The organism is Streptomyces sp. NPDC038707 (assembly GCF_040636485.1).
Classification (GTDB): domain Bacteria; phylum Actinomycetota; class Actinomycetes; order Streptomycetales; family Streptomycetaceae; genus Streptomyces.
In genome coordinates this window covers 57,672-286,681 of record NZ_JBEZUP010000005.1, presented here as the reverse complement: position 1 = coordinate 286,681, position 229,010 = coordinate 57,672, and the positions used below count along the sequence as shown (strand labels likewise).

Below are 229,010 nucleotides of genomic sequence, written 5' to 3'. Positions count from 1 at the left end.
CGCCCCGTCCGGGACCGCCTGGCCGCGGTGCAGCGCGGAGGAGTGGCCCAGCTGGGCACCGTCGCCCAGCGAGGTGTCGATCTCCAGGACGGTCTTCTCGCCGACGAACGCGTCCCGGCCGATGGTCACCCGGCCGGTCTGGATCCGGCCCGCGTACGCCCGGTAGCACTGGAAGAAGGACTCCTTGCGGATCACCGTGCCGGCGCCGATCGTCAGCAGATCGGTGCAGACCGGGACGGAGCGGGAGAGGATCGTGACGCCTTTTCCGATCCGCGCGCCGAGGGCCCGCAGATACAGCACGTACAGCGGAGTGCCGACGAGCAGCACCATCGGATTCGCGTGCAGCAGCACCTTGACGAACCAGAACCGCGCGTAAGCCAGTCCCCAGAGCGGAAACTCGCCCGGTTTCCACCGGCCGACGAGAATCCATTTCGCGAGCACCGGAAAGGCGCACAGCGCGAAGAACGCGATGCTTCCGAACACCAGCGAGCGCAGATAGACCCCGCCCGGACCGGTGGCCTCGGAGATCCACTCGTAGCCGCCGGCGGTGATGTATCCGTACACGAGGGAATAGACCAGGAAGACCAGCAGCTGGAACGCCCCGCACAACCGGTGGTGCAGCGGATTCACCCGGGTCGCCGGGACCGGTTCCGGTACCCGCGCGGGCACGGGCGCGGTGTCCGCCGGGGCGTCGCCGTCGGGCGGGGCCGGGGCGAGGGCCTCGGCCAGCTCGCGGATCGTGGGGTGCCGGTAGATGTCCCGTATGGAAGGCGAGGGCAGGTCCGGTATTTTCCGCAAGCGGGCGCAGAACTGGGCCATGACCAGGGAATTGGCGCCCAGATCGGTGAAGAAGTGGCTGTCGGCCGGAACGTGCTCGGCCTCCACGAGTTCGGCCAGAGCCGCCGCGAGTTTCCTCTCGGTCTCCTTTCTGGCCGGACCGGTGTCGCTCATGGTGACGGCGGTTTCGTCCGGCCCGGATATATGGACCTCGGAGGACTGCTCCACCATTCGATCTCCTGAGGGACGTGTGGATCGCCTGTGCCGTCCGGATCTCTGTCGATCACGAACCGCCGTTTTCAGTCTGGCGAGCCGGACGGCACCCTGCCACTCAACGGAGACCGCCGCGCCCGCCCGGAAAGCGGCCCCGGCCCCGCCACCCTCCGGGTTCCCGCACCGGTGCCACCCCGCGGTTCACCTGATCGGCGGGCCCCGGACGCAGTAACGACGGCCGGGGCCGGTCCCGACGGGACCGGCCCCGGATCGCGCACCGGGCGGTGCGGCGGTCAGCCGTCCTTGCCCATGGTCCTGCGCACCAGGTCCTTGGTGCGGTCCATCAGCGCGGCCACCGGCCCGAGCGCCATGTTCTTCGCCCCGGACTCCACCCCCGGATGGGGGTGCGTGGGAGCCATGGCCTCGGCGGCCTTCACGGCCTTGGCCATGGCGGCGAGGTTGGTGACATCCGTGCTGCGCCGGATGTGCGTGAACTCGTAGCGCTCCTCGGCCCGCGCGTGCTCCTGGACGTCCGTGCGCAGCCGCATCAGCCGCGGCAGGAACTCCGGGTCGTCGGTGTCCGTCCCGTCCAGCGCGGCCAGCGCCTCCTTGGCGGCCCGCTCCTCCGCCAGCCGGTCCCGGACGACCTCCTCGCCGCCGGGCACCCCGTGCCGCACGAAGGGGTGGACGACCTCCTCCTCGGCGGTCTCGTGCACGGCCAGCAGCCGCACCAGCCGCCGGAACGCGGCGCGCCGCTCGTCCCCGGCCGCCGCCTCGACCTCGTCGAAGAGGTTCCGGATGTCGCCGTGCTGGCGCATCAGCAGCGCCACCACGTCCGTGTCCCGCGCCCCGTCGTCACCGGCCCGCGGAGTGTGCAGCTCGCTCATGTCCGCCCCCTCACTTCTCGCGCAGACGGGGGTCGGGGTGCTCACCCTCGGACTCGACGCGGTACTCGCGGCCGAACATCGCGTCGTGCTCCGCCATGACCCGCTCGCTCGGCGGCTCCTCGCCGCCGTGGATCCGCTCCTGCATCTTCTGGAACCGCTCGTGCGCCTCGCGCACATAGCCCGCGCCGAGCGTGGTCAGATCCATCTGGGTGTCCAGCAGGTCCCGCAGGAACTGCTTGTTCGGCTCGAAGGTGAGCACGTTCGGCAGCTCGGGCGCGAGGACCTCCTGCGGCTCCCGGCCGTCGTAGCGGCGCATCAGGTCGCAGGCCGTGTGCAGGTGCTCCAGCTCCATGTTCAGGTGCAGTTCCCAGACCGCCTTGACCTTGGGGTCGCTCTCCTGCTCCATGAAGGACCAGTAGAGGTAGCACTCGTTGTACTCGTGGTTGACCAGCTGCTCCCACCAGGTCTCGCCCGGGTCCACCAGGGACTCGTAATGGGTGACGTGCTCCTCCTCGATCAGCCCGATCTCCTGGTACAGCCGGCGCGCGATCGGCTCCATGTAGGTGGGGCCGGTGTTCATGTAGAAGTTCATGGTCTGCTGCTCGGCCGACATGATCGTCAGCGCGTGCAGCTTCGACAGCGGGCTCGTGGCCGTCGTGTCGTAGGGGTCGCGGACGTTGTCGTACGGGTCGCGGTGGTGGAACTTCGTGGGGCGGCCCGGCATGACCTCGGTGAGGTTGTCGACGATCGACTCCGCCTTGCGGTGCTCGATCATCTCGTACAGGTTCGCGTACCGGTACAGGTGGTCGAAGTCCTCCAGGACCCCGAACTCGTACGCCTGCTTCAGGTACGGGTCCGGCTCCATCCGCGCCACCCACGCCGTCAGGTCCACCGCGACCTGCTCGTACGCGATGGTGGTCTCCAGCACCGAGGACACCCCGGGCAGCAGCCAGTTGACGACCTTCTGCTGCTGGGCCTCGATGTAGCGGGTGCGGGCCAGCTGCCGCTTGACCTCCGGGTCGGCGGTGTTGCGGGCGAGCTGGTGGCTGAAGAGGATCGCCTCCACCTCGATGCCGTTCATGGTGATGACACGACAGCGGGTGTACGGGTCACAGCGGTCGGGGTCGATCGGCTGCACGTCGAGCTCACGCCAGTTGCGCACCTGACGGTCCAGCGGGATGCCCCGCTGCTCCAGGGGGTTGAAGGTCATGGAGGCCACTCCTGTGACGATTCGGGGGCGGGGAGGTACCGCCGCCGCACGTCATGCGAGCGCCAGGGCACCCCGCTCATGTTTCGGCCACGCCGTCCTCGCGGCCACCGTCCGCGCCCGGACGGGTCGCGGGCTTCCTTCCTTCGTGCAAGTCCCTGGGCTGTTCGCCCGGTCCCGGGCCGTCCGCGCCTCGTTTCCGCCGCGTGCGCGGGGGCACCCGGGCCCCGTGGTGGCGTACGGGGCGGAACAGCGGGTGCGGCTGCCGGCGCTGCGGGCGGGCTGGATGACGCAGACGTTCGTCCACTGGGCGTACCCGGTGGAGGCGGTGCGGGCGCTGGTGCCCGAACCCCTGGTGGTGGAGGAGTACGAGGGCAGCGCCTGGGTCGGGTTCACCCCGTTCGTGATGGCCGGCGTCCGCCCGGCCGGCGTACCGGCCCGGGCACCCGGGCTCCCGGCCTTCGCGGAGACCAACCTGCGGACCTACGTCCGGCACCCGAACGGCCGGGACGGGCTGTGGTTCCTCTCCCTGGAGGTCGCCTGCCCGCTCATGCTGGGGGCGCGGGCGTACGGCGCGCCGTACCGCCCGGGCGCCCTCCGGGTCACCCGCAACGGGCGGACCGTCCGCTACGCGGGCCGCAGCCGGCCGGGCCGCGCCTCCTACCGGCTGGCCGTCCGCCCCGGCGACCCGATCGAGCGGCCCACCGAGCGGGACGTCTGGCTGACCTCGCGCTGGCGGGCGTACACCCGCCGGGCCGGCCTGCTCTGGGAGACGCCGGTGGAGCACGAACCCTGGCCGCTGGCCACCGCCACCGTCGAGGAACTGGAGGAGAACGTGACCACCGAGGCGGGTCTGCCGGCCCCCGCCGGCGAGCCCGTCGTGCACTTCTCGGACGGAGTCAGGCATGTGCGGATGGGTGTCCCGGTGCCCTGCTCGCGGGCGTCCTGAGCCCGGACGCGCCGGGGGAGTCCCCGGATGAGCCGGGCCGTGCGCCGCCGGACGCTGCGCTCCGAGGGCTGGATCGCGGGCCTGGGCACGGCCTCCGGCACGCGGATCGTGCTCGGCCACTGGCAGCGGTCGCCGTTCGGCCCGTTCAGCGACGTGATGCTGGAGCACCCCGACGGCGAACGGCTGCTGCTCGCACCCACCCGGCAGGCCGCGGACTTCATCGCCGGAACCTACGTCTTCGACACCGTACGGGTCGTACCGGTGCGGGTCGGCGTGGCGGACGGCACCTGGACCGTCACCGCGGGTCCGCTCCGGCTGCGCTTCGTCACCGGACGGCGCCGGCCGCTGGGCCTGCTGCTGCGGGCCGTGCCCGGCGCGCTCGCCCGCCGCCCGGCGTGGAGCGCGCTCACCGACCGGCCGGCCCGGCTGCTGATGCCCGGCGTCCGCACCCGCGGCAGCGCCGGGGCGGGCCGCCGCGAGTGGTACGGCGCCCGGGACCTGCGCGCGGTCCGCGCCGTGACCGCCTCCCTGGACGGCGTCGACCTCGGCGCCCCGGCCCCGGTCGAGCCGCCCGTCCGCTTCGGTTTCGGTTCGGTGCCCCGGCGGCCGTCGCTCACCCGGATCACCACGACGGTGCGGCTCGCGACCGGATGAGGAACGCCCGCCGGGATCCCGGCAGGCCCCGCGGAGGCAGGCAGCGCGGACGGGACACGGGACCAGGAGGCCGGGCGCGGCCTGGCGGTGGCGCACGGCGCCTTCAACGTGGTGGGCGGGCTGTGGCCGCTGGTGCGCCTGGGCAGCTTCGAGCGGGTCTTCGGGCCGGAGACCGACGTGTGGCTCCTGACGACCACGGGCGGGCTGCCGGCCTGCTCCGGCCTCGCCCGGCCGGCGGCGGCCCCGGATGCCGGCGGACCCGCCCACGCCCGCCGCATCGGCCTGGGCACGGCACCGACCGTGCCGGCCGTCGACCTCGTCCACGTCCCCCGGGGACGCATCCGTACGACGTACCTCCTGGACGTTTGCGGGTCACTTCGTCGCGCCCTGGGCGAAGCCGTTGTAGATGTAGCGCTGGAGGAAGAGGAAGACGGCGAGGGTGGGCACGATGACGAGGATCGTGCCGGCCGAGATGTTCTCCCAGTGCGCCCCGAACGGGCCCTTGAAGCGGAACAGGGCGGTGGAGATGGTGCCGAGGTCCTCGGACGGCATGTAGAGGAAGGGGATGTAGAAGTCGTTGTACACGGTGATCCCCTTGATGATGACGACCGTGGCGACGGCCGGTTTCAGCAGGGGCAGGATGATCTTCCAGTAGATGGTGAGGGAGTTGGCCCCGTCCAGGCGGGCGGCCTCGTCCAGCGACACCGGGATGCCGCGGATGAACTGCAGGAAGATGTAGACCGACACGATGTCCGTGCCCATGTAGAGCAGGATGGGCGCCCAGATGGTGTTGAACAGCCCGAAGCTGTTGACCACTTGGAAGGTCGCGACCTGGGTGGTGACCCCGGGCACCAGGGTGGCGATCAGGAACAGCGCCATCACGGGCTTCTTCAGCCGGAAGTGGAAGCGGTCGATGGCGTACGCGGTCATCGACCCGATGAGCACCGTGCCGGTGATGGAGAACAGCAGGATGACGCCGGTGTTGACGAAGGCGGTCAGCATCTTGCCGTCGCGGAACGCCGTCACGTAGTTGCCGAAGTTCAGCCAGTCGCCCGGCAGCGACAGCGCACCGCCGTCCGCGACCTCCTCGGAGGTCTTCAGGGAGGTCAGGAAGACGACGGCCAGCGGGACGAGCACCACCAGTGAGGCGACGATCAGCGACAGATAGGTCAGCGCGGGGCCGATCCGGCGGCGGGCGGGCAGGGGCGTGGTCATACGAGGTCCACCTTCTCGTCGGGCACGAGGCGGCGCTGGATCCAGGTGATCAGCAGGATGATCAGGAGCAGGACGACGGCGGCGGCCGAGGCCAGGCCCGTCTTGTTGAACTGGAAGGCGAGCTTGACCGTCTGGATGACGAACGTCGTCGTGCCGGTCGCGCCGCCGGTCATGATGTAGGGGATCTCGAACACCGACAGCGAGCCGGAGACGGCCAGGATGACGCTCAGGCTCACCACCGGCCGGATGCTCGGGGCGATGATGTGCCGGAACTGCTGCCAGCGCGAGGCCCCGTCGAGCTGGGCGGCCTCGTACAGCTCCGCCGGGATCGACTGGATCGCGCCGAGGAACAGCACGAAGTTCAGGCCGGTGAACCGCCAGACGGACACCCCGGCCAGGGAGGTGTTGGCCGACTCGGGATCGCCGAGCCAGGCGTGGTCGGAGCCGGCGCCGAACCAGGACAGCACCGAGTCGAGCGTGCCGCCGTCCTGGAAGAAGTACAGGAAGACGAAGCCGATGGCCACGCCGTTGATCAGGTAGGGGAAGAACAGGATCCCCTTGAACAGGTTGCGGAACCTCAGGTCGAAGCTGAGCACGGTCGCGAAGTACAGGGCGATCACGATCTGCACGGCCGAGGCGGCGAGGTAGTAGAAGCTGACGAAGAACACCCGGAACAGCTCGGGCCGGGTGAAGATCTGCTCATAGTTGTCGACGCCGGTGAAGTGGCGGTCGGGACTGACGCCGTCCCAGTCGGTGAAGCTGTAGTAGATCATGTTGCCCACGGGCACGTAGGTGAACGTGACCAGCAGGGCCAGGGGGACGGCCAGGAACAGCCAGGGGGTCAGGCGGCGCAGCAGGCGGCCGCCGCGGCCGGCGCCGTGCGGGGCGGGCGCGCGGCCGGGTGCTGCGGCGGGGCGGGGCACCTTGGCGGGTGCCGTACGGGTCGTCTCGGTCATCTCGGCCTTCCGTCTTCGCGGGTGATACGGCGGCGGGCCCCGCCCGGCGCGGACGCGACCGGCACCGGCGTCAGGTCCGGTTCGGCACCGGCACCGGTTACGGCCGGCGCGGGTCCTGTGCGTCCGGCCGGGTCCGGCGCGGTGCCGGTACGTCCGGCCGGGTCCGGCGCGCTCACGGGCGGCGGGCCCCGGCGCGGGGCGCGTACGGGCGGCGGGGCCCGGTGCCGGTCAGGAACCGGCGGTGCGCGCCGCCTCGTTCCACCGCTTGTCCAGCTCCGCGAAGTAGCCGTCGAGGCTGCCGTGCTGGGCGCCGCGCGCGAGGTCGATCAGCTTCTGGCGGTAGTCGGGCTTGTTCAGACCGATCTCGGCCGCGTTGTCGATCGCGTTGACCTCGCCGGTCTTCGCCTCGGAACGCTCCACGAAGCTGACATCGTTGTCAACGAAGTCCTTCAACGTGGCGGGCATGGCGGCGGACTTCAGGGTGGGGACGGCGCCCTCCTTGGCCGAGTAGCCCGACTTCTGGGTGAACCAGTCGATCCAGGCCCGCGCCGCCGCCTTGTGCGAGGAGTGGGCGTTGACGGCCTGCTGGTAGTCCGAGGCGACGACGGCGCAGTACTTGCCGTCCTTGCGCACGGGGAACGGCATGAAGCCGATGTCGTCCGGGTCGGTGCCCGCCTTCTCGGCCGCGTCGCGCATCTGCGTGATGGCCCAGGAGCCGAGCTGCATGGTGGCGACCTTGCCCCGCGCGATCAGGCCCTTGGACGCCTCCCAGTTGGTGGTGCTGGGGTCCTTCTCCGACAGCCCGCCCTTGACGATGTCGTGGAGCAGGGAGTCGATCGTGCGCAGTTCGCCGCCCTTCCGCCAGGGGGAGACGGCGCCGGCGAGCTTGTCGCCGGCCTTGGCGTCGCAGGTGACGGAGCCGATGTCGTTGCTCCAGGCGGTCAGCGGCCAGCCGTCCTTGAAGTTGGTGTAGTACGGCAGGGCGTCCGTCTTCGCCTTGACGGCCTTCAGGTCGGCCAGGAACTGCTCCGGGGTGGTGGGCCAGGCGGTGATGCCGGCCTTCTTCCAGACGGGCTTGTTGTAGACGAAGCCGTTGGCCGTGCCGAACTGGGCGATGCCGTAGACCTTCCCGCCCACCTCGGTCTTGTCGCTGAACCGGTAGGTGCCGCCCAGTTCGGCGGCGGTGCCCAGCGGGGCGAAGAACTTCGGGTAGTCGTTCTTGGCCACGGCGGCCGGGATCATCAGGACGTCACCGTAGTCGTCGGTGTTCATCCGGATCTTGACCTCCCCCTCGTAGTCGGTGAGGGCCTCGAACTTCACCTTCACCTTGGGGTAGACCTTGTTGAACTCCTCGGCGTACCGGGCCATCGTCCCGTTCTGGACGAGGTCGGTGCGGTGGGTGAGGACCTTGATCGTGCCCGAGGCGTCGGCCGGGTCGGCAGGTGCCTTCGCCGTCTCACCGGAGACCGTGCCCCCGCCGCTGCATCCCGCGACGGTCAGCACCGCGGCGGCCAGCAGCCCCCCGCGCCACCGACGCCCCGCGAACGTCGTGTTCTTCCCCATGTGCCCAGCTCCTCCAGGATTGCGGCTCAGCTCTGCGAGTGGGATGTCGGCACTATGTCAGCCGGGTGTGAACCGGTAAAGCTGTAATTTCCAGCGCGATGCGCAATCGTTACCGTCGGGAGCGCCGCGCGTTGCTGACGTGCGGGTTCACTTCGCACTCATTACGGTGGCGTAACTAGACCGGTTTATGGACAGCTTGCGATCAGCACGTTAGGTTGTGCGCCGTTGTCCGTCGACCGGCCTGAGTCAGGCGATTGGAGCCGCACCATGAAGGACGTCACCCAGCTCACCGGGGGCTGGAGCCTGCGCCACGGGGAGGAGTTGCTGGCGGCCCGGGTGCCCGGGTGCGTGCACACCGACCTGCTGGCCGCCGGGGTCATCCCGGACCCCTTCGTCGCGCGCAACGAGACGGACGTCGCCTGGGTGGGGCGCCGCGCCTGGACCTATGTCCGCCGGCTCGACCACGACAGCGCCCACGAGCGCACCGACCTCGTCTTCGACGGCCTCGACACGGCCGCGTACCTCACCCTCGCGGGCCGCCCCCTCGGCACTACCCGCAACATGCACCGCACCTACCGCTTCGACGTCACCGGACGCACCGGCGACCTGGAGGTCCGCTTCGCCTCCGCCTACGACGAGGCGGCGGCCGTCCGCGCGGTGACGGGCGAGCGGCCCAACGTCTATCCCGAACCCTTCCAGTACATCCGGAAGATGGCGTGCAGCTTCGGCTGGGACTGGGGGCCCACCCTGGTGACCGCGGGCATCTGGCGGCCGGTCCGGCTGGAGCACTGGTCCACCGCCCGCCTCGCCGAGGTGCGCCCCCAGGTCACCGTGGCCGAGGGCACCGGCCGCGTCGAGGTGCGGCTGCGCGTGGAGCGGACCGAGCGGGGGCGGGACCGGCGGCTGCGGGTCACGGCAGAGACGGCGGGCGTGCGGACCGAGGCCGAACTGACCGGCGACGAGGCGGTCCTCGTGCTGGAGGTCCCCGGCCCGCGCCTGTGGTGGCCGCGCGGATACGGCGAACAGCCCCTGTACGACCTCGACATCACCCTCGGCGACGACAGCGGCCCGCTCGACACCTGGCACCGCCGGATCGGCTTCCGCACCGTAGAGCTGGACCGCTCCGCCGACGCGCACGGCACCGGCTTCACCCTCGTCGTCAACGGCGTACGGATCTTCGCACGAGGCGTCAACTGGATCCCCGACGACGCCTTCCCCTCCCGGATCACCCCCGAGCGCTACCGCACCCGCCTCGCCCAGGCCGCGGACGCCGGGGTCGACCTGGTCCGGATCTGGGGCGGCGGCATCTACGAGGACCACGCGTTCTACGACACCTGCGACGAACTGGGCCTGATGGTCTGGCAGGACTTCCTGTTCGCCTGCGCCGCCTACCCGGAGGAGCAGCCGCTGCGCGGGGAGATCGAGGCCGAGGCGCGCGACAACGTTGTCCGGCTGATGCCGCACCCCTCCCTGGTGCTGTGGAACGGCAACAACGAGAACCTGTGGGGCTTCCGCGACTGGGACTGGGAGGGCCCGCTCGCCGGGGACTCCTGGGGCGAGGGCTACTACCTGGGCCTGCTGCCCCGGGTCGTCGCCGAACTCGACCCCACCCGCCCCTACACCGCGGGCAGTCCCTGGTCCGGCTCCTGGGACCATCACCCGAACGACCCCGCCCACGGCACCCACCACTCCTGGGAGGTGTGGAACCGCCAGGACTACGCCGAGTACCGGGCGAGCGTGCCGCGCTTCGTCGCCGAGTTCGGCTGGCAGGCACCGCCGGCCCTGGCCACCCTGCGCCACGCGCTGCCCGGCGAACCCCTCGCGCCCGACTCCCCGGGGATGCTGCACCACCAGAAGGCCGAGGACGGCAACGGCAAGCTGAACCGCGGCGTCGCCCGCCACTTCCCGCTGCCCGAGGGCGACTTCGACCGCTGGCACTACCTGACCCAGCTCGTGCAGGCCCGCGCCGTCGCGGCCGGCATCGAGCACTGGCGCTCGCACTGGCCGGTGTGCGCGGGCACGGTCGTCTGGCAGCTCAACGACTGCTGGCCCGTCACCTCCTGGGCCGCCATCGACGGCGACGGCCGCCCCAAGCCGCTCTACCACGAGCTGCGCCGCGTCTACGCCGACCGGCTGCTCACCCTGCAACCGGACCCCGCCGGTCTGGTCCTCGCCGCGGTCAACCAGGCCGCCACCCCCTGGCATCCGGCGGTGACCCTGCGGCGACTGGACGCCGACGGCAGCACGCTCGCCGAGGCCGTGGTGGAGCCGGTCGCGGGGCCCCGTTCCGTCGCCCGGATCCCGGTCCCCGAGCACCTCGTACCGGACCCGCGGACGGGGAAGGAGTTCCTGGTCGCGGACGTGGAGGACGCCCTCGGCCCGGACGGGGCCGACAGCGCGGACGGGCTGCGCGCGCTGTGGTTCCCCGTCCCCGACAAGGAGTTCGCCTACCCCGGCCCCCGGTACGACGTCAGCCTGGAGCCCGTACCCGGACCGGGGGATAGAGTCGATGTCGTGGTGAGCGCCCAGACCCTCGTCAGAGACCTTCTGCTCCAGCCCGACCGGCTGGGTCCGGCCGCCGTCTGCGACCGCGGCCGGCAGACCCTCCTGCCCGGTGAGCGCACCCGTATCCGGGTCGAGGGCTGCGGGCCGGTCACCGTGGACGCCGTCAAGGCCGCCCTGTTCTGTGTGGACCTCGGGTGAGCGGTACCGGGGATCGCGTCACCATCAAGGACGTCGCGGCGCGGGCCGGGGTGTCCAAGGGAGCGGTCTCGCTCGCCTTCAACCACAAGCCCGGCGTCTCCGAGGCCACCCGGGAACGGATCTTCGCGGTGGCCCGGGAACTGGGCTGGGCCCCCAGCGCCACCGCGCGCAGCCTGTCCAGCCAGCGGGTCGACATCGTCGGGCTGGCCCTGTGCCGGCCCGCCCGGCTGCTCGGCCTGGAGCCGTTCTACATGGACTTCATCTCGGGCATCGAGAGCGTCCTGGCGGAGCGTTCCTGCTCCCTGCTGCTGCGGCTGGTGCGGGACCTGGACGAGGAGATCGCGCTCTACAAGGAGTGGTGGCGCGGCCGGATGATCGCGGGCGCGATCCTGGTGGACTTCCGCGAGGACGATCCCCGGGTGCCCGCCCTCCAGGGGCTGGGCATGCCCGCGGTCGCCGTCGGCCACCCCTGCCTGACCGGCACGTTCCCGGCGGTGTGGACGGACGACGCGTCGGCGGTCGCCGAGGCCGTCCGCTATCTGGCGGCCCTGGGCCACCGGCGCATCGCCCGGGTCGGCGGCCCGGCCGACCTGGGACACAGCGTCATCCGGGCCCGCGCCTTCGCCGACACGACCCGGGAGCTGGGCCTGGAGGAGGCGCGGCAGATCGCCACCGGCTTCGACGAAAAGGAGGGCGCCCGGGCCACCCGCACCCTGCTGCTCGCCGCGGACCGGCCGACCGCGATCGTCTACGACAACGACATCATGGCGGTCGCCGGGGCGGGCGTCGCGGCCGAGATGGGCTTCACCGTCCCCGACGACCTCTCGCTGCTCGCCTGGGACGACTCCCAGCTGTGCCGGATCACCCACCCGACCCTGTCGGCGATGAGCCACGACGTGCACCACTTCGGCGCCGAGGTGGCGCACGTCCTGTTCGAGGTGGTCAACGGCACGCACACCGGCGGTCGTCAGGCGCCGACGCCGTCGCTGACCCCGCGCGGTTCGACCGCGCCCGCGCCGGCGGTCTAGGCCGGCGCCCGCAGCACGCACGTAAGGGCCGCGTCCGCCGGGGACGCGGCCCTTACGTGCACCGACCGGTGACTAGCCCTTCGCGCAGGTGCCGCCGTTGAGGCTGAACGCGGCCGGGACGCCGTTGGCGGTGCCGGACGAGCCGTTGAAGCCGAAGCTCACGGAGCCGCCGGCCGGGATGGTCTCCGTCCAGGACTCGTTGGTGGCCCGCACTTCCTTGCCCTGCTGCACGGCCTTGGCGTTCCAGACCGAGCCGAGCCTCTGGTCCCCGGGGAAGGCGAAGGCGAGCTGCCAGCCCTTGACGGCCGTCGTACCGGTGTTGCGGATGGTGACGTCCGCGTTGAACGAGGTGCCCCAGTCGCTGAGGCGGTAGTCGACCGAGCAGCTCGTGGGCGCGGGGGTGCCGCCGCCGTCACCGAAGACCCCGGACTCCTTGGCCGTCTGCTGGATGCCGTCGGCGCCGGAGAACAGGCGCCGCCCCCAGGCGGTCAGGCGCGTCGCGTCGAACCCGGTGGCCATGTCCAGGTACTCGACACCGCCCCCGTTGCCGCTCCAGGACCAGCCGAGGTACCCCACACCCAGCCGGCGCGCGGTGGACATGATGGCGTCCTCGTCCGGATCGCCGTCCGAGTGCATGTCGCCGAATTCCCCGACGACAATGGGGAGACGCTGGGCGATGAACCGGTCAAGGTAGCTGCTGACCTTGTCGGCGGTGTTGAACACGCCGTACATGTGGATCGAGAACACGGTGTTGCGCTGGGGGTCCGCGGCGAATACCTCCGCGGCGTGATCGCGCATGGTGTAGGACCAGTCCTGGCCCCAGTTCGGGGCGTCCACCATGAGGGTGTGCCGGAATCCGGCCGCCCGCATCCGGGCCACGGCGTTCGCGGTGTCGGACGTCCACGCCGCATAGCCGGAATTGCCGTAGGGCTCGTTCCCGATGTTCAGGATGACGTATTTCTCCTGGCCCTGTACCGCGTCCTTGACGCCGGTCCAGTAGTCGACGGCGCGGGCGAGGGTGGCGGCCCCGGCCTGTTCGCCGTAGCCGGTGGTGTCGTGGGCCTCCAGGACGCACACGAGCCGGTTCTGCTTGCACTGGGCGACGACGGCGGCGACGTCCGCGGTGTCGTTCCGGGTCCAGCGGTCGCCGGTGGCGAGCACCACGCGCACCGAGTTGGCGCCGAGGGCCTTGATGTCCTTCAGTGCCTGCGCGGTCCTGGTGGGGTACCAGGTGTGCGCGTGGTTGACGCCCCGCAGGACGAAGTCGGCGCCGCCCGCGTCCAGCAGCCGCCCGTCGGCGACATGGAACCCCGGGGCCGCCTGTTCCTGTGCCTGTGCGTGCGCCGAGGACGGTGCGGCCAGTAGCGAGGCGGCGAAGGCCAGCAGCGCTCCCGCCGCGGTGGCCAGTCTCATTCTCATCTCTGCTCCCCAAGTGGTGGCGCGTGCGGCCGGTGCGCGAGGACGTGCGCGATCCGGTCCGGAATTCCGCTGCGAGGAAGGGCATTCATGGCTGACCCGCCGGAAAAGGAGTGGCGTGAAATGCCTTCGTCGGCGGCTGGAAGAGAGGCTAGAACGAGACATTGAGAGTGACAACCATCTGAGCGAAACCGGTTAAGTTTAGCTGGAGTTCAGTTGTCGCGGCGTGCCGCGGCGTCCTGGCGGGGGCGGGCGCGGGGGGCGGACGACGTCCGAGACAAGGGGCGGCGCATTGGTATGGACATGTTCAAGCGGCCGCCCTAGCCTGGGGTTGGTCTAGACCAAGGCTCGGTTCGGTTCATCCCACTCCCCACACGTTCCGAGGAGCGGCTACATGCGCACCAAGGCCAAGCTGTACGCGGCCGTATTAGGCCTCACCACCGCCGGAGCGCTCACCCTGTCCACCGGGGGCGCGAGCGGTCACGGCTACACCGACCTCCCCATCAGCAGGCAACTGCTCTGCGCCGACGGCACGGTGCGGGGCTGCGGCGAGATCCAGTGGGAGCCGCAGAGCGTCGAGGGCCCCAAGGGCTTCCCGGCCGCCGGCCCGGCGGACGGACAGCTCTGCTCCGGCGGCGAGACCCGGTTCGGCCAGCTCGACGGCGCCCGCACCCCCCGGGGCACCGAGTGGCCCACCACCAAGGTCACCGGTGGCCAGAGCTACACCTTCCGCTGGCAGTTCGAGGCCCGGCACGCGACGACCGACTTCCGGTACTACGTCACCAAGCAGGGCTGGAACCAGGGCCACGCCCTGACGCGGGCCGACCTGAACACGACCCCGTTCCTGACGGTCCCCTACGGCGGCAAGCAGCCGCCGGCCACCCTCAGCCACAGCGGCACCCTGCCGACCGGGCTGAGCGGCCACCACGTCATCCTCGGCGTATGGACGATCGCCGACACGGGCAACGCGTTCTACGCCTGCTCGGACGTCACGTTCTGACCCTGACCCCCGCCCACCCCTGAGCCACCGGCCCGTCCGCCGGGCCCAGGCACCGCACGACTCCGCCGCACCCGCCCCCGGTCCGCCGCATCACGGGCCGGGCGGGGTGCGGCGGAGACGGTGGGTCAGATGCCGCGTGTCGCGGAAGAGACCAGCCGGCGCGGTGAGCCGCTGCGACTTCGGATGCCGGACGGACTGCCGGTCGTGGTCATCGCGTGGGCCGATAGTAGGCCGCCACGGGGACGCACGCCTCGTCGTGGAGGGCCGGACCGTCCTGCGGCACCGTAGGCCAGGCGCCCGACGACGGATTGAGCGCGACGAGTTGCTCGGTCGACAGCGCGTGGACGACCCGGCCGATGCCGGAGCGGACGATACCGCCGTGGCACATGCCGCACGGCTGGCAGCTGGTGTACATCGTGGTACGGGCAGCCGTGTCCGGGTCGAGTTCGCGGGCCGCCCAGCGGGCGAGCTTCAGTTCCGGATGGGCCGTGATGTCGTTGTCCCGCCGGACCGTGTTGTGGGCTTCCGCGAGCACGGTGCCGTCCGGTCCGGCCAGCAGGGAACCGTACGGCGCGTCGCCCAGGGTGACCGCGTGGGCGGCGATGCCGATGGCGCGCCGCAGCAGGGCCTCGTCGGCCGAAGTGATCATGATCGAGTGCTCCAGTGGGTGGCCACGAGGGTGAGTGCCCGCCATGCCGCGTCGGGCCGACGGGTCTCTTCCGGGTCTCCGTGATAGGGGTCGAGTACGACGGTGTCCGCGCCCAGCAGGCGCAACTGGTCGAGATCGTCGAGGATCTGTTCGACGGTGCCGACGCCGGCGAGCCGGTCGGCGGCGTCGACCGGTGCGTCGGTGACACGCAGGGCGATGCGGGGCGCGAACCCCGGCAGCGCGTGCCGTCGCAGGACCGCGCGCATGTGGGGGAGGGAGAGCCGCAGCGGGTGCCAGGCGTCACCGAACCGCACGGCGCGCCGCAGGGCCGCCTCGCTGTGGCCGCCGACCCAGACCGGGACGTCGCTCTCCTCGCCCCCCGCCTTCCTGGCCTGCCGGAGGACGGCGAGACAGTCGTCCGTCAGCCGGCCGCGCGCGGTGAACGGCACGCCCAGCGCCTCGAATTCCTGCCGGGCCCAGCCGACGCCCACCCCGAGGACGAAGCGGCCGCCGCTCAGCCGGTGGAGGCTGGCAGCCATGCGGGCCACCAACAGGGGATGCCGGTACGGCAGGACGAGCACGGTCGTGCCCAGCCGCACCGTGGTGGTGAGACCGGCCAGCCACGACAGGGTGGTGAACGGCTCGTGGAACGGCTCCGGGTAGCGCTCGGCCACGTCCGGGGTGACCGCCACATGGTCCGACACCATGAGGACGCCGAGGCCGAGACCCTCCGCGAGCCGCGCCCATTCACGCAGGATGCCGGGATCGGTCCCCGGGCCGAAGTTCGGTACGTTGACGCCGAGTTGCATGCCCCGAGACTATGCCGGTGATCATGGCGCGCGGAACGGGAACCTCCCTGCGTAACCGCCGTCTCTCCGTGATTCTGCTGGTACTTTCGCCGCATGGCCGGGAATCTTGACCACGTCGACTGGGCGATCATCGAACAGCTGCAACGGGAGGCCCGCGTCTCCCTCAGCGAGCTGGGCCGCCGCGTGAACCTCAGCCCGTCGGCCACCACCGAACGCGTCCGCAACCTGGAGGCCGCGGGCGTCATCACGGGCTACCGCGCCGAGATCGACCTGGCCAGGGTCGGCTACCCCGTCCTCGCGGTCGTCCGCCTCAAATATCCGGGCAACCGCCACGAACCGCTGCGCCGCCTCCTCGCCGAACGCCGCGAGATCCTGGAGTGCCTGCGCACCACCGGAGACGACTGCTACACCCTGAAGGTGGCCGCGACCTCCATGGAACACCTGGAGACCCTCATGGACGAACTCGCCGGCTTCGGCAGCACCACCACGAGCGTCGTCTACAGCCAGACCCTTCGCTACCGCGGCCCCATCGCCCCGGACTGAACAAGTCCGAGGCGAAAGCGCCGGGTTGTTCGCGAGGAACCGGCCGGAGTCGGCGCGCCTGGCGCGAGCGGCCCCGGCACCCTGCCGGATCTGCGACAGATCGACATCGGTGGCGCGCCGATCACCTCACCTTTCCGCCGCCGGCCCAGCCCTCGCCCAGCGACAGGACAGGGAACCTTCAGGTGATCATTCGACGCGGCCACCGGAGCCGCCGTCACCCGGGTGTGTGTCGCGCACTCGGCGTGTGCACAGCCGGGTGGGGTGTGAGCACTGGCCTACCCGGGCCATGGTGAGCGACGGGTGTAGGGCGGAGGCTGTCAGCCATCAACGCGAGGCCATCCACGCACCCACCAGAGAGAAGGCACCTCTCATGAGATACAGCCGTCGCATAGCGATAACGGCTGCGGCCTCCGTGGCCGCCATGTCGTTCCTCACCGGACAGGCACTCGCCACCACGGGCCACGCCACCGGCACCTTCTACTACACCGACCTGCTCGGCGGTAACCAGCAGGTCGTGAACCCCGAACTCGGCACCTGCAAACTCGTGTCCGTGCTCGGCACCAGCGTGAGCAACCAGACGAACGCCACCGCGGTGCTCTACACCGACACCAGTTGTGCGCTCCTCGCCAACCCGGTCTCTCCCGGCAGCACCGTCACCTTCGTCTTCAAGTCCTACCGCTTCGTCTGAACGGACCGACCCGAGCCCCGGAGAGGCCGCCGCCCCCTTGCCTGACCCGCCAAGCAGCAGGAGGGCAGGGGCGCGGCGGCATCGGTCATCAGATGTCGCGGAAGATCTCGATCTGCGCCCCGATCGAGTTCAGGCGTTCCGCCAGGTCCTCGTAGCCGCGGTTGATGACGTAGACGTTGCGGAGTACGGACGTGCCCTCCGCCGCCATCATCGCCAGCAGGACGACCACCGCGGGGCGCAGGGCCGGCGGGCACATCATCTCGGCCGCGCGCCAGCGGGTCGGGCCCTCGACCAGCACCCGGTGCGGGTCCAGCAGCTGGAGCCGGCCGCCGAGGCGGTTGAGGTCGGTCAGGTAGATGGCGCGGTTGTCGTAGACCCAGTCGTGGATGAGGGTCTTGCCCTGCGCGGTGGCCGCGATGGCCGCGAAGAACGGGACGTTGTCGATGTTCAGGCCGGGGAACGGCATGGGGTGGATCTTGTCGATCGGCGCCTCCAGCTTGGAGGGGCGGACCGTGAGGTCGACCAGGCGCGTACGGCCGTTGTCCGCGCAGTACTCGGGGCTGCGGTCGTGGTCGAGGCCCATCTCCTCCAGGACCGCCAGCTCGATCTCCAGGAACTCGATCGGGACCCGGCGCACCGTCAGCTCCGACTCGGTGACCACGGCGGCGGCCAGCAGGCTCATCGCCTCGACCGGGTCCTCGGAGGGGGAGTAGTCGACGTCGACGTCGATGTTCGGCACGCCGTGCACGGTGAGCGTGGTGGTGCCGATGCCCTCCACCTTGACGCCCAGGGCCTCCAGGAAGAAACACAGGTCCTGGACCATGTAGTTGGAGGAGGCGTTGCGGATGACCGTGACGCCGTCGTGGCGGGCCGCGGCCAGCAGCGCGTTCTCGGTCACGGTGTCGCCGCGCTCGGTCAGCACGATCGGCCGGTCCGGGCGGACCGAGCGGTCCACCTGGGCGTGGTACTGGCCCTCGGTGGCCGCGATGTCCAGACCGAACCGGCGCAGGGCGATCATGTGCGGCTCGATGGTCCGGGTGCCCAGGTCGCAGCCGCCGGCGTACGGCAGCTTGAAGCGGTCCATGCGGTGCAGCAGCGGGCCGAAGAACATGATGATCGAGCGGGTGCGCACGGCGGCCTCCGCGTCGATGGCCGCCATCTCCAGCTCGGCGGGCGGGACGATCTCCAGGTCGACGCCGTCGTTGATCCAGCGGGTGCGCACGCCGATGGAGTTCAGTACCTCCAGCAGGCGGTACACCTCCTCGATGCGCGCCACCCGGCGCAGCACCGTGCGCCCCTTGTTCAGCAGCGTGGCGCACAGCAGGGCCACGCACGCGTTCTTGCTGGTCTTGACGTCGATGGCACCGGACAGACGGCGGCCGCCGACCACGCGCAGATGCATCGGACCCGCATAGCCCAGGGACACGATCTCGCTGTCCAGGGCTTCACCGATTCGGGCGATCATCTCAAGGCTGATGTTCTGGTTGCCGCGCTCGATGCGGTTGACCGCGCTCTGGCTGGTGCCGAGCGCCTCCGCGAGCTGCGTCTGAGTCCAGCCCCGGTGCTGCCGGGCGTCACGGATGAGCTTGCCGATGCGTACGAGGTAGTCGTCTGACATGACCTTGAGGCTATCTCAGATATGAGATGGCGCTCGCCAGGGGGGTCCGTTCGGGTGATGACATGACCATCTGTCAGCCGGTTGGCGCAACGTGCCGGGGCGACCGGCTCCGGCACCCGACCGGGCCGGGCACAGGATGTCGGGTCCGGCAGGGTGGTGCCTTCCTAACGTGAGAGAGCAAAGGGAAGGAGGCCGGGGTGCTGGAGAGGCTCAACCAGGCCATGGAGCACATCGAGTCGCATCTCGACCAGCCGATCGAGGTGGCCGAGCTGGCGCGTATCGCGGTGACGTCGGAGTACCACTTCCGCCGGCTGTTCTCCGCGCTGGCGGGGGTGCCGCTGTCGGAGTACATCCGCCGCAGACGGCTGACCGTGGCGGGTGCCGAGGTGCTCGCCGGCGAGCGGACGCTGATGGACGTCGCGACCCGCTACGGCTACGGCTCGGGGGAGGCCTTCGCCCGCGCGTTCCGCGCCGTCCACGGCGTGGGGCCGGGCGAGGCGCGGCGGACCGGTGCGGCTCTGCGCTCCCAGCCCCGGATGTCCTTCCGTCTCATCGTCGAAGGGAGCAGCAGCATGCGATACAGGATCGTGGAGAAGGACGCCTTCCGCGTGGTCGGCAGGAAGGCCCGCGTCCCGCTCGTCCACGAGGGGGTCAACCAGGCGATCGCCGGGTTCGTCCGGGGGATCGGCCCGGAGACGCTCGGGCGGATCGCGGCACTGTCCGACCAGGAGCCGGAGGGGATCGTCGGGGTGAGCGACCAGCTCGACCCGAGCCGGGCCGAGGGCACCGAACTCGACTACTACCACGCGGTGGTGACGAGTGCCGAAGCCCCCGAGGACATGGACGTCCTCGCGGTTCCGGCGGGCACGTGGGCCGTCTTCGAGAGCTCCGGCCCCTTCCCCGAGACCCTCCAGCACCTGTGGCGGGACGTGTTCACGCAGTGGTTCCCGTCCAATCCGTACCGGAGCAGGCCGGGCCCCGAGATACTCCGGGTCGGCCCCGTACGGGACCAGGCACAGGCGGACGCCACGCTCTGGATCCCGGTGGAGCGCGCCTCCGCCTGACCGGACGCGTCGCGGCCGGCCGGGAGCGGTCCGGGCGGCCGCGACGCACCGCGAGCCGTGCCGGGGGCACCTGGCACGGCTCGCCCGGGCGAGGGCGTCGATCCGGTGCCTTCGGCCGCCGGGCGCCTGACCGTGCCCTCCTGACGGCGGCGCGCCTCAGCGCGCGAGGAGCACACTCGGCCCGCGTGAGCGGCCCCGCTCCCGGGCGCCCGGTCCGCGAGGGGAAACGCCGGATCGCGGAGCACGCGGGCGCGCACATGGAAGCCGAGCGCGCCCAGGTGGAGCAGGTCGAGACCGCCCGCCGGCCGCCGTGGCGCCGAGCGGGCGCAGCGCGGCGTTCTGGAGGCCGAGGAGGAGGCCCGCCGCACCGGCCAGCTTGAACGCACCCTCGTTCACCACCCGCGTCGGCTGCCGGACCCCTCCACCGCCGCTCCCGCATCCGTGGCCGCCGGCCTGCGCGCCGTGCTCCGGACCGGACCGGACGGCGAACCCCCTGCCTGGACGCGACGCGCCGTGCGGGGGCGCCCCTGGCATTCCCGCAGCGGCGGCACACGCGGCCGCACCGCCTTCCCCCCGCCGGGACGTCACCGTCACCGTCCTCATCACGCTCATCAGCTCCAGCGCCCCCGCCACCGGAGAGTTCATCCAGGCCGCCTGCGTACTCCTCCGCCGGCACACCGACAGCAGTGCCCCACCGAGCCGGTGACACGCCCCGGCCGGACCGCCCTCGTCACCGCCCGGCCCTCCGGCACCGGTCCGCCGGCCGCTCCCGGGTCCGCAGCCCGCACGGTGTGCGGAGGCGCTGCCGGCTGTCCGGAAGAGCCGGGGCCGAGCGGCCGCTCGGCGTTCGACGCGGGGGATCGGAGGCGTGCGGACATGACCAGGCCGCGCCCATGTACTAGTGTTATCTCGACATCGAGATATCTGCCGAGGCGCACCGCGGTCGCCGCGCTGGTAAGGCTTGCCTAACTTAGCCTGACCTCACTGGCTTGGCCAAGCCGGCCTGGCGGCACGATTGACGGTGGTACGCGCACATCAATGAAGGAGACTGTCGTGTCGGCGAACAGCTTCGACGCCCGCAGCACGCTGCAGGTGGGCGGCGAGTCGTACGAGATCTTCCGGCTGGACAAGGTGGAGGGCGCGGCCCGGCTGCCGTACAGCCTCAAGGTCCTGCTGGAGAACCTGCTCCGCACGGAGGACGGCGCGAACATCACCGCCGACCACATCCGCGCCCTCGGCAACTGGGACTCGCAGGCCCAGCCCAGCCAGGAGATCCAGTTCACGCCGGCCCGCGTGATCATGCAGGACTTCACCGGTGTCCCCTGCGTCGTGGACCTCGCCACGATGCGCGAGGCCGTGAAGGAGCTGGGCGGCGACCCGGCGAAGATCAACCCGCTGGCGCCGGCCGAGCTGGTCATCGACCACTCCGTCATCGCCGACAAGTTCGGCACCACCGACGCCTTCAAGCAGAACGTCGAGCTGGAGTACGGCCGCAACAAGGAGCGCTACCAGTTCCTGCGCTGGGGCCAGACCGCCTTCGACGAGTTCAAGGTCGTCCCGCCCGGCACCGGCATCGTCCACCAGGTGAACATCGAGCACCTGGCCCGTGTCGTCATGGTCCGCGACGGCAAGGCCTACCCCGACACCCTGGTCGGCACCGACTCGCACACCACCATGGTCAACGGCCTCGGCGTCCTCGGCTGGGGCGTCGGCGGCATCGAGGCCGAGGCCGCCATGCTCGGCCAGCCGGTCTCCATGCTCATCCCGCGCGTCGTCGGCTTCAAGCTGACCGGTGAGCTGAGCCCCGGCACCACCGCCACCGACCTCGTGCTCACCATCACCGAGATGCTCCGCAAGCACGGTGTGGTCGGCAAGTTCGTGGAGTTCTACGGCGAGGGTGTGGCCGCCACCTCCCTGGCCAACCGCGCCACCATCGGCAACATGTCGCCGGAGTTCGGCTCCACCGCCGCCATCTTCCCGATCGACGACGAGACCCTCAGCTACCTGCGCCTGACCGGCCGTTCCGAGCAGCAGGTCGCCCTGGTCGAGGCGTACGCCAAGGAGCAGGGCCTCTGGCTGGACCCGGCCGCCGAGCCGGACTTCTCCGAGAAGCTGGAGCTGGACCTCTCCACGGTCGTCCCCTCCATCGCCGGCCCGAAGCGCCCGCAGGACCGCATCGTCCTCGCCGAGGCCGCCCAGCAGTTCGCCAAGGACGTCCTCAACTACGTCGAGGCGCCGGTCGCGCAGACCGCGGACGCCGCCGCCTCCCCGGTGGACGAGGCCAGCGCCGAGTCCTTCCCGGCCTCCGACGCCCCGGCCTACGGCCACCAGGACAACGGCGCGGGCGCCCCGCAGCACGGCCAGGGCACCGGTGCCGTCCCGTCCAACCCGGTGCGGGTGACGGCCCCCGACGGCACCGACTACGAGCTGGACCACGGCGCGGTGACGGTCGCGGCCATCACCTCCTGCACCAACACCTCGAACCCGTACGTCATGGTCGCCGCCGCCCTGGTGGCCAAGAAGGCGGTCGAGAAGGGCCTGACCCGCAAGCCGTGGGTGAAGTCCACCCTGGCCCCCGGCTCCAAGGTCGTCACCGACTACTTCGACAAGGCCGGCCTCACGCCGTACCTCGACAAGCTCGGCTTCAACCTGGTCGGCTACGGCTGCACCACCTGCATCGGCAACTCCGGCCCGCTGCCGGAGGAGGTCTCCAAGGCCGTCAACGACCACGACCTGGCCGTCACCTCGGTCCTGTCCGGCAACCGCAACTTCGAGGGCCGGATCAACCCCGACGTCAAGATGAACTACCTGGCGTCCCCGCCGCTGGTCGTCGCCTACTCCATCGCCGGCTCCATGAAGCTGGACATCACCCGCGAGGCCCTCGGCACCGACCAGGACGGCAACCCGGTCTACCTGAAGGACATCTGGCCCTCCGAGGCCGAGGTGAACGACGTCGTCGCGGGCGCCATCGGCGAGGACATGTTCTCCAAGTCCTACAGCGACGTCTTCGCCGGCGACGCCCAGTGGCAGTCGCTGCCGATCCCGACCGGCGACACCTTCGAGTGGGACGCGGAGTCCACCTACGTCCGCAAGCCCCCGTACTTCGAGGGCATGACCATGGACCCCGCCCCGGTCGAGGACATCGCCGGCGCCCGCGTCCTGGCCAAGCTGGGCGACTCGGTCACCACCGACCACATCTCCCCGGCCGGTGCCATCAAGGCCGACACCCCCGCCGGCAAGTACCTCACCGAGCACGGCGTCGAGCGGCGTGACTTCAACTCCTACGGCTCCCGCCGAGGCAACCACGAGGTCATGATCCGAGGTACGTTCGCCAACATCCGCCTGCGCAACCAGATCGCGCCGGGCACCGAGGGCGGCTACACCCGCGACTTCACGCAGGACGGCGGCCCGGTCTCCTTCATCTACGACGCCTCGCAGAACTACCAGGCCGCCGGCATCCCGCTGGTCGTCCTGGCCGGCAAGGAGTACGGTTCCGGTTCGTCCCGCGACTGGGCGGCCAAGGGCACCGCGCTGCTCGGCGTGAAGGCCGTCATCGCCGAGTCCTACGAGCGCATCCACCGCTCGAACCTCATCGGCATGGGCGTCCTGCCGCTGCAGTTCCCGGAGGGTGCCACCGCCGAGTCCCTCGGCCTGACCGGCGAGGAGACCTTCTCCGTCTCCGGCGTGACCGAGCTGAACGAGGGCCGCACCCCGCGCACGGTGAAGGTCACCACCGACACCGGTGTCGAGTTCGACGCGGTCGTCCGCATCGACACCCCCGGTGAGGCCGACTACTACCGCAACGGCGGCATCATGCAGTACGTGCTGCGCAACCTGATCCGCAAGTAAGCGGCGGCGCGGTACGGCGACACAGCGGCTAAGGGCCGCGTCCCCGGCATCCGGGGGCGCGGCCCTTCGCCGTACCGCTCACGCGTCGGCCGCCGGGGCCGCGTTCCTGCTCTGGGCGGACCCGGTGGCCGAGTGCACCGGGTCCGCGAGCCGGGCAGGCGAGGGGGGTAGGGGTACCTGCCCGGAGAGGGGGAGTCGGGGCGCGTGGCCGGCCCGGTCGCCGAGCCGCGCGACATCGTTGTCATCGGGCTGTGACCTCGACTCTACCGCCGCCCCCGCCGACCGAGTCAACCCGCTTCGCTAGCCCGATCGGGTGATCCCGGCGCGCGCCTGCCGGAGCGTGCGCGGCGCTGTGTGGTACGTGGGGCGGGCCTTGTGGCGCCTGGGGTCCGTGGGGCCGCGGAACCGCCGGATCCGGGCGGTGCCGGGCAGCACCGGCGGTTTTCGGCGAGGCCGCGGAATGCGATCCGCCCGGGCCTCGCTGGAGCCGCTTTTCGGACATCCGGGCAGTGGCCGCCTGTCCGTCGGGCGCATCCGCTTCTCCACGGCGATCCGCCCGGCGGAAGCCATGAGTGGCGCGATCGATGTTTAACAAACAAGCTGGTTTGGTTAACTCGGCAAGTCTCCTGGGCTATTACGAGGTGTTTTGTTCCTTGTCTCGAAGAGTGGCGGAAATCCGTGCATGCCATTCGCGTGTGATGCCTCCTATAAAACAGGCAAGCTTGTATGCTTTGGGCCCCGGGACCGGGAGAACAGGAACAGGCGGAGAAGGCAGGTGCAGCCTGATGCAGTCACGAGCCGAGCGGACCCGTCAGGCGCTGGTCGAGGCCACGGCCGAGCTGATCGCGGACGGCCGGCCGGCCGACGCCGGCCTGGTCAACATCTGCCACCGGGCGGGGGTGAGCCGGGGCGCCCTCTATCACCACTTCCCGTCCATCGGCGCGCTCACCGACGCGGTGCGCGAGGAGGCACGGGCGCGGCTGCTCGCGCTGCTCGCGGAGGCCTTCGCGGTGGCGGACGGGAACGGGCTGGAGCGCTTCCTCGTGCTTTTCGGCCGGGCGCTGCGCGAGGAGAAGATCGTCCGGGCCGGTATGCGGCTGGCGGCCGACGGTCCGGCCGGCCCGCCGCGGCTGCGCGACGAACTGCTGGCGCTGGTGCGTGAGCGGGTGGCGGGCCCGCCGGGCTCCGGTCCGCGGGGGCGGGACCTCGCGGATCTGGCGCTGGTGCTGACCGTCGGCGTCGAGGCCCTGGGCCACGCCGACCCCCGCTGGTGGGAGGCCGGGACGGTGCGGCGCCTGTGGCAGCTGCTGCGCCCGGTGTTCCCGCCGCCGTCCGTCCAGGCACCGGAACCGGTTCAGGCGCCGGCACCCGTCCAGGCGCCGGTGCCCGGCTGTAGGGAGAAGGAGTGCGTGCCGGCGTCCGGATCCGGGCTCCCGCCCGCGCCGGGAGCCGGCGGCGGGACCCGGTGAGCGGGTCAGCCCGCCACGGGCACTGGCGGCGGAGTGACGCGGAGCCGGCCGATCAGACCAGGGGTGACCAGTCCGGGCAGCAGGAAGCGCCAGAACCCGGTGATCCGCTGCGGCAGGTCCTCCCGCCCGCTGTAGGCCTGGGACATGATCTGCAGACCGGTGAACGAGCCGACGATGGTCGCGGTGGCCTCCCGCAGATCGGTGCCCGGCAGGATCTCGCCCTGGGCCTCCGCCTGGCCCAGCAGGTCCAGGATGGTCCGGCTGGACTGCTCGTACGCCGTGCGCGGCGGGCAGTCCAGGGACGTCTGCTCGATGGTCAGCCGCAGGCTGGCCCGCAGCACCGGGTCGTGCTGGAGGCGGGCGGCGAAGGCCAGGGTCAGGTCGATGACGGACTGGACCTTCACCGGGTGCTCCCTGACCTCCAGCGCCTCGGCGTGCGCCTCCAGCAGGGCCAGCGCGATGGCCTCCTTGGAGCGGAAGTGGTGGTACATCGAGCCGCGGGTCAGTCCCGTGCGCGCGAGGATCTCGTTGGTGCTCGCGGCGTCGTACCCCCGTTCGTCGAAGACACGGGCAGCCGCTTCGAGGATCGAGCGCCTGGACTTCTTACCGCGTTCCTGCTGGGCCATTCCCTGATCCTCGCACCTGACCAACAGACTTGTCTGTACAGTATCGAGCCCAGACGTGGTCGGTGGCCAGGACATGTGCCCGGACCGGCGGGAGGCGCACGGGAGCGTCACGGGGTCACGGGCGCCCCGAGCCGGAAGCCGACCCCCCGGACGGTCGTGATCCACTGGCTGGAGCCCAGCTTGCCGCGCAGCGTGCTGACATGGGTGTCGATGGTGCGGCCGTGCGGGGACCAGGCGTCGTCCCACACCTGGGCCATGATCTGGCGCCGGGGGATGACGGTGCCGGCCTGTGAGGCCAGCAGGTACAGCAGGTCGAACTCCTTGCGGGTCAGGTCCAGCGGCTTGCCGTCCAGGGTCGCCACCCGAGCCTCGGCGTCGATGCGCAGCGGCCCGTGGGTGATCACCCGGGACCGGTTCGCCGAGCGCAGCCGCACCCGGCGCATCACCGCCTCGATCCGGGCCAGCAGTTCCCGGAAGCCGTAGGGCTTGACCAGGTAGTCGTCGGAGCCCGCCTGGAGGCCGAGCACCCGGTCGAGTTCGGAGTCGCGGCCGGTGACGACGATGATCGGGGTGTCGCTGACGGCCCGGATGCCGCGGCACACCTCCAGTCCGTCCAGGTCCGGCAGGTCCAGGTCGAGCAGGATCAGGTCCGCCTCGTGGTGGGCCCGCAGCGCCTGGGCCCCGGTGGACGAGGCGTGGGTCGTGTAGCCCTGCCGGGCCAGGCCTTTCATCAGGGTGTCGGCGGCCCGCGTGTCGCTCTCCACCACGAGGACGTTCAGGGACCCCTCCCACTCGCCGCCCGGCGCGGTGGTCAGCCGCTGGGGCGGGAGCGTGGGGGAGGAGTGCCGGTGGTAGCGCTGCGCTGTCGGTTTGCGGGCATCCACGGTGTGCCGATTCATCCGCCCCTCCTGAGACGCATCCCCCGTCAGCATCCTGTGCTGAACGCTCACGACTGCGAAGGTACCAAACAGACTTGTCTGATTGTCAACGACAGCCTTTTGACTGGAGCTTGCCGTTCCATGACTCAAAGCGCCCGGGAAGGATCGCCGATTCCCCTATCGCGCGCGGGGGTTCAGGTGACTGGGTATCAGTTGCGAGGCCGAAGAAAAAGGTCGGAATGAATCATTCCAGGACGTCAACGCGGCGTTAATCGTGCACAGTTGCATGATTGCGTCCGGAACAAAGCGGCGAGACGGGCAAAAGCCGATTTATGTATCCGGGTGGGCGTTCCGTGTCGCCGGCGAGGGCCGGGCGCAAAGGAAAAGTAAACGGCCACTTGAAATTCCGAACTGACATGTCTGTATCTTATGAGTCGCAACGCGTCGGCCGCGGGGGAAGCAAGCCGGCGTACGGCCGGCTCCCCCTGCCCAGGAACTGACAGGAGTGCTGTTCATGCCGTACGTCGTCGGTCGCCCCCGTCCAGACCTCCGCCCCCCTCAGCTGACCACCACGGTTCCCCGCGAGTACGTGCACCGGGCCGCGGTGTCGGAGGTGTTCCTGACCGGTTGGAGAGCCGACGGCGGGGCCGGCTCCGGGGAACCCGCCTTCACCGTCACCGCCCAGTGGCCCCGCAGCCACGCGCTCTTCGCCCGCGAGGACGGCTACCAGGACCCGATGCTGCTCCTTGAATCGGTCCGCCAGATCGGCTCCCTGCTCGCCCACGCCGAGTTCGGCGTGCCCTTCGGCCACCAGTTCGTCATGTCCCGCCTATCGGCCGCCGCCGAACCCGCCCTGTTCGCCGCCGGGCCCACGCCCACCGAGACCGAACTGCGCACCGTCTGCCGCGACACCGTGTACCGCGACGGCAGGCTCGCGGCGATGCGGTACGACGTGACCGTGCTGCGCGACGGCCGCCCGCTGGGCACCGCCACGGCGGCGTTCCAGTGCGTCAGCCCCGCCGTCTACCGGCGGTTGCGCGGTGAGCGGACCCCGCTCGCGCGGCGCGCGACACCGCCGGCCGTCGCCCCGCGCGAAGTGGGCCGCACCAGCGCGCGGCACGTCGTCCTCGCCGAGCCCGAGCCGGGCGTCCGGCACCGCTGGGAACTGCGGGTCGACACCGCGCACCCGACCTACTTCGACCATCCCGTCGACCACGTGCCCGGCATGGTCCTGCTGGAGGCCGCCCGGCAGGCCGCGCACGCCGCCACCGGCCTGCCCGACGCGCTGGTCCTCGGGGTGCGCGGCACGTTCGAGCGCTACGCCGAACTGGACCTCCCCTGCTGGATCGAGGCCCGGCCCGAGCCGGCCGGCGCGGACGGTGACATGCCGGTACGGGTGACCGGCACCCAGCAGCGGCGGACCGTCTTCACCGCCGATGTCACGCTGCGGCCCGGCGCCCGCTGAGCCGGCCGCCGCCAGGAGACCCACATGCCCCCCACCATCCTGATCACCGGAGCGGCCGGCTTCGTGGGCGGCCACGTCACCCGCGAGGCCCGCCGGCACCGGGCCCGGCTCCGGCTCGTGCGGCACCGGCGCGACCCCCACGGGCCCGCCGGCGAGGTCGTGCACGCCGACCTGGCGGACCCCGGCAGCCTGCGCGGGATCTGCGACGGCGCCGACGTCCTCATCCACTGCGCCGCGCAGATCGGCGGCGACCCCGGGACCAACGAGGCGGTCAACGCCCGCGGTACGGCGGCACTGGTCGCCGAGGCCCGGCGGGCCGGCGTCCGGCGCGTCGTCCAGCTCAGCACCGCGTCCGTCTACGGCCGGGGGACCTTCCGCGGCAGCCGCCCGGAGGACCTCGTGCGCCGCCCGGCCTCGCCCACCTCCCGGACCCGGGCCGCGGCCGAGGACGCCGTCCTGGAGGCCGGCGGCATCGTCCTGCGCCCCCATCTCGTCTACGGGGCCGGTGACAAGTGGGTGGGGCCGGGCCTGGCCCGGATCCTGCGCGCGCTGCCGGGCACCGTGGACGGCTGGCCGGCCCGCACCTCGGTGATCGCCGTCACCGACCTGGCCCGGCTGCTGGTCGGCGCCGCCCTCGCCCCGGCCCGCGCGCTGGGCGCCTCCGTCTACCACGCCGCGCACCCAGAGCCGGTCGCGGTGTCCACGCTGCTGCGCACCGTCGCCGAGTGCGCCTCCCTCGCCTGGCCGCACGGCCGGCTCGGCGCGGAACGGGCCCGCGCCATCCTGGCGGAGCGCGGTCAGCCGCCGTCCGCGCTGGACATGCTGACGACCGACCACGTCTTCGACGGCACCCCGCTCTGGACCGACCTGCGCCAGTCACCCGCGACTCCCTTCCCGGCCGGCTTCCACCAGGCACGGGCCTGGTACCACGAGGTGCTGCGGGCCGGGTGAGGGGCGCGGGCCGGGGTGGGGCGGCCGCTGTCCGGCCGGGGGCTTTCCGTCTCGCGGCACCGGGCGCAGTCCGTACGGGGTGCCTCCCGCCCCGGCGGCGCCGGGCGGGGACCGTCCGGCTCGGCGGCCCGGGCCCGGTGGTTCCGCTTGGCGTTCAGTGATGGGGCGAACTCCGGTGGGCGGCCGGGGCGGGGCGGGTGGAGGCGGGTGGGGTGGCTGCCCGGCCGAAGTCCTTGTCGCCGGGCACGTCCCGGGGTCCCGGTGTGCCCGCGCTGCGGCCCCGAACGGAGTCCGTCCGGCAGCGGGGCCGTCCCGGCGTCCAGCGACCGGACGGACGGACTCCGGCATGCGCGCGGGGCGGTCAGCGGGGGCTGAGGGTGCGGGCCACGTCGTCGCCGTGGTAGTACGTCCGGCCGCCGCGCCGGAGGCGGCGCCACTCCGACTGGCTCGCGTGGCGGTAGGCGCTGCCGGTGGAGATGCCCCACAGCCGGGCGATGTCGGCCGCGGTCAGCCACCGTACGGTCCGGGCCGCCGGCGCCTCGGCGGCCCCCGGACCCGGGCCGTCCGGCCGGCGGCCGAGGCGGAGCCACTCGTGGCCCTGCCAGTGGTGGGCGGGGTCCCGGTCGCAGCGGATCACGGCCGCCGCCCCGGCCGCCCCGGGCGGGAGCACCGCGGTCAGCGACCCCCCGCAGCCCCGCTCCACGCAGGCGCCGAGGCGCACCCGCCGCCGTACGTCCGGATCGACCACCCGGCGGGCCCGGCGCACCAGCCGGGCCACCTCGGCGGAGAACTCGGCCGCCGCGTCGTGCGCCAGCAGCCACGGCAGGTGCCCGGTGAGGAACACGCACAGCGGCAGCACCGCCCGGCGGGGCGCGGGCACGCCGCGTTCCCCGACCACCGCACCGGCCCAGGAGCCGAGCACCGCAAGGATCTCGCCGCGCACCTCGGCCGCGTGGGCGTTGAAGGGCAGGCCGCGCAGCGGACCGCCGGTCGTCCGCGGCCGGGTCCGGTCCTGGCTGCCGCCGTCGAGCAGCCGGCCGCACGCCTCGTACAGACCGGGCAGCCGGCGCAGGTCGCCCGCCAGCCGGGCCGCGCAGTCCGGGCACAGACGCAGACCCGGCGCGGGCGGCCGCCCGGGTTGCCCGGGCGGTCCGGGCCGTGGCGTCGGCTGGTCTTCCCGCGTCGGCCGCGCCGGCTGCCCTGTGGTGCAGCCGGCGCCACCGCACACGTCCACGGCCGCCGTGCGGGCCGCGTCGGTCGCCGGTGCGCTCGTCACGTGATCTCCCCCTGGCTGATGGTCACGGAAAACGGTCAGGCCGCGGAGTGCGGGCGGACCACGCGGAAGGTGTTGTACTCCCAGGTCGTGGTCAGCTTCCGGGCCCGGTCGCGGGAGGCCCGTACGTCCGCGGGCCACCGCTGCTCCGGCACGCGGTGGAAGGCCCAGTACGCCTCCTCGCTCTCCCACTGCGCGTAGTTGACGACGAAAGTGCCGTCCAGGCCGCGCAGCACGCTGTGCGAGCGGTAGCCCGGCAGCAGGTGCACCCACTCCTCGCGCGGCCGGGTCAGCTCCGCGACCAGCGCGTCCTGGTCCCCGGGCGCCACCCACTGGACGGCGATCGAGGTCCAGTCGTCGCGCTCGGGGACGATGTCCACCGCGCCGGTGACGGACGGGGCCCGCTGCACCGACACCAGTTCGGCGGCCAGCAGCCGGTGCCCGGCGGCCAGGCCGCCCAGCTGGAGCAGCTCCCGCTGGTACGCCTCGCCGGTGTGGTGGGCGCGCAGGTCGGCGGCGGTGCGCCACTGGGTGAGCGACACGACACCGGGCCGGGTGTGCGCCGCGTGCAGCGCGGCCGACAGTCTGCCGGGCGGGGCGGGGGCGTCGGACCGGCCGAGAATGCCGAGCAGCTTCTCCTGGCCGGTCCAGTCGTCCTCGGTGAGCGTCAGCCAGGTGAGGGCGACGGCCTGGCAGCGGTCCGGATCGAGCACGACCATGGGTGACTCCTGTCTGCGGGGCGGCCACAACGGGCGCAACGGGCGCAACGGGCGCAACGGGCGGTACGGGTGGGGCGGGGACGGCGGGGGTCAGGCCGCGCAGGCGGGCAGCCCGCCGTGGTAGGCGACCATCTCGGCGAACAGTTCCTCGATGTCCAGCCAGTGACCCGGCTCGGCACCCCTGGCCTCGGCGTAGGCGCGGTGCAGATTGGGCACCAGCCGTTCGCTGTCGAGGAGATGGGCGTACGGTCCGGGGCCGGCCTCGCGTGCCGTCTGCAACGGGGTCAGCCCGGCGGCGATGCCGTCGGCGGCCAGCCGCTGCACGTGGCGCAGATAGCCGGCGGTCTCATCCAGGATCTCGGGCCCGCCGACCGGGCCGTGACCGGAGACCACGGTTTCCGGCCCCAGGGCCCGCAGCCGCTCGATCACCGCGAGGGACCCGGCGACCGACCCGGTCAGACAGAACGGGGTGGCCCCGGACATCACCACGTCACCGGCGAACAGCACGCGCTGGCGCGGCAGCCACACCACGGTGTCGTTACGGGTGTGCGCGGTGCCGAGGTGCATCAGCTCGGCCGGGGTGTCGCCGAGGTGCAGGGTGAGCCGGTCGCGGTAGGTCAGTGTCGGCAGTTCCACGCTGACGTCGCCCCAGCGGACCTCGGGCCACAGGCCGGTCAGGTGCAGGCCGGCCAGGTCCATCTCGGCGCGGGTCTCCTCGTGCGCGACGATCACCGCCTCGTCGGCGAAGAACCGGTTGCCGAAGGTGTGGTCGCCGTGCGGATGGGTGTTGACGACGAAGCGCGGGGCGCGCGGGGCGACCGCCGCCACGGCCCGCCGCAGCGCCCGTGCGCGGGACTCGGTGGCAGCGGTGTCGATCAGGGCGGGGCGGTCGCCGGAAGTGATCAGGCCCGCGTTGTTCAGGCACCAGCCGCCGTCGGGCTGGACGTAGGCGTACACGTCTTCGGCGATCTCGCGCAGATGCGGTTCGGCCGTGGTGGAGGCGTGCGTCCGCGGGTGGGTCTGGGTCACTGGGTTCTCCTGGAGCAGGCCGGCGCGGTCATGCGGGAGCCGCCAGGGCCGGGCTGCCGGCGGGCCGGGTGAAGAGGCGGTTGTGGTAGACGAGGGGGTCCGCGCCGCCCACGGAGACCTGCTGGACGCGGCCGACGAGGATGCTGTGGTCACCGCCGTCGAGCACGTCGTGCAGCGCGCAGGCCAGCCGGGCGGTCGCGTCGGGCAGTCCGGGCAGTCCCAGTTCGCAGGGCTCCATGGGGCTGCCGGCGAACTTGTCGGCGCCGGAGCGGGCGAAGCCGGCGGCCACGTCGGCCTGGTGGGCCGCGAGTACGTTCACCAGGAACCGGTCGGCGGTGACGAACGCGTCGTGGCAGGAGGCCGACTTGGCGGGGCAGACCAGTACGAGCGTCGGGTCGAGGGACAGCGAGGAGAAGGAGCTGGCGGTGAATCCCCAGCGGCGTCCGCTCGGGTCCACGGTGGTCACGACGGTGACCGGGGTGGGCACATGGGCCATGGCGCGGGCGAACTCCGCGGGGTCGACGGTGGGCAACGGTCCTCCCGGCTGACGGAATCTGACGGTGATCAGCCCGGCCGCCCCTCGGCGGCGGACGCGGTGGGCGGTCGGGGACGGGCGGGACGGGCGGGGCGGGAGCCGGAAACGGCCGGGCGGACACCGGATGGACGGACGCAGACGGCTGGGACGGGGGCGGCGGACCGACCGGCCGGCCGGTGCGGATACGGCACCGTGACCGACCGACGGAGCCCGCCGACCCGACCGGGCTACTGGCCGGCCGACCGAGTTGACCGGTCGGCCGAGTCGACCAGCCCGCCGGGCCGGCCGGCCCGGCGGACGGGCCGCTGATCCGTGGGCCGGCCGGCCTGCCGGGCGACAGCGGCCGGTCCGGCAGGCGCCGGCACAGCACCCCCCCGCCCGCAACGGCGCGCCGGGCAGGCCCCCGGCCGCGCACGCCGATGCGAGGCGGCGCGGCGGCCGGGCGGCGTCACCGCGGCCGGGCCGTGCACGGCGTCGCCCGGCCGCTGTCACGCACGCCGGACGGCCTCGCGGCAGCCGGGCGGCCTCGCGGCAGCCGGGCGGCCCTCAGGCCGGCGCGCGGACCACCGCCGCCGAGTTGAAGCCGCCCCGGCCGCGGGCCAGGACCAGGGCCGTGCGCAGGGGGGTGTCCGGGCGGCGGGGCGCGGTGACCAGGTCGACCGGGCAGTCCGGGGCCACGTCGGTGACGTGCGCGGTCGGCGGGATCACCTGGTCCCGCAGGGACAGCAGCGCGGCGGCCAGGTCCAGGGCCGCGCCGCCCGCAGCGAGCCGTCCCGTCATGGTCTTCGGCGCCGTCACCGGCACCCCGCCCGCCCCGAACAGCCCCGCGACGGCCTCGGCCTCCGCACGGTCCGCGGCCCGGCGCCCGGCCGCGTCGGCGAACACGACGTCCACCTCGGCCGGGGACACCCCCGCGTCCCGCAGCGCGAGTTCCGCGGCGTCCCGGAGCCGGGGCGCGCCCCCCGAACCCGGCGGCGGATCGAAGGTGGCCGCACAGCCCGCGACCGTGCCGTACACCCGGGCCCCGCGTGCGGCGGCCGCGTCGGCGTCCTCGAGCACCAGCAGCGCACCGCCCTCACCGGCCACGTGCCCGGAGGCGTCCGCCGAGAACGGCAGATAGGCCCGCGCCGGGTCGGTCACCGAGGTCAGCTCGCCGCCCGCCAGATGCGCCGCCCAGCCCCACGGGCACAGCGCGGAGTCCACCCCGCCGGTGACCAGCAGCCGTACCCCGCGCCGGATCCGGCGCCGGGCCTGGGCCACCGCGTCCAGGCCGCCGGCCTGCTCGGTGACCAGCACCCCGCTGGGGCCGCGCAGCCCGTGCCGGATGGAGATCTGGCCGGTGTTGACGGCGTAGAACCAGGCGAAGGACTGGTAGGCGCTGACGTACTGGCCGCCCTTGCTCCACAGCGCCTGGAGTTCGCGCTGGCCGAACTCGAAGCCGCCCGCGGAGGCGGCGGTGACCACACCGGCCGCGTACTCGGGCAGCCGGGCCGGGTCCACGCCCGCGTCGGCGAGTGCCTCGTCGGCGGCGGCCAGCGCCAGCCGGGTCATGTGGTCGGTCTGCGGCAGCAGCCGGCTGGGCACATGCTTCTCGGGCTCGAAGTCCCTTATCTCACCGGCGAGTTTCGCCGGATAGCGGGTGGCGTCGAACCGGGTGACCGGGCCGATGCCGCTCTCCCCCCGGAGCACCGCCGCCCACCAGGTCTCGGTGCCGAGCCCGTTGGGCGCGGTGACCCCGATTCCGGTGACGACGGGCGCGGCGTGCGCGGCGGGGCGGTCGCCGTCCGGGCGGACGGCCGGTTCGGTGGCGTACGCGGTCATGCGGCGGCTCCCGGTCGCGGGCGGGTCAGGATCATCGCGCTCTGGAACCCGCCGAAGCCGCTGCCGACGCTGAGCACGGTGTCGGTGCGCTGCCGGCGGGCCACCAGCGGGGTGTAGTCCAGATCGCAGGCGGGATCGCTCTCGTGCAGGTTCGCGGTGGGCGGCACTGTGTCGTGCTCGATGGCCAGGGCACTGGCGGCCACCTCGAGGGAACCGATCGCGCCGAGCGAGTGGCCGATCATCGACTTGATGGAGCTGACGGGAACCCGGTAGGCGTGCTCGCCCAGGCTGCGCTTGAACGCGGCCGTCTCGTGCCGGTCGTTCTGCTTGGTGCCGGAGCCGTGCGCGTTGACGTAGTCGACGGCGGTGGGGTCCAGCCGGGCCTCGTCCAGGGCGATCCGGATCGCCTCGGCCATCTCCTTGCCGTCCGGGCGCAGACCGGTCATGTGGTAGGCGTTGCAGCGGCTGGCGAACCCGGCGATCTCCGCGTACACATGGGCGCCGCGCCGACGGGCGCTCTCCAGTTCCTCCAGCACCATGACGGCCGAGCCCTCGCCGAGCACGAACCCGTTGCGGGAGGCGTCGAAGGGGCGGGAGGCGGTATCGGGTTCGTCGTTGCGCGGGGAGGTGGCCTTGATGGCGTCGAAGCAGGCCACGGTGATCGGCGAGATGGGCGCCTCGGTGGCGCCGGCGATCATCACGTCGGCGCTGCCCTCGCGGATCAGCTCCACGGCGTGCCCGACCGAGTCCAGGCCCGAGGTGCAGCCGGTCGACACCATCGCCACCGGGCCCTGGGCGTGGCTGCGCCAGGCCACCTCGGCCGCCATGGAACTGGGCACGAAGTAGTCGAACAGGTGCGGTACGGCGAGGGTGTGGTCCACCTCCCAGGCGCTGCCGCCCCGGCTGACCACGTTGTACTCGGTGTCCAGGCCCATGGTGCAGCCGACCGCGCTGCCCAGGGTGACGCCGGTGCGGGTGGGGTCGAGCCGGTCCAGTTCCAGACCGCTGTCGCGGACCGCCTCGTCGGCGCTGACGATGGCGAACTGGGCCGCACGGTCGAGGCGTTCGGCCTCCTCGGCGGTGAAGCCGTGGGCCAGCGGGTCGAAGTCGGCCTCCGCGGCGATCCGGGAGCGGAACGGGGAGGCGTCGAAGAGGGTGATGGACCGGGTGGCGGTCCGGCCCGAGGTGAGCAGGGACCAGAACTCCTTGGTCCCCACGCCTCCCGGCGCGACCACGCCGATCCCGGTGATGACGACGCGACGGCTCATGGGGTGTCCTTCACGGGTGAGTCCTCCTTGCGGGGCAGGGCCTGCGGGCCGGACACGCGGTGGTGGGCCGGGGCCGATGCCCGAGCTTCGGCACCGGCGCTTGACCCGAGGTCGAGAGCCGGTGGGGTCCGGGCGGAGCCGGGCGGCGCGCCACGCCGGACCCGGGGCGGCGCGGGGGGCGGGGGCGCGGGGATCGAGGACGGTTCGAGCCGGTGACGAACGCGCCGTCCGAGCATGCCGCCATGAAGATTCTCTTTGTGGCGGGTGGCACCTCGGGTGTCATCTTCTCGCTGGTGCCCCTGGCGCAGGCGGCCCGGAACGCCGGTCACGAGGTGGTGATGGCCGCGCCGGAGGACTGCATGGGCGTCGTCAACGGCGCGGGCGTGCCCGGTTTCCCGGTCACCGGCAAGACGATGAAGGACTTCCTGTACGACCGGCGGGGCGTGCTCCAGACGATCCCGGACGACCTGCACGAGCGCTACCTCTTCAACGGGCGCTGCTTCGGCCGGTACGCGGCGGCCTGTGTGGACGGGCTGGTCTCGCTGATCGACCGCTGGCACCCGGACCTGGTGGTGGGCGGGGTGCTGGCGTTCGCCGGCCCGCTGGCCGCCGCGTACGCGGGGGTGCCGTACGTCAAGCACGCGGTGGACATGGGGGAGCCGCGGACCATCGACCTGGCGGCGGCGGCCGAGCTGGGGCCGGAGCTGGAGGCGCTGGGGCTGTACGAGATGCCGGGCGCGGACCTGTTCGTCGACACCTGCCCGCCGTCGCTGCGGCCGGCCGACGCGCCGCCCGCGCAGCCGATGCGCTATGTGCCGTACACCGCGCAACTGCCCCTGGAGCCGTGGATGTTCACCCGCGGGGAGCGGCCCCGGGTGCTGGTGAGCGCGGGCAGCCGGGTGACGAAGGAATCCGACTTCGAGATTCTCGCCGGGCTGGTCTCGAAGGTGGCCGCGCTGGACGTGGAGCTGCTGGTCGCGGCACCGGAGGCGGTGGCGGCCGAGCTGGGTCCGCTGCCGGACAACGTGCGGGCCGGCTGGATCCCGCTGGACGTGGTCGCGCGCACCTGTGATCTGACGGTCAGTCACGCGGGCGGCAACACGGTCCTCGGCAGCATGGCGGCCGGTGTCCCGCAGGTGCTCATCCCGTACCTGCCGTACGTGGTGGGCTACACCGAGCGGTTGAGCGCCTACGGGGCCGCGCGGATGGTCGACCCCGCCGAGGACTCCCCGGAGAACATCGCCGAGGCCTGCCGGGAGGTCCTGGAGGACCCGTCGTACCGCGAGCGGGCCCGGGCGGTGTCGGCGGAGATGGCGCGGCTGCCGCTGCCCGCGCAGGTGGTGGGGGCGCTGGAGGACCTGGTGGCCGGGCGCGGCTGAACCTCCGGCCCCGGCCGGTCCCGCGGGGGGCCGGCCGGGGCAGTCGGTCAGGGGGTCAGGGGGTCAGGCCGAGCCGGACGGCGGCCTCGGCGAAGGTGTCGGCCGTGGCGGGCAGCGCGGCGAGGGCGTCCCGGTAGGCGGCCCGGGCGGCGGCGAGACGGTCGCGTGCGGTGTCGTCGTACAGGACCCGGGTCAGCCCGTCCACCAGGGAGTCGTCGTCGAGGATCTCGGCGCGCAGCACGGTGTCCGTGAAGGGATTGTGCGCGAGCAGCGGGCGCAGCACCTCGTTCCAGCGCAGCGGCCACATGTGGAAGTCGGGCAGCGGCTCGGGGTACTCCGTGAGCCACGCGCGCACCGGGGCGGTGAGGCCGCCGGGCAGCGCGGCGGCGAGGCGGTCGACGTCCTCGGGGCCGTCGACCCGGTGGTTGTTGACGGCGAGCAGGCCCGGCACATCGGCGAACAGCGCGCGGTCCAGCGCGTAGCTGGGCAGGTGGAAGGAGAACACCGCGTCACAGGAGCCGAGCAGCCGGTGGTACTCGGCGGCGGTGTACTCCGGGCGGTGGTGCAGCCGGCCGGCGGGCAGCGCCTCGGCGAAGCCCTCGAAGAGGGGTCCGGTCAGCAGGACGTGCGTGTCGCGGGGCAGCCGGGCCAGCCGGCCGCCGAGCAGCCGGGGCAGCCGGTCGGCGAGCAGCCGGGTCGGCGGGGCGGCGTGCTCCCGCATCAGCCGCTGCCAGGGCAGGGTGGGCACCATGAGCAGCCGGGCCCCCTCCGGCACGCCGAGCGCGCGCCGGGTCTCCGCGCGGGCCCGGGCGGTCAGCGGTGCCATGGTGCGGGTGAGCCGGTACGGCAGGCCCCGGCCGGAGGCGGTGACCCGGGGCCGGTTCATCGGCACCGGCAGCAGCTGCACCGGCATCCGCAGCAGATTGTCGTCGACCTCCATCGTGGTGCCGAGGATCTCCACCCGCCGGCTGGTGCTCTCCAGGTCGTACAGGTCCAGCGGGATCACCGGCAGCCCGAGGTCCTCCACGAACCAGGGGTCGGTGCGGTAGCCGACCTTGAACGTCATCCAGTGCGCGAGGTAGTCGACCAGGACGACGGCGTCGGCCCGGAACTCCTTGACCACCCGCCGCACCACGTCCGCCACGCCCGCACCGAGGTCCGGCTCCACCAGCGTGTGGGGGAGCCCCGCGGTGCGCAGCTGGTCCTCGTTGTAGGGGTTGACCACGAAGTGGCTCTCGACGCCGGCGTCGGTGAGCTGTTCGGCGAGGTCCAGGCCGATGGTGACCTCGTGCAGGGTCTTGGCGAGCGCGGCGAGGAAGACGAGACGCATCACGGCTCCCGGCGGTGGGCCGTGACGGCCTTGCGCACGGTCGCGGCGACCGTGCGGACGTCGTCGTCGGACAGGCCCGGGTGCAGCGGCAGGCACAGGGTGCGGGCGGCGGCGTCGTCGGAGCCGGGCAGCGGGGCCTGGTCCCCGGTGCGGTAGGCGGGGACCTTGTGCAGCGGGGCGTAGCGGAAGGTGGTGTAGATGCCGGCGGCGAGCAGTTCGCTCGCGATGTCGTCGCGGATCCCGCCGTCGAACTGCACCCAGTAGAAGTAGTACGTCGAGGTGTGGCCGGCCGGCAGCGGCGGCGGGGTCAGGATGCCCTCGGCTCCCGCCAGTTCGCGGTCGTACAGCTCGACGATCTCGCGGCGGCGGGCGATGAACTCCGGCAGCCGGCCCAGCTGCACCCGGCCGATCGCCGCCGTCAGGTCGTTGCCGATGACCCGGCGGCCGACCTCCGGCACCTGGAGTTCCCACCAGCGGTGCGAGACCCGGGCGTGGCCGAAACCGCTGGACTGCACCAGGCCGTGGTAGGCGAGCCGGCGGGCCCGGTCGGCCCGCTCGCGGTCGCGCACCCAGAGCATGCCGCCGTCGCCGGTGACCAGCACCTTCATGGCGTCGAAGCTCCACATGGCGAGGTCGCCGAAGGTGCCCACGGCCCGGCCGCCGGCCGTGGAGCCGACCGAGCAGGCGGCGTCCTCCACCAGCGGGACGCCCCGGTCCCGGCAGAGCGCGGCGATGGCCTCGATGTCACCCGGGTAGCCGCCGTAGTGCAGCACGACCACGGCCTTGGTGCGCTCGGTGAGCGCGGCCTCGATGTGTGCGGCCGTGGGGTTGAGGGTGCGCGGGTCGACGTCGCAGAAGACCGGGCGGGCACCGGCCGCCAGGATGGCGTTCGCGGCGGCCAGGAAGCTCAGCGAGGGCAGCACGACCTCGTCGCCCTCCGTCAGATCGAGGCACTCCAGGGCCAGGAAGAGTCCGGCGGTCCCGGAGTTGAGGAAGATCATGTGCTCGGGGTCCACCCCGGCGTGCGCGGCGAACTCGGCCTCGAACGCCTTGGTGCGCGGGCCGTGTCCGAGCCACTTGTCGGCGAACACCTCCGCTACGGCGGCGAGTTCGGCCTCGCCGGTCTGCGGCTGGAAGAGATGAATCACGGTGGTCCCCTCTGCTGCGGACGGATGCCCGCATGGTCGGCAGCCCGCCTCGATGCGGGTTAGAGGGCCGATGGAGGGGCGCGGGCGCGGTCTGGAGGAAGTCCCGAGCGGCCTTCGAGAGGCGCTGTCCAGCGTGGTGGCGACGGATTGTCGTTGGAATGAGGTGCCGGCAGATGACCACGTACGAATCCAAGACGGCCGACGAGGTGGGCGAGTACTTCGACGACCGCAGCTGGCTGTTCGGGCTGAACGGCTTCAATCTGCACATCGGGTACTTCGACGACGCGCACCCGGGCACCGACCCCAAGGAGCGGCACACCGAGGTGATGATCGAGGCGGCCGGGCTGCGGGCGGGCTCCCGGCTGCTCGACGTCGGCTGCGGGTTCGGCCGGCCGGCCATCGCCGCCGCCAAGGCCACCGGGGCGCGCGTCGTCGGCATCAACGTCAGCGCCGAGCAGGTCCGGCAGGGCCGGGCGCTGGCCGCCGAGGCCGGCGTCGCGGACCTGGTCTCCTTCGAGCAGGCGGACGGCATGGCCCTGCCGTACCCGGACGCCTCGTTCGACGCGGTCTGGGCCTCCGAGGCCATCATGTACATGTCCGACCGGCCGAAGGCGCTGCGCGAGATCGAGCGCGTCCTCGTCCCCGGCGGCCGGTTCGTGCTCTCCGACTACGCCGAGCGCACCGAGCTGACGCCGGAACAGCGCGTCTCCCTCAAGGAGGGGTTCACGGTCGAGGCGCTGCCGACCATCGAGGGCTACCGCGAACTGCTCACGGACGCCGGGCTGGAGATCGTCCGGTTCGAGGACGCCACCGCCCATCTGCACCGCTCCGCCGCCCGCATCCCCGAGGTGCTGGACGAGAAGTACGCCTACATCGCCGAGCGCGGCGGCAAGGAGTTCGCCGACGAGTTCAAGGCGATGCTCTCCAAGGTCGGCATGCTGGAGGGCCAGGTCCTCGGCTATGTCATCGCGGTCGGCCGCAAGACCGGGGAGCTCGCGGGGTGAGCGCGGGTCACACCGGAAGACGGCCGGACGGGGCCGGGGCGCTGTCCCGGCTGCCGACCCTGACCGGCATGCGGTTCGTGGCCGCGCTGATGGTGTTCGTCTGCCACGCGTTCACGTACGGCATCTTCGAGGACAAGGAGCTGGAGGGGGACCTCGTCACCTACGCCGCCAAACTCGGCTTCGTAGGCGTCGGTTTCTTCTTCCTGCTCAGCGGCTTCGTGCTGACCTGGTCGGCACGCGAGGGCGACCGCACCGGGGCCTTCTACCGGCGCCGGCTGGTGAAGATCTTCCCCAACCACCTGGTGACCTGGGCGCTGGGCCTGCTGTTCATGGTGTGGCTCGGCGGTGTCTCCGCCACCGTGCGCAACACCGTGCCCGCGCTCCTCCTGGTGCAGGCCTGGTTCCCGGTGGAGGATGTCTTCTTCGGCACCAACGGGCCCTCCTGGTCGCTCGCCGCGGAGTTGCTGTTCTACCTGTCCTTCCCGCTGCTGCTGCGCTGGGTCCGGGCGGTGCCGGGCCGGCTGCTGTGGCCGCTGGCCGGGCTGCTCACCGCGGGCACGGTCCTGGTGGCGCTGGCCTCCCAGCTGCTGCCCACCGACCCGGACATGCCGTACTACCCGATCTCCTGGTACCAGTACTGGTTCGTCTACTGCCTGCCGGCCACCCGGCTGCTGGAGTTCGCCCTCGGCATCGTGATGGCCCGGATCGTGCTGTCCGGCCGCTGGATCCGGCTCGGCCTCGGCCCCGCCCTGCTCACCCTGGCTCCGGGCTACGCGCTCACGGTGTGGCTGCCGGACGCGTACGGCATCGTCGCGCCGACCGTCGTACCGCTGGCGCTGATCGTGGCCGCGGGCGCGGCGGCCGACGTCGAGGGGCACCGCTCGCCGCTGCGCAACCGGGTCTGGGTCCGGCTGGGCGAACTGTCCTTCGCCTTCTACATGGTCCACATGCTGGTCATGTGGTACGGGCCGATGGGCCGGGTGCCCGGCCGCACCTGGGACACGCTGCCCGCGCTCGGGGTGATCGCCGGGGACTTCGCGCTCACGGTGGTCGCGGCGTGGGTGCTGTACCGCGTGGTCGAGATGCCGGCCGTGCGCCGGTGGTCGGCCGTCCGCCGCCGGGGCGGGCCCGCACCGTCCTCCGCACCGGGGTCCGGCGCCCCGGCCGGCGCGGCCGAGGCGAGGTGACCCGATGGAACTGGGACTGAACGGACGCACCGTGCTGGTCACCGGTGCCTCGGGCGGCATGGGGCGGGAGATCGCCACCGCGTTCGGCGCGGAGGGCGCCGCCGTGGTGATCGGCTACCGCTCCCGGCCCGAGGACGCGGCGCACACCGCCGGCCTGATCGAGGCGGCCGGGGGCCGCGCCCTGACCGCCCCTTACGGGCTGGGCGAACCGGACACCGCCCGCTCGCTCGTGGACGCCGCGCTGCACTGGACCGGCCGGGTCGACGTGCTGGTCAACAACGCCTTCCGGCCCTTCGGGTTCCGGCCGCCCGGCGACCGGTTCGAGGAGGTCGGCGACGACTGGCAGGGCAAGCTGCGCGACAACATCGAGGGCGCGGTCGAACTGACCCGGCTGGTCGCCCCGCTGATGCGCGAGCGCGGCTGGGGCCGGATCGTGCACCTGTCGTCCAGCCTGGTCACCGAGGGCGTGCTGGAGACCGACGCCGGGCGGATCGGGGCCGAGTACTACGCGGCGGCCAAGGCGGCGCTGCACGGCTTCTCCCGCAGTACGGCCTTCAGCCTGGGCCGGGACGGGGACATCCTGTCCAACGTGGTCGTCCCCGGCCTGACCCGGACGTTCCGCAACGAGGAGCGCATGGCGAACAGCTTCGGCGTCGCCGAGCGCTACGCCGCCCGCGCCCCCCTCGGCCGGCTGCTCGACGCCGCCGAAGTGGCCCGCGTGGTGCTCTTCCTGGCCTCGGCGGCGAACACCGCGATCACCGGCCAGAGCATCACGGCCAGCGGCGGGGCCTAGCGCGAAGATCCCGCCCGGAACGCCCCGGCCCGCGAAGGCGCCTGACAGAGGCCCCGGGAGGTGCCACGGGCCGCGGTGGCGCGAAGGCCCGGGGGAGAGCGCCGGGGCCTGACATGTTGCCGGGGCGGTGGGCGTCGGGGCCGCGGTGGTGCCCGGCGCGCGGGTTCCGGGCGGAGCGTCGCGGTCCGGGGCGGGGGGCGGACGTTCCTGGCCGCGCGGTGGTGCGCAGTGCGCCGGGGCCCTGCCCGGCGGAGGCCGGTGCCGGCCTGGACGAGGGCGGCCCTCCCCCAGGGGAGGGCCGCCCTCGTTGTGGTGCCGGGTCGGTGGCGTGTCACCAGGACAGGCCGCCGTTGATCTCCAGGACGTGTCCGTTGACGTACGACCCGCTGCCCGCGGCGAGGTACACCGCGGCCTCCGCCACCTCCTCGCCCAGGCCCATCCGGCCCAGCGCGATCTTCGGCCCGTACTGGGACCACACCGCCTCGTTCGCCTTCAGCAGCTTGCCCATGCCCTCGTCGATGAAGCCGGGCGACAGGCAGTTGACGGTGATGCCCCGGGGTGCCAGCTCCAGCGCGGCGACCCGGGTGAACATCTCCACCGCCGCCTTGGTCGAGCAGTAGGAGGCCGCGCCCCGGGTGGGCCGGCTGCCGAGCGCGCTGGAGAGCGTGATGATCCGGCCGGCCTCGCTCTTCTCCAGGTACGGCACCGCCGCGCGCACACAGTGGAAGAGTCCGTTGAGGTTGGTGTCCAGCACCTCGGACCAGTCCTCGAAGGACAGCCCGGTCAGCGGACCCGGCCGGCTCACGCCCGCGTTGGCCACCACGACGTCCACGCCGCCGAACCGGTCCGCCGCCGCCTCCAGCAGCGCCCGCACGGACTCGGCGTCCCGCACGTCGGCCCGTACGAACGCGGCCCGGTCCCCGAGGCGGCCGATCCGTTCCGCGCCCTCATCGCCGCGCGCCGCCGCCACCACCTGGGCCCCCTCGGCGACGAACGCCTCGGCGATCTTCAGGCCCAGCCCCTTGGTGCCGCCGGTGACCACGGCGACCTTGTCCCTGAGTCTCACGTCAACCCGCTCCCTGTTCGGACGGTCAAGTGCGGCCACGCTGCCGCCGGGCCGTCAAAGACCCCTCGAAGGCGGTTGGAGAGAACACCTTTCGAGCCGGTCTCCAGGCACCGTCCCTAGCGTCCGTCGGGCTGCCGGTGTGGCAGCCCGACCCGAGGAGAGAACTCGATGAGCAGGACCATCACGCGGCGCGTCGTCGCCGTCGCCGCCCTGGGACTCGCCGGTGTCATGGCCGCGACCAGCGGTGCGGTCGCCGCGCCCGCCACCGTAGCGATGCTGTGCCGGGTGCCGGAGAACGGGCAGTGGAGCGAGTACGGCAGCAACCGGGTGTTCGACGTGACGGCGCCCGCCACCGTCTCGCCCTACCAGCAGTTCACCGTGAAGTACGCCCAGGGCCCCTACACCCTGAACGCGACCTACCAGAAGGAGGTCCGGGACATCGCCGTCAAGATCAACCAGCCCGCCGGGGCCCGGCTGGTCGGCCTGAAGCTCACCGGCGGCAGCAACCTCGGCACCTCCAGCCGGTCCGTCGTCGCCTCCGGCGGCCAGCTGACGCTGCGGGTCGGCGGCCCCTTCTACGGCGGCACCACCTTCGAACTGCCGGTCGTCGAAGCCACCTACGTCGCCCCCGCCTCCGGCACGCTGGTCACCACGGCCGGCGGCACCGGCTTCGACGACCCGGGGCTGTCCATGAAGCGCCTGGACACCACGATCAACGACTTCACCCCCGTCCAGTGCTACCCGGACCCGGCCAAGCCCGTGGTGCTGTCCAGCACCACGGTGGGCTGACCAGCGTTGCACCGCCCGCGACGCCGGGCGGGGAGGCCGGTGCCGTCTCCCCGCCCGGCGTCGAGCCGTTTTCGACGGTTTCTCGGCCTCTTCTCGGCCGGATCCGGCCACGGTGAAGGGGTTTCTCCCGATCACGTTGACCTCAACCGAAGTTGAGGTTTTACCGTCGTTTTGCTGTCCCGGCCAGGGCGGCCGGTGACGTCAATTCCGTTGTAGAGAAGGGCATTTGAGATGAAGGCTGCCGCGTTCCGCGCGTTCGGAGGGCCCGAGGTCCTGGAGCTGATGGAGCTGCCGACGCCCGAGCCGGGTCCGGGCGAGGTGCGGGTGAAGGTAAAGGCGGCCGGCGCCCAGCCCACCGACTGCGCGGTGCGCTCCGGCTGGAACCCGCCCGGCTTCACCATCACCTTCCCGCACATCACCGGAGGCGACTTCGCCGGCGTGGTGGACGCGCTCGGCGAGGGCGTCACCGGATTCGCGGTCGGCGACGAGGTCCTGGGCTACCGCACCCAGCTCACCTACGCCGAGTACGTCGTCGCCCCCGCGGACCAGATCGTCCCCAAGCCCGCCGCGCTGTCCTGGGAGGTGGCCGGCTGCCTGTCCGCCTCCGGCCAGACCGCCCACACCGCGATCGAGATCCTCGGCGTCCGCGAGGGCGAGACCGTGCTGATCAACGGCGCCGCCGGCGGCGTCGGCACCATCGCCGTGCAGCTCGCGGTGGCCCGGGGCGCCAAGGTGATCGCCACCGGCCGCGAGGAGAACCACGCCTACCTGCGCGAGCTGGGCGCCGTCCCGGTCGCCTACGGCGAGGGCCTGATCGACCGGGTCCGCGCGGCGGCGCCCGAGGGCGTGGACGCCGCCCTGGACACGGCGAGCGCCGAGGGCCTGCGGGTCGCGGCCGAACTCGTCAAGGACAAGGACCGCGTCGGCACCATCTTCGCCTACGAGGTCTACGAGGAGCTGGGCGTGCGCTGGATCGGCAGCCGGCGATCGGCGCAGCGGCTCGCCGAGCTGGCCGCACTGGTGGCCGACGGCAAGCTCACCGTGCACGTCCGCAAGACCCTGCCGCTGGCCCAGGCCGCCGAGGCACACCGCGAGCTGGAGACCGGCCACGGCCGCGGAAAGATCGTCCTGCTGGCCGGCTGAGCCGCCGCCGGCCGGGCCCCGGGGACACCGGCGCCGCCGCCCCGGGGCCCGCTGCCCCGCAACCCCCCTTGTACCGCCCCTTACTTCATCCCTGTTCACCTCTTCGAGGAGTCCCCTCATGTCCACGACCCCGCTGAAGATCGGCGTCATCATCGGCAGCGTGCGCACCGGCCGGTTCGCCGACAAGGTCGCCCAGTGGTTCCTCTCCGAGATCGGCCGGCGCGAGGACATGGAGGTCCATGTCATCGACCTCTCCGAGCCGGCGCTCGTGGAGGAGCTGAAGCTCACCCTGGACGCCACCGAGCCGCAGGAGGGTGCCCTCACCCTGGCCCAGCGCATCGGCGGACTCGACGGGTACGTCGTCCTCACGCCCGAGTACAACCACGGCTACCCGGCCTCGCTGAAGCTCGCCATCGACTACGTCTACAGCGAGTGGCGGGCCAAGCCCGTCGGCTTCGTCTCCTACGGCGGCATGGCCGGCGGCCAGCGGGCCGTGGAGCAGCTGCGCCAGGTCTTCGCCGAGCTGCACGCCGTCACCCTGCGCGACACCGTCAGCTTCCACATGGCCTGGGAGAAGTTCGACGAGCAGGGCCGCCCGCAGGACGCCGACGGCGCCGCCAAGGCCGCCTCCGTGCTGCTCGACCAGCTCGCCTGGTGGGGCCTGACGCTGCGTGAGGGCCGCGCGGCCCGCCCCTACGAGGGCTGAGCCATGAGCACCGCGCGACCGGCCGCGGAGATCCCGGGCACCCCGGAGTACCGGGCCGTACGGGTCATCGTGATCGGGCTGATGCTGGGCCTGATGCTCTCCTCGCTCGACTTCGTCATCGTCGCGGCGTCGATGCGGACGATCGCCGACCAGCTGCACGGCCAGACCGTCCAGGCGTGGGCGACCACCGCCTACATGGTCACCTCCACGATCGCGACCCCGCTGTTCGGGAAGCTGTCCGACCTCTACGGCCGCAAGAAGCTGTACATGCTGGCGATCGGCGTCTTCCTGGCCGGTTCGCTGCTGTGCGGGCTGGCCGGGTCGATGTACCAGCTCGCCGCGTTCCGCGCGGTGCAGGGCGTCGGCGGCGGCGGGCTCATGGCACTCGCCTTCGCCATCATGGGCGATGTGCTCACGCCCGAGCTGCGGGCCCGCTACCAGATCTGGTTCTCGGCCGTCTCCGCCGTCTCCGGTGTGCTCGGGCCGCCGGTCGGCGGGCTGTTCGCCGGCGCCGACAGCCTGCTGGGGCTCGACGGCTGGCGCTGGGCGTTCCTGATCAACCTGCCGATCGGCCTCATCGCCCTGCTCGTCGTCCAGCTCAAGTTCACCATGCCCGGCAAGCGGCGCGAGCACCGCATCGACTACGCCGGGGCGCTGTGGCTGATCGTCTGCCTCGGCCCCTGGCTGGTGGTCTCCGAGCAGGGCCGGCACTGGGGCTGGGACTCGGCCCCGACGCTGTCGCTGCTCGCGGTCGGACTGGCCGGGCTGGTGCTCTTCCTGGCCACCGAGCGGCGCATGGCGGACGCCGCGGTGATCCCGCTGCGGCTGTTCCGCAACCGGATGTTCGCGGTGATCAACGGCGCCAACGTCATCGTCGGCATCGGCGTGTTCGGCTCGCTGATCTTCCTGCCGCTGTACCTCCAGCTGGTCAAGGGGCAGGGGCCGGGCGAGGCCGGGCTGATGCTGATCCTGCAGACGGCCGGGGTGCTCACCACCAGCCGGGGCCTGAGCAAGGTCATCAACCGCTCCGGACGGTACCGGGCGTTCCTGCTGCTGGGCATGGGCGTGGTGGCCGGCACGCTGTTCGTGTTCGCCACGCTCGACGAGCACTCCTCGCTGTGGCTCGCCGGCGCGCTGGTGTACCTGCTCGGCACGGGCGTCGGGATCTGCTTCCCGGTGACCCTGCTGGCCCTGCAGAACACCTCCGCCAAGCAGGACATGGGCGTCTCCAGCGCCGCGTTCTCCTTCTTCCGGGGCATCGGGGGCGCGGCCGGTACGGCGCTGTTCCTGTCGATGATGTTCTCGCTGGCCGGCAGCCGCATCGACACGGCGGTGGACGAGGCCGGCCGGGACGCCGGGTTCCGGGCGGCGCTCGCGGACCCCGCGGTGCTGTCCGACCCGGCCAACCGGCCCATCCTCGACATGGTGCGGGGAGACGCCGGAATCAGCCTCGACGACACCTCGTTCCTGCTCGGCGCCGACCCGCGGCTGGCCGCTCCGGTGGTGCGGGGCATCGGCGACGCGATGAGCACGGTGTTCCTGGTGGGCGGCTGCGTGATGCTGATCGGCTTCGGCCTCGCCCTCCTGCTCCCCGGCCGCGCCCGGCAGCCGCGCACCACCGAGGCCGGCGTACCGGACACCGAACCGGCCACGTCCTGAGAACGGCCGGGGACCACCGGGGCGGTGGGGACCCGCCACCGGGGGAGGCCGGCCGCGGGGAACCGTCACCGGGAAAGTGCCGGGAGAGTTCGGGGAGAGTTCCGGGAGGTCAGGAACCGTGGCCCGGGCCGGGCCGTGGCGGCAGGAAACCGCGGCCGGGACGGCCGGGACGTCGCAGCACCGCGGCCGGCATGACCCGGGGCCGCGAGCGGCCGTGGCCGGAAACGACCGGAGCCGCCGGCCGTGGCGGCCGGCGAGCACGGCTCCGCCCCGTCTCCGGCTCCGGTCCCGGTGCGGCTCCGTCCCCTCGGCGACCGGGCTCCCGTGACTCCGCTCAGGGAACCGCGGCCGGAAAGGGAGCCGGCTGCCGGGACCGCGGTCGGCGGGAAGGGAGGGAGCCGTACGGCTCCCTCCCTTCCCGCCGTTCCGGTGGGTTCAGCCGGCCGGGTCCGGGACCGGGCGCGGAGTGACCCGGCGCAGCTCCAGGAACGCGTCCTCCCCGGCCAGGACCGCGAACGCGTCCCACAGGGCACCGGCGCGTTCCCCGGACGGCACCGAGGAGAGCACCGGGCCGAAGACGCCGACCCGGCCGTCCACCGAGATCACCGGCACCCCGACGACCTCCAGCTCACGCCCGTCGCGCGGAATGGACTCGTGCGCCGCGCGCAGCTGTTCGTCCCACTCGGGCGAGGCCATCGCCCCGGCCAGCCCGGCGGGCAGCCCCACCTCGGCCAGCGCCTCGCCGACCACCTCGCGGGCCCGCTCCAGCAACTCGGTCTGCACCGCCCGCTTGGCCGCGTGGTCCAGGCCCCGCACCTTCTCGTGCAGCCCCTCGTACAGTCCCCCGGCCGCGTGGAAGCGGCGCGCGACCGCCTCGTACAGCGGGCCCACCACCTCGGCGCCGTGCCCGGCCGCTGCGGCGGCCAGCACCCGCACCGGGCCCGGGGCCAGCTCCCGGAACCGGTCGAGTCCGGCGTCGGGTCCCGCGTCCATCCGCAGATAGCCCAGCCCGGTCGGACGGACCGTCAGCGAGAGCGGCCGTACCCCGGCCGCCTCCCGCAGCCACCGGTAGGTGATCCAGGTCCAGGCGCACACCGGGTCGACCCACAAGGTCACCTCCCGTGCGCCGGCACGGTCCTGTGCGCGGTCCGTCATGCTCGCCCTCCCCTGTCTTCCGCGGCCGTCCGTTCCGGCCGTCGTACCAGGTCAGCACCGTACGCCCGAGCCGTGCTCGAACCGGATTCGAGCGGGGCCGGACCGTCGACAACGCGCCACCCGCACCGCCGCCCGCACCGGGGCGCGGTCACGGCTCACACGACGGTCGGCATCCGCGCCGCACCCCCGTAGCGCGGCCCCGCCAGGGAGCCCGCGCGCTCGCTGGGCCCCGCGTCCCGCAGGGAGTCGGCGATCTCCATGACGTACTGGCCGTACCCCGAGCTGCCGAGCCGCGCGCCGAGCCGGTGGCACTGCTCCGCGTCGATGAAGCCCATCCGCAGCGCCACCTCCTCGATGCAGGCGATCCGCAGGCCCTGCCGGTGCTCCAGGGTCTGGATGTACTGCCCGGCGTCCAGCAGCGAGTCGTGCGTGCCGGTGTCCAGCCAGGTGAAGCCCCGCCCCAGGTCCACCAGGCGGGCCTTGCCGCGGGCCAGGTACTCCTTGTTGACGTCGGTGATCTCCAGCTCGCCGCGCGGCGAGGGACGCAGCCCGCGGGCGATGGACACCACGTCGTTGTCGTAGAAGTACAGGCCCGTGATGGCCCGGTTGGAGCGGGGCTCGGCGGGCTTCTCCTCGATGGACACCAGCCGGCCCTCCGCGTCGGCCTCGCCGACCCCGAACCGGTGCGGGTCCCGGACCGGATAGCCGAACAGCAACGCGCCGTCGGTGTGCGGGGTGTGCTCCTGGAGCACCAGGGAGAACCCCGGCCCGTGGAAGATGTTGTCGCCCAGCACCAGGGCCACGGAGTCGTCGCCGATGTGGTCCGCGCCGATCAGGAACGCCTCCGCCAGACCGTTCGGCCGCGGCTGCTCGGCGTACGACAGCGTCAGGCCCAGCGCGCTGCCGTCGCCGAGGACCCGGCGGAACTGCGGCAGGTCACGGGGCGAGGAGATGACGAGGATGTCCCGGATCCCGGCCAGCATCAGCACGGACAACGGGTAGTAGATCATCGGCTTGTCGTAGACGGGCAGCAGCTGCTTGGACACCCCGAGCGTCACGGGGTGCAGCCGGGTGCCGTTCCCCCCGGCCAGGATGATTCCCTTCACGTGCTCCTCACCTCATGTCGTCGTCGGTGCCCCGAGCGTGCGCCGCGCCGGTCGAACCCGGATCGAGGACCCCGGCCCGCCCGGCGCCGTCGAGCCGCCCTCCATCGGGTCTGGATCGCCCCCGGCGACGGTGACGGCGTTGTCCGCCGCAGGCCGCGCGCCTTGAGGAACGAGGAAGTGGTCCACGATGCCGAGCCGGCCGATCCATGCCCCGCTGCTGCGGGAGGCCGCCCGGGAGGCCGCCGGGGTGGCCGCCCGCCACGCCGAACGCGCCGACGCCGGACGGGCACTGCCCGCCGAGGCCGCCGAGGCCATCGTACGGGCGGGCTTCGCCCGGCACTTCGTGCCCGGGCGGTGGGGCGGCGCCGAGGGCGGCGCCACCGAGCTGCTGCGCTCCGTCGCCGCGGTCGCCGAGGGCTGCACCTCGGCCGGCTGGTGCGCCTCGGTGATCGCGGGCGCCGCCCGGATGGGCGCCTACCTGCCCGAGGAGGGGCAGCGGGAACTGTGGGCGAAGGGCGCCGACACCGTCGTGGTGGGCGCGCTCGTACCGCGCGGCACCGCCACCCCGGTGCCCGGCGGCTGGCGGATCACCGGCAGCTGGCCCTACACCAGCGCGGTCGGCTTCTCCGACTGGGCGCTGGCCTGCGCGCTGGTGCCCCGGGGCGAGGAGCGCGTGCCGTGGTTCTTCGCCCTGCCGCGCGAGGACTATCAGGTCACGGACACCTGGCACCCGGTCGGCATGCGCGGCACCGGCAGCAACACCCTCGTCGCCGAGGAGGTGTTCGTCCCCGCCCACCGCGGCTTCGCCCGGGACGACATGCTGGCCGGGCGCAGCACCGGCTCCGCCGCCCGCTGCCACACCGCCCCGCTGCGCCTGCTCAGCGGCCTGCTGTTCGGCGCGCCCGCCCTCGGCGCCGCCCGCGCCGCGCTCCGCGCCTGGCGCGAGCACACCGGCGGCGACGACCCGGCCCGGGCCGCCGTACTGGCCCGCGCCACCATCGCCACCGACGCCGCCGCGCTGCTGATGGAACGCGCCGCGCGGGTGGCCGACGCCCCCGCCGCCACCCCGCTCGAACTGGTCCGCAACCCGGCGGACTGCGCCTACGCCGTCGAGCAACTCGTGGACGTGGTCGAGCGGCTGCTGCGCACCGCCGGCAGCGCCGCCCAGCAGTACGGGCACCCCCTGCAACGGCTGTGGCGCGACATCCACGGACTGGCCGGCCATGTCGCGCTCCGCTTCGACCCGGCCGGCACCGGCTACGGAACCCGGCTGCTCGCCGAGACCGCGCCGCCGGACCACGCGTGACCTCCCGGCCGGGACCGCCCCGGCCGGCCCACCCCGCCGGGTGACCGGCACCCCACACGAAAGGCAGTCTCCATGAGCGACCCCTCGCTGTCCCCGGCGACCGCGGAGCCCTTCGTCTCCGCCGAGCTGTACGCCCAGGTCCAGCAGTTCTACGCCCGCCAGATGGCCCTCATCGACGACGCCCGGCCCGCCGAGTGGGCCGCCACCTTCACCGAGGACGCCGTCTTCCAGGAGGCGAGCCGGCTGGACGCCCCGCTGCGCGGCCGGGCCGCGATCGCCGAGTCCGCCACCACCCGCCAGGCCCGGCTGAACGCCGACAAGATCGACTTCCGGCACTGGCTGGCGATGCTCGACGTCCGCCCGCAGCCGGACGGCACCCTGCGCACCCGCACCTACGCCCTGGCCATGCGCACTCCCCGGGGCGGCGCGCTGGACATCTTCGCCAGCGTCGTCTGCCGCGACCACCTGGTGCCCGCCGAGGGCGGCGGCTGGCGGGTACGGGAGCGCCTGCTGAGCCACGACGGATCCGACCGCGACTGAGGAGCCCCCATGAAGTTCGGCATCGTCTTCTTCCCGACCGTCGGTCCCGCCGACAAGCCCGCGACCCAGTACTTCGACGAGGCGCTGCGCCTGGTCGACCTGGCGGAGGAACTGGGCTTCGCCCACGTCAAGATGGTCGAGCACTACTTCTTCCCCTACGGCGGCTACAGCCCCGACCCGGTGACGTTCCTGGCCGCCGCGGCCGGCCGCACCCGGCGGGTCCGGCTGGGCACCAGCGCGACCATCCCCGCCTTCCAGCACCCGGTCAAGCTCGCCGGAAAGCTGGCCATGCTCGACAACATCTCCGGCGGCCGGGTCGACGCGGCCTTCGGACGGGCCTTCCTGCCCGACGAGTTCGCGGCCTTCGGGGTCCCCCTGGACGAGTCCAAGGACCGGTTCGTCGAGTCCGTCACCGCGATCAAGCGGCTGTGGTCGGAGGAGGACGTGGTCTTCGAGGGCCGCTTCCACCGGTTCGGCCCGGTCACCCTGCTGCCCCGCCCGGCGCAGCGCCCGCACCCGCCGGTGTTCGTCACCACCGCGCGCAGCGCCGAGTCGTGCGCGGAGGCCGGGCGGGCCGGGCACAACCTGCAGACCGTGCCGAACGTGATGGCCACCGAGGAACTCCAGGACCGCCTGCGCACCTACCGCGCCGAGTGGGCCGCCGCCGGGCACACCCCGGGCGCCGAGCAGATCCACCTCACCTACCCGTGCGTGGTCGCCGAGGACGGCGAGGAGGCCCGCCGCAAGGGCCGCCACGACGACGACCGCAACACCACCGCGATCCGGGCGGCCGTGGCCTCCTGGGCCACCACCCGCTCCTCGGCCTACCCCGGCTACGAGAACCTGGTGAAGGCCACCCAGACCTCGCACTTCGACTCCAAGCTCGACGGGAACAAGCTGCTCATCGGTTCCCCCGAGCAGGTCCGTGCCCAACTGGAGCGGATCGCCGGCTGGTTCGGCGACGACCTCACCCTCAGCCTGGGCGTGCACTCCGGCCACCTCTCCTTCGAGGACGCGGCCACCACGATGCGGCTGATGGCCGAGCAGGTCATCCCCAAGCTGAAGGGAGGCCTCGCGTGACCGCCGCGCACCACGACGCCCCGCGGACCGTCACCGTCACCGTCATCGGCGCCGGCACCATCGGCCTGGGCTGGATCACCCTGTTCCTCGGACACGGCCTGCGGGTGCGGGTCAACAGCCGGCGGGCCGAGGCGCCGCGGATCGTCGCGGAGGCGCTCGACCTGTTCGCGCCCTACCTGCCCGAGGGACTCGCCGACCGGGCGACCTTCGACGAGCGCCTGGAGTTCGAACCCGACCTGGAGCGCGCGGTCGCCGGCGCGGACATCGTCGTCGAGAACGCGCCGGAGAACCTGGAGCTCAAGCAGGAGCTGTTCGAGCGGATCGGCAAGGCGGCGCCCGCCACGGCACTGCTGCTGTCCTCCACCTCCACCCTGAACCCCGACGACATGGGCGCGCGGATGGCCGACTCCTCCCGCCTGGTGGTCGGCCACCCCTTCAACCCGCCGCACGTGGTGCCGCTGGTGGAGGTGGTCGCAGGCGAACGCACCGCGCCCGGGGCCGTGCGCGAGGCCGTGGAGTTCTTCGAGTCGGTCGGCCGGGTGCCCGTGGTGCTGCGCAAGCCGGTCCTGGCCTTCGCCGCCAACCGGCTGCAGTCCGCGCTGCTGCGCGAGTCGGTGCACCTGGTCCGCGAGGGCGTGGTCACCGTGGAGGAACTGGACCGGGTGGTCGTCCACTCCATCGGGCTGCGGTGGGCCACCGTCGGCCCGTTCCTCGCCTTCCACCTCGGCGGCGGCCAAGGCGGCCTGCGCAAGTGGCTCGGCACGCTGGGCTCCGGCCTGGAGCGCGGCTGGGAGGCGCTGGGCCGCCCGCCGATGGACGAGCCGACCGTGAACACCCTCATCGAGCAGGCCGAACGGGCCTACGGCTCGCGCAGCTACGAGGAGTGGGTGCGCGAGCGGGACGCCAAGCAGACGGCGATCCTGCGCACGCTGGCCACGACTCAGTCGGGCGACGGCGCCTGAGGGCACCGGACGCGCACGCACGGAAGGGCCCGGCGGGAGACCAGTCCCCGCCGGGCCCTTCCGCCGGACCGGCCGGCCCCGGTCCCCGGACCGGGGCCGGCCGTCGGGCCGTCAGGCCGTCTTCGCGCCCACGACGTCCCGGTGGTGCCCCCGGACCGCCGGCCGTCCCGAGCCGTCGCCCGGCTCCGGGTTCAGCAGCCGCAGTTGCAGCCGCTTCAGCTCCAGCGAGGGCTCCAGGCCCAGCTCGTCGGCGAGGATCCGGCGGATGTTCTGGTACGCCTGAAGGGCCTCGGCCCGGCGGCCGGTGGCGCCCAGCGCGGCCATCAGACGGTGGTGGAACCACTCGTTGAGCGGATAGTCGTTGATCAGCCGGCGCAGCTCGGGAATGGCCTCCCGGTGCCGGCCGAGCCGGTCCTGGGCGTCGATGCGGATCTCGTAGGCACGGATCCGCAACTCCTCCAGATGGGTGATGTGCCCCATGAGCACGTCCCCCGCGGGGAAATTCGCGAGCGCCGGCCCCCGCCACAGCGCCAGTGCCTGGTCGACGGTGCCGAGGGCCCGGGCCGGGTCCCCCTGGGCCAGCTCCCGCTGGGCCTGGTCGACGAGGCGCTCGAAGACCCGCACGTCGACCTCGTCGGCGGTCACCCGCATCGCGTAACCGGGCGGCGAGGTCACGAGCAGCGCGCGGTCCGGGTCGGTCAGCCGCTCGTTCACGAACATCCGGCGGGCGTGGTAGACGTACGTCTGGAGCGTGGTGACCGCGCTGCGCGGCGGGCGCTCCCCCCACAGCTCGCGGATCAGGGTCTCAGCCGTGACGATCTCGTTCGGCCGGGTCAGCAGCAGTGCCAGGGTCTGGCACACCTTCGGGGTTCCGGGGCGGTAGATCCTGCCGTCGTCGGTCACTATCTCGAAGGGGCCGATGAGATTGAAACGCACGGAGTTACTCCTCGTCAGAAAAGACAGAATCGTGCTTCGGCGTGCATTTGAGTCTCCGCCGAGCGGAATGGACGTGCAAGGATTCCCGGGTCAGAGGAGCGTCAAGTTGCGTCAGGAAACCACGGCGGACCTGTGGTTACTTTCAACCGACGCAAAAACCGGGAATTCCGGTGGCGGACGCGGTGACCGGACGCACGCACAAAAAATGCCGCCCCGCCCGGAGAACTCCGGGCGGGGCGGTCGTCAGGTCTCCCGCGGGCGTCCGGGCGGCGCCGCCTCGCGGGCCAGCAGGCACTCCTCCAGGAAGGCCAGGGCCCGCAGGTGGTAGGTGCGCGCGGCCCAGCCGAGGCTGATGTTGTGCCCGGCGTCGGGCAGCCGGTCCACCACCGCGCGGGGCGCGGCGAGCGGCGCCAGCAGGGCGCGCACCGCCTCCTCGTCGGTGTGCCACCACTGCTCCTGCTCGGCGAACGTGAACCGGACCGGCACCCGCACCCGGGCCGCCAGCTCCGGGTACGTCCGGGGCCACGCCAGGGTCTCGCCGGCCTCCACGGCGGGCACCGGGGCCACCAGCCGCTGCCCCAGCCGGAAGGCCGCCGGCGGGTACAGCCGCAGCGCCCCCCAGTGCCGCCGCCAGGCCCCGGGCACGCCGGCGCCGGGCAACTCCTCCGGCCCCACCGCGAAGGCGCTGCCCAGGCCGGACAGGTCCAGCCCGAGCAGCGGGGCGGGCAGCGGGCCGCCCGCCGCGGCGGACAGGGCGAGCCGGCCGCCGCCGGAGTGGGCGAGCAGGAAGAACCCGGCACCGGCCGGCCACCGCCCGGCGAAGTCGGCCAGGGCCGCGCCGAGCGTGGCGGTCTGCCCGGCCAGGTCCTGCCCCCGCGGCAGCACGGCGGCCGAGGCACCGTAGCCGGGGCGGTCCAGCGCCAGCACCGTGCAGCCGAGCCGGCTGCCCAGCTCCAGCAGCGACAGCCCCGGCCGCGCCCGGTTGTCGAAGTAACCGGCCCGCATCCCGCTGCCGTGCAGGGCGACCACCACGGCCCTGGGCGCCTGCCCGTCCCCGGGCTCGGCCAGCAGGCCCGACAGCCGGATCCCGGAGCCGCCGTCGAGCGTCACGTCCCGGGGGCCGGGCGGGTCCGGCGCGAGGGGCGCGGGGGAGTCCGCGAGGGTCGGCTCGGGCGGGGATACGGCCTGCACCGGGGGTACCTCCTGTCGGTGAGCGGCGCTGCGGGGCGCCGGTGTGGTCGTGCGGTGCGGCCGGCGGTCCCGCACCGGTCCGGCGGGGCCGTCCGGGAGGCCGCCGCCCGGCCCTCCCGGCCGTCCTATCACGTCGGCCGTTCGGTCGCCGCCGCTGCCGTGGGGGCCGGTCGGGTGTTCCCGGGGGCATGGGGGCAGAGCGAGATCTTCGGCCGGGTCGCGGTGCTGCGGGGCGCCGGTGTGGTCGTGCGGTGCGGCTGGCGGCCCCGCACCGGTCCGGCGGGGCCGTCCGGGAGGCCGCCGGACCGGTGCGCCCGGCCGTCCTGTCACGTCGGCCGTTCGGTCGCCGCCGCTGCCGTGGGGGCCGGTCGGGTGTTCCCGGCGGCGCGGTGGATCCGGTCCAGGAGGCGGGCCTGAGCGAGGACGGCCGGGTCGAGGGGGGCGCCGGTGCGGCAGGCGGCGGCGAAGTCGGCCACCGTGTGCAGCACCTGGTCCGCGGGCGGCAGAGCGAGGTCCTCGGCCGAGTCCCGGCGCTCCAGCCGCACCCGCGGCGGCAGACCGGCGGGCGGGGTGAACGCCCGGTCCACCGTGATCAGGCCCGCGCTGCCCCAGATCTCGTACGACGACCGGTAGGCGTGGTCCAGACCGAACGTCAGCTGGGCCGCCACCCCGGTGACGTCGCGCAGCAGCACCGCGCCGGAGGTGTCCACGGCCCGGCCGGGACCGCCGCGGGTCAGGACGGCGCCGGCGACCTCCAGCCCGGGGCCGAGGAAGTGCAGCGCCGCCCGTACCGGGTACACCCCGGTGTCCCACAGGGCGCCACCGCCCAGCGCGGGGTCGTAACGGATGTCGTCGTCCGCCAGCCGGGGCACCGTGAACGCCGCCCGGAACCCGCGGACCTCGCCGATCGCCCCGTCCGCCACCAGCCGGCGGACCACGGCGTGCTGCGGATGGTGCACGAACATCACGTTCTCCCGCAGCGTCAGCCCCGACCCGGCGGCCAGCGCGGCCAGTTCGGCGGTGGCCGCCGGATCCGTGGTGAGCGGCTTCTCGCCCAGCACGTGCTTGCCCGCGCGCAGCGCCGCCCGGACCCAGGTCGCGTGCAGGGCGGCCGGCAGCGGCACGTAGACCGCGTCGATGTCGGGCCGGGCCAGCAGCGCGTCGTAACCGGTCACCGCCTCGCACCCGGCCGCCGCGGCCGTCTCCTCGGCCCGGCCGGGATCCCGGGAGGCGACCGCCACCAGTTCGGTGTCCGGGCAGGCGCGGAAGGCGGGCAGCATCCGGCGGCGGGCGATGTCCGCGCAGCCGAGGACACCGATGCGCAACGCGTCCATCAGAGCCGTACCGCCCCCGAGGTCAGGCAGGACAGCAGGGTGCGGGCCTGCACATTGAGGTAGTGGTTGTGCCGTACCAGCCGGCTGAGCTGGTACGGGGTGACCCACACATAGCCCGGCGGCGCCTGCAGCGGTGCCTCCGCCTCCCCGGCCGCCACGAACAGGTAGCGGCTCTCCGCGTTGAGGAACCGGCCGCCCTCCTCCGAGTGCACCGCCTCGTACCGGATCCGTTCCCGGCCGGCCCTCAGGACCGTCTCCAGGAACGGCGGGGGCGAGGGCAGACCGGCGTAGTTCTCCGGGGTGTACTGCACGGTCGGGCCCAGCTCCACGGTGTCGGCGAAGCCGCCCTCCACCCGGGCGTGCGCCAGCAGATGGGGGGTGCCGCCGATGCGCCGGGTCAGGAACGCGGTCACCCCGAGCCCGCGCGGCTCGAACAGCGGCTGGGACCAGCCGCTCACCTCCCGGCTGCCGGCCTCGACCGACACGGCGACCACCCGGAAGTAGCGGCCCTCCTCGTGGTCGATCGACCAGGGGCCGCGCCGCCACCCGGGCAGCCCGTCCAGCGGGACGCGCTCCGCCGTCAGGTCGTGCCGTGCCCGCTCGGCGGTGAACCAGGACAGCAGCTCCGTCTCGGAGTGCAGGGCCACGTCCTCCGGGTCCGGGAAGGGAGCACAGGCCAGTACGGTCCGGGCGTCCATGTTGACGACGTTGTCCCGGCGCAGCAGCTCCCCGATCTGACCCAGCGTCAGCCAGCAGAAGTCCGGGTGCCCGGGCACCTCGCCGTACGCCTCGACGATCATGTTGCGGTTGCTCTTGCGGTAGAACCACGAGCCGTGCTCGGACTGGAGCACGTCCGCGAGGACCCGGCCCCGGGACCGGTCCGTGAAGTACTCCACGTAGCGCACCGCGCCGCCCCGGTGCGCCCGGGTGTAGTTGCTGCGGGTGGCCTGCACGGTGGGGGAGAGCTGGAGCAGATTGCGGTTGCCGGGCTCCATCTTGGCCTGCATCAGCAGGTGCAGGACGCCGTCGAACTCCTTGACGACGATGCCGAGGATGCCGTTCTCGGGCTGGTTGATGATCGGCTGGTGCCACTGCCGGACGGGACCGGCGCTGCTGGTCACCCGCAGCCCCTCCACGGTGAAGAACCGGCCGCTGCGGTGCGCGAGATGGCCGGTGCCCGGCTGGAACGACCAGCCGTCCAGCCGCTCGAAGGGGATCCGGTCGACCCGGAAGCGATGGGCCGCGCGGCGCTCGGCCAGCCAGTCGGCCACCTCCTCGGTGCGCGGCCCGACGCCCTCGCGGGCGGCGGCGGACCGGGCGAAGCGGGCCGGGAGTTCCGGGTCGGCGAGCGGGCGCAGCCGGACGGGGCCGGCCGGGGCGGGTGCGGAGACGGCGGTCCGGATCATGAGTTGCCCGCCACGAACTCCTTGACCGAGGCGACCACGTAGTCGAGCATCTCCTCGGTCAGCGCCGGGTACACCCCGACCCAGAACGTCTGGTCGGTGATGATGTCGCTGTTGGCCAGGTCCCCGGAGATCCGGTGCGGACGGCCGATGTACGCGGGGTGCCGGGTCAGGTTCCCGGCGAACAGCCGCCGGGTCCCGATCCGGCGCCGCTCCAGGAAGTCCACGAGGGCCGCCCGGCTGAACGGGGCGTCCGGATCGACGGTGAGCGCGAAACCGAACCAGCTCGGGTCGCTGCGCCGGGTCGGTTCGGGCAGCAGCAGATGCGGCACACCGTCCAGCCCCTCGCGCAGCCGCGCCCAGTTGCGCCGCCGCGCCGCGCAGAACCGGTCCAGCTTGTCGAGCTGGGACAGGCCGAGCGCGGCCTGGAGGTCGGTGGCCTTCAGGTTGTAACCGACGTGGCTGAAGATGTACTTGTGGTCGTAGCCCTCGGGCAGCGTGCCCATCTGGTACTTGAACCGCTTGAGGCACTTGTTGGTCTCGCCCGGCTCGCACCAGCAGTCCCGGCCCCAGTCGCGCAGCGACTCCACGATCCGGGCCAGCGCCAGGTTCGAGGTGAGCACACAGCCGCCCTCGCCCATCGCGAGGTGGTGGGCGGGATAGAAGCTGACCGTGGTGATGTCACCGAAGGAGCCGGTCAGCCGGCCGTCGTAGCGGGAGCCGACCGCGTCGCAGTTGTCCTCGATCAGGAACAGGTCGTGGTCCTCGGCGAGCTGGGCGATCTCGGTCGCCTCGAAGGGGTTGCCGAGCGCGTGCGCGATCATGATGGCGCGGGTGCGGGGCCCGATGGCCGCCGCGACCCGGTCCGCAGTGGTGTTGTACGTGCCCAGCTCCACGTCCACGAAGACCGGGACCAGACCGTTCTGGATGATCGGGTTCACGGTGGTCGGGAAGCCGGCCGCGACCGTGATCACCTCGTCGCCCGGTTGCAGCCGGCGGTCCTCCAGCAGGTGCGAGGTGAACGCCGACAGCGCCAGCAGGTTCGCCGACGAACCCGAGTTGGTCAGATGCGCCTTGCGGAGCCCGAGCGTGCGGGCGAAGCGCGCCTCGAACCTGCGCGAGCTGGTGCCCGCGGCGATCCGCAGCTCCAGCGCGGCCTCGACGAGCGCCGCGCGGTCCGCCTCGTCCAGCACGGCGCCGGCCGGCCAGATCTCGGTCGTGCCGGGCACGAACGGGGCGTCGTCCTTCAGCTCCTGGTGGTACTTGGCGGTCTCGTCGAGTATCAGGCCCTTGTGGGCGTTCATCGGGCGTTGCCTTCCGTGAGGAGTCGGGCGGACGTGGCGGCCTTCCACCAGCCGGGGTTGTCGCGGTACCAGGCGACGACGTCGGCGAGCCCCCGCTCGAACGGAATCCGCGGGGCGTAGCCCAGCTCCGTGCGGATCTTGCCGTCGTCCAGGGCGTAGCGCAGGTCGTGCCCCTTGCGGTCGGGCACGTGCCGCACCCGCGACCAGTCGGCGCCGCACAGCGCGAGCAGCCGCTCGGTGACCTCCCGGTTGGTGCGCTCGTCACCGCCGCCGACGTTGTAGACCTCGCCCGGCCCGCCCCGGTCGAGCACCAGCGCGATGGCCCGGCAGTGGTCGTCGACGTGCAGCCACTCGCGCACGTTGCGCCCGTCGCCGTAGAGCGGCACCGGCCGGCCCTCCAGCAGGTTGGTCACGAACAGCGGGATCAGCTTCTCCGGGTGCTGGTACGGGCCGTAGTTGTTCGAGCAGCGGGTGATCGACACGTTCAGGCCGTGCGTGCGGTGGTAGGCGCGGACGATCAGGTCCGAGGACGCCTTGGAGGCGGCGTAGGGGGAGTTGGGCAGCAGCGGGTGGTCCTCCGTCCAGGAGCCCTCGGCGATGGAGCCGTAGACCTCGTCGGTGGAGATGTGCACGAACCGCCCGGTGCCGGCCGCGAGACAGGCGTCCAGCAGCGTCTGGGTGCCGAGCACATTGGTGCGGACGAACTCCGCGGCCGACCGGACCGACCGGTCCACGTGCGACTCCGCGGCGAAGTGCACCACCGCGTCGTGCCCCGGCAGGATCCGCTCCAGCAGTTCCGGATCGCAGATGTCGCCGCGCACGAACTCCAGCCGGGGATGCGCCGCGGGCAGGTTGTCCCGGTTCCCGGCGTAGGTGAGCTTGTCGAGGACGGTCACCCGGGTCGTCCCGTGGCCCGGGTAGCCGCCGTCGAGCAGCGTGCGCACGAAGTGCGAGCCGATGAACCCGGCTCCGCCGGTGACCAGCAGTCTCATGCCGTCGCCTCCGGACCGGTGCGGGCGGGGGTGCGTGATGTCATGGGTGCTCCTGTGGCGAAGAGGGGGGCGCCCCCGCGGGCGGGGGTGTGCCCTGCGGCAAGGGGGCTCGTACGGCGAGAGGGGCGCGCCCGCGCCGGGCCGGCCTGCGGCGGGCGCGGGCGGGGCCGTCAGCGGGCGGGACCGGGCCGCGGGCCGGTGCGCCAGGTGCGGGGGCCGGGAAAGCCCCGGGTGCGCTCCGGGCGGCGCCGGCCGGCCGGGACCGGGGCCGTCGGGGCGGGGCCGGCCGGAGCGCCCGCGCCCGCCGCACGGGCCAGGACGACGGCGGTCGGCGCGGCCGGCCCCGCCGCGCCGGGGCGGCCCCGCGGCACGCGGATCAGCCGCCCGTCGGGCACGGCGCCGGCCGGGTGGGACGGACGGTCCGGGGACGGCGGTCCGGTCGTGCTCATCACTGCTCCTCGGGTCGTGCCGGCGGTGCCGGGCGGCGGTCACTGGGGCGGGTTGCCGTGCTTGCGCGCGGGCAGACCGGCGTGCTTGGCCCGCAGCATGCGCAGGGAACGGATCAGCACCGAGCGGGTCTCACGCGGATCGATCACATCGTCGACCAGCCCCCGTTCGGCCGCGTAATAGGGGTGCATCAGCCGCTCCCGGTACTCGGCGATCCGCCGGGCCCGCACCGCCTCCGGGTCGTCGGCCGCGTTGATCTCCCGGCGGAAGACGACGTTGGCCGCGCCCTCCGCGCCCATCACCGCGATCTCGTTGGTGGGCCAGGCCAGCGCCAGGTCGGCGCCGATGGAGCGGGAGTCCATCACGATGTAGGCACCGCCGTACGCCTTGCGCAGCACCAGGGAGATCCGCGGCACGGTGGCGTTGCAGTACGCGTACAGCAGCTTCGCACCGCGCCGGATGATCCCGTGGTGCTCCTGGTCCACGCCCGGCAGGAAGCCCGGCACGTCCACCAGTGTCACCAGCGGGATGTTGAACGCGTCGCAGAACTGCACGAACCGGGCACCCTTCTCGGACGCCTCGATGTCCAGCACGCCCGCGGAGACCGACGGGTTGTTCGCGACGAACCCGACGACGTGCCCGTCCAGCCGGGCCAGCGTGCACACCAGGTTGGGGGCCCAGCCCGGGTGCACCTCGAAGTGCGTGCCGTCGTCGGCGATCTCCTCGATCACGGCGTGCATGTCGTAGGCCCGCCCCGGTTCCAGCGGTACGAGGTCCAGCAGCCGGTCGTTCGGCCGCTCGGCCGGGTCCCCGGACGGCTCCACCGGGGCGAGTTCCCGGTTGTTCGACGGCAGCAGCGACAGCAGGTGGCGCACGTCCTCCAGGCACTCCTCCTCCGAGTCGTACACGAAGTGCGCCACGCCCGACGCGGTCGCGTGGACGTCGGCGCCGCCGAGGCCGTCCTGGGTGATCTCCTCGCCGGTCACCGCCCTCACCACGTCCGGCCCGGTGATGAACATCTGCGAGGTGTCGCGCACCATGAACACGAAGTCGGTGAGCGCGGGGCTGTACGCGGCGCCGCCCGCGCACGGCCCGAGCATCACGCTGATCTGCGGGATGACCCCGGACGCCCGGGTGTTGCGGCGGAAGATGCCGCCGTAGCCCGCGAGCGCGGTCACCCCCTCCTGGATACGGGCGCCGGCCCCGTCGTTGAGCGACACCAGCGGCGCGCCGGCCGCCTCCGCCAGGTCCATCAGCTTGTGGATCTTCGCGGCGTGCGCCTCGCCGAGCGCGCCGCCGAAGACCCGGAAGTCGTGCGCGTAGACGAAGACGGTACGGCCCTCCACCGTGCCCCAGCCGGTGACGACGCCGTCGCCGGCCGGGCGGCGGGCCTCCATGCCGAAACCGGTCGCGCGGTGCCGGCGCAACCCCTCCACCTCGGTGAAGGAGCCCTTGTCCAGCAGCAGGGCGATGCGTTCGTGGGCGGTCAGCTTGCCCTTGCCGTGCTGGCGCCGGGTGGCCTCCGGGTCACCCTCGCGGGCCGTCCGCCGCATCTCGTGCAGCGCGTCGACGCGACGGTGGAAGGTGTCCTCGGTCCCGGTCGTGTCCGGTGCTGCGGACATGCGTGCCGCCTTTCTGCTGGGATGTGGTCGGGGGGTGTACCGGGGCGCCGGCCCGGAGCCAGGACTCGGGCCACTGGCGTACCTCCGCGACGGCCGGCGGGGTGCCGTGCACGGCGGCGGAGGCGGCGTGGCCGGGGCCGCAGGGGATGCCGAGCACCGTCCAGCCGGCCGGGTGCCGGGCGGGATCGGCGCCCAGGTAGTCCGCGCCGGCCGGGCGGTGCAGACCGGTGCCCAGGCCCTTGAGATAGGCCTCCTTGCGGGTCCAGATCCGGCCGAACAGCGCCTGGCGCGCCGCCCCGGCCGGAACCGCCAGCAGCTCGGCCCGCTCGTCCGGGTGCAGGGCCGGCAGGCACAGCGCCACGGCCTCGGCGCCCGGCAGCCGCTGCACGTCCACGCCGAGGGGCCGGGCGGCCACGCCGACCAGCGCGAGGTCCCCGCTGTGCGACAGCGAGAAGTGCAGCGGCGGGGCGGGCGGGGCGAGCACCGGCCGGCCGTGCGGCCGTCCGCACCCCGGGCACGGCTCCCGCCGCAGCCGTACCTTCTCGGGCCGGGTCGCGGTGTACCCGCCGAGCAGCCGGCGCAGCGCCACGTGCGCGGCGGTGTACAGCAGCCGGTCGCCGGGCCGCACGAACGCGCCGGCCCGGGCCCGCTCCCCGGCGTCCAGCTCCCCCCAGGCCAGCTCATCGGCCCGCAGCGAGACGGGCCGCGGCACCAGCCAGAGGTCGACCCGGCCGGGGGGCGGGGCCGCGGGCACGCCGGCCTCCCGGCGAACGACAACGGTCACACCCCCACCCCCCGCCCACGACCGACACCCCCCGTCCCCGACCCCCGGCCCGGCCATGCCGGCACCGGCGGCCGTGCCGGCACCGGCGGCCGGGGAAGCACCGGGAGCCCGGGCGGCACGGGGAGCCGGGGAAGCGCCCGGCACCGGGGAGGTGTCCGGCATCCGGGTGGTGTCCCGGGCCCGGCAGGTGTCCGGAGCCAGGGGGTTGCCCGCCGCCCGTGATGTGCCGTGAGCCGGGGAGGTGCCCGGGGCCCGGGTGATGTCCGGAGTCCGGGTGGTGCCCGGAGCCAGGCGGGTGCCCGCTGCCTGAGACGTGCCGTGAGCCGGAGAGGTGCCGGCTGCCGGGGAGGTGCCCGCGGCCCGGGTGGTGCCCGGCGTCCGGGTGGCGTCCGGAGTCCGGGAGGTACCCGCCGCCCGTGACGTGCCGTGGGCCGGGGAGGTGCCCGGGGCCCGGGTGGTGTCCGGAGTCCGGGTGGTGCCCGGAGCCAGGCGGGTGCCCGCTGCCTGAGACGTGCCGTGAGCCGGAGAGGTGTCGGCCGCTGGGGAGGTGCCGGCTGCCGGGGAGGTGCCCGGGGCCCGGGTGGTGGCCGGAGTCCGGGTGGTGTCCGGCGCCCGGGAGGTGGCCGGAGTCCGGGAGGTGTCCGGAGCCAGGCGGGTGCCCGCCGCCGGGAAGGAGCCCGGAGCCAGGGGGGCACCCTCTCCCCGTGACGTGCCCTGGGCCGACGTGACGCCTGCCTCCCGTGACGCGCCGTGAGCCAGGGAGGCGCCCGACGCCTTTGACGCACCCGGAGTCCGGGAGGCGCCCGACACCAGAAATGCATCCGGAGTCCGGGAGGCGCCCGACACCAGGGATGCATCCGGAGTCCGGGAGGTGCCCGCCGCCGAGAAAGAACCCGGAGCCCGGGAGGGAGCGGGAAACCGGGAGGTACCCGCCGCCAGGGATGCGTCCGGCGTCCCGGAGGTGCCCGGAGTCAGGGATGCACCCGGCGGCGGCCGGAAGGTGTCCGGAGGCCCGGCCGGGCCGGGGTGGTTGTCGGGTGGCACGGTCAGGCCTGCCCCGGGGCCCGTTCCTCGGCGTACCGCTTGGCGTGGTGCAGGGTGGCCGTGCTGTTGGTGGACAGCGCCGTGTGCACGTACTCACGGGCGTCCGTGACCGTCGCCCGCTCGCCCAGCACCCGCGCGATGTTCGCGGCGTTCAGGGTGACCGTGTGCTGCGAGGAGGCCAGCACCCCCTCGGCGTCCTCGGTGAAGGTCCAGTAGCCGGTGTGCAGGGTCATCAGCGCCGGCAGCGTCGTCTGCTTGTACGCGATCCGGCGGTGCGGGAAGGTCACCCGGTACGACTTGGTGGTGTGCGTCGACCCGTCCTTGGCCCGGGTGTCCATCTCCAGCTCCTGGAGGCCCGGGGTGTCCTCGCGCAGCCGTACCGAGGCGACGTGCGGCAGCCGCTCGGACCAGAGGTGGGCGTCGTTGACGAAGTCGTACACGTCCTTCGCCGAGCCGTGGATCCGTACCGTGTCCTCGAAGGAGAACGTCAGCTCCTGCTCCGCGTGGGCCTTCTCGACGTTCGTCTTCAGGGCTGCCAGCTCGGAGCGGGAGTTGCGGTCCACGGCCTGGTCGATCCACTCCAGGTGGGCGGGGTCGTCGTCCACGGCGCGGTAGTCGTGCAGCAGCCGGACCCGGGACGCGGACTCGCCGAGCGGCTCGATGATCCAGGTGCCGCCCATCGCGGCGACGGGCGGGGCGGAGACCTCCTGGCGGAAGGTGATCCGCAGGCCCTCGGGGTCCAGGGTGCGGCGCGAGGTCCAGTTCTTGGCCTCGCCGTTCGCGGTGGCCCAGATCCGGATCCGCTCCTCGGACTCCCCGCGCTCCAGGTGGTCGACGTAGATGGTGGGCGGGAAGATGCGCGGCCAGTTGGCCACGTCGGCGATCAGGCGGTACACGGCGGCGGCGGGCGCGTCGACGCCGATCTCGTGCTCCACTTCGCGCAGTCCGGGCTGCGACATGCTCGGGCTCCTCGGGTCAAGTTGGGGTGGGAGAACGGGGGGTGGGTCAGAAGTTGCCGAGGCCGCCGCAGACGTTGAGGGCCTGGGAGGTGATGGAGGCGGCGGTGTCGGAGGCGAGGTAGCCGACCAGTCCGGCGACCTCCTCGGGGGTGGAGTAGCGGCCGAGCGGGATCTTGGACTGGAACTTCTCCAGGATCGCGTCCTCGGTGGTGTCGTAGGCGGCGGCGTAGCCCTGCCGCACCCGCTGCGCCATCGGCGTCTCGACATAGCCGGGGCAGACCGCGTTGACGGTGATGCCGGTCGGGGCCAGCTCGTTGCCGAGGGCCTTGGTGAAGCCGACCACGCCGTGCTTGGACGCGGAGTACGGGGCGCCCAGGACGACGCCCTGCTTGCCGGCGGTGGAGGCGATGTTGATGATGCGGCCGCGCTTCTTGTGCCGCAGCCCACCGGTGTTGAGGGCCTCCGTGGTGACCCGGAAGACACTGTTGAGGTTGGTGTCGATGACGTCGTGCCACAGCTCGGGGTCGATGTCGGCGGTCACGCCACCGCCCGAGCGGCCCGCGTTGTTGACGACGACGTCGATCGTGCCGAAGCGGTCCACGGCCTTCTGGATCCAGGCGTGCACGCTCGCCCCGTCCCGCACGTCCAGGACGTCGCCGTCGACCTCCAGCCCCTCGTCGGTGAGTTCCTTGACGGTGGCGGCGACGTTGTCCGCGTTGCGGGCGCCGATGAAGACCCGGTGGTTCTGTGCCGCCAGCAGCCGGGCGACCGCCAGACCGATACCGCTGGTGGCGCCGGTGACGACGGCGACCCGCTTGTCCTGCTCCGACATGTGTTTCCTCCAGAACGCGAGATGTGGCCGGTGACGGCCACGGAAGACGAAGGGTGAGGGTGTGGGACGACAGGGCGGGGCCACCGCGTGCGCCGCGGCGGCCCCGCCGGGGGGAAGGGGCCCGGTGGCGTACCTCAGGCGTCGACGAGGCCCTTCAGCGCGTCGTTGACGACGGCGAGCAGGGCGCGGGGCGTACGGGCGTCGGTGAACACGTCGTCGTCCAGGGTGATCCCGAACTCCCGCTCGATCCGGCCGCCGGTCTCCAGCAACGCCAGCGACTCGTAACCGAGTTCCTCGAAGTCGGTGTCGAGGATGTCGCCGTCGAGGTCGACCGCCTCGTCCGCGCCGGCGCCCTCCCGCAGGATGCGCTTGAGGTCGTCGATGGTGAACTCCTGGTGGGACACGTCTGGTTCCCTTTCTGGATCGGCAAAGACATGACTGCGGACCCGGGAGCCGGTACGGCACCCGGGAGCTTCGTGGATCCGGGCCGCGCGGGCACCGGAAGGGGGGAAGGACATGCGGCGCCCGCGGCCGTTCCCGGGGGAGTCGGACGGCCGCGGGCGCGGTCGAGGACGGGCCGGCCCCCGGAGGACGAGGGCGCGCGGCACCGCAGCGGGTCAGGAACGATCGGCCGGCCCCCTGGGCAGAGTCACCCGGCCGGCACCGCCGCAGCCCGGACGCGGGCGGTCCGCATCGTGCCGCTGCCCGGACGCGGGCGGTCCGCACCGCGCCGCGCCACAGGCCGGGACGGACGGCCGGCACCGCCCCGAGTCAGAAGGACGCGGCCGGGCCGACCCCCTCCCGGAGCACAATCAGGCCCGGCCGGCCACCCACAGCACCACCGTGTTCAGTCGACCGCCCGCAGCGCCACCGTGTTCAGTCGACCACCCACAGCACCACCGTGCTCAGTCGACCGCCCGCAGCGCCACCGTGCTCAGTCGACCGCCCGCAGCGCCACCGTGTTCAGTCGACCGCCCGCAGCACCACCGTGTTCAGTCGACCGCCCGCAGCACCACCGCCGAGTTGAAGCCGCCGTGCCCCCGGGCGAGGACGAGCGCGGTCCGTACCGACGCGGTCCGGGGCCGGCCGGCGACCAGGTCCAGGCCGCCGGCCGGGCCCGTACCGACGTTGATGGTGGGCGGGATCAGGCCCTCCCGGATGGCGAGGACGGCGGTCACCACGTCCACCGGGGCGCCGCCCGCCAGCAGCCGTCCGATCGTGGTCTTCGGCGCGGTCACCGGCACCCCGCCCGGCCCGAACACCGCGTTGATGGCCCGGGCCTCCGCCGCGTCCGCCTCCGGACTGCCCGCCGCGTCGGCGAAGACGACGTCCACCGCCTCCGACGGGACCGCCGCGTCCGCCAGGGCCAGCTCGATCGCCCGGCGCAGTCCCGGCTCCCGTCCGCTGCCCGGCGGCGGGTCCAGCGTCGCGCTGTACCCGGCCAGTTCGGCGTGCAGGGTGCGCGCCCCGCGGGCGCGGGCGCTCGCCTCCTCCTCCAGGATCAGCAGCGCGCCGCCCTCGCCGGGCACGTATCCGCCGGCCGTCGGCTGGAACGGCGCGTAGGCCTCCTCCGGCCGGTCCGAGCGGGACATCAGCCCGGTGGCCAGCCGGGCCGCCCAGCCGAGCGGGGTCAGCGACGCCTCGAAGCCGCCCGCCGCGACCAGCCGGCTGCCCCGGCCCAGCTCCCGGCGGGCCTGCCCCACGGCGTCCAGGCCGCCGGCCTGGTCGCCGATCAGCACCCCGTTCGGCCCGCGGCTGCCGCTGCGGATCGCCAGCTGCCCGGTGTTCACCGCCGGGAACCACGCGAACGACTGGTAGGCGCTGACATGACCGGGCCCCAGCCCCCACAGCCGGCCCAGCTCCCGTTCGCCGAAGGCCGCGCCGCCCGCGCCGACCGCGGTCACCACCCCCATGCCGTACGGCGGGAGGTCCCCGGGTGCCAGGCCCGCGTCCCGCAGCGCCCGGTCCGCCGCGACCAGCGCCAGCTGGGTCGTCCGGTCGGTCTGCGGCACCAGCGGGCCCGGCAGGTGGTCCTCGGCCGAGAAGCCGGGGATCTCCCCGGCCAGTCGCGCCGGGTAGCCCGAGGCGTCGAACCGGCTCACGGGGCCGATGGCGTTCCGGCCGACGCGGACGGCGGCCCAGAACTCCTCCACCTCCAGCCCGTGCGGAGTGGCCACGCCCATCCCGGTGATGACCGTCCGGCCGCCCGAGTCGCCGCTCATCCGGCGCTCCGCCCGGGACGGGTCAGCACCATCGCACTGTGGAAGCCCCCGAAACCACTGCCGATGGTGAGCACGGCATCGGTGCGGTGTTCGCGGGCGGTCAGCGGCACATAGTCGAGATCGCACTCGGGGTCCGGTGTGTGCAGGTTCGCGGTCGGGGGCACCACCTGGTGCTCCATGGCCAGGGCGCAGGCGGCTATCTCCAGGGCGCCGATCGCGCCGAGCGAATGTCCCACCATCGACTTGATGGAGCTGACCGGTGTGCGGCGCGCGTGCTCGCCCAGGGCCCGTTTCAGCGCGGCCGTCTCGTGCCGGTCGTTCTGCCGGGTGCCCGTGCCGTGCGCGTTGACGTAGTCCACCGCCGTGGCGTCGAGCCGGGCCTCGTCCAGCGCCGCCCCGATGGCCGCCGCCAGATCGGTGCCGTCCGGGCGCAGCCCCGTCATGTGGAACGCGCTGCCCCGCGAGGCGTACCCGGCGATCTCGGCGCGCACCCGCGCGCCGCGCCGCCGGGCCGAGCCCAGTTCCTCCAGGACGAGCACCGCCGCGCCCTCGCCGAGGACGAACCCCTTGCGGGAGCGGTCGAAGGGACGCGAGGCGGTCTCCGCCTGGTCGTTGAGCGTGCTCGTGGCCCGGATCGCGTCGAACGCCGCCACCGTCAGCGGGGTGATCGGCGCGTCCACCGCACCGGTGACCATGACGTCGGCGGTGCCCTCGCGGATCACCTGCACGGCGTGCCCGACGGCGTCGATCCCCGCGGTGCAGCCGGTGGACACCACCGTCGCCGGTCCCTGGGCGTCCACCGTCCAGGCCACCTCGGTGGCGAGGGAGGCCGGCACGAACACGTCGTACAGCTCCGGTGTCCGCCCGGGGCAGGCCGGGTCCCGGCGGCCGTCGTCGCTCAGCGTCCGGTACCGCGCCTCCAGTCCGGCGACCGTGCCGTAGGCGGTGCCCAGGCTGACGCCGGTGCGGTACGGGTCGAGGGCGGCGGTGCGCAGACCGCTGTCCGCCACCGCCTGCCGGGCCGCGACCACGGCGAACACGGCGGCCCGGTCCAGCCGCGCGCTCTCGCGCTGTGTGAGCCCGTGCCCGGCCGGGTCGAGGTCGACCTCGGCGGCGACCCGGGAGCGGAACGGCGACGGGTCGAAGAGGGTGATCCGGCGCGTGGCCGTGCGGCCCGCGCTGAGCAGGTCCCAGAAGTCCTCGACGCCCACCGCGCCCGGTGCCAGCACTCCGATTCCGGTGATCACTACGCGGCGTCCCATCGCCCGCCGCCCTCCTTCCGCTCCGGCGCGGTGCGCGGTCGGGGGCCGGCGGACGGGCCGTACGCGCCCACGTCCAACCGTCCGCCCCGGCCCCGCGCACACCGCACGGGATCCTGATCTCAAGGTTCTTCGCCCGGGACGGCCGTTTCAACGGCCCCCGTTCAAGGGCTTCGTCAGGTTTCCCAAGCGCGGGTCGGCTCTGTGCGGAACGCGCAAGGAGAGTGTCAAGCGGGGGTGAAATCGCACCGCCCGGGCGCCCCGGCCCGCGGGGCGCCCGGTGTGCGGTCAGGCCAGCAGTTCCACCTCCGCCAGCGTGGCCTCGCCGTCCAGGACCAGGCGGTAGCGGGCGTACGTGCCCGGCGCGGTGACGGTGAAGGCACGGGTCTGGCGGTCCCAGGCGAACGCCTCACCGGTGCGGCGGTCCAGGGTCCGCCAGGCGGTGCCGTCGGCGGAGCCCTGGAGGGTCCAGCCGGACGGTGCGGTGGTGTGGTCGGCCCCCGAGGTCAGCGTGTACCGGACGGGCCGCACGGCGCGCTCCGCAGGCAGGCCGGCCGAGGTGAGCGTCGCGCTCGTCGCCGAGGTGTCGTCGAAGAGCGGCCCGGCGCCCTTCAGGACGTCCGCGCGGGGCTCGGGCACCTGGTCGCCCCGGGTGATCGAGACCGGCGCCGCGTGCTCGCCCGTGCCCCAGGCCGACGGCTCGGGGCCCATGGAGAAGTCCAGCACCCCGCCCCGGGCCAGCAGCGCGTGGGGAAGCGAAGTCGACTCCCAGGGACGGCCGTTGACCCTGACACCCTGCACATAGACGTTCTTCGCGCTGTTGCGCGGGGCCCGCACCACCAGGTCCCGGCCGTTCTCCAGGTGCACGGTCGCCTTCTTGAACAGCGGGGAGCCGATGGCGTACTCGCCGCTGCCCATGACCAGCGGGTAGAAGCCGAGCGCGGAGAATAGGTACCAGGCCGACTGCTCGCCGTTGTCCTCGTCGCCGTGGTAGCCCTGCCCGATCTCGCTGCCGGTGTACAGCCGGGACAGCGCCTCGCGCACGTACGCCTGGGTCTTCCAGGGCTGCCCGGCCGCGTCGTACATGTACAGGACGTGGTGCGCGACCTGGTTGGAGTGGCCGTACATGCCCATCCGGACGTCCCGGGCCTCGGTCATCTCGTGGATGACACCGCCGTAGGAGCCCACGTAGTCCGGGGAGGCCGTCTCCGGGGTGGCGAAGTACGCGTCGAGCTTGTCGGCCAGACCCTGCCGGCCGCCGTACAGGTTGGCCAGGCCCCGGCTGTCCTGCGGGACGGAGAAGGCGTAGCCCCAGCCGTTGGTCTCGGTGTAGTCGTGGCCCCACACCCGCGGGTCGTACGTCGCGGAGTCCACCCGCCAGTCGCCTCCGGCGTCCCGGCCCTGGAAGAAGCCCGCGCTGGTGTCGAACAGCTTCACGTAGTCGCGGGCCCGGTCGAGGAAGTACCGCGACTCTTCCTGATAGCGCCTCTCGCCAGTCTTCCGGTACAGCGCCTCGCCCATCTTCGCGATGCCGTAGTCGTTGACGTAGCCCTCCATCGCCCAGGACAGGCCCTCGTGCGTGTCGGTCGGGGTGTAGCCGAGGAAGGGCGAGACGGCCATGCCCTTGCGGCCCACGCCCGGCACCGGCGGGACGACGGTCGCGTTCTTCACGGCCGCGTCGTACGCCGCTCTCGCGTCGAACTTCACACCCTTGACGTAGGCGTCGGCGAACGCCACGTCCGAGGAGGTGCCGGTCATCAGGTCGGCGTAGCCGGGGGAGGACCAGCGGGAGGTCCAGCCGCCGTCCTTGTACTGCTGCACGAACCCGTCGACCAGCTCGCCCGCCTGAGTGGGCGTCAGGAACGAGTAGGCGGGCCAGGTGGTGCGATAGGTGTCCCAGAAACCGTTGTTGACGTACACCTTGCCGTCGACGATCTTCGCTCCGGTGTGCGTGGCGGTGTCCGGGCCCGGCATCGGGGAGAACGGGGACGCGTAGCGGTCCTTGCCGCCCACCTTCTCGGAACCGGAGTTGGGGTACAGGTACAGCCGGTACAGGCCGGAGTAGAGCGTGGTCAGCTGGTCCTCGGTCGCGCCCTCCACCTCGACCTTGCCGAGCAGTTCGTCCCAGGCCCGCAGGGCGCGCGCCCGCACGGTGTCGAAGGACGTGCCCTCGGGGATCTCTCGGCGCAGGTTCTCCCTCGCCTGGTCGACGCCGATCAGCGAGGTCGCCAGGCGCAGGGTGACGGTGCGGCCGGCGCCCGCGGCGAAGCGCAGGTAACCCTTCACCCCGCTCGCCGCGCCGTCCGTCACCGGCTGGTCGAACTCGCCGTACACGAACAGCCGGGTGGCCCCCGTGGACAGGCCCGACTTCACGTCCGAGTAGCCGGTGACGGTCCCGTGCTCCTTGTCGAGCGTCAGCCCGGCCTGCTCGGTGACGTTGTCGAACAGCACGCTCGCGTCGTCGCCGGGGTAGGTGAAGCGCAGCACGGCCGCGTGGTCGGTCGGGGTCATCTCGGCCTTGAGACCGTTCTCGAACCGGACCCCGTAGTAGTAGGGCCGCGCGGTCTCGTGCTCGTGCCGGAAGGGCAGGGCGCGCGCCTCGCGGCCGGTGTCCGGGGTGCCGGCCGCGGCCGACGGCATCACCTGGAAGGTCTGCCGGTCGCCCATCCACGGGCTCGGCTCATGGCTCGCGCTGAACGCCTGGACCGTCGGCAGGTTGTCCGCGTTGTTCGCCCGCGCGTACTCGTACAGCCAGCTCAGCGAGGACGCGTTGGTCACCGGCGTCCAGAAGTTGAAGCCGTGCGGCACGGCGGTCGCCGGGAAGGTGTTGCCGCGCGAGAAGCTGCCGCTGGAGTGGGTGCCGCGGGTGGTCAGCGCGTAGTCCGCCAGGTGTGCCTTGGGTTTCGCGGGCGCCACCGGCTTCAGGGACACGTCGTCCAGCCAGCCGCGGAACTTCGCCGGGCCGTTGGGGGAGTCGTAGGCCACCAGGATCCGGTCGACGGTCCTCCCGGCCGCCACCGGGCCGATCCGCGCGGCCACGTCGTTCCACTGGTTGACGTACAGCGCCTTCGACGCGCCCTGCCCGCGCGGGGAGAGCGGGAAGCCGTGCCGGTCCAGGGCGCCGAGATCGCTGAGGTAGGTGCCGTCGGTGAAGGCCAGGTCGACGGAGACGAAGGTCGCGTCGTAGTCGCGGTCGCCGTCGGCCATCGACGGGAAGATCCGGTACGCCAGCTCGGTGTCCCGGCCGACCCGCACGTTCACGTCGAAGACCTTGTTGGACGAGTGGGCGCGGCCGTCCGCCGTGTGCCGGCCGGCGTAGCGCAGCGCGCGCCTCCCGGTGAACCCGGCCCGCGCCTTGGCGGTCGGGGAGCCGCTGGGGCCCTTGTCCACCAGGGTCAGCATGTCCTCGGGCACCGGCCCGCCGCCGCCCCCGGTGGAGAACTGCACGTCGGCGAGCTGGAGGAGGTCCGGGGCGCCGTTGTTGCGCGTCACCTCCAGCCGGAAGTGCCGGTAGACGGCCGGTTCGGCCAGGTCGTACGACTTGGTCAGGTACCGCTCGGAGAAGGTCTCGCCCGAGCGGGTGTCGACCGTCGTCCAGTGCGTGCCGTCGGCGGAGGCCTTCAGGGTCCAGTCCCTGGGGTCGCGCTCGGCGTAGTCGTTGGCCGAGGTGAGCGCGTACGTCCGGATGCCGGCCGGCCGGTCCAGGTCGAACTCCGCCCAGCCCGACGGCTCGAAGGTCAGCCACTTGGTGCCCGGCTCGCCGTCGACCAGGTTCTCCTTCACCTCGCCGGCGCCCGCGTTCTCGCCGCCGGCCCGGACCTCGGTGACATGGTCGGTCACATTGCCCGGGATGCCGGTGCTGTAGCCGCCGTCGACGCCCGACGCCCGCTTGCTCCCGTCCGGGCCGGTGTCCACGGTGTTCAGCCAGTCCGGTGCCGGCTCGCCCGCCTCGAACGAGGACGCGAACTCCCGGTCGGGCGCCACGGGTCCGGCCGGCCGGGCCACCGCGGCGCCCTGCGCGCCGACGGTCATGACGAAGGCGACCGTCAGGACGGCCGCCGGACCCCATCTGTGCCGAGTTCTCCGCTGCATCTACGGATTCCCCTCCTGCGCCCCCTTCGGACAACGTTGTCAGCTGCGGGACGCAGGAACCAGTAGGTGGTGAAGTCGCCCGGGGTGTCAAGGGTGTTGGCTGTGGCATTCGGGGAGTAATGTCGCGAATTTTTCCTGCGCGGCACCTGGCGCGGGCTCATATTTCCGGCAGGTCTCAACTCGGAAAAGACCCAAGGGGAACCGTGCACTCGATCTTGTCCACGGACGTCAAGTGGACTATACCTGTCGGCATTTCCCGCACGACCCTGCACGACCCGACCTGCGGTGCCGGCACGGATCCGGTTCACCGCCTGAGTCCTGGAGAAGGCGAGGACTTGAGCATGGGATCCACTGCGCACCCTGGTGCCGAAGGTGTCGGCCGCCGTGATCTGATCAAGCGTTCGGCGGCGCTCGGTCTGGTCGCAACGCCGGGGATGGGCCTGCTGTCCGCCTGCGCGAGCAGCGGCGGCGACGGACAGAGCAAGGCCGAGCAGGGCAAGAAGACGGCCAAGAACCCGCTCGGTGTCAACGACAGCGCCGGGATGGAATTCGTCCTCTTCGACGGCGGCTTCGGCAAGGAGTACGCCGAGGACGCGGTGAAGCTCTACGAGCACGACTTCCCCAAGGCCAAGGTGAAATTCTCGGCCACCCTGAAGATCCAGTCGACCCTCCAGCCCCGCTTCAACCAGGGCACCCCGCCGGACCTCATCGACAACTCCGGCGCCGAGCAGATGGACATGGGCGTCCTCGTCGGCAAGGACCAGCTCGCCGACCTCACCCCGCTGCTGGACGCGCCGTCGTACGACGACCCGAAGAAGAAGGTCCGCGACACCCTGCGCCCCGGCATCGTGGAGATGGGCCAGTTCGACGGCGACCCGGTCTGGATCCTGTACTACGCCTACACGGTCTACGGCGTCTGGTACTCGCAGAAGGCCCTGGACTCCCTGGACGCGGCCTACCCGGAGACCTGGGACGACATGCTCGCGCTGTGTGCGAAGGCCAAGAAGAAGGGCATCGCGGGCTGGACCTACGCGGGCAAGTACCCGTACTACATCCCCTTCTCGCTGTACCCGATGATCGCCAAGGTCGGCGGGCGCGAGGTGCTCGAAGCCATCGACAACCTGGAGCCGAACGCCTGGAAGCACCCGGCGGTCAAGGCCTGCTTCGAGGCCTACTACGAGCTGTACAAGAAGGGCTACATCCTCCAGGGCACCCCGGGCCTGGACCACATCCAGTCGCAGACCGCGTGGGCCAAGGGCAAGGCGCTGTTCCACCCGAACGGCTCCTGGGTGGAGAACGAGTCGGCCAACGTCATCCCCGCCGACTTCGGCCTCGCCGTCTCCGCGCCCTCCGGCCTCGACGGCTCCGACAAGCTGCCGTTCGGCACCATCTGGGCCTCCGGCGGCGAGCCCTTCATCGTCCCGGCCAAGGCGAAGAACGGCGAGGGCGGCATGGAGCAGCTGCGCATCATGCTCTCCGAGGCGTCCTCCAAGAACTTCACGGCCAAGGTGAAGTCGCTGACCGCGTTCAACGGCGGCACCACCGGCATCACCCTGACCCCGGGCCTCAAGTCGGGGGTGGCGGCGCTGGAGAAGGCCGGGAGCAACGTGGTGAACCCCCGGCTCCAGGACTGGTACGTGCAGTTGCAGAAGGAGAAGATCGGGGTCTCCGGTCTCGGCGAGATGATGGCCGGCCGGCTCACCCCGGCCGAGACGATCAAGAAGATCCAGGCCTTCGCCGACGAGGCGGCCAAGGACTCCTCCATCAAGCACTACAAGCACCAGTAATCCGGCACCCTGACAGCACCGGAGTGGCGATGCAGCACGGCAAATACCGGTTCATCGTGGGGTTTCTGGCTCTGCCCCTGGGAGTGTACGCACTCTTCGTGGTGTGGCCGTTCATCCAGTCCATCTACTACTCGTTCACGGACTGGACGGGCCTCAGTCCCGATTTCAAGATGATCGGGTTCGGCAACTACGAGAGGATGCTGGACGACGACATCTTCTGGAAGTCGTTGCGGCACAGTCTCCTGTTCGCTCTGGTGCTGCCGGTGGTGACGCTCGGCCTGGCGCTGTTCTTCGCGTTCATGATCAATGTGGGCGGCCGGCGACGGAAGGGCGGCCCCGCCATTTCCGGGGTGCGGGGCTCGGCCTTCTACAAAATCGTCTACTTCTTCCCGCAGGTGCTCTCGATCGCGATCGTCTCGCTGCTGTTCGCCTTCGCGTACAACCCGGAGAGCGGAGCGGTCAACTCGGTGCTGCGCGGTATCGGCCTCGACGGGGTGCAGCCGCTGTGGCTGGGCGATCCGGACCTCGCCCTGTGGTGCGTGATGGCGGTGCTGGTGTGGTCCACGGTCGGCTTCTTCGTGGTCCTGTTCTCTGCGGGCATGGCCTCGATCCCGGCCGAGCTGTACGAGGCGGCGCTGCTGGACGGCGCGAACCGCGCCACCACCTTCTTCCGCGTCACCCTGCCGCTGCTGTGGGACACCGTGCAGTCCGGCTGGGTCTACCTGGGCATCCTCGCCCTCGGCGCGGAGTCCTTCGCGGTCGTGCAGATCATGACCACCGGACCGGGCGGGCCGGACTACTCGACCACCGTGATGGTCCTCTACGTGTACCAGAAGGCGTTCCGGGACGGTCAGGCCGCGTACGCCACCACCATCGGCGTCGCCCTGCTGGTCGTCACGCTCGCGTTCGCGGCGGTCGTGATGCGGCTGGGCCGTCGCGAGCGGCTGGAGTTCTGAACCGATGAAGACGACCGAGACCCCCGCCCCGCCGCCGGCCGAGTCCGGCGCCACCGTCCGCAAGACGGACCCGCACCCGGAGGCGCGCCGGCCCGCCCGGCGGCAGAAGGAGGGCACCGTCCTCAACGTCTTCTCCCACGGCGTCCTCGTGATCTGGGCGATCATGGTGGTCATGCCGCTGGTGTGGGCGGTGATGACGTCCTTCAAGGACGACGGCTCCATCTTCGGCTCGCCCTGGTCGCTGCCGGACCGGCTGCACTTCGACAACTGGTCCCGCGCCTGGACCGACGCCCACATGAGCGACTACTTCCTGAACACCGTCCTGGTGGTCGGCGGCTCGCTCGTCGGCACCCTGGTGCTCGGCTCGATGGCCGCCTATGTGCTGGCCCGGTTCGACTTCCCGGGCAACCGCTTCATCTACTACCTGTTCGTCGGCGGCATGAGCTTCCCCGTCATGCTCGCGCTGGTCCCGCTGTTCTACGTCGTGAACAACATGGGCCTGCTGAACACGATCCACGGTCTCATCCTGGTGTACATCGCCTACTCGCTGCCGTTCACGGTGTTCTTCCTCACGGCGTTCTTCCGCACCCTGCCCGCCTCGGTGGCGGAGGCGGCCTTCGTGGACGGCGCTTCGCACACGCGTACGTTCTTCCAGGTCATGCTGCCCATGGCCAAGCCCGGTCTGATCAGCGTGGGCATCTTCAACTTCCTGGGCCAGTGGAACCAGTACATGCTGCCCACGGTCCTGAACACCGACCCGGACAAGAAGGTCCTCACCCAGGGACTGGTCCAGCTCGCGGTCAGCCAGGGGTACAAGGGCGACTGGTCCGGTCTGTTCGCGGGCCTGGTCATGGCGATGCTGCCGGTGCTCGCGGCGTACATCGTCTTCCAGCGGCAGGTGGTGCAGGGGCTCACCGCGGGGGCGCTGAAGTAGCCCCGGCCACCCGGCGGGGCGACACCCCGTGATTGCGTGCGCGCACACCGTTCCGGCTTCCGGAGCGGTGTGCTCCGCTGTGCCGGGGTCGCCCGGAAACGGTTCAACCTCTTGACGTGAGTCGCCCCGAACGGCTCAGCTTAGAGTTCACTAGTTGGACATACACGGGGCCTCGCCGAAGCGGCCCCGCGCTCAGGAGGTCGTCGTGGAGACTCCAGGGTCGCAGTCGTCACTGCACCGAGCCAACCTGGAGCGGGTGGTCCGGGCCGTACGGCTGGCCGGGTCCCTCACTCAGGCGGAGATCGCGCGGACGACCGGGCTGTCCGCAGCGACCGTCTCCAACATCGTGCGGGAGCTGAAGGACGGCGGAACCGTCGAGGTCACCCCCACCTCGGCGGGCGGGCGGCGGGCCCGCAGCGTCAGCCTGAGCGGGGACGCCGGCATCGTGATCGGCGTCGACTTCGGGCACACCCACCTGCGGGTCGCGGTCGGCAACCTCGCCCACCAGGTGCTGGCCGAGGAGGCCGAGCCGCTGGACGTCGACGCCTCCGCCGACCAGGGCTTCGACCGGGCCGAACAGCTGGTCAGCCGGCTGATCGCGGCGACCGGCGTGGACCGCACCAAGGTGGCCGGCGTGGGGCTCGGCGTGCCCGGCCCGATCGATGTGGAGTCCGGCACCCTCGGGTCCACCGCGATCCTGCCCGGCTGGGGCGGCACCAAGCCCGCCGAGGAGCTGCGCGAGCGGCTCGGCGTCCCCGTGCACGTGGACAACGACGCCAACCTCGGTGCCCTCGGCGAGCTGGTGTGGGGCAGCGGCAAGGGCGTGCGCGACCTGGCCTACATCAAGGTGGCCAGCGGTGTCGGCGCCGGCCTGGTGATTGACGGCACGATCTACCGCGGCCCGGGCGGCACGGCCGGCGAGATCGGGCACATCACCCTCGACGAGTCCGGCCCGGTCTGCCGCTGCGGCAACCGCGGCTGCCTGGAGACCTTCGCGGCGGCCCGCTACGTCCTCCCGCTGCTCCAGCCCAGCCACGGCCCCGACCTGACCATGGAGGGCGTCGTCCGGCTGGCCCGCGACGGGGACCCGGGCTGCCGCCGGGTGATCGCCGACGTCGGCCGCCACATCGGCAGCGGGGTGGCCAATCTGTGCAATCTGCTGAACCCGAGCCGGGTGGTCCTCGGCGGCGACCTCGCCGAGGCCGGCGAGCTGGTGCTCGGCCCGATCAGGGAGTCCGTCGGCCGCTACGCCATCCCCAGCGCCGCCCGTCAACTGTCCGTACTTCCCGGGGCACTTGGCGGTCGCGCGGAGGTGCTCGGCGCCCTCGCCCTCGCCCTCAGCGAGATGGGCGATTCCACCCTTTTGGACGGCACCCTGCCGGCTACGGCGCCTGCCTTCACTTAGAGAACGGATGGCACCGTTGCCATCTCGTTAAGGATTTACTTCTTGACGTCGCACGTGTGGCCGAGTTGACTTCCAGCCACCTCGGCCGCAACGACGCGGCCTCGTCAGGGAGGTTTCTCAAGTGAACGCACGTATGCGTCGTGCCGCTGTTGCCGTTGCCGCGGGTGCCATGGCCGTCTCGCTGGCCGCCTGTGGCAGTGCCAAGGAGTCGAAGGGCAGCGACGACTCTTCGTCCTCCGCGTCGGCCGCCAAGAAGGGCGACGACATCAAGGTCGGTCTGCTCCTTCCGGAGAACAAGACCGCGCGGTACGAGAAGTTCGACCGGCCGATGATCGAGAAGAAGGTCAGCGAGCTGACCAACGGCAAGGGCAAGGTCGAGTACAACAACGCCCGCCAGGACGCCAACCTTCAGGCGCAGCAGGTCGACACCATGATCACCAACAAGGTGGACGTCCTGATCATCGACGCGGTGGACGCCAAGGCGATCCAGAACTCCGTCAAGAAGGCCGTGGACCAGGGCATCAAGGTCGTCGCCTACGACCGCCTGGCCGAGGGCCCGATCAGCGCCTACACCTCCTTCGACAACGTCGAGGTCGGCAAGACCCAGGGCGAGGCCCTGCTGAAGGCGATGGGCGACAAGGCCACCAAGTCCTCCAAGATCGTCATGATCAACGGCTCGGTGACCGACCCCAACGCCAAGCAGTTCAAGGACGGCGCGCACGCCGTGCTCGACGGCAAGGTCACCATCGCCAAGGAGTACGACACCAAGGAGTGGGCGCCGGACAACGCCAACTCCGAGATGGAGGCGGCCATCTCCGCTGTCGGCAAGAAGAACATCGCGGGCGTCTACTCCGCCAACGACACCATGGCCGGCGCCATCATCACCGCCCTCAAGGCCGCCGACCTGAAGGTCCCGGTCACCGGCCAGGACGCCGAGCTGGCCGGTGTGCAGCGCATCGTCACCGGTGACCAGTACATGAGCGTGTACAAGTCGTACCCGCAGGAGGCGGAGACCGCCGCCCAGATGGCCGTCGCGCTCGCCAAGGGCGAGCCCCTGGACTCCATCGCCAAGGACAAGGTCTCCAGCGCCAGCGCCAAGGACGTCCCGTCCGTGCTCGTCCCGGTCGTGTCCCTCACCAAGGACAACATCAAGGACACCGTGATCAAGGACGGCATCTACACCGCCGACGAGATCTGCTCCGGCAAGTACAAGGCCGCCTGCGACAAGCTCGGCCTGAACAAGTAAGCGGCCCCCGGCCCCTTCCCGGCCGCCGGGCGTTCGACACCTGAACGCCCGCGGCACGGACGACGGCCGGCCGCACCCCCCTTCCTCCGGCGCCCTGGGCGCATCCACACAGCCCCGCAAGCTCGGCCCGGGGCGCCGGACGGTCCTTCCCCCCAAACTTCTGCACAACCTCCCGCCGGGTCAGGCGGCGAAGGAGATGGTTCACGTGTCCGCTACGCCCGTGCTGGCGTTGCGCGGGGTCTCCAAGCGGTTCGGTGCCGTTCAGGCGCTCACCGACGTAGAGCTCGAGATCCACGCCGGTGAGGTGGTCGCCCTGGTCGGCGACAACGGCGCCGGAAAGTCCACGCTGGTCAAGACGATCGCCGGCGTCCACCCCATCGACGAGGGTGTCATCGAGTGGGATGGCAAGCCCGTGTCGATCAGCAAGCCGCACGACGCCCAGGCGCTGGGCATCGCGACGGTCTACCAGGACCTCGCCCTGTGCGACAACATCGACGTCGTCGGCAACCTCTTCCTCGGCCGTGAGCTGAGGAAGTGGGGCGTGCTGGACGAGGTCGAGATGGAGCGCCGCGCCCGCGAGCTGCTCACCACGCTGTCGATCCGCATCCCCAGCGTCCGCATCCCGATCGCCTCGCTCTCCGGCGGTCAGCGCCAGACCGTGGCCATCGCCCGTTCCATGCTCGGCGACCCCAAGCTGGTCATCCTGGACGAGCCCACCGCCGCCCTCGGCGTCGAGCAGACCGCCCAGGTGCTCGACCTGGTCGAGCGGCTGCGCGAGCGCGGCCACGCCGTCATCCTCATCAGCCACAACATGGCGGACGTGAAGGCGGTGGCCGACAAGGTCGCCGTCCTGCGCCTCGGCCGCAACAACGGCGTCTTCGAGGTCAAGTCGACCTCGCAGGAGGAGATCATCTCCGCCATCACCGGCGCCACCGACAACGCCGTCACCCGCCGTGCCGCCCGCACGTCCAGCGCGAACGGGGAGGCTTCCCAGTGAGCATCGACAAGACCTCCGCCACCGAGCCCGGCACGGCGTCCCCGCAGGACGCGACCCCGGTCGAGAACCCCGAGGCCGCCGCCGCCGCGGTCACCGCCGTCGACCCGCGCCTGCTGGTGCAGGAAGAGGGCCTGCTCGGCTACTGGAACGAGTTCAAGCGCAAGATGAAGGCCGGCGAGCTGGGCTCCCTGCCGGTCATCGTGGGCCTCGCGGTCATCTGCGTGATCTTCCAGGCGCTGAACTCGAACTTCCTGTCCGCGCAGAACATCAACGACGTGACGATCACCATGGTCGGCACGGGCATGATCTCCGTCGGCATCGTCTTCGTCCTGCTGCTCGGCGAGATCGACCTCTCGGTCGGCTCGGTCAGCGGCGCGGCCAGTGCCCTGATGGCGGTCCTCGCGGTCAACCAGGGCTGGCCCGAGTGGGCGGCCGTCCTCCTCGCCGTCGTCGCCGGTCTCGCCATCGGCGCGCTGCACGGCTTCTTCTTCGCGGTGCTCGGCGCGCCCGCCTTCGCCGTCACCCTGGCCGGCCTGCTGTTCTGGCTCGGCTTCATGCTGAAGGTGCTGGGCGAGGACGGCACGATCAACCTGGACGGCGACGGACTGGTCGCCAAGCTGACCACGTACTACTTCTCGGACATCGCGGCCGCCTACGGGCTCGCCGTGATCGTGGTCGGGGTGTTCTTCCTCACCTCCTTCCTCGGCAACCGGCGCCGGGAGGCCGCGGGCATCCCGTCCCGGCCGCTGAGCGACACGGTGCTGCGCACGGTGCTGCTGGCCGTGGTCGCCTTCGCCGCCGCCTACATGTACAACCAGTACAAGGGCCTGCCGCTGGCCACGGTGGTCTTCCTGGTGTTCCTGGTCGCCAGCGACTTCCTGCTGCGCCGCACCACCTACGGCCGCAAGGTCTTCGCACTCGGCGGCAGCGTCGAGGCGTCCCGGCGCGCGGGCATCAACGTCACGGCGGTGCGGATCTCCGTCTTCGCGATCTCCGGCGGGTTCGCCGCGATCGGCGGCCTGTTCCTGGCCTCGAAGATCGCCTCCGCCAACCAGAGCGCCGGCACCGGCGACCTGCTGATGAACGCCATCGCGGCGGCCGTCATCGGCGGCACCTCGCTCTTCGGCGGGCGCGGCCGGACCTGGAACGCGCTGCTGGGCGTGCTGGTGATCGTGTCCATCCAGTACGGTCTCCAGCTCCAGTCCATCGCGGAGCCGGTGAAGTACATGATCACCGCCGCCGTTCTGCTGACCACCGTCGTGATCGACTCCATCACGCGCAAGACGCAGAAGACCGCGGGCCGCGCCTAGCGGCCGCCCGCCCCAGGGGCGCGGATCACCGCGCGCACCGGCCGTCGTGGCCGGTGCGCGCGGTCGACCGCGCCCCTTCGGGGTGCCTGCCGGGCCCGGCATTAGACTCGGGCGAGCCCGGCAACAGCTCGATCAGCTCTAGTTCAAGGAGGCACGGGTGCCGCTGCTGACCCGCATCAGGGGACCGCGCGATCTGGACCGGCTCAGCCTGGAGGAGCTGGACCAGCTGGCAGAGGAGATCCGTACCTTCCTCGTCGACGCTGTCTCCAAGACCGGCGGCCACCTCGGTCCGAACCTCGGTGTGGTGGAGCTGACCATCGCCCTGCACCGCGTCTTCCACTCACCGAAGGACAAGGTGCTGTGGGACACGGGCCACCAGTCCTACGTGCACAAGCTGCTCACCGGCCGGCAGGACTTCTCCCGGCTGAAGATGAAGGGCGGCCTGTCGGGGTACCCGGCGCAGTCCGAGTCCGAGCACGACGTCATCGAGAACAGCCACGCGTCGACCGTGCTCGGCTGGGCCGACGGCATCGCCAAGGCCAACCAGCTGCGCGAGCGGGACAGCCATGTCGTCGCCGTGATCGGTGACGGCGCGCTGACCGGCGGCATGGCCTGGGAGGCGCTGAACAACATCGCCGAGGCCAAGGACCGCCCGCTGGTCATCGTCGTCAACGACAACGAGCGCTCCTACGCCCCGACCATCGGCGGCCTCGCCAACCACCTGGCGACCCTGCGCACCACCGACGGCTACGAACGCTTCCTCGCCCGGACCAAGGACATCCTCGACCGCACCCCGGTCGTCGGCAAGCCGCTGTACGAGACGCTGCACGGCGCCAAGAAGGGGCTGAAGGACTTCATCGCCCCGCAGGGCATGTTCGAGGACCTGGGCCTGAAGTACGTCGGCCCGATCGACGGCCACGACATCGAGGCGCTGGAGTCCGCGCTGGCCCGGGCCAAGCGGTTCGGCGGCCCGGTGATCGTGCACTGCCTGACCGAGAAGGGCCGCGGCTACCAGCCCGCCCTCCAGGACGAGGCCGACCGCTTCCACGCCGTCGGCAGGATCCACCCGGACACCGGGCTGCCGATCACCTCCTCCGGCGCCGACTGGACCTCGGTCTTCGGTGAGGAGATGGTCAGGCTGGGCGAGGAGCGCGAGGACATCGTCGCGATCACCGCCGCGATGCTCCAGCCGGTCGGCCTGGACAAGTTCGCCAAGCGCTTCCCCGACCGGGTCTACGACGTCGGGATCGCCGAGCAGCACGGCGCCGTCTCCGCGGCGGGCCTCGCCTACGGCGGGCTGCACCCGGTCTTCGCCGTGTACGCCACCTTCCTCAACCGCGCCTTCGACCAGGTCCTCATGGACGTGGCCCTGCACAAGTGCGGGGTGACCTTCGTACTGGACCGGGCCGGGATCACCGGCACCGACGGCGCTTCCCACAACGGCATGTGGGACATGTCGATCCTCCAGGTGGTGCCGGGGCTCAGGCTGGCGGCGCCGCGCGACGCCGACCAGGTGCGCGCCCAGCTGCGCGAGGCCGTCGCCGTCGAGGACGCGCCGACCGTGGTGCGCTTCTCCAAGGGCGCCGTCGGCCCCGCCGTGCCCGCGGTGGGCCGGGTCGGCGGCATGGACGTGCTGCGCGAGCCCGGCACCGACAGCCCCGACGTGCTGCTGGTCTCCGTGGGCGCCCTCGCCCCGATGTGCCTGGAGATCGCCGCCCTGCTCGACAAGCAGGGCATCTCCGCCACCGTGGTCGACCCGCGCTGGGTCAAGCCCGTCGACGAGGCCATGGCCCCGCTGGCCGAGCGGCACCGGGTCGTCGTCACCGTCGAGGACAACAGCCGGGCCGGCGGTGTCGGCTCCGCCATCGCCCAGGCCCTGAGGGACGCGGGCGTGGACGTGCCGCTGCGCGACTTCGGCATCCCGCCGCGCTTCCTGGACCACGCCTCCCGCGCCGAGGTCATGGCCGAGATCGGGCTGACCGCGCCCGACATCGCCCGCCAGGTCACCGGGCTGGTCGCCAAGCTCGACGGCCGGTACGAGCGGTCGGCCGGCACCGTGGACTCCGTGGAGGCCGCGCGCGACTGAGCGAGCGCCCCGACGGGCCGGTTCCGCCACTTCCCCCAAGTGGCGGAACCGGCCTGTTTGCGTGAACCTGCCTGTGCCGGGGCAAACCGGTCCACCGGCCCTCTCGATCATGTCGAGGCCGGCAAGCGTGGGAGGTGGGTTCGTGAGCAGCACGCTGTTCCGGACGAAGAACGTCGAGCAGTCCATCCAGGACACCGAGGAACCCGAGCACGCGCTCAAGAAATCACTGTCCGCCCTGGACCTGACCGTCTTCGGCGTCGGTGTCATCATCGGCACCGGCATCTTCGTCCTCACCGGCACCGCGGCGAAGAACACCGCCGGTCCCGCGGTCTCGCTGTCCTTCGTCATCGCCGGTGCCGTCTGCGCGCTCGCCGCCCTGTGCTACGCCGAGTTCGCGTCCACGGTCCCGGTGGCGGGCTCCGCCTACACCTTCTCCTACGCCTCGCTGGGCGAACTCCCCGCCTGGACCATCGGCTGGGACCTGGTGCTCGAGCTGGCGCTCGGCACGGCCGTGGTCGCGGTCGGCTGGTCGGGCTACATCCACTCGCTGTTCGACAACTGGGGCTGGCACCTGCCCGCGGCGCTCGGCGGGCGGGACGGCGCCACCGGCTTCGGCTTCGACATCCTCGCCGCCGCCCTCGTGCTGCTGCTGACCGTCATCCTCGTCGTCGGCATGAAGGTGTCCGCCCGGGTCACCTCGGTGGTCGTCGGGGTCAAGGTGGCCGTCGTCCTCGTCGTGATCATCGCGGGCGCCTTCTTCGTCCGGGGCGCCAACTACCACCCGTTCATCCCGAAGGAGCAGCCCGCCGCGGCCGGCGGCAGCCTCAAGGCGCCGCTGATCCAGCTGATGTTCGGGTGGGCCCCCTCCCACTTCGGCGTCATGGGCATCTTCACCGCCGCCTCCGTGGTCTTCTTCGCCTTCATCGGCTTCGACGTCGTCGCCACCGCCGCCGAGGAGACCCGCAATCCGCAGCGCGACGTCCCGCGCGGCATCCTCGGCTCCCTGGTCATCTGCACCGCCCTGTACGTCGCCGTGTCTATCGTCGTCACCGGCATGCAGAAGTACAGCGCGCTGTCGGTGGAGGCGCCGCTCGCCGACGCGTTCAAGGCCACCGGGCACCCCTGGTTCGCGGGCCTGATCAGCTTCGGCGCCGCCGTCGGCCTGACCACCGTGTGCATGATCCTGCTGCTCGGCCAGTCCCGGGTGTTCTTCGCGATGAGCCGCGACGGGCTGCTGCCCCGGTTCTTCTCCCAGACCCACCCGAGGTTCCGCACCCCCTACCGGTCCACCATCCTGCTCGGCGTCGTCATCGCCGTCGTGGCGGGCTTCACCAGCCTGAGCGAACTGGCCGAGCTGGTGAACATCGGCACCCTCTTCGCCTTCGCCGTCGTGGCGCTCAGCGTGATCATCCTGCGCCGCACCCGCCCCGACCTGCCCCGGGCCTTCCGCACCCCGCTGGTCCCGCTGGTCCCGGTGCTGTCGGTGCTCGCCTCGCTGTGGCTGATGCTGAACCTGCCCGCGGAGACCTGGCTGCGGTTCGCGATCTGGATGCTGATCGGTTTCGTCGTCTACTTCCTCTACGGCCGCTCCCACAGCCGTCTCGCCGCACGGCAGCGCGCCGCGGCGGGCGCGGGCGCGCGCCCGCCCACCTGACCCCGGCGACACTCCCTGCCCCGTATGTCCTCGGGCGCCCGGCGCCAGGTGTCCGGATACCGTGCTGACCATGCTCGCCGCCCCGCTCGCCGCCGTACGGACCGCGACCCCCCGGACGGCGTACTGGATCCGGCTGCTGCCCCTGCTGGCCGCGCTGGCCTGCGTCACCCGGATCCCCTCTTTCGCCCGCCCGCTGTGGAACCCCGACGAGGGCTACCTCGCCGTGGAGGCCCGGCTGCTGGCCCACGGCGGGCAGCTCTACGAGACGGTGGTGGACCGCAAGCCGCCGCTGCTGCCCTGGCTGTACGAGGCGGCGTTCGCGCTGTGCGGCTCCGGCTCCCTGACCCCGCTGCGGATCCTCGCCGTCCTCGCCCAGCTGCTCACCGCCGTGGCGCTGGCCTCCCTGGCCCGCCGCCACTGGGGCGACGCGGCCGGCCGCACCGCCGGGGTGCTGTGTCTGCTGCTGTCGGTGGGGCTCAACCCGGAGGACACGCAGGCGGCCACCTTCGAGGTGTTCATACTGCCCTGGACGGCCGCCGCCGTGTGGTGCGCGGACCGCGGGCGCTGGGGCGCGGCCGGGTCCGCCGTCGCCGCCGCGTTCCTGACCAAGCAGACCGGCGGCGCGGTCCTGCTGCCGGTGCTCTGGCTGCTGCGCCGGCACGGTGACGTCCGGCCGGCCCTGCCCCGGCTCGCGGCCGGCTGCACCGTGCCCGTGCTCGGCGCGGCGCTGCTGACGGATCCGGCCGGCTTCCTGTTCTGGACGGTGACCGGCTCCGCCGCCTACGCCTCCGTCAGCGGCTCCGAGCTCCACGTCCTGCGCCGCGCCCTGGCCAACACCGCGCTCCTCGCGGCGGCCTCGGCGGGACTGCTCGGGCCGCTCGCGCGGGCCCTGCGCCGCCCGCGCACCCGGGCGGCCGAGCCATGGCTCTGGCTGTGGTTCGCCTCCTCGGCCGTCGCCGTGGTGCTCGGCTGCCACTTCTTCGGCCACTACTACGTGCAACTCGTCCCGCCGCTCGCCCTGCTGGCCACCGCCGCGCTGCACGCCGTGCCCGGGCAGCGGCACCTGGCCGCCGTCCTCGCCTCCGGCTGCGCCTGCGCCCTCTTCGTCGGCTGGGGCCTGATCGCCCCGCGCACCGAACTCGCGCACGCCGAGCGGCTGGCGGCGGCCCTCGCGCACCGCACGGCACCCGGCGACCGGGTCCTGGTGTGGGGGATGCACCCCGAGACGTACTGGCTGGCCGGCCGCGCCCCCGCCACCCGCTACCTCACCGCGGGCCTGCTCACCAACTACAGCGGCGGCCGGGACGGCGCCCGGGTCGGCGAGGCGTACGCGGTCCCCGGCACCTGGCCCGTCTTCCGCCGCGAGCTGGCCGCGCACGCCCCCGCCGTGATCGCCGACGACTCCCGCGGCAAGCCGTACGCCCCGGCCCGCCTGCCCACCCTGCGCCGTCTGCTGGAGAGCGGGTACACGGAGCTCGCCCGGGTGGACGGCGCGGTCCTGTACGCCCGCGTGGCGGCGCGGCCGGGCGCAGGACCGTAGCGGCCCGCGGCGCGGCGTGTGGCGGGGCGGCTCCCGGCGGCCGGCCCCGGCGGGCCGCCGTGGCGACCGCGGCTTCCGGAGCGCGGGTCCCGTCGGCCGTGACTCTCGCCGGGGAAGGCCCCGGCGACGGTGCTTCCCGGTGGCCGGCCGGCGCGGCGCCGTAGCGGCAGGGCTCAGCCCAGAACCGTACGCGGCCCCGCCACCCGCGCGCCCAGTTCCGTCACCCGGCGGCGCAGTTCGCGGTCGGCGGTCACCACCAGGCGGGGGCGGCCGGAGCCGGCGGCGGCCAACTCCACGATGCGGTCGTCCCCGCTGCCCGGCGCGGACTCCACCCGCACGCCCGGCACGGAGGCCACGCCCCGGGCCGCGCCCTCGACCACGAGCACGATCTCCACCGGCCCCGGGTGCCCGGGCAGGCCCTCGCCCGCGAGCCGGTCCCGCAGCCGCTCGGCCGCCCCCTTGCGGTCCTTCCACCAGCCGTCGGGCCGCGAACCGACGACGTTCGCGCCGTCCACGATGACGAGCGGCGGGGCGGGGGAGGGCGGGGCGTCGAGGGGCTCGGTCATACCGCAAGGGTCCCATGGCCCGAGCCCGGGGGCCGCGCCCCGGGGCCCGTTCCGGGCGGCTTAAAGTGAACCGGTGAACGGCGACTGGCTCCTTCGCGGCCGAGACGGCCGGCTCAGTGTGTACCAGCTGTCGGGCGACGCCGTCCTGTGCCGGGCGGAGCGCGGCCCCGGCGGCCCCTGGTCCGCCGCCCGCAGGATGGGCGGCGACCAGAAACTGCACCCCGTCCTGGCGGTCGGCCAGGGCACCGACCGCTATGCCCATCTGGTCTCCTGGCGGCCCACCGTCAAGGGCGAGGCCGGACTGGTGCACTCCACGCACTTCCGTCCGCATCTGGCCGCCCTGGACTGGCAGCCGATCGGCCACCCGGACAAGACCGGCGGACGCACCGGCACCCCCGCGGTCACCGTCGACGCGCAGGGCCGTGCCCATGTGTTCGTCCGGAACAAGGCCGGCGGTGTGAGCATGCTCGGCCAGAAGGAGAAGGGCGGCTGGGGCCCCTGGCGGGACCTGAAGGGCAGCGAGGTGCACGAACAGTTGGCCGCGGTCACCGCGGCGTCCGGCACGGTGGAGCTGTACGCGGCCGACCCCCGGGGCCTGCTGTACTGGCGTCAGGAGTCGCCGGGCGCCGTGCCCGTGCTCCAGGAGTCCCTTCCCGCCCCGGTCCGGCCGGGCACCCTGCGTGCCCTGGCCACCTCCGCGGACCGTACGACCGTCTTCTACACCGACACCGACGACACCCTGTGCGCCTGGCGGCCCGGCGGCAAGCCGGTCCCGCTGCTGCCCGCGGCCGGTCCCGGCCCGGTCTCGGCGGTCCGCTGCGACCTGGACGGATACGACTGCACCCTGCTGGCGCAGCGGACGGCGAGCCGCCGGGTTGCCTTCGCCGGGTACCCGACCGAGCAGGAGTCGGCGGGCGCCTGGTGGACCGAGTCGGGCCCCGAACTGCCGCTGGACGCCCTGGTGTCCCTCACCACGGACGAGACGGACCGCGTGGTGGCGGCCACCCTGTCCCCGTCGACCGGACAGCTCCTGCTGACCCGCCGCAAGGACGAGCCCGGGCTGGCGCTGGAGGCGTGGCGGCAGTTCTGACCACGCGAAAGGGCCCCCGCCGAAGCGGGGGCCCTTTCGCGTCCTACGGGATCACGCCGGGACGCTGGCCACGCCAGGGGCCAGGAACTTCTTGCCGTTCACGCGCTCGGAGACGCCCTCGCGGTCCAGGTACGGCGTGATGCCGCCCAGGTGGAAGGGCCAGCCGGCGCCCGTGATCAGGCACAGGTCGATGTCCTGGGCCTCGGCGACGACGCCCTCCTCGAGCATGAGCCCGATCTCCTGCGCCACCGCGTCCAGCACCCGCGCCCGCACCTGCTCCTCGGTCAGGACCGTGTCGCCCTGCTCGAGCAGCGCGGCGACCTCCGGGTCCAGTTCCGGCTTGCCGCTGTCGTAGACGTAGAAGCCGCGCTTGCCCGCCTCCACGACCGCCTTGAGGTTCGGGGAGACCTTGAAGCGGTCCGGGAACGCGCCGTGCAGCGTCTCGGAGACGTGCAGGCCGATCGCCGGGCCGACCAGCTCCAGCAGCACCAGCGGGGACATCGGCAGACCGAGCGGCTCGACGGCCTTCTCGGCGACCTCGACCGGGGTGCCCTCGTCGATGACGTTCTGGATCTCGCCCATGAAGCGGGTCAGGATGCGGTTCACGACGAACGCCGGGGCGTCCTTGACCAGTACCGCGGTCTTCTTCAGCTTCTTGGCGACGGCGAACGCGGTCGCCAGGGAGGCGTCGTCCGTCTGCTCGCCGCGGACGATCTCCAGCAGCGGCAGCACCGCGACCGGGTTGAAGAAGTGGAAGCCGACGACCCGCTCGGGGTGCTTCAGCTTCGACGCCATTTCGGACACGGACAGCGAGGAGGTGTTGGTGGCGAGGATCGCGTGCGCCGGGGCGACCGCCTCGACCTCCGCGAACACCTGCTGCTTGACGCCGATCTCCTCGAACACGGCCTCGATGACGAAGTCCGCGTCGGAGAAGCCCTCGGCCTTGTCCAGGACACCGGTGACCAGCGCCTTGAGGCGGTTGGCCTTGTCCTGGTTGACGCGGCCCTTGCCGAGCAGCTTGTCGATCTCGGCGTGGACGTAGCCCACGCCCTTGTCGACGCGCTCCTGGTCGATGTCGGTCAGCACGACCGGCACCTCCAGGCGGCGCAGGAACAGCAGGGCGAGCTGGGAGGCCATCAGACCGGCGCCGACGACACCGACCTTGGTGACCGGGCGCGCCAGGTTCTTGTCCGGGGCGCCGGCGGGACGCTTGCCGCGCTTCTGGACGAGGTTGAACGCGTAGATGCCGGCGCGCAGTTCACCGCCCATGATCAGGTCGGCGAGGGCCTGGTCCTCGGCGTCGAAGCCCTGCTGGAGGTCGCCGTTCCTGGCGGCGGCGATGATGTCCAGGGCGCGGTAGGCGGCCGGGGCCGCGCCGTGCACCTTGCCGTCGGCGATGAACCGGCCCTTGGCGACGGCCTGGTCCCAGGCCTCACCTCGGTCGATCGCCGGGCGCTCCACGGCGATGTCGCCCTTGAGGACCTGCGCCGTCCAGATCAGCGACTGCTCCAGGAAGTCGGCGCCTTCGAAGAGGGCGTCGGCGATCCCGAGGTCGAAGACCTGCTGGCCCTTGAGCTGCCTGTTCTGGTTCAGCGAGTTCTCGATGATGACCGAGACGGCCTTCTCGGCGCCGATCAGGTTCGGCAGCAGGGTGCAGCCGCCCCAGCCGGGGACCAGGCCGAGGAAGACCTCGGGCAGCGAGAACGCCGGGATCGCCTTGGAGACGGTCCGGTAGGTGCAGTGCAGACCGACCTCGACGCCGCCGCCCATGGCCGCGCCGTTGTAGTACGCGAAGGTCGGCACGGCCAGCTTCGACAGCCGCTTGAAGACCTCGTGGCCGCCCTTGCCGATGGCGAGCGCGTGCTCGTGCTCCTTCAGCAGCTCGACGCCCTTGAGGTCGGCGCCGACGGCGAAGATGAACGGCTTGCCGGTGATGCCGACGCCGACGATCTCACCCTCGGCCGCCTCCTTCTCGACCTGGTCGACGGCGGTGTTCAGGTTCGCCAGCGAGGCCGGGCCGAAGGTGGTCGGCTTGGTGTGGTCCAGGCCGTTGTCCAGCGTGATCAGCGCGAACCGGCCCGCGCCGAAGGGGAGGTCGAAGTGGCGCACGTGCGCACTCGTGACGACCTCGTCGGGGAACAGGTCCGAGGCCTGCTTCAGAAGCTCGGCGGTGGTGCTCACTTGTCCCCCTCGAAGTGCGGGTTCTCCCAGATGACCGTCGCGCCCATGCCGAAGCCGACGCACATGGTGGTCAGGCCGTAGCGGACGTGCGGCTGTTCCTCGAACTGGCGGGCCAGCTGGGTCATCAGCCGGACGCCGGAGGAGGCCAGCGGATGGCCGAAGGCGATGGCGCCGCCGTACTGGTTGACGCGCGCGTCGTCGTCGGCGATGCCGTAGTGCTCCAGGAAGGCCAGGACCTGGACGGCGAACGCCTCGTTGATCTCGAACAGGCCGATGTCGGAGATGCTCAGACCCGCCTTGGCGAGGGCCTTCTCGGTGGCCGGGATCGGGCCGTAGCCCATGACCTCCGGCTCGACGCCCGCGAAGGCGTACGACACCAGGCGCATCTTGACCGGCAGGCCGTGCTCGCGGGCGAAGTCCTCGCTCGCGATGACGGACGCGGTGGCGCCGTCGTTCAGACCGGCCGCGTTGCCCGCGGTGACCCGGCCGTGCACACGGAACGGCGTCTTCAGGTTCGCCAGGTTCTCCAGCGTGGTGCCCGGGCGCATCGGCTCGTCGGCGGTGACCAGGCCCCAGCCGGTCTCGCCGCCCTCGGGGCTGGTCCGGCGCACCGAGATCGGCACCAGGTCGGCCTGGATCTTGCCGTCGGCGTACGCCTTGGCGGCCTTCTCCTGCGAGCGCACCGCGTACTCGTCGGCGCGCAGCTTGGTGATCGACGGGTACCGGTCGTGCAGGTTCTCGGCGGTCATGCCCATGAAGAGGGCGGACTCGTCGACCAGCTTCTCGGAGACGAAGCGCGGGTTGGGGTCCACGCCCTCGCCCATCGGGTGGCGGCCCATGTGCTCGACACCGCCGGCGATGACGGCGTCGTAGGCGCCGAACGCGATCGAACCGGCGGTGGTCGTCACGGCGGTCAGCGCGCCGGCGCACATGCGGTCGATGGAGTAGCCGGGCACGGACTGCGGCAGGCCGGCGAGGATGCCGGCCGTACGGCCGAGGGTCAGGCCCTGGTCGCCGATCTGCGTGGTCGCGGCGATGGCGACCTCGTCGATCTTCTTCGGGTCCAGCCCGGGGTTGCGGCGCAGCAGCTCCCGGATCGCCTTCACGACAAGGTCGTCGGCGCGGGTCTCGTGGTAGATGCCCTTCGGGCCCGCCTTGCCGAACGGGGTGCGGACGCCGTCGACGAAGACGACGTCCCTGACGGTACGAGGCACGATGGCTCTCCTCCAGATGCGGGGTGGCACTGCTGCGTTGCGCTGAGCGCGCGCTCAGCCCCATGCTACTTATGAGTAACGTAGCTGCACAGCCCTGTACGGGGGAGCGGTGAACGTCACACCTCCGGGTGAGCCACCGAACTCATCGGCGCCGGCACGGACGTGCGCACCGGACGGGCCGGCCGGCCCGGCCAGGAGTCGCCCGGGGCCGGCGGCGACACACCGCTCCGGGCGCCGCCGCCGACGGCGCCTCACCGGAGAAGCCGGCCGCCATCCGCCACGCTCCGGCCGGTTCCGCCACCCGCCCGGCCCGGTCGAACGCCGCCGCCCGGATGCCCACGTGGCCGCCGGCCCGGGCGGTCCCGCGGTGCCCGAGCCCCGCGAGACGGCGCACCGCGTCGCCGGCGGCGGTGGTGTCGCCGGTCCGCTGCGGCCTCTTCGGCACCCGCTGCCGTCCTCACATGCCGCGGCAGGATCTTGGCGTGATCTCGCCGTCCCTTTTCCGCTCCCGCGGCCCGGGCGGCGTCTACGGGCAGAGCACCTCGGCGCCGGCTAGGCGCCCTTCGCCGCCAGCGCGTCCACCAGTACCGGCGTCACCAGCCCGATCTGCCAGGGACGCGCACCGTGCCCGGCCAGCGCGGCCTCCACGGACGCGGTGTCCACCACCTTGGGCGGCTCCCAGCAGATCCTGCGGACCGTGTCCGGGGAGATCACGTTCTCCTGGGGCATGGCGAGCCGCTCGGCGAGGGAGGACACCCCGGCCCGCGCGGCGGACAGCCGGGCCGCCGCTGCCGGGTCCTTGTCGGCCCACGCCCGGGGCGGCGGCGGCCCCGCCACCGGCTGCCCCGGCTGCGGCAGCGCCGCCTCCGGCACCGCTTTGGCCCGGTCCACCGCGGCCTGCCACTGCTCCAGCTGCCGTCGGCCCATCCGGTGCCCGAAGCCGTTCAGCGCGGCGAGGGCGTGCACATGGCCGGGCAGGGCGAGCGCGGCCTCCACGATGGCCGCGTCGCTGAGCACCTTGCCCGGGGAGACGTCCCGGCGCTGGGCGATCCGGTCCCGGGTCTCCCACAGCTCGCGGACCACGGCGAGCTGCCGGCGCCGCCGCACCTTGTGCATCCCGGACGTACGGCGCCACGGGTCCTTGCGGGGCTCGGGCGGCGGCGCCGTCGCGATCGCGTCGAACTCCTGGAGCGCCCACTCCAGCTTGCCCTGCCGGTCCAGCTCCTTCTCCAGGGCGTCCCGCAGGTCGACGAGCAGCTCGACGTCGAGCGCGGCGTAGCGCAGCCACGGCTCGGGCAGCGGGCGGGTCGACCAGTCGACGGCGGAGTGGCCCTTCTCCAGGACGTAGCCGAGGACGCCCTCGACCATGGCGCCGAGGCCGACCCGGGGGAAGCCGGCCAGCCGCCCGGCCAGCTCGGTGTCGAACAGGCGGGCCGGGACCATGCCTATCTCGCGCAGGCAGGGCAGGTCCTGCGTGGCCGCGTGCAGCACCCACTCGGCGTCGGCCAGGGCCGCGCCGAGTCCGGACAGGTCGGGGCAGGCGACCGGGTCGACGAGCGCGGTCCCGGCGCCCTCGCGGCGCAGCTGCACCAGGTAGGCGCGCTGGCCGTAGCGGTAGCCGGAGGCGCGCTCGGCGTCCACGGCGACCGGGCCGGAGCCGGCGGCGAAGGCGGCCGTCACCCGGGCGAGGCCCGCCTCGTCGGCGATCACGGGCGGAATGCCCTCGCGGGGTTCGAGCAACGGAGTCGGCGCCCCCGTCACAGAAGATCCGGCGGCGTCGTCCGGAGGAGTGCCTCCGGTGGTGCGCAGGGAGCTGTCTGTTGCGGTGTCTTGGGCGTCGGTCACCTGTCAAGGGTATCCGTGCGCGCACGGCGCCCGTCGACGGAACGTTCCGTCGACGGGCGCGGCAGGGGCGTAAACCGGTCAGCGGCGGGCGGGGTCAGGGGCGGCGGGGGACAGGGGGGATTGCGCCGAAGGGGGCATCCGGTGGGCTCAGTGGATGATCCCGGTGCGCAGGGCGACGGCCACCATGCCGGCCCGGTCACCGGTGCCCAGCTTGCGGGCGATACGGGCCAGGTGGCTCTTGACGGTGAGGGCGGACAGGCCCATGGACACGCCGATCGCCTTGTTCGACTGGCCCTCCGCGACCAGCCGCAGCACCTCGACCTCGCGTCCGGACAGCTCCCGGTAGCCGCCCGGGTGGCTCGGGGCACCCGGGGGGCGGCGGTGCATCCGGGCGGCGGCGCCGAGGGGAGCGGCGCCGGGCCGGGTGGGCAGTCCGATGTTGGTGCGGGTGCCGGTGACGACGTAGCCCTTGACGCCGCCGGCCAGTGCGTTGCGGACCGCGCCGATGTCATCGGCGGCGGAGAGTGCCAGTCCGTTGGGCCAGCCCGCGGCCCGGGTCTCGGACAGCAGGGTGAGGCCGGAGCCGTCGGGGAGGTGGACGTCGGCGACGCAGATGTCGCGCGGGTTGCCGATGCGGGGACGAGCCTCCGCGATGGACGAGGCTTCGATGACATCGCGCACGCCCAGCGCCCACAGATGGCGGGTGACGGTGGAGCGGACGCGCGGATCGGCCACGACCACCATGGCGGTCGGCTTGTTCGGGCGGTAGGCGACCAGGCTTGCGGGTTGCTCAAGGAGAACGGACACCAGGCCTCCTGGGTGGGGGGACGGGGCCGGCTTGTGGGGATGAAGCCGGGACGAACCGTGCTTTCAAGGTCACAGTCGTCTTCGGCAGCAAACTCGTCCGCCTTTAGGGAGTGATCACGATCTAGTGAGTAACAATCCGTGCAATTCGGACACGCGATCGATCATCCGAAGATCGAGTCGGTTCGAGCGAGTGCGATTCGAGTACGGAAAGTGGCCGTATCGACAAAGAGATGGTCAATACGACATCGCGAGCGACCGCTCATGGGGACAATGCCCCGCCTCAGCGGGACTGCGGGCCCCGGCGCTGCGGCAGGGTCACCACCGACGCGTCCCCGGGGCCGGCCGGCGGCAGGCCCGCGACCTGCGCCAGCAGATCGCACCAGGAGACCAGGTGGGCGGCCGTGTCCGGCACCCCGCCCAGGCCCTCACGGGGCGTCCACGAGGCGCGGATCTCGATCTGCGAGGCGGCGGGCCGCTCCGCCAGCCCGCCGAAGTAGTGCGAGCCCGCCCGCGTGATCGTGCCGCTCGGCTCGCCGTAGGCCAGCCCCCGCGCCTGGAGCGCCCCGGTCAGCCACGACCAGCACACCTCCGGCAGCAGCGGATCGGCCGCCATCTCCGGCTCCAGCTCCGCCCGCACCAGCGTCACCAGCCGGAACGTGCCCCGCCACGCGTCGTGCCCGTCGGGGTCGTGCAGCAGCACCAGCCGCCCGTCGGCCAGCTCCTGCTCGCCGTCGACCACCACCGCCTCCAGCGCGTACGCGTACGGCGCGAGCCGCTGCGGGGCGGGGGTCGGCTCCACCTCGACCTGCGGCCGCGGCCGCGCCGCGCGCAGCGCGTCGACCGCGGCCCGGAACGCCGGCGGCAGCCCACCGCCGCCCCCCCGTCCCTGAGCGGTGTCCTCCGCGTCGTCCATTCCGTCAGCGCCGTCCGACAGTCGTCCCTGAGCCGCAGCCATGCGGGGAAGAGTAAGGGGAAGCGGGCCGTCGCGCAGGGCAAGACACCCCGCGCCGCCGGTCACCGGTGTCGTGCGAGACTTGCCCCGTGACCGCCAACGACACCTTCACGGGCCAGGCGCCCGCAGCCACGTACGACAGCGCGTTCCTCAAGGCGTGCCGGCGCGAACCCGTGCCGCACACCCCCGTGTGGTTCATGCGCCAGGCCGGCCGCTCCCTGCCCGAGTACCGCAAGGTCCGCGAGGGTGTCCCGATGCTGGAGTCCTGCACGCGGCCCGAGCTGGTCACCGAGATCACCCTCCAGCCGGTGCGCCGGCACGGCGTGGACGCGGCGATCTACTACAGCGACATCGTCGTCCCGCTGAAGGCCATCGGCATCGACCTGGACATCAAGCCCGGCGTCGGCCCGGTCGTCGACCAGCCCGTCCGCACCCGCGCCGACCTGGCCCGGCTGCGCGACCTCACCCCCGAGGACGTCGCGTACGTCACCGAGGCCGTCGGCCTGCTCACCCGTGAGCTGGGCGCCACCCCGCTGATCGGCTTCGCGGGCGCGCCGTTCACCCTCGCGAGCTACCTGGTCGAGGGCGGTCCCTCGCGCACGTACGAGAACGCCAAGGCCATGATGTACGGCGACCCCGAGCTGTGGGCCGACCTGCTGGACCGCCTCGCCGACATCACGGCCGCCTTCCTGAAGGTGCAGATCGAGGCCGGCGCCAGTGCCGTCCAGCTGTTCGACTCCTGGGCCGGCGCGCTGTCCCCCGCGGACTACCGCCGCTCGGTCATGCCGGCCTCCGTGAAGGTCTTCGACGCGGTCGCCGGGTACGGCGTCCCGCGCATCCACTTCGGCGTCGGCACCGGCGAGCTGCTGCCCCTCCTGGGCGAGGCCGGCGCGGACGTCGTCGGCGTCGACTGGCGCGTCCCGCTGGACGAGGCCGCCCGCCGCGTCGGCCCCGGCAAGGCGCTCCAGGGCAACCTGGACCCGACCGTGCTGTTCACGGGCAAGGACATCCTCGAGGCCAAGGCCCAGGAGGTGCTGGACGCCGCCGCCGGCCTGGAGGGGCACGTCTTCAACCTCGGCCACGGCGTCATGCCGAACACCGACCCGGACGCGCTGACCCGGCTCACGGAGTACGTGCACACCGCGAGCGCGCGCTGACTCACCAGGTGTGACGGGGCCGCGCGCGCCTGCCGAACAGCAGGCCGGGCGGCTCCGGCGGGGGCGGCGTGCCGGGCTTGAGCGGCCAGGCGAGCAGCATGCCCGCCACGAAGCCGACCACGTGCGCCGCGTACGCCACCGTGCCCGCCCCGGACACCCCGTGCCCGGAGGAGTACACCGCCTGGAGCCCGAACCAGAACCCGAGCACCAGCCAGGCGGGCAGCCTGAGCGGCAGGAAGACCAGGAACGGCACCAGCACCCACACCCTGGCCCGCGGATACAGCACCAGATAGGCGCCGAGCACCCCGGCGATCGCCCCGGACGCGCCGATCAGCGGGTCGGTGGAGGCGTCGTTGAGCAGCGCGAAGCCGTACCCGGCCGCGTAGCCGCACACCACGTAGAAGAGGAAGAAACGGATGTGGCCCATCCGGTCCTCGACGTTGTTGCCGAAGATCAGCAGGAACAGCATGTTCCCCAGCAGGTGCGGCCAGCCGCCGTGCAGGAACATCGCCGTGAACACCGACAGCGGCGGCGACTTGTCGTAACCGGGCGGCGCCACCACACAGCCCGGCCCGTGCGGGCCCACGCCGACGTCGCCCGTCGGCACCAGCCGGGGCAGCTGTCCGTGGACCAGCTCCCGGGGGACCGCCGCGTAGTGGTCCAGGAACGCCTGGAGGTCGCACAGCTGCGCCAGCCTGGTGCCGCCGGTCACGGAACCCGCCATGCCGGGCATGGTGACGAACACCAGCACGTTGGCGGCGATGAGCGCGTACGTCACCCAGGGGGTGCGGCGCACCGGATTCACGTCATGGACGGGGATGACCACACACCAGTAGTGCCCGCGATCCGGCCCGCCTATCAGCGCGCCCGCCGGGGGTCAGCCCGTCCGCACCTTCGAGGCGGCCTTGCGCGCGGCCACCAGAACCGGGTCCCACACCGGTGAGAACGGCGGGGCGTAGCCCAGGTCCAGGGCCGTCAGCTGCTCCACGGTCATCCGCGCGGTCAGCGCGACCGCCGCGATGTCCACCCGCTTCGCCGCCCCCTCCCGGCCGACGATCTGCACCCCCAGCAGCCGTCCCGTACGGCTCTCGGCGAGCATCTTCACCGTCATGGGCGCGGCCCCCGGGTAGTAGCCGGCCCGGCTGGTCGACTCGATGGTGACGGTCTCGAACCGCAGGCCCACCCGGCGGGCGTCCTTCTCCCGCAGGCCGGTGCGGGCGATCTCCAGGTCGCACACCTTGCTCACCGCCGTACCCACGACACCGGGGAAGGTGGCGTAGCCGCCGCCCGCGTTGGTGCCGATGACCTGGCCGTGTTTGTTGGCGTGGGTGCCGAGCGGAACGTACTGCTCCTGTCCGGAGACCAGGTTCAGCACCTCCACACAGTCGCCGCCCGCCCAGACGACCTCCTGCCCGCGCACCCGCATCGCGAGGTCGGTGAGCAGCCCGCCGTGCGCGCCGAGCGGCAGTCCGGCGGCCCGCGCGAGGGCGGTCTCCGGGCGGACGCCGATGCCCAGGATCACCACGTCCGCCGGGACCTCGGCGTCCCGCGTGGCCACCGCCCGCACCCGGCCGTCCGCGCCGGTGAGCACCTCGGTCACCTCGGCGTCGTTCACCATGGTGATGCCGAGGCCCTCCATGGCCCGGTGCACCAGCCGGCCCATGTCCGGGTCCAGCGTCGACATCGGCTCCCGGCCCCGGTTGACGACCGTCACCTCGAAGCCCCGGCGGATCAGCGCCTCGGCCATCTCCACCCCGATGTAGCCGGCGCCCACGACCACCGCCCGGCGGCCCCGGGTGCCGGTCAGGGTGTCCAGCAGCGCCTGCCCGTCGTCCAGCGTCTGCACCCCGTGCACCCCGGGGGCGTCCGCGCCGGGCAGGTCCGGGCGGACCGGCCGGGCACCGGTGGCGATGACCAGCTTGTCGTACGACGTCCAGGACTCGCTGCCGGAATCGACGTCCCGCGCGCGCACCCGCTGCCCGGCCACGTCGATCTCCGTGACCTCCGTGCGCATCCGCAGGTCGATGTCCCGCGCGCGGTGCTCCTCGGCCGTCCGCGCGATCAGCCGGTCCCGCTCCGGGACCTGGCCGCCCACCCAGTACGGGATGCCGCACGCCGAGAAGGAGGTGAAGTGCCCCCGCTCGAACGCCACGATCTCCAGTTCCCCGGGCTCCCGCAGCCGCCGCGCCTGCGACGCCGCGGACATGCCCGCGGCGTCGCCCCCGATCACGACCAGCCGTTCCCTGCCGCCGATGCTCATGGGAACACGCTACGGGGCACGGCCCGTTCAGCCCCCGTCACCCCCCGCGGCCCGCTCGGCGGAGCCCGGGGCCGGCCGGGCCGCCGGCAGCGGGCCGAGCGCGGTCATCGCGGGCACCGGCTCCGCGCGGCGCGGCAGCCGGGGCCGTACGACCCGCAGCCACAGCAGCGCGAGCAGCGCGACGAGAACCGCGAACGGCAGGGCGGCGCCGAGCCCGAGGGCGATCCAGCGCAGCACGGAGAGGCACGCGCGCCAGCCGCCCGCCAGCGCGTCCGTGAAGCCCGGCGCACCGTCACCGGACGCCTTCCGCACCGGGGTGCCGGACAGCGACAGGGTGATGGTGGCCAGTCCGGTCCGCTCCTTCAGGGACGCCTGCCGGGCCAGCAGTGCCTCCAGGTCGGCCTGACGGCTGCTCAGCTCACCCTCCAGCGAGACGACGTCACTCAGCCTGCCCGCCCCGTCCATCAGCGCGCGGATCCGGTCCACACTGGCCCGCTGCGACCTGATCCGGCTCGCCACGTCGACGACCTGGTCGGTGACGTCGACCGCCTTGGCCGTACGGTCCACCAGCCGGCCCGCGCCCGAAAGAGCGCCGAGGACCTCGTCGTAGCGTTCGGCGGGCACCCGCAGCACCACCCTGGTGCGCTCGTGGCCGTCCTCGCCCCGGCGCGTCGTCTCGTCGCCGACGTAGCCGCCCGCGTCCTCGGCGGCCGACCGGGCCGCCGCCAGGGCCTTGGGCACGTCCGCGACCTCGACGGTGAGGGACGCCGTCCGGACGACCGCGTCCGGGGCGGTCCGGGGCGTCCGGCTCCCGGGAACTCCGCCCTTGCCGCCGCCCTGGACCCGGGCCGCCGCGCCGCCGGGGGCACCGGCCCGCTCGGCCCCGCTGTCCGCCGCGGCCTTCGCGGAGTCACCGCCGCCGTCGCCCCCGCCGTCGCATCCGGCGAGCGCGAGGGAGGCGGCCAGCAGGACCCCGGCCAGGAGGCGGAGACGACGTGCGGTGCGTGGTATGCGCATGGGCGGTTACCCCCTGAGGGCTGTGGGCTGTGACGGTCCTGCGACGGGCGGGCGCGCCGGGACGTTCGACGGCGCCGGTCCCGATGCGGTAACGGTCCGCGCACCGGGCCCCGGCCGGAGTGTCCGTGGGGTCTGAGAGAGTGGAGGACATGAGCACAACGGGTAGGGGCCTGGGGCACGTCGTCGTCATCGGAGCCGGTATCGCCGGGCTGGCCGCCGCGCACCGGCTGCTGGGTCGGGGCGCGCGCGTGACCGTGCTGGAGGCCGGCGACCGGGTCGGCGGCAAGCTGCTGGCGGGCGAGATCGCCGGCGTGCGGGTCGACCTCGGCGCCGAGTCCATGCTGGCCCGCCGCCCCGAGGCGGTGACCCTCGCGCGCGAGGCGGGCCTCGGCGAGGCGCTCCAGCCGCCGGCCACCGCGACCGCCTCGCTCTGGACCCGGGGCGCCCTGCGGCCCATGCCCAAGGGCCATGTGATGGGCGTACCCGGCACCGCCGCCGCGCTCTGCGGCGTCCTGTCCGCCGAGGGTCTGGCCCGCATCGAGCGCGACGCCGACCTGCCCCGCACCGAGACCGGCGACGACGTGGCCGTCGGCGAGTACGTGGCGGCCCGGCTCGGCCGCGAGGTCGTCGACCGCCTCGTGGAACCCCTGCTGGGCGGGGTGTACGCGGGCGACGCCTACCGCATCTCGATGCGCTCGGCCGTCCCGCAGCTCTTCCAGGCCGCCCGCGCCCACACCTCCCTGACCGAGGGCGTCCGCGAGATCCAGGCGAAGGCCGCCGCACAGCCGCAGACCGGGCCGGTCTTCACGGGCATCGCCGGCGGCATCGGGCGGCTGCCGCTCGCGGTCGCCGCGTCGGTGCGCGCCCGCGGCGGCGAGATCCTGACCGGCACCCCCGCCGACGCACTGCGCCGGGAGCCGGACGGCTGGCGGATCACCGCGGGCGAGCGCGTGCTGCGCGCCGACGCGGTGGTGGTCGCCGTGCCCGCCCCGGCCGCCGCCCGGCTGCTGCGCGCCGAGTCCCCGGGGGCCGCCGCCGAGCTGGCCGCCGTCGAGTACGCCTCCATGGCCCTGGTCACCCTCGCCTACCGGCGCGCCGACGCGCGCCTGCCCGAGGGCAGCGGCTTCCTCGTGCCGCCCGTCGACGGCCGCACCATCAAGGCGTCCACCTTCGCCTCCCACAAGTGGGGCTGGATCGCCGAGCAGGACCCGGACGTGGTGGTGCTGCGCACCTCCGTGGGCCGCCACGGCGAGACGGAGATCCTCGGCCGGGACGACGCCGCCCTGGTGGAGGTCTCCCGGCACGACCTGCGGGAGGCCACCGGCCTGGACGCCGTCCCGCTGGAGACCAGGGTCACCCGCTGGACCGACGGCCTGCCCCAGTACCCCGTCGGGCACCACGCGCGCGTGGCCCGCGTCCGCGAGCACATCGCGAAGCTCCCGGGGCTCGCGGTGTGCGGCGCCCCGTACGACGGCGTCGGCATCCCGGCGTGCGTCGCGAGCGCCTGGGCCGCGGTGGACCAGCTGGCGGGCGACCGGAGCGGCGTCCGGGAGCTGACCGCCAACCCGGTGCAGAGCCTGCACGGCGGAGCGGGAGAATAGGGACCATGAGTGACGACGCCCCCACCACCGAGTCCGGCAGGATCCCGAACAAGGGCAAGCTGGCCAAGGACCTCAACGAGGTCATCCGCTACACCCTCTGGTCGGTCTTCAAGCTGAAGGACGCCCTGCCGGAGGACCGCGCGGGATACGCCGACGAGGTCCAGGAGCTGTTCGACCAGCTCGCCGCCAAGGACGTCACGGTCCGCGGCACCTACGACGTCTCCGGTCTGCGCGCCGACGCCGACCTCATGATCTGGTGGCACGCCGAGACCAGCGACCAGCTCCAGGAGGCGTACAACCTCTTCCGCCGCACCAGGCTGGGCCGCGCGCTGGAGCCGGTCTGGTCGAACATGGCGCTGCACCGCCCGGCCGAGTTCAACCGCTCGCACATCCCGGCGTTCCTCGCCGACGAGACGCCCCGGAACTACGTCAGCGTCTACCCGTTCGTGCGCTCCTACGACTGGTACCTGCTGCCCGACGAGGACCGCCGCCGGATGCTCGCCGACCACGGCAAGATGGCCCGCGGCTACCCGGACGTGCGCGCCAACACGGTCGCCTCGTTCTCCCTCGGCGACTACGAGTGGATCCTCGCCTTCGAGGCCGACGAGCTGTACCGCATCGTCGACCTCATGCGCCACCTGCGCGCCTCCGAGGCCCGCATGCACGTCCGGGAGGAAGTCCCGTTCTTCACGGGCCGCCGCAAGGACATCGGCGACCTGGTGGCGGGGCTGGCGTAGGACGCCCCCGAAGGCGCGCGACAGGCCCCACGACCCGCACCCGCCCGCCGGCCTGACAGGGCATCCCCTAGGCGCCCTCGTCAGGCCGGGCCGCCGGAGGCCGGCGCGGTGCGCACGACGCGTGCCGCGCCGGGACCCGCCCCTCCAGCAGGTACGCGTCCAGGTGCCCGTTGACGCAGGCGTTCGGGCCGCCCGCGATCCCGTGCGTCCCCGCGTCCCGCTCCGTCACCAGCACCGACCCGGCCAGCCGCCGGTTCATCGACAGCGCCCCCTGGTACGGCGCCGCCGCGTCCCGCTCGGCCGCCAGGATCAGCACCGGCGGCAGCTCGCCCGGCCCGGTCCGTACGTCCAGGGGCTGCTGCCGGGGCGCCGGCCAGTAGGCGCACGGCAGGTTCGTCCAGGCGTTGTCCCAGGTCTCGAAGGGCGCCACCCGGGCGAGGCGGGTGTTGTCGCGGTCCCACACCGCCCAGTCCGTCGGCCAGGGGGCGTCGTTGCACTCGACCGCGGTGTACACGGCCGAGGCGTTCTCCGCCTCGGCGGCCGTCTCCGGGCGCGGCGCGGCCAGCCGGACCAGCGGCTCAGGGTCGCCGTGCAGATAGGCCGACAGGGCCGCGGCCCGGCTCGGCCAGTGGTCCTCGTAGTACCCGGCGGTCAGGAACGCGTTCTGCAGCTGCCCGGGGCCCACCGTGCCGCCCGCCGGCTTCCCGGCCAGCCGCTCGCGCGCGGTGTCGTAGCTGCGCTGCACCCGCGCGGAGGTGGCGCCGAGCCGGTACACGTCGTCGTGCCGGGCGATCCACTCCCGGAAGTCCGCCCAGCGGTCCTCGAAGGCGGCCGACTGCTCCAGGTTGCTGCGGTACCAGATCTTCTCCGGATCCGGGTCCACCGCCGCGTCCAGCACCATGCGCCGTACGTGCGAGGGGAACATCGCCGCGTACAGCGCCCCGAAGTAGCTGCCGTACGAGGCGCCCAGGAAGGTCAGCCGGTCCTCGCCCAGCGCGGCCCGCAGCACGTCCAGGTCCCGGGCGTTGTTCAGCGAGGTGGAGAAGCGCAGCCGGCTCCCGGACCGCTGGGCGCAGCCGCGCGCGTACGCCTTGGCCCGCGCGATGCGCTCCCGCTTGTACGCCTCCGACGGGTGCACCGGCGCCGCGGTGGGCGCCTTGAGGAAGTGCCGGGGATCCTCGCAGGACAGCGGAGCCGAGCGGCCCACCCCGCGCGGGGCGTAACCGACCAGGTCGTAGACGGCGGCGATCCGCTGCCACCGCGGAAGCGTGCCGGCCAGCGGGAAGTACATGCCGGAGGCGCCGGGGCCGCCCGGGTTGAAGACCAGGGCGCCCTGCCGGGGGACCTTCCGCTTGCTGTTGCGCGGGTCCTTCTGGGTGGCCCGGGCCCGGCTGACGGTCAGCTCGATCTGTGTGCCGTCCGGGTGGGCGTAGTCCAGCGGGACGCGCACCGTGCCGCACCGCACAGCGGCCGGCGTCCCCGGCACCTCGGCCGCGGGGCACGGGCCGAAGTCGATGCCGGCCGTCCGGGCGCGGGCCGCGGCCACCGCGGTGCCGCGCAGCTCGGCCGCGCCGGCGGCGGCCGGGGCCTGCGGGGCATGCGGCGCGTGCGGGACCCGCGGGACGCCGGGTGTGCCGCCCGCCGGCGCCGCGGCCAGGGCGGTCAGCAGCAAGGACCCGGCGGCCGAGCAGAGGGCGGCAGCTTTCATCGCGTATCCCTTCGGTGCGCGGCGGCGATGGCACGGCTGCCACGGCCCGGCGCGAACACTTAGGGATATTTGGTACGGCTGTGGGGGGAAGGCAAGGACCGTCCGGCCGGTGTCGGCGCCAATGCCCCCTGTGCGCCCCCGGAGCTCCCCGTGCTTCCGGTCACTCGCGCCAGGGCTGGTCGCGGTGGGTGAAGGCGGCGCGCAGCTCCGGTTCGCCGATCGCGCGGATGCCCCGGACGGCGACGGAGGTGAGGAACGACCGCTCGTCCCCGGCCGGCTTCCCGGTCAGCGAGCGCAGCATCCGCTGCCCGGCCGGGGAGGCCCACGGCGAGTAGGGATGCACCTCGAACCGGGCGATGGCCAGGCAGCTCAGCGTCAGGACGAGCGGCAGCGCGAACCAGGCACCGACCAGCGGGCGCGGTGTCCCGGTGTCGCCGGGCAGCAGCAGGGCCGTGGTGCCGAGCACCGCCACGGCCAGCGCGGCGGCCCGCACCCGGCGGACGGCGGACCCCACCGTCGTGCCCGCGCCCTCGGGCACCGCGAGCCCCGCCCGCACCAGGCCGTCGGCCAGGCCGCGCACGGCCTCCGCGCCGGCGGTCCGCGCCCGTGCCGCCGCGATCCGCGACTGGCCCTCGGGCCCTATGGCTCCTATGACGGACTGTTCGATCTCGTCGCGGCCCCGCGGGTCCACGACCGTGGCCCAGCCGGTGTGCGCGAGCAGCAGCCGGCGCTGACGGGCCATGGAGACGAGGGTCACATCGGCGACCCGGGCGGGGCCGCCGGAGAGGAACGCCGCCTCGTACAGCGTCAGATCGCGCTCGCCGGCCGCCGGCGCGCCGGGTGCGTCCGCCGCGTCCGGTACGTCCGCGCGTACGGCCGCCAGGCAGAGGCGAGCGCAGGCCGTACCGGCGAAAGCCCAGGCCAGGAAGAGGAGAAGGACCCAGAACATGAGCTGTTTGTATGCCAGGGATCCGGGTCAGCACCATGCTCTGTTCACTATGCGGACGCACGGTCGCCGGTATGTGACGTTCCGTTTCCCGCGCCGGCCAGGGGCCGTTCGGGTCCGGCGCCCCCGGCCGGGCAGCGGCTCAGAGCGACCGGCCGGCGCGCCGTCGCAGCACCCGCCCCAAGGTCCCCCGCTTCCTGGGTGCCGGGCCCGCCCGGTCCAGCCACCACTGCCGCAGCGCGCGGCGGGCGCGGGCGTCCTCCGGCCGGCCCAGCTTCAGCAGGTGCCCGGCGAAGTCCAGCGCGTCCTGGCGGTAGCCGCCGCGCATCGGGCGCCGGCGGGCGTACTCCAGGAACGCCTCCCGGTAGTGCGCCCCGAGGATCACCGGCAGTTCGGGCGCCACCTTCGCCACCACACCGGCCCGCTTCGCCGCGAGGGCCCGCGCCTGCACCCCCATCCGGACGCGGTCGAACCCCTCCGGCAGCGGTGTCCCCGCCACCAGGGCCGACAGGACGGCGGTCTGCGCCACTCCGAGCCGCTCGCGGACCCCGGCCACCGGCCGCGCCAGCACCCCGACGCCTCCGCCCGTGTTGCCGACGGCGCCCCCCATCGCCGTACTCCCCGCCGTACGCCGCTGCGCGCGCCCGACCGCGACCGCCTCCCGGATGGACGCCAACTCCCGCGCCAGTTCCGCGGCTTCGGGGAAGTTCTCGTCCCGCTCCAGCAGGACGCCCGGCGGTGCGACCCGGGTGGCGAGGCCGGTCAGGATGTCGAGCACCGGCCGGGGCACGGGGTGCGCGTGGCTGTCGTGCCAGACGCCGTCGCGCTCGAAGCCGCCCGCCACATGGACGTAGGCGATCGCCTCCACCGGCAGCGCGGCCAGCGCCTCGGCCGGGTCCTCGCCCCGGTTGACGTGGTTGGTGTACAGGTTGGCCACGTCGATCAGCAGCCGCACCCCGGTCCGTTCGACCAGCTCGGACAGGAACTGCCCCTCCGTCAGCTCCTCGCCGGGCCAGGAGAACAGCGCGGCGATGTTCTCCAGCGCCAACGGCACCGGCAGCGCCTCCTGGGCGATGCGGACGTTCTCGCACAGCACGTCCAGCGCGTCCCGGGTGCGCGGCACCGGCAGCAGATGGCCGGCCTCCAGCCGCGGGGACGCGGTGAGCGCGCCGCCCGCCCGGACGAAGGCGATGTGCTCGGTGACCAGCGGGGAGCCGAGCGCCTCCGCCCGCTCGGCCAGCGCCGTCAGCCGCCCCGGATCGGGCCGGTCCGCGCCGCCGAGCCCGAGGGAGACGCCGTGCGGGACCACCGTCACCCCGCGCTCGCGCAGCCGCAGCAGCGACGGGGGGAGATGACCGGGGCAGACGTTCTCCGCCACGACCTCCACCCAGTCGATGCCCGCCATCGCCTCCACGGCGTCCGCGATCTCCGGCCGCCACCCGATCCCGGTCCCCAGCCGCATACTGCCTCCCCCTCCTCGGCCCGTGCTCGTGCGTCGAGTGAGGGGGATATGACCCCGCCCCACACCCACGAACCCCCGCCCTGACGCGTTCAGAGCAACATTTGAGCTTCGGGCGGCCGGGTCCGGACGGGACGAGGCGAGCGTACGTGGCGCTGTCGCGGACGTTCGCGCAGTGGGAAGACCCGGTCTCACGGAAGCGGCCCCGCCCTACCCTGGCAGTGACGAAGCTGCTCGGAGAGGCAAGGCCGTCATGACTCCAGGTGCTGCTCCGGACCCGCACGCCGGCCCGCTGAAGTTCGGCCAGAGGGCGCAGATCATCCGCGAGCGCGGTGGCATGACTCAGACACAGCTCGCGGACTTCATCGGCATCCCGCCGCACACTCTCCGGAAATCGAGACCGGACAGCAGCAGGCTCCTCGTCTGGACATGGTCATGCGCATCGCCGAAGCGTTGCGAGTCCGGGACCTCGCGGATCTGACGGGACGCCCCGACAGCCACGTCGCTCTCTTCGTCGGCCCCGGTCATCCCCGCCTGGCGGCCGTGCAGGCCGCCATCGCTTCCCGCTGACCAGCGGCATGGAACGTACCCGATCGACAAGCAGCCCCGTTGCGTTGCCTGCCCCGCCTCTCCATCGGCCTCGGAACTCGTCGCAACCGTGCGCTGGGAGGCCGGCTCCCCGCTTCCACCCCGGGTACGCCCACCTTCGGTGCATCACCGGAACGTCGAGCACCTGAGGGCCATCCGCCACGCCTGAGAGCCCGGACGGTGTGAAGCCGTGTGGTGGTTCAGGGCCGCCGCAGCGCCGGATGGTCCGCCACCACCGTGCAGGAGCCCGGTGCGATCTCCGTGAAGCCGGCGTCACGGACCACGGGGAGTCCGGAGGCGGTCAGCCGGGGCCAGTCGGCGGGGCCGGCCGTGCGGACGGCCAGGGGGAAGCCCGCCTCCCGCCACGCCGTGCGCTCCGCGTCGGACAGCGCCCACCAGGCCAGCTGGGCGCCGTGCCCGGCCTGGGCCATCGCCTTGCCGGCCGACATCTCCAGGTCCGGGTTGAGCCAGAGCACCGGCTGCTCCGGGCCGGCGGCGACGGGCGGCTCCGGGTCGTCCAGCTCGGTGCCCGACACCTGGAGCTTGGCCAGGTCCTTGGGCCAGCCGTCCAGCGGGACGGGCGGGAACACCCGGACCTCCGCCGACTTGCCGGTCAGCGTGATCCCGGGCAACGCCTCGGCCCGCCGCCACTCGGCGCCCCGGGCCCGCCGGACCACCTTGCGGATCCGCGCGTCCTCCCAGTCGCGCACCGCCTCGGCCCACTCCCCGTCGCCGTGCGCCCGCGCGTCACCGAGCAGCACGAGCACGGCCCGGGCGGCCGTCTCCAGCGCGTCGGTCCGGGCGGGCGGGGCGCTCCGCTCGATGCGTACGACGAGCGGCAGCACGTACTGCGGCGCCTCGTCACGGGGATCGGGCCCGGCGCGGAACGGGCGGGCACTGGAGGGGGCGGGATCGTGGCTCACGGGAGCCCAGCCTACGAACCCGCCGGCGCACCGATCAACGCGCGGTCCCCGTCAGGCCCGGGAGCCTGGCCGAAGAGTCACGGCCGGAGCCGGGGCCGCCGGGTCAGAATGGCCCCATGCACCAGGACCGTCAGCTGTGCCTGACCGCCGTGGGCCGCCGCTACGGCGTCCGCGGGCCCTGGGTGCTGCGCGGGGTGGACCTCGTCGTCACCCCCGGCACCCTCGTCCGGATCGCGGGGGCGAACGGCAGCGGGAAGTCCACGCTGCTGCGGCTGCTCGCCCGGCTCGACACGCCCTCCGAGGGCCGCGTCACCGGCCGGCCGCGCACGGCGTACGTGCCCGAACGGTTTCCGTCCGCCCTGCCCTTCACGGCCGCCGGCTACCTGACCCACCTCGGCGCGCTGCACGGTCTCGGCCGCAAGGCCGCCGCCCGCGCCGCGCACACCTGGCTGGAGCGGTTCGGCGCGGGCCCGTACGCCGCCACCCCGATGGCGCGGCTGTCCAAGGGCGGCAGCCAGAAGGTCGCCGTCGCGCAGGCCCTGCTCGGCGCCCCGGAGCTGCTGGTGCTGGACGAGGCGTGGACCGGGCTGGACGCGCCGGCGCGGGCCGAGCTGGACCGGGCGGTGGCCGAACGGACGGCCGCCGGCGGCGCGGTGGTGTTCGTGGACCACGACCCGCGCCGGCTCGCCGGGGCGGCGGACGCGAGCTACACCGTGGCCGACGGCGCACTGCGGCCCCGGACCGACGGCACCGGTCCGGTGGTGCAGGGGCCGCTCACCGTGGTCGTCGTACAAGGGCCGCCGGACGGGCGGCTGCCCGCGGAGGCGGTACGGGCCGCGGCAGCCGCGGCGGAGACGGCTCCCGGCAGCCACCGCCTCACCGTCCCCGCCTCCCACTCCGACGCCGTGCTGCGCGCCCTGCTCACGGCCCGCCCGCCCTGGCACGTGGTGCGCGTCGAGCCGGGCGGTGCCGCGTTCCCCGATCCCGGAAGCCGCCCATGACCGTCCTCCTGCGCTACCAGGCCGACCTGCTGCTGCGCTCCCAGCGCTGGCTTCCCCCGGTGATCCTCTACGCCGCCTTCCTGGCCGTCGGCGTGCAGAGCGGGCAGCCGGTGCTGGATTCGCTCGGGTACACCGCCGCCGCCCTGCTGCCGGTGACCGCCTGGCTGGTACGGATCTGTGTCACCGCGGAGCCGCCCGCCGCCCGGGCCTGCGTCGCCGCCGCGCGCGGGCCCGCCCGGGCGCACCTCGCCTGCCTGCTGACCGCGCTGCTCGCGGCCGTGGCGCTGGGCGTGGCCGCCGTCGTGGTGGTGACCCTCATCAGCGATCCCGCGAGCACCGGTCACCGGGTGCGCGTCCCGCCGGCGCGGGCGCTGGCCGCCGGGCTGCCGGCCGCGCTCGCCTGCGCCCTGCTCGGTACGGCCGTCGGCGCGCTCACCGGCCCGCCGGTCCTGCGCTCCACCGGGCGCGCGGTGCCCGCGATGCTGCTCGGCGCGCTGCTCGCGGTGGTCGCGTCCGGTTCCCCCGCGCAGGCCGCCGTCACCGGTCTGGTCACCGGTTCGCGGACCGGGCGGGTCCCCGTGCCGCTGCTGCCGCTGGCGGGCGCCGCCCTGCTCACGGCCGCCGCCTGCGCCGCCGCGGCCTGGCTCACCGGGCGCCGGTCACCCTGAGCAGGCGGTGCGCTGGGCCTCCTGCCACTCGCACACCGGGCACAGGGTGATGCCCTTGTACGACTCCGGGTACTCGGTCGGCTCCCGGCACAGCACGCAGTCCGCGTACGGCGGGCCGTCCGCCCGGGGAGGCCGGGCCGCCTCGGTGATGGTGCAGTAGTCCTCGTCGCTCATGCCTCCAGCGTAGGACGGTCAACGGCCGGGGCCGGCCGCGCCGATCAGCTCGGAGACCTTCACGAACCGATAGCCGCGCGCCCGCAGCTCCGGTACGACCCGGCGTACCACCCGCTCGGTGGTCGGGGCGGCGCTGCGGGTGCAGTGCAGCACGACCACCGAGCCCGGCCGCACCCCGTCGAGCACCTGCCGGGCCACCGCGTCGGCGTCCGTGGCGAACGCGTCGCCGCTGACCACGTCCCACTGCACGGCGGTCACCCCGAGCCCGCTGAGCGCGCGCAGCGCCCGCTGGTCGTAACAGCCGCCGGGGAAACGGAAGTACGGCATCGGGTGCGGCACACCGGCCGCGCGCAGGGAGGCGTACGCCCGCTCGACGTCCGCGCGCATCCGGTCGGTGTCCACGGTCGGCAGGCCGTAGCAGTCGGCGGTGAAGGCGTAGTGGCTGAAGGAGTGGTTGGCCACCTCGAAACGCGGGTCCCGGCCCAGGTCGCGGGCCTCGGCCGGGTACTGCTCGGCCCAGCGGCCGGTCATGAACACCGTCGCGGGCACCTTCAGCTCGCGCAGGGCCCGGATCAGCCCCGGGTTGTCGAAGCGCTCTCCGGAGGCCGCGCGGGGCCCCTGGTCGGCGGTCATGTCGGCGTCGAAGGTGAACGCGACCGTCTTCCCCCGGGCGCGCGGACCGTGCTTGAAGACCGGGGTCAGTCCGCCGGGGCCGGGTGCGAGGACCGGCGGACGGGTGGGCGAGGGGGAGCCGGGGGTGGGGGAGGCGGGGCGCTCCTGCCGTGCGGTGCCGCAGGCGGTGAGCGCCGCGCCCAGGAGACAGAGGGCGGTGAGACGGCGTGCTAGAGGGATCACCCTACGAAAATAAAGCTGAATGTCGGTTTATATGACTATTTACGACCGATAGTGACGTGTTCTCACCCGCCCGGCGGGCCCGCCTCCCGCTCGGGCGGCCCCCGGCAGCCGGTCACTCCCGCCGGTCACTCCAGCTCGCGCCGCTCCAGCGGCTTGACCGCCGGGCCCTGGAGCACCGAGCCGTCCACCGCGAACCGCGAGCCGTGGCAGGGGCACTCCCAGGCACGCTCGGCGCGGTTGAACGAGACCAGGCAGCCGAGGTGGGTGCAGCGCGCGGACACCGCGTGCAGGGCGCCCTCCTCGTCCCGGTGCACCGCGAGCCGCTCGCTGCCCGAGCGGACCAGCGCGCCGTCACCGGGCGCCAGGTCGGCCACCGAGCCCGGCGGTTTCAGCCGGTCGCCGACGAAGTGCCGGGCCACCTCCGCCTGCGTCTTCAGCAGCGACGGTGCCTCACGGACCACCGACTTCAGCCGGCGCGGGTCGTACAGCTCCCGCCAGAGACAGTCCCGGCCGGTGATCAGCGCGGTGAGCAGCAGCCCGGCCATGATCCCGTTGCTCAGCCCCCAGCCGCCGAAGCCGGTGGCGACATAGGTGTGCCGGGCGGCCGGGTGGAACGGGCCGACCAGCGGGACGGTGTCGGTGGACTCGTTGTCCTGGGTGGCCCAGGCGTGGTCCAGGGTCACCCCGGGGAAGTGCGTCCGGGCCCAGGCGGCGAGCCGGTCGAAGCCGGCCTGCGGATCACCGGTGCCGGGCGTGAAGTGCTCCCCGGTGACCACGAGCAGCCGCCGCCCGTCCGGGCCGTAGGGGGCGGTGCGCACCGAGCGGGTGTTCTCGTCCGGGGTGATGTACATGCCGTCCGGATCCGGGCCGTCGCCCAGCGGTCCGGCGACCACCAGTTCCCGGCGCGGAGACAGCCGGGTGAAGAGCAGGGCCCGGTCGAACACCGGGTAATGGGTGGCGATCACCACGTCCCGGGCGGTCACCTCGGGGCCCGCCCCGGTCGTCAGCCGGCACGGCTCGCCCTCCGTCAGTCCGGTCACCCGCGTGTGCTCGTACACCCGGCCGCCGAGCCGCAGCAGGTCGGCGGTGAGTGCCCGGAGGTACTTGACCGGATGGAACTGCGCCTGCCCGGTCACCCGGACCGCGCCCGCCACCGGGAACGGCAGCCCGGTCTCCGTGGTGAACGTCGCCGGCAGCCCCGCCTGCCGGGCGGCCTCCGCCTCCGCGCGCACCTCGGCCACCCGCGAGCCGTCCCGGACATAGGTGTAGGCGTCCCTGGTCTCCCACTCGCAGTCGATGCCCAGCTCCGCCACCAGCTCCGCCGCGTGCTCGATCGCCTCCGACTGCGAACGGGCGTACAGCCGGGCGCCGTCCGGGCCCCGGGTGCGCCGCAGCCGGTCGTAGACCAGGGTGTGCTGGGCGGTCAGCTTGGCGGTGGTGTATCCGGTGACCCCGGCCGCCGCCCGCCCGGCCTCCAGCACCGCCACCCGCCGCCCGGCCCGGGCCAGCGCATGGGCGGTGCTCAGCCCGGCGATGCCCGCGCCGACGACGGCTACGTCCACGTCGAGATCCGCGTCCAGAGCGGGGTGCTCCGGCCCGGGAGCGGTCTCCAGCCAGTACGAATCGGTGACCTTCCGCTGCTCGCGCATGCCCGCCGGGTACCCAGGGCGGCCCGGCTCATATCCGCGGCGGCGGCCGGACCGGGCCCTGCGGGGGCGTCCCGCCCATGCCCCGCAGGCCGTCCTGCGGCTGGGGCGAGGCGGATGGCTGCCTCACATGGGCCGCGAGCCGTCGTCGGTCGGCTGTGAGCCGGTGTCGGTGGGCTGCGAGTCGGTGCCGGCGAGTTGCCGGGGGCCGCTGTCGGTGGTCCTCACGCCGCCGTCGGAGTGCGGCGGCGGGCCGTCGGCCCGCTGGGCATGCTCCCCGGGGCGGCTGTCGCCGCGCCCCGCCGTGAGGCCCCCGCCCCGGTCCGCCGGCGACGGCCCGGCGCCGCGCTCCAGGAAGTGCAGCAGTTCCACCGGGATCGGCAGCACCAGCGTGGAGTTCTTCTCGGCCGCCACCGCCATCACCGTCTGCAGCAGCCGCAACTGGAGCGCGGTCGGTGTGTCGGACATCTGCTGGGCGGCCTCGGCGAGCTTCTTCGAGGCCTGGAGCTCGGCGTCGGCGTTGATGATCCGGGCCCGGCGCTCCCGGTCCGCCTCGGCCTGGCGGGCCATCGACCGTTTCATGGTGTCCGGCAGGGAAACGTCCTTGATCTCCACCCGGTCGACCTGGATGCCCCAGCCCACCGCCGGGCTGTCGATCATCAGCTCCAGACCCTGGTTGAGCTTCTCGCGGTCGGAGAGCAGATCGTCCAGGTCGCTCTTGCCGATGATCGACCGCAGGGACGTCTGCGCCATCTGCGACACCGCGAACTTGTAGTCCTCGACCTTCACCAGGGCGCTCGTCGCGTCCACCACCCGGAAGTAGACCACCGCGTCCACCCGGACGGTGACGTTGTCCCGGGTGATGCCCTCCTGCGCCGGGACCGGCAGCGTCACGATCTGCATGTTGACCTTCTGCAGCCGGTCCACGAAGGGAATGATCAGGTTCAGGCCGGGCGACCGTACGTCCCCGCTGACCCGGCCGAGCCGGAACAGCACCCCGCGTTCGTACTGCCTGATCACCCGGATCGCCGCCGCCAGATACACGACACCGGCGGAGCCCGCCGCCGCGACGGCCACCAGCAGGTCCTCGACCATGGTGACCTCCTCGCCCAGAGGTCGGTTTTGTCTGCTGTTGCCACGATAGGCCCGTGGGGCCGGGATGCCGAGAGGTCCCGGCGGCCCGGCCCCACGGGCGCCTGCTCAGGCGGCGGTGACCAGCTTCACCGGATCGGTCCCGGCCGCGCTGTGCCGCGCGGCCCAGTTGTCCAGGGCCGTCCGGCAGGCGTGGTCCAGATGGTGCAGCCCGGACAGGTCCAGCCGGACCGGCCGGTCCTGCGGCAGCGACTCCAGGCTGTCCAGGATCTTCGGCAGCCGCAGGAAGGTCGCGTTGCCCGTCAGACGCGCCTCTATCGGGCCCGCGCCCCCGTCCACGACGTCCAGCTTGACGTGCGAGGCCTCCCAGGCGGTCTTCACCACCGCCAGCGCCAGACCGATGAGCACGCCCTCGAACATGCTGACCGCGACGATGGAGACGGCGGTGACGGCGAGGACCACCGCCTCGCCCCGGTGCCGCCCCCACAGCACGCCCAGCGAACGGACCGGGATGAGCTTGGCGCCCGCGTGGATCAGGATGCCCGCGAGGGCCGGGACCGGGATGTAGGCGAGCACGTCGGGCAGCAGCGCCGCGAACAGCAGCAGCCACACGCCGTGCAGCACCCGGGAGGCCTTCGTACGGGCGCCGGCCTGGACGTTGGCCGCGCTGCGCACGATCACCGCGGTCATCGGCAGCGCGCCGAGCGCCCCGCAGACCATGTTCCCGGTGCCCTGGGCGATGAGTTCCTTGTTGTACTCGGTGCGCGGCCCCGAGTGCAGCCGGTCCACGGCCGCCGCGCTGAACAGGGACTCGGCGGACGCGATCAGGGTGAACGCGACGACCGTGCCCAGCAGTCCGAGGCCGGCCAGTTCGCCGAAGGCGCTCAGCGGCGGCGGCTGGACGGCGCCGAGCAGGCCCTGCACCTCGACCGTGGCCACGGGCAGGTCCAGCGCGAACACGGCCAGGGTGGCGAGCCCCACCGCGGCGAGCGGGCCGGGCACCGTGCGCGCCTTCGCCGGGGCGTGCTTCCACAGCAGCAGTACGGCGACGGTGCCCGCGGCCACCGCCAGCGAGGACAGCGCGCCGGTGTCGCCGAAGGCGTCCACGAACGTGCCGGGCAGGTCGGCGATCTTGTCCAGACCTGAGTCGGGGGCCTTCGCGGCCATCGCCGGATAGAGCTGCCCGGCGATGATCACCAGGCCGATGCCGGCCAGCATCCCCTCCACGACGGAGACGGAGATGGCCCGGAAGTAACGGCCCAGCCGCAGCAGGCCCATGGCCACCTGGATGACACCGGAGGCGAGCACGATCACGCCGAGCACCGGCAGGCCGAACTCCTTGACCGCCTCGTAGACGAGCACGGTCATGCCGGCGGCCGGACCCGACACCTGGAGGCTGCTGCCCCGCATCAGTCCGGTGACGAGACCGCCCACGATGCCGGTGACCAGGCCGAGTTCGGCCGGCGCCCCGGACGCGACGGACACGCCCACACACAGCGGCACGGCGACCAGGAAGACGACGAGCGAGGCGGCGAAGTCCTGCTTGAGGTGCGGGAATCGGGATATGAGGGTGCGGTTGTCGGTCATCGGCGGACTCACAGGGCCTCGAAGCTGTCGGTCTGCTGGCGGTGCGTCCGTACCGTGCCGGTGTGCACCTCGTAGTACCAGGCGTGCAGGGTCACCTCACCCTCGGCCAGCTTGCGCTCGACGCAGGGGTACGAGCGCAGCCGCAGCAACTGGGTCAGGACGTGGCTCTGCACGCCCTCGGCGACCTCCGGGTCCTCGGCCTTGCCGGACGGGCGCGGGGTGGCGGAGACCAGCCAGTCGCGCACGGCCGGTACGGCGGTGAGGTCCTCGCCCCGCACCAGCGCGCCGACGGCGCCGCAGTGCGAGTGGCCGCAGACCACGATGTCGCGGACGCCCAGCACCTCCACGGCGTACTCGATGGTGGCGGCCTCGCTGGTGGGGTGCTCGGAGGCGTGGGGCGGGACGATGTTGCCCGCGGTGCGCAGCTCGAACAGTTCGCCGGGGCGGGCGCCCGTGATCAGGGCCGGGACGACCCGGGAATCGGAGCAGGTGATGAACAGGACCTGCGGGGACTGGCCTTCGGCGAGCTTGGCGAACTCCTCAGGGCGTTGTCCGAACGTACGGGCGTTGTCGATGAGGGGCTGCATGGGTGTGGGTTCCTCCTGGCGCGCCTTCCCGGCGCGTCGGACTCGAACGACGGTTGTGGGGGGGCGGGGGCGTGCGGGCCGGCCTCAGCAGCGGAAGACCTGAAGCTCTGCCGGGGTGTGGGCTCTGAGGGCGCCGGGGGAGGGACGGTGCGGTCCCGCGAGTGGCTCCGCCGGTCCCGCTCCGGCCGCCCGGCCGGATATGAGGGCGCCGTCCTCGGACCCTCCGGTCGCCGGGCCGCGCTGCCGGTCGCGGAGCTGCGGCACGCCCACGGGGGCGTCCGGGCGGCCGGGGACCCGGAGCGCGTCCGCCCCGGCGCGCGCCGAGAGCGCGGAGGGAGCGATTCCGGGCTCCGCCTGGGTCAGTGTCCGACCGAACGCGTGCGCGGATGCGAAGGTTTCCGTGCCCGCGCGGAGCTGGAGCGTGAGCAGGATCGCGGCGAGGGCGGCGAGCAGGCCGCGTACGGCTGTACTGCGGAACATGAGCCCCCCTCCGCCCTGTTCATGTTTCTAGTCCAGACCAAGTCTTGGTCAATGGATGGTCAAGAAACACTTTAGCCGGGTAAAGGCCTTTGCTGGGTTAACTGGAGGTTAACGAGCTGAGAGAGCGTAAAAAATGCGGGTCAAGTGGCGTGAACTCGCCCTTGACCCGCACGGGTTGATCAGTTGTCGGAGGGCGCCGCCTACGCGCCCGTCAGCCCCTTCGCGTCCCGGGCCAGCGCGGTGAGCCGGGATATGGCGCGGAAGTACTTCTTGCGGTAGCCACCGTTCAGCATCTCCTCGCTGAACAGCCGGTCGAACGGCAGCCCGGAGGCCAGCACCGGGACCTCGCGGTCGTAGAGCCGGTCGGCCAGGACCACCAGCCGCAGCGCCGTCGACTGGTCCGGCACGGGCCGCACGCCGGTCAGACACACCGCCCGCACCCCGTCGGTCAGCGCGCCGTACCGGCTCGGGTGCACCTTGGCCAGATGCTCCAGCAGGCTCGGGAAGTCGTCCAGCGAGGCGCCCTCGGTCGCGGAGGCCGTCTTCGTGACCTCCTCGTCGGAGAAGGGCGCCGGCGCCTCGGGCAGACCGCGGTGGCGGTAGTCCTCGCCGTCGATGCGCAGGGTGCGGAAGTGGGCCGACAGACCCTGGATCTCGCGCAGGAAGTCGGCGGCGGCGAACCGCCCCTCGCCCAGCTTGCCCGGCAGCGTGTTGGAGGTGGCGGCCAGTGCCACGCCCGCCTCGACCAGCTTGCCGAGCAGCGTCGACACCAGGACCGTGTCGCCCGGGTCGTCCAGCTCGAACTCGTCGATGCACAGCAGGCTGTGCCCGGACAGCGTGCGCACCGTCTGCTGGAAGCCGAGCGCGCCGACCAGGTTGGTCAGCTCGACGAAGGTGCCGAACGCCTTGCGGGACGGCTCGGCCGGGGCGGCGTGCCACAGCGAGGCCAGCAGATGGGTCTTGCCGACGCCGTAGCCGCCGTCCAGGTACACCCCGCGCGGCCCGGCCGGGGCCTTGGACGCCTTCGCCCTGCCGAACCCGAAGAAGCCGCGCAGGCCGGCGCCGGACGCCTGCGGCCCGCCCAGACCGGCGGCGAAGCCCTCCAGGACCTCGACGGCCTCCGTCTGGCTGGGCTGGTTCGGGTCCGGGATGTACGTGGCGAAGCGGACCGAGTCGAAGCGCGGCGGCGGCACCATCTCGGCGACCAGCCGGTCCGCCGGGACGTGCGGCTCGCGCGCGCACAGGGAGAGGGGGCCCGCGTCGGTCAGGGGGCCGGAACCGGGGGCGGTGCTGGAGGAGGACACGGTTGTCCATGCTAAGCGCCGTGTCACACTGCACGGATGCGACGCCTCTTCCCTGTGACCGAAGAAACAGCAGCCCAGGCCCGCGCCGACGGTGCGGCGACGACCGGCGGGGGACCGGCCGGGACCGCCGCGGACGGGGGAGTACCGGCCCACGTGGGACCGGCCGGGACCGCCGCGGACGGGGCGGCGACGACCGGTGGCGGGCGGGTCGGGTCCGCCGCGGACGGAGGGGCGCCGCGCGCCGGGGGGCCGGCCGGGGCCGCCCCGGGCAAGGGAGTGCCGGCCGCCGGAGGGCCGGCCGGGGCCGCGGCGGTCGCGGACCGGGAGTGGGGGCTCGCCGAGCTGGGCGCCGCCTACGCCTACCCGGCCCCGGCGCCGGGCGCCCCGCGGCCCTGGCTGCGGGCCAACATGGTCTCCTCGCTCGACGGCGCCGCCCACCACGAGGGCCGCTCGAAGCCCCTCTCCAACGCCGCCGACATGCGGATCTTCGGCACGCTGCGGGCGCTCGCGGACGTCGTACTGGTCGGTGCGGAAACGGTACGGCAGGAGGGGTACCGCCCCGCCCGGGTGCGCCCCGAGTTCGCCGGGGCCCGCTCGGCCGCCGGGCAGGCCCCGGTCCCGGCGATCGCGATCGTCACCGCGAGCCTCGACCTGGACTTCACGCTGCCCCTGTTCACCTCCCCCCTGGTCCCGACGCTGATCCTCACCGGATCCGCCGCGGCCCCCGACCGGGTCGCCGCCGCCGAGAAGGCCGGCGCCCGGGTGCTGGTCGCCGGGGAGGGCACGAGCGTGGAGCCGGTCCGCGCGGTGGAGGTTCTCGCCGGCCTCGGCCACACCCGGCTGCTCACCGAGGGCGGCCCCCGGCTGCTCGGCCGGCTGATCGCCGCCGACGTGCTGGACGAGCTGTGCCTGACCGTCTCGCCCACCCTGACGGCGGGCGGCGCGCAGCGCATCGCCGGGGGTCCGCCGGTCGCCGTTCCGCGCCGGTTCGAACTCGTGTCCCTGCTGGAGGAGGACGGATTCCTCTTCGGGCGCTACCGTCGGCCTTGAGATCGACGGAAGCAGTCGTTCCGGTTGGCTTCCGGCGGGCAGACTTAATCCGGCAGTACCCGTGCGATCACGGGGAAGGATGGTTTCCGCAGGGGCCCTGCCGGGCCCTCTAAGGAGAAGAGGCGCCTGGTGTTCACAAGCGTTCTGATGATCGAGAAGGCCCTGACGTCCGCCGACGTGGAGTTCGTCACCACCTTGCACGGAGACGAGCCCGTCTCCTTCCACGTCCTGCTCCAGCCGCGCGGCGAGCAGGCGGACCGGCTGTTGCGGGCCATCGACGACATCGCGCTCGGCGAACTCGACGAGGCGGTGCGGGAGGGCGAGACCCCGGAGGGCCGCGAGGCGCGGAGCGTGGGGCGGCAGGCCCTCGACGTGTCGCTCCAGGCGCTGCGCTCCGCGGGGAGCGAGGCGGAGGGGCGACTGGTCGAGGACCACCCGCTGGACGCGCTGAAGGCACTGGTCGCCGAGGTGGGCGCGGACGAGGTGATCGTGCTGACCGATCCGCACTACGTGGAGGAGTTCTTCCACCGGGACTGGGCCTCGAGAGCGCGGCACAAGGTCGGGGTGCCGGTGCTGAAGCTGTTCTCGCACAGCAAGGCGTAGCCGGCGGCGCGGCCGGGGACGGGTGTGCCGGGCCGCGCTGCGAGGCGGCGCCCGCGCCAGCGCATAGGCTTAGCCCTGCTCTAGCCCGTACCGTCTCTGGGGAGAAACGCATGGCACCCGGCCTTCCTACCGCCATGGACCGACCGCACTTCATCGGCATCGGCGGCGCCGGGATGTCCGGAATCGCGAAGATCCTGGCCCAGCGCGGGGCCGAGGTGGCCGGCAGCGACGCCAAGGAGTCGGCGACCGCCGGGGCGCTGCGGGCGCTGGGCGCCACCGTGCACATCGGACACGCCGCCGGGCACCTCGCCGACGACGCGAGCTGCGTCGTGGTGTCGTCGGCGATCCGCGAGGACAACCCGGAGCTGGTCCGCGCCGCCGAGCTGGGGATCCCGGTGGTGCACCGCTCCGACGCGCTGGCCGCGCTGATGGAGGGGCTGCGGCCGATCGCCGTGGCCGGCACCCACGGCAAGACCACCACCACCTCGATGCTGGCGGTCTCCCTGACCGAGCTGGGCCTGAAGCCGTCGTACGCCATCGGCGGCGACCTGGACGCGCCCGGCTCCAACGCGCTGCACGGCGAGGGCGACATCTTCGTCGCCGAGGCGGACGAATCAGACCGCAGCTTCCACAAGTACGCGCCCGAGGTCGCCATCGTCCTCAACGTCGAGCTGGACCACCACGCCAACTACGCCTCCATCGACGAGATCCACGAGTCCTTCGAGACCTTCGTGGACCGGATCACCGAGGGCGGCACCCTGGTCGTCTCCGCCGACCACGAGGGCGCCCGGGAACTGACCCGGCGGGTGCGCGGCCGCGCGGTGCGGGTGGTGACCTACGGCGAGGCCGAGGACGCCGACGTGCGCGTGCTGTCCATCGTCCCGCAGGGGCTGCGGAGCCGGGTCACGGTGGTGCTGGACGGGCAGGAGCTGACCTTCGCCGTCTCCGTGCCGGGCCGCCACTACGCGCTCAACGCGGTCGCCGCGCTCACCGCCGGCGCCGCCCTCGGCGTCCCGGCCGCCGAGCTGGCACCCGCGCTCGCCGCCTACACCGGCGTCAAGCGGCGCCTCCAGCTCAAGGGCGAGGCGGCCGGCGTCCAGGTGATCGACTCCTACGCCCACCACCCGACCGAGATGACCGCCGACCTGGAGGCCATGCGCGGCGCCGCCGGTGACGCCCGGATCCTCGTCGTCTTCCAGCCGCACCTGTTCTCCCGCACCCAGGAGCTGGGCAAGGAGATGGGGCAGGCGCTGGCCCTCGCCGACGCCTCGGTGGTGCTGGACATCTACCCGGCCCGCGAGGACCCGATCCCGGGTGTGACCAGCGAGCTGATCATCGAGTCCGCGCGGGCGGCCGGCGCCGACGTGACCGCCGTGCACGACAAGGCGGAGATCCCGGCGGTGATCGCGGGAATGGCGAAGCCCGGTGATCTCGTTCTCACCATGGGCGCGGGCGATGTGACCGACCTGGGCCCGCTGATCCTGGACCGACTCGCGCAGTAAGAGGGGCTGAGAGCTGATGGCGTACGACGTCGAGAAGCCGGACGAGCAGTGGCGCACGGAGCTGACCCCGGCCGAGTACGCCGTGCTGCGCCAGTCCGCCACCGAGCCGGCCTTCACCGGTGAGTACACGGACACCAGGACCAAGGGGGTGTACTCCTGCCGGGCCTGCGGCGCGGAGCTGTTCACCTCCGACACCAAGTTCGAGTCGCACTGCGGCTGGCCGTCCTTCTACGACCCGAAGGACTCCGACGCGGTGGAACTGGTCGAGGACCGCTCCCACGGCATGGTCCGCACCGAGGTCCGGTGCGCCCGCTGCGGCTCCCACCTGGGGCACGTCTTCGCGGGCGAGGGCTACCCGACCCCCACCGACCAGCGGTACTGCATCAACTCGATCTCGCTGCGCCTGGCGCCCGCGGAGGACTGAGCGCGGCGCGGCGGCCCGGTCCGGTCCACGCGGGGGACCGGCACCCGCCGCCCGCCCGTCCCGTTCGCGACCCGCCCTTCTTCCTGCCACGGCGTGGCGACACGCGCGGTCTAGACTCTCCCCGCATCAGCCCAGAGCGGTCGGACCGAAGGGTACGCGGCGTTTTGATACGGATAGATGCAGTCACCAAGCGGTACCCGGACGGCACGGTCGCGGTCGACCGGCTGTCGCTGGAGATACCGGATCGCGCGATCACCGTCCTCGTCGGGCCGTCCGGCTGTGGCAAGACGACGACCCTGCGGATGATCAACCGGATGGTGGAGCCGACCGAGGGCAGCATCCTCCTCGACGGCCGGGACATCAGCCGGCAGCCCGTCAACACCCTGCGCCGTTCGATGGGTTACGTCATCCAGAACGCCGGTCTCTTCCCGCACCGCACGATCCTCGACAACATCGCCACCGTACCCCGCCTGCTCGGCCGGAGCAGGCGGCAGGCCCGGGACCGGGCCGCCGAGCTGATGGAACGGGTCGGACTCGACGCGGCACTCGCCCGGCGGTACCCGTACCAGCTCTCCGGCGGTCAGCAGCAACGCGTCGGCGTGGCCCGCGCGCTCGCCGCCGACCCGCCGGTGCTGCTGATGGACGAGCCGTTCTCCGCCGTCGACCCCGTCGTCCGCAAGGGGCTCCAGGACGAACTCCTGCGCATCCAGGACGAACTGGGCAAGACCATCGTCTTCGTCACCCACGACATCGACGAGGCGATCAAGCTCGGCACCCGGGTCGCCGTCCTGCGCACCGGCGGCCGGCTCGCCCAGTACGCCCCGCCCGCCGAACTGCTCAGCGCCCCCGCCGACTCCTTCGTGGAGGACTTCCTCGGCGCCGACCGCGGCATCCGCCGGCTCTCCTTCTTCCCGTCCGCCGGACTGGAGTTGCAGACCGCCCCCCTGGTGCCGGCCGACGCCGACGCCGGCACGCTCGCCGCCCGGGCCGCGGCCGCCCCCTATCTCCTCGTCACCGACGCGGACGGCAGGCCGCTCGGCTGGAGCGAGCCCGGCCGGCTCACCGCCGGCGCCGTCGACCGGGACCGACTCCTCGACCACGGAAGGCCGTTCAGGCCGGGCACCGACTCGCTGCGGGCCGCGCTCGACGGGGCCGTGCTCTCGCCGACCGGCTGGGCGGTCGCGGTGGACGGCGAGGGACGTGCCGTCGGTGTCGTCTCCCAGCAGGTCATCGGCGAGGCGATCCGCGCCGCCCACGGCCGGGCGGCCGAGCGGGCCGAGGGGACGGCCGCACGATGAACGGCTTCTTCGACCTCCCGAGCGACCTCGGGCAGGGCTGGCTCGGACTCGTCGGGCTGCACCTGCGCGAGGCCCTGCTGCCGGTGCTCGCCGGGCTGCTCCTCTCGCTGCCCGTGGCCCAGCTGTGCGTGCGCTTCCGCTGGATCTACCCGCCCGTCCTCGGCATCGCCACGGTGCTCTACGCCATCCCGTCGCTCGCCTTCTTCGTCGTCCTCATCGACTACTTCGGCCAGAGCGAGACCACGGTGATGATCCCGCTCGCGCTCTACAGCCTGGTGGTGCTGGTCCCGGCGATCGTGGACGGCGTCCGCTCGGTGCCGCCGGAGACCCTGGCCGCCGCCCAGGCCATGGGCTTCGGCGCCGTACGCCGGTACTTCAGGATCCAGTTGCCGCTCGCCGTGCCCGCCATCATCGCCGGGCTACGGGTGGCGACCGTGTCCAGCATCTCCCTGGTCAGCGTCGGCATGCTCATCGGCAACCAGGGCGCCCTCGGCAACATGCTCAACGCCGCCCAGACCTACGACCGGCCCGCCCTGGCCGTGAACGCGGTCCTGACCATCGGGGTGCTGGGCATGCTCGCCGACGCCGCGCTCGTCCTCCTCCGCCACCTGCTCACCCCCTGGATGCCGCGGAAGGGGGCCCGCCGGTGAACGTCCTCGACTTCGCGCGCGCCTTCTTCAGCGACAGCGCCCACTGGCACGGCTACGACGGCATCCCCACCCGGTTCGCCGAGCACGTCGGGTACTCCCTCGAAGCCCTGCTGATCGCCGCCGCGATCGGTCTGCCCGTCGGCCTGCTCACCGGCCACACCGGCCGGGGCGGCAACGCCCTGGCGTTCCTCGCCACCGCCGGGCGGGCCCTGCCCAGCTTCGGCCTGCTGGTGCTGATGGTCATCTGGATCGGGATCGGACTGCTGCCGGCGATGATCCCGCTGGTGGTGCTCGCCGTCCCGCCGATCCTGGTCACCACCTACGAGGCGGTCCGCTCCGTCGACCCCTCCCCGGTGGACGCCGCCCGGGGCATGGGGATGCCCGAGGCACGGGTGCTGTTCCAGGTGGAGGTGCCGGTCGCGCTCCCGCTGATCCTCAGCGGACTGCGCACCGCGGCCGTGCAGATCGTCTCCACCGCCACCATCGCCGCCTACATCGGCCTGGGCGGCCTCGGCCGCTACATCGTCGACGGCCTCTACCAGAAGGATTACGAGAAGGTCGTCGGCGGTGCCACCCTGGTCGCCGGGCTCGCCCTCGTGACCCTGGCCGTGTTCTGGGCGGTGTCCCGGTTCACCGTGTCCCCGGGAGTGCGCCAGGGCGGTGGCGGTTGACGGCCGGCGCCGCGGCGACGGTCCCGCGGCGGCGCGCCGGCACCGCGGAACCGGCGCGGGGAGCACACCGGATGCGCACCACCGGACGCGGACCGGTGCCGATCTCCGGTCAATGTCACTTGACTGACCGAGAACCGGCTGGCTTGGATCGACAGGTGACTTCAACGACCCACATCAGCAGGTCCATCCGGGGGAGCAGAGGCGCGGCGGTGGTCGCCCTGGCGGCGACGGCTCTGCTGGCGGGCTGTTCCTCCAGCGACAAGGCCGACAACCCCCTCACCGGCGGCAAGACGGACGGCGACAGCGTCGTCGTCGGTTCCAACAACTTTCCCGAGAGCACCCTGCTCGCCGACCTCTACGGCGAGGCCCTCAAGGCCAAGGGAATCAAGGTCACGTACAAGCCGAACATCGGCACCCGCGAGACCACCTACGGCCTGATCAAGAACGGCTCGCTCACGATGATGCCCGAGTTCAACGGCGCCCTGCTGGCCCATCTCGACAAGAAGGCCACGCCGAAGACCCTCGAGGAGACCGAGGACGCCATCAACGCCAAGCTGGACTCCCGGCTCACCCTGCTCGAACCGGCGCCGGCGCAGTCCAAGGACTCCGTCACGGTCAACGCGGCCACCGCGGAGAAGTACCACCTCACGGACAGGTCCACCATCGCCGACCTGAAGGACGTCGCGGGGGACCTGGTCATCGGCGGCTCGCCCGAGTTCCAGGCCCGGCAGCAGGGGCTGGAGGGCCTGAAGTCCGTCTACGGCCTGGAGTTCAAGTCCTTCAGGGCGCTGGACAGCGGGGGCCCGCTGACCCGGGCGGCGCTGAAGAAGAACGCCGTCCAGGTCGCGGACATCTTCACCACGGACCCGAACATCACCAAGGAGAAGTTCGTCACCCTCCAGGACCCGAAGAACCTCTTCGGCTTCCAGAACGTCCAGCCGCTCGTCCGCAAGGGCGCGCTGTCCCAGAAGGGCGTCGACGCGCTGAACGCGGTCTCCGCCAAGCTCGACACCAAGACCCTGCTGGAACTGGACACCCAGACGCAGGCGGAGAAGAAGGACCCGCTGGACGTCGCCCGGGCCTGGCTGAAGTCCGCCGGGCTCGCCTGACACACCACCGGCCGGCCGGTGCGCGGCCCGCCGTGGGTGTCCCCGGGCCCGGGGACACCCACGGCGGGTTTCCGGCCCCGGCTCAGAGGTCGAACTCGTGCGGCGGCAGGTCCAGCGCGTAGCACGCCTCACGCACCACGGCCTGTTCGGTCTTGTCGAAGTCGCCGTCCGCGCCGCCGATGACGATGCCGATCTGAATGACGGCCCGCGCCTCCGCGGGCTTCTTCTTCGCCTTGGCGATCTCCTGGAGCACGCTCACCTTGCCGAAGGCGAAGTCGGTCGTCAGCTTGTCCAGGTTGTCCTCGAAGCGGCGCCGCAGGTCGTCCGCCGGGAAGTTCTGCAGCACCTCGTTCGTGGCGATGAGCTGGGCCACCCGCTGCCGCTCCGAGGGATCCACCGTCCCGTCGGCGGCGGCCACCAGTGCGCACATCGCCATGCTCGCATCCCGGAACGCGCCGCTCTTCAGGTCGTTCTTCTTCGCCACCAACTGGGTCTGCATCTGCGACGCCGACTCCTTGATGCGGTCCCACAGGGCCATGTCCACTCCTTGTACCGGCCGTCGGATGCCCTCGCGGCACCCCACGTAATTTCTACATCACTGTAGAAACTAGCGGATGGCCAGGTGAGTTCCTGAGATCCGGAGGGACGTGCCCGGCACCGCGCGGGCGCCGGCGCGTCCCTCCGCGACCTCAGGCCTCGTCCCCGTCGTCCTCCTCGTCCCCCTCGAAGAAGTCCCCGATCTCGTCCACGGCCTCCGCCGCCACCATGCCGCCGACCACGCCCACGGCGAGGCCCGCCGCGCCCGCCGCCACGGCCGTGCCCAGGCCCGGTCCGGAGCGGTGGCCGGGCCCCGGCGCGCCGTCGTGGCCGTACGCCGCGTGGCCGCCGTAGACGTCGTGGCCGTACGCCGCGTGGCCGCCGTAGGCGTCGTGGTGCTCGGTCATCCGGCGGATCCAGCCGTCCACCTCGGCCTGCCAGTCCACAGCCCGGGCGTCCTCATGGCGCATTGTGAACCGGGTCAGCGCGTCGTGCCCCGAGGAGAACGGCCCGCCGCGCTTGTCCGCCTCCAGGACGATCTCGACGCCGGCGGGGGAGGCGAGGAAGGTCAGCTCCAGCTCGTTCATCGCGTGCGCGTACTGCGGGGCCGGGGTCAGCTCGATCTCCTGATAGAACGGCAATTGCTGGCCCGTACCCCCGATGCGGCCGTACTCCAGGTCGGCCGAGCGGAAGCCGAAGCCCAGCCCGCCGAAGGCCTCCAGCACCGCCTCCTGCACGGGCAGGGGACGGACGGCCAGCGGGTCCAGGTCGCCCTTGTCCCGGGCGCCGGCCACCGCGACCTCCGTGCGCACGCCCAGCACGATGCCGAGCGCCTGTCCGTGCAGCTCGGTCACCGGGGTCTCCCAGGGCAGCGGCACGCTGAACGGCAGTTCGCGCGCCTCCTCCTCGCCGAGCCGGAAGCCGCCGCCGACGGTGAACCGCTCGAAGACGACCGAGCCCTCGCTCTCGCCCTCCGCGTGCTCCGCCTCCACGCGGGCGAGCAGCTCCAGGCCGATGTGCTCGATGTCCACGGCCGACCCGCCGCCCCGCAGCAGCACCCGGCCCGTCAGGGCACCGCCGGGCAGCGCCGCGCCCCCGTCCAGCACCGTGTCCACGGAGGGGCCGCCGACCCCGATCGCCCCCAGCAGCCTCTTGAACACCATGCCGTAGCTCCCTTGCACATCGCTTCATCCGGACGGGCACTCCTTGTTCCGTCCGACTGCCCGATGAACTCCCGGCGGCTGCAAAGAAGTTCCCAAGTCACCTGTTCGGGGGATCTTCGAGCTGGTGACGTGACGTCCGCGACGACGGGGCGGCCGGCGGTTCGGCGGCGGGCGGTCCGGCCCCCGGGGTGCCGTCAGGCCGCCGTCCCCTCCATCCTTTCCGCCCGTGCCTGCCTGCGGCGCTTGCGACGGCTGACGCGCGGTTCCTGGTCCGGGAGCCAGCCGAAGGCCAGGCAGCTGCCGACGGCGCCGAGGAGCAGGCCGACGAAGAAGCCGCCCAGGTTGGAGGTGAGCCAGGTGCCCAGGGAGAGCAGCATGCCGGTGATGGAGTAGAACAGCCGCTGAGCGGGGTTGAAGAGGATCAGCAGCCCCAGCAGGACCATGAGGACCGGCAGCAGATAGCCCGCCAGCCCCTGCATGCCGATGTGCATGACGACCTTCAGCGACGCCTTCTCGGTGAGCAGGATCTCGCCGCCGCCCAGGGCGAGCAGCAGCCCGCCCCAGAAGGGCCGGCGAGCCCGCCAGTCGCGGAAGGCGCGCCTCGGTCCCCGGCGTGGACGGTCCGCTGCGGTCACGGGCAGTCCTCGCTGCTGAACGACAGTTTGAGCCCGGGCAGCTTGAACACCGCGGCGGTCGTCGCGTAGTTCTCCTGGTGGAGCGCGTCGATGTGCACGCGGTCGGCCTGCTGGCTGAAGACGCCGATCGGGCCCTTCACGCCCGCCTTGGTCAGCGTGCTCGCGTCGTTGCCGATCTCGATGTTCTTGAACTTGGCGTTACCCCTCAGTTCGGTGGAGTCCGTGGTCAGGTCGGTGGCGGTGACCGGATTCTTCGGGTCGCGGCCCGCGGTGATCTTCAGGAAGGTGCCGCCGAGGTCGACGCTCTGGCACAGCTTGGTGAGCTGGGCCTTCTTGATCGCGGAGGTGACGACGAGCACCTGACCGCCGGTGTCCCCGGCGTTCGGGCTGCCCTCCGCCATGTTGTCGAGCGCGCCGAACTGCTCGAAGCCGATGCCGTCCAGGGACTCCGCGCTGACCGTGAACGGCATGCCGGAGATCGCGAACTGCACACCCAGCACGCCCTGTGCGGTGAGCACCGCGAGACCGGCGGCGGCAAGGGTGGCGGGTACCGCCAGCACCGCGGCCCGGCGGGCCCTGACCCGCCCCCTCCTCGTACCGCCGGCGCTGGACCCGGCGGCGTGCTGCGCTTCGGACGGGATGTCGCTCCCCGATCTCTCGGGGGTGTTGCCGGCGGACGGGATGTCCGGGGACGAGGCCATGTCTGCTCCCATGTGCATGAACGAATGCGGATTGGGCTTCAGCGGCACGGTGTCCTGGCGCGGACAGCGAATGCCGCGCACCCCCCTCGCGACTCCCGGCGGGCACGAGGGTTCTCTGGTTACGCGGCAGTAGCCTTCGGGGAAGTTACCGCCGGTTAGTTTGAAGGGTCAAGGGAGATGTGGAAAACCGGTGACGGAACCGCGCGTGCCGTTTCCCCGTGCTACAACTCGCCCTCAACTCCTTGACGTTGACGGTTGATCAGGTCTACAACTTCCCCAGTTTCCACGGATCCGTGGCGCCGGATCCGGCAGGCGCGCCCGTCGCGTCCCGCGGCGCTGCGCCGGCCGCGTTCCCGGCCCTGTCACGGCAACCGTTCCACCTCGCGGCGCGGCTCGGGCACGGATCGCTCCTCTCTCTTCAGGCCGTGCCCGGCCGCCCTTTCGCCCGGCCCGGCCGGAGGCCCCCGAGGTCTCCGGTCGCGCCCGGTGTGCCGCCGTCGCGGGTCCGCAGCGTACGGAGAAGGCGTTACGGCCCCGCGCCGGCGGCATCTCAGGCACCGTCCGCCACCCCCCACCGCACCTCATCTGTCCCCCCACCTCGGAAGAGAGGCACCCGCATGCGTACGCGTTCCCTCCTCGCCCTCGCCGCCACCGCCACCGCGCTCGGCCTCGCGTGGGCCACCCCCGCGTCCGCGGCCGGCACGGTCCTGACCACCGGCAGCACGGGCGGCACCGCGGTCGCCGTCGGCGACACCCTCACCGCGCCGCTGGCCTCCGGCACGCCCGCCACGTTCTACTCCAGCGCGACCGGCACCAGCGGCGTCAAGTGCACCGCGTCCCAGTTCACCGCCAAGGTCACCGGCAACCCGGCCGCGCCCGGCACGGCCACCGAGTCCGTCACCGCGCACACCTTCGACAGCAGCACCTGCACCAGCAACGTCACCGGTGTCCTCGGCGTCAACGGCATCACCATCAACAACCTGCCGTACTCGGCGACGATCACATCGAGCGGCACCCTCACCGTCACGCCCCCGAGCGGCTCGGTCATCCAGGCCACGGTCCAGCTGCGCACCCTGCTGGGCACCGTGACCTGCGTGTACCAGGCGCCCAGCCTGACCGGCAAGGCCGACAACACCGACAGCAGCATCACCTTCACCGGTCAGCAGTTCACCAAGTCCTCCGGGCCGTCGCTGTGCTTCGCCAACGGTTACTTCACGGCCAAGTACGCGCCCGTCACCGACGCGGGCGTCCGGGTCTACGTGAACTGACCGGCGGGGCAGTGCCGTTGGGTGCCGCGCCCCCGTCGTGAGAGCGGCGTCCCGTGGTGAGCAGTGGCACCGCGGGGCGCCGCCCGTCTCCCTGCCCCGGCTCTGCTCCCGCCCTGCCGGCGGGAGTCGGGCTTTCCGCCGGTGAACCCGCCGTCGGTGCGGGCCGCGTACGCGCGGCCCGCACCGACGGCTCTGTCATGTCCGGGAAAGAGCGGGGGCCCGGAACGTCCGGTCCGTCCTCCGGCCGACCGGGCCGGTGAGGTCGGGCAACCGGTGTGCGGAGGGGCGCGTTCGGCTCGCGGGGGCGTGAAAGCACCGACCGGTTCTCCTGTTTTGCGCCTGCTCCGGCGCCGCGTTGAAGACCGGACGGCCGCCTCGTATCGTGACGATCAAGGGTGCGGCGCCCGTGGACCGGGGGCCGCCGAGCGCTGTCCCGCCGCTGACACCTGTCGTATCGCGCGCATGGACCGCTGGACTCCGATTCCCGTGCGGTGAGTTATCGTAGGCGGGGGGTTGAAAACAAACCGCATGTCCTGTTCTGTTGAGGCGCGAGGAGGGGTCCCGGGATGGCGAGGCAGTTACGCGCTGAACAGACCCGCGCAACCATCATCACGGCCGCCGCCGACCTGTTCGACCGGCAAGGCTACGAATCCACCAGTCTGAGCGATATCGTCGCACATGCGAAGGTCACCAAGGGTGCCCTGTACTTCCACTTCGCGGCCAAGGAGGACCTCGCCCAGGCGATACTGGAACTCCAGGCGAAGGCGGCACAGCAACTCGTCGCCGACGTCGAGGGCCGCGGTTGCTCCTCGCTGGAGGCGCTGATGCGCACGACGTTCGGGATCGCCCGGCTCGCCGTGGAGGACCCCGTGCCGCGCGCCGGGCTCCGGCTCGCCACCGCGGACATCGCGGTACGGCCGCCGCTGCGGCATCCGTTCACCGAGTGGCTGGAGTTCTCGACCCGCAAATTCAGCGGGGCCGTCAGGGAAGCCGATCTGCACGGGGATCTCGACGTCGGCGTGGTCGCCCACTCCCTCGTCTGCTTCTTCATCGGCACCCGGGTCGCGGGCCGTTCGCTCGAACCCGTCGGACGGCTGCCGCGCCGGGTCGCCGAGATGTGGCATCTGATGATCCGGGGCCTCGTCCCGGTCCACCGGCGCCCCCGCTACGTCACCCTCGCCACCCAGCTGGAACGGGAGGTTCGCGCCGCCTGACGCCGGCGACACGGTGACGGACATGCCCGGCACCCCCTCGGCACCGTGGCCTCGGCGACAGCACCGGAGCCGGCGCCCGCCCCTGCTCCCGCCACCGCCTCACAGCGGGGCGTGAGCAGGGGCGGCCGGACACGAGGGCCCCGGCGCCCGGTGCGCCGTCAGGTCAGACACAGCGGCAGCGACTTGACGCCGTTGATGAAGTTCGACACCAGCCGCCCGGCCGGTCCGGCGGGGACCGGCGGCCCCGGGAGGGTGCGCAGCATCTCCTCGTGCAGCAGCCGCAGTTGCAGCCGGGCGAAGTGGGCGCCCAGACAGACATGGGGACCGTCCCCGAACGAGACATGCGGGTTCGGGGAGCGCGTCGGGTCGAGCCGGTCCGGGTCGGTGAACACCCGCTCGTCCCGGTTGGCCGAGGCATGGAACACCACGACCTTGTCGCCCGCCCGGATCCGGCTGCCCGTCAGCTCGGTGTCCCGCACGGCCGTCCGGCGGAAGGTCAGCACCGGCGGATGCCAGCGCAGCAACTCCTCCACGGCGCCCGGCACGTCCACCGTGCCGGCGCGCAGTGCCTCGTACACCGCCGGACGCTCCGCCAGCGCCAGCAGCCCGCCCGGGGCCGCCGAGCGCACGGTGTCGTTGCCCGCCACGGTGAGCAGGAAGAAGAACATCTCCAGTTCCGCGCCGGCGAGTCCGGCGTCGTGGGCGAGCGTCGTCATGATGTCGTCGGCGGGGTGCCGTCGCTTGTGGGCGGCGAGCTGTCCGGCGTAGTCGAACATGTCCCGCAGCATCGCCGGCGACCGCGGATCGACCGGCCTGCCCGTCCCGTCCCGCACCGGCGCACCGGCCTCGTCCGGGTCCTGGTAGCCGATGACCCGGCGCGTCCAGTCCAGCAGCAGCCCCCGGTCGCTCCCCGGGACGCCCAGCAGGTCCGCCAGGTTCAGCAGGGCGTACTCGTCGGTGACGGCGGCCACCGCGTCGACCGTGCCGTCCCCCTCCCGCGCCCGCGCGAGGGCGCCCGCGAGCAGCGCCCGCGCCCGCGCACGGGCGGCGGCCGCGAACCGCTCCACGCGCCCCGGTGTGAAGGCGCGGCTCACCAGCCTGCGCAGCCGCCCGTGCGCCGGCGGATCCTGGTTGAGCATCATCCGCCGGATGAACGGCAGATCCGCCGGATCGGGGTCGCGGATCTGGGTCGCGCCCGCGTACGAGGAGTACGTGCCGGCGTCCTTCAGGACGCGCACGACGTCCGCGTGCCGGGTCACCGCCCAGAACCCGGGCCCGGCGGGCCAGCCCAGCACCTCCGGCTCCTCCTGCCAGGCCACCGGATGGTGGTCGCGCAGCACGCGGTAGTCGTCGTAGGGCACGCCTTCCGCGTACCGGCACGGATCGAAGACGTCCGGGACCGGCGCGGCCGCGCGCCCGCTCAGGCCCGGAACCGGCGGGGGCACGCGCCCGCTCACGCCCGCCCGCCCCGGCCGGTGGCGTCCGCCTCGCCGGCCTCGTCCGCCCGCAGGAAGTCCTCGACCGTGCGGATCAGCTCCAGCGGGGTCTCGTCCATGGCGCAGTGGCCGGCGCCGGGCAGCACCGCCAGCCGGGCGCGCGGATACCAGGACAGCCAGGTCTGCCGCATGACCTCCGGGGACAGCGCCGGATCCAGGGCGCCCGCCACCGCCAGCGCGGGCACCTCGGCGCCGGCGACCTCGGCGCTGAAGTCGTCCCCCGCCCAGGAGTCCAGCCAGGCCCGGAACGCCTTGGCGTCGCTGCGCTCCAGCGAGCGGGCGACCATCCGGTCCAGCCAGGCGGCGGGCCGGCGGCCCCCGGTGGTGAAGTCGATGATCGCGCGCCGGTTCTCCGGGCGGTGCGCCGCCTGTACGAACAGTTCCGCCTGCGCTCCGGCCAGGGGCAGGCCCGAGGCGGGCACGGGCGAGACGCCCACGATCCGGCGCAGCCGGTCCGGGGCCGACGCGAGCAGCCGCTGGGCCACCGCGCCGCCCATCGAGTGCCCGAGCACCGAGAACCGCCGCCAGCCGAGCCGGTCCGCCAGCTCCAGCAGGTCGGCGGCGGCCTCGGCGGTGGTGTACGCGCCCGTGGCGTCCCGGGCCCCGCCGTAGCCGCGCAGGTCCACCAGCGCGTACGAGAAGGACGTGCGGTCGAGGTCCGGGAGCACGGGTGCGTACGCGGACCGGTCGGCGAACCAGCCGTGCACGGCGAACACCTTGTGGGCGCCGTCGCCGTGCACCTCATGGGGCAGCACGAAGGAGGTCATGCGCCTACCGTGACCCCCGCGCGCGGGCACGGCAAGGCGGCCAACGCCACGACCGGCCTGGGGAGTTCCCTGTTTCGCGGAGGTTCACGCGATGGTGTGATCATGTGCCTTGGTGCGGATGGGGATCCGGGGGCGCGGGTAGGGCCCCGGCCATGACGCAGCCGTTCGAACTCCCGCACTTCTACATGCCGTACCCCGCGCGGCTCAACCCGCATCTGGACGAGGCCCGCGCCCATTCCACCCGGTGGGCGCGCGAGATGGGCATGCTGGAGGGCTCCGGGATCTGGGACCAGGCCGACCTGGAGGCGCACGACTACGGACTCCTGTGCGCCTACACCCACCCCGACTGCGACGGACCCGCCCTCTCCTTGATCACCGACTGGTACGTGTGGGTGTTCTTCTTCGACGACCACTTCCTCGACATGTTCAAGCGCACCCAGGACCGCGCCGCCGGCAAGGCGCACCTGGACCGCCTGCCGCTGTTCATGCCGCTCGACCCCGGCACGCCCGTGCCCGAGCCGGAGAACCCGGTGGAGGCGGGCCTGAAGGACCTGTGGGCGCGCACGGTGCCGGCGATGTCCGTGGACTGGCGGCGCCGCTTCTCCGTCGCCACCGAACACCTGCTCAACGAGTCGATGTGGGAGCTGTCCAACATCAACGAGGGGCGGATTGCCAACCCCGTCGAGTACATCGAGATGCGCCGCAAGGTGGGCGGTGCCCCCTGGTCGGCCGGGCTCGTGGAGTACGCGACCGCCGAGGTGCCCGCCGCCGTCGCCGGCACCCGGCCGCTGCGCGTCCTCATGGAGACGTTCTCCGACGCCGTCCACCTGCGCAACGACCTGTTCTCCTACCAGCGCGAGGTCGAGGAGGAGGGCGAGAACAGCAACGGCGTGCTGGTCCTGGAGACGTTCTTCAAGTGCACCACCCAGGAGGCCGCCGACACCGTCAACGACGTCCTCACCTCACGGCTGTACCAGTTCGAGCACACCGCGCTCACCGAAGTGCCCGCCGTCGCCCTGGAGAAGGGCCTCACCCCCGCCGAGGTCGCCGCCGTCGCCGCCTACACCAAGGGGCTCCAGGACTGGCAGTCCGGCGGCCACGAATGGCACCTGCGCTCCAGCCGCTACATGAACAAGGGCGCGCGCACCGGCTCCCCCTGGCAGGCGCCGAGCGGCCCCGGCACCTCGGCCGCCGGCGTCGGCGCACTCCTCGCCGCCGCCGCGCACGACCGTCTGCGCGCCTACTCCCACGTGCCCTACCGGAAGGTCGGCCCGTCCCGCATCCCCGACCTGTACATGCCCTTCGAACTCCAGCTCAGCCCCCACCTGGACCAGGCCCGCGGCCACCTCGTCGACTGGTGCCATGGCATGGGCATCCTCCAGGAAGGCGTCTGGGACGAGGACAAGCTGGCCGCCTACGACCTCGCGCTGTGCTCCGCCGGCCTCGACCCCGACGCCACCCCGGAGGCCCTGGACCTCAGCGCGCACTGGCTCGCCTGGGGGACGTACGGCGACGACTACTACCCCCTTGTGTACGGCCACCGCAGGGACCTGGCCGCCGCCCGCCTGACCACGGCCCGGCTCTCCCAGTGCATGCCGGTCGAGGGCCAAGCGGCCGTCGTCCCCGCCAACGCCATGGAGCGCGCCCTGATCGACCTGTGGACGCGCACCACGGCCACCATGACCACCGACCAGCGGCGCACCCTGAAGACGGCCGTGGACGCGATGACCGAGAGCTGGGTCTGGGAACTGTCCAACCAGCTCCAGAACCGCATCCCGGACCCGGTCGACTACCTGGAGATGCGGCGCGCCACCTTCGGCTCGGACCTCACCCTGAGCCTGTGCCGGATGGGCCAGGGCCCCGCCGTCCCGGCCGAGGTGTACGCCAGCGGCCCGGTGCGCTCCCTGGAGAACGCCGCCATCGACTACGCCTGCCTGCTCAACGACATCTTCTCCTACCAGAAGGAGATCGAGTACGAGGGCGAGATCCACAACGCCGTCCTGGTGGTGCAGAACTTCTTCGGCGTGGACTACCCGGCCGCCCTGACCGTCGTGCACGACCTGATCACCCAGCGCATGCGGCAGTTCGAGCACGTCGTCGCCCACGAGCTGCCCGTCCTGTACGACGACTTCGGGCTGTCCGAGGAGGCCAGGGCCGCCATGGGCGCCTATGTGCTGGACCTGCAGAACTGGCTGGCGGGCATCCTGAACTGGCACCGCTCCGTCGACCGGTACAAGGCCGAGTGGCTGGGCCGCCGCGCCCACGGCTTCCTGCCCGGCCGGCCGCCCGCCGTACCCGCCCTGTCGTTCGGCTGACCGTCGCCGCGTCTCCTCGCCCTCCGCCACCCTCCGGCCAGTCTCACCCTTTCGTGTCTCGTCAGGGCCCGCCGTCCCGGGTAGAGCACCAGCCGGAGGCGAGCGAACCATGGAACAGACTGTGTTGCGTCCCAAGCCGATGCCCGGACAGAACCGGCAGGAGGAGGGCGGCCACGGCCCCGCCCGCCGCCCGCATGCCGCGTCCCGGCGCGGACGGCGGTGGCGGACCCTGCTGCTCGGCCTGGGCGCCGGCACGCTCCTGCTGCTCTGCGGCATCGCCATCGGCCTGGTCGCCGCCACGGCGACCGGCCTCGGCGCTCTCGCCGGGCCGCCCCGCCAGGCCCCGCCGCCCGTCCCGGCGGCGCACGCCGCCGCCCGGGAACCCGCCCCGCCCGGCGCCACCCTCGGCGTGGAGGTGGCCGACGGCGAGAAGGCGGGCGCCCTGGTGGTGGCCGTCCACGTGCCCGGCCCCGGCTACACGGCCGGCCTGGTCCGCGGCGACCTCGTGCTCCAGCTCGGCGCGGCCCGCGTGGACACCGCCGCCGACCTCGCCCGTGCCGTCACCCGGTCCCGCCCCGGGAAGGCGGTGCTCCTCACCGTGCGCCACCACAGCGGGGCCTACCAGCAGTTGACGGTGACCCCCGGGCTGGTCACCTGACCTCTCCGCACCCGGCCCGGCGGCCCGCCACACCCCCGCGAAACCCCTGGTCACCATCCGTCCCACGCGTCATCATGGGCCCATGCCGAGCCGTTTCGCCGCGCACCGGGGGACGCCCGTCCCGAAGGTCCGGTCGCGTGGGCCCGGCCGGGCGGGCAGGATGCTGCCCGAGACGTCAGCGCCCCCCGACCCCAGCAGCGCCCGGAGGCCCGGATGACCGGTACCACGCCCGCGCCCTTCACCGCCGCCGACTACCGGGCCCGCATGGAACGCGCCGTGCGGTCCGCGGCCGGCGCCGGCCTCGCCGGACTGCTCGTGGCCCCCGGCCCGGACCTGGTGTGGCTCACCGGCTACACGCCCACCGCGATCACCGAACGGCTGACCGTCCTCGTCCTCGCCCCCGGCCGCGACCCCGTCCTCGTCGTGCCCACCCTGGAGGCCCCGGACGCCGAGCAGGCGCCCGGCGCCCCCGCGCTGACCCTGCGCGACTGGACCGACGGCACGGACCCGTACGCCGTCACCGCCGGCCTCCTCGACGACCGCGGCCGGTTCGGCATCAGCGACAACACCTGGGCGATGCATCTGCTGGGCCTCCAGCGGACCCTGCCCGGCACCTCGTACGCCGCCCTCACCCACGCCCTGCCCATGCTGCGCGCGGTGAAGGACGAGGCCGAACTGGACCTCCTGGCGGCCGCCGGAGCCGCCGCCGACCAGGCGTTCGAGGAGATCCGCAAGCTTCCCTTCGCCGGCCGCCGCGAGTCCGACGTCGGCGCGGACCTCGCCGCCCTGCTGCACCGCTTCGGCCACGAACAGGTCGACTTCACCATCGTCGGCTCCGGCCCCAACGGCGCCAACCCGCACCACGAGGTCGGCGACCGGGTCATCCGCCCCGGCGACATGGTCGTCCTCGACTTCGGCGGCCTGAAGGACGGCTACGGCTCCGACACCACCCGCACGGTCCACGTCGGCGGACCCACCGAGGAGGAGCGCCGGGTGCACGACGTCGTACGCGCCGCCCAGGAGGCCGGCTACCAGGCCGTACGGCCCGGCGCGGCCTGCCAGGACGTCGACCGGGCCGCCCGCGCGGTGATCGCCGACGCCGGGTACGGCGCGTACTTCATCCACCGCACCGGGCACGGCATCGGCGTCACCACGCACGAGCCGCCGTACATGATCGAGGGCGAGGAGCAGCCGCTCGTGCCCGGCATGTGCTTCTCCGTGGAGCCCGGCATCTACCTGCCCGGCCGCTTCGGGGTGCGCATCGAGGACATCGTCACGGTCACCGAGGACGGCGGCCGGCGACTGAACAACACCACCCGCGAGCTGGTCACAGTGGACTGAGACACCCCCGCGAGACCCCACCCCGACGACACCGGAACGGCGACGCGCGCACCCATGACCCAGGCACCGACACCCACCGCGGACACCGTCCGCCGACTGGTCCGCTCGTTGCTCAAGGACGGCGGCGACGGCACCGGGGGACCCGAGGTACGGCCCGTGCCGGAGGAGGGCGCGCACACCTGGTGGATCGGCACCCGCCATGTGCTGCGCCTCGCGCCCGACCGGGAGGCGTCCACGCGCCGCCGCCGGGAACTGCGGCTGCGCGACCTGGTCCGCCCGCACGTGCCGGTCGCCGTCCCGGTCAGCGTCGCGCACGGCGACTGGGCGCCCGGTCTCGCCTACAGCCTGGACACCCGGGTGCCCGGCGGCACGGCCGACGAGTACGACGTCTCCGCCCTCGGCGAGGCCGACCTGGCCGGGCTGCTCGGCGGGCTGCGCGCGGTGCCCGTACGCCAGGCCGAGGCGCTCGGCGTGCCCCGCGCCGCACCGCGCTCGCTGGAGGCGCTGCGCCGGATGGCCGTGCACGCGGCGGAACGGCTCGCCGCCGCCGACGAGTTCGACGCCGCCCGGCTGCACCAGCTCTCGCCGGCGAACGCGGCCCGGCTCAGCACGCAGCCCGGCAGCACCGTCCTCATCCACCACGGGCTGACCGGTGAGCACGTGGTGGTCAGCGCCGACGGCCGGGTGCGGGGCGTCCTGGACTGGACGCGGGCGGCCCTCGGCGATCCCGCCGAGGACATCGCCGGTCTCGCCGTCGCCGTCGGCTCCCCGGCGGCCGTCCGCGCCGCCACCCTCGCCGGCTACGGCGCCCGCCCCTGTCTGCGCGGACTGTGGCTGGCCCGCTGCGACACCGTCATCCGGTTCGCCGACCGTCTCGAGGGCCGCGCGGCCGGCTCCCCGCCCCTGCTGCGGAGCCGGCTGCGGCGCGCCTGGGAGCCGATCCTGCTGGAACGGGTCACCGACTTCCCGGAGAACGAACCGGAACCCTGACCGTACGCCGTGCCGCACGCCCGGGGCCCTGACCGTACGCGGGCGCGCCGGAACCCCCCCCGGAACCCCGAGGCGGGCCGGAACCCCGAGGTGAGCCGGGGACGCGAGGGCCGGGCTCTCGGGGAGACCCCCGGCCCCGCGAGCCGCGACCCCGGCCCCGGGAGACCACCGGACGCTCAGGGCTGGGTGAGGACCACGCAGGACTCGCCGGGGACGTGGAGCAGGCCGTCCGGGTCCGGCTCAGGCACCGGCTCCCAGGCCGCGAGGACCTCCACCCGGCCGGTGCCCAGCGGGATCGCCGCGGTCCGCTTGCCGAGGTTCACCGCCACCCGCACGTCCCCGCGCCGGAAGGCCAGCCAGCGGGCCTCCTCGTCGTAGGCCACCCGCGTGGCGGCGAGGTCGGGGCCGGTGAGGTCGGGCTGGGCGTGGCGCAGCGCGATCAGCCGCCGGTACCAGGCCAGCACGCGCGCGTGCGGCTCGCGTTCCGGCTCCGACCAGTCCAGGCAGGACCGCTCCCGGGTCGCCGGGTCCTGCGGGTCGGGTACGTCCTCCTCGGCCCAGCCGTGCGCGGCGAACTCCCGCCGCCTGCCCCGCCGTACCGCCTCGGCCAGCTCCGGGTCGGTGTGGTCGGTGAAGAACTGCCAGGGCGTGCCCGCCGCCCACTCCTCGCCCATGAACAGCATCGGGGTGAACGGAGCGGTCAGGGTCAGCGTGGCCGCGCAGGCCAGCAGGCCGGGGGAGAGCAGCGCGGCGAGCCGGTCACCCTGGGCGCGGTTGCCGATCTGGTCGTGGGTCTGGCTGTAGCCGACCAGCCGGTGCCCGGCCACCCGCGCCCGGTCCAGCGGACGGCCGTGGTGCCGGCCCCGGAACGACGAGTACGTGCCGTCGTGGAAGTAACCGCCGGTGAGCGTCTTGGCGAGCGCGGCGAACGGCGCGCGCGCGAAGTCGGCGTAGTAGCCCTGGGCCTCGCCGGTCAGCGCGGTGTGCAGGGCGTGGTGGAAGTCGTCGTTCCACTGGGCGTGCAGCCCGAGCCCGTTCTCCGCGCGCCGGGTGATGAACCGCGGGTTGTTCATGTCCGACTCGGCGATCAGGAACAGCGGCCTGCCCACCTCCTCGGCCAGGGCGTCCACGGCCGCCGACAGCTCCTCCAGGAAGTGGCACGCGCGCGTGTCGTACAGCGCGTGCACCGCGTCCAGCCGGAGCCCGTCGATCCGGTAGTCCCGCAGCCACGCCAGCGCGCTGCCGAGGAGGAACGCCCGCACCTCGTCCGAGCCGGGCGCGTCCAGGTTCACCGCCGTGCCCCACGGCGTGGTGTGCGTGTCCGTGAAGTACGGCCCGAACCGGGGAAGGTAATTGCCGGACGGGCCCAGGTGGTTGTGGACGACGTCCAGGACGACGCCCAGCCCGAGTCCGTGCGCCCGGTCCACGAACCGCTTCAGCGCCGCGGGCCCGCCGTACGGCTCGTGCACCGCCCACAGCGACACACCCTCGTAACCCCAGCCGTGCCGCCCGGGGAAGGGGCAGAGCGGCATCAACTCCACGTGCGTGACGCCCAGTTCCACCAGATGGTCCAGCCGGGCCGCGGCGGCGTCCAGGGTGCCCTCGCGGGTGTACGTGCCCACGTGCAGCTCGTACAGCACCGCGCCCGGCAGCCCGCGCCCCGCCCACCGCGCGCGCCACGCGTGCAGGCCGTGGTCCACGACCGCGCTCAGCCCGTCCGGGCCGTCCGGCTGGCGGCGCGAACGCGGATCGGGCAGTACCGGGCCGTCGTCCAGCGCGAAGCCGTACCGCGCGCCGTCCGCCGCCTCCGCCTCACCCGTCCACCACCCCTCGCGCGCGGGGTCGCGCGCCAACGGGCGCGTGGCGCCCTCACAATGGAGCGTCACTCGGTCTGCCTGCGGTGCCCACACCTCGAACTGCACGGACGGTTCCCCTTCGTCTGCTCACCGTGATGTCCCGCGTCCCCATCGTGCCGTCCCGGACGATCATTCCGCGCGTCAATTCGCCCCCGGCGCACTGGTGTCGCGGAAGTACCGCCCCGGTGGCACCGATTCCGCGTTTTCTGGACACCCGGGGTTCACTGTCCGACAATCACCAGCGTGACGTCGTCCTTCGAGTTCTCCACCTGTCCCGCGCGGCTGTCCGACGCGGAGCGGGACAAGGCGCTGCGGGTGCTGCGCGACGGCGTCGCCCTGGGCCGGCTCTCGCACGACACGTTCGTCCGCCGCATGGAACTGGCGCTCGCCGCGCGCCGCTCCGACGAACTCGCTGTCCTCGTCGCCGACCTGCCCCAGGAGAACCGCTTCTCCCGCGCGGTCCTCGGCACCGTGGAGGCCGTGTCCGGGTTCACCGTGCGGCTGCGCCGCGCCTGGCAGGCCGAGCGGCTGCCCAAGCTGCTGCTGCCGCACCCCGGCCACACCCATCCGCTGCGCATCGGCCGCGACCCGGCCAACGGGCTGCGCCTGAATCACGAGTCGGTCTCCCGCGTGCACGCCGAACTGCGCCGCCAGGACGGCCTGTGGGTGCTCAGGGACCTCGGCTCCACCAACGGCACCACCGTCAACGGCCGCCGGGTGACCGGCGCGGTCGTGGTCCGCGAGGGCGACCAGGTGGCCTTCGGCAGCACGGCGTTCCGGCTCGCGGTGAGCTAGGCCGGCCGGTTCTGTTCGAACGGGCGGCCAGGTACGCGCTCGTGCCGTCACGATCGGGTGAGCGGCCCTCGGGAAGACGGTCCGCCGTGCCGATGCAACCGGTATGACTCACCTCACCAGAGCGGCAGCGGCCGTCAGTGCCCTGCTGGCCGTCGCGGCCCTCCTCACCGCGGGTCCGGCCCGGGCGGCCACCCGGGAAGCCCGCGCGGACACCTGGCTCTATCTGACGGTCACCCAGGGCACCACCCGGGCCGGTGTACCGCGCGGCACGCTGCTGCGCTGTGACCCGCCCCGCCGGCATCCGCGCGCGGCCGAGGCGTGCGCCGAACTCGCCGCCGCCGGCGGTGACATCGGGCACATCCCGGCCGAGGACGTCTTCTGCCCGATGATCTACGCCCCGGTGACCACCCGGGCGCTCGGGCGGTGGAACGGCCGGACCGTCGGATTCCGGGAGACGTACAGCAGCGCGTGCGTCATGAGGGCGCGCACCCGGCACGTCTTCGCCCTCGACGGCTGACGCCGGATCCCGACCGGGCGGCGCGCCCCGGCGCGCGGGCCGCACCGGCTCAGGCCACCCCCTCCCGGGCCTGCTGCGCCGCCACCAGTACCGTCCGGGACTGGTGTTCCACCTGGTGCTCCAGCGGCACCCAACGGGCCCGGAACCGCTGCGCGAAGGCGTCGCACCAGGCGGCCACGAGCCGCTCCAGACGCGGTGCCGCCCGGTCGTCCGCCTCCCGCAGCACCCGCAGCAGCATCGCCGCGGCCCGCAGCGGCAGCCGCCGCCCGAACGCGTCCACACTCCCGACGTAGGCCATCGTGGTGCCCGCCGGCGAGGTGTGCGCCCAGTCCTCGGCCAGGCCCGGGATCAGCTCCAGCGCCCACCGCGCGGCCCGCAGCAGCGGCCCGTCCATCCCCTCCAGCCGGGGCAGCGCCTCGCCGAGGACCCGCTCCACCTGCCGCGCGTCCCGCAGCAGCCGGGCGGCCAGGTGGCGCAGGGCCGCCGCGGGTTCCGGGTGCGGCGCCGGGTCGTCCACCAGGTCGCTGGCCCACATCGGCACCTCCACCACGGCGGTCAGACCGCCGTACCGGTGGGCGTGGTACCAGGTGCTGTGCCGGGCGTCGTCCGGCATGCTCGGATAGGGCACGCCCGTCTCCGGGCCGGGCATCACATGCACCCCGGGGCCGGAGGCCGGCCAGCCCGCCGCGTCCGAGGCCCCCGTCTCCACCGGTATGTGCAGCGCCGCCGCGGACTTGGCGAACGGCTCGGCGAGACCCGGCACCTCCTTGGTCAGCTGCACCCAGCTGCCGCCCAGGTCGGTGCCGTGCAACGTCACCTGGAGGTACGGCCGCACCTCGTCGATCACCCCGGTCAGCGTCCTGGTCTCGGGCGGCAGCCGGTCCGGCGGCAGAACCGACGGGGACCACTCCGGCTGCTCCGCGCCCGTCGGCCGGTAGAAGCCGAGGTGGTAGTCGAGCAGGCTGCGCGGCGCCGGGGTCACGTGCAGACTCGCGCCGTCCGGATCCGCGCACAGCAGGAAGTGCCAGGAGGTGTCAGCGCGCAACTCCCGTTCGTCCAACACCCGTTCGGCGAGCACCAGCAGGGTGGAACCACCCGTCGGCTCGTTGGCGTGGGCGCCGGCGACGACCAGCACCGCACGGCGGGCGTGCCCCACCGACAGCAGGTGCAGGGGTCTTCCCGCGCGGGAGACACCCACCTGGCGCAGCGCGCACAGCCCGGGTTCCCGGGCCGCCAACGCCTCGGCGCGGGCGACCAGTTCGGGAACGCTGGGATAGCGCAGCTCCGGCAGAGGACTCACCCCCGACTTCGTCCGCCCGGCTTCGCCCTCCCAGTCCCGCACGCGGCGGGGGAACTGTCAAGCAGTCGGCGGGGGAGGCGCTCGGGGGCGCGCGGGGGCGCGGAGACGGCGGGGCCCGGACCTCTGCGTGCCACGAGCGCACTACCGGTACGACAGATGCCCCGGGAGCCCCCTGCGGGCCCTCGCAGGGGCCCGTACCCCGGCCGGGCCGGGGCGCGGCCCGCCGGACCCCGTGCCGCTCCTCAGTCCCCCGCGACGCGTTCCAGCAGGGCCACCGGGAGCCGGTCCAGCAGGTCGGCCACGCGCACGCGGCCGGTGAACTCGCGACCCGGGACGAGGACGTCGGCCCAGCGGCCGGGCGGCAGCGGCAGCAGCGTGTCCTGCCAGCCGCCCGCCTCCGCGAGCCGCAGCGACAGCCGGGTCACCGCCGTGACCACCTCGCCGGAGCGCGCGAACGCCAGACAGTGGCCGGCCGCCGGACCCTCGGCGTCCAGCGGGTCGTACGACGCGTCCGCGCCGAACGCGGCCGGGCGCCGGGCGCGCAGCCGCAGCGCCGCCGCCGTCAGCGCGTCCTTCTCGCCGGGCACCTCGGGCGGGAACGCCACCGGCCGCCGGTTGTCCGGGTCCACCAGCGCCCGGTACTCGCCCTCCGTGCCCTGGTACACGTCCGGCACCCCCGGCATCGTCAGGTGCACCAGCGCGGTGCCCAGGACATTGGCCCGTACATGCGGTTCCAGCGCCTTGCGGAACGCGGTCACCCGTTCGCCGGGCGGACCGCACGGTCCGGCGGCCACGAAGGCCGCCACCGCGTCCTCGTACGGCGGCTCCCGTTCCGTCCAGCTGGTGTACATGCCCGCCTCGCGCGCGTGCTTCAGCAGCGCCCGCTGGACGCGGTCCTCCTCCGCCGGGCCCAGCCCGAACACCGTCTGCCAGGCCGCCCAGGCCAGTTGTCCGTCCGGCGCGCCCTCCTCGGCCAGGGTCACCTCGGCGAGCAGCCGCGCCCAGCGGTCCGGGCACTCGGTGAGCACGGCCAGCGCGGCGCGCACGTCCGCGCTGCGCTTGGTGTCGTGCGTGGTGACCACCGACCCGGTGAGCGGCCGGTCGCGCTGCACGCGCGCGCAGTACGCGTGGAAGTCCTCCGGGTACACGCCCGGGCTGCCCGGGTCGCCGCCCACCTCGGTCGCCGACAGCAGCGGCACATAGCGGTAGAAGGCCGTGTCTTCCACCGACTTGGCGCGCAGTGCCGACGCGGTCTGCGCGAACCGGGTACGGAACTCCACCCGGTCGGCGTGGTCCGGCGCCGCCGGGTCGGGCGGCTCGACCAGCAGCCGGCGCACCACGGAGACGGCCTCGGCCTCCTCCGGCACCACGAACGCCAGCCGGGCCTCCTCGGCGGCCTCCTCGGTGATCACGGTGGCGGCGTCGACGGAGGTGTACGGCCGGTAGACCCGCATCCGCACCAGCAGTTCCTCCACGGCCGTGCGCAGCGCCCAGGGGGCGCGGTCGCGCAGCGAGAGGTCGGGCGAGGTGGCGCACAGCCGGGCGGCCACCCGGGTGAGCCGGTCCGCCTCCGTGGCGAGTTCGTGGGTGAGCACCTTGTACGCGGCCCGCCGGACCGTGGCCTCCCAGTTGCCGCCCCGGTCCGTCTGCGGCGCGGCGTACGCCCGGTAGCGGCCCAGCAGCTCGTACGCCCCGGTGCGGTCCGTGAACAGGCCGTCGATGTGCCGCAGGGCGTCGTAACCCGTGGTGCCCGCGACGGGCCAGGCGGCCGGCAGGTGCTCGTCGTCGGCCAGGATCTTCTCCACGACCGTCCAGCGTCCGCCGGTCGCCTCGTGCAGCCGCGCCAGGTAGCCGTCGGGGTCGGCGAGGCCGTCGGGGTGGTCGATCCGCAGCCCGTCGAACACGCCCTCGCCGAGCAGCCGCAGGACGGTGGCGTGGGTGGCGTCGAACACCTCCGGGTCCTCCACCCGCAGCCCGATCAGCTCCGAGATGCTGAAGAACCGCCGGTAGTTCAGCTCGGTGCGGGCCAGCCGCCACCACACGGGCCGGTACCACTGGGCGTCCAGCAGCTCGGGCAGCGGCAGCCGCTCGGTGCCCGGGCGGAGCGGGAAGACGTGGTCGTGGTAGCGCAGCACGTCGCCGTCCGCCCGCAGCCGCTCCAGCTCCGAGCCGACCGGACCGCCGAGCACCGGCAGCAGCACCCGGCCGTCCTGCGCCTCCCAGTCGATGTCGAACCAGCGCGCGTACGGCGATCCGGGGCCGTCGCGGAGCACCTCCCACAGGGCGCGGTTGTACCGGGGCACCATCGCCATGTGGTTCGGCACGATGTCCGCCACCAGGCCGAGCCCGTGCTCCCGAGCGGTGCGGGCCAGCGCGCGCAGGCCCTCCTCACCGCCCAGTTCCCCGCGCACGCGCGTGTGGTCCACCACGTCGTAGCCGTGCACGGAGCCGGGGACGGCCTCCAGGACCGGGGACAGGTGCAGATGCGAGACGCCGAGCGACGCCAGGTACGGTACGGCCGCTTCGGCGGCGGCGAACGGGAACGCGGGCTGGAGCTGCAGCCGGTAGGTGGCCGTGGGCACCGCCGGTCCGGGTCGCGCAGAAGTCATGGAAACCTACGTACCCCGCTCGCCGTCTTTCGTGTCATCGCCCGGTGCCGGATCACGCCCGCGTGTCCGGATCCGGGCGACGGAGGCCGAGAGGGAGCCCGGCCGGGCCCCCGGTGCCGCTCGCCGGCGCGCACCCGCCGCCCGGGCGCCTGCAAGGCGCCGGCCGGCGCCGCGCCCCCTCCGCGGACACCCTCGGCGCACGTGTGCGCGCCCCCGGTCCGGTGCTCGCCGGCCGGGTCGCGGTACTCACCCGTCCGGCCTACGCGGCAGCTGCCGCGCAGGCCCGATGGCACCTCCTTCGCCCCCGCCTCGGCATCCCGCGCGACGATCCGCGCGTGCGGCCCGGGAACGCGCCGCACGCGCGCGTGGCGGACACGCGGCCCCACCAGGGGCCACGTGCTCACTCCGCCGGGCGCCGCAGCACCGTCAGGCTGCGGTCGGGCAGGGTGACGCGGTCGCCGGCCGCGACCTTCCCGCCCGTCCCCGGCGCCACCCCCTCGGGGCGGGCCGTGTCCACCACCACCTGCCACTGCCGGCCGTGGTCGACCGGCACCACGAAGTCCAGCGGCTCGGGGGAGGCGTTGAACATCAGCAGGAAGGAGTCGTCGGTGATGCGTTCCCCGCGCGGGCCGGGCTCGGAGATGGCGTTGCCGTTGAGGAACACGGTCAGCGCGGACGCCTGCGCCGAGTCCCAGTCCCGCTGGGTCATCTCGGCGCCCTCGGGAGTGAACCAGGCGATGTCCGACAGCTCGTCGTGGGTGCCCTCCACCGGCCGGCCGTGGAAGAAGCGGCGCCGCCGCAGCACGGGATGGTCCCGGCGCAGCCACACCATCGCGCGCGTGAAGTCGAGCAGCTCACCGTCCTGTGCCGGCCAGTCGATCCACGACAGCTCGTTGTCCTGGCAGTAGGCGTTGTTGTTGCCGCGCTGGGTGCGCGCGAACTCGTCGCCGTGGCTGATCATCGGCACGCCCTGGGACAGCATCAGCGTGGCGATGAAGTTCCGCATCTGCCGGGCGCGCAGGCGCAGCACCTCGGGATCGTCGGTGTCGCCCTCCACCCCGCAGTTCCAGGACCGGTTGTGGCTCTCGCCGTCCCGGTTGTCCTCGCCGTTGGCCTCGTTGTGCTTGTCGTTGTAGGCCACCAGGTCGTGCAGGGTGAAACCGTCGTGACAGGTGACGAAGTTGATGGAGGCCAGCGGGCGGCGGCCGTCGTCCTGGTAGAGGTCGGAGGAACCGGTCAGCCGGGAGGCGAACTCGGCCAGCGCACGCGGCTCGCCCCGCCACAGGTCCCGGACGGTGTCCCGGTACTTGCCGTTCCACTCGGTCCACAGCGGCGGGAAGTTGCCCACCTGGTAGCCGCCCTCGCCCACGTCCCACGGCTCCGCGATCAGCTTCACCTGGGAGACCACCGGGTCCTGCTGCACCAGGTCGAAGAACGACGACAGCCGGTCCACCTCGTGGAACTGCCGGGCCAGGGTGGCCGCCAGGTCGAAACGGAAGCCGTCGACGTGCATCTCGGTGACCCAGTACCGCAACGAGTCCATGATCAGCTGGAGCACGTGCGGGGACCGCATCAGCAGCGAGTTCCCGGTGCCCGTGGTGTCCATGTAGTACCGCGGATCCTCGGCGAGCCGATAGTACGACGGGTTGTCGATGCCCTTGAAGGACAGCGTCGGACCCAGGTGGTTGCCCTCGGCCGTGTGGTTGTAGACCACGTCCAGGATGACCTCGATCCCGGCCTCGTGCAGCGCCCGGACCGCCGACTTGAACTCCAGCACCTGCTGGCCGCGGTCGCCCCAGGAGGCGTACGCGTTGTGCGGGGCGAAGAACCCGATGGTGTTGTAACCCCAGTAGTTGTTCAGGCCCATGTCGACCAGCCGGTGGTCGTTCACGAACTGGTGCACGGGCATCAGTTCGAGCGCCGTCACCCCCAGCTCGGTCAGGTGCTCGATGACCGCCGGATGGGCAAGACCCGCATAGGTGCCGCGCAGCTCCTCGGGCAGCCCCGGGTGGCGCATCGTCAGCCCCTTGACGTGCGCCTCGTAGATCACCGTGTGGTGGTACTCGGTGCGCGGCGGGCGGTCGTCGCCCCAGTCGAAGTACGGGTTGATCACCACCGACGTCATGGTGTGCGGCGCCGAGTCCAGGTCGTTGCGCCGCTCCGGCGCGCCGAAGTGGTAGCCGTACACCTCCTCGCCCCACCGGACCGACCCGCTGACCGCCTTCGCGTACGGGTCGAGCAGCAGCTTCGCCGAGTTGCAGCGCAGCCCGCGCCCGGGGTCGTACGGGCCGTGCACCCGGAACCCGTACCGCTGTCCCGGCATCACGCCGGGCAGGTACGCGTGCCGCACGAACGCGTCGCTCTCGCGCAGTTCCACCGCCGTCTCCGAGCCGTCGTCGTGCAGCAGACACAGCTCTACTCGGTCCGCGGCCTCCGTGAAGACCGCGAAGTTGGTTCCGGCGCCGTCATAGGTGGCGCCGAGCGGATATGCCTCTCCAGGCCAGACCTGCATGGATACGACTCTCCCAGGTGTGCCGTCCGCCCGGGGCCGGCTCGGCCCCGAGTCCTGTCCGAAAGTGAGGCAACCCCCCGTGGGCCGGCCGGCCTCTTCTCAGGTGACCAGTGCGTGCGGCGATTCTGGTACCCGCCCCACGCCGAACCAGCGGGGCGGAAACGTACTCCCGCGACCGAGGGGGAGCAGGGGGAGGAAGTGCGCGAGAAAGTGCACCGCCATCCGGGCAGAGCACTGACCGGTGCGGCCCTCGGGGCGGCGGAAGCACGAGCACTACGACCTGACCGGCCAGGACTTCGCCCAGGAACTGGTGACGCTGGCACCGGCCGAGTGCCCCGGCGGCACCATCGAGACCGGCGAGGTCCCGGACGGCGACCCGCGCCACCCGAACGTCAATGGTCTGTGCGTGACCACCCGTTCGTGTGGTCATGCCTACCGGATCCTGCTCGTGTACGCGGTCAACCAGGTCGGCTGGTACGAGTACATCACCGAGTGGCGCTTCCAGGACGACGGCACGGTCACCATGAACGCCGGCGCCACCGGCAGCCTCTCCTGGGAGGACCGCAACGCCCAGGATGCGCCCCGGCGGCCATGACGAGCGCCGCTCGCGGCCTCGGTCGGCTCGGGGTGCGCAAGGTCGAGCAGTACGACTCCACGGTCAGCGCGCCCTCCGGCCGCGGGGAGGGCCCGACCGCCAGGACCACCCGCACCAGGGCCGCCAAGGAGTTCGCGGGCGACTGCAAGCCCTGCCGCTGGTGGCGGACGGTCAGCGCGACCGGCAGGAACAAGGACGGGCACCCCCGTTCGTACGAACTGGTCCCCGGGCCCACCGCCAAGTACCCGGGCCGCCCCTTCACCCGGCACGACCTGTACGTCACCCAGTACGACAAGTGCGAGCTGTTCGCCAACGACAACCCCACGTGCGCGTCCGGCCATCCGGGCTCCGTCGACACGTGGGTGAACGGGCGGCCCCTCACCCACCCCGTGGTCTGGGTGAACGTCGGCTTCCACCACATCGCCCGGGACGAGGACCAGCAGCCCATGGCCGTGCGCTGGCAGGGCTTCTCCCTCACCCCCCGGGACGTCACGGCTATGAATCCGCTCACTCCCCAGGAACTCGCATGGCAGAACGGCCACTGGCAACCGCGTAGTTGAGCCGGGCGGCCGGGAAACCGACCTGTCGATCCGGCTGCACCGCCCACCGCTCGCGGAGTAGGCTTCCTTGATCGTTGAGACGGGAAGGCGCGGGAGCGGAAGGCGGTGCACGGGTGGGCTCGGGAGGGTTGGAGCTGCCTCCTGGTGACGAGGGTCACGAGGGGAACTCCACAGACGTCCCGCCCGGCGCGGTGTCCCTGGCCCGGCCGATGGACGGGGGGTCCATCGGACCGGAGCTGGACTGGGACGCCGACGCCTGGCGCGAGGTGCGCACCCGCGCCCAGCGGGCCGGCCGGGCCTACATCTGGCTGAACCTCGTGGAGCAGCGGCTGCGCGCGGTCGTGGCCGCCGTGCTGCGTCCCGTCTACGAACCCGTGCACGGCGACGAGTGGGTGGTGGCCGCGGCCGGACCGGCCGGACAGGAGTGGGTGCAGCGCGCGGTCGCCGTGCGCGAGGTCAGCCGCCGCAAGGGCTACCTGCTCGACCCGGCCGACGACAACGTGCTCAGCTTCCTCACCCTGCCCCAGCTGCGCGAGCTGGTGGTGCAGCACTGGCCGTGCTTCGAGCCGTACTTCGACGAGCGCCGGGACCTCGAACTCGCGCTGGACGAGCTGGAGGTGACCCGTAACGTCGTCTCCCGGAACCGGGCGCTGTCCGAGGCGGTGCTCGGCCAGGCCGAGCGGGCCTCGGCCCGGCTGCTGGAGATGCTCGGCGCGGGCGGGGACGTGCCCTCCGCGCGCCGACTGCCCGTGGACGCGGTCGAGGACCTGGTCGGCGACCGGTACGCGGACGTCGTCGCGGTCCATCCCGACCGGGTGCGGCTGCTGCGCCAGTTCCCGGCCGAGGACATCTTCGACGGCGCCCGCCGGCTCGACGCCATCGGCATCGGCCTCAACCTGCTGGTGCAGAACTTCTCCGGGCGCCGCCTGGTCCGGCTCGCCGAGTCCGGCTGCCGGGTGCGGCTGCTCTTCCTCAACCCGGCCTCCAGCTCGGTCAAGCGCCGCGAACGGGAACTGGGGATGAAACGGGGCGAACTGAGCCGCTCGGTGGAGATGAACATCCTGCACATGCGCCGGGTGCGGTCCCGGCTGCGCGACCCGGGCGCGTTCGAGATCCAGGTGTACGACGAGACCCCCCGCTTCACCGCCTACCTGGTGGACGGCGACGGCGCGGACGGCGTCGCCGTGGTGCAGTCCTATCTGCGCGGGGCGCGCGGGATGGAGTCGCCGGTGCTGGTGCTGCGCAACGGCAGCCGGCTGGTCACCGCCGACGAGGCCGGAGAATCCGGTCTTTTCCCGACATACCGCGAGGAATTCGAGCTGACTTGGGCGGATTCGCGCCCGGTGTCCTGACCCGTCGGAGCCGGGTGCGCAAGGCCGCCGGTGGATTGTCAGTGGCGCGTGCGATGGTGGAGGCACTGGGGGAAAGCACCACCGAGAAGGGGGGCCGCCCATGGGCTGGCACCAGGAGCTGCTGATCGGCTTCGACCTGGAGACGACCGGGACCGATCCGCGCGAGGCGCGCATCGTCACGGGCGCCGTGATCGAGGTCAGGGCCGGTGAGCCCATGGGCCGCAGGGAGTGGCTGGCCGATCCGGGCGTGGAGATCCCGGCCGACGCGGTCGCGGTCCACGGCATCAGCACCGCGCGCGCGGCGGCCGAGGGCGGTCCGGCCGACCAGGTGGCGGACGCCATCGCCGACGTCCTGGTCTCGTACTGGAAGACGGGCGTCCCGGTCGTCGCCTACAACGCGGCCTTCGACCTCACCCTGCTCTCCGCCGAGCTGCGCCGGTACGGCCTGCCGTCCCTGACCGACCGGCTGGGCACCGCACCCGCCCCGGTCGTCGACCCGTACACCATCGACCGCTGGGCCGACCGCTACCGCCGGGGCAAGCGGAACCTGGAAGCGGTCTGCGCCGAGTACGGCATAGTCCTCGGCGCGGCCCACGACGCCACCGCCGACGCCCTCGCCGCGGCGCGCCTCGCCTCCGCGATAGCCGACCGTCATCCGAAGATCGCGGCCCTCGGCCCCGCGGAACTGCACCGGTGCCAGATCCGGTGGTACGCGGAATGGGCGGCGGACTTCCAGGCGTTCCTGCGGCGCAGGGGAGAGACGGACGCGGTGGTGGACGGCGCGTGGCCGCTCCGCGAGCTGACCGAGGACCAGCCCGCGTAATGATGTCGTCCGTGGGCGCGCCCCGGCGCCCCGGCGCCCCGCGCGGCTCAGGGGCGAGGCTCCGTCAGAACGGATACCACCGCACCGTCTCGTCCCCGTCCCGCAGGGACGCCACCCGGCGCCGGAACTCGGCCAGTGCCTTCGGGTTGGACGGGGCGTGCTGGGCCACCCACGCGCAGCTGGCCGTCTCCCGGGCGCCGCGCAGCACCGCGCAGCCGTCCCACTCGCGCACGTCCCAGCCGTACGTGCCGGTGAACGAGTCGTACGCCCCGGCGGGCAGCCCGTACCGGTCGCGGGAGAGGGCCATGACCACCAGGTCGTGCTCGCGCAGGTCGGCGGAGAAGGTCTCCAGGTCGACCAGGACCGGTCCGTCCGGGCCGACGTGCACATTGCGGGGCAGCGCGTCGCCGTGGACCGGCCCCGGCGGCAGATGGGGCGTCAGTGCCGCCGCCCGCGCCGCGTAGCCGTCGCGGCGCGCCCGGAGATAGGCCGCGTCCTCCGGGTCGACCGCGTCGCCCGCCAGCCGCAGCCAGCGCTCCACACCGCCCAGCAGATCGCGGGGCGGCAACGCGAACGAGGGAGAGGGGAGAGCGTGCACGATGCGCAGCAGTGCGGCGAGGTCCCGCGGTTCGGCCGGCCGTACGGCGTCCGGCAGCCGGTGCCACACGGTCACCGGGTGGCCGTCCACCAGCAGCGGCTTCACCTCGGCCGCCCGCACGGCGGGCACGCCGGCCTCGGCCAGCCACGCGGCGACGGCCAGTTCGCGTTCGGCCCGCGGCAGCAGCTCGGCGTCCCGGCCGACCTTCACCACGAGATCGCCGGCGGCGAACACCGCGTTCTCGCCGAGGGCCATCAGCCGCGCGTCCCGGGCCGGTCCCGGCAGCACCCCCGCCGCGGCCAGTACGTCCCGCGCGCGTGCCTCGTCCATCGTCCCGCCTCCGTGCCGTCTTCCCGTGCCGTGTCCGTCCCGTACCCGGCCAGTCTCGCATCCGTACAGGTCGGCGGCGGTGCACGGGCCCTTGACGGGGTACCGGGCCTTGACGACCATGAACACGCCAACCGGAGCAGGCAAAGGGGCTGATTCCGTGACAGAGGTGGCCGAAGCGCATGCCCGCGCCGGAGGCCGGACCGCCGACCGCGGCGCCTGGTTCCTCGTCCTGCCCGCCCTCCTCCCGATCCTGCTGCTCAGCGTCGGCCCGCTGCTCTACGGCATCCTGCTGGCCTTCACCGACGCCCAGTCCGGCCGGACGGCCGCCACCCGCTGGATCGGCGCCCTCAACTTCCGTGACCTGCTGCACGACACCCTGTTCTGGGAGTCGTTCCGCATCGGCCTGGTCTGGGCGGCCGGAGTGACGGTGCCCCAGTTCCTGCTGGCGCTCGGCCTGGCCCTGCTGCTGAACCAGGACTTACGGCTGCGCGGCCTGGCCCGCGCCCTCGCCATCGTGCCGTGGGCGATGCCCGAGGTCGTCGTCGGCATCATGTGGCGGCTCGTCTACAACCCGGACGCGGGCGTCCTCAACGAGACCCTGCGCGACCTCGGCCTCGGGGGCGGCCGGGACTGGCTGAGCGGCCTGGCCACCGCGCTGCCCGCGGTCATCGTCGTCGGCGTCTGGGCGGGCCTGCCGCAGACCACGGTCGCCCTGCTCGCCGGACTGCAGAACGTGCCCCGCGAACTCCACGAGGCGGCGGCGGTCGACGGCGCGGGCGCCTGGCGCCGCTTCCGCACGGTCACCTGGCCCGCGCTCAGACCCGTGGCCCTCGCCGTCACCGCGCTCAATCTGATCTGGAACCTCAACTCCTTCGCCCTGGTCTACGTCCTCACCAACGGCGGACCCGGCGGCAAGACCCGGCTGCCCATGCTCTTCGCCTACGAGGAGGCCTTCCGGTACGGCCAGTTCGGCTACGCGGCGGCCATGGGCTGTGTGCTCGTCGCCGTGGTCTCCGTCCTGCTCGCGGTGTTCCTGGCCGGCCGGCTGCGCGGCGGTGAGGACGCATGAGGACCACACGCACCCCGAGGACCCGCCGCGCCGCCCGCGCCGGCCAGTACACGGCGCTGCTCGCCTATCTGCTGTTCCTCGCCTTCCCGCTGCTGTGGCTGCTGTCCACCGCGCTCAAGTCCCCGCGCGAACTGGGCGCCCTGCACCCCACCTGGATCCCGCGCCACCCCACCCTGGCCAACGTCCGGCAGGCCTTCGCCGAGCAGCCGCTGGCGCACGCCGCGCTCAACTCCCTGTTGGTGGGGCTCGCCACCGCCGTCGTCGCCGTCCTGATCGCCACCCCGATGGCCTACGTCATGGCCCGGCGCCGCACCCGGGCGGCCCGCGCCGCCACGGGCTGGGTGGTGGTCAGTCAGGCGTTCCCCTTCGTGCTGCTGATCATCCCGCTGTTCCTGGTGCTGAAGCGGCTGCGGCTGATCGACTCCCTGACCGGGCTGGTGCTGGTGTACGTGGTGTGGTCGCTGCCGTTCGCGCTGTGGATGCTCGCCGGGCACGTCCGCGCGGTCCCCGCCGAACTGGAGGAGGCGGCGGCCGTCGACGGGGCCGGACGGCTGAGAACGCTGACGTCGGTGACGGCGCCCCTGCTCGCGCCGGGCATCGCGGCGACGGCCCTGTTCGCGTTCGTCACCGCCTGGAACGAGTTCTTCTTCGCGCTCGTGCTGCTCAAGAGCCCGCGGCGGCAGACCCTCCCGGTCGTCCTCACCCACTTCATCGGCGCGGAGGGCGTGGCCGACCTCGGCCCGCTGGCCGCCGCCGCGTTCCTGGCCACCCTGCCCTCCCTGGCCTTCTTCGCACTGGTCCAGCGACGGATCACCAGCGGCCTGCTCGCCGGGGCGGTGAAGAGCTGATGCGCACCCGGATCACCCTGGCACTCGCCGCGCTCCTGCTCCTCCTCGCGGGCTGCTCGGCCGGCCCCGCGGACGGCGGCCCGGTCACCCTGCGCTTCCAGTCCCTGGCCTGGCAGCCGGAGTCCGTCGCCGTCACCAGGCACCTGGTGGAGGAGTGGAACGCCACTCACCCGGACGTCAGGGTCGAGTACGTCCAGGGCAGTTGGGACGGCGTGCACGACCAGCTGCTGACCTCGTTCGAGGGCGGCGAGGCCCCGGACGTCATCCACGACGCCTCCGACGACCTCGCCGACTTCGCCTACGGCGGCTACCTCGCCGACCTGACCGGCCTGCTGCCCGCCCGGCTCGCCTCCGACATCCCGCGCGACACCTGGCGGTCGGCCACCTTCGGCCGCGGCGTCTACGGCGTGCCGTTCCTCCAGGAGCCCCGGGTGCTGATCGCCGACGCCGACCGGCTGCGCGCGGCCGAGGTGCGCATACCGACGCCCGAAGACCCCTGGAGCTGGCCGGAGTTCCGGCAGGTCGCCAAGAAGCTCGGCGGGCCCGGGCGGTACGGCGTGGCCTGGCCGCTGCGGGAGCCCGTGTCCGCCACGCTCAACCTGTCCCTGTCGGCGGGCGGCCGACTCTTCCACCGGGGCGCGGACGGCAAGGTCACCGTCCGCTTCGAGGCCGGGGACGCGGTGGTGGCGCGCACCGTCCACGACCAGATCGCCGTCGACCGCAGCGCCCCCGCCTCGACGCTCGGCAGCGGCGGCTCGGACACCCTGCCCGGCCTCTTCGGCGGCCGGTACGCGCTGGTCCCGCTGGGCTTCTCCTACCGCCAGCAGATCGTGCGACAGGCCCCCGAGGACTTCCACTGGCAGGTGCTGCCCGCCCCGGCCGGCGCCGACGGGCTCACCCAGGGCGTCAGCCCGCAGACGCTGTCCGTCGCCGCCGACTGCCCGCACAAGAAGGAGGCCGTCGCCTTCATCGACTTCCTGCTGCGGCCCGCGAACATGGTCCGTCTCGCCCTCGGCGACTGGATGCTGCCCACCGGCACCCGGGCCCTGAAGGACCCGGCCCTGCACACCGCCGAGCACGGCTGGGCCACCGGCACCGCCCTCGCGGCCCACCTCCGCCCGGCGCCCGCCCAGTCCGTGCGCGGCTACCCGGAATGGAAGGACAAGGTCGCCACCCCCGCCTACCAGGAGTACTACAGCGGCGCCATCACCCTCGCCGAGCTGCGCCACCGCCTGGAGCGGGACGGAAACCTGGTCCTGGCCCGCTACCAGCGCTGACCGTCCGGCTCCGGTCGTACCGCACGTACGGCAAAAGCGTTAGACGAGACGTATCGTCTCGCATAGGGTCGTCGTCATGACCGCGCACACCGCCCCCGCCCACATCGCCATGTTCTCCATCGCCGCCCACGGCCATGTGAACCCCAGCCTGGAGGTGATCCGTGAACTCGTCGCCCGTGGTCACCGGGTCACGTACGCCATCCCGCCGGTCTTCGCCGACAAGGTGGCCGCCACCGGCGCCCGGCCCGTCCTGTACCACTCCACCCTGCCCGGCCCCGACGCCGACCCGGAGGCGTGGGGCAGCACCCTGCTGGACAACGTCGAGCCGTTCCTGAACGACGCGATCCAGGCGCTCCCGCAGCTCGCCGAGGCCTACGCCGGCGACACGCCCGACCTCGTCCTGCATGACATCACCTCCTACCCGGCCCGAGTCCTCGCCCACCGCTGGGGCGTCCCGGCGATCTCCCTCTCCCCGAACCTCGTCGCCTGGGAGGGCTACGAGGAGGAGGTCGCCGAGCCGATGTGGCGCGAGCCCCGGCAGACCGAGCGCGGACAGGCCTACTACGCCCGGTTCGAGGCCTGGCTGGCGGAGAACGGCATCACCGAGCACCCGGACCCCTTCACCGGCCGCCCGCCACGCTCCCTGGTCCTCATCCCGAAGGCGCTCCAGCCGCACGCCGACCGGGTGGACGAACGCGTGTACACCTTCGTCGGCGCCTGCCAGGGCGAGCGGGCCGAAGAAGGCGACTGGCAGCGGCCCGCCGGCGCGGAGAAGGTCGTGCTGGTGTCGCTCGGCTCGGCCTTCACCAAGCAGCCCGCCTTCTACCGGGAGTGCGTGCGTGCCTTCGGCGACCTGCCCGGCTGGCACCTCGTCCTCCAGGTCGGCCGGCAGGTGACCCGCGCCGAACTGGGCGAGCTGCCGGACAACGTGGAGGTGCACGACTGGGTGCCGCAGCTCGCGATCCTGCGCCAGGCCGACCTGTTCGTCACCCACGCGGGCGCCGGCGGCAGCCAGGAGGGCCTGGCCACCGCGACGCCCATGATCGCCGTACCGCAGGCCGTCGACCAGTTCGGCAACGCTGACATGCTCCAGGGGCTCGGCGTTGCCCGGAAACTGGCGACCGAGGAGGCCACCGCCGACCGCCTCCGCGATGCCGCCCTCGCCCTGGTGGACGACCCCGGGGTCGCGCGCCGGCTCAAGGAGATCCAGGCGGAGATGGCCCAGGAGGGCGGCACCCGGCGGGCCGCCGACCTCATCGAGGCCGAACTGCCCGGCCACCGCGAGCCGTAGGACCCGCCGGGCGGCCCACGGGCCGATGTCCGTCCCGGCCAGTGGAGACGCGCCTGGTGATGACGCCACCTTGTTGAACAAGTCACAGCCGCGGGAAGAGGTTGATCCGGGCCCCGCCCATCGGCCGGAGTTTCGCGCAGCCCGCCTGGGCGCGGGCACCGGCCGCCGTGCCCGCCCTCACGGGGCACGGCGGCCGTACGCGTGCGCCCGCCCCTGCGTCCCGCACAGCGGCCGGCGGACAGTTGGCCGAAAGTCGTCCGTCGCCGTACCCCGTCAGTGACATCCGGGCCACGACCGACGCAGAACCAGACGCCGCCGCGGTCCGACGGCACAGGGGAGCGCCGGACCGCGGCCGCCGATACCACATACCCGCCCCCCGGTGGTCCGGCTCACCGAAGCGCGCGACAAACCCGTCAGGCTGTTCCTAGGGTGAAGCCCACCGAAGGCCGGAAGGGGCGGATGAGGGTGCGGGACAGACCACCATCGGCGTCGCCACGCCACCGTGAGCACGCCGTCACCCGGCGCCCGGACACCCACGCGCTCCTGGCGGGCGACTCCGCCGCGCAGGACGGCCGTATGCCCGCCGGCGCCCGCCGCACGCTCCCTTCCGCACCGGTTCCGGCGGGGGACGGTCAACGGACACCGCTCACTCGGACGGGTGGCGATTTCCGGCCCTCGCGGGCCCGTGGCCCCGCCCGGGCGGCATCCGCTGCCGGACTCCGCGGTCCGGGCCGCACCGCACCGGCGAGATCACGCCAACGTTCACGGCGCCCGCCGGCCTCGGCATTCTCCGCGAGCGAGGACAGGACATGAGCAGCTACAACTTCGGACACGTCAACGGCGCGGCCCGCTTCGGCGACCGCACCACCCCGGACCTGGAGACCCTGATGGAGGCCGCCGACCGGCTCACCGAGGCGCTGCGCGCCGAGTACCCCGGGCTGGTGAACAGCGGCGAGACCATCCAGGAGCAGTTGGCGCAGTCCGCCGAGGACGGACTGCCGCCCAACCGGGGCCGGATCCGCTCCGCGCTGGAGACGATCGCCATCGCGGCCTCGGCCGGCACCGCCAGCCTCGACTACACCCGGCACCTCCTGCACGCCCTCGACCTCTGACCGCCCACGGCCGGCGAACCACGGCGCCGGCCGGTGCGCGGCCGGGCGAGGCGGTGACAGCCGGTCCGGAGGTCACGCGCCGAGCGCCGTCAGAGTCGGCCGCCGGGCCCGGTCGTAGCGCTCCAGCAGGACGCGGGCCACCTCCGGTGCCGCGCCCAGCACCTCGCCCCGTACGTCCGCCTCCGCCGCGCCGCGCGCGATCCGGTCCGGCAGGAAGCCGGGGGCCAGGACGTACGGGGCCACGGCGACCCGTTCGCAGCCGAGCTGCCGCAGTTCCCGCACCGCGTCCTCGGTGCGGGGCAGGGATGCGGAGGCGAACGCAGGCCGCACGGCGCACCAACCGGTGCCCCGCCACTCCCGCGCGATGTCTGCGATCACTGCGATCGCCTCCGGGTCGGACGACCCCGCCGAGGCCAGCACGACCCCGGTCGAGGACTTGTCGGCGGGCGTCAGCCCCGCCTCGTACAGCCGCCGTTCCAGCGCGGACAGCAGCAGCGGCGACGGACCGAGCACGTCCGCCTGCCGGATCCGCAGCCGCGCCGGGGCGTCCCGCAGCACGGCCGGGATGTCGGACTTGGCGTGGAACGCGCGGGTCAGCAGCAGCGGCAGGGCGACGACGTCCCGGACGCCCTCCGCCGCCAGCGACTCCAGCACCCCGTGCACCGACGGGACGTTGAAGTCCAGGAAGCCCGTCTCCACGCGCAGCCCGGGCCGCAGCGACCGCACCCGCTCCACGAGGGCGTGCACGGTCGCCGCGTGCCGCGGGTCACGGCTGCCGTGGGCGATGACGAGAAGAACGGGCCTGGTACGCACGGGACGTCAGCTCTTCACCAGCAAGCCGCGGCTGCGCAGCACCCACCGCTCCAGCGGACTGAAGATCAGCAGGTCGATGGCGATGCCGACGAACAGGATGAGCAGGATCGCCTCGAACACCATCGCCATGTCACTGGCGGTGCGCCCGTTCTCCAGCAACTGGCCGAGGCCCACGCCGAGATCGGGGAACTGGGCGATGATCTCCGCGGCCATCAGCGAACGCCAGGAGAACGCCCAGCCCTGCTTCAGGCCCGCCACATAGCCGGGCAGCGAGGCCGGCAGGGTGACGTACCAGACGCCCTTCGCACCCGTGGCGCCCATCGTGCGGCCCGCGCGCAGGAACAGCGGCGGCACCTGGTCGACGCCGGACACCAGACCGTTGGCGATGGAGGGCACGGCACCGAGCAGGATCACCGCGTACATCATCGAGTTGTTCAGGCCCAGCCAGATCACCGCCGGCGGCACCCACGCCACCGACGGCAGCGACTGGAGCCCGGACAGGATCGGGCCGATGGCCGCGCGCACGAACTTCACCCGGGCCACCAGCAGACCCAGCGGGGTGCCGATGACCAGCGCGAACGCGAAGCCCAGCAGACCGCGCGAGACACTGGTCCAGATGTAGCCGAGCAGATCGCCCCGCAGCCAGGCGTCCCGGAACGCGCTGCCCACCGCGCCCGGCGAGGGCAGCTTCGTCGGGTCGTCGACGACCGGGTACAGGATGTACCAGACCACGAGGACCACGGCGATCGCGACGACCGGCGGCAGGATCTTGTTGACGAGGGTGTCGCGCAGCGGCGGGCGGCCGGTGGCCGTGGTCTCCAGCGCGTCCAGGCCGGCCTCGACGCTCCCGGCGTCCTGGACCGGTGTCGTCTCAGTGCTGGCCATGGCGGCGGATCTCCCCACGCAGTACGTCGGTTATCTCGAGGGACAGTTCGGCCACGGGCGCGTCCTCGATGCGGCGCGGCTGCGGGAGGTCCACGCGCCACTCGCGCGCGATCCGGCCCGGGCGGGAGGACAGCAGGACCACCCGCTGCGCGAGCCGCACCGCCTCGCGCACGTTGTGGGTGACGAACAGGACCGACAGCCCGGTCTCCGCCCAGATACGGGTCAGCTCGTCGTGCAGCACGTCCCGTGTGATGGCGTCGAGCGCGGCGAACGGCTCGTCCATCAGCAGCATGTTGCTCTCCTGCGCCAGCGCGCGGGCCATAGCCACCCGCTGGCGCATACCGCCGGACAGCTCGTGCACCCGCTTGCCGTGCGCGCCCGTGAGCCGCACCAGTTCGAGCAGTTCCTCGGCCTTGCCGCGCCGCTCGGACTTGGGCACGCCCCGCAGCTTGAGGGCGAGTTCGATGTTCTTGCCCGCGGTCAGCCACGGGAACAGGGCGTGTTCCTGGAACATCAGGGCCGGACGGCCGTCCGTGGTGATGGAGCCGGCGCTCGGCCGGTCCAGCCCCGCCACCAGGTTCAGCAGTGTGGACTTGCCGCAGCCCGAGGCCCCCAGGAGGGTGACGAACTCACCCGGCGCGACATCGATGCTGATGTCGTCCAGGACGAGCTGCTGCCCGCCCGGGGTCGCGAAGGACTTCGAGACGTGCTCAAGGCGTGCCGCGAACTCGACGCTCTCGTCGGCCTTGGCGAGGGTCGTGGCCATGGTCGTCACCTCCTGGGGACGCGTCGGTCAGGGGCGTCAGCTGGTGCCGAGGCCGGCGGCGTCGACCGCGGGACGGCCCTCGGCCTTGAGGACCTTGTTGAGGAGCGTCAGGTCGTAGATCCCCTTGAGGTCCGGCTTCTCCAGCAGGCCGGCCTTGACCGCGTGCTCGGCCTCGGTGTCGAGGGTGGCGGCCAGCGGGTCGTCGGTGAACTGGATGGACTTCCAGGCGGGGTCGAGGACCTTCGCCCCGAGCGCCTTGCCGGAGTCCGTCTCCAGCCGCTTGTTCGCGGCGGCCTTCGCCTCGTCCGGATGGGCGTTGATCCACTTGTTGGTCTCGACCGACGCCTTCAGGACGGCCTCGACCGCCTTGGGGTGGTCCTTCAGGAAGTCCTGCCGCACGATGATGTTCGTGATCACGAACTTCTTGTCCGGCCAGAGCGTCGACTCGTCCAGGAGCACCTTGGCGCCCTCGGCGACCAGCTTCGACGCGGTCGGCTCCGGCACCCAGGCGCCGTCGACCGAACCGGACTTGTAGGCGTCCGGGGTGATCTTGTTGTCCGTGCGGACGACGGTGACGTCACCCTTGCCGCTCTGCGCGTCGACCTTCCAGCCCTGGTCGGCGGCCCAGTTGAGGAACGCAACGTCCTGCGTGTTGCCGAGCTGGGGCGTGGCGATCTTCTTGCCCTCGACGTCCTTCAGCGACTTGATCTTCGCCGGGTTGACGACCAGCTTCACCCCGCCGGAGGCCGAACCGCCGATGATCTTCAGGCTCTTGCCGTGGGACTTGGTGTAGCCGTTGATGGCGGGGGACGGGCCGATCCAGCCGATGTCGATGGAACCGGAGTTGAGGGCCTCGATCTCGGACGGACCGGCGTTGAAGATGGCGGGCTTGACCGTGGTGGCGCCCAGCTCCTTCTGGAAGAAGCCCTTCTCCATGCCGACCAGCGCGGTGGCGTGGGTCAGGTTGCCGAAGTACCCGATCTTGACGGAGTCGAGCCCGTCGGTCTTCTCGGCACCGGCGGCGATCTTGGCGGCGCCGTCGTCCTTGGCCTCGGAGCCGTAGCCGCAGGCGGCCAGCGTGAACAGGGGGAGAGCGGCGATGGCCGCTATGCCGCGGCGCAGGAGCGATGAGCTGATGGCAGGCACGGGAGGGTTTCCTCTCGTTGGCCCGGCGGTCACGGTCTGACAGGTCGTGGCCGGGAGGTCGGCAGGGGTCTTCGTCTCTTCCGGGACGACGCCGGGTGGGGGGAGCGGGCGCGCGAGCGGTGCGCGTACGTCAGCGCACACATCGGGCCACTCCGCCCTGCCCGCTGCCGAGGGCGCCGCTGCCGACGCGGCCGCCCTCCTTCGCGAACGTCGAATAGACGTCGGGTGTCCTCATGTCAGAAGTCCCAGCCTTCGTCGGCCTCGTCCTTGACCGGCTCCGGGGCGGCGAACGACTCGCCGACCATGCCCGCGGTCAGCGTGGTGCCGTCGGCGGGGTCGATCAGGATGAACGAGCCGGTGCGGCGCGAGTCGGCGTAGGCGTCGACCGGCAGCGGCTCGGCGGTACGGATCTTCACCCGGCCGATGTCGTTGGCGACGAGCCGGCCCGGGTGCGGGTGCAGGGACAGATCGTCGAGCGTGAGCCGGGACGGGATGTCCTTCACGATCGCCTTGACCGTGCGGGTGCCGTGCTTGAGCAGCACCCGGTGGCCCACGGTGAGCGGGGCGTCGGCGACATGGCAGACGGTCGCCTCCACGTCCTGCGTGGTGGCCGGGGCGTCCTTCGTCGGCACGATCAGGTCGCCGCGCGACACGTCGATGTCGTCCTCGAGCAGCACCGTCACCGACTGCGTCGTCCAGGCCACGTCGACCGGCCTGCCCAGCAGGTCGATGCCGGCGATGCGGGTGGCCCGCCCGGAGGGCAGCACCGTGACCTCCTCGCCGACCCGGAAGGTGCCGGCCGCGATCTGGCCCGCGTAGCCCCGGTAGTCCGGGTGCTCGGCGGTCTGCGGCCGGATCACGTACTGCACGGGCAGCCGCGCGTGGCAGTGCGCCAGGTCGTGGCTGACCGGCACGGTCTCCAGGTGCTCCAGCACGGTGGGACCGCCGTACCAGTCCATGTTCGCGCTCGGTTCGACCACGTTGTCCCCGGCCAGCGCCGAGATCGGGATCGCGGTGACCTCGGGGACGCCCAGCTCGGTCGCGTACGCCGTGAACTCCTCGGCGATCCGCGCGAACACCGGCTCCCCGTAGCCGACGAGGTCCATCTTGTTCACGGCCAGCACGACGTGCGGGACGCGCAGCAGAGCGGCGATGGCCGCGTGCCGGCGGGTCTGCTCGACCACGCCGTTGCGGGCGTCGACCAGGATGACCGTCAGCTCGGCGGTGGAGGCGCCGGTGACCATGTTGCGGGTGTACTGCACATGACCGGGGGTGTCGGCGAGGATGAACCGGCGCCGGGGCGTGGCGAAGTAGCGGTAGGCGACGTCGATGGTGATGCCCTGCTCCCGCTCGGCGCGCAGGCCGTCCGTGAGGAGGGCGAGGTCCGGGCCGTCCTGGCCGCGGCTCGCGGAGACCCGCTCCACGGCCTCCAGCTGGTCCGCGAGGACCGACTTGGAGTCGTGCAGCAGCCGCCCGACCAGGGTGGACTTGCCGTCGTCGACGGAGCCGGCGGTGGCGAACCGCAGCAGGGTGGTGGCCGAGAGCGCCTCGGTCGTGGTCGTGCTCATGCCTAGAAGTACCCCTCGCGCTTGCGGTCTTCCATCGCGGCCTCGGACAGCTTGTCGTCGGCCCGGGTCGCGCCGCGCTCGGTCAGCCGGGACGCCGCGATCTCGGCGATGACCTTCTCGATGGTGTCGGCGTCGGAGTCGACCGCGCCGGTGCAGGACATGTCGCCGACGGTGCGGTAGCGCACCCGCCGCTTCTCGACGGTCTCCCCGTCCTTCGGGCCGCCCCACCCGCCGGCCGTCAGCCACATGCCGGAACGCCGGAACACCTCGCGCTCGTGCGCGTAGTAGATCTGCGGCAGTTCGATGTCCTCGCGGGCGATGTACTGCCACACGTCCAGCTCGGTCCAGTTGGACAGCGGGAAGACCCGGACGTGCTCGCCGGGGGCGTGCCGGCCGTTGTACAGGTTCCACAGCTCGGGGCGCTGGCGGCGCGGGTCCCACTGGGAGAACTCGTCGCGCAGGGAGAAGACGCGCTCCTTGGCGCGGGCCTTCTCCTCGTCGCGCCGGCCGCCGCCGAAGACGGCGTCGAACCGCTCGCTCTGGATCTTCTCGGTCAGCGGCAGCGTCTGGAGCGGGTTGCGGGTGCCGTCGGGACGTTCCTTGAGCACACCGCGGTCGATGTAGTCCTGGACGGAGGCCACATGGAGGCGCAGCCCATGTGCGGCCGCCACACGGTCCCGGTACTCGAGGACTTCGGGGAAGTTGTGTCCCGTGTCCACATGCAGCAGGGAGAAGGGGACCGCGGCGGGGGCGAACGCCTTCAGCGCGAGGTGCAGCATGACGATGGAGTCCTTGCCGCCGGAGAACAGGATCACCGGGTTCTCGAACTCGCCCGCGACCTCGCGGAAGATGTGCACCGCCTCGGACTCCAGCGCGTCCAGGTGCGACAGGGCGTACGGGCTCTCCGTGCCGCCGTCCGTCTTGGCGACCTCGGTCATGCCAGTCCCCTCTCGCTGAGCAGCGCGTACACCGACGCCGCGGACTCCTGGACCGTCTGGTGCTGCGACTCGATCCGCAGGTCGGGCGTCTCGGGCTCCTCGTACGGGTCGTCGACCCCGGTGAGCCCGGACAGCTCGCCCGCGGCCTGCTTGGCGTACAGCCCCTTCACATCGCGCACGCTGCACACCTCGACCGGGGTCGCCACATGGATCTCCAGATACGGCGTCCCGTTCTCCGCGTGCCGCTTGCGCACCGCCTCCCGGCTGTCCGCGTACGGCGCGATCACCGGCACCAGCGCCTTGACGCCGTTGCGGGCGAGCAGCTCGGCCACGAAGCCGATGCGCTGGACGTTGGTGTGCCGGTCCTCCCGGGAGAAGCCGAGGCCGGCCGAGATGAACTCGCGGATCTCGTCGCCGTCGAGCACCTCGACGCGGTGGCCCTCGGCACGCAGCCGGTCCGCCAGCTCGTACGCGATGGTGGTCTTGCCGGCGCTCGGCAGACCCGTGAGCCAGACGGTGGCTCCGGTCGTCACGTCGTTCTCCTGAATCGAGTCGTTCGTCATCCGTGCAGTCCGCATTCGGTCTTGGCACGTCCGGCCCAGCGGCCGGCCCGCGCGTCCTCGCCCTCCAGGACCCTGCGGGTGCACGGGGCGCAGCCGATGGAGGCGTAGCCGTCCATCAGCAACGGGTTGGCCAGCACGCCGTGTTCGGCGATGTACGCGTCCACGTCGTCCTGGGTCCAGCGGGCGATCGGCGAGACCTTGACCTTCTGCCGCTTCTCGTCCCAGCCGACGACGGGGGTGTTCGCCCGGGTCGGGGACTCGTCGCGGCGCAGGCCCGTCGCCCATGCGCGGTAGTTCCTCAGGCCCTCTTCGAGGGGCTTGACCTTGCGCAGCTTGCAGCACAGGTCGGGGTCGCGGTCGTGCAGTCTCGGCCCGTACTCCGCGTCCTGTTCGGCGACCGTCTGGCGCGGGGTGAGGGTGATGACGTTGACGTCCATCACGGCCTCCACCGCGTCCCGGGTGCCGATGGTCTCCGGGAAGTGGTAGCCGGTGTCCAGGAAGACGACGTCCACGCCCTTGCGCACGCGCGAGGCGAGGTGCGCGACCACGGCGTCCTCCATGGAGGAGGTGACGCAGAAACCGTCGCCGAAGGTGTCCACCGCCCACTGGAGGATCTCCAGCGCGGAGGCGTCCTCCAGCTCCCGGCCCGCCTGCTCGGCGAGTGCCTTCAGCTCCTCGGCGGACCGCTCGTCCTGAGTCGTCGTCATATCCGCTCGTCCCCTCCGTTGTCGGCTCGCTGAACGCCCCGGGCCAGCAGCCCGAGGAACTTCAGCTGGAATGCGCGGTTGCACGCCCCGCATTCCCAGGCGCCGTGACCCTCGCCGCTCGGACGCAGGTCCTCGTCGCCGCAGTAGGGGCAGTGGAAGGGCACGGCCCGCTCGCTCACGACAGCGCCTCCTCGGAAGCGCGCGCCGCCCACGCCGCGAACCGCTCGCCGTCCGCGCGTTCCGCCTGGAAGCGCTTCAGCACCCGCTCGATGTAGTCGGGCAGTTCCTCCGACGTCACCTTCAGACCGCGCACCTTGCGGCCGAAGCCCGCCTCCAGACCGAGGGCGCCGCCCAGGTGCACCTGGTAGCCCTCGACCTGCTCGCCCCGGTCGTTCAGGACCAGCTGGCCCTTGAGACCGATGTCCGCGACCTGGATACGGGCGCAGGCGTTCGGGCAGCCGTTGAGGTTGATGGTGATCGGCTCGTCGAACTCCGGCAGGCGGCGCTCCAGTTCGTCGATCAGCTGGGAGCCGCGCTGCTTGGTCTCCACGATGGCGAGCTTGCAGAACTCGATGCCGGTGCAGGCCATCGTGCCGCGCCGGAAGGAGGACGGCCGGGCGGTGAGGTCCAGCGCCTCCAGGCCCTCCACCAGCGAGTCGACCCGGTCCTGCTCGACGTCGAGGATGATCATCTTCTGCTCGACGGTGGTGCGCACCCGTCCCGAGCCGTGCGCCTCGGCGAGGTCGGCGACCTTGGTCAGCGTGGCCCCGTCGACCCGGCCGACCCGCGGCGCGAAACCGACGTAGAACCGGCCGTCCTTCTGCCGGTGCACACCGATGTGGTCGCGCCACTGCTGGACGGGCTGCTCGGGCGCGGGCCCGTCGATGAGCTTGCGCCCGCCCAGGTACTCGTCCTCCAGCACCTGCCGGAACTTCTCCGCGCCCCAGTCGGCGACGAGGAACTTCAGCCGGGCGCGGTTGCGCAGCCGCCGGTAGCCGTAGTCGCGGAAGATCGAGATGACGCCCTCGTAGACGTCCGGCACCTCGTCGATCGGCACCCAGGCGCCCAGCCGCACACCGAGCTTGGGGTTGGTGGACAGACCGCCGCCCACCCACACGTCGAAGCCCGGCCCGTGCTCGGGGTGGCGCACGCCGACGAACGCGACGTCGTTGATCTCGTGCACCACGTCCAGCAGCGGCGAACCCGAGATGGCCGTCTTGAACTTGCGGGGGAGGTTCGAGTACGCCGGGTTGTTCAGGACGCGGCGCTTCATCTCCTCCAGCGCCGGCGTGGCGTCGATGATCTCGTCCTCGGCGATGCCCGCCACCGGGGAGCCGATCATCACACGCGGGGTGTCACCGCAGGCGGTCACCGTGGACAGGCCCACGCTCTCCAGCCGGTCCCAGATCTCGGGCACGTCCTCGATCCGGATCCAGTGGTACTGGACGTTCTGCCGGTCGGTGATGTCCGCCGTGCCGCGCGCGAACTCCTGCGAGATCTCGCCGATGACCCGCAACTGGCCTGTGGTCAGGGCCCCGCCGTCGATGCGGACGCGCAGCATGAAGTAGCTGTCGTCCAGTTCCTCGGGCTCCAGGATCGCGGTCTTGCCGCCGTCGATCCCGGGCTTGCGCTGGGTGTACAGCCCCCACCAGCGCATCCGGCCGCGCAGGTCGTTCGGATCGATGGAGTCGAAACCGCGCTTGGAGTAGATCGTCTCAATGCGTGTCCGCACATTGAGACCGTCGTCGTCCTTCTTGAACTGCTCGTTGCCGTTGAGCGGCGTGAAATGGCCGGCGGCCCACTGGCCCTCGCCGCGGTGACGGCTCACCTTGCGGCGGGGCGCGGAGGCGGCGGGGTTCGGTGGGGTGGCGGCCATGGTTCTACGTCCTTCGGGACCGAGGGATAACAGCTCTGACCTGCGCGGACGCGCGCACGCGGGCAGGCGTGCGCGTCCCTGCGCGGGAGGGAGGGGACGGGGGTGTGCGGCGGCGCTGGGAGGCGTCAGCCCGCCGGACAGATGGCGCTGGACATGCGGCCGAGGTCGACGTGCCGCCGACTCACCAAGGCAATTCCAGTTCCGGACATGGCGGAAGCGTGTCACGGCGCTCTGGACACAGTCCAGCTTCGTCCATCATGCGGACATTGGTGTCCCGAAATGTGAAACGGGGGTGGTGTCGCTCACATGTGCCGCCGGGAGGCTTGTCCCGGCAGGTCAGGCGGGGTATGCGCCGGGCCACGGCCCCGGGGTGGCCGCCTCCGGTTCCGGTTCCACCTTGGTGTCGAACAGCTTGAAGCCCCGCCGCAGGTAGTTGTCCATCGCGTGCTCGCCGTCCTTGCTGCACGTGTGCAGCCACACCCGCTTCGTCGGCGTCCGTCCAGGCCACCGCTCGGCCAGGTCCCAGGCGCGGGCCGTGCCGTACGCCAGCAGGCGACCGCCGATGCGCCGGCCGCGGAAGGCGGGGATCAGTCCGAAGTACACGATCTCGACCGTGCCTTCGTCCTGCGCTTCCAGTTCCGCATAACCGGCCGGGGTGCCCCGGTCGTAGGCCACCCAGGTCTCCACGCCGGGCCGCTCCAGGTACTCCCGCCAGCGCGCGTACGTCCAGCCCAGCCGGTCCGTCCAGTGGATGTCACCGCCCACCGAGGCGTACAGGAACCGGCTGAACTCGGGGGAGGGCACCTCGGCGCGGACGATCCGGACCTCGCCGTCGGGTGCGGCGGCGGGCAGGAGGTCGGCCGGGGAGGTCTGCTCCAGGGACCACGTGGTGACAGGAACGCTGCTCATACGGGCCAGGCAATCATCCCGCCCCCCGCTGTGTCGACGTGGGACGACGCGGCCGGACCCGGGGCTCCGGCGGGCCGGTGCGGGCCGGGACCGGCCGGCGGTTCGAAGAGGGCGACCCGTGCCGGCGCGGCCCGGGGAGTCGGCGGTGGGCCCGGACCGCCTGGCAGCCGACCCCGTCCGGGCGTCCGGCGGCGGGCGCGGCGCCGACAGGCTCGAGGCGGGCCTACGGCCGGCCGGCTCGCGCCCGGTGCCGGGGGTGAGGGGCTGGAAGGGGCGGCTCGCGGGTCGGCGGGGATGCGCTGCGGCCCTGCCGCGGTTCGGGCGGGGGGTGCGGCGTCGGCAGGCCCGTGAGGGCTGAGGGGCGGTTGACCGGCGCCCGCCGGGTGCCGGTCGTGAGGCCGGGCCGGCCGACGGCTCGCCGGATGCCCCGGGGTTCCGCTGTCCCCGCCCGGGTTCCGGCGGCGGACGCGGCGTCGGCCGGCCGCCACTGACCCACCGCGACCGGCCATGTCCGCAGGCCGTGCCGGCCGTTCTCCGCCGGCCGACTCGCGCAGCCCGGCCCGGCCGGCCCCGTCCGCCGGTCCCGGTCCGTCAGTCCAGGGAACGGTCCAGGTCGGCCAGGGGCAGCGCGAAGAGCATGCGGTCCGACAGGGACCACACCTCGCCGGTCCCGCTCCAGTAGGACAGGGAGCCCGCGTCCCGGGCCCAGCAGCGGTCCGAGGCGTCGGCGCCGCAGCGGGCCGTCCGGGTCCGCCCGGTGTCCTGCCGCCACAGTCCGCCGTGGCCGTCCTGCGTATCGGGCAGCCGTCCCACATACCAGGACGGCCGGTCCGCGCCCGCCTTCCGGTACGACAGCACGCCCCGGATCCCGGCCGCCCGCGTGCCGTACGCCTCCACCGCGTCCACCCGCCCCGCGGAGTCCGCGGCGAGCAGCCCCCGGCGCGCCGGGTCGGCGCTGAACGCGTACCGCCACAACCGCGCACGCCGGTCGGCGCCCGGCGCGGTCCACTCCGCGGCCACCAGGCTGCCGGGTGACCTGCCGCGGTCCAGGGCGAGCGCTCCGGGACAGGGCGGCCCGGAGGCCGAGCAGGGACCGGCGGTGAAGCGGTACGAGGCGACCGCGGGCAGGACATAGCCGTAGCCGCCCGCGGACCAGCCGCCGGGCACCCGGCCGATCGCGGGTGCGTCGACCGTGGTGCGCTGGATGCGGTCGAGGTCGTAGACGTAGAGCGCGTCGGCGCCGCCGGACGAGGTGGTGACCAGCAGCTTGTCCTCGTGCCAGACCAGGCCGGAGATTCCCGAGGCCAGCCCCCGGTAGTCGCGGCCGTCGTCCACCGGCACCACCAGCAGGGCCCAGCGGTAGGCGAGACGCGCGGGGTCGTCCGCGTCGACGAAGGCCACCCGGGCCAGGCCCCGCTCACCGGGACGTCCGGCGGTGGTGCTGTGCGTCCAGCCGGCCAGGATCACCCGGTGGGCGCCCCGGGCGCCGTCGTCGTCGGCGTCCCCGGAGGTGGTCACCGCGGCCGGCCGCCAGTCGCCGCCGGTGTCGGCCGGGTCCCAGCAGTAGGCGCGGGCGGCGGCCGGCGCGACCGGCAGGGACGCGCGGTCGTCGGCGGAGCAGTCGCCCGCCTCGCGCAGCCGGTGGTCGGCGCCGCGCAGCACGGCGTCCACGCCGACCGGGCGGCCCATCGCCCGGGCGAGCCGGTTCAGCGAGCGTTCCGGCACCCGGTGCTCCTGGAGCCGGAGCCGACCGGTGTCCGCCGGTGAGGTCAGCGGCGTGAGCGCGCCGGGGTCCTCGGCGACCTTGGCCTGGGAGGTGCTGATCAGGGTGGCGGCGGCGGTGAGCGCCAGCGCGGTCCCGGTCAGGACGGCACGCAGAGCCGCGCCCCGCCTGCGCCGCCGGTGTCTGCCGCGATGCTTCATCTCTCCTCCAGAGGCCGGGCCAACCGCGCCTGGTGAGCCGGACGTTGACGCGAGGAGCAGGTGGTGCGGCCCGTACGGGATGCTACGGCAGGAACGCACCGGACAGGGCCGGGACCGCCCGGCAGGGGGCAACCGCGCGAGACCGGGCGCGCACCGGACACGGGGATGTCTACGCCGGCGGCCGTTCGCCGCGGCCCTCGCGGCGCGCATTCCGTCTCCGGACCACAGCCGGCGCCGTCGACTCGGGGAGCAGGTCAAGTGGGTCGTCCGGCCAGAGGACTTCCACTTCCGCATCCTCGAAGAAACGATACGGCCGATGCCGTAGGAGTTCCCCGAGATACCGCCGGATCCTGGACATCTCCGCCCGTACCGTCACCGTCCGGGAGGGATCGTCGAACAGATCCCCGGCCAGCTCCGCCGCCCCACGTCCGGCGCGGTACTCGGCCAGCAGGAACAGCAGTTCCGCGTGGCGCGGGCTCAACTCCCGCGACCAGGAACCCGTCGAGCCGGTGACCGTGACCGTACGCCGGTCCCGCCCGGCGAGGTCCAGCACGACCCGGCACACGGCCGGGGCCGGCGGCCGGTCCTCCGCCCGCAGCAGCCACCCCCCGGCAAGCGGCTCCACCGCGCACGCGCCCAGCGAGGGCAGCCAACGGTGGCCCGGCGCCAGCGACTTGGGCAGCACCACCCGCCGCACGTACGGCATCCCGGTCACCGCCGCCGTCCAGCCGTCCCGGTCCACCGCCACCGCCCGCCCCGCCAGCCGGGCCAGCACCGGCGCCGCCACCGCCCGCAACCGCTCCAGCGAGGCCAGGTGCAGCTCCCGCAGCCGGGCCTCGGCCAGCTTGGCCACCGAGTCCACCCAGGCGAGGGTCGCCGGGTGCATCGTCTCCAGCGGGCCGCTGACATCCACCACACCGAGCAGCCGGCCGTCCCGCGGATCGGTGATCGGCGCCCCCGTGCAGGTCCAGGACGTGTGCGACCGTACGAAGTGCTCGGCGGCGAACACCTGGACGGGCCGCCGTACCACCGCCGGCGTGCCCACCCCGTTGGTGCCGACGACGTCCTCCCGCCAGTCCGCGCCGACCTCGAACCCCAGCCCGTCGGCCTTGCGCAGCACCGGGGGCGCGCCCTCCCGCCACAGCACCCGCCCCTCGGCGTCGGCGACGACCATGATGTGCTGCGCCGCGTCCGCGACCGAAACAAGCCCCTCCCGCAGCACCGGCAGAACGTGCCGTAGCGGAGACTCCTCCCGTCGCCGCCGTACCTCGTCACAGGACAACAGCCCGGAACGGACGTCGCGTTCGGGATCGACACCGCTGCGCAGCACCCGGTCCCACGACTGCCCGATCACCGGCCGGGGCTCGATCCGCGCACGTCGCCCGGCGAGCGCGGCCTCGCGCACCTCGCTCAGCACCCGCGCCGCCTGCGCCGCGTCCCGCGCGGCCAGGCGCACCAGATTCATCGGCGGGTTCCCCACTGCGGCCTCCCGGAAGGCGTCGAACACTCCTGTCAAGCCGTCCGGGCGGCGGTTTCCGGTCCGACTGTCCTCACATAGTGCCGCTCCGCTCATGGCGGAGGCACAGACTCCGCGCATGTGCCCCCATGAGTTGCAACCCCCTGCAACCCTGGTGGACCACCGGGCGGCGGCCGAGACTTGACCACGACGCGATGCGCGTCCGCGGGGGCTCAACCAGCCCGCGCGGTGGGGGTGGTGCCGTGTCGGCGCAGCACCACCCCTTGCCGCTGCCGCTGCCGCTGCCGGTCCGGCCGGGGCGGATCAGACCGGCCGCGCCCGCTCGACCACCGGCTCCAGGTCCAGGCCCGCCGGCAGCGTGCCGAACGACGCGCCGTGGTCGCCGCCCAGACGGGACGCGCAGAAGGCGTCGGCCACCTCCGCCGGCGCGTGCCGCACCAGAAGCGACCCCTGGAGCACCAGCGCCAGCCGCTCCACCACACGCCGGGCCCGTCCCTCGACGCCCTCCAGGTCCGCGAGTTCGGTGAACAGGTCCTTCACCGCCCGGTCCAGCCGGTGGTCCGCGCCGTGCGCCCGGCCGATCTCGGTGAGGCAGGCGTCCAGCGCGCCCGGCTCCCGGCGCAGTGCCCGGAGCACGTCCAGCGCCTGCACGTTGCCCGCGCCCTCCCAGACGGAGTTCAGCGGCGACTCCCGTACCAGCCGGGGCAGCCCGGACTCCTCCACGTACCCATTGCCGCCCAGGCACTCGGCCGCCTCCACGGCCACGGGCGCGCACCGCTTGGTGATCCAGTACTTGGCGGCCGGCACCGCCAGTCGCAGGAACGCCCGCTCCTGCTCGCCGCCGTCGTCGCAGGCCGCGGCGAGCCGCAGCGCGAGCGCCGTCGCCGCCTCCGACTCCAGCGCGAGGTCCGCGAGCACGTTGCGCATCAGCGGCTTGTCGATCAGCTTGCCGCCGAAGGCCTCCCGGTGCGCGCTGTGGTGCACCGCCTGGGCCACCGCCTGCCGCATCAGTCCCGCCGAGCCGAGCGCGCAGTCCAGCCGGGTCGCGGCGACCATCCCGATGATCACGCGCACCCCGCGCCCCTCCTCGCCCACCCGGCGCGCCCAGGTGCCGTCGAACTCGACCTCGGCGGAGGCGTTCGAGCGGTTGCCCAGTTTGTCCTTCAGCCGCTGGATCAGGAAGACGTTGCGACTCCCGTCCGGCAGGACCCGCGGCACCAGGAAGCAGGTGAGCCCGCCCGGGGCCTGCGCGAGCACCAGGAAGGCGTCGGACATGGGCGCCGAGCAGAACCACTTGTGCCCGGTCAGCAGGTACGTGCCCGGCTCCGCGAGCGGCGTGGCCACGGTCGTGTTGGCGCGGACGTCGCTGCCGCCCTGCTTCTCCGTCATCCCCATCCCGAACAGCGCCCCCGGCTTCTGCCCGGGCACCCGCAACTGCGGGTCGTAGATCGTGGACGCCAGCCGGGGCTCCCACTCGGCGGCCAGCTCCGCGTCCGCGCGCAGCGCGGGCACGGCCGCGTGCGTCATCGACAGCGGGCAGCAGGTGCCCGCCTCGGCCTGCGTCCACAGCAGGAACCCGGCCGCCCGGCGCACGTGCCCGGAGGGCCGCGTCCAGGCGCCGCCGGCCAGCCCCGCCGAGACGCCCTTGCCGAGCAGCCGGTGCCAGGCCGGATCGAACTCCACCTCGTCGATCCGGTGGCCGTACCGGTCGTGGCTGCGCAGCCGGGGCGGGCGCTCGTCCGCCCGTACCGCCCAGTCCTGTACCTGGACCGAACCCACGGCCCGGCCGAGCGCGGACAGCTCCGCGCGCACCTCGTCCAGGACGTCCGCGCCGGTGTACCGGTCGACGGCCTCGGCCAGGGCGCGGTCGGCGGTGAAGACGTCGTAGCCGGCCAGCGGAGGCGGCTGGTTCGTCACGGTGTGGGTGGGGGTGCCTGCCATGGGGGGAACCTACCCGGGAAGGCCGCGGTGATGGCTCCCAGAGTGGCACGGCACGGCCGTGCGGCGGGCCGGAACCGCCTCTTGCCACCCCGGGGAACCGGTCGCGGGCCCCGGAAGGTGAGGGCGGTCCCGTGCTGCGGATACCTTTGGGTCGTGCAGCCAGCAAGTGAAACCCCCGAGCGCCCGGCCGGCCGCTTCCACCGGGCCAGAGCCCTCTATCGGAACGTCTCCAAGCGCAGGACCGCCTGGCTGTTGCTCAAGGACACCGTCAACTCCTGTATGGAGTACCGCATCCTCGGCCTGGCGGCGGAGGCGGCGTTCTTCTCGCTGCTGTCCGTGCCGCCGCTGCTGCTGAGCCTGATCGGCCTGCTCGGCTACGTCGACGACTGGACCGGCGCGGACACGATCCACAGCCTGGAGACCAACCTCCTCGACGCATCGCGCACGGTGCTGTCCGACAAGGGCGTCAAGGAGATCGCCGAGCCGATCCTGCACGACGTGATGAAGGGCGGCCGGCCCGACGTCATCTCCATAGGCTTCTTGTTCGCCCTGTGGTCGGGCTCGCGCGCGGTGAACGTCTTCATCGACACCATCACCGTCATGTACGGGCTCGACGGCGTCCGGGGCATCGTGAAGACCCGGATCATGGCATTCCTGCTGTTCATCGTGGCGCTGCTGATCGGCTCGGTGGCGCTGCCGCTGATGGTGGCGGGGCCGGACGCGGTGGTGCGGATCGTGCCCTGGTCGGAGACGGTCGTCCAGGTCCTGTACTGGCCGGTCGTGATCCTCCTGTCCATCGCGTTCCTGACCACGCTGTACCACGTGTCGGTGCCGGTCCGCTCCCCGTGGATCGAGGACGTGCCCGGCGCGCTGGTCGCCCTCGCGATGTGGGTGCTGGGCAGCTTCCTGCTGCGCATCTACCTCCAGCACACCATCGAGGGCGCCACGATCTACGGTTCCCTGGCCGCCGCGGTCGCGGTCCTGCTCTGGATCGGGGTGGGCGCCTTCGCCGTGCTCGTCGGCGCGGCCGTGAACGCTGCCATCGACCGGGTCTGGCCGGCCGCGGCCACGGCCGCCGCGCGCGAGGCCAACGAGCGGATGCGGGAGGCCCAGGTCGCCGAGTACGTGGCCCGCGCCGCGGCGGCGGCCCGCGAAGCCGACCCCGACGATCCCGACATGCCCTCGGAGTACCCCGAGCGCTGGTCCCGCTTCCTGCCCCCGGAGGACGTGACGGCACGCCTGCGCAGCCATGCGCGGAACCCGCATCACGCGCACCGGGCGAACGGGAACGGCAACGGGAAGGGTGAGGGGCAGGGGCAGGGGCAGGGGCAGGGGCAGGGACAGAACGGGAACGCCGGGGGGCCTGAGGGCCGTGGTGGCGGTGGGGGCTTCGGTGGCAGTGGGGGCGGCACGGGGAGTGGCGGGGGTGCCGGCGGGGCTGGTGGTGCCGGTGGTGCCGGTGGATTCGGGGGTGCCGACGGCTCTGGCGGTGGCTTCGGGGGCGATGACTTCTACGGGGGTGGAGAGGCCGGGGGCGGCGGCTTCGGCGGGGACGGGAGGTACTGGGCCGGGGGTGGCGGGGGCTACTGGAACGGTGACGGCAGCGGCCGCACCGACGGGAGCGGTGCGGCGGACGGCAGTGGGGATGGCAGGAGCCCGGCGCATCCTGAGTGGTGATTGGCGAGGGGCGAGGGGCGAGGGGCGGGGGGCGGGGGGTTACGGGGCGAGGGCGACGGTGGACCGGGGATGGGGGACGGGGGTCCGTGAGCTGTGGGCCCGCGCGGGGGGCCGGTTGGGACGGTCGGGCGGTCGGGCGGTCGAGCCCCAAGCCGGTCACCCGGCGTCCGCGTGGCGCAGGGGCACATGAACGCGGCGGCATGTTTCTCCGCCCCGGCCGGCCCCGTCGGCCCTTTCCACCCCGGTTGAGCCGCGTGGCTGTCTTCCGGCGGGTCCGCCCCAGCGGGGAGTACGAGCCGCTTGGCTGCCCACTCGACGGTCGCCCCGCCTGACGGCCACCGTCCCGTACCTGACGGCCACCGTCACCTGACGGCCACCGTCCCGTACCTGACGGCCACCGTCACCTGACGGCCGCCGTCCCCGACCTGACGGCCGCCGTCCCCGACGGCTGGCTGTCTCCACCCTCAGGGCTAGATCCTTCGGTGGAGAACGCCCCGCTGCCCGTCCTCGCTTTTCCACCCGGCACTCCACCCCTGCTCCGATCCGGGGGACCCCGCCCCGCGCCTAGCGTGATTGCACCGGCCGGAACCATCCGGCCGTAGCACGGCAACCGGGCGCCGCCACCGTCGCAGCATCGCCCGGTGCGGCTTCGGCATTCGGCATTCGGGCAAGGAGGCAGCGGACATGGCGGAGCGAAGGGAACGCGGGGGACAGGGCGGCAGGACGGGGAGGGCGACCGGGACCGTGGGGGCGATCGTCACCGCCGAGGTGACAGGGGTGACCGGGACGCGCGGCCTGCCGGTGCACGCGGTGACCGCGTCGGCTACGGCGTCCGAGGTGCCCGAACCGCCCCAGTCCACCAAGACAGCCGATCCGACCGAACGGAACAGGCTCCCCGAGTCACCACGACCACCGAGAAAATCCGAGCCACCCAGGCAACCCAGGCCACCGACGCGGTACCAGCCACCCCGGCCACCTGGGCAACCGAGGCAATCCAGGCCACCCAAGCCGTCCAGGCCCCCCGACACCCTCCGCGGCCCCTTGCTCTCCCTCGCCGGAGACATCCTCCTGCCGCTCCTCGTCTACTACACGGCCCGCGCATTCGGCGCCGATCAGGTCCCGGCCCTGCTGCTCAGCGGCACGCCGCCGGCCCTCCGCCTGCTCGCCGGCACCGTGCGACACCGACGAGTCGACGGTGTGGACCTGTTCCTCACGGCGCTGCTCGTCACCGCCGCGCTGGTGTCCCTGATCGGCGGCGGCCCCCGCGTCCTGCTGTTCAAGAACGCGGCGCTGTCCCTCACGGTCGGCGCCTGGGCACTCGCCACCGCGTTCACCCGCAAACCCCTGGCGTTCCACCTGGGCCAGCGGCTGCACCGGGGCGACGCGGCCCGCGCCCGCGACCGCATATGGCAGGACAGTGCCGCCTTCCGCCGCGGGCTCCGTGTCCTCACCTTGGTCTGGGGAGCCGAGCAACTCCTCGACGGAGGCGTGGGCGCGCTCGCCGCCGCCACCCTGCCGCCCGACACGGTGCCGCTGCTCGACCGAGCCGTCTCCCTCGCCCTGCTGGCCCTGGCCGCCGTAACCACCGCCGGCTACGCCCGCCGCTTCCGCAGACGCCACACCCTGCCGCTGTTCGGCACCCCGGCGTCGGTGACGGCAGGACGGGCATCGTCGGTGTCCAGGACGAGCACCAGCCCACCGGGCAACCGGGCCTCGACACGCGGCTGATCCTCGGCTCCCTCGGGGAACACCAGCCCGAAACGGCGATGGAAGGGGAACGAGGCGGCCAGGTCGGAGCTGACCAGGCCGATCACGGCGATACATACGGTCATGCGGTCACCGTAGGCAGCGGTCGGCGGGCCGGTCTTGAAGAAATCGGACGGCGGGCGTGGCGGTGGCGGTCCGGCCGTGGCGGTTCGGCCGTGCTGGGGCCGCCCCCGTTCTCCGGTCCACGTGAGGGGCGTTCGCCTTCGCGTGCGAAGCCCCCTGTGGTCAAGGACCGCCGGGTCATGAGTCTGTTCCAACGGACGGCGACGGACGGCGAAGGGGGACAGTCGCGGAATGGTGCGGGAACCGCCGTTCCGGCAGGCCGACGACGTATTCGGTGCGGTGTGCCGTACCGTGCCCGTCTCCGCCGGTAACAGGGACGTACCAGCGGGTAGTCGGGTGAAACGAAGCAGCGGGCCGGGTGCCTCTTGGTGCTCAGAGAAGCTCGCCCGTGTCGACGGGCCGGCCCCCCACCGCTACCGAGGATGACACCATGCGTGCCAACAAGATCACCGTCGCAGCCCTGGCCCTTGCCGCGGGCCTCTCGCTCGCCGCCTGCCAGAGCGACGGCGACGCCACGGACCGGAGCGACTCGTCCGCAGCGCCCGCAACGACTTCTTCGCACGGAGATCCGGGACCGGGTGCGACGAAGGGAAGTCCGGCATCGGGCGGCTCGGCTCAGGGCACCGCGCAGGCCTCCGCCGGGAAGGGCTCGGGCGAGGGACAGGGCGCGAACGCCGGGACCGGCTCCGGCAAGGAGGGCAAGCTCGGCAAGTGCCGCACCGACGAACTACAGGTCAAGGCGACGGACAACACCATCGACGGCGACCCGGGCGGCACCGTCGTGGTGGAGTTCACGAACGGCGGCGGTCGGGACTGCGTGCTGTCGGGTTACGCGGGCGTCGACCTGAAGACCAGTGCGGGAACGCTGTCCGCGAAGCGGACCGGTCAGCAGGCGAGCCGGATCGTCCTGAAGGACGGCGGGTCGGTGGCCTTCGGTATCACCTACCCGATCAACGATTCGGGCGGCTCCGGTGTCCGCGTCACCGGGCTGGTGGTGACCCCGCCGGACGAGACCAAGTCGGTCACCCTCGACTGGCCGGGCGCCGCCACGCTGCCCGTCACGGACGGTTCCGGCTCCCCCGTGAAGGCCGGCCCGATCGGAAGCGCCGGCCAGGGCGGCTGACCCGCGCCCTCGTCACCGAGACCGGCACCGGCTCCCCGGGCCCGCGTCGAGGGCACGGCACGGAAGCACTCTTCCGCTGAGCCGCACCACCGGTACCGGGGTCGCCTTCGGAGGCAGAGTGCCGGCTCGACCCGTGTCGTTACGCACGGGTGAGACTAGGGTGCTGCGGTCGTCGGGTTCGTGTGCGGGAGCGGTGGGTCGTTGATGCTGTGGGATGTCGAGGTCGCCGATCGGTGTGCGGGCGGACTGGAGAAATGCTCTTGGGGCGCGCTGCGGTCGCTCGGCCTGAAGGTGATCGAGGAGACACCGGGGCTTTTCGGGCGCCCGCTGGAGGAGGTGTTCACCCCGGCCACCGTCGCGCTGTTCCGCGCGGCGGTGGCGGAGTTCGGGGCGGTGCCGGGCCCGCTGTCGGAGACTCCGCAGCCGTGGGAGGAACTGCTGGCCGACGCCTGGGACTGGCAGGACGGCAACGCGCCGTTCACAGCGGCCTCGCTCGTGCAAGGACTGGTGCAGTACTCGGAGTTCCTGGTCGGGGAGGGCCATCCGGACGACATCCTGGAGGTCCTCTCCTCGTGCTATGAGTCCGTTCTCTCGTATGCGTCGATCGGGCGGACGGTCACCATCGACCAGGAGCGCGACAACTCCTACTGCCGTGCGGCGATCGATCTCCAGCACAGGCTGATCCGAGAGCACTGCCCCCTCGGTTGATGCCTTCGGCCGGTCCGCCCGCTGCCGCTCACTTCCGCCGCCTCTTGACGGCGAGGGTGCGTTCGAGGCAGGGCTGGAGGGGCGGCCAGGGTTCCGTGGCGGGGCGGGATGACGCCGAGGTGGCCCAGGACGGCGCGCAGGGCGGCCTGGCCGGGTGCGGAGCGAGGGCGTCGAGGGCTCCGTGAGGGACGGAGCGCCGGGGGCGGGCCGGGCCGGAGCCGGTGGAACGGGGCACTGCACTCGTTGGAGGGACACCGGAGTTGGAAGGGTGACCTTTTCCGCCCACCGAGGATTCACAGGGCATGAATCCTTTCTGGCATCGGCGGGGCCCGGCGGCCCTGACCGCCGTGGCGGCAACCGCCCTGTGCCTGGCGGGCACCACGCCCACCAGCGCCGCAGGCACACAGGGCAAGGCCGCGGAGGCACCCTGGGTGGTGTCGCTGGGTGACAGCTTCATCTCCGGCGAGGCGGGCCGCTGGGCGGGCAACAGCAACGTCAGCGCCGACGGCTACGCACGCACCGACCGGGCCTTCGACCCCGCCACGGAAGTAACCGATCCGCACCGGGTGTACGGCACGTCCTACGACGACCGCTGCAACCGCTCCGACAGTGCCGAAGTCAACTCCTCGCCCGTCGGGGGGCGTCGGGTCAACCTCGCCTGTTCGGGCGCCACGTCCACCGCCATCCTCCTGCCGGAGCACGGCGGAGGCCCCTTCAAGGGCGAACCGTCCCAGGCCCGGCAACTCACGGACGCCGTGACCGGCCATCCCGTCCGGGCGGTCGTCGTCTCCGTCGGCGGCAACGACCTCGGCTTCGAGGGCGTCATCACCACCTGCGCCAAGAACTTCGTCACGCCGATCGGAGCCACCCCCTGCGCTCCGGCTCTGGCATCACAGGTCCGGGACCGGCTGCCCGCGATGCGCACCGCGGCCGTCAAGGCGCTCGGCGACGTCACCACCGCCATGAAGCGGGCAGGCCACCCGAAAGGCAGTTACCGCCTGATCCTTCAGTCCTACCCCTCACCCCTGCCCGACGGCGCGCGGGTGCGCTACCCGGGGGAGAAGTACGACCGGCTGAGCCAGGGCGGCTGTCCCTTCTTCGACAAGGACCTCACCTGGGCCCATGACGAACTCGTCCCGGAGATCAGCACCGCCCTCGCCGCCGCGGCCCGCACAGCCGGTGCGGAGTTCCTGGACCTGTCCCGTGCCTTCGAAGGCCGGGAGGTCTGCTCCAGCACCACCGTCCACGCCGGCCCCGACGAGCGGCCGTCAGGCCGCACCAGCGAATGGGTGCGCTTCGTGACGTCCGGAGTCGGCCAGGGCCAGCAGCAGGAGTCCCTGCACCCCAACTACTACGGCCAGCTCGCCCTCGGCACCTGCCTGGGCCTCAAGCTCGCGCAGAGCCCCGGCAACCACTCCTGCGTCAACAAGGCGGGGGCAGGCCCCCGCGACATGCACCTGCGGACAGCCCCCTCCGCCTGACTCCCCCGCCTGACACCCCCGCTCGCTCACGAGCGCAAGGCCCCCCCCCGCGACAATCCGGGCATCCCCTGCCACCATGGCTCCGCTCGGCACCAGCGGAACAGCGGCATGCCTGTTGCGACCGGCATGCCGCTTCGTCTCAACGCACTGTTGCGGCCACCCCCCTGCGAACGGCGTCCACCGGCACAGAGGTTGTGCGGGATCAGGAGTGCCCCGTAGTACGTCTGTGCGGCACCATGGGCGGCATGATCCGTACCGCACGCGCCCTGCCGCTGCTCCTGGTCCTTCCCGCGCTGCTCACCGCGTGCGGCACCGAGAAGGCGCGTTCCGGCCTCGAGCCGGCGGCCTCGGGTTCCGGGCGGACGGCGGCGGGGAGTGGCAGCGGGCAGGTGTCCGCCGCCCCGGGGCAGGCCGAAATGGACGAGCGCCTGCGGGCGTTGGGCATCGCGCCGGAACTCGTGTACGTCACCGAGGTGCCCGGCTTCACGATCGCGCAGCAGTCGATCGGGGTGAACGGCGACGACGGCTTCTCCGTCTCGTACTGGGCGGAGAACGGTGCCGTCCTGCACCTGTACGCGGAGCGGGGCAGCGCCGCCGACTGTCCCCAGGGCCATGTCTGCCGGGCACCGGCGAAGGGGCAAGTGGTGCGCGTCTACGGAGAGAAGGCCGGGGCCGACGTGCTCCGCCGGGCCGCCGACGCCATCCACCGTCCCAGCCCCGGGGAACTCGTCCCGCTCCTGCCGGCGCCCCGCACGGCAACGGCCCCGGTGGAGCGCGGCGACCTCCCGCCCAACGGCGACGGTGCACCCGACAACAGCGTCCCCGGAAGCAGCTGACCCGCCTCCCCGCCCCCGCCCCCGGAGCACCCCGCCATGCCCCCGCGTCTTCTCCTCTACACCCGTACCGCCGACTACCGTCACGACTCCATCCCGGACGCCGTCGACGCGATCCGGGCCTCGGGCGGGTTCGCCGTCGAGCACACCGAGGACCCGCTGGACCTCGAACGTCCGCTGGACGGGTTCGCGGCCGTGGTGTTCCTGTCCACCAGCGGGGAGGTGCTGACCCCGGCCGGGCGCGCGCGGCTGGAGCGGTACACGAGGCAGGGCGGCGGCTTCGCCGGGGTGCACGCGGCGGCCTGCACCGAGTACGGGTGGCCGTACTACGGCGAGCTTCTCGGCGCCCGCTTCACCCGGCACCCCGCCTGTCAGCCGGGCCGGGCCCTCGTCGCCGACCCCGGCCACCCCGCCACCCGGCAGCTGCCGCCGACGTGGGAGTTCACCGACGAGTGGTACGACTTCGACCGCGCTCCGGGCCGCCCGGCCCGGGTGCTGCTGCGCGCGGACGAGACGTCGTACGACGGCGGCGGGATGGGCGCGGACCATCCGCTGGCCTGGTGCCGCGAGCGGGGTCCGGCGGGCGGCCGGGTTTTTTACACAGCCCTTGGCCATGCCTCCGCCGCGTACCGGGACCCGGACTACCTGACTCACCTGAACGGCGGACTCATCTGGGTGTCCGGAGGCGCTGAGTAACGTTTCTGCGGTGAACCGCTTCCTCCGATGGGGTGACTAAAGCTCGCGTAGAGGGATGGTCATGTGTGTATCTAGAGATGCTCTCGTCTTGGCAAAGGGCGTCGAGACGCGTGACCCCATCCGCCCGCGTCACCCACCCACAGAAGGAGCCGGACCTTGACCTACGGTAAGAAGCTGCGCGAGCGCATCGCCGGGCCCGGGACCACACCGCTGATCGGCGTGTACGACATGTACTCGGCGTCGATCGCGGCCAAGCACTACGACGGGATGTTCGTCTCGGGCTTCGGCTTCGCGGCCTCGTACTACGGGCTGCCGGACATCGGGTTCATCGCCTGGCCGGACATGGTGGCCTTCGTCCAGCGGCTGCGGGGCGCCTTCCCGCACCACCACCTGCTGGTGGACATCGACGACGGGTATGTCGACCCCGAGGTCGCCTGCCACGTCGTGGAAGGGCTGGAGCGCATCGGTGCGTCCGGGGTGATCCTGGAGGACCAGAAGCGCCCCCGTCGCTGCGGCCACGCCGACGGCAAGCAGGTGCTGCCGCTCGAGGAGTACCTGGAGAAGCTGAACAAGGTCCTGGAGACCCGAAAGGACCTGGTCGTCGTCGCCCGCACGGACGCGACCGACGAGCACGACATCCTGCACCGCGCCGAGCGGCTGGCCGCGACCGACGCCGACGTGGTGCTGGTCGACGGCGTGCGCAGCGTCGAGTGGATCAAGCGGATCCGGAAGGTCGTCGGGGACAAGCCGCTGCTGTTCAACCAGATCGCCGGCGGCAAGTCGCCCCGCCTGTCCCTCGGTGAGCTGTCCGACCTCGGCGTGGACGTCGCCATCTACAGCACCCCATGCCTGTTCGCCGCGCACGAGGCGATGGACACCGCGCTCGCCGGCCTCAAGGCGGCCGACGGCCGGCTGCCGGAGGTCGATCCCGCGAGCGGCGTCGGGGTGAAGGCCTCCACCAGCCTGCTGGAGCGCAACATCGCCCCCGACCGGCTCGTCCCCGAGGGTGTGGGCGTGTGACCCGTGCCGTGTCCGGGCTCGGGACGGCCGCGGCGGTCGTCGTCGCGCTCCTCGGGGCGGGCGCCGCGCCGGCCGTGGCGTCCGACAGCCTGATCACCGTGATCGACAACTCCGAGGCCGACTCCTGGCTCGAAGTCGATCGCACCGCCAACCTCCAGAACGGCAGCGGCACCGCCGGCAGCGACCACGACGGCAGCGCCGTGGACGTGGTGGAGGCTCTCCTCGCCGGGCCGGACCAGGACGAGGAGGACTGAGCGCGGCGCGGCGGGACCCGGGGCCGGGAGAACACCCGCACACGAACGACGGCCGGGCACCCCCGTGCGGGGCGCCCGGCCGTCGATGTGTGACGAACTCGGCCGGGCTCAGTCCTCTCCGAGGTCGGGGCGGCCGTTCTCGTCCAGTTCGACGTCCTCCTTCGGGTCGTGCTCGTCGGCGGGCGCGGCCGCGGCAGCGGCCCCGGACGGGGCCACCGCGGCGTGCCGCTGTGCGGGGGCGAGGGTGTGCCGGGCGGCATGGGCCGTGCCGTAGGCGGCGGTCAGGGCTACTGCGGCCACGGCGAGGGCCGCGGCCGTACGCGTGCTGTGGTTCATGCCCGGCCAACGATCCCCGCCGGGCGGGGTCACCGTACGACGACCGGACCGGCCCCCGGTGTCACGCGGTCGGCCGTTCCGCGGGGTCGGGCCGGTACTTCCTGGGCCGGACCGCCGGCGGCGGGGCCGTGCTCGCCCGCCGCACCAGCCGGGTCGACAGCTCGGTCCGGGTGCCCTCGGGCCGCTCCCCGTGCGTCATGCGCACCAGCAGCCGCAGCGCCGTCGCCCCTATCTCCGCCAGCGGCTGGCGGACGGTGGTCAGCGCCGGCGCGGCCCAGCGGGCCTCGGGCAGGTCGTCGAAGCCCACCACGCTCATCTCCTCCGGGACCCGGACCTCCCGCTCCGCCAGCGCCGTGTAGACCCCGAGCGCCATCCGGTCCGCGCACACGAAGAGCGCGGTCGGCGGCTCGGGCAGGTCCAGCAGTTCGTGGGTGCGCAGCCGGGCGCTGGTCTCGTCGGAGCCCGCGTGCCGCACATACTCGGGGCGGAGGCGCACGCCCGCCGAGGCGAGCGCCGAGCGGTAGCCGGCCAGCCGCGCCTCGCCGTCCATCGTGCGCCGGTGCCCGGCGATCACCCCGATCCGCTCGTGGCCCAGTTCCAGCAGGTGTTCCGTCGCGCACACCCCGCCCTGCCAGTTGGCCGCCCCGACCGACACCACCTGGGCCGGCGGCTCGTACGCCGGGTCGATGAGCACATAAGGGATGCGATGGTGGTCCAGCCAGGCGTACTGGGCGGCGGACAGCTCCGCCAGGTGGAACAGCACCCCCGAGGAGCCGCGCGCGGTCAGTCTGTCCAGCCGGTCCTGCTCCGGGCCGGCGTCCAGGCCGGCGTCCGGGCCCCGGACGGGCGCGGCCGACACCACCACCTCCAGGCCCGCCTCGTACGCCGCCGCCTCCACCCCGCGCAGCACCGCGCCCGAGCGGGAACTCTCCAGCGAGTGCAGCACCAGGTCCACCAGACCGGGCGCCCGGGCCCCGGTGAAGCGCGGCCGGCGCACATAGCCGAGCCGGTCGAGCGCCTCGGTCACCCGGCGGCGGGTCTCCGGCGCGACGTCCTCCCGGCCGTTGACCACCTTGGACGCGGTGGGCACCGACACGCCCGCCTCCCGGGCCACCACCGCCAGCGTCGGCCCGGCCACCGGCTGCGGACTCCGCGTGCGGGCCATGGAGAACCGCCTTCCCGGCCCGTCCGAGGGCCATCGACATCTGCGACCGACGCGCCTTCCCGGCCGGGGCACCGCCCGGCGAAAGAAAGCGCTTCCTACGATAGGTGTGCCTCAACACGGCGGGAAGACAGAGGAATTCACGGGAAGGCGCCGACGGCGACTTCGGAACCTCCGGACCGGCGGACCGGAAACCCGGGCACGGCCCCAGCCGGGCGGACCCGGAACCCGCGCACGGCGCCGAGCCAGGTGGTGCCGACCGCCCGGTGTTGACCTTCGAGTGGGTCGAAGCCCCACGATGACGCCGTGCCGAACGCTGAGCTGATGCCGATCGGGGACTTCGCCCGGCGCACTGGACTGACCCCCAGCGCGCTGCGGTTCTACGCCGACTCCGGGCTGCTGCCCCCCGCCGAGGTGGACCCGGTCACGGGCTACCGCTACTACCGCGCCGACCAGGTGGCCCGGGCCTCCGGCCTGCGCAGGCTCCGGGAGATCGCCATGCCCCTGGCCACCGCCGAGGCCGTCCTCGACGCCGAACCCGGGGAGGCGGCCCGGCTGATCGACGCGCATGTGGCGAAGGCCCTCGCGGACGCCGAAGCGGTACGGCGCAAGGCGGCCGTGATCAAGTCGTCGCTCGCCGGCCCGCCGAGCCTGCCCGTCGCCGCGCTGAGGGGACCCGTGCTGGCCGACGCCATCGAACAGGTCCTGACCGCGACCGCGCACGACCCCGGAATGCCGGTGCTCGGCGGACTGCGGATGGAGGCGACCCCGGAAGCGGTCACCCTGACCGCGACCGACCGCTACCGGCTCGCGACCCGCACCCTGGTTCCCGCCGAACCCGCGACCGCGCGCTGGGCCGCCACCGTCGACGGCGACGAACTGCGCACCGCGCTCACCCACATCCGGCGCAGCCCGCTGCTGCGCATCGAGGCGACACCGCACGCGATCCGACTGTACGGCGCGGGCCGCGCGGACCGGCACTGCCGACTGCTGACGGCCGTGTTCCCCGACCACCGGCTGATGCTCGCCTCGCTGCCCGAGGTCACCACCCGGGCGACCGTCGTGAAGGATCCGCTCCTGCGCGCGCTGGAGGAACTCCCGGGGGAGCGCGGCACGCTCCGGGTGACCCGCCAGGGGCTGCGCCTCCAGCCGGCCGACGGCCCAGGCCCCGGCGTTCCGCTCCCGGCCCGCGTGACCGGGCCCGGGCTGCGGATCTCCTTCGAGCTGACCACCCTCTACCCGGCGCTCAGCACGGCCGTCGGCCCCGACGTGCTGCTCGACCTGCGCGGCCCGGACCGGCCCGTCACCATCCGTTCCGCCGACCGCGGCGACCTCACCACCCTGGCCATGCCCGTCCGGCCCGGCCACTCCACCTGCCGGTCCGGCCCGGCCACTCCACCTGACCGGCCAGTCCGGGCGCTTCGCCTGACCGACAGGCCCGGGCGCTTCGCTTGACCGGTGAGCCCGGGCGACAAGCCCGGCCACTCCACCTGACCGGCAAGCCCGCGCACTTCACCCGACCGGCAAGCCCGACCGACAAGGACGTACGGCGATGACCGCCGCCCCCGCCGCCCCCGCTGCCTCCGCCACCCCCGACCCGACCATGGAGGCCATCGGCCGGGCCGTCGCCGAGGGCCACGCCGGTGACCTGGCCGCCGCCCGCCGGGCACTCCTGGACCTCTGGTCCGCGATCGGTGTCACCGGCGACCCGCTGCACCGCTGCACCCTCGCGCACCACCTGGCAGATCTCTACGACGACCCCGCCCAGGCCCTGGCCTGGGACATCCGCGCCCTGGACGCCGCCGACGCCCTGACCCAGCAGCGGCTGAGCGCCCACCACGAGGGCCTGAGCCTGGCCGGCTTCCGCCCCTCCCTGCACCTCAACCTCGCCGACCTCTACCGCCGGCTGGGCTCCTTCGACGTCGCGGCCGCCCACATCACCGCGGCCCGGCGGCACGTCCCCGCCCTCCCGCGGGACGCCTACGGCACCCTCCTGCGCACCGCCGTCGACGAGGTGGCCGACGCCATCGCCCGCCGGGACACCGCCCGGCGGGCCTCCGCGCCGGGAGCCGGCGGGCAAGGCTGAACGAGCGAGGGGCGGTGCGTGCACGGGAATACGGCCGGGCGGCGGAATGCTCTGATGTGCACGGTGTCCGCACCGGTGAGCGGTGCGCGAGCGCGGCGAAGGGCTGGTGGCGATGACGGCAGACCAGGCGGGGCCCGTGGTCAGAACCCCCTACGGGGCCGTACGCGGCCAGTACGAACGGGGCATCGCGGTCTTCAGGGGGATCCCGTACGCCGCCCCGCCCTTCGGCGCCCTGCGGTTCCGCCCGCCCCGGCCGCCCGAGCCCTGGGACGGGGTGCGGGACGCCGGTGCCTTCGGGCCGACCGCGCCGAAACCGCCGTACTCGGAGGCGTTCGCCCCGTATCTGTCGGACCCCGACATCCCCGGAGACGACTGCCTCAACCTCAACGTGTGGACCCCCGAGCCGGGACCCGGCGCCCGGCTCCCGGTGCTGGTCTGGCTGCACGGCGGCGCACTGACCCGGGGCTCCTCGGCCGTGCCGGTCTACGACGGCACCGGCTTCGCGCGCGACGGGGTCGTCTGCGTCTCGGTCAACTACCGGCTCGGCGTGGAGGGCTACGGCCTGTTCCCCGACGCGCCGCCGAACCCCGGACTGCGCGACCAGCTCGCCGCGCTGCTCTGGGTGCACGAGACCATCGCGGCCTTCGGCGGCGACCCGGAACGGATCACCCTGTGCGGGCAGTCGGCCGGCGCCATCAGCACCGGCGCCCTGCTCGCCGCGCCGCAGACACAGGGACTGATCCGGCGGGCGGTGCTGCAGAGCGGACCGCCCGAGGTCTCGGAGCGCGACAAGGTACGGCGGATGGTGCGCCGGATGGCCGCCCGGCTGAAGGTCCCCGCGACCGCCGAGGCGTTCGCCGCCGTCGACCGCGACCTGCTGCTGCGCACCCAGGCCGAGGCCGGGCGGCTCGGCAGCCCGGTGCTGGGCGGACCCGCGTTCGGCATCGTCGTGGACGGCGACCTCGTGCCCCGGGACCCGCTGAAGGCGCTGACCGAGGGAACCGCGGCGCCCGGCGTCGAGCTGCTGATGGGCTGGACCCGGGACGAATACCGGCTGTGGCTGGCGCCCGGCGGGCTGGTGGAGCGCGTCGACCGGCTCGGCGCGGTCGCCCTGGCCGGGGCCATGGCCCGCTGCCACGCCGGGCACGACATCCCGCGCGGTTACCGGGCCCTGCACCCCGGTGCCGGTACCGCCGAGATCGTCGGCCAGATGGTCACCGACCATCTGCTGCGGGTACCGCTGCACCGGCTCGCCGACGCCCGGCCCGGCGCCAGTCACCTGTACGAGTTCGCGTGGCCCTCGCGGCTGCCCGGCCTCGGCGCCTGCCACGCCCTGGAGCTGGGGTTCGTCTTCGACACCGGGGGCGTGCCCGAGTCGAAGAAGCTGGCCGGTGAGGGCGCGCCGCAGGAGCTGTGCGACGCGATGCACGGCGCGTGGGTGCGGTTCGCGACGACCGGGGACCCCGGCTGGGCGGCCTGGGACGCCACCCACCCGGTGCGGATCTTCGATGCGGGCGGACCGCGCGTCGTCCACGGGCCACGGGACGCGGAAGTCGCCCTGTGGGCCACCGCCCCCGCCGTCCCGCCGCCGCCACGGCACTCCGTCCCGCGCGCCCCGGGCGCCGAACTCGCCGCCGCCCTGGGCCGGCTCCGCCGCTCGGTGGGCGTCCTGCGCCACTGACCGCCGCGCCGCGGGGACGGGTGCCGCGCCGCTGACCGCCGCGCCGCGGGGACGGAACGAGCCGGCCGCCCGGTGGGAGGGTCCGGGCGGCCGGAGCTTGAGCGCGTGGTCGGCCGGGAGCCGCCGACGATCAGACACTCACCGTACGAGATCAGGTACGTAACGTCATCGGCGCCCGGTGTCATTGCCCGCCCGGGGGAGCCGCCGTCGGCGCCCGTGGCGCACCGCGCGCCGACCGGTGCTTCTCCCGGCGCCCCTGGCCCCTCCGCATCCCCCCGGTGGGGGACTGCGCTCAGGCCGTGTTCAGTGTCCGCGTGATCTCGCCGATGCTCTCCGGGCCCACCCGGCAGCACCCCCCGATCAGCCGCGCCCCCGCCTCGCGCCATGCCGTGACCCGGCCGGCGCCGAACGTCGCCCCGCCCCGCCAGGCGCGTGCCCCGGCGTCCCAGCCCTCACCGCTGTTGGGATAGACCACGACCGGCTTGCCGGTGACCCGTGCCGCGATCTCCACGGCGGGCCCGGCGTCCTCGGGCGCGCAGCAGTTCACCCCGACCGCGATCACCTCCTCCATGTCGGCGGCGAGCGCGAACGCCTCCTCCAGCGGCTGGCCGGCCCGTGTCCGCCGCCCGTCGACCGTGTACGACAGCCAGGCCGGCACGCCCAGCCCCCGCACCGCCCGCAGCAGCGCGGCGGCCTCGTCGGCGTCCGGCACGGTCTCCAGCGCCAGCACGTCCGGCCCGGCGGCGGCCAGCGTCTCGATCCGGGGCCGGTGGAAGCGCTCCAGCTCGGTCACGCTCAGCCCGTACCGGCCCCGGTACTCGGAGCCGTCCGCGAGCATCGCCCCGTACGGTCCGACCGATGCCGCGACCCACAGCGGGCGCCGGATGCCCGTGTCCGCCGCCTGCCGGGCCGCCGTGCGGGCCAGGTCCACACTGAGCGCGAGCAGCCGGGCGGCCCGGGCCCGGCCGATGCCGCGCTTGCCGAAGCCCTCGAAGGTGGCCTGGTAGCTGGCCGTGATCGCCACGCTCGCGCCCGCCCGGAAGTAGGCGAGGTGGGCCTCGGTGACCGCCTCGGGCCGCTCGGCGAGCAGCCGCGCCGACCACAGTCCGTCGCTCAGGTCGTGTCCGGCCGACTCCAGCTGGTTGGACAGGCCGCCGTCGAGCACGACGGTCCCGGCGGCGAGGGCGTCGGCGAGGCTGGGGGAGGTGTCGCTGGTCATGGTCACGACGCTAGTCCAAGCGGAACGGGACCGGACCGGAGGTCCTCGCGCCCGCCCCATTGACCCTCCCGTGGCCCGCACTTACCTTTTCGGCGTTCGGAATCACAGATGCAGTGCGACATATCGAACGACCGAGAGGCAGTCCGCATGAGCCGCGACCACGACCTGCCCGACACGCCCGGCCGCAGAGTGGTGCTCAAGAGCGCCGCGCTCGCCGCCGGAGCCCTGGCCGCCGCCCCCGGCCTCGCCCAGGCGGCCCCCGCGCACGGCACCGGCCCCGAGCCGCACCCGGAGCGGCACCCGAAGACGGCCCCGTACGTGAACCCCCTCGTCCCCCGGCGCGCCGACCCGCACATCACCCGCCACACCGACGGCGTCTACTATTTCACGGCGACCGTCCCCGAGTACGACCGCATCGTGCTGCGCCGCGCCCGCACCCTGAACGGCCTGTCCACGGCCGCCGAGTCGGTGATCTGGCGGGCTCACCCGAGCGGCCCGATGGCCGCCCACATCTGGGCGCCCGAACTGCACCGGATCGGCGGCAAGTGGTACATCTACTTCGCCTCGGCCCCCGCCGAGGACGTGTGGGCCATCCGCATCTGGGTGCTGGAGAACGCGAACGCCGACCCGTTCAAGGGCACATGGGTGGAGCGAGGGCAGATCAAGACCGCCTGGGAGACCTTCGCCCTGGACGCCACCACCTTCCAGCACCGTGGCACCCGTTACCTGGTCTGGGCCCAGCACGAGCCCGGCATGGACAACAACACGGCCCTGTGGATCTCGGAGATGGCCGGCCCGTGGACCCTGACCGGCCCCCAAGTCCGCCTGTCCACCCCGGAGTACGACTGGGAGTGCGTCGGCTACAAGGTCAACGAGGGCCCGTACGTCCTCCAGCGCAACGGCCGTGTCTTCCTCACCTACTCGGCCAGCGCCACCGACTGGCACTACTGCGTGGGCCTGCTCACCGCCGACGCCCGCGGCGACCTGCTGGACCCGCGCAGCTGGACCAAGTCGCCCGTCCCGGTGTTCACCAGTGACGACACCACGGGCCAGTACGGCCCCGGGCACAACTGCTTCACCGTCGCCGAGGACGGCCGTACCGACGTCCTCGTCTACCACGCCCGCCAGTACAAGGAGATCACCGGCGACCCGCTGCACGACCCCAACCGGCACACCCGCATCCAGAAGCTCCGCTGGAAGCCGGACGGCACCCCGGACTTCGGCGTCCCCGTGGCCGACACCGTGCGGGAAGGAGCGTGAGATGAGGCGTGCTCACGCCCTGCTCCTCACCCTGTGCTGCGCCCTCGCCGCCGCCCTGCTGACGGCCGGACCCGCCCGGGCCGCACCGGCGACCGTCACCAACGGCACGCAGTTCACGGACACTTCGGGCAGCCCGGTGCACGCCCACGGCGGTGGCGTCATCAAAGTCGGCGACTACTACTACTGGTTCGGTGAGGACCGCGACAGCGACAACACCTTCCGGTCCGTGGACGCCTACCGCTCCACCGACCTGAGGAACTGGGAGTTCCGCGCCCACGTCCTCACCCGGTCCTCCGCCGCCGAACTGTCCACCGCCTACATAGAACGCCCCAAGGTCGTCTACAACGCGGCCACCGGCACGTTCGTGATGTGGATGCACAAGGAGAACGGCACCGACTACAGCGAGGCGCGCGCCGCCGTCGCCGTCTCCGGCACGGTCGACGGGACCTACACCTACCGGGGCAGCTTCCGCCCGCTCGGCCAGTACATGTCCCGCGACCTGACCGCCTACGTCGACACGGACGGCACCGGCTACCTGGTCTCGGCCGCCAACGAGAACTACGACCTGCACATCTACCGGCTCACCGCCGACTACACGGGCATCGCCGGCCTGGTCGCCAACCCCTGGCCCGGCGGCCACCGCGAGGCACCGGCCCTGTTCAAGCGGGGCGGCGTGTACTTCATGCTCACCTCGGGCGCCACCGGCTGGAACCCCAACCAGCAGCAGTACGCCACCGCCGCCTCCCTCGCCGGCCCCTGGACGTCCTGGAAGGCCGTCGGCGACTCCACCGCCTACGGCTCCCAGACCGCCTACGTCCTTCCCGTGCAGGGCGGTTCGGGCACCTCGTACCTGTACCTGGGCGACCGCTGGGGCAACTCCTTCGGCGGCACGGTGAACGACTCCCGCTACGTGTGGCTGCCGCTGGCCTTCCCCACCGCCACCTCGATGACCATGTCCTGGTACCCGGAGGTCACCGTCGACACCACGGCCGGCACCGTCACCGGCACCGCCGCGGCCTACAACACGCTGATCGCGCGGCACAGTTCCAAGTGCGCCGACGTGCCGAGCCAGTCGCTGTGGCAGGGGGTGGCGATCAGCCAGTACACCTGCAACGGCGGCACCAACCAGAAATGGTGGTTCAAGGACCTCGGCAACGGCTACCGCGCGCTGGTGGGCCGGGGCAGCTCCCTGTGCCTCCAGGAGAACGCGGGCGGGGTCTCCCAGGAGAACTGCACCGGCGCCACCGGCCAGCAGTGGTCGGTCACCGCCTCCGGCTCGTACGTCACCGTGAGATCCCGCGCGAGCGGGGAGTGCCTGGACGTCTCCGGCGGATCCGCCGCCGACTCCGTCGCGGTCATCACCTACGCGTGCACCGGCGCGGCCAACCAGCAGTGGACGCGCGGCACCTGACGCACCTTCAGGCAAGCAGGTCGATGGCGTCGACGGCCGTGCCGGCGCTGAGGAAGCCCGTCGTCCCCGAACCGCTCACCACGTCGATCCGCAGCACGTTGTACTGGCCGGGGTCCGTCCGCCAGGCGGCGGCAGGGACGCTGTAGGTGAAGGTGTGGTTGTTGCCCCGGTACGAGCCCACCGTCAGGGAGCGGGTGGCCGGCTGGGCGGGCGGGGCGGGGATCGCCGACGTCCAGGTGTCGTTCACCGTGACCTGCGGCCGGCCGCCCGCGTAGGCCGTCGTCACGCCGATCCGCAGGGTGTGCGCGGCGGCGGCCTGCGCGGCGGTGAGCCGGAAGTGGACGAGCAGGCCGCTGTTGACGCCCTTCCACAGATAGCAGGGGAAGCCGGACGTCTCGGTGCCGCTGCCGATCACCACGTTCCCGGTCCAGGGCGCGGCCCGCACGTCCGACGGATGGGCGTACGTCATCAGGTCCGCGTTCTTGAACCCGCCCGGGGTGCCGTCCCAGTCGCCGATCCGCCAGATCGCGCTCGCCCGGGACGGGTCGTTGGACGAGGGGACGGTGAGCGTGTTCAGCGTGGTCGTCGCGCCCGCCGTGACAGTCACCTGGGTGCTGTGGACGGCCAGTTCGCCCTTGTAGACGGTCAGCGTGTACGTGCCGGGCAGCACGCGGGAGACCGAGAAGTACCCGTCCGAGGCGCGCGCCGGAGCCCAGTACTGGGCCGAGGGGCCGGCCAGGCCCACGGTGTAGGGGTACGCCGTGTCCCGGCCGGCGATGCCGACCCCGGCGACGCGGCCCCGGGCGCTGTCCGGTACGTACCCGGCGATGCCGAGCGAGTCGGCCCACGGGGTGGTCAGCGTGCTGGGGAACAGGGCGGCGGGGGGCGGGCCGCCGTCGGTGAACGCGATGACGTACGGGCCCTGGAGTCCGTAGCGCTCGGGCTCCGTCTGGTTCTCGCCGTAGTACAGGATCTCGTACAACCCGCCGCCGTCGGCGCTCTGGTGGCGCAGCAGCGAGCGGTAGAAGGGGCCGCCGGAGGCCTTCTCGTGGTTGCTGCGCACGATCCACAGGCCGACGCCGCCGGCGGACCAGCCGGTGTAGTCGTAGTCGATGACCCGGACCCTGGAGTAGTGCTTGGACCGGGTCTGCCCGTCGGGCTTGGCGAAGACGTCCGAGGCCTCGATGGTGCTGGTCGTGTAGGTGTAGGAGTCGGGCTCGTCGTTGCGGAACAGGCCCGCCCTGACGCGCAGGATGAAGCGGGTCGCGCTGACCGAGGAGTCGGCCTTGTTGGTCCACAGGTAGACGTGGTTCTCCCCGGCGCGGGCCGCGTAGTAGTGGCGCAGTGTGCCGTGGGTGACCGAGATCAGGAGGGTGGAACCGGACTGGGCCAGAGTCACGGTGGAGTTGCCGAGGCCGGACTCGATGTGCGAGTTCTTGCCGCCGTAGCCCTGGTACTCGATGCCCTTGTGGACCAGCGAGGTCAGGTCGCCGGTGGACTTGGAGACCTTGAACACCAGGTCCGCGCCGGTGTCGACGACATAGTTCGAGCCGTCGTCGCGCCAGCCGAAGCCGGCGGCGACGGCGGCGCCGGCGAGCGGACCGGCGAGGGCGGCCGTGCCGGCGACGGCCGCGCCGCCGACGACGAAGGCGCGGCGGGTGACCGCGGGGGAGGGGGATCCGGACATGGGGTGCCTCCTTCGGGAGGTCCGGGTGTGCGGGTGTCTGGCAGGGTGACAGTTGAATCGTTTTCGCGAAAGGGCTTTCACGCCATCAGGTCAGTGAGCGCGGAAATTGGTGTCGCAGAGCTAGAAAGCGCTTGTCGGCGCCGGTAGGGTCCGACCGCCGGACCCTGCCGACCGCCGAGGAGGCCTCAGTGAGACGTTTCATCGCCCTGCGCGGCGCCGCCCTGACCGCCCTTGCCGTGAGCGCGGCCCTCACGGCGGCCCCCGCCCGGGCCCACACCGGCCGGCCGCCCGGCATCGACCACTGCACCGCCACCTCCTGCCACTTCGACGTCCCGCCCGGCACCTACGACGTGACCGTCCGGCTCGGCGCCGCCACCGCGTCCAGCACCCGCATCACCGGCGAGACCCGGCGCTCACTGCTGCCGGAGACCGCCGTCCCGGCCGGTGAGCACGCCACCCGCAGCTTCACCGTCGACGTCCGCACCCCCGAGGGCGAACCGACCGGTGCCGACGGAACCCCCGGCCTGGACCTGGTACTCGGCGGCTCGGCGCCCGCCCTCGACGCCATCCGGGTCACCCCCGCCCTCCCCCACGCTCGACTTCGCTCGCGCGGGGGGACCCCCATCGCCCGCCGGATCCTCCTCATCGGCGACTCCACGGTCTGCGACCAGCCCGCCGCCCCCTACTCCGGCTGGGGCCAGCAGCTCCCGCAGTACCTGCGCGCGGGCCTGTCCGTCGCCAACCACGCCGACTCCGGCGAGAGCACGGTCACCTACCTCCAGGACCCCCGCCTGTGGGCCGCCGTCCAGCCGCTGATCCGCCCCGGCGACCTCGTCCTCGTCCAGCTCGCCCACAACGACAAGACCACCGACGAGGCCACCTACCGCGCCAACCTCCGGACCTTGGTGGCCGGCGTCCGGGACCGGGGCGGCCGGCCGGTGCTCGTCACGCCCGTCGTGCGCCGCTGGTTCAACGCTGACGGCACCCTGAACAACGACACGGCGCTGCTCGTCAACGGCCTCGGCGTCGACCACCCGGCCGTCATCCGCTCGGTCGCCGCCGCCGAGGACGTCCCGCTGATCGACCTCACCGCGAAGACCAGGGCCCTGGTGGAGTCGCTCGGCCCGGAAGCCTCCAAAGCGCTGTACCTGTACGACGAGAAGCGCGACAACACGCACACCTCCGAGCGCGGCGCCACCGTCTTCGCGGGCCTGGTCCGCGACGAACTGCTCGCCCGGCACCTGGTCCCCGAGGGCAGGATACGGGTGGGATAGGCCCCGGGGCGCCCCGACCGGAACCGGGGCGTCCCGGGTTCCCGCCGAGGAAGGACACCCACCGCCGTGATCGAACTCCCCGCCGACGACCGTGAGTCGAGCCCGTACACCGGCTACACCCGCGCCCACTGGGAGACGGCCGCCGACCGGCTCCTCGCCGCCGTGGAGCCGTACGCGAGCCCCGACCGCGCCCTCTACCACCTGCCCGGCGACCACGTGAGCCACTCCGGCCGCCTCTCCGACGGCCTCGAAGGCTACGCCCGCACCCTGCTGCTGGCCGCGTTCCGCCGCGACGAGACCGCCCTCGGCCGGTACGCCGACGGCCTCGCCACCGGGCCCGGCGGGGTCTGGCCGCGCATCACCGACCGGAGCCAGCCGCTGGTGGAGGCCGCCTCCATCGCGCTGGCCCTGCGGCTGACCCGGCCGTTGCTGTGGGACCGCCTGCCCGACCCCGTGCGCGGGCGCACCGCCGACTGGCTGGCGGACGCCCTCACCGCCGCCCCCTGGCCGTGCAACTGGGAACTCTTCCCGGTCACCGTCGGCGGCTTCCTCGCGGAGACCGGCCACCACGAGGAGGCCGCCCGCGCCGCAGTCGACCGGGGCCTGGAGCGGATCGAGACCTGGTACGTGGGCGACGGCTGGTACACCGACGGCGACGGCCGGAAGTTCGACTACTACAACGGCTGGGCCATGCACCTCTACCCGGTGCTGCACGCCTGGCTCGCCGGCGACACCGGGCTCCTCGACCGCTACGGCCGCCGGCTCTCCCGCCATCTCGCCGACTACGCCCGCCTGTTCGGCGGCGACGGCGCCCCGCTGCGCCAGGGCCGGTCCCTCACCTACCGGTTCGCCACCACGGCCCCGCTCTGGCTGGGCGCGCTCACCGGGCACACCCCGCTGCCCCCGGGACAGACCCGGCGCCTGGCCTCGGGCGCCCTGCGGTACTTCCTGGACGGCGGCGCGGTGGACGAGCGCGGCCTGCTGCCGCTCGGCTGGCTCACCCCCGACACCTCTCTCGTGCAGAGCTACTCCGGCCCCGCCTCGCCGTACTGGGCGAGCAAGGGCTTCCTCGGCCTGCTGCTGCCGCCCGGGCACGAGGTGTGGACGGCACGGGAGGAGGCGGCCCCCGCCGAACGCGCCGACGCGGCCCATCCGGTGCCCGCCCCGAACTGGCTGCTGCAGTCCACCGCCGCGGACGGGCTGGTCCGGCTGCACAACCACGGCAGCGAGGACGTCCGGTACGACCCCTACTACACCCGCCTCGCCTACTCCACGGTCACCGCGCCCGGCCCGTCGTACGACAACAGCGTGATCGTCGGCGGCGATCCGGGCCGTACGGGCATCGAACCGCTCGGTACGGGCGAGGGCTGGATCGCCTCCCGGCACACCGTGGGCACCGGGACCACCGTCACCAGCCTGGTGGCGGTGCGCGGTGCCGTGGAGGTGCGGGCCCATCTGGTGGCGGGCGCGGCACCGGGGACCCCGGTGCGGGTGACGGGCTGGCCGGAGCAGGACGGGGTGAGGGCCGAACTATCCCCGGTGCACGGTCTGTCGGCGGAGCTGACCGGGATCACCCGGGCGGACGGCGGCCCCACCCTCTTCGTGGCGCTCGCCCGGCTCACCGGGGAGGCGGACCCGCGGCCGGTCACCGAGCTGGTGTCCGTGACGGTGGGGGAGGACGGGCGCGAGGTGCGGATCGGCTGGTCCGGCGGTCACCGTGCCGTCTTCCGGTTCACGGCCACGGGCCCGGGGTGGTCGGTGCGGTCCGGCTGAGCCGGGGAGGGGACGGTTCGGCGGGCGCCGAACCGTCCGTGGCCCAGCATGGCCGTATGACCACAGAGCCCGCCCCCGACTCCTTCGCCGGCCTCCATCACCGCCCGGGCCGGCCGCTGTTGCTGCCCAACGCCTGGGACCACGCTTCGGCCGCCGCCCTCGCCGCCCGGGGCTTTCCCGCCATCGGTACCACGAGCCTGGCGGTGGCGGCGGGCGCCGGACTGCCCGACGGCACGGGCGCCACCCGGGAGCAGACCGTCCGGCTCGCCCTGACGCTCGGCTCCGAGCCGTACCTGCTCTCCGTGGACGCTGAGGCCGGCTTCAGCGACGACCCGGACGAAGTCGCCCGGCTCGCCGTCGAGTTGTGGGCCGTCGGGGCCGTCGGCGTCAACCTGGAGGACGGCCTCGGCCCGGCTGGCCGGCACGCGGCGAAGATCGCGGCGGTGAAGGCGGCCGTACCGGGCCTGTTCGTCAACGCCCGTACCGACACGTACTGGTCGGGCGACGGCGACCAGAAGGAGACGCTGCGCCGGCTCGACGCCTACCAGGAGGCGGGCGCCGACGGGGTGTTCGTCCCCGGCGTCACCGACCCGGAGCGCATCGCCGCCCTGGTCCGGCACACCGCCGTCCCCCTCAACGTCCTCTACTCGCCCGCCGGGCCCACGCTCGGCCACCTCGCCGGCCTCGGGGTGCGCCGGGTCAGCCTCGGCTCGCTGCTGTACCGCAGGGCGATCGGCGCCGCCCTGGACGCGGTGGCCGGCATCGCGGCCGGGCGCGCCCCGGCCGGTACGACCCCGTCCTACGCCGATGTGCGCGCGCTGGGGAGCAGCGTCCCGGCGAGCGCGTCGGCGAACTCCACGGGATGATCCAGCGTGCCGAGATGCCCGCCGGGGAACTCCGTGAAGGCGCAGCCCATGCGGGTGGCGAGCAACTCCGCCGTACGGTGCAGGACCTGGCCGCGCGAATGGGCGCCGGCGGCGATGGTGAGCCGGCCCGGGGGCGGGGCGACGGTGGGGGTGTACGCGGTGAACGGGCGCAGGACGCGGGCCAGGAACACGCCCATCGGGGTCGCCGACCCGCCCTCGGCGGGCAGCCGTCCCGGCCCGTCCAGCTGCTCGATCAGCTCGGCCCGCCGCGCGGCCCCGTCCGGCAGGACCGTCACGCACGGCGGCTCGTGCGCGACCACGTGCGCCATCCGTCCGGGACAGCGGGCGAGCAGGTCCAGGGCCGCGATGCCACCCGAACTGGTGCCGAACGCGTACGCGGGCCCGCCCGCCGGCGCCACCGCCTCCAGCACCCGCCGCGCGCCCTCGCTCCAGTCCGCGACCCGCTGCTCGGGGACCGGCTGTCCGAGCCGGCCGTGCGCGAGGCCCAGCGGGTCGTACGTCACCACGGTGAACCGCGTGGCCAGCCGCTCGGTCAGCGGTCCGAGGCCCATCGGGTGCCCGGCGCCGCCCGGCAGGAGCAGCAGCACCGGACCGCGGCCGGTGATGTCGTGGTACGGCGTCTCGGCCGTCGCTGTCTCAGTCATCGCTCGGGGCCTCCCGGGGCCAGTGGGTGAGGGCGAGGTGCAGGGCGTCGACGGCCTTGTCCCAGGAGGCCCGTACGTCCCGGTCGGCGCCGAAGCCGCCCGCGCTCTCCAGGACGCAGTAACCGTGGAACGTACTGCGCAACAGGCGCACCGCGTCCGTCAGGTCCGGTTCCGCGAGGCCGTAGCCGCGCAGCATGCCGTACGTGATCTCGGCGGTGCGGCGCAGCGCGGCCGAGTCGGCGACGAGGGCCTGGTCGACGCGGATCTGGGTGGCCGCGTACCGGCCGGGGTGCTCCAGGGCGTAGTCCCGGTAGGCGCCGGCGAACGCCGTCAGCGCCTCCTTGCCCGCCCGGCCTGCCACGGCCGCCGCGATCCGGTCGATCAGCTCGCCGCCCGCGTACAGGGCGAGCCGGGTGCGCAGGTCCTGGAGACTGCGGACGTGCGAGTACAGGCTCGCGTCCTTGACGCCGAAGCGACGGGCCAGCGCGGAGACGCTGAGCCGGTCGAAACCGGCCTCGTCCGCCAGCTCCGCCGCCGCCGCGACCAGCCGCTCGACGGTGAGTCCCGCCCGGGCCATGGGCCACCTCCCTTGGGTTCCAAGGGTATAGCCTAGAGCATCTAGGAAAGCGGTGCGTCAGGGGATCGGTGTGTACAGCACCCCCAGTTTGTCGATCTCGTCACCGGAGCGGCCGGTGAAGCCGGTGATCTGCCAGCCCGCCGGGGCGGTGAGGGTGATGCCGTCGGCGGTCGCGGTGCCCGCCGAGAGCGTCCGGCCCCGGTCGGTGGTGAAGGCGGCCGAGAAGATCCGGGTACGGCCGTCCTTCTGGCCCCGGGTGAGCTTCACCGAGGTGAGGTGTTCCCCGGCGGCGAGGGTGAGCGAGACGGCCGTGCCGCCGGTGCCGCCGTGGCCGAGGACCGTGCCGTCGTCGTGGGTGAGGGCCACCGCGTCCAGGCGGGCGGCGCCGCGCAGGGTGAGGGTGCGCGGGGCGGGCGTGGCCGGCAGGCCGTCGGCGTCGTTGAAGGCCGTGCCGTGCGGGCCGCCGAAGAAGTCGCCGGCCCGGAGCCCGGGGTTCGGCGTGTAGGTGAAGTCGACGGTGTGCGGGAAGTGGTCGGAGAGGTTGCCGCCGGCCGCGTCCAGGAACGTCGCCCACTCGTCGTGGTAGCGCGTCGCGGTGAGGGAGAGCAGCGGGCCGCTCCGGTAGAGCACCTTGTCGACCACCTCGCAGTCGTCGGGCGGCGCTGCGGCCGGGCACAGCAGCGGATCCGCGCCCTGCGCGGGGGCCGTACCGCCCTTGACCAGCCGTACCCAGGCGTCGGTCAGGCCGTTCTCCTCGACCAGCGTGCGGATGTTGTCGCCGGCGCGGGTGTAGCGGGTGTTGGTGTCGCCCGTCACGATCACCGCGTTGCCCGCCGAGTTGGCCCGGACGAAGGCCGACAACTGGGCGATGTCGGCCCGCCGGGCCGCCAGGGCCGCGGCGCTGTCGCCGGCGTTGGGGTGCAGGTTGTACAGGTCGACGTACACGCCCTCGGCGAGCCGCACCCGGGCCAGGGTGAAGCCCTTGGGGGTGAGGCAGTCGGTGCCGGCGCAGTCGTTCCACCTCACCCGCTCGAAGTCCTCCAGCGGGTGGGCGGACAGGGTGTTGAGGCCGTCGCCGAGGCCCGCGCCACCGCTTGTGGCCGTGCGGTAGGGGTGGTGGTCGCCCGCGTAGAGCGCCGCGTGGTAGTTGAAGTCCTCCTGGACGTTGACGATGCCGTAGCCGGCCAGCCTGGGGGAGATCAGCGGGGTGTTGGCCGCCGGATGGCTGGAGCTGAGGCCCTCCGGCAGTCCGGCCACGTTGTACGTCAGGACACTGAAGGTCCCGGAGCCGGCGGCGGCCTGTGCCGTGCCGGCGGAGGCGGTGAGCCCGGCCCCGGCCAGCAGGCCGGCGGTGAGGGTGCCGAGGAGTCGTCCCATGGGGCGCATGCGACCCATGGTCACGTCAACCCGGCTGTTTTCAAAGGGTGGTTGAGGAAACGCCGTCGATCGCGGAGAAGACGAACGAGAACTGTGCCGGCTCCGCCCGCAGGTGGTAGCGGGGCAGCGGGCCCGGGCCGCAGGACTGGGAGCCGATGCCGTGCTGGCCGTGGTCGAGGTTCATCCAGACCGTGTCGCCGGGCACCAGGTCGGTGCGGTGGGCGGCGGCGTCCAGCCGCTCGGTGGTCCAGCGGCGGGCGGTGAGGAGGAACGCCGGGTCGCCCTCGATCCGCAGGCCGCCCAGCTCCGCCCAGCGCACGTCGATCCGGGCGCCGTTCTCCTGCGGGCGGACGTACGGCGTCTGGAGGTCGTCCACGTCGGCCTCCCAGCGGCCGGTCAGCGCCGCCGCCCGGGTGTCCGGATACGCCTCGCCCGGCCCGCCGCCGTACCACCGCACCCGGTCGGCGGCGCGCAGGCCGAAACGGATGCCGAGGCGGGGCAGCGGCACGGTCCAGTCACCGTCCGGGACGGTGGACACCGTCAGCCGGAGCCGGTCGCCGTCCGACGTCCACCGGTACACCGTCGTGAGCCCCAGGTCCCGGGCGGCCGGCGCCACCCGGGTGCGGACCGTCAGGGCGTCCGCGCCCGCCTCCACCGCGTCCAGACGGTGCCGCATCCGGTGCAGGCCCAGCTTCCGCCACAGCAGCCCGTGGCGCGGGTCGCTCTGCCAGGCCGCGCCGTCGTCGTTGTCGGTGGTCGCCCGCCACACGTCCAGCCGCAGCTCCGTCACGGGCACCCCGCCGATCGTGCGCACCGCCCCGGTCCGGGCGTCGAAGGCGGCCGGGCCCAGCCTGATCAGCCCGTCACCGGCCACCGGCCGGGCGCCGGCGACGACGGACGGCACCCGGCGCGGTGCCGCCGGGACCTGGCCCCAGGCGACGACATGGCCCGCCGGCGCCCACGCGGTGCCGGCGGCGAGCCGCGCGCGGACGGTCCACAGCGCCTCGCCCGAGGGCGCCCCGGCCGGTACGGCGGGCAGCTCGACCTCGGCCGACTCGCCCGGGGCCAGCGGGGGCACCGGCAGGGTGCCGGAGCCCACCGGTTCGCCCTCGACCTCGTACGACCACGAGAACGACAGCGCCGACAGGTCCGCGAAGTCGTACCCGTTGGTGACGCGGACGGTGCCCTCCGTGCCGCCGCCCGTGAGGGCGACCGGCTCGATCACCTTCTTGAACTCGGCCAGGCCCGGCGAGGGTTGCCGGTCGGGGAACAGCAGGCCGTCGCAGACGAAGTTGCCGTCGTGCAGCTCCTCGCCGAAGTCACCGCCGTAGGCGAACCCCAGCCCGGGGTGGGCGATGCCGTGGTCGATCCACTCCCAGACGAAGCCGCCCTGGAGCCGGTCGTGGGACCGGAACAGCCGCTGGTAGTCGGCGAGTCCGCCGGGCCCGTTGCCCATGGCGTGGGCGTACTCGCAGAGGATGAGGGGCAGTTCGCGGCGCCGCCGCGGTCCGCCGTCCAGGCCCCGGCCGATCCGCTCCACCTCGGCATGGCTCGCGTACATCCGTGAGTACACGTCCGTGTCACGGCAGTGGGCATCGCCCTCGTAGTGCAGCAGCCGGGAGGCGTCGCGGTCGCGGATCCACCCGGCCATCGCGGTCAGCCCCCGCCCGGTGCCCGCCTCGTTGCCCAGCGACCACATCACGACCGACGGATGGTTCTTGTCCCGCTCCACCATCCGGGCCGCCCGGTCCAGCAGGGCCGGCGTCCAGCGGTCGTCGTCGACCGGGTTGTCCCGCCAGCCCTGCTCGGTGAAGCCGTGCGTCTCCAGATCGCACTCGTCGATCACCCACAGCCCGAACTCGTCGCACAGGTCGAGGAAGGCCGGGTGCGGCGGGTAGTGCGAGGTGCGGACCGCGTTGATGTTGTGCCGCTTCATCAGCAGCACGTCCTCGCGCATCGTCGCGAGGTCCAGGGCCCGGCCCCTCTCGGGGTGCCACTCGTGCCGGTTGACGCCCTTGAACAGGACCGCCCTGCCGTTCACCTTGACCAGGCCGTCCGACAGCTCCACCGTGCGGAAACCGATGCGCAGCGGCACCCGCTCGCCCTCCGTGGCCAGCACCCCGTCGTACAGCCGGGGCGTCTCCGCCGACCACGGCTCGACCGGGACCGTCACCGGTTCCCCGGTGGGCACGTCGATGCCCAGGTCCGGCACGGTCACCCGGCCGTCCGTGTCGGAGTCGACCCGCAGCGTGCCCGCCCCGGTGGTGTGGTCGTAGGAGGCGTGCACGAAGAAGTCGAGGACGCAGCCCGCCGGGCGGTGCAGCAGGGTGACGTCCCGGAAGATGCCCGGCAGCCACCACTGGTCCTGGTCCTCCAGGTACGAGCCCGCCGACCACTGGTGCACCCGGACGGCCAGCACATTGCCGGCGGGCCTGAGCAGGTGGCCGACCGCGAACTCGTGCGGCAGCCGGGAGCCCTTGAACTCGCCGAGGTCCGTGCCGTTCAGCCAGACCCGGGCACAGGACTCCACGCCGTCGAAGCGGAGCACCGCGCCGCCGTCCGCCGGCCAGTCGCCGGGCAGGTCGAACACGCGCAGGTGGTCGCCGGTCGGGTTCTCGGTCGGCACCCGGGGCGGATCGACCGGGAACGGATAGAGGTGGTTGGTGTAGATCGGGGAACCGTGGCCCTGGAGCACCCAGTGGCCGGGCACCGAGACCTCCGCCCAGCCACTGGCGTCGTACCCCCCGGCCGCGAAGGAGTCGCCCTCAGCGTCGGCCGTCCGCGACAGCCGGAACCGCCAGGTGCCGTTCAGGGACAGGGAGGAGGCGTCGGAGGACGCGTACCAGGCGCGGGGCGGCAGTGCCCCGGAGCCCGGCGAGACGTCCTCGACGTACTCGGTGGTCGTGGTCACGGACATGGGTCTCCTAGCTCAGCCCTTGATGCCGGTCTGCGCGATCCCCTGCACCAGCCAGCGCTGGAGGAAGAGGAACACGAACAGCAGGGGCAGGATCGAGATGGCGGTCGCCATGAAGATCAGGTGGTAGTTGACGGTCTGGTTGGTCATGTACGACGAGAGCGCGACCTGTACGGTCCAGGCGCCCGGGTCCTGGCCGATGACCAGCGGCCACAGGAAGGCGTTCCAGCCGCCGATGAAGGTGATGGTGGCGATCGCCGCGAAGAAGTTCAGCGAGTTCGGCACGACGACACGCCAGTACGCGCCCCAGTGGCCGAGTCCGTCCACGCGCGCCGCCTCCTCCAGCTCCTTGGGGAACCCGAGGAAGTACTGCCGGAACAGGAAGCAGGTGAAACCGCTGAACAGGCCCGGGATGATCAGACCCCGGTAGCTGTCCACCCAGCCGAGCGACGACACCAGCACGAAACTCGGCACGAAGGTGACGGCGGCCGGGACCATCAGGGTCACCAGGACCGCGTGGAAGACCTTGTCGGCGTGCCGGTAGGGGATCCGGGCGAGGGCGTAACCGGCCGATGAGCACACGACCAGCGTGCCCGCCGTGTGGAGGACGCCGACGACCAGCGAGTTCCACAGCGACCGGCCGAAGTCGACCGTCGGGTCCTCGAACGGCTCGGTGACGTTGCCCCATTGGACGTGCGTGGGGAAGAACTTCCAGTTCTCGCCGGTGATCTCCGGGTCGGTGGACAGGGCGTTGCGGACCAGCAGGTAGAACGGGACGAGGAACAGCAGCGCGGCGACGCCGGTGGCGAGGTACAGCCCGGTGGAGCTCATCACCCCGCCGCGCCGGGCGCGGTCCCGGCCCCGGTTCCCGGGTGCGGTGGTGGTCACGTGGACTCCTCCCTGCTGCCGAAGCCCATGATCCGGCCCTGGAACAGGGTGACGACGCAGATCAGCACGGTCAGCACCACGGCCCCCGCGCTGCCCTTGCCGTAGTTCTGGTCCTGGCCGAGCGCGGTGTAGTACAGCTCGACCAGCGGCGGACGGCCCCAGGTGGTCTTGGACAGCAGGTTGAAGAACTCGTCGAAGGCCTGGTACGCGGCCACGAGCAGCAGCAGGATCACCGCGGTGGAGGTGGCCCGCAGCTGCGGCAGCGTGATGTGCCGGAATGTCTGCCAGCCGGTTTTGGCCCCGTCGATGGCGGCGGCCTCGTACAGCTCCCGCGGGATGTTCTGGAGCGCGGCCAGGAACAGGATCATGTAGAAGCCTGACTGGAGCCACAGCCGGGCGGTGATGACGACCAGCCAGTACCAGGGCGGGTCCGGGTCGGCGAGCCAGGCGGTGTTGTCCACGCCGAACAGCCCGAGGACGGTGTTGGCCAGGCCGAACCGCACCCCGTTGAAGATCGACATCTTCCAGATCAGCGAGGCGGCGACATAGCTGCACGCGGTCGGCAGGAAGAACACCGAGCGGTAGAACGCCCGCATGAACCGCAGCCGGTTCACCAGCAGCGCGAGGCCCAGGGAGAGCGCCCAGGTGGTGGGCACGATGAACGCGGCGAACACGGTGAAGGTGCCGAGCGAGCCCATGAACCCGCTGTCGGACAGGATCTCCCGGTAGTTGCCCAGCCCCACGAACTCGCTGGGCGTCACCGTGAAGCGGGCCTCGAAGAAGCTGAGGTAGAGGCTCCAGCCGATCGGGACGTAGACGAAGACGGCCAGCCCGAGCAGGAACGGGCCGGTGAACAGCCAGAAGGCGAGGGTGCGGCTGCCGCGCAGGCGCCGCCGGGGCCGGGCCTCGGTGGCGTGCGTCGGGACCGCGCGCGTGGTGGTCTGCATCTCGGATCCGTCCGGCGGCCTATCCGAACAGCTTCTTCAGCTCGGCGTTCACCGTCTTGTCGCACCGGTCGAGCGCGGCCTCGGGGTCACCGCCCTTGCGGACGCAGCCGGCGAAGAGGTCCTCCGTGGCGGTGATCATCGCCTGGGTCCAGCCGATGTTGTCGAAGTGCCCGTACTCGGTGAAGAGTCGCACGCCCTCCGCCGGCAGGCCCGACCCCAGCTTGTCCGTCGACCGGGCGAGGGAGGTGCGCGGCGGGATGTGGAAGCCGTACGACGTCGCCCAGTCCTCCTGGTAGTCCTTCCGGTCGAGCCACAGCCACTTGACGTACTCCTTGGCCGCGTCGACGTCCTTCCCCTTGGCGTTGACGAACATCGACCAGCCGCCGTTGTAGACGGACGGCCGGCCCGCGTCGCCGGCCTTCGGGAACGGCATGATCCCGAGGTCGTCACCGAGGGCCTGCTGGAACTGCGGCATGGCCCACATCCCGCAGAACTGGATCGCGCACAGGCCCTGGTTCAGCGCCGACGGGTCCCAGAAGTCGGCCGGGGCGTCCAGCAGCAGATGGCCGCTGGTGAACAGCTCGCGCATCGTCCGCAGGCCCGCGATCACGGCGTCCGTGTGGTAGGCGATCTCGTTCTTCTCGTTCAGGGTGTCCGCCCCGGCCGACCAGATCAGCGGGTTGATCACCGCGTGCAGGTCGTTGCCGAGGAACAGGCGCTTGACCTTGCTCGTGGTGAGCCTGGCGGCGGCCTCCACCAGCTCGTCCAGCGTCCGCGGCGGCTCGACGCCCGCCTTCTGAAGCAGCGACTTGCGGTAGAAGAAGAGTTGCGGGTCGTCGAGCATCCGCACGCCGTAGATCCTGCCGTCCACCGTGTGCGACCGGATGTCGGCCTGGTTGAAGTCCTCCTTGACCGGTGCGACGAGGTCGGTCAGGTCCGCCACCTGGCCGCTGCGGACGAGCTGGATCTGCGGGTGGAACTCGAACACGTCCGGCGCCTGGTCGGTGAGCAGGGACGCGAAGAGCTTGCTCTCGAAGTTGGAGCCGGTGATCCACTGCGTGGTCACGTCCGCCTCGGAGTACGCCTTCGCGTACCGCTTGATCGCCTGCTCGGTGCCCGGCTCGCCGTAGGCGTGGAAGTACTGGACCAGCCGCTTGCCCGAACCCGGGCCGCCGCCGCGGCCGTTGTTGCCGCCGCACGCGCCGAGCGCACCGGCGGCGGCCAGGCCCGCGGCGGCCCGGAATATCGATCGGCGGTCCCAGGTGCTGCTGTGTGCCGACATGCTGACGTCCTTGTCTGGTCGAATGCGGCTGCGGCTCGCACGCCCGGAGGACGGGCGCCGAAGGGGGCGTGGTGCGGGACGCTAACCTTCGCCCAATCCTTCGGCAAGGGGTTGGACGAAGCCCGTACGAGTTGTTGCACGGGGTCCGGGATCGCGAACGACGGTGGAACGCAAGGGAGTTGGGAGTACTCGGCTACGGCGAGGAGGGGCCGCCGGAGCGGGGGAGAGGGGGAGCGGGGGGCTGGGGAGCGGCCCACGCTCCCCGGCCGCGTGACGCGGCCGGGGCCGTACGGGCTCGACGGCCGTCAGGCCGACGATGCCGTACGGCTCCCCTCCCGCGGGCGTCGCACCGCCGCCCGCTGTCCGACCGACCGCAGCGCCCCCTCCAGCGCGAACGTGGCCGCGCCGAGGGACACCGGGTCGGTGGGGATCGGGGAGAGGACGATCTCGGTGGCGGCCAGCGGCCGGCGCAGCGCGTGCCGGGCGACCGCCCGGCGGACCTCGGTGAGCAGCGGCTCGCCCAGCCGGGCGGCCACCCAGCTGCTGAGCACCACCACTTCGGGGTTGAGCAGATTGATCAGGTCGGCGATGCCCGCGCCGAGGTAACGGGCGGTGTCCCGGACCGCATCGAGCGCCACCGGGTCGCGTGCGGCGGCCGCGCGGGCCAGCGCGTCGATGGTTGCCGTCTGGTCCTCGGGGTGCAACAGCGGGGAACGCGGGTCGATTTCGCGCAGGTTCCGCATGATGCCGGGCGCGCCGACGTACGTCTCCACACAGCCGTGGTTGCCGCAGTGGCACGGCCGGCCGTCCAGCACCAGCGTGGTGTGCCCCCACTCGCCGGCGCTGTTGCTCACCCCCCGGTGCAGCCCGCCGCCGAGCGCGAGCCCGGCGCCGACCCCGGTGCCGAGGTTGACGACCACGGCGTCCCCGCGGCCCCGCGCCGCCCCGAACCACAGCTCGGCCACCGCGCAGGCGCGCAGCGGATTGTCCAGGTGGAGGGGGTAGGCGATGTGCCGGGCGAGCAGATCGAGCAACGGCACGTCGTGCCAGTCCCAGTTGGGCGCGTACTCGGCGATCCCCGAGCCCCGGTCCACCTGGCCCGGCACGCTCACCCCGACGCCGAGCACCCGGGCCGCCTCGACACCGGCCTGGGCGACCACCGAGCCGACCGCGGCGGCCACCTGACCGACCACCCGCTCGGGCCGGCTCTCCCCGGGCCGCATGCCCTCGTCGGCCCGGGCCAGCACGTTCAGCGCCAGGTCGAACAGCTCGACATGGACGTACGTCTCCGCGACGTCCACACCGATCAGCGCGCCCCCCGACGCGTTGACGGCGACCAGCCCCCGGGGACGGCCCCCGGCGGAGTCCTCGAAACCCACCTCGGTGATCATGCGGAGGTCCAGCAGCTCGCCGACGAGCGTGGCCACCGTGGCCAGGCTGAGCCCGGTGGCCGCGGCCAGTTCCTGCCGGGACGCCGGGGACTCGGCGATGATCTGGCGCAGCACCTCGTAGCGGTTCGCGGTGCGGATGTCGCGCGATGTGCGCTTCACGCGGCAGCCCCTCCCCTCCCGTGCGGACCCGGGCCGGGGCGGCATGGGCACCGGCGCGGGCGTCAGGCTATGGGCTGGGAGGGACGTTCGACAAGGGCTTAGGAAAGGGGCTGGAGGAAGTGGGCCCCTGCGCCGGGGCAGGTCACCGCGGCGGGCCGGCCCGTCACTCCCCGAGGAGTTCGCGCACGAAGCCGTTGGTGAACGTGCCCGCCGGATCCAGCGCCCGGGCCAGCGCCCGGAAGCCGTCGAGCCGCGCGTACCTCTCCCGGAGGTCCGCCGCCGGGATGCCGAACACCTTCCCCCAGTGCGGCCGGGGATCGAACGGGGCCAGCGCCTCCTCCAGCCGCCGCACCACCGGCAGCACCGCCGCCTCGTCGCGCACCCAGGTGAAGTGCAGCGCGACCGAGTCCCGGGCGTGGGCGGGGCTGAGCCACTGCGCGTCGGCGGCGATCGTGCGCACCTCGCAGGTCTGGAGCACTCCGGCGACGGTCTCCCGGACGGCGTCCACCGCGTGCAGCGCGTCCACCGCGGCCGCGCGCGGCAGCAGATACTCCGACTGGATCTCCTCGCCGCTGCTCGGCGTGAACTCGGCCCGGAAGTGCGGCAGCCGCTCGTGCCAGGGCCCCGGCACGCCGAACTGGCGCGTGCAGTTGGCGGCGGGCATCCCCGGCACCGGATGCAGCGCCTCCCGCGCCGGCTCCGCCCACGGGAAGTCCACCGCCGGCTGATCGGTCCGGCGCTTGACCCACACCTGGCGGAAGCCCGGGCGCCGCCAGTCGGTGAACAGGCTCACGCTGTACGCCGACCCCGCCACCGCCTCGAAGTCCAGCCCGTCGAGAGGGAGTTCGGTGAACACGTACTGCTCGACCTCGTAGGCGGGCTCCAGGTCCAGGGTGAGGGCGGTGACCACGCCGAGGGCGCCGAGCGAGGTCACCGCCCCGTCGAACCGGGGGTCCCCGCGTCCTATCGTCACCGTCGAGCCGTCGGCGGTGAGCAGTTCCACCTCCCGTACGGCCACCGCGAGCGGACCATTGCCCACCCCCGAGCCGTGGGTGCCGGTCGCCACCGAGCCCGCCACCGAGATGTGCGGCAGGGAGGCCATGTTGGGCAGGGCCAGCCCCCGCGCGTGGACCGCCCGGGCCAGTTCGGCGTACCGGACGCCGCCGGAGACCCGGACCGTACGGGCCGCGCTGTTCACGTCGATCACCGGCGGCAGCCCGGCGATGGACACCAGGACCCCCTCGTCCCCGGGGTCGGCGATCCGGTTGAAGGAGTGCCCGCTGCCCAGGACCCGCACCTTCGCACTGCCCGCCACCACCGCCCGCAGCGCCTCGAAGGAGTCCGGGCGGTGGAACTCCTTGACCGCGTAGGTGATGCTGCGCGCCCAGTTGGTGACCGTTTGTGTCACGTCCGTCATCCTGTCTCCCGCGAGTGGTGATCCATTGACCCTCTGATCGGCCGGGACCTACCGTAGAGAACGGTTGCTGTCCGCGCGTCACCGAGCCGGGAGGCCCCTTCCTTGACCGAGCGGCCCCGTGCCCTGTTCGCCATGACGGCCCGGAACGTGCCGGCGGTGTTCCCGCCCCGGCTGCTGGAGCGGCTGCGGGCGTGCGTGGACATCGATCCCGCCCTGGTGGCCGAGGACTTCACCGCCCCCCGGGTACGGCAGGCCCTCGCCCGGACCGAGGTCCTGGTCACCGGCTGGGGCTGCCCCCGCCTGGACCCGGCCGTACTGGACGCGGCCCCGCGCCTGCGGGCCGTGCTGCACGCGGCCGGCTCGGTCAAGGGGTTCGTCACCCCTGAGGTGTGGCGGCGGGGCATCGCCGTCTCCTCGGCCGCCGAGGCCAACGCCCGGCCCGTCGCCGAGTACGCCCTCGCCATGATCCTGCTCGCCGGCAAGGATGTCTTCGCCCTCCGCGACGACATGCGGGCCCGGCGCGCCTTCCCGCACGACGGCGTCCTCCCCGGCATCGGCAACCACGGCCGCCGCGTCGGCATCGTCGGCGCCTCCCGGGTCGGCCGCCGCCTGATCGAACTGCTCCGCCCGCACGACCTCGACGTCACGCTCGCCGACCCCTACGTGGACGATGCCGAGGCCGCCCGGCTCGGCGTACGCCTGCTGCCGCTGGACGACCTGCTGCGTACCAGCGACATCGTCAGCCTGCACGCCCCGCGGACCGCCGAGACCCGCCATCTGGTCGACGCCCGCCGGCTCGGCCTGATGCGCGACGGAGCCGTGCTGATCAACACCGCGCGCGGCGCCCTGGTCGACCACGACGCGCTGGTCGCGCATCTGCGCTCCGCCCGCCTGAGCGCCGTCCTGGACGTGACCGACCCGGAGCCGCTGCCGCCCGGCTCCGCGCTCTACGACCTGCCGAACGCCTTCGTCACCCCGCACCTCGCGGGCTCGCTGGGCAACGAGGTGGCCCGCCTGGGCCGGGCGATGGTGGAGGAGGCCGAACGGCTGACGTCCGGCGCGGCGCTGCGGCACGCAGTCGACCCGGCGGTGCTGGAACGAACCGCCTGATCGAATACGGATTCCGTTGTTCATCCCTGCCGGATCAATGGAATCCGAGAAAACCAGGCTCCCCTGCGACTCTTTCGATAGCTTCCCGGCATGGCTTCCGATGTCCTCCCCTCGCGGCTCCCCGACACCGGCCGCACCCGGCACCGCCGCCTGCGCGCGCAGGGCAGCCTGGAGCGGGCCGACCTGAACGCGATCCTCGACGCCGGCTTCGTCTGCCACCTCGGCGTGGTGACCGACGGACGGCCCCTGGTCGTCCCCACCGTCTACGGCCGGGACGAGCGGCAGCTCTACGTGCACGGCTCCGTGGCCGGCCGCAGCCTGGCCGGCGGTCTCCCGGTCTGCGTGACCGTCACCCACGTCGACGGGCTGGTCCTCGCCCGGTCCGTGTTCGAGCACGGGGTGAACTACCGCAGCGCGGTGATCCACGGCGACGCGCGCAAGGTCACCCAGGAGTGGGGCGCCCCCGTACCCGACCCGGCCCTGCCGCCCGGCACCGCCGTACCGGACCGCATCGCGCGCCGGGCGGGGACCCGGCACGGCTGAGCCCGGGGCGGGGGCATACGGTGTCAGTCGTACGCCTGAACCGGGAGGAGAAAGACGAATGGGCAGCCGTACCGCGCTCGTCGAGGATCTGATGGAGCGGTTCCCGCACGTCCCGCGGGAGGCCGTCTTCAAGGAGGACCTGCTGCGGGGCGGTGTCGCCTTCGACAGGTCCGCCCTCAGCGACAACGAGGGCGGGGACGTCAAGCCGAAGTCCTACTTCATCTTCTCCTTCGACCACGGCACCCTGCCCGAGCTGGGCGAGGCCGCGCTGCGCCGGCCCCCGGAGGAGATCATCCTCACCGGCGGACCGTACGACCTGCGGCGCACGGTCGTCTCCGTCCGCGTGAACCCCGCCTCGCCCTACCGGGTCGCCGCCGACGAGGAGGGACTGCTCGGGCTCTACCTGGACGGCACCCGCATCGCCGACGTCGGCGTACCCCCGATGCCCGAGTACTACCGGCACACCCTCTCCAACGGGAAGTCCGTGATGGAGGTCGCGCCGACCATCCAGTGGGGCTACCTGATCTATCTGACCGTCTTCCGGGTCTGCCAGTACTTCGGCGCCAAGGAGGAGTGCCAGTACTGCGACATCAATCACAACTGGCGCCAGCACAAGGCGGCCGGCCGGCCCTACACCGGGGTGAAGGACGTCGAGGAGGTCCTCGAGGCCCTGGAGATCATCGACCGGTACGACACCCAGAAGGCGTCCACCGCCTACACCCTCACCGGCGGCGCGATCACCTCCAAGGTGGCGGGCCGCGACGAGGCCGACTTCTACGGCCACTACGCCAAGGCCATCGAGGAGCGCTTCCCGGGCCGCTGGATCGGCAAGGTCGTCGCCCAGGCACTGCCCAAGGCGGACGTACAGCGGTTCAAGGACTACGGCGTGCAGATCTACCACCCCAACTTCGAGGTGTGGGACCGCCGCCTGTTCGAGCTGTACTGCCCCGGCAAGGAACGCTACGTCGGCCGGGACGAGTGGCACCGCCGCATCCTCGACTCCGCCGAGGTGTTCGGCGCGCGCAACGTCATCCCGAACTTCGTGGCGGGCGTGGAGATGGCCGAGCCGTTCGGCTTCACCACCGTCGACGAGGCCATCGCCTCCACCACCGAGGGCCTGCGCTTCTTCATGTCGCACGGCATCACGCCCCGCTTCACCACCTGGTGCCCCGAGCCCACCACCCCGCTCGGCAAGGCCAACCCGCAGGGCGCGCCGCTGGAGTACCACATCCGCCTGCTGGAGGCCTACCGGCAGACCATGGACGATTTCGGCCTGTCCTCCCCGCCCGGCTACGGCCCGCCCGGCCCCGGCCGCGCCGTCTTCTCCGTCAGCTCCTTCATGGACAGCCTGCCGGCGGCCGGGCCGGACGGCGAGCGGCAGCTCGACGGGGCGAGTGGCACGGCGAGTTGAGGAACCAGGGAAAAACCCTTTGACGCACGGGCCCGCGCGCGGGCTACAGTTGGCGCACACGCCGAGGTGGCGTGCGAACGCGCGAGTGAGGAAGAGGAGGTGTCGACCGATGGCTGTCACTGTGCCGGGCGCTGCCCTCATCCAGGAACTCGTCACGTCCACCTCCGTGGCCGCCGGCTGAATCCACCGCGCGTCGAGCGCGTGTGTCCGGGGCCGCCCTTGTGAAGGGTCTTTCCCCTTGTCTTCCACCTCTGCTGTGTCCACCGCGCTCGCTCCCTACGGCTGGGACGAGGACTGGGCCGCCGCGTTCGCCCCGTACGCGGCCGACGGGCTCGTGCCCGGCCGGGTCGTACGGGTCGACCGGGGCCAGTGCGACATCGTCACCGCGGACGGCACCGTCCGCGCCGACACCGAGTACGTCGTGCCCCGCGACCCGATGAAGGTCGTGTGCACGGGGGACTGGGCCGTCGTCGACCCCGACGGCGACCCGCGCTACGTGCGCGCCTACCTGCCCCGCCGCACCGCCTTCGTCCGCTCCACCTCCTCCAAGCGGTCCGAGGGACAGATCCTCGCCGCCAACGTCGACCACGCGGTCGTCGCCGTGTCCCTCGCCGTGGAACTCGACCTCGGCCGCGTCGAGCGGTTCCTCGCCCTCGCCTGGGAGTCCGGCGCCCAGCCCGTCGTCGTGCTCACCAAGGCCGACCTCGTGCCCGACCCGGCCACCCTCGCCCACCTCGTGCGGGACGTGGAGACCAGCGCGCCCGGCGTGCCCGTGCTCACCGTCAGCGCCCTGCACGGCGACGGGCTCGACGTGCTGGTGGCACTCGTCGGCTCCGGTACGAGCGTGCTGCTCGGCCAGTCCGGCGCCGGCAAGTCCACCCTCGCCAACGCCCTCCTCGGCGCGGACGTCATGGACGTACAGGCGGCCCGGGACGTCGACGGCAAGGGCCGGCACACCACCACCACCCGCAACCTGCTCGTCCTGCCCTCCGGCGGTGCGCTCATCGACACCCCCGGGCTGCGCGGCGTCGGCCTCTACGACGCGGAGGGCGGCGTCGGGCAGGTGTTCGCCGAGATCGAGGAGCTGGCCGAGGGGTGCCGGTTCCACGACTGCGCGCACGAGAGCGAGCCGGGATGCGCGGTGCGCGCCGCCGTGGCGGACGGCGGACTCCCCGGGCGACGACTGGACAGCTACCGCAAGCTGATGCGGGAGAACCAGTGGATCGCGGCCAAGACCGACGCCCGGGTGCGGGCGGAACTGCGCCGGGACTGGAAGCGCAAGGGCGCCGAGGGCAGGGCGGCGATGGAGGCCAAGCGCGGACGCCGGGGGTAGTCGCCGAGCGCGGGGGGCGGGGGCCGTTCCGGATGCCTCAGTTCGGTGTCCGATTTCCGCTGGCCCCGGCCTCCCCGTCCGGCCCACACTGGGACACGTGAAGGACGAGGACAGCAGGTACGAAGCGGTACGGAGCCGGGACGCGCGGTTCGACGGGGTGTTCTTCTTCGCCGTCGAGACCACCGGCATCTACTGCCGCCCCAGCTGCCCGGCCGTGCCGCCGAAACGGCACAACGTGCGCTTCTTCGCGACGGCCGCCGCCGCGCAGGGATCCGGCTTCCGGGCCTGCCGGCGGTGCCGGCCGGACACCGTGCCCGGCTCCGCGGAGTGGAACGTCCGCGCGGACGTCACCGGCCGGGCCATGCGCCTGATCGCCGACGGCGTCGTGGACCGCGAGGGCGTCGCCGGGCTCGCCGCGCGGCTCGGCTACAGCGCCCGCCAGGTACAGCGCCAGCTCACCGCCGAGCTGGGCGCCGGGCCCGTGGCGCTCGCCCGGACCCAGCGCGCGCACACCGCGCGTGTGCTGCTCCAGACCACCGGCCTGCCGGTGACCGAGATCGCGTTCGCGAGCGGCTTCAACAGCGTCCGCCAGTTCAACGACACCATCCGCGAGGTGTACGCGGCGACCCCGACCGAGCTGCGGGCCGCCACCGGCCGGGACCGGGCGGCCCGCCGCGCCGAGCCCGGCGCGGGCATCCCGCTCCGGCTCGCCCACCGCGGCCCCTACCAGGCGGCGGCCCTCTTCGACCAGCTCGCCCGGGAGGCCGTCCCCGGCGTCGAGGAGGTCACCGGCGCCCCCGGCGCCCGCGCCTACCGGCGCACCCTGCGACTGCCCTACGGCACCGGGATCGCCGCCGTCCGCGAACGCGCCCACTGCGCCGGGCCCCGCGGCGGCACCCACCCGGGCGGCTGGCTCGAAGCCCGGCTCCGCCTCACCGACCCCAGGGACCTCACCACCGCCGTGCAACGGCTGCGCCGGCTGTTCGACCTGGACGCCGACCCGTACGCCGTCGACGAACGGCTCGGCGGCGATCCCCGGCTCGCCCCGCTGGTCGTCGCCCGCCCCGGGCTGCGCTCGCCCGGCGCCGTCGACCCGCTGGAGCCCGCCGTCCGCGCCCTGGCCGGCACCGAACGCGCCGGGGAACTGGTGCGCCGGTACGGCAAACCGCTCGACGCGCCGCACGGCGCCCTCACCCACCTCTTCCCCGAGCCCGCCGTCCTCGCCGAGGCCGAGCCCGGCGGCCCGCTGGGCGCGCTCGCCACCGCCCTCGCCGACGGCACGGTACGGCTGGACCCGGGCGCCGACCGGCACACCGCCGAACAGGCCCTGCTCGCCCTGCCCGGCATGGACCCGGACACCGTCGCCACCCTCCGCGTCCGCGCCCTCGGCGACCCCGACGTGGCCCCGCCCGGCGCCTGCCTCCCCGACACCTGGCGGCCCTGGCGGTCGTACGCAGTCCGGCACCTGCGGGTGGCGGGCGAGCGGATCCCCTGAGCGCCGGCCCACCCGGAACCCATCCGCCCCCACACTCACGAAGCGAGGAACACCGGCCCGATGAACACCGTGTACTACACCCACCTGGACGCCCCCGTCGGGCCGCTGCTGCTCACCGCGGACGCGGACGGCGCGCTCACCTCGCTGTCCGTGCCCGGGCAGAAGGGCGGACGGACCGTGGGCGACGGCTGGCGGGCGGATCCCGGGCCGTTCCGGGCCGCCGCCGAGCAACTCGCCGCGTACTTCGCGGGCGAGCGGACGGAGTTCCACCTGCCGCTGCGGGCCTCCGGCACCGAGTTCCGCGCGCGGGTGTGGGCCGCGCTGGACGAGGTGCCCTACGGCACCACCGTCACCTACGGGGAGATCGCCGCCCGGGCCGGCGCCCCCAGAGCCGCGGTACGCGCCGTCGGCGGGGCGATCGGCGCCAACCCGCTGCTCATCCTGCGCCCCTGCCACCGGGTGATCGGCGCGAACGGGTCGATGACCGGATACGCGGGCGGACTCGAGCGCAAGGTCCGGCTGCTCACCCTGGAAGGCGTCCTCCCCTAGGTCCGTCGCCTTCCCTGGGGGCCCGTTGCGCCGAACGGGTGGATGTGGGGGCGGGGTACGGCGTGTCGGCCCGGGATGTGGCACCTTCGGCTGCGAAGGGCCTTCCGGGAAGGGCGGGGACACATGGCCAAGGTCGTACGGGTCCTCGCGGTCCTCCTTCCGGTCCTGCCGGCGGTCCTGCCGGCCCCGGCCGTCGCCGCACCGGCCCCGCCGTCGTCCTGGACCGGCAGTTGGGAGACGGCACCCTCCGGCACCGCCGCCGCGCTGCCCGGAGCCGCCGTCCGCAACGTCGTCCACCTCAGCGTCGGGGGCACGGCCGTCCGGGTCCGGCTCAGCAACCGGCTGGGCACCCGGCCGCTCCGCCTCGGCGCCGTCACCGTCGCGCTGCGCCGGGCGGCCGGCCCCGACGCCCTGCCCGGCACCCTGAGCACCGCCACCTTCCACGGCGCCCCCGAGGCGACCGTCCCGCCGGGCGCGGACGCGGTCACCGACGCGCTGCCGCTGACCGTCCCGCCCGCCGCCGACCTGCTCGTCACCGTGTACACCCCGGACGACTCCGGCCCCGCCACCTGCCACCGCACCGCCCTCCAGACCAGCTACCTCGCCCCCGCCGGCGCCGGCCGGGCCGCCGACGAGGACGGCACCGCGTACACGCGGACCACCAGCCGCTGGTACTACGTCACCGGAGTCGACGTCCGGGGGTCCGCCGCGGGCAGCGTCGTCGCGTTCGGCGACTCGCTCACCGACGGCGACGGCTCCACCCCCGACACCAACCGCCGCTGGCCCGACCGGCTCGCCCAGCGGCTGCGCGGCCACCGCATCGGTGTCCTGAACGCCGGCATCGGCGGCAACCGCCTGCTGCGCGACGGCACCGGACCGAGCGCCCTCGCCCGTCTGGACGCCGACGCCCTCGACCGGTCCGGGGTGCGGGCCCTGGTCGTCTTCGAGGGCGTCAACGACATCAAGGGCACCCCGCCGGCGTACGACCCCGCCGCCTACGCGGACGCCTACCGCGCCCTGGTGGCCCGCGCCCACGCCCGCGGCATCCCGGTCGTCGGGGTCACCCTCACCCCGTACGGCGGCTATCCCGCCTGGACCCCGGCCGGCGAGGCGGTACGGCTGCGGGTGAACGCCTTCATCCGTACGGGCGGCGCGTTCGACGCCGTGGCCGACGCGGACGCCGCCGTCCGCGACCCGGCCGACCCCACGCGCATCCTGCCCGCCTACGACCCCGGTGACCACCTCCACTTCAACGACACCGGCATGGCCGCCGTGGCCGACACCGTCCACCGCGCCCTGACCCACCGGCCCACGGGTGTCCTGCGGCCCACCGCCTCTTTCCGGCCAGTCGTCCCCGCTTGGCCCGCCGTCCCGGTCCGGCCCGTCGGTCCTGCGCGGCTGCCACGGTGACAGCGGCCGCGGAACACACGGCCGTTCACCTGGTTCACGGGCGCGGTCCCGGGGAACCCGGCCGGTGTCGTGGCCCGGGCCCGAACGTGTGCGAACGCGTGGCAGGGGATCCGGGACCGGGCCGCGTCGCGCGTCGCCGGGCGGCCCTCCCGTGGGGGGTGGGGCCGCCCGGCGGCCAACAGGCGTATGGGGCAACGGTGTTCGGAACTTCACTCGACACGCCGTAATCCGCGTGCGGGCCACCGGATTTTCCCGGTCCCCCCGCTGCCCCGGCTCGTGCGGTGGACAATCGGGGCCATGAGCCGGCAGGGAGCGTGTCCCGCGCGTCAAAGCGACGACTGGTGGGGGAAGTTGTACGACGACCCCGCCCCGGACACGGGCCCCGCGCCGGCCCCCGACTCCCTGGACGACCGGTTCGCCTCGGCGCGCGACGCGGTGGCGCACGGGCCGCGGCACCGGGAACCGGCGACGGCGGTGCCGGTGCGCCCGGCCGGGCCTTCGGCCGCGCGCGAGGACGCCGACCGGTCGGACTACGTCGGCTCCGGACCGCCCACCTACGACCCCGAACCCACCGCCCTCCCGCTCGCCGACCCGGACGCACTGGGCCAACTGGTCCCGGACACCGTGCTGGACGGCGCCCGGTACGGGCCGTGCACGCTGCGGGCCGCGTCCCTGCGCGGGGACTCGGCGCGCTACCGGGGCGAGCCCCGCCGGGACGCGCTGCTCACCGCGCGGTTCGGGACCGGGGAACGGGCGCTGGTCCTGGTCGCGACGGCGGCCGGCGCCCGGGCCGTGCCCGGCGCGCACCTGGCGGCGGCCGAGGCGTGCCGGGGGATCGCGCGGGCGGTGGGCCGCAGTCACCAGCGGCTCGCGGAGGACGTCCGGGCGGCCCGGCGCGGCGATCTGAGGTCCGGTCTGCACCGGCTCGCCGGCCACGCCCTCGGCCGGCTGCGGACGGGCGCCGCCGGGCGGGGCACCGAGCCGCCCGCTTCCCCAGTCAGCCTGAGGTGCCTGCTGCTGTCCGCCGACCCGGACTGCCGCGTCCGTGTCTTCTTCGGCGTCGGCGACGGCGGACTGTTCCGGCTGCGCGACGGTGCCTGGCAGGACATCGAGCCGCACCCGACGGCCCACGACCTCACCGACGGCAGCACGGGGGGCACCGGCGACCAGCCCGGCGCCGACCGCGCGTCCCTGGACCTCGGCGTCCCGCACCCGAGCGGGGCCGCCCCGGGAGCACCGTCCCGCGAGCCGTTCCGGTTCCGGGCCTCGGTAGCCCGCCCGGGTGATGTCCTGCTGCTGTGCACGGCGGGCCTGGCCGACCCGCTGCGCGGCGAGGACGCCCTGCGCGCCCGCCTGGCCCGCCGCTGGTCCGGCGGCACCCCGCCCGGCCTCGCCGCCTTCCTCGCCGACACCGGGACCCGGGTGAAGGGGTACGCCGACGACCGTACGGCGGCGGCCGTGTGGGAGGCGTAACCGCGGCCCCTGTGGATTGATGGAACGGCAGGGCCGTATTCCGGGAGCGAAGGGGCAGACGCGAGCCATGGCCAAACAGAACGTCGCGGAGCAGTTCGTCGACATCCTCGTCCGCGCGGGTGTGCGCCACCTCTACGGTGTCGTCGGCGACAGCCTCAACCCGGTCGTGGACGCCGTCCGCCGCAACGCGGCCATCGACTGGATCCACGTACGCCATGAGGAGACGGCCGCCTTCGCCGCCGGTGCCGAGGCCCAGATCACCGGCAGGCTCGCCGCCTGCGCCGGCTCCTGCGGACCCGGCAACCTGCACCTGATCAACGGCCTCTACGACGCCCACCGCTCCATGGCCCCGGTGCTCGCGCTCGCCTCGCACATCCCGTCCAGCGAGATCGGCCTCGGCTACTTCCAGGAGACCCACCCGGACCGGCTGTTCCAGGAGTGCAGCCACTACAGCGAGCTGATCTCCAGCCCGAAGCAGATGCCCCGGCTGCTGCAGTCCGCCATCCAGCACGCGGTCGGGCAGCGGGGGGTGAGCGTGGTGTCGCTGCCCGGCGACATCGCCGCCGAGCCCGCCCCGGAGAAGGCCGCGCAGAGCGCGCTGGTCACCTCCCGGCCCACCGTGCGGCCCGGGGACGCCGAGCTCGACCGGCTGGCGGAGATGATCGACGCGGCCGGCAAGGTCACCCTCTTCTGCGGCAGCGGCACGGCCGGCGCGCACGCCGAGGTGATGGAGTTCGCCGGCAAGATCAAGTCACCGGTGGGCCACGCGCTCAGGGGAAAGGAGTTCATTCAGTACGACAATCCCTTTGATGTGGGTATGAGCGGATTGCTCGGTTACGGGGCCGCCTACGAGGCCACCCACGAGTGCGACCTGCTGATCCTGCTCGGCACCGACTTCCCGTACAACGCCTTCCTGCCCGACGACGTGCGCATCGCCCAGGTCGACGTGCGGCCCGAGGTGCTCGGCCGGCGCTCCCGGCTCGACCTCGCCGTCTGGGGCGACGTGCGCGAGACGCTGCGGTGCCTCATCCCGCGGGTGAAGGAGAAGACGAACCGGCGCTTCCTCGACCGGATGCTGAAGAAGCACGCCGACGCGCTGGAGGGCGTGGTCAAGGCCTACACCCGCAAGGTCGACAAGCACGTCCCGATCCACCCCGAGTACGTGGCCGCCGTGCTCGACGAAGTCGCCGCCGACGACGCCGTGTTCACCGTGGACACCGGCATGTGCAATGTCTGGGCCGCCCGTTACATCACGCCCAACGGCCGCCGCCGGATCATCGGTTCGTTCTCCCACGGGTCCATGGCGAACGCGCTGCCGATGGCGATCGGCGCCCAGTTCACCGACCGGCGCCGGCAGGTGGTGGCCATGTCCGGCGACGGCGGCTTCTCCATGCTGATGGGCGACTTCCTCACGCTCGTGCAGTACGACCTGCCGGTGAAGGTGGTGCTGTTCAACAACTCCTCGCTCGGCATGGTCGAGCTGGAGATGCTGGTCGCGGGCCTGCCCTCGTACGGCACCGCCAACACCAACCCGGACTTCGCCGCCGTGGCCCGGGCCTGCGGCGCCCACGGCATCCGGGTGGAGAAGCCCAAGCAGCTCGCCGGGGCGCTCAAGGAGGCATTCCGGCACAAGGGGCCCGCCCTGGTGGACATCGTCACCGACCCCAACGCCCTGTCCATCCCGCCGAAGATCAGCGCCGAGATGGTCACCGGGTTCGCGCTGTCCGCCTCCAAGATCGTGCTGGACGGCGGCGTCGGCCGGATGCTCCAGATGGCCCGCTCCAACCTGCGGAACGTGCCACGCCCGTGAGCGCCCCGACGGGGGAGCGTATTTCGGCCAGTTTCACGGGGCGTGACGGCGTGCCGACCACCGGTGCCGGAGGGGGCCGGGCCGCCGTCCCGGGGCGTCCGTGGTGTCCTGCGGCGTCCGTGGCGCCCGGTGCGTGGTGGCGGAGCGGTGCCCCGGACGGCCGGGGCGCTGTGCGGACATGGCCGAACCGCCGGTCATCGGGCATACGCCAGGACTGCCCCGGTGTCCGCTGGGCAAGCATCCCCCCGTGAACGTGTTCGACCAGGAGGGGCAAGGACCGGCGGCGTGCGGGCGGGGGTCATGAAGAGGCAGGCGCGAGGGGGCGGTCCGATGACCGTCGAGGCCTACTCGGCGACAGCGGGGGACCAGACGGACACCATCACCGACGACGCGCGACGGCTTCGGCGCAGGCTGGGCCGGGCGGACCTCAGAGCGGTGCCGGAGGCCCGCCGGGCGCTGCGCGAACTGCTGCGACACTGGGGAAAACCGGGCCGCTCGGACATAGCCGAGCTGCTCACCAGCGAACTCGTCACCAACGCCATCGTCCACACCGACCACGACGCCGTCCTGACGGCGGTGCTGGAGCCGGACGGACTGCGCGTGGAGGTACGGGACTTCGTGGCCCGCAGACCCGAGCGGCACACCCCGGAAACCGACGACGACACCCACGGCCGGGGCCTGGTCCTGGTCGAGTCCCTGGCCGACGCCTGGGGAGTACGGCCGCACGGCGTGGGCAAGTCGGTGTGGTTCGAACTGGGTGCCGAGGCCGCGTGAACCGGTGACGGGGCGGGGCGTGACCGCCGTGGTCACGCCCCCGTGGTGCCGGCCGGCGGTCAGCCGAGCTGCTGCTCCAGGTCCTTGAGCTTGCGTTCCAGGGAGTCCAGGCGCGGCAGGGCCATGGTGTCGTCCTCGGCCGTGAGGTCGACGGTCAGCGGTTCAGCCGTGCCGCGGACCGGCTGGAGAGAGGGCCGGGCGCGCACCGGCCGGGGCTCCGGCGCGGGTATGGCGGGCTCCGCGGCCGCCGCCGGGGCGGCGGCGCGCTCCACCGGCTGCACGTCGGCCTGCCGTCCGGCACTCCGGCCGGCGAAGCCGCGCTGTCCCCGGCTGATCGCCTTCAGCCGGGCCCGCTCCACGCGCTGCTGGTCGCGTCTGCGCTGCCGGGCCTCCTCCTTGTGCCGCCGGTCCTCGCGGACCTCCTCGACCGCCTCGTCCAGGCTGCGCACCCCCTCCAGGAGCATCAGGGACCAGGCCCGGTAGGTCTCGCGGGGCGCCCGCGCCCAGCGGACGATCCGGATCTGCGGCAGCGGGCGCGGCACCAGGCCCTGCTCGCGCAGCGCGGCCCGGCGGGTCTGCTTCAGCGCCCGGTCGAACAGCACGGCGGCCGACAGCGACATGCCGGAGAAGAACTGCGGGGCGCCCGCGTGCCCCGCGCCCCGGGGCGCGTGCACCCAGTTGAACCAGGCCGCCGCCGCGGCGAACAGCCATACGAGTATCCGGGAGCCGAGGGCGGCGTCGCCGTGGCTCGCCTCGCGCACGGCGAGGACGGAGCAGAACATCGCGGCGCCGTCCAGTCCGAACGGCACCAGGTACTGCCAGCCGTCGCTCAGTCCGAGGTTCTGTTCGCCGAAGCCGACCAGGCCGTGGAAGGAGAGGGCCGCCGCCACCGCCGCACAGCAGAACAGCAGGACGTAGGAGGCCGTGCCGTAGAGGGCCTCCTTGCGCCGGCGGCGCTCCTCGCTGTCGTCCGCGCTCGCGTTCTCCCCGGCGGAGCGCTTGCCGCGCGCGAGCACCGCCACTGCCACCACCATGCCCAGGAGCAGTACGGCGCCCGGAAGCAGCCAGTTCAGCGATATGTCGGTCAGTCTCATCAGGGTCCCTTGCATGGGGATAGGGCGTGACGCCCGCCATAGTGGCCCCTGCCCGACGGCCCTCAGGGGGTTTCCGGGGAAGAGGCCGCCAAGGGAGTGCGCGAGGGACGCCCGGGACGGCATTCGTCTCGAACTATCGTCTGATGAGCGGCAGTTGAGTTCGAACAGATTCCTCAACCGGCCGCGCACGCCGTGAGTCTCGCGATTCGCTCGCCGTCACGGGTGCGCGGACACGTCACACAGGTGTCCTGCGGGCGGACGGTGTAGAACATGCAGCAGCTCGCCCGGTCCCGGGTGGGCAGCGGCCGGCCGTCCGCAGCGGTCAGCGTCCGGAACCCGGCGGAGCCCGCGTACGGCGGGGTCGTCCCCGGCAGCAGCAGTTCCAGCTCCCGCACGGCCCGCGCCGCCTCGTCCTCGCCGAACAGCCCGGCGACGTACCACAGCCCTTCCACGGCCTCGTCCGTCGCCATCCCCCACAGCGCGCGCCCGCGCCGCCGCATCCGGGGCCCGAAGGCCGCGAGCACCGGCTCCAGATGCTCGGCCACGGCCGCGCGCACCTCGGCCCGCAGCGCCTCCTCGTCCGGTACGACGGCCGTGCCGGGCAGCGCGGCGGCGGGATCGCCCGGCAGACAGGCGACGGACACCGGGGGGCGTACGGCGAACCGGCCGGCCGTGCGGTCGTAGCGGACGTGGGTCACGGGCAGCCGGGGCACCCGGCGGTGCAGGAACCACGGGACGGTGATCAGCAGACAGGCGGCCCAGGCGTAGCGGTGCAGGCCGAAGCTCGCGACGACGTCCGGGCGGGCCGGGCGGCCGTGGTCCCGCTCCACCTGGGCCGCGTCCCAGGCCAGGAAGGCGTCCAGCGCCGCGCCGCCCGCCGCGAGCCCCGCGGCGTCGGTCCAGCCCGGACCGCGCGGCGCCGGGTCGTACGGGCCGAGCTCGGTCACGGTCAGCCCCGGGAGGACCGTGCCGAGCCGGTCGTAGGCCGGGGTGAGCGGCGAGACCGCAGCAGGCATGGCGCAACCACCGATCCTCGGACGCGTCCGCACACACGGACCGATCTGTACAGGTAAGCCTTACCTTACTCAGTTGTGGCGGAGTTTGAACTGCCGCCAGGTGCGCCTAAGGTGCTTGACGGACAACCGACAACCCGTCTCAATGACCCCAAGTGCCGACAAGCCGCCAGGAGGACCCGTGAAGCAGGGCGTGCAGGGCTCGCCGGGCCGGCCGGTCACGGCCCCGCGCGGACCCGCCCCCGCCGGGCGACGGGTTCCGGTGCAGCGCTCCTCGGTGCGCGGGCAGATCCTGGACGCGCTGCGCACCGCGCTGGTCACCGGCGACCTGGCACCGGGCGAGGTGTACTCGGCGCCGGTGCTCGGGGAACGCTTCGGCGTCTCGGCCACGCCGGTGCGGGAGGCCATGCAGCAGCTCGCGCTGGAGGGCGCCGTCGAGGTCGTGCCCAACCGCGGCTTCCGGGTGGTCGAGCGCGGGGCGCGGGAACTGGCCGAGCTGGCGGAGGTGCGCGCGCTCATCGAGGTCCCGGTGATGGTGCGGCTCGCCCGCACGGTGCCGGCCGAGCGGTGGGCCGAGCTGCGGCCGCTCGCGGAGGAGACGGCGCGCGTGGCGGCCACGGGCTGCCCGGCGGCGTACGCCGAGTCCGACCGCGCCTTCCACCGGGCGCTGCTCGCCCTGGCGGGCAACGAGCAGCTGGTCCGGATCGCCGAGGATCTGCACCGGCGGGCGCAGTGGCCGCCCGTCCGGCGGGCCACGGCCTGCCTGGTCGCCGACGCGGCCGAACACACCGCCCTGCTCGACGCGTTGACGGCCGGGGACGTGGACGTGGTACGGGGGCTGGTGCGCGAGCACTTCGCCGGTGCGGCCTGATTCCTCGCGGCCTGATTCCTCGCGGCCCGAGTTCTCGGGGCCCGGGCCTCCGCGGGGCGGCGCCGTCGAGCCGTGTGAGCAAGCCCCCGCACCCGGTGTCGTACAGGATCCCCCTAAGCCGTGGCCACCCCTGGTGCGGGCGGCGCCAGTTGGCGGGCCAGCCACGTCGGGACACCCCCCAGGAGCCGGAACAGGCGCCGGGCCTCCTCGCGCAGCCGGGACGCCTCCGGTTCGTCCTCCGTGTCGGCCAGGGACACCAGCGCCGGCGCCGTGCCCACCAGATAGCCCAGCTCCTCCCGGATCCGCAGGGACTCCGCGAAGCCGTGCCGCGCGTCGGCCACCTCCCCGTCCCGCAGGGCCAGTCCGGCCAGATGGCGCCAGGTGAACGACAGCAGCAGGGAATCGGCGTGCGCCCCCGCCGCCGCGTGCGCCCGGCGGTACGCGGCGCGAGCCGCCTGCGGGGAGCGGGCCAGGTTCTCGGCGACCAGCCCGCGCCGGAAGTCCAGCAGCGCCCGCCCCGGCGCCCCCGGAGGGAGCAGCGCCGCCGCCCGGCCCAGCGCGGCCCGCGCCTCGTCCGCGCGGTCCCGGACGCCGTGCAGCGTGGCCGTGTACGCGAGTTGGCCGCGCTCGCAGGCGGCGGCCCCGCGCTCCTCGTCGGTGTGCGCCAGCGCCTCCGCCGTGCGCAGCGCGTCCTCCGCCTCCGCCCAGCCCCGCTCGGTGTACAGGCACCGTTCCACCAGCAGCGCGGCCCGCTGGAGGGCCGGGGCGGCCCGGTCGGCCGGCAACAGGGCCGCCGCGTCGGCCCAGCAGGCCCGGCTGCGCAGCCGCCATACCGCGTTCTGGAGAGGATCGTCATCGGTCGTTCCGTTACCAGACATGGCGGTATGCGCCACGTTGCCCTCCCCATGCACGCCATCGAGCTGTTGAGTGGTGGCCGCATTCCAGCACCAATCGCGGGGCCCGGCCAAGAGGATGGGTGAAAAATTTCACAAAGTAGGGGGACCGCGGACGTGCCCGGATCCGGCCGCCGCGCGCCCCGCGCCGCCCTCAGCTCATGCGCAGGGCGAGGAAGAAGTCCAGCTTGTCCTCCAGCCGGGACAGGTCCCGTCCCGTCAACTGCTCGATCCGCCCGACCCGGTAGCGCAGCGTGTTGACGTGCAGGTGGAGCCGGGTGGCACAGCGGGTCCAGGAGCCGTCGCAGTCCAGGAACGCCTCCAGGGTCGGGATCAGCTCGGCCCGGTGCCGGCGGTCGTAGTCCTTCAGCGGGTCCAGCAGCCGTGCGGTGAAGGCGCGCCGGACGTCGTCCGGGACGAAGGGGAGCAGCAGCACATGACTGGCCAGTTCCTGGTGGCCGGCCGCGCAGACCCGGCCGGTGCGGGCGGCAGCGACCCGGCGGGCGTGCCGGGCCTCCTCCAGCGCGCCGCGCAGGCCCTCCGCGGAGTGCACGGCGGCGCTCACGCCGAGGGTGAGCCGGCCGTCGTCGTCCAGGCCCGCCGACAGCGGCTCGCGCACGGCCTGGAGCAGCGACTCGGCGAGCAGCCCGGCCTCGGAGCCGTCGTGCTCGGCGGCCACCGCGGGCAGCGGCACCAGGGCGATCGCCTCGTCCCCGGTGTGCGCGACGGCGATCCGGTCCAGGGGCTCGGGGCCGGTCGCCTGCGGGTCGACCAGCACCTCCTCCAACAGCGCCTGGGCGACCGGCCCGCCGTCGACCTGCCCGCCCTCCCACTCCACGCGGGCCACCACGACCTGCCAGTGCGGGGCCGCGCCGAGCCCGGGCAGCAGCACCGGCGCCGCCACCCGGAGCCGGGCGGCTATCTCGGCGGGCGCGGCGCCGGTCTGCACCAGCTCCAGCACCTCCTGGGCGAGCCGGCGCCGGACCGTGCGGGCCGCGTCCCGGCGGTCGCGTTCGACGGCGATCAGCTGGGTGACGCCCTGGAGCAGGTCCAGCCGCTCCCCGGGCCAGTCGCCCGCGTCCGCCTCGACGGCCAGCAGCCAGTCCGACAGCACCGTTTCGCGCACGTCGCGGGCGGCCTGCGGGGAGCGGCCGGAGGAGCGGACCGGGAACAGGGAGTAGGTGGTGCCGTGCAGCTGGACCCGGTGCGGGCCGCGGCGGCCGGTGCGGGTGGCCGCCAGGTGCTCGGCGGCCAGCCGGGTACAGGTCTCGGCGGGCAGCGCCGGGCCCGCCACCTTGGAGCCGGCGATCAGCCGGCCGGTGGGGGAGAGCACCCAGGCGCGCAGGTCCAGGTCGGAGCCGAGCAGGTCCAGGACCACGTCGGGGCCGCCGCCCGCCGGGCCGGAGGTCATCATCCGGCGGTGCCGGTCCACCACCGCGGCCAGGTCTCCGGCGCGCTCGCCGGAGACCTGCCGGACCACGTGCTCGGTGATCGTGGCGAACGCCACCGACTCGTGCACCGCGAACAGCGGCAGCCGGTGCCGGGCGCAGGCCACCACCAGGTCCTCCGGCACGTCGCCCAGCTCCGCCTCGCCGGCCGCGAGGGCCGCCACCCCGGCCTGCGCCAGGATGCGTACGAAGGGCTCGGAGTCGGCGGCGTCCCGGCGCCAGGCCAGGCCCGTCAGCACCAGCTCGCCACCGGAGAGGTAGCGGCTGGGGTCGCGCAGGTCGGTGGTCATGACCCCGCGTACCGCGCGGTCCAGCTCGTCCTCGCCGCCGAGCAGCCGCAGGCCCAGCGCATCGGTGTCCAGCAGTGCGCGCAGCCGCATCTCGTCGCCGCCGTTCTTTGTCTCGAAACCTACGATGGATCTTGGGAGGGGGCCGTGGGCCGTCCCCGGGGCACCGGGATCCGGACGCCCGGGGAGGCGTGGTGCGGTTCTCCGCGCTGTTTCCCGCGTTTCCCCAGGAAATCGGAGAGGTTACCGATGGCCTCCGTTCATACGAATCTACAAGATGCCCGCCCTGGCCAGCCAACTCCTTCATGGTTTCGGTGACTGACCGGGCCGGAGCGCCGAGCGGTCTACTGAGTCCACTCCGCGTGAACAGCACATGAACGAGCCGCGCCCGCCACGCACGGATTGGCTCAATCCGACCACGAGACGAAGAAGAGAGCCGGTCATGGACTTCCTTCGCCCCGCCAGCAGGGAGGAGGCGCTCGCCGCGACGGCCGGGCACACCGCCGCCGTGCCGATCGCGGGCGGCACCGGTGCCATGGCCGGGACCGGCTTCGACCGCCGCCGGCCCGGACCTCCGCCCGGTCCGCACCGGGCCGGTGACCCCGGCGCGGGCACGCGGAGTCTCCGTGCCGAGCCGTCCGGCCCGGCGCCCGCCCCGCACCCGGTCGCCTCCCCGCGGATCCGCGGCCGCGGCGCCGCCGGCGGCCTCGGCACGGTCCGGCCGGGAGCCGGCGCCCGCCCCGTCCCGCACGCCGACGGCCCGGAGGCCGAGAGGGCGACGGCGGCCCGCGGGACCCGGAGGTGGCGGGCTGGCGCGGCCCGCGGGACCCGGAAACTCCTGGCAGGCCCGGGCCGTACGGGCGTCGGGCGCGACGCGCTCCGGCCCGGCGGGCCGGCCCCCACGATCCTCGGCGCGCCGCCCGTCCCGGCCGGCGCGCTCCCACCCGCAGACCGGCTCGCCCTGTACGGGCCGCGTGGAGCCGGCGGGGCCACGGCCCCGTCGTCCGCCTCCGCCGGCCCCGCGGCGGTCCGGGACGCCACGGCGCCCGGGCCCGGCCGTACGCCGGCCCGGCCCGGACACCCGGCGGGAAGAACCGGGTAATCCGCCCCACAGCTCTCCGGGCGGCGCAGGGAACGTCACACACTCCGCCGCGCCGCCCGGAGGAACCCCTTTGAGTTCCGCTCCGCTCGCGGTCCT

General features: G+C 73.2%; 192 protein-coding genes and 4 pseudogenes (1 of these 196 only partly in view). 93 read left to right on the top strand and 103 right to left on the bottom strand.

Annotated elements, in window-relative coordinates:
• The 3 genes from AB0E62_RS10060 to AB0E62_RS10050 all read right to left on the bottom strand — a co-directional run.
• Positions 1-1,008: the start of a Pls/PosA family non-ribosomal peptide synthetase gene (locus tag AB0E62_RS10060; RefSeq protein WP_362190608.1), read on the bottom strand. Its footprint begins 1,581 nt before the window's first position; the window shows 1,008 of its 2,589 coding nt (coding positions 1-1,008); it begins with the start codon at positions 1,006-1,008; its stop codon lies off the left edge, out of view.
• A 275-nt stretch (positions 1,009-1,283) separates the two neighbouring features.
• The gene (locus AB0E62_RS10055) at positions 1,284-1,877 is read right to left on the bottom strand and encodes a hemerythrin domain-containing protein (protein WP_362190606.1); all 594 of its coding nucleotides are present in this window, start codon (positions 1,875-1,877) and stop codon (positions 1,284-1,286) included.
• A gap of 10 nt (positions 1,878-1,887) precedes the next feature.
• Positions 1,888-3,087: a hypothetical protein gene (locus tag AB0E62_RS10050; protein WP_362190604.1), complete on the bottom strand. Its 1,200-nt coding sequence runs from the start codon at positions 3,085-3,087 to the stop codon at positions 1,888-1,890.
• Positions 3,088-3,313: 226 nt separating this feature from the next.
• Between AB0E62_RS10050 and AB0E62_RS10045 the strand changes: the two genes are divergently transcribed.
• A complete protein-coding gene (locus AB0E62_RS10045; protein ID WP_362190602.1) occupies positions 3,314-4,033 on the top strand; it encodes a DUF2071 domain-containing protein in 720 nt (239 codons plus the stop codon).
• Positions 4,034-4,060: 27 nt separating this feature from the next.
• Positions 4,061-4,687, top strand: coding sequence for a hypothetical protein (locus AB0E62_RS10040; protein WP_362190600.1), 627 nt, complete (start codon positions 4,061-4,063; stop codon positions 4,685-4,687).
• Positions 4,688-5,059: 372 nt separating this feature from the next.
• Here the strand turns inward: AB0E62_RS10040 and AB0E62_RS10035 are convergent, their stop codons facing one another.
• The 3 genes from AB0E62_RS10035 to AB0E62_RS10025 all read right to left on the bottom strand — a co-directional run bounded on the left by AB0E62_RS10035 (position 5,060) and on the right by AB0E62_RS10025 (position 8,421).
• Positions 5,060-5,902, bottom strand: coding sequence for a carbohydrate ABC transporter permease (locus AB0E62_RS10035; protein ID WP_362190598.1), 843 nt, complete (start codon positions 5,900-5,902; stop codon positions 5,060-5,062).
• Positions 5,899-6,858, bottom strand: coding sequence for a sugar ABC transporter permease (locus AB0E62_RS10030; RefSeq protein ID WP_362190596.1), 960 nt, complete (start codon positions 6,856-6,858; stop codon positions 5,899-5,901). The genes AB0E62_RS10035 and AB0E62_RS10030 overlap by 4 nt, the downstream gene beginning before the upstream one ends.
• 228 nt (positions 6,859-7,086) lie before the next feature.
• A complete protein-coding gene (locus AB0E62_RS10025) occupies positions 7,087-8,421 on the bottom strand; it encodes an ABC transporter substrate-binding protein (protein WP_362190594.1) in 1,335 nt (444 codons plus the stop codon).
• A 267-nt stretch (positions 8,422-8,688) separates the two neighbouring features.
• Between AB0E62_RS10025 and AB0E62_RS10020 the strand changes: the two genes are divergently transcribed.
• The gene (locus AB0E62_RS10020) at positions 8,689-11,124 is read left to right on the top strand and encodes a glycoside hydrolase family 2 protein (RefSeq protein WP_362190592.1); all 2,436 of its coding nucleotides are present in this window, start codon (positions 8,689-8,691) and stop codon (positions 11,122-11,124) included.
• Complete coding sequence (locus AB0E62_RS10015) at positions 11,121-12,152, top strand: LacI family DNA-binding transcriptional regulator (RefSeq protein ID WP_362190590.1); 1,032 nt, start codon at positions 11,121-11,123, stop codon at positions 12,150-12,152. Before AB0E62_RS10020 ends, AB0E62_RS10015 begins: the two co-directional genes overlap by 4 nt.
• 72 nt (positions 12,153-12,224) lie before the next feature.
• Here the strand turns inward: AB0E62_RS10015 and AB0E62_RS10010 are convergent, their stop codons facing one another.
• On the bottom strand, positions 12,225-13,571 hold the full coding sequence (locus AB0E62_RS10010; protein WP_362190588.1) for a cellulase family glycosylhydrolase: 1,347 nt from the start codon (positions 13,569-13,571) through the stop codon (positions 12,225-12,227).
• 391 nt (positions 13,572-13,962) lie between these two features.
• Between AB0E62_RS10010 and AB0E62_RS10005 the strand changes: the two genes are divergently transcribed.
• A complete protein-coding gene (locus tag AB0E62_RS10005; RefSeq protein WP_362190586.1) occupies positions 13,963-14,568 on the top strand; it encodes a lytic polysaccharide monooxygenase in 606 nt (201 codons plus the stop codon).
• Between the two features lie 208 nt (positions 14,569-14,776).
• On the opposite strand, the gene AB0E62_RS10000 is transcribed toward AB0E62_RS10005, so the two are convergent.
• Together AB0E62_RS10000 and AB0E62_RS09995 are read right to left on the bottom strand one after the other, a co-directional pair.
• Positions 14,777-15,217, bottom strand: coding sequence for a nucleoside deaminase (locus AB0E62_RS10000; protein ID WP_362190584.1), 441 nt, complete (start codon positions 15,215-15,217; stop codon positions 14,777-14,779).
• Positions 15,214-16,026 (bottom strand): LLM class flavin-dependent oxidoreductase, encoded by an 813-nt coding sequence (locus AB0E62_RS09995; RefSeq protein ID WP_362190582.1) that lies wholly within the window; start codon positions 16,024-16,026, stop codon positions 15,214-15,216. The genes AB0E62_RS10000 and AB0E62_RS09995 overlap by 4 nt, the downstream gene beginning before the upstream one ends.
• Before the next feature lie 93 nt (positions 16,027-16,119).
• On the opposite strand from AB0E62_RS09995, the gene AB0E62_RS09990 reads away from it, so the two are divergent.
• Together AB0E62_RS09990 and AB0E62_RS09985 are read left to right on the top strand one after the other, a co-directional pair.
• Positions 16,120-16,569 (top strand): Lrp/AsnC family transcriptional regulator, encoded by a 450-nt coding sequence (locus AB0E62_RS09990; RefSeq protein WP_362190580.1) that lies wholly within the window; start codon positions 16,120-16,122, stop codon positions 16,567-16,569.
• Positions 16,570-16,939: 370 nt separating this feature from the next.
• Complete coding sequence (locus AB0E62_RS09985) at positions 16,940-17,257, top strand: hypothetical protein (RefSeq protein WP_362190578.1); 318 nt, start codon at positions 16,940-16,942, stop codon at positions 17,255-17,257.
• Positions 17,258-17,345: 88 nt separating this feature from the next.
• Here AB0E62_RS09985 and AB0E62_RS09980 read toward each other — a convergent pair whose 3' ends face one another.
• Positions 17,346-18,875, bottom strand: a complete 1,530-nt coding sequence (locus AB0E62_RS09980) for a UDP-N-acetylglucosamine 1-carboxyvinyltransferase (RefSeq protein WP_362190576.1) — start codon at positions 18,873-18,875, stop codon at positions 17,346-17,348.
• Between the two features lie 197 nt (positions 18,876-19,072).
• Here AB0E62_RS09980 and AB0E62_RS09975 point away from each other — a divergent pair, with 197 nt between their 5' ends.
• From AB0E62_RS09975 to AB0E62_RS09965, 3 genes are all read left to right on the top strand, one after another.
• Positions 19,073-19,939: an AraC family transcriptional regulator gene (locus AB0E62_RS09975; RefSeq protein ID WP_362190574.1), complete on the top strand. Its 867-nt coding sequence runs from the start codon at positions 19,073-19,075 to the stop codon at positions 19,937-19,939.
• 1,053 nt (positions 19,940-20,992) lie between these two features.
• Complete coding sequence (locus tag AB0E62_RS09970) at positions 20,993-23,788, top strand: aconitate hydratase (protein ID WP_362190572.1); 2,796 nt, start codon at positions 20,993-20,995, stop codon at positions 23,786-23,788.
• A gap of 785 nt (positions 23,789-24,573) precedes the next feature.
• Entirely contained in the window at positions 24,574-25,257 is a 684-nt protein-coding gene (locus AB0E62_RS09965) for a TetR/AcrR family transcriptional regulator (RefSeq protein ID WP_362190570.1), read from the top strand.
• A gap of 5 nt (positions 25,258-25,262) precedes the next feature.
• Here the strand turns inward: AB0E62_RS09965 and AB0E62_RS09960 are convergent, their stop codons facing one another.
• Both AB0E62_RS09960 and AB0E62_RS09955 read right to left on the bottom strand, forming a co-directional pair.
• On the bottom strand, positions 25,263-25,883 hold the full coding sequence (locus AB0E62_RS09960; RefSeq protein ID WP_362190568.1) for a ScbR family autoregulator-binding transcription factor: 621 nt from the start codon (positions 25,881-25,883) through the stop codon (positions 25,263-25,265).
• Positions 25,884-25,990: 107 nt separating this feature from the next.
• Positions 25,991-26,782, bottom strand: a complete 792-nt coding sequence (locus tag AB0E62_RS09955) for a response regulator transcription factor (protein ID WP_362190567.1) — start codon at positions 26,780-26,782, stop codon at positions 25,991-25,993.
• Between the two features lie 493 nt (positions 26,783-27,275).
• Between AB0E62_RS09955 and AB0E62_RS09950 the strand changes: the two genes are divergently transcribed.
• Together AB0E62_RS09950 and AB0E62_RS09945 are read left to right on the top strand one after the other, a co-directional pair.
• Entirely contained in the window at positions 27,276-28,226 is a 951-nt protein-coding gene (locus AB0E62_RS09950) for a ScbA/BarX family gamma-butyrolactone biosynthesis protein (protein ID WP_362190565.1), read from the top strand.
• 24 nt (positions 28,227-28,250) lie between these two features.
• A complete protein-coding gene (locus AB0E62_RS09945) occupies positions 28,251-29,177 on the top strand; it encodes an NAD-dependent epimerase/dehydratase family protein (protein WP_362190563.1) in 927 nt (308 codons plus the stop codon).
• 361 nt (positions 29,178-29,538) lie between these two features.
• Here the strand turns inward: AB0E62_RS09945 and AB0E62_RS09940 are convergent, their stop codons facing one another.
• From AB0E62_RS09940 to AB0E62_RS09915, 6 genes are all read right to left on the bottom strand, one after another.
• A complete protein-coding gene (locus AB0E62_RS09940) occupies positions 29,539-30,453 on the bottom strand; it encodes a helix-turn-helix domain-containing protein (protein ID WP_362190561.1) in 915 nt (304 codons plus the stop codon).
• A gap of 35 nt (positions 30,454-30,488) precedes the next feature.
• Positions 30,489-31,169 (bottom strand): antibiotic biosynthesis monooxygenase, encoded by a 681-nt coding sequence (locus tag AB0E62_RS09935; RefSeq protein ID WP_362190559.1) that lies wholly within the window; start codon positions 31,167-31,169, stop codon positions 30,489-30,491.
• A 90-nt stretch (positions 31,170-31,259) separates the two neighbouring features.
• Positions 31,260-32,198: an MBL fold metallo-hydrolase gene (locus tag AB0E62_RS09930; protein ID WP_362190557.1), complete on the bottom strand. Its 939-nt coding sequence runs from the start codon at positions 32,196-32,198 to the stop codon at positions 31,260-31,262.
• A gap of 28 nt (positions 32,199-32,226) precedes the next feature.
• On the bottom strand, positions 32,227-32,730 hold the full coding sequence (locus AB0E62_RS09925) for a flavin reductase family protein (protein ID WP_362190555.1): 504 nt from the start codon (positions 32,728-32,730) through the stop codon (positions 32,227-32,229).
• 549 nt (positions 32,731-33,279) lie between these two features.
• Positions 33,280-34,554 (bottom strand): beta-ketoacyl synthase N-terminal-like domain-containing protein, encoded by a 1,275-nt coding sequence (locus AB0E62_RS09920; protein WP_362190553.1) that lies wholly within the window; start codon positions 34,552-34,554, stop codon positions 33,280-33,282.
• Entirely contained in the window at positions 34,551-35,822 is a 1,272-nt protein-coding gene (locus AB0E62_RS09915) for a beta-ketoacyl-[acyl-carrier-protein] synthase family protein (RefSeq protein ID WP_362190551.1), read from the bottom strand. Before AB0E62_RS09915 ends, AB0E62_RS09920 begins: the two co-directional genes overlap by 4 nt.
• 242 nt (positions 35,823-36,064) lie before the next feature.
• Here AB0E62_RS09915 and AB0E62_RS09910 point away from each other — a divergent pair, with 242 nt between their 5' ends.
• Entirely contained in the window at positions 36,065-37,201 is a 1,137-nt protein-coding gene (locus AB0E62_RS09910) for a glycosyltransferase (RefSeq protein WP_362190549.1), read from the top strand.
• Positions 37,202-37,256: 55 nt separating this feature from the next.
• Here the strand turns inward: AB0E62_RS09910 and AB0E62_RS09905 are convergent, their stop codons facing one another.
• Both AB0E62_RS09905 and AB0E62_RS09900 read right to left on the bottom strand, forming a co-directional pair.
• On the bottom strand, positions 37,257-38,531 hold the full coding sequence (locus tag AB0E62_RS09905) for a DUF6365 family protein (RefSeq protein WP_362190547.1): 1,275 nt from the start codon (positions 38,529-38,531) through the stop codon (positions 37,257-37,259).
• Positions 38,531-39,679: a DegT/DnrJ/EryC1/StrS family aminotransferase gene (locus tag AB0E62_RS09900; RefSeq protein ID WP_362190545.1), complete on the bottom strand. Its 1,149-nt coding sequence runs from the start codon at positions 39,677-39,679 to the stop codon at positions 38,531-38,533. Before AB0E62_RS09900 ends, AB0E62_RS09905 begins: the two co-directional genes overlap by 1 nt.
• 173 nt (positions 39,680-39,852) lie before the next feature.
• On the opposite strand from AB0E62_RS09900, the gene AB0E62_RS09895 reads away from it, so the two are divergent.
• Genes AB0E62_RS09895 through AB0E62_RS09885 form a run of 3 tightly spaced genes read left to right on the top strand, consistent with a single transcriptional unit; the run spans position 39,853 to position 42,663 of the window.
• Positions 39,853-40,683 carry a methyltransferase domain-containing protein gene (locus AB0E62_RS09895; RefSeq protein ID WP_362190543.1) on the top strand — a complete coding sequence of 277 codons (831 nt, stop codon included), beginning with the start codon at positions 39,853-39,855 and terminating at the stop codon, positions 40,681-40,683.
• Positions 40,680-41,870 (top strand): acyltransferase, encoded by a 1,191-nt coding sequence (locus tag AB0E62_RS09890; RefSeq protein ID WP_362190541.1) that lies wholly within the window; start codon positions 40,680-40,682, stop codon positions 41,868-41,870. Before AB0E62_RS09895 ends, AB0E62_RS09890 begins: the two co-directional genes overlap by 4 nt.
• 4 nt (positions 41,871-41,874) lie before the next feature.
• A complete protein-coding gene (locus AB0E62_RS09885) occupies positions 41,875-42,663 on the top strand; it encodes an SDR family oxidoreductase (RefSeq protein WP_362190539.1) in 789 nt (262 codons plus the stop codon).
• Positions 42,664-42,994: 331 nt separating this feature from the next.
• Here the strand turns inward: AB0E62_RS09885 and AB0E62_RS09880 are convergent, their stop codons facing one another.
• The gene (locus AB0E62_RS09880) at positions 42,995-43,729 is read right to left on the bottom strand and encodes an SDR family NAD(P)-dependent oxidoreductase (RefSeq protein ID WP_362190537.1); all 735 of its coding nucleotides are present in this window, start codon (positions 43,727-43,729) and stop codon (positions 42,995-42,997) included.
• A gap of 168 nt (positions 43,730-43,897) precedes the next feature.
• Here AB0E62_RS09880 and AB0E62_RS09875 point away from each other — a divergent pair, with 168 nt between their 5' ends.
• The 4 genes from AB0E62_RS09875 (at position 43,898) to AB0E62_RS09860 (ending at position 48,026) form a co-directional block, all read left to right on the top strand.
• Complete coding sequence (locus AB0E62_RS09875; RefSeq protein WP_362190535.1) at positions 43,898-44,518, top strand: hypothetical protein; 621 nt, start codon at positions 43,898-43,900, stop codon at positions 44,516-44,518.
• A 231-nt stretch (positions 44,519-44,749) separates the two neighbouring features.
• Positions 44,750-45,661, top strand: coding sequence for an NADP-dependent oxidoreductase (locus AB0E62_RS09870; protein WP_362190533.1), 912 nt, complete (start codon positions 44,750-44,752; stop codon positions 45,659-45,661).
• A gap of 118 nt (positions 45,662-45,779) precedes the next feature.
• Complete coding sequence (locus AB0E62_RS09865) at positions 45,780-46,367, top strand: NAD(P)H-dependent oxidoreductase (RefSeq protein WP_362190531.1); 588 nt, start codon at positions 45,780-45,782, stop codon at positions 46,365-46,367.
• A 3-nt stretch (positions 46,368-46,370) separates the two neighbouring features.
• Complete coding sequence (locus tag AB0E62_RS09860; RefSeq protein WP_362190529.1) at positions 46,371-48,026, top strand: MDR family MFS transporter; 1,656 nt, start codon at positions 46,371-46,373, stop codon at positions 48,024-48,026.
• 435 nt (positions 48,027-48,461) lie between these two features.
• On the opposite strand, the gene AB0E62_RS09855 is transcribed toward AB0E62_RS09860, so the two are convergent.
• Together AB0E62_RS09855 and rfbA are read right to left on the bottom strand one after the other, a co-directional pair.
• The gene (locus AB0E62_RS09855) at positions 48,462-49,181 is read right to left on the bottom strand and encodes a disulfide bond formation protein DsbA (RefSeq protein ID WP_362190527.1); all 720 of its coding nucleotides are present in this window, start codon (positions 49,179-49,181) and stop codon (positions 48,462-48,464) included.
• A gap of 155 nt (positions 49,182-49,336) precedes the next feature.
• On the bottom strand, positions 49,337-50,287 hold the full coding sequence (rfbA, locus tag AB0E62_RS09850; protein WP_362190525.1) for a glucose-1-phosphate thymidylyltransferase RfbA: 951 nt from the start codon (positions 50,285-50,287) through the stop codon (positions 49,337-49,339).
• 187 nt (positions 50,288-50,474) lie between these two features.
• Between rfbA and AB0E62_RS09845 the strand changes: the two genes are divergently transcribed.
• From AB0E62_RS09845 to AB0E62_RS09830, 4 genes are all read left to right on the top strand, one after another.
• Positions 50,475-51,593 (top strand): hydrolase, encoded by a 1,119-nt coding sequence (locus tag AB0E62_RS09845; protein ID WP_362190523.1) that lies wholly within the window; start codon positions 50,475-50,477, stop codon positions 51,591-51,593.
• Between the two features lie 72 nt (positions 51,594-51,665).
• A complete protein-coding gene (locus tag AB0E62_RS09840; RefSeq protein ID WP_362190521.1) occupies positions 51,666-52,133 on the top strand; it encodes a nuclear transport factor 2 family protein in 468 nt (155 codons plus the stop codon).
• A gap of 9 nt (positions 52,134-52,142) precedes the next feature.
• Positions 52,143-53,213, top strand: coding sequence for an LLM class flavin-dependent oxidoreductase (locus AB0E62_RS09835; protein ID WP_362190519.1), 1,071 nt, complete (start codon positions 52,143-52,145; stop codon positions 53,211-53,213).
• Positions 53,210-54,175 carry a 3-hydroxyacyl-CoA dehydrogenase NAD-binding domain-containing protein gene (locus tag AB0E62_RS09830; protein ID WP_362190517.1) on the top strand — a complete coding sequence of 322 codons (966 nt, stop codon included), beginning with the start codon at positions 53,210-53,212 and terminating at the stop codon, positions 54,173-54,175. Before AB0E62_RS09835 ends, AB0E62_RS09830 begins: the two co-directional genes overlap by 4 nt.
• A gap of 111 nt (positions 54,176-54,286) precedes the next feature.
• On the opposite strand, the gene AB0E62_RS09825 is transcribed toward AB0E62_RS09830, so the two are convergent.
• The 15 genes from AB0E62_RS09825 to AB0E62_RS09755 form a co-directional block, all read right to left on the bottom strand.
• Positions 54,287-55,111 (bottom strand): AfsR/SARP family transcriptional regulator, encoded by an 825-nt coding sequence (locus AB0E62_RS09825; protein WP_362190515.1) that lies wholly within the window; start codon positions 55,109-55,111, stop codon positions 54,287-54,289.
• A gap of 243 nt (positions 55,112-55,354) precedes the next feature.
• A complete protein-coding gene (locus AB0E62_RS09820) occupies positions 55,355-56,221 on the bottom strand; it encodes an alpha/beta hydrolase (protein ID WP_362190770.1) in 867 nt (288 codons plus the stop codon).
• 407 nt (positions 56,222-56,628) lie between these two features.
• Positions 56,629-57,636: a Gfo/Idh/MocA family oxidoreductase gene (locus AB0E62_RS09815; RefSeq protein ID WP_362190513.1), complete on the bottom strand. Its 1,008-nt coding sequence runs from the start codon at positions 57,634-57,636 to the stop codon at positions 56,629-56,631.
• Entirely contained in the window at positions 57,636-59,042 is a 1,407-nt protein-coding gene (locus AB0E62_RS09810; RefSeq protein WP_362190511.1) for an NDP-hexose 2,3-dehydratase family protein, read from the bottom strand. The genes AB0E62_RS09815 and AB0E62_RS09810 overlap by 1 nt, the downstream gene beginning before the upstream one ends.
• Entirely contained in the window at positions 59,039-60,343 is a 1,305-nt protein-coding gene (gene rfbH, locus AB0E62_RS09805; RefSeq protein WP_362190509.1) for a lipopolysaccharide biosynthesis protein RfbH, read from the bottom strand. The genes AB0E62_RS09810 and rfbH overlap by 4 nt, the downstream gene beginning before the upstream one ends.
• Positions 60,340-61,335 carry a dTDP-glucose 4,6-dehydratase gene (gene rfbB / locus AB0E62_RS09800; protein WP_362190507.1) on the bottom strand — a complete coding sequence of 332 codons (996 nt, stop codon included), beginning with the start codon at positions 61,333-61,335 and terminating at the stop codon, positions 60,340-60,342. Before rfbB ends, rfbH begins: the two co-directional genes overlap by 4 nt.
• Positions 61,336-61,505: 170 nt before the next feature.
• The gene (locus AB0E62_RS09795; protein WP_362190505.1) at positions 61,506-61,784 is read right to left on the bottom strand and encodes an acyl-CoA carboxylase epsilon subunit; all 279 of its coding nucleotides are present in this window, start codon (positions 61,782-61,784) and stop codon (positions 61,506-61,508) included.
• 39 nt (positions 61,785-61,823) lie between these two features.
• Positions 61,824-63,404 carry an acyl-CoA carboxylase subunit beta gene (locus AB0E62_RS09790; protein ID WP_362190503.1) on the bottom strand — a complete coding sequence of 527 codons (1,581 nt, stop codon included), beginning with the start codon at positions 63,402-63,404 and terminating at the stop codon, positions 61,824-61,826.
• Complete coding sequence (locus tag AB0E62_RS09785) at positions 63,310-64,188, bottom strand: 4'-phosphopantetheinyl transferase superfamily protein (RefSeq protein ID WP_362190501.1); 879 nt, start codon at positions 64,186-64,188, stop codon at positions 63,310-63,312. Before AB0E62_RS09785 ends, AB0E62_RS09790 begins: the two co-directional genes overlap by 95 nt.
• Positions 64,189-65,234: 1,046 nt before the next feature.
• Entirely contained in the window at positions 65,235-66,191 is a 957-nt protein-coding gene (locus AB0E62_RS09780; protein ID WP_362190499.1) for an aromatase/cyclase, read from the bottom strand.
• 46 nt (positions 66,192-66,237) lie between these two features.
• Positions 66,238-67,023: a 3-oxoacyl-ACP reductase FabG gene (gene fabG, locus AB0E62_RS09775; protein ID WP_362190497.1), complete on the bottom strand. Its 786-nt coding sequence runs from the start codon at positions 67,021-67,023 to the stop codon at positions 66,238-66,240.
• A gap of 134 nt (positions 67,024-67,157) precedes the next feature.
• The gene (locus tag AB0E62_RS09770) at positions 67,158-67,427 is read right to left on the bottom strand and encodes an acyl carrier protein (RefSeq protein ID WP_362190495.1); all 270 of its coding nucleotides are present in this window, start codon (positions 67,425-67,427) and stop codon (positions 67,158-67,160) included.
• A gap of 588 nt (positions 67,428-68,015) precedes the next feature.
• Positions 68,016-69,245 carry a ketosynthase chain-length factor gene (locus AB0E62_RS09765; protein WP_362190493.1) on the bottom strand — a complete coding sequence of 410 codons (1,230 nt, stop codon included), beginning with the start codon at positions 69,243-69,245 and terminating at the stop codon, positions 68,016-68,018.
• Positions 69,242-70,507 (bottom strand): beta-ketoacyl-[acyl-carrier-protein] synthase family protein, encoded by a 1,266-nt coding sequence (locus AB0E62_RS09760; RefSeq protein WP_362190491.1) that lies wholly within the window; start codon positions 70,505-70,507, stop codon positions 69,242-69,244. Before AB0E62_RS09760 ends, AB0E62_RS09765 begins: the two co-directional genes overlap by 4 nt.
• A 285-nt stretch (positions 70,508-70,792) precedes the next feature.
• Positions 70,793-74,596, bottom strand: a complete 3,804-nt coding sequence (locus AB0E62_RS09755) for a GH92 family glycosyl hydrolase (RefSeq protein WP_362190489.1) — start codon at positions 74,594-74,596, stop codon at positions 70,793-70,795.
• A 341-nt stretch (positions 74,597-74,937) separates the two neighbouring features.
• On the opposite strand from AB0E62_RS09755, the gene ngcE reads away from it, so the two are divergent.
• The 10 genes from ngcE (at position 74,938) to AB0E62_RS09705 (ending at position 88,511) form a co-directional block, all read left to right on the top strand.
• On the top strand, positions 74,938-76,383 hold the full coding sequence (gene ngcE / locus AB0E62_RS09750; RefSeq protein WP_362190487.1) for an N-acetylglucosamine/diacetylchitobiose ABC transporter substrate-binding protein: 1,446 nt from the start codon (positions 74,938-74,940) through the stop codon (positions 76,381-76,383).
• 29 nt (positions 76,384-76,412) lie between these two features.
• Positions 76,413-77,339, top strand: coding sequence for a sugar ABC transporter permease (locus AB0E62_RS09745; protein ID WP_362190485.1), 927 nt, complete (start codon positions 76,413-76,415; stop codon positions 77,337-77,339).
• 4 nt (positions 77,340-77,343) lie between these two features.
• The gene (locus AB0E62_RS09740; RefSeq protein ID WP_362190483.1) at positions 77,344-78,273 is read left to right on the top strand and encodes a carbohydrate ABC transporter permease; all 930 of its coding nucleotides are present in this window, start codon (positions 77,344-77,346) and stop codon (positions 78,271-78,273) included.
• A gap of 205 nt (positions 78,274-78,478) precedes the next feature.
• Positions 78,479-79,678: an ROK family transcriptional regulator gene (locus tag AB0E62_RS09735; RefSeq protein ID WP_362190481.1), complete on the top strand. Its 1,200-nt coding sequence runs from the start codon at positions 78,479-78,481 to the stop codon at positions 79,676-79,678.
• Between the two features lie 133 nt (positions 79,679-79,811).
• Positions 79,812-80,924: a substrate-binding domain-containing protein gene (locus AB0E62_RS09730; RefSeq protein ID WP_362190768.1), complete on the top strand. Its 1,113-nt coding sequence runs from the start codon at positions 79,812-79,814 to the stop codon at positions 80,922-80,924.
• 196 nt (positions 80,925-81,120) lie between these two features.
• Positions 81,121-81,921 (top strand): ATP-binding cassette domain-containing protein, encoded by an 801-nt coding sequence (locus AB0E62_RS09725; RefSeq protein WP_362190479.1) that lies wholly within the window; start codon positions 81,121-81,123, stop codon positions 81,919-81,921.
• Positions 81,918-83,231 carry a sugar ABC transporter permease gene (locus AB0E62_RS09720; protein WP_362190477.1) on the top strand — a complete coding sequence of 438 codons (1,314 nt, stop codon included), beginning with the start codon at positions 81,918-81,920 and terminating at the stop codon, positions 83,229-83,231. The genes AB0E62_RS09725 and AB0E62_RS09720 overlap by 4 nt, the downstream gene beginning before the upstream one ends.
• 157 nt (positions 83,232-83,388) lie before the next feature.
• A complete protein-coding gene (gene dxs / locus AB0E62_RS09715; protein ID WP_362190475.1) occupies positions 83,389-85,317 on the top strand; it encodes a 1-deoxy-D-xylulose-5-phosphate synthase in 1,929 nt (642 codons plus the stop codon).
• Between the two features lie 142 nt (positions 85,318-85,459).
• Positions 85,460-86,971, top strand: coding sequence for an amino acid permease (locus tag AB0E62_RS09710; RefSeq protein ID WP_362190473.1), 1,512 nt, complete (start codon positions 85,460-85,462; stop codon positions 86,969-86,971).
• A 70-nt stretch (positions 86,972-87,041) separates the two neighbouring features.
• Positions 87,042-88,511 carry a glycosyltransferase family 39 protein gene (locus AB0E62_RS09705; protein WP_362190471.1) on the top strand — a complete coding sequence of 490 codons (1,470 nt, stop codon included), beginning with the start codon at positions 87,042-87,044 and terminating at the stop codon, positions 88,509-88,511.
• A 173-nt stretch (positions 88,512-88,684) separates the two neighbouring features.
• On the opposite strand, the gene AB0E62_RS09700 is transcribed toward AB0E62_RS09705, so the two are convergent.
• Entirely contained in the window at positions 88,685-89,077 is a 393-nt protein-coding gene (locus tag AB0E62_RS09700) for an NTP pyrophosphohydrolase (RefSeq protein WP_362190469.1), read from the bottom strand.
• Between the two features lie 73 nt (positions 89,078-89,150).
• On the opposite strand from AB0E62_RS09700, the gene AB0E62_RS09695 reads away from it, so the two are divergent.
• A complete protein-coding gene (locus AB0E62_RS09695; RefSeq protein WP_362190467.1) occupies positions 89,151-90,167 on the top strand; it encodes a hypothetical protein in 1,017 nt (338 codons plus the stop codon).
• A gap of 51 nt (positions 90,168-90,218) precedes the next feature.
• Here AB0E62_RS09695 and AB0E62_RS09690 read toward each other — a convergent pair whose 3' ends face one another.
• The 5 genes from AB0E62_RS09690 to AB0E62_RS09670 all read right to left on the bottom strand — a co-directional run bounded on the left by AB0E62_RS09690 (position 90,219) and on the right by AB0E62_RS09670 (position 97,169).
• Positions 90,219-92,348 (bottom strand): 3-hydroxyacyl-CoA dehydrogenase NAD-binding domain-containing protein, encoded by a 2,130-nt coding sequence (locus AB0E62_RS09690; RefSeq protein ID WP_362190466.1) that lies wholly within the window; start codon positions 92,346-92,348, stop codon positions 90,219-90,221.
• Positions 92,345-93,562 (bottom strand): acetyl-CoA C-acyltransferase, encoded by a 1,218-nt coding sequence (locus AB0E62_RS09685; RefSeq protein WP_362190464.1) that lies wholly within the window; start codon positions 93,560-93,562, stop codon positions 92,345-92,347. The genes AB0E62_RS09690 and AB0E62_RS09685 overlap by 4 nt, the downstream gene beginning before the upstream one ends.
• 552 nt (positions 93,563-94,114) lie before the next feature.
• Positions 94,115-95,407 carry a ribonuclease D gene (locus AB0E62_RS09680; protein WP_362190462.1) on the bottom strand — a complete coding sequence of 431 codons (1,293 nt, stop codon included), beginning with the start codon at positions 95,405-95,407 and terminating at the stop codon, positions 94,115-94,117.
• 147 nt (positions 95,408-95,554) lie between these two features.
• Positions 95,555-96,214, bottom strand: coding sequence for a response regulator transcription factor (locus AB0E62_RS09675; protein WP_030777669.1), 660 nt, complete (start codon positions 96,212-96,214; stop codon positions 95,555-95,557).
• 280 nt (positions 96,215-96,494) lie between these two features.
• Complete coding sequence (locus tag AB0E62_RS09670; protein ID WP_362190460.1) at positions 96,495-97,169, bottom strand: DUF3000 domain-containing protein; 675 nt, start codon at positions 97,167-97,169, stop codon at positions 96,495-96,497.
• Positions 97,170-97,255: 86 nt separating this feature from the next.
• Between AB0E62_RS09670 and hemE the strand changes: the two genes are divergently transcribed.
• Complete coding sequence (hemE, locus tag AB0E62_RS09665; RefSeq protein WP_362190458.1) at positions 97,256-98,323, top strand: uroporphyrinogen decarboxylase; 1,068 nt, start codon at positions 97,256-97,258, stop codon at positions 98,321-98,323.
• A gap of 1 nt (position 98,324) precedes the next feature.
• Here the strand turns inward: hemE and AB0E62_RS09660 are convergent, their stop codons facing one another.
• Genes AB0E62_RS09660 through AB0E62_RS09650 form a run of 3 tightly spaced genes read right to left on the bottom strand, consistent with a single transcriptional unit; the run spans position 98,325 to position 101,600 of the window.
• A complete protein-coding gene (locus AB0E62_RS09660) occupies positions 98,325-99,149 on the bottom strand; it encodes a rhomboid family intramembrane serine protease (protein WP_362190456.1) in 825 nt (274 codons plus the stop codon).
• Positions 99,150-99,200: 51 nt separating this feature from the next.
• Entirely contained in the window at positions 99,201-100,583 is a 1,383-nt protein-coding gene (locus AB0E62_RS09655) for an FAD-dependent oxidoreductase (RefSeq protein WP_362190454.1), read from the bottom strand.
• Positions 100,584-100,610: 27 nt separating this feature from the next.
• Positions 100,611-101,600 carry a DUF4349 domain-containing protein gene (locus AB0E62_RS09650; RefSeq protein WP_362190452.1) on the bottom strand — a complete coding sequence of 330 codons (990 nt, stop codon included), beginning with the start codon at positions 101,598-101,600 and terminating at the stop codon, positions 100,611-100,613.
• Between the two features lie 149 nt (positions 101,601-101,749).
• On the opposite strand from AB0E62_RS09650, the gene hemG reads away from it, so the two are divergent.
• On the top strand, positions 101,750-103,201 hold the full coding sequence (gene hemG / locus AB0E62_RS09645; protein ID WP_362190450.1) for a protoporphyrinogen oxidase: 1,452 nt from the start codon (positions 101,750-101,752) through the stop codon (positions 103,199-103,201).
• 5 nt (positions 103,202-103,206) lie between these two features.
• Entirely contained in the window at positions 103,207-103,938 is a 732-nt protein-coding gene (hemQ, locus tag AB0E62_RS09640) for a hydrogen peroxide-dependent heme synthase (RefSeq protein WP_030606901.1), read from the top strand.
• Positions 103,939-104,005: 67 nt separating this feature from the next.
• Here the strand turns inward: hemQ and AB0E62_RS09635 are convergent, their stop codons facing one another.
• From AB0E62_RS09635 to AB0E62_RS09625, 3 genes are all read right to left on the bottom strand, one after another.
• On the bottom strand, positions 104,006-105,646 hold the full coding sequence (locus AB0E62_RS09635; protein ID WP_362190448.1) for an alpha/beta hydrolase: 1,641 nt from the start codon (positions 105,644-105,646) through the stop codon (positions 104,006-104,008).
• A gap of 160 nt (positions 105,647-105,806) precedes the next feature.
• Complete coding sequence (locus AB0E62_RS09630) at positions 105,807-106,595, bottom strand: TIGR04222 domain-containing membrane protein (protein WP_362190446.1); 789 nt, start codon at positions 106,593-106,595, stop codon at positions 105,807-105,809.
• Between the two features lie 139 nt (positions 106,596-106,734).
• The gene (locus AB0E62_RS09625) at positions 106,735-108,054 is read right to left on the bottom strand and encodes a DUF692 domain-containing protein (RefSeq protein WP_362190444.1); all 1,320 of its coding nucleotides are present in this window, start codon (positions 108,052-108,054) and stop codon (positions 106,735-106,737) included.
• Positions 108,055-108,486: 432 nt separating this feature from the next.
• Between AB0E62_RS09625 and AB0E62_RS09620 the strand changes: the two genes are divergently transcribed.
• Entirely contained in the window at positions 108,487-108,621 is a 135-nt protein-coding gene (locus AB0E62_RS09620) for a hypothetical protein (RefSeq protein WP_362190442.1), read from the top strand.
• A gap of 218 nt (positions 108,622-108,839) precedes the next feature.
• Here AB0E62_RS09620 and AB0E62_RS09615 read toward each other — a convergent pair whose 3' ends face one another.
• Positions 108,840-109,562 carry a peptidyl-tRNA hydrolase gene (locus AB0E62_RS09615; RefSeq protein WP_362190440.1) on the bottom strand — a complete coding sequence of 241 codons (723 nt, stop codon included), beginning with the start codon at positions 109,560-109,562 and terminating at the stop codon, positions 108,840-108,842.
• A gap of 116 nt (positions 109,563-109,678) precedes the next feature.
• On the opposite strand from AB0E62_RS09615, the gene AB0E62_RS09610 reads away from it, so the two are divergent.
• Positions 109,679-110,563, top strand: coding sequence for an ATP-binding cassette domain-containing protein (locus AB0E62_RS09610; RefSeq protein ID WP_362190438.1), 885 nt, complete (start codon positions 109,679-109,681; stop codon positions 110,561-110,563).
• Positions 110,560-111,231: an ABC transporter gene (locus AB0E62_RS09605; protein ID WP_362190436.1), complete on the top strand. Its 672-nt coding sequence runs from the start codon at positions 110,560-110,562 to the stop codon at positions 111,229-111,231. Before AB0E62_RS09610 ends, AB0E62_RS09605 begins: the two co-directional genes overlap by 4 nt.
• Here the strand turns inward: AB0E62_RS09605 and AB0E62_RS09600 are convergent.
• From AB0E62_RS09600 to zapE, 8 genes are all read right to left on the bottom strand, one after another.
• On the bottom strand, positions 111,223-111,405 hold the full coding sequence (locus tag AB0E62_RS09600) for a hypothetical protein (protein WP_362190435.1): 183 nt from the start codon (positions 111,403-111,405) through the stop codon (positions 111,223-111,225). The genes AB0E62_RS09605 and AB0E62_RS09600 overlap by 9 nt on opposite strands.
• Before the next feature lie 18 nt (positions 111,406-111,423).
• Positions 111,424-112,260 (bottom strand): polysaccharide deacetylase family protein, encoded by an 837-nt coding sequence (locus tag AB0E62_RS09595; protein WP_362190434.1) that lies wholly within the window; start codon positions 112,258-112,260, stop codon positions 111,424-111,426.
• Between the two features lie 125 nt (positions 112,261-112,385).
• The gene (locus tag AB0E62_RS09590; RefSeq protein WP_362190433.1) at positions 112,386-113,909 is read right to left on the bottom strand and encodes an FAD-dependent oxidoreductase; all 1,524 of its coding nucleotides are present in this window, start codon (positions 113,907-113,909) and stop codon (positions 112,386-112,388) included.
• 123 nt (positions 113,910-114,032) lie between these two features.
• Positions 114,033-115,001: a slipin family protein gene (locus AB0E62_RS09585; protein ID WP_362190431.1), complete on the bottom strand. Its 969-nt coding sequence runs from the start codon at positions 114,999-115,001 to the stop codon at positions 114,033-114,035.
• Positions 115,002-115,106: 105 nt separating this feature from the next.
• Positions 115,107-116,585: a SulP family inorganic anion transporter gene (locus AB0E62_RS09580; RefSeq protein ID WP_362190429.1), complete on the bottom strand. Its 1,479-nt coding sequence runs from the start codon at positions 116,583-116,585 to the stop codon at positions 115,107-115,109.
• An 8-nt stretch (positions 116,586-116,593) separates the two neighbouring features.
• Positions 116,594-117,172: a carbonic anhydrase gene (locus AB0E62_RS09575; protein WP_362190427.1), complete on the bottom strand. Its 579-nt coding sequence runs from the start codon at positions 117,170-117,172 to the stop codon at positions 116,594-116,596.
• Between the two features lie 84 nt (positions 117,173-117,256).
• Positions 117,257-117,652, bottom strand: coding sequence for a hypothetical protein (locus tag AB0E62_RS09570; RefSeq protein ID WP_362190425.1), 396 nt, complete (start codon positions 117,650-117,652; stop codon positions 117,257-117,259).
• A 200-nt stretch (positions 117,653-117,852) separates the two neighbouring features.
• Positions 117,853-118,956 carry a cell division protein ZapE gene (gene zapE, locus AB0E62_RS09565; RefSeq protein WP_362190423.1) on the bottom strand — a complete coding sequence of 368 codons (1,104 nt, stop codon included), beginning with the start codon at positions 118,954-118,956 and terminating at the stop codon, positions 117,853-117,855.
• Positions 118,957-119,232: 276 nt separating this feature from the next.
• Here zapE and AB0E62_RS09560 point away from each other — a divergent pair, with 276 nt between their 5' ends.
• From AB0E62_RS09560 to AB0E62_RS09525, 8 genes are all read left to right on the top strand, one after another.
• Positions 119,233-120,006 (top strand): pyrimidine reductase family protein, encoded by a 774-nt coding sequence (locus AB0E62_RS09560; RefSeq protein WP_362190766.1) that lies wholly within the window; start codon positions 119,233-119,235, stop codon positions 120,004-120,006.
• A gap of 129 nt (positions 120,007-120,135) precedes the next feature.
• Entirely contained in the window at positions 120,136-120,609 is a 474-nt protein-coding gene (locus AB0E62_RS09555) for an indole-3-glycerol phosphate synthase (RefSeq protein WP_362190421.1), read from the top strand.
• Between the two features lie 110 nt (positions 120,610-120,719).
• Positions 120,720-122,111: a UDP-N-acetylmuramate--L-alanine ligase gene (gene murC, locus AB0E62_RS09550; protein ID WP_362190419.1), complete on the top strand. Its 1,392-nt coding sequence runs from the start codon at positions 120,720-120,722 to the stop codon at positions 122,109-122,111.
• 16 nt (positions 122,112-122,127) lie between these two features.
• Positions 122,128-122,535: a peptide-methionine (R)-S-oxide reductase MsrB gene (gene msrB / locus AB0E62_RS09545; RefSeq protein WP_362190417.1), complete on the top strand. Its 408-nt coding sequence runs from the start codon at positions 122,128-122,130 to the stop codon at positions 122,533-122,535.
• Positions 122,536-122,699: 164 nt separating this feature from the next.
• Positions 122,700-123,833 carry an ABC transporter ATP-binding protein gene (locus tag AB0E62_RS09540; RefSeq protein ID WP_362190415.1) on the top strand — a complete coding sequence of 378 codons (1,134 nt, stop codon included), beginning with the start codon at positions 122,700-122,702 and terminating at the stop codon, positions 123,831-123,833.
• A complete protein-coding gene (locus AB0E62_RS09535; protein WP_362190413.1) occupies positions 123,830-124,483 on the top strand; it encodes an ABC transporter permease subunit in 654 nt (217 codons plus the stop codon). Before AB0E62_RS09540 ends, AB0E62_RS09535 begins: the two co-directional genes overlap by 4 nt.
• Complete coding sequence (locus tag AB0E62_RS09530) at positions 124,480-125,154, top strand: ABC transporter permease (RefSeq protein WP_362190411.1); 675 nt, start codon at positions 124,480-124,482, stop codon at positions 125,152-125,154. Before AB0E62_RS09535 ends, AB0E62_RS09530 begins: the two co-directional genes overlap by 4 nt.
• Positions 125,155-125,309: 155 nt before the next feature.
• The gene (locus AB0E62_RS09525) at positions 125,310-126,263 is read left to right on the top strand and encodes an ABC transporter substrate-binding protein (RefSeq protein ID WP_362190409.1); all 954 of its coding nucleotides are present in this window, start codon (positions 125,310-125,312) and stop codon (positions 126,261-126,263) included.
• An 82-nt stretch (positions 126,264-126,345) separates the two neighbouring features.
• Here the strand turns inward: AB0E62_RS09525 and AB0E62_RS09520 are convergent, their stop codons facing one another.
• The 4 genes from AB0E62_RS09520 to AB0E62_RS09505 all read right to left on the bottom strand — a co-directional run bounded on the left by AB0E62_RS09520 (position 126,346) and on the right by AB0E62_RS09505 (position 129,299).
• Positions 126,346-126,801, bottom strand: a complete 456-nt coding sequence (locus AB0E62_RS09520; protein ID WP_362190407.1) for a TerB family tellurite resistance protein — start codon at positions 126,799-126,801, stop codon at positions 126,346-126,348.
• A 151-nt stretch (positions 126,802-126,952) separates the two neighbouring features.
• Complete coding sequence (locus tag AB0E62_RS09515; RefSeq protein ID WP_362190405.1) at positions 126,953-127,963, bottom strand: sporulation protein; 1,011 nt, start codon at positions 127,961-127,963, stop codon at positions 126,953-126,955.
• 194 nt (positions 127,964-128,157) lie between these two features.
• On the bottom strand, positions 128,158-128,604 hold the full coding sequence (locus AB0E62_RS09510) for a DUF6114 domain-containing protein (RefSeq protein ID WP_362190764.1): 447 nt from the start codon (positions 128,602-128,604) through the stop codon (positions 128,158-128,160).
• Positions 128,595-129,299, bottom strand: a complete 705-nt coding sequence (locus AB0E62_RS09505; RefSeq protein WP_362190403.1) for a DUF6230 family protein — start codon at positions 129,297-129,299, stop codon at positions 128,595-128,597. The genes AB0E62_RS09510 and AB0E62_RS09505 overlap by 10 nt, the downstream gene beginning before the upstream one ends.
• 617 nt (positions 129,300-129,916) lie before the next feature.
• Here AB0E62_RS09505 and AB0E62_RS09500 point away from each other — a divergent pair.
• Entirely contained in the window at positions 129,917-130,567 is a 651-nt protein-coding gene (locus tag AB0E62_RS09500) for a Tat pathway signal sequence domain protein (protein ID WP_362190401.1), read from the top strand.
• A 566-nt stretch (positions 130,568-131,133) separates the two neighbouring features.
• Entirely contained in the window at positions 131,134-131,781 is a 648-nt protein-coding gene (locus AB0E62_RS09495; RefSeq protein ID WP_362190399.1) for a ScbR family autoregulator-binding transcription factor, read from the top strand.
• A gap of 158 nt (positions 131,782-131,939) precedes the next feature.
• Here the strand turns inward: AB0E62_RS09495 and AB0E62_RS09490 are convergent, their stop codons facing one another.
• Positions 131,940-133,205 (bottom strand): cytochrome P450, encoded by a 1,266-nt coding sequence (locus tag AB0E62_RS09490; RefSeq protein WP_362190762.1) that lies wholly within the window; start codon positions 133,203-133,205, stop codon positions 131,940-131,942.
• Between the two features lie 29 nt (positions 133,206-133,234).
• On the bottom strand, positions 133,235-134,044 hold the full coding sequence (locus tag AB0E62_RS09485; RefSeq protein WP_362190397.1) for an alpha/beta hydrolase: 810 nt from the start codon (positions 134,042-134,044) through the stop codon (positions 133,235-133,237).
• Positions 134,045-134,196: 152 nt separating this feature from the next.
• Between AB0E62_RS09485 and cyc2 the strand changes: the two genes are divergently transcribed.
• The 4 genes from cyc2 (at position 134,197) to AB0E62_RS09465 (ending at position 139,348) form a co-directional block, all read left to right on the top strand.
• Positions 134,197-136,359, top strand: a complete 2,163-nt coding sequence (cyc2, locus tag AB0E62_RS09480) for a germacradienol/geosmin synthase Cyc2 (RefSeq protein ID WP_362190395.1) — start codon at positions 134,197-134,199, stop codon at positions 136,357-136,359.
• Positions 136,360-136,468: 109 nt separating this feature from the next.
• Positions 136,469-137,017, top strand: a complete 549-nt coding sequence (locus AB0E62_RS09475; protein WP_362190393.1) for a PDZ domain-containing protein — start codon at positions 136,469-136,471, stop codon at positions 137,015-137,017.
• Positions 137,018-137,230: 213 nt separating this feature from the next.
• A complete protein-coding gene (locus AB0E62_RS09470) occupies positions 137,231-138,358 on the top strand; it encodes an aminopeptidase P family protein (RefSeq protein ID WP_362190391.1) in 1,128 nt (375 codons plus the stop codon).
• Positions 138,359-138,412: 54 nt separating this feature from the next.
• Positions 138,413-139,348, top strand: a complete 936-nt coding sequence (locus tag AB0E62_RS09465; protein ID WP_362190389.1) for an aminoglycoside phosphotransferase family protein — start codon at positions 138,413-138,415, stop codon at positions 139,346-139,348.
• Between the two features lie 176 nt (positions 139,349-139,524).
• Here AB0E62_RS09465 and treZ read toward each other — a convergent pair whose 3' ends face one another.
• Entirely contained in the window at positions 139,525-141,270 is a 1,746-nt protein-coding gene (gene treZ, locus AB0E62_RS09460) for a malto-oligosyltrehalose trehalohydrolase (protein ID WP_362190387.1), read from the bottom strand.
• 177 nt (positions 141,271-141,447) lie between these two features.
• Here treZ and AB0E62_RS09455 point away from each other — a divergent pair, with 177 nt between their 5' ends.
• Positions 141,448-141,999: a DUF1707 and FHA domain-containing protein gene (locus AB0E62_RS09455; RefSeq protein ID WP_362190385.1), complete on the top strand. Its 552-nt coding sequence runs from the start codon at positions 141,448-141,450 to the stop codon at positions 141,997-141,999.
• A gap of 103 nt (positions 142,000-142,102) precedes the next feature.
• Positions 142,103-142,516, top strand: a complete 414-nt coding sequence (locus tag AB0E62_RS09450; RefSeq protein WP_362190383.1) for an SSI family serine proteinase inhibitor — start codon at positions 142,103-142,105, stop codon at positions 142,514-142,516.
• 49 nt (positions 142,517-142,565) lie between these two features.
• Here the strand turns inward: AB0E62_RS09450 and AB0E62_RS09445 are convergent, their stop codons facing one another.
• The 3 genes from AB0E62_RS09445 to glgX all read right to left on the bottom strand — a co-directional run bounded on the left by AB0E62_RS09445 (position 142,566) and on the right by glgX (position 148,937).
• Complete coding sequence (locus AB0E62_RS09445; protein ID WP_362190381.1) at positions 142,566-143,816, bottom strand: M14 family zinc carboxypeptidase; 1,251 nt, start codon at positions 143,814-143,816, stop codon at positions 142,566-142,568.
• Positions 143,817-144,058: 242 nt separating this feature from the next.
• The gene (treY, locus tag AB0E62_RS09440; RefSeq protein WP_362190379.1) at positions 144,059-146,425 is read right to left on the bottom strand and encodes a malto-oligosyltrehalose synthase; all 2,367 of its coding nucleotides are present in this window, start codon (positions 146,423-146,425) and stop codon (positions 144,059-144,061) included.
• 400 nt (positions 146,426-146,825) lie between these two features.
• Entirely contained in the window at positions 146,826-148,937 is a 2,112-nt protein-coding gene (glgX, locus tag AB0E62_RS09435) for a glycogen debranching protein GlgX (protein WP_362190377.1), read from the bottom strand.
• Positions 148,938-149,199: 262 nt separating this feature from the next.
• On the opposite strand from glgX, the pseudogene AB0E62_RS09430 reads away from it, so the two are divergent.
• The 3 genes and pseudogenes from AB0E62_RS09430 to AB0E62_RS09420 form a co-directional block, all read left to right on the top strand.
• Positions 149,200-150,092 (top strand): annotated as a pseudogene (locus AB0E62_RS09430) (copper amine oxidase); the annotation flags it as partial.
• Between the two features lie 113 nt (positions 150,093-150,205).
• Positions 150,206-151,444, top strand: coding sequence for an SAV2148 family HEPN domain-containing protein (locus AB0E62_RS09425; protein ID WP_362190375.1), 1,239 nt, complete (start codon positions 150,206-150,208; stop codon positions 151,442-151,444).
• 100 nt (positions 151,445-151,544) lie between these two features.
• A complete protein-coding gene (locus tag AB0E62_RS09420) occupies positions 151,545-152,267 on the top strand; it encodes a 3'-5' exonuclease (protein ID WP_362190373.1) in 723 nt (240 codons plus the stop codon).
• Positions 152,268-152,331: 64 nt separating this feature from the next.
• Here AB0E62_RS09420 and AB0E62_RS09415 read toward each other — a convergent pair whose 3' ends face one another.
• Entirely contained in the window at positions 152,332-153,195 is an 864-nt protein-coding gene (locus AB0E62_RS09415; RefSeq protein ID WP_362190371.1) for an aminoglycoside phosphotransferase family protein, read from the bottom strand.
• A 118-nt stretch (positions 153,196-153,313) separates the two neighbouring features.
• Between AB0E62_RS09415 and AB0E62_RS09410 the strand changes: the two genes are divergently transcribed.
• The 5 genes and pseudogenes from AB0E62_RS09410 (at position 153,314) to AB0E62_RS09390 (ending at position 158,792) form a co-directional block, all read left to right on the top strand.
• Positions 153,314-154,264: a sugar ABC transporter permease gene (locus AB0E62_RS09410; RefSeq protein WP_362190369.1), complete on the top strand. Its 951-nt coding sequence runs from the start codon at positions 153,314-153,316 to the stop codon at positions 154,262-154,264.
• Entirely contained in the window at positions 154,261-155,112 is an 852-nt protein-coding gene (locus AB0E62_RS09405; RefSeq protein ID WP_362190367.1) for a carbohydrate ABC transporter permease, read from the top strand. Before AB0E62_RS09410 ends, AB0E62_RS09405 begins: the two co-directional genes overlap by 4 nt.
• Positions 155,112-156,389: an extracellular solute-binding protein gene (locus tag AB0E62_RS09400; RefSeq protein ID WP_362190365.1), complete on the top strand. Its 1,278-nt coding sequence runs from the start codon at positions 155,112-155,114 to the stop codon at positions 156,387-156,389. The genes AB0E62_RS09405 and AB0E62_RS09400 overlap by 1 nt, the downstream gene beginning before the upstream one ends.
• 33 nt (positions 156,390-156,422) lie before the next feature.
• A pseudogene (gene mgt, locus AB0E62_RS09395) lies at positions 156,423-157,680 on the top strand (macrolide-inactivating glycosyltransferase); the annotation flags it as partial.
• Positions 157,681-158,489: 809 nt separating this feature from the next.
• Positions 158,490-158,792 carry a hypothetical protein gene (locus AB0E62_RS09390; protein WP_362190363.1) on the top strand — a complete coding sequence of 101 codons (303 nt, stop codon included), beginning with the start codon at positions 158,490-158,492 and terminating at the stop codon, positions 158,790-158,792.
• 72 nt (positions 158,793-158,864) lie between these two features.
• Here the strand turns inward: AB0E62_RS09390 and AB0E62_RS09385 are convergent, their stop codons facing one another.
• The 15 genes from AB0E62_RS09385 to AB0E62_RS09315 all read right to left on the bottom strand — a co-directional run bounded on the left by AB0E62_RS09385 (position 158,865) and on the right by AB0E62_RS09315 (position 174,304).
• A complete protein-coding gene (locus AB0E62_RS09385; protein WP_362190361.1) occupies positions 158,865-159,605 on the bottom strand; it encodes a sirohydrochlorin chelatase in 741 nt (246 codons plus the stop codon).
• 6 nt (positions 159,606-159,611) lie between these two features.
• Positions 159,612-160,490: an ABC transporter permease gene (locus AB0E62_RS09380; protein WP_362190359.1), complete on the bottom strand. Its 879-nt coding sequence runs from the start codon at positions 160,488-160,490 to the stop codon at positions 159,612-159,614.
• Entirely contained in the window at positions 160,477-161,256 is a 780-nt protein-coding gene (locus AB0E62_RS09375; protein WP_362190357.1) for an ABC transporter ATP-binding protein, read from the bottom strand. The genes AB0E62_RS09380 and AB0E62_RS09375 overlap by 14 nt, the downstream gene beginning before the upstream one ends.
• A 36-nt stretch (positions 161,257-161,292) precedes the next feature.
• The gene (locus AB0E62_RS09370; protein WP_362190355.1) at positions 161,293-162,402 is read right to left on the bottom strand and encodes an aliphatic sulfonate ABC transporter substrate-binding protein; all 1,110 of its coding nucleotides are present in this window, start codon (positions 162,400-162,402) and stop codon (positions 161,293-161,295) included.
• 236 nt (positions 162,403-162,638) lie between these two features.
• Entirely contained in the window at positions 162,639-163,970 is a 1,332-nt protein-coding gene (locus AB0E62_RS09365; protein ID WP_362190353.1) for a GTP-binding protein, read from the bottom strand.
• A 2-nt stretch (positions 163,971-163,972) separates the two neighbouring features.
• Positions 163,973-164,908 (bottom strand): sulfate adenylyltransferase subunit CysD, encoded by a 936-nt coding sequence (gene cysD, locus AB0E62_RS09360; protein WP_362190351.1) that lies wholly within the window; start codon positions 164,906-164,908, stop codon positions 163,973-163,975.
• Positions 164,905-165,441 (bottom strand): adenylyl-sulfate kinase, encoded by a 537-nt coding sequence (cysC, locus tag AB0E62_RS09355; RefSeq protein WP_362190349.1) that lies wholly within the window; start codon positions 165,439-165,441, stop codon positions 164,905-164,907. Before cysC ends, cysD begins: the two co-directional genes overlap by 4 nt.
• 26 nt (positions 165,442-165,467) lie before the next feature.
• Positions 165,468-166,178: a phosphoadenylyl-sulfate reductase gene (locus AB0E62_RS09350; protein ID WP_362190347.1), complete on the bottom strand. Its 711-nt coding sequence runs from the start codon at positions 166,176-166,178 to the stop codon at positions 165,468-165,470.
• Positions 166,175-166,357: a hypothetical protein gene (locus AB0E62_RS09345; RefSeq protein ID WP_362190345.1), complete on the bottom strand. Its 183-nt coding sequence runs from the start codon at positions 166,355-166,357 to the stop codon at positions 166,175-166,177. The genes AB0E62_RS09350 and AB0E62_RS09345 overlap by 4 nt, the downstream gene beginning before the upstream one ends.
• On the bottom strand, positions 166,354-168,054 hold the full coding sequence (locus tag AB0E62_RS09340) for a nitrite/sulfite reductase (RefSeq protein WP_362190343.1): 1,701 nt from the start codon (positions 168,052-168,054) through the stop codon (positions 166,354-166,356). Before AB0E62_RS09340 ends, AB0E62_RS09345 begins: the two co-directional genes overlap by 4 nt.
• Before the next feature lie 125 nt (positions 168,055-168,179).
• Positions 168,180-168,263 (bottom strand): putative leader peptide, encoded by an 84-nt coding sequence (locus AB0E62_RS09335; RefSeq protein ID WP_309500612.1) that lies wholly within the window; start codon positions 168,261-168,263, stop codon positions 168,180-168,182.
• Positions 168,264-168,390: 127 nt separating this feature from the next.
• On the bottom strand, positions 168,391-168,963 hold the full coding sequence (locus AB0E62_RS09330; protein WP_362190341.1) for a GNAT family N-acetyltransferase: 573 nt from the start codon (positions 168,961-168,963) through the stop codon (positions 168,391-168,393).
• A 591-nt stretch (positions 168,964-169,554) separates the two neighbouring features.
• Positions 169,555-170,886 carry a hypothetical protein gene (locus tag AB0E62_RS09325; RefSeq protein WP_362190339.1) on the bottom strand — a complete coding sequence of 444 codons (1,332 nt, stop codon included), beginning with the start codon at positions 170,884-170,886 and terminating at the stop codon, positions 169,555-169,557.
• 169 nt (positions 170,887-171,055) lie between these two features.
• Positions 171,056-172,351 carry a GAF domain-containing protein gene (locus tag AB0E62_RS09320; RefSeq protein WP_362190337.1) on the bottom strand — a complete coding sequence of 432 codons (1,296 nt, stop codon included), beginning with the start codon at positions 172,349-172,351 and terminating at the stop codon, positions 171,056-171,058.
• Positions 172,352-172,666: 315 nt separating this feature from the next.
• On the bottom strand, positions 172,667-174,304 hold the full coding sequence (locus AB0E62_RS09315) for an acyl-CoA dehydrogenase family protein (protein WP_362190335.1): 1,638 nt from the start codon (positions 174,302-174,304) through the stop codon (positions 172,667-172,669).
• A 153-nt stretch (positions 174,305-174,457) separates the two neighbouring features.
• On the opposite strand from AB0E62_RS09315, the pseudogene AB0E62_RS09310 reads away from it, so the two are divergent.
• Together AB0E62_RS09310 and AB0E62_RS09305 are read left to right on the top strand one after the other, a co-directional pair.
• Positions 174,458-175,570: pseudogene (locus AB0E62_RS09310) on the top strand (YihY/virulence factor BrkB family protein); the annotation flags it as partial.
• Positions 175,571-177,022: 1,452 nt separating this feature from the next.
• Positions 177,023-177,709, top strand: coding sequence for a VC0807 family protein (locus AB0E62_RS09305; protein WP_362190333.1), 687 nt, complete (start codon positions 177,023-177,025; stop codon positions 177,707-177,709).
• Here AB0E62_RS09305 and AB0E62_RS09300 read toward each other — a convergent pair.
• Positions 177,649-177,813, bottom strand: a pseudogene (locus AB0E62_RS09300) (glyoxalase); the annotation flags it as partial. The gene AB0E62_RS09305 and the pseudogene AB0E62_RS09300 sit on opposite strands and share 61 nt — an antisense overlap.
• A gap of 428 nt (positions 177,814-178,241) precedes the next feature.
• On the opposite strand from AB0E62_RS09300, the gene AB0E62_RS09295 reads away from it, so the two are divergent.
• The 7 genes from AB0E62_RS09295 (at position 178,242) to AB0E62_RS09265 (ending at position 183,926) form a co-directional block, all read left to right on the top strand.
• Positions 178,242-178,934 (top strand): DUF4232 domain-containing protein, encoded by a 693-nt coding sequence (locus AB0E62_RS09295; RefSeq protein ID WP_362190331.1) that lies wholly within the window; start codon positions 178,242-178,244, stop codon positions 178,932-178,934.
• A 204-nt stretch (positions 178,935-179,138) separates the two neighbouring features.
• The gene (locus tag AB0E62_RS09290) at positions 179,139-179,642 is read left to right on the top strand and encodes a hypothetical protein (RefSeq protein ID WP_362190329.1); all 504 of its coding nucleotides are present in this window, start codon (positions 179,139-179,141) and stop codon (positions 179,640-179,642) included.
• Positions 179,643-179,944: 302 nt separating this feature from the next.
• Complete coding sequence (locus tag AB0E62_RS09285; protein ID WP_362190327.1) at positions 179,945-181,123, top strand: GDSL-type esterase/lipase family protein; 1,179 nt, start codon at positions 179,945-179,947, stop codon at positions 181,121-181,123.
• A gap of 245 nt (positions 181,124-181,368) precedes the next feature.
• Positions 181,369-181,959, top strand: coding sequence for a membrane lipoprotein (locus AB0E62_RS09280; protein WP_362190325.1), 591 nt, complete (start codon positions 181,369-181,371; stop codon positions 181,957-181,959).
• A 36-nt stretch (positions 181,960-181,995) separates the two neighbouring features.
• A complete protein-coding gene (locus tag AB0E62_RS09275) occupies positions 181,996-182,652 on the top strand; it encodes a ThuA domain-containing protein (RefSeq protein ID WP_362190323.1) in 657 nt (218 codons plus the stop codon).
• 156 nt (positions 182,653-182,808) lie between these two features.
• Positions 182,809-183,672: an isocitrate lyase/PEP mutase family protein gene (locus tag AB0E62_RS09270; RefSeq protein WP_362190321.1), complete on the top strand. Its 864-nt coding sequence runs from the start codon at positions 182,809-182,811 to the stop codon at positions 183,670-183,672.
• A complete protein-coding gene (locus AB0E62_RS09265; protein ID WP_362190319.1) occupies positions 183,669-183,926 on the top strand; it encodes a hypothetical protein in 258 nt (85 codons plus the stop codon). The genes AB0E62_RS09270 and AB0E62_RS09265 overlap by 4 nt, the downstream gene beginning before the upstream one ends.
• 108 nt (positions 183,927-184,034) lie before the next feature.
• Here the strand turns inward: AB0E62_RS09265 and AB0E62_RS09260 are convergent, their stop codons facing one another.
• Both AB0E62_RS09260 and AB0E62_RS09255 read right to left on the bottom strand, forming a co-directional pair.
• Positions 184,035-184,262, bottom strand: a complete 228-nt coding sequence (locus AB0E62_RS09260; RefSeq protein WP_362190317.1) for a hypothetical protein — start codon at positions 184,260-184,262, stop codon at positions 184,035-184,037.
• A 61-nt stretch (positions 184,263-184,323) separates the two neighbouring features.
• Positions 184,324-185,427 carry a LacI family DNA-binding transcriptional regulator gene (locus AB0E62_RS09255; RefSeq protein ID WP_362190315.1) on the bottom strand — a complete coding sequence of 368 codons (1,104 nt, stop codon included), beginning with the start codon at positions 185,425-185,427 and terminating at the stop codon, positions 184,324-184,326.
• A gap of 303 nt (positions 185,428-185,730) precedes the next feature.
• Between AB0E62_RS09255 and AB0E62_RS09250 the strand changes: the two genes are divergently transcribed.
• The 3 genes from AB0E62_RS09250 (at position 185,731) to AB0E62_RS09240 (ending at position 189,191) form a co-directional block, all read left to right on the top strand.
• Positions 185,731-186,879 (top strand): MerR family transcriptional regulator, encoded by a 1,149-nt coding sequence (locus tag AB0E62_RS09250; protein WP_362190313.1) that lies wholly within the window; start codon positions 185,731-185,733, stop codon positions 186,877-186,879.
• Positions 186,880-186,976: 97 nt separating this feature from the next.
• Entirely contained in the window at positions 186,977-187,510 is a 534-nt protein-coding gene (locus AB0E62_RS09245) for a hypothetical protein (protein WP_362190311.1), read from the top strand.
• A gap of 112 nt (positions 187,511-187,622) precedes the next feature.
• Positions 187,623-189,191: a carboxylesterase family protein gene (locus AB0E62_RS09240; protein ID WP_362190309.1), complete on the top strand. Its 1,569-nt coding sequence runs from the start codon at positions 187,623-187,625 to the stop codon at positions 189,189-189,191.
• 292 nt (positions 189,192-189,483) lie between these two features.
• Here the strand turns inward: AB0E62_RS09240 and mmuM are convergent, their stop codons facing one another.
• Positions 189,484-190,410, bottom strand: a complete 927-nt coding sequence (gene mmuM, locus AB0E62_RS09235) for a homocysteine S-methyltransferase (protein ID WP_362190307.1) — start codon at positions 190,408-190,410, stop codon at positions 189,484-189,486.
• A gap of 147 nt (positions 190,411-190,557) precedes the next feature.
• On the opposite strand from mmuM, the gene AB0E62_RS09230 reads away from it, so the two are divergent.
• Together AB0E62_RS09230 and AB0E62_RS09225 are read left to right on the top strand one after the other, a co-directional pair.
• On the top strand, positions 190,558-191,670 hold the full coding sequence (locus tag AB0E62_RS09230; protein WP_362190305.1) for a glycoside hydrolase family 43 protein: 1,113 nt from the start codon (positions 190,558-190,560) through the stop codon (positions 191,668-191,670).
• 1 nt (position 191,671) lies between these two features.
• The gene (locus AB0E62_RS09225) at positions 191,672-193,081 is read left to right on the top strand and encodes an RICIN domain-containing protein (RefSeq protein ID WP_362190303.1); all 1,410 of its coding nucleotides are present in this window, start codon (positions 191,672-191,674) and stop codon (positions 193,079-193,081) included.
• 7 nt (positions 193,082-193,088) lie between these two features.
• On the opposite strand, the gene AB0E62_RS09220 is transcribed toward AB0E62_RS09225, so the two are convergent.
• Positions 193,089-194,768: a rhamnogalacturonan lyase B N-terminal domain-containing protein gene (locus tag AB0E62_RS09220; protein ID WP_362190301.1), complete on the bottom strand. Its 1,680-nt coding sequence runs from the start codon at positions 194,766-194,768 to the stop codon at positions 193,089-193,091.
• Positions 194,769-194,956: 188 nt separating this feature from the next.
• On the opposite strand from AB0E62_RS09220, the gene AB0E62_RS09215 reads away from it, so the two are divergent.
• The 3 genes from AB0E62_RS09215 to AB0E62_RS09205 all read left to right on the top strand — a co-directional run bounded on the left by AB0E62_RS09215 (position 194,957) and on the right by AB0E62_RS09205 (position 198,681).
• A complete protein-coding gene (locus tag AB0E62_RS09215; RefSeq protein WP_362190299.1) occupies positions 194,957-196,042 on the top strand; it encodes a rhamnogalacturonan acetylesterase in 1,086 nt (361 codons plus the stop codon).
• A 69-nt stretch (positions 196,043-196,111) separates the two neighbouring features.
• Complete coding sequence (locus AB0E62_RS09210; protein WP_362190760.1) at positions 196,112-197,815, top strand: DUF2264 domain-containing protein; 1,704 nt, start codon at positions 196,112-196,114, stop codon at positions 197,813-197,815.
• Positions 197,816-197,871: 56 nt separating this feature from the next.
• On the top strand, positions 197,872-198,681 hold the full coding sequence (locus AB0E62_RS09205) for an isocitrate lyase/phosphoenolpyruvate mutase family protein (RefSeq protein WP_362190297.1): 810 nt from the start codon (positions 197,872-197,874) through the stop codon (positions 198,679-198,681).
• Here the strand turns inward: AB0E62_RS09205 and AB0E62_RS09200 are convergent.
• From AB0E62_RS09200 to AB0E62_RS09160, 9 genes are all read right to left on the bottom strand, one after another.
• Positions 198,615-199,346 carry an alpha/beta hydrolase gene (locus AB0E62_RS09200; protein ID WP_362190295.1) on the bottom strand — a complete coding sequence of 244 codons (732 nt, stop codon included), beginning with the start codon at positions 199,344-199,346 and terminating at the stop codon, positions 198,615-198,617. The genes AB0E62_RS09205 and AB0E62_RS09200 overlap by 67 nt on opposite strands.
• Entirely contained in the window at positions 199,339-199,923 is a 585-nt protein-coding gene (locus AB0E62_RS09195; RefSeq protein WP_362190293.1) for a TetR-like C-terminal domain-containing protein, read from the bottom strand. Before AB0E62_RS09195 ends, AB0E62_RS09200 begins: the two co-directional genes overlap by 8 nt.
• Before the next feature lie 57 nt (positions 199,924-199,980).
• The gene (locus AB0E62_RS09190; protein ID WP_362190291.1) at positions 199,981-201,300 is read right to left on the bottom strand and encodes a jacalin-like lectin; all 1,320 of its coding nucleotides are present in this window, start codon (positions 201,298-201,300) and stop codon (positions 199,981-199,983) included.
• Positions 201,301-201,340: 40 nt separating this feature from the next.
• Positions 201,341-204,217, bottom strand: a complete 2,877-nt coding sequence (locus tag AB0E62_RS09185) for a glycoside hydrolase family 2 TIM barrel-domain containing protein (protein ID WP_362190289.1) — start codon at positions 204,215-204,217, stop codon at positions 201,341-201,343.
• A gap of 12 nt (positions 204,218-204,229) precedes the next feature.
• Entirely contained in the window at positions 204,230-205,045 is an 816-nt protein-coding gene (locus AB0E62_RS09180; protein ID WP_362190758.1) for a carbohydrate ABC transporter permease, read from the bottom strand.
• A gap of 53 nt (positions 205,046-205,098) precedes the next feature.
• Complete coding sequence (locus tag AB0E62_RS09175; RefSeq protein ID WP_362190287.1) at positions 205,099-206,049, bottom strand: sugar ABC transporter permease; 951 nt, start codon at positions 206,047-206,049, stop codon at positions 205,099-205,101.
• A gap of 19 nt (positions 206,050-206,068) precedes the next feature.
• Entirely contained in the window at positions 206,069-207,331 is a 1,263-nt protein-coding gene (locus AB0E62_RS09170; protein ID WP_362190285.1) for a sugar ABC transporter substrate-binding protein, read from the bottom strand.
• 305 nt (positions 207,332-207,636) lie between these two features.
• Complete coding sequence (locus tag AB0E62_RS09165; protein ID WP_362190283.1) at positions 207,637-208,881, bottom strand: ROK family transcriptional regulator; 1,245 nt, start codon at positions 208,879-208,881, stop codon at positions 207,637-207,639.
• Positions 208,882-209,044: 163 nt separating this feature from the next.
• Positions 209,045-210,289, bottom strand: coding sequence for an FAD-binding protein (locus tag AB0E62_RS09160; RefSeq protein ID WP_362190281.1), 1,245 nt, complete (start codon positions 210,287-210,289; stop codon positions 209,045-209,047).
• Between the two features lie 111 nt (positions 210,290-210,400).
• Between AB0E62_RS09160 and AB0E62_RS09155 the strand changes: the two genes are divergently transcribed.
• The 10 genes from AB0E62_RS09155 (at position 210,401) to AB0E62_RS09110 (ending at position 222,206) form a co-directional block, all read left to right on the top strand.
• A complete protein-coding gene (locus AB0E62_RS09155; protein WP_362190279.1) occupies positions 210,401-211,408 on the top strand; it encodes a hydroxyacid dehydrogenase in 1,008 nt (335 codons plus the stop codon).
• Between the two features lie 90 nt (positions 211,409-211,498).
• Complete coding sequence (locus tag AB0E62_RS09150; protein ID WP_362190277.1) at positions 211,499-211,951, top strand: pyridoxamine 5'-phosphate oxidase family protein; 453 nt, start codon at positions 211,499-211,501, stop codon at positions 211,949-211,951.
• A 58-nt stretch (positions 211,952-212,009) separates the two neighbouring features.
• Positions 212,010-213,362 (top strand): radical SAM protein, encoded by a 1,353-nt coding sequence (locus AB0E62_RS09145; RefSeq protein ID WP_362190275.1) that lies wholly within the window; start codon positions 212,010-212,012, stop codon positions 213,360-213,362.
• A 238-nt stretch (positions 213,363-213,600) separates the two neighbouring features.
• Positions 213,601-214,695 carry a ribosome small subunit-dependent GTPase A gene (gene rsgA, locus AB0E62_RS09140; protein ID WP_362190273.1) on the top strand — a complete coding sequence of 365 codons (1,095 nt, stop codon included), beginning with the start codon at positions 213,601-213,603 and terminating at the stop codon, positions 214,693-214,695.
• 97 nt (positions 214,696-214,792) lie between these two features.
• Positions 214,793-216,190, top strand: coding sequence for an AlkA N-terminal domain-containing protein (locus AB0E62_RS09135; protein ID WP_362190271.1), 1,398 nt, complete (start codon positions 214,793-214,795; stop codon positions 216,188-216,190).
• A gap of 60 nt (positions 216,191-216,250) precedes the next feature.
• Positions 216,251-216,739, top strand: a complete 489-nt coding sequence (locus tag AB0E62_RS09130; protein WP_362190269.1) for a methylated-DNA--[protein]-cysteine S-methyltransferase — start codon at positions 216,251-216,253, stop codon at positions 216,737-216,739.
• Between the two features lie 123 nt (positions 216,740-216,862).
• Positions 216,863-218,149, top strand: a complete 1,287-nt coding sequence (locus tag AB0E62_RS09125) for a GDSL-type esterase/lipase family protein (RefSeq protein ID WP_362190267.1) — start codon at positions 216,863-216,865, stop codon at positions 218,147-218,149.
• Positions 218,150-218,446: 297 nt separating this feature from the next.
• A complete protein-coding gene (locus AB0E62_RS09120; protein ID WP_362190265.1) occupies positions 218,447-219,622 on the top strand; it encodes a protein phosphatase 2C domain-containing protein in 1,176 nt (391 codons plus the stop codon).
• A gap of 67 nt (positions 219,623-219,689) precedes the next feature.
• Complete coding sequence (locus tag AB0E62_RS09115; RefSeq protein ID WP_362190263.1) at positions 219,690-221,432, top strand: pyruvate dehydrogenase; 1,743 nt, start codon at positions 219,690-219,692, stop codon at positions 221,430-221,432.
• A gap of 330 nt (positions 221,433-221,762) precedes the next feature.
• Positions 221,763-222,206, top strand: coding sequence for an ATP-binding protein (locus AB0E62_RS09110; RefSeq protein ID WP_362190261.1), 444 nt, complete (start codon positions 221,763-221,765; stop codon positions 222,204-222,206).
• 59 nt (positions 222,207-222,265) lie between these two features.
• On the opposite strand, the gene AB0E62_RS09105 is transcribed toward AB0E62_RS09110, so the two are convergent.
• Together AB0E62_RS09105 and AB0E62_RS09100 are read right to left on the bottom strand one after the other, a co-directional pair.
• Positions 222,266-223,300 (bottom strand): DUF2637 domain-containing protein, encoded by a 1,035-nt coding sequence (locus AB0E62_RS09105; RefSeq protein ID WP_362190259.1) that lies wholly within the window; start codon positions 223,298-223,300, stop codon positions 222,266-222,268.
• A gap of 173 nt (positions 223,301-223,473) precedes the next feature.
• Positions 223,474-224,316, bottom strand: coding sequence for a (2Fe-2S)-binding protein (locus tag AB0E62_RS09100; protein ID WP_362190257.1), 843 nt, complete (start codon positions 224,314-224,316; stop codon positions 223,474-223,476).
• 178 nt (positions 224,317-224,494) lie between these two features.
• Here AB0E62_RS09100 and AB0E62_RS09095 point away from each other — a divergent pair, with 178 nt between their 5' ends.
• Positions 224,495-225,184, top strand: a complete 690-nt coding sequence (locus AB0E62_RS09095; protein ID WP_362190255.1) for a GntR family transcriptional regulator — start codon at positions 224,495-224,497, stop codon at positions 225,182-225,184.
• A 113-nt stretch (positions 225,185-225,297) separates the two neighbouring features.
• On the opposite strand, the gene AB0E62_RS09090 is transcribed toward AB0E62_RS09095, so the two are convergent.
• Together AB0E62_RS09090 and AB0E62_RS09085 are read right to left on the bottom strand one after the other, a co-directional pair.
• On the bottom strand, positions 225,298-226,062 hold the full coding sequence (locus AB0E62_RS09090) for a hypothetical protein (RefSeq protein ID WP_362190253.1): 765 nt from the start codon (positions 226,060-226,062) through the stop codon (positions 225,298-225,300).
• 169 nt (positions 226,063-226,231) lie between these two features.
• A complete protein-coding gene (locus AB0E62_RS09085) occupies positions 226,232-227,905 on the bottom strand; it encodes a PucR family transcriptional regulator ligand-binding domain-containing protein (protein WP_362190251.1) in 1,674 nt (557 codons plus the stop codon).
• Positions 227,906-229,010 lie beyond the last annotated feature (1,105 nt).

What these genes read in the sequence shown, in the direction of transcription:
- AB0E62_RS10055 (WP_362190606.1), bottom strand. Translation starts at nt 1,877, where the DNA reads ATGAGCGAGCTGCACACTCCGCGGGCCGGTGACGACGGGGCGCGGGAC.
- AB0E62_RS10050 (WP_362190604.1), bottom strand. Translation starts at nt 3,087, where the DNA reads ATGACCTTCAACCCCCTGGAGCAGCGGGGCATCCCGCTGGACCGTCAG.
- AB0E62_RS10040 (WP_362190600.1), top strand. Translation starts at nt 4,061, where the DNA reads ATGAGCCGGGCCGTGCGCCGCCGGACGCTGCGCTCCGAGGGCTGGATC.
- AB0E62_RS10035 (WP_362190598.1), bottom strand. Translation starts at nt 5,902, where the DNA reads ATGACCACGCCCCTGCCCGCCCGCCGCCGGATCGGCCCCGCGCTGACC.
- AB0E62_RS10030 (WP_362190596.1), bottom strand. Translation starts at nt 6,858, where the DNA reads ATGACCGAGACGACCCGTACGGCACCCGCCAAGGTGCCCCGCCCCGCC.
- AB0E62_RS10025 (WP_362190594.1), bottom strand. Translation starts at nt 8,421, where the DNA reads ATGGGGAAGAACACGACGTTCGCGGGGCGTCGGTGGCGCGGGGGGCTG.
- AB0E62_RS10020 (WP_362190592.1), top strand. Translation starts at nt 8,689, where the DNA reads ATGAAGGACGTCACCCAGCTCACCGGGGGCTGGAGCCTGCGCCACGGG.
- AB0E62_RS10010 (WP_362190588.1), bottom strand. Translation starts at nt 13,571, where the DNA reads ATGAGAATGAGACTGGCCACCGCGGCGGGAGCGCTGCTGGCCTTCGCC.
- AB0E62_RS10005 (WP_362190586.1), top strand. Translation starts at nt 13,963, where the DNA reads ATGCGCACCAAGGCCAAGCTGTACGCGGCCGTATTAGGCCTCACCACC.
- AB0E62_RS10000 (WP_362190584.1), bottom strand. Translation starts at nt 15,217, where the DNA reads ATGATCACTTCGGCCGACGAGGCCCTGCTGCGGCGCGCCATCGGCATC.
- AB0E62_RS09995 (WP_362190582.1), bottom strand. Translation starts at nt 16,026, where the DNA reads ATGCAACTCGGCGTCAACGTACCGAACTTCGGCCCGGGGACCGATCCC.
- AB0E62_RS09990 (WP_362190580.1), top strand. Translation starts at nt 16,120, where the DNA reads ATGGCCGGGAATCTTGACCACGTCGACTGGGCGATCATCGAACAGCTG.
- AB0E62_RS09985 (WP_362190578.1), top strand. Translation starts at nt 16,940, where the DNA reads ATGAGATACAGCCGTCGCATAGCGATAACGGCTGCGGCCTCCGTGGCC.
- AB0E62_RS09980 (WP_362190576.1), bottom strand. Translation starts at nt 18,875, where the DNA reads ATGTCAGACGACTACCTCGTACGCATCGGCAAGCTCATCCGTGACGCC.
- AB0E62_RS09965 (WP_362190570.1), top strand. Translation starts at nt 24,574, where the DNA reads ATGCAGTCACGAGCCGAGCGGACCCGTCAGGCGCTGGTCGAGGCCACG.
- AB0E62_RS09960 (WP_362190568.1), bottom strand. Translation starts at nt 25,883, where the DNA reads ATGGCCCAGCAGGAACGCGGTAAGAAGTCCAGGCGCTCGATCCTCGAA.
- AB0E62_RS09955 (WP_362190567.1), bottom strand. Translation starts at nt 26,782, where the DNA reads ATGAATCGGCACACCGTGGATGCCCGCAAACCGACAGCGCAGCGCTAC.
- AB0E62_RS09950 (WP_362190565.1), top strand. Translation starts at nt 27,276, where the DNA reads ATGCCGTACGTCGTCGGTCGCCCCCGTCCAGACCTCCGCCCCCCTCAG.
- AB0E62_RS09945 (WP_362190563.1), top strand. Translation starts at nt 28,251, where the DNA reads ATGCCCCCCACCATCCTGATCACCGGAGCGGCCGGCTTCGTGGGCGGC.
- AB0E62_RS09935 (WP_362190559.1), bottom strand. Translation starts at nt 31,169, where the DNA reads ATGGTCGTGCTCGATCCGGACCGCTGCCAGGCCGTCGCCCTCACCTGG.
- AB0E62_RS09920 (WP_362190553.1), bottom strand. Translation starts at nt 34,554, where the DNA reads ATGACCGCGTACGCCACCGAACCGGCCGTCCGCCCGGACGGCGACCGC.
- AB0E62_RS09915 (WP_362190551.1), bottom strand. Translation starts at nt 35,822, where the DNA reads ATGAGCCGTCGCGTCGTCATCACCGGGATCGGCGTGGTCGCGCCGGGA.
- AB0E62_RS09910 (WP_362190549.1), top strand. Translation starts at nt 36,065, where the DNA reads ATGAAGATTCTCTTTGTGGCGGGTGGCACCTCGGGTGTCATCTTCTCG.
- AB0E62_RS09905 (WP_362190547.1), bottom strand. Translation starts at nt 38,531, where the DNA reads ATGCGTCTCGTCTTCCTCGCCGCGCTCGCCAAGACCCTGCACGAGGTC.
- AB0E62_RS09895 (WP_362190543.1), top strand. Translation starts at nt 39,853, where the DNA reads ATGACCACGTACGAATCCAAGACGGCCGACGAGGTGGGCGAGTACTTC.
- AB0E62_RS09885 (WP_362190539.1), top strand. Translation starts at nt 41,875, where the DNA reads ATGGAACTGGGACTGAACGGACGCACCGTGCTGGTCACCGGTGCCTCG.
- AB0E62_RS09875 (WP_362190535.1), top strand. Translation starts at nt 43,898, where the DNA reads ATGAGCAGGACCATCACGCGGCGCGTCGTCGCCGTCGCCGCCCTGGGA.
- AB0E62_RS09870 (WP_362190533.1), top strand. Translation starts at nt 44,750, where the DNA reads ATGAAGGCTGCCGCGTTCCGCGCGTTCGGAGGGCCCGAGGTCCTGGAG.
- AB0E62_RS09865 (WP_362190531.1), top strand. Translation starts at nt 45,780, where the DNA reads ATGTCCACGACCCCGCTGAAGATCGGCGTCATCATCGGCAGCGTGCGC.
- AB0E62_RS09860 (WP_362190529.1), top strand. Translation starts at nt 46,371, where the DNA reads ATGAGCACCGCGCGACCGGCCGCGGAGATCCCGGGCACCCCGGAGTAC.
- AB0E62_RS09855 (WP_362190527.1), bottom strand. Translation starts at nt 49,181, where the DNA reads ATGACGGACCGCGCACAGGACCGTGCCGGCGCACGGGAGGTGACCTTG.
- AB0E62_RS09845 (WP_362190523.1), top strand. Translation starts at nt 50,475, where the DNA reads ATGCCGAGCCGGCCGATCCATGCCCCGCTGCTGCGGGAGGCCGCCCGG.
- AB0E62_RS09840 (WP_362190521.1), top strand. Translation starts at nt 51,666, where the DNA reads ATGAGCGACCCCTCGCTGTCCCCGGCGACCGCGGAGCCCTTCGTCTCC.
- AB0E62_RS09835 (WP_362190519.1), top strand. Translation starts at nt 52,143, where the DNA reads ATGAAGTTCGGCATCGTCTTCTTCCCGACCGTCGGTCCCGCCGACAAG.
- AB0E62_RS09815 (WP_362190513.1), bottom strand. Translation starts at nt 57,636, where the DNA reads ATGGACGCGTTGCGCATCGGTGTCCTCGGCTGCGCGGACATCGCCCGC.
- AB0E62_RS09810 (WP_362190511.1), bottom strand. Translation starts at nt 59,042, where the DNA reads ATGATCCGGACCGCCGTCTCCGCACCCGCCCCGGCCGGCCCCGTCCGG.
- rfbH (WP_362190509.1), bottom strand. Translation starts at nt 60,343, where the DNA reads ATGAACGCCCACAAGGGCCTGATACTCGACGAGACCGCCAAGTACCAC.
- rfbB (WP_362190507.1), bottom strand. Translation starts at nt 61,335, where the DNA reads ATGAGACTGCTGGTCACCGGCGGAGCCGGGTTCATCGGCTCGCACTTC.
- AB0E62_RS09795 (WP_362190505.1), bottom strand. Translation starts at nt 61,784, where the DNA reads ATGAGCACGACCGGACCGCCGTCCCCGGACCGTCCGTCCCACCCGGCC.
- AB0E62_RS09790 (WP_362190503.1), bottom strand. Translation starts at nt 63,404, where the DNA reads ATGTCCGCAGCACCGGACACGACCGGGACCGAGGACACCTTCCACCGT.
- AB0E62_RS09780 (WP_362190499.1), bottom strand. Translation starts at nt 66,191, where the DNA reads ATGTCGCAGCCCGGACTGCGCGAAGTGGAGCACGAGATCGGCGTCGAC.
- fabG (WP_362190497.1), bottom strand. Translation starts at nt 67,023, where the DNA reads ATGTCGGAGCAGGACAAGCGGGTCGCCGTCGTCACCGGCGCCACCAGC.
- AB0E62_RS09765 (WP_362190493.1), bottom strand. Translation starts at nt 69,245, where the DNA reads ATGAGCGGCGACTCGGGCGGCCGGACGGTCATCACCGGGATGGGCGTG.
- AB0E62_RS09760 (WP_362190491.1), bottom strand. Translation starts at nt 70,507, where the DNA reads ATGGGACGCCGCGTAGTGATCACCGGAATCGGAGTGCTGGCACCGGGC.
- AB0E62_RS09755 (WP_362190489.1), bottom strand. Translation starts at nt 74,596, where the DNA reads ATGCAGCGGAGAACTCGGCACAGATGGGGTCCGGCGGCCGTCCTGACG.
- ngcE (WP_362190487.1), top strand. Translation starts at nt 74,938, where the DNA reads ATGGGATCCACTGCGCACCCTGGTGCCGAAGGTGTCGGCCGCCGTGAT.
- AB0E62_RS09745 (WP_362190485.1), top strand. Translation starts at nt 76,413, where the DNA reads ATGCAGCACGGCAAATACCGGTTCATCGTGGGGTTTCTGGCTCTGCCC.
- AB0E62_RS09740 (WP_362190483.1), top strand. Translation starts at nt 77,344, where the DNA reads ATGAAGACGACCGAGACCCCCGCCCCGCCGCCGGCCGAGTCCGGCGCC.
- AB0E62_RS09730 (WP_362190768.1), top strand. Translation starts at nt 79,812, where the DNA reads ATGCGTCGTGCCGCTGTTGCCGTTGCCGCGGGTGCCATGGCCGTCTCG.
- AB0E62_RS09725 (WP_362190479.1), top strand. Translation starts at nt 81,121, where the DNA reads ATGGTTCACGTGTCCGCTACGCCCGTGCTGGCGTTGCGCGGGGTCTCC.
- AB0E62_RS09705 (WP_362190471.1), top strand. Translation starts at nt 87,042, where the DNA reads ATGCTCGCCGCCCCGCTCGCCGCCGTACGGACCGCGACCCCCCGGACG.
- AB0E62_RS09700 (WP_362190469.1), bottom strand. Translation starts at nt 89,077, where the DNA reads ATGACCGAGCCCCTCGACGCCCCGCCCTCCCCCGCCCCGCCGCTCGTC.
- AB0E62_RS09670 (WP_362190460.1), bottom strand. Translation starts at nt 97,169, where the DNA reads ATGGCTGCGGCTCAGGGACGACTGTCGGACGGCGCTGACGGAATGGAC.
- AB0E62_RS09655 (WP_362190454.1), bottom strand. Translation starts at nt 100,583, where the DNA reads ATGAGCATCGGCGGCAGGGAACGGCTGGTCGTGATCGGGGGCGACGCC.
- AB0E62_RS09650 (WP_362190452.1), bottom strand. Translation starts at nt 101,600, where the DNA reads ATGCGCATACCACGCACCGCACGTCGTCTCCGCCTCCTGGCCGGGGTC.
- hemG (WP_362190450.1), top strand. Translation starts at nt 101,750, where the DNA reads ATGAGCACAACGGGTAGGGGCCTGGGGCACGTCGTCGTCATCGGAGCC.
- hemQ (WP_030606901.1), top strand. Translation starts at nt 103,207, where the DNA reads ATGAGTGACGACGCCCCCACCACCGAGTCCGGCAGGATCCCGAACAAG.
- AB0E62_RS09635 (WP_362190448.1), bottom strand. Translation starts at nt 105,646, where the DNA reads ATGAAAGCTGCCGCCCTCTGCTCGGCCGCCGGGTCCTTGCTGCTGACC.
- AB0E62_RS09630 (WP_362190446.1), bottom strand. Translation starts at nt 106,595, where the DNA reads ATGTTCTGGGTCCTTCTCCTCTTCCTGGCCTGGGCTTTCGCCGGTACG.
- AB0E62_RS09625 (WP_362190444.1), bottom strand. Translation starts at nt 108,054, where the DNA reads ATGCGGCTGGGGACCGGGATCGGGTGGCGGCCGGAGATCGCGGACGCC.
- AB0E62_RS09620 (WP_362190442.1), top strand. Translation starts at nt 108,487, where the DNA reads ATGCGCATCGCCGAAGCGTTGCGAGTCCGGGACCTCGCGGATCTGACG.
- AB0E62_RS09610 (WP_362190438.1), top strand. Translation starts at nt 109,679, where the DNA reads ATGCACCAGGACCGTCAGCTGTGCCTGACCGCCGTGGGCCGCCGCTAC.
- AB0E62_RS09605 (WP_362190436.1), top strand. Translation starts at nt 110,560, where the DNA reads ATGACCGTCCTCCTGCGCTACCAGGCCGACCTGCTGCTGCGCTCCCAG.
- AB0E62_RS09600 (WP_362190435.1), bottom strand. Translation starts at nt 111,405, where the DNA reads ATGAGCGACGAGGACTACTGCACCATCACCGAGGCGGCCCGGCCTCCC.
- AB0E62_RS09590 (WP_362190433.1), bottom strand. Translation starts at nt 113,909, where the DNA reads ATGCGCGAGCAGCGGAAGGTCACCGATTCGTACTGGCTGGAGACCGCT.
- AB0E62_RS09585 (WP_362190431.1), bottom strand. Translation starts at nt 115,001, where the DNA reads ATGGTCGAGGACCTGCTGGTGGCCGTCGCGGCGGCGGGCTCCGCCGGT.
- AB0E62_RS09580 (WP_362190429.1), bottom strand. Translation starts at nt 116,585, where the DNA reads ATGACCGACAACCGCACCCTCATATCCCGATTCCCGCACCTCAAGCAG.
- AB0E62_RS09575 (WP_362190427.1), bottom strand. Translation starts at nt 117,172, where the DNA reads ATGCAGCCCCTCATCGACAACGCCCGTACGTTCGGACAACGCCCTGAG.
- AB0E62_RS09570 (WP_362190425.1), bottom strand. Translation starts at nt 117,652, where the DNA reads ATGTTCCGCAGTACAGCCGTACGCGGCCTGCTCGCCGCCCTCGCCGCG.
- murC (WP_362190419.1), top strand. Translation starts at nt 120,720, where the DNA reads ATGGCACCCGGCCTTCCTACCGCCATGGACCGACCGCACTTCATCGGC.
- msrB (WP_362190417.1), top strand. Translation starts at nt 122,128, where the DNA reads ATGGCGTACGACGTCGAGAAGCCGGACGAGCAGTGGCGCACGGAGCTG.
- AB0E62_RS09535 (WP_362190413.1), top strand. Translation starts at nt 123,830, where the DNA reads ATGAACGGCTTCTTCGACCTCCCGAGCGACCTCGGGCAGGGCTGGCTC.
- AB0E62_RS09520 (WP_362190407.1), bottom strand. Translation starts at nt 126,801, where the DNA reads ATGGCCCTGTGGGACCGCATCAAGGAGTCGGCGTCGCAGATGCAGACC.
- AB0E62_RS09515 (WP_362190405.1), bottom strand. Translation starts at nt 127,963, where the DNA reads ATGGTGTTCAAGAGGCTGCTGGGGGCGATCGGGGTCGGCGGCCCCTCC.
- AB0E62_RS09505 (WP_362190403.1), bottom strand. Translation starts at nt 129,299, where the DNA reads ATGGCCTCGTCCCCGGACATCCCGTCCGCCGGCAACACCCCCGAGAGA.
- AB0E62_RS09500 (WP_362190401.1), top strand. Translation starts at nt 129,917, where the DNA reads ATGCGTACGCGTTCCCTCCTCGCCCTCGCCGCCACCGCCACCGCGCTC.
- AB0E62_RS09495 (WP_362190399.1), top strand. Translation starts at nt 131,134, where the DNA reads ATGGCGAGGCAGTTACGCGCTGAACAGACCCGCGCAACCATCATCACG.
- AB0E62_RS09485 (WP_362190397.1), bottom strand. Translation starts at nt 134,044, where the DNA reads ATGACCTCCTTCGTGCTGCCCCATGAGGTGCACGGCGACGGCGCCCAC.
- cyc2 (WP_362190395.1), top strand. Translation starts at nt 134,197, where the DNA reads ATGACGCAGCCGTTCGAACTCCCGCACTTCTACATGCCGTACCCCGCG.
- AB0E62_RS09475 (WP_362190393.1), top strand. Translation starts at nt 136,469, where the DNA reads ATGGAACAGACTGTGTTGCGTCCCAAGCCGATGCCCGGACAGAACCGG.
- AB0E62_RS09470 (WP_362190391.1), top strand. Translation starts at nt 137,231, where the DNA reads ATGACCGGTACCACGCCCGCGCCCTTCACCGCCGCCGACTACCGGGCC.
- AB0E62_RS09465 (WP_362190389.1), top strand. Translation starts at nt 138,413, where the DNA reads ATGACCCAGGCACCGACACCCACCGCGGACACCGTCCGCCGACTGGTC.
- AB0E62_RS09450 (WP_362190383.1), top strand. Translation starts at nt 142,103, where the DNA reads ATGACTCACCTCACCAGAGCGGCAGCGGCCGTCAGTGCCCTGCTGGCC.
- treY (WP_362190379.1), bottom strand. Translation starts at nt 146,425, where the DNA reads ATGACTTCTGCGCGACCCGGACCGGCGGTGCCCACGGCCACCTACCGG.
- glgX (WP_362190377.1), bottom strand. Translation starts at nt 148,937, where the DNA reads ATGCAGGTCTGGCCTGGAGAGGCATATCCGCTCGGCGCCACCTATGAC.
- AB0E62_RS09420 (WP_362190373.1), top strand. Translation starts at nt 151,545, where the DNA reads ATGGGCTGGCACCAGGAGCTGCTGATCGGCTTCGACCTGGAGACGACC.
- AB0E62_RS09415 (WP_362190371.1), bottom strand. Translation starts at nt 153,195, where the DNA reads ATGGACGAGGCACGCGCGCGGGACGTACTGGCCGCGGCGGGGGTGCTG.
- AB0E62_RS09410 (WP_362190369.1), top strand. Translation starts at nt 153,314, where the DNA reads ATGAACACGCCAACCGGAGCAGGCAAAGGGGCTGATTCCGTGACAGAG.
- AB0E62_RS09405 (WP_362190367.1), top strand. Translation starts at nt 154,261, where the DNA reads ATGAGGACCACACGCACCCCGAGGACCCGCCGCGCCGCCCGCGCCGGC.
- AB0E62_RS09400 (WP_362190365.1), top strand. Translation starts at nt 155,112, where the DNA reads ATGCGCACCCGGATCACCCTGGCACTCGCCGCGCTCCTGCTCCTCCTC.
- AB0E62_RS09390 (WP_362190363.1), top strand. Translation starts at nt 158,490, where the DNA reads ATGAGCAGCTACAACTTCGGACACGTCAACGGCGCGGCCCGCTTCGGC.
- AB0E62_RS09380 (WP_362190359.1), bottom strand. Translation starts at nt 160,490, where the DNA reads ATGGCCAGCACTGAGACGACACCGGTCCAGGACGCCGGGAGCGTCGAG.
- AB0E62_RS09375 (WP_362190357.1), bottom strand. Translation starts at nt 161,256, where the DNA reads ATGGCCACGACCCTCGCCAAGGCCGACGAGAGCGTCGAGTTCGCGGCA.
- AB0E62_RS09365 (WP_362190353.1), bottom strand. Translation starts at nt 163,970, where the DNA reads ATGAGCACGACCACGACCGAGGCGCTCTCGGCCACCACCCTGCTGCGG.
- cysD (WP_362190351.1), bottom strand. Translation starts at nt 164,908, where the DNA reads ATGACCGAGGTCGCCAAGACGGACGGCGGCACGGAGAGCCCGTACGCC.
- AB0E62_RS09350 (WP_362190347.1), bottom strand. Translation starts at nt 166,178, where the DNA reads ATGACGACGACTCAGGACGAGCGGTCCGCCGAGGAGCTGAAGGCACTC.
- AB0E62_RS09340 (WP_362190343.1), bottom strand. Translation starts at nt 168,054, where the DNA reads ATGGCCGCCACCCCACCGAACCCCGCCGCCTCCGCGCCCCGCCGCAAG.
- AB0E62_RS09335 (WP_309500612.1), bottom strand. Translation starts at nt 168,263, where the DNA reads ATGTCCGGAACTGGAATTGCCTTGGTGAGTCGGCGGCACGTCGACCTC.
- AB0E62_RS09330 (WP_362190341.1), bottom strand. Translation starts at nt 168,963, where the DNA reads ATGAGCAGCGTTCCTGTCACCACGTGGTCCCTGGAGCAGACCTCCCCG.
- AB0E62_RS09325 (WP_362190339.1), bottom strand. Translation starts at nt 170,886, where the DNA reads ATGAAGCATCGCGGCAGACACCGGCGGCGCAGGCGGGGCGCGGCTCTG.
- AB0E62_RS09320 (WP_362190337.1), bottom strand. Translation starts at nt 172,351, where the DNA reads ATGAATCTGGTGCGCCTGGCCGCGCGGGACGCGGCGCAGGCGGCGCGG.
- AB0E62_RS09315 (WP_362190335.1), bottom strand. Translation starts at nt 174,304, where the DNA reads ATGGCAGGCACCCCCACCCACACCGTGACGAACCAGCCGCCTCCGCTG.
- AB0E62_RS09295 (WP_362190331.1), top strand. Translation starts at nt 178,242, where the DNA reads ATGCGTGCCAACAAGATCACCGTCGCAGCCCTGGCCCTTGCCGCGGGC.
- AB0E62_RS09290 (WP_362190329.1), top strand. Translation starts at nt 179,139, where the DNA reads ATGCTGTGGGATGTCGAGGTCGCCGATCGGTGTGCGGGCGGACTGGAG.
- AB0E62_RS09285 (WP_362190327.1), top strand. Translation starts at nt 179,945, where the DNA reads ATGAATCCTTTCTGGCATCGGCGGGGCCCGGCGGCCCTGACCGCCGTG.
- AB0E62_RS09280 (WP_362190325.1), top strand. Translation starts at nt 181,369, where the DNA reads ATGATCCGTACCGCACGCGCCCTGCCGCTGCTCCTGGTCCTTCCCGCG.
- AB0E62_RS09275 (WP_362190323.1), top strand. Translation starts at nt 181,996, where the DNA reads ATGCCCCCGCGTCTTCTCCTCTACACCCGTACCGCCGACTACCGTCAC.
- AB0E62_RS09260 (WP_362190317.1), bottom strand. Translation starts at nt 184,262, where the DNA reads ATGAACCACAGCACGCGTACGGCCGCGGCCCTCGCCGTGGCCGCAGTA.
- AB0E62_RS09255 (WP_362190315.1), bottom strand. Translation starts at nt 185,427, where the DNA reads ATGGCCCGCACGCGGAGTCCGCAGCCGGTGGCCGGGCCGACGCTGGCG.
- AB0E62_RS09245 (WP_362190311.1), top strand. Translation starts at nt 186,977, where the DNA reads ATGACCGCCGCCCCCGCCGCCCCCGCTGCCTCCGCCACCCCCGACCCG.
- AB0E62_RS09240 (WP_362190309.1), top strand. Translation starts at nt 187,623, where the DNA reads ATGACGGCAGACCAGGCGGGGCCCGTGGTCAGAACCCCCTACGGGGCC.
- mmuM (WP_362190307.1), bottom strand. Translation starts at nt 190,410, where the DNA reads ATGACCAGCGACACCTCCCCCAGCCTCGCCGACGCCCTCGCCGCCGGG.
- AB0E62_RS09230 (WP_362190305.1), top strand. Translation starts at nt 190,558, where the DNA reads ATGAGCCGCGACCACGACCTGCCCGACACGCCCGGCCGCAGAGTGGTG.
- AB0E62_RS09225 (WP_362190303.1), top strand. Translation starts at nt 191,672, where the DNA reads ATGAGGCGTGCTCACGCCCTGCTCCTCACCCTGTGCTGCGCCCTCGCC.
- AB0E62_RS09220 (WP_362190301.1), bottom strand. Translation starts at nt 194,768, where the DNA reads ATGTCCGGATCCCCCTCCCCCGCGGTCACCCGCCGCGCCTTCGTCGTC.
- AB0E62_RS09205 (WP_362190297.1), top strand. Translation starts at nt 197,872, where the DNA reads ATGACCACAGAGCCCGCCCCCGACTCCTTCGCCGGCCTCCATCACCGC.
- AB0E62_RS09200 (WP_362190295.1), bottom strand. Translation starts at nt 199,346, where the DNA reads ATGACTGAGACAGCGACGGCCGAGACGCCGTACCACGACATCACCGGC.
- AB0E62_RS09195 (WP_362190293.1), bottom strand. Translation starts at nt 199,923, where the DNA reads ATGGCCCGGGCGGGACTCACCGTCGAGCGGCTGGTCGCGGCGGCGGCG.
- AB0E62_RS09190 (WP_362190291.1), bottom strand. Translation starts at nt 201,300, where the DNA reads ATGGGACGACTCCTCGGCACCCTCACCGCCGGCCTGCTGGCCGGGGCC.
- AB0E62_RS09185 (WP_362190289.1), bottom strand. Translation starts at nt 204,217, where the DNA reads ATGTCCGTGACCACGACCACCGAGTACGTCGAGGACGTCTCGCCGGGC.
- AB0E62_RS09180 (WP_362190758.1), bottom strand. Translation starts at nt 205,045, where the DNA reads ATGAGCTCCACCGGGCTGTACCTCGCCACCGGCGTCGCCGCGCTGCTG.
- AB0E62_RS09175 (WP_362190287.1), bottom strand. Translation starts at nt 206,049, where the DNA reads ATGCAGACCACCACGCGCGCGGTCCCGACGCACGCCACCGAGGCCCGG.
- AB0E62_RS09170 (WP_362190285.1), bottom strand. Translation starts at nt 207,331, where the DNA reads ATGTCGGCACACAGCAGCACCTGGGACCGCCGATCGATATTCCGGGCC.
- AB0E62_RS09150 (WP_362190277.1), top strand. Translation starts at nt 211,499, where the DNA reads ATGGCTTCCGATGTCCTCCCCTCGCGGCTCCCCGACACCGGCCGCACC.
- AB0E62_RS09145 (WP_362190275.1), top strand. Translation starts at nt 212,010, where the DNA reads ATGGGCAGCCGTACCGCGCTCGTCGAGGATCTGATGGAGCGGTTCCCG.
- AB0E62_RS09130 (WP_362190269.1), top strand. Translation starts at nt 216,251, where the DNA reads ATGAACACCGTGTACTACACCCACCTGGACGCCCCCGTCGGGCCGCTG.
- AB0E62_RS09125 (WP_362190267.1), top strand. Translation starts at nt 216,863, where the DNA reads ATGGCCAAGGTCGTACGGGTCCTCGCGGTCCTCCTTCCGGTCCTGCCG.
- AB0E62_RS09120 (WP_362190265.1), top strand. Translation starts at nt 218,447, where the DNA reads ATGAGCCGGCAGGGAGCGTGTCCCGCGCGTCAAAGCGACGACTGGTGG.
- AB0E62_RS09115 (WP_362190263.1), top strand. Translation starts at nt 219,690, where the DNA reads ATGGCCAAACAGAACGTCGCGGAGCAGTTCGTCGACATCCTCGTCCGC.
- AB0E62_RS09110 (WP_362190261.1), top strand. Translation starts at nt 221,763, where the DNA reads ATGACCGTCGAGGCCTACTCGGCGACAGCGGGGGACCAGACGGACACC.
- AB0E62_RS09105 (WP_362190259.1), bottom strand. Translation starts at nt 223,300, where the DNA reads ATGAGACTGACCGACATATCGCTGAACTGGCTGCTTCCGGGCGCCGTA.
- AB0E62_RS09100 (WP_362190257.1), bottom strand. Translation starts at nt 224,316, where the DNA reads ATGCCTGCTGCGGTCTCGCCGCTCACCCCGGCCTACGACCGGCTCGGC.
- AB0E62_RS09090 (WP_362190253.1), bottom strand. Translation starts at nt 226,062, where the DNA reads ATGTCTGGTAACGGAACGACCGATGACGATCCTCTCCAGAACGCGGTA.
- AB0E62_RS09085 (WP_362190251.1), bottom strand. Translation starts at nt 227,905, where the DNA reads ATGCGGCTGCGCGCACTGCTGGACACCGATGCGCTGGGCCTGCGGCTG.